We start from the raw sequence: 230686 nt of genomic DNA on the forward strand, positions 1-230686 counted from the left end.
TATCGAAACAGAAGAAAACGATTTGGTTTAAGGATGAATTTAATTGCTGGGCTGATTAACTGGATGAGTCAAAATTAACTTTCGCAAGAGATCTAATAACTTTTAGCTGAATCGGTTATTATATTTATGAATATGTGAAGTGAAACTGATTTTTGTTATTTGATTAAAATAATTAGCTGAAATCTAAACCATGTTGCTTAATCTCTTTTTGAATTGAAGAAAACCATTTACAATGAGATAAAGGAGATTCCTTAAGTAGTAACTCAATGGTTAGTTTTTTAAAATAAGCATGATCATCATTTGAAGAAGTATAATTATAAAAATTAGTGCATAGCACCGCATATTGTTTTGTGTTTAAGCAATATAAACAAACGTATTCCGCAAGTTGTTGATCAGAAATCCGCTTGAATATTGGCATGAGTTGATATAGATCATTTTGTTCCATTTTTGATTTCCATAAGCATAATTATATTTATCCCACCACTTCAATCCGACTTGAACCTGATCCGAGTGGTTGTACTTGGATTTGCACAGGAATACGTTCATGCATTTCCTGAATATGGGAAATTAAAATGACTTTACGCCCTTGGCTTTGCAACTGATCTAGAGCATTCATCACCATATGCAAAGAAGATGCATCCAATGTACCAAAGCCTTCATCAATAAACAGGGATTCAATTTTCATTGAACCAGACGCCATATTGGCTATCGCCAATGAAATCGCAAGGGCAGTGAGGAAGGACTCACCACCAGACAGAGAAGCCACCGAACGGGTTTCGCCATCCATATCATGGTCAATGATGGCTAGGCTGAGGGAATTATCCAAACGTTTTAAAGTATAACGCTGTGACAACATTGTGAGTTGTTGGTTAGCATATTCAAGCAGAATATCCAGATTATATTGCTGAGCTAAGTCACGGAAATCTTTACCTTTGGAATCGCCAATTAAACTAGAAATCTTATTCCAACGGTGTTCCTGCTGCTGAATCTGTTGGATTTGATCTGCAAATTGCTTTTGCTTGGCAAGGTTTTGTTGATGTACTTCTAATTTCAGTTTGAACTGATCACGTTGTTCAGCTTGCTGCTGTAAGTTCTCATGATTGAGGTGGATATGTTTAAGCAACTGCATATGATCAATTTTAGGTTGTTGCTGTTGATGCATCTGTAATTGCTGTTGTAGCGTTTTCAGTGCAGAGGTTGCTTCATTGAGCAAGCGTTCTGCATTTTGTAGGGATGTACGAATCTGCTGTTCTTGCTCAGCACGAATAGAAAGTAAGTCAGCTAATTGATGTTCTTCAAACTCAGGATGCTGGTTTAACCATGCTCGAATTTCAGTTTTGGTTTGAGCAACGGTGGTTTGTTGCTGTTGTTGTTGGGCCTTGAGTTGTTCCAGTTCATTTTTCTGCTGTTCAAAATTTTGACGAGCCTGTTCAAAACCTTGCTTGATCTGCTGATATTGATTTTGAAGTTGCTGACGCTGTTGATCGTGTTGGTTTAGCCATTCATTGGCTTTGAGTTCAGTCAAACCTGTCATTGCCACAATTAATTTATGCGCTGATTCTGTATTTTGTTTGCCTTTAAGTTCGGTGTCTTTGAGTTGCTGATTAAACTCGGCATGTTGAGTAATTAAGCTGGTTAAATTGGACTTTAATAGATTCAGTTGCTGTTCAAGCTGTTGTTGTTGTTTGCTGAGTGTTTCAGCTTGTTCAAGTTGTTGAACGCGTTGCTGCAAACGTAGTTCTAGCTGCTGGACGTAGCTCAGTGTTTGCTGCTGCCATAAGCCTCGTTCATTGCTGCTCAGACAATCTACAACATGTTGAATCTGTAGCTGTGACTGCTGTACGCTTTCGAGTTGATAGCGGATATTTTGAATCGTTTGGGTTAGGTGATAGTGGTCTTTATTGGCCTGATGCAGTTGTTGTAATTCAATCTCAGTCTGCTGTTTGAGTTGAGTTGCTTCACTCGTCCATTGTTGTTGAGCTACCGTGATTTCAGCATGTGGTTGGGTTAAATCTAACTGAATGTCGAACTGTGCTGCATGTTTGACTAATTCTTGATGTTGCAGTTTGAATTTGTCATCCGCTTGTTGCATGGCAGATTGCAATTGCGTCAGTTCGGTACGAATCTGGGTAAATTGCTGCTGTGTGTTTTGCCAAAGTTGAAAGCATTGTTGCTCTTGTTGAATGGCCTGTTGCTCTTGCTGTTGTTGCAACTCATACAGGGCTTTGGAGAGCTGACTTGCATCATCACGATAGGGGTGTTCGGTGCTGCCACAGACCAGACAGGCTTCGCCGTGTCTGAGTTCTGCACGGAGATGTTCAATATTTTCAGCATGCAATAAACGTTGTTGTTGCAATATCTGCTGCAATTTTTCCCGCTCATTCTTGGCAGACTGGAATTCACCTTGGCTAGTTTGCAGTTGTTGGTCAAGCTGCTGATGTTGTAGCTGCGTGCTACTGAGCTTATGGCCTAGTTCATCACGTTCTTTTTTAAGTTCAAAATAATGCTGTAACTTTTGTTGAATCAGATCTAGTTGATTCAATCGGGACTGTTGCTGTTCCCTGAGTTTTTGTTTCTGTTCAAGCTGACTTTCAATCTGTTGCGGTGTGCCAAATTTTTGAATGAGCTCATTCAATACGATCTGATCTTGTTCAAGCTTGGATTGTGCCTGTTGAATCGAACCTAAATTCTGTTCGACTTTTTGATACTGCTGAATAAATTGTTTCAGTTGTTGAATGTGCGCATTCAGACCTTTATCCAAAGTGGAGAATTGTGCGCTCTGTTGCAACTGTTCAGAACAGCTTTGTTGTTGTATCGATAGGCTATGGCGACTTTGTTCAAACTGCTGTTGTTGCTCAAGCAAAGGTCGTTGTTGTGCTTCGTTTTGGTTTAAGCGAACTTTGGTTTTTTTATATTCATCGGCAATGTATTCACGTTCCTGTACATATTTACGCACTTGGGTGAGTTCATGCTGATGCTTTTGTTCAAAACTCTGGAATTGCTGTAAGGCTGTTTCCGCTTGCGTATAAGCCGCTTTTTCTTGCTCAAATTGGGTGTTTAAAGCGCTAAAGTGCTGCTGCTTGTGTTGAATCTGGGGTTCAAGCTGTTGTAGTGCTTTTTCCAGTTGTTGTTGTTGGAACACAATCGGACGAATGCCTGAAAAGATTTCGAGTTGGCTGAGTCGATTGCGATCTTCGGCTAAAGCCTGATGTGCTTGAATTTGAATGTCATGCTGTTGCTGTTTTAGTGTGATTTCAGTTTCGAGTTTCTGTCGCTGTTCAAACCATTGTTGCTGTTGATTAAGCAGAACTTTGTCGGCTTCCAACTGTTGAACCTGTTGTTGTATCTGCTGAAATTGAGTCTGTAATTCAGCAATCTCTTCATCTGAACGGATTTCAATATGACCGAGCACATTTTCCAGTTGCTTGCGCTGGTTGCTGATTTCACGGGTTTTTTCAAACGCCAGTTGTCCAATTTTGGCAAAAATACTGGAGTTGGTCAGATATTCGAGTAATTCACCACGTTCATTATCACGGGCCTTTAAAAACGCAGTGACTTCGGACTGCGCCAACAGTACCGCACGGGTGAATTGCTCAAAACTGAGTTGGGTAATCTGTTGAATATGTGCTTCAACCGCTTTGGTTTTATCTGCAATCACTACGCCGTCGGTCAGGCATTTCAGTGAGCGTTGCACACTTTGCAGTTTGCCACTGGCATTTTCACGGGCACGTTTAATTTCCCAACGTGCGAGGTAATGTTTCTGATCTTGCGCCACAAAACATAGTTCAGCAAAACCATGTCCAGTGCCACGACGTAGAACCGTGAGGGGAGAATTGGTGAGCAGCTCTGAACCATCCACATCTAATAGTTTGCCGTCACTTTCTTTAAGGCGGGGAATCTTATTAAATAAGGCCAGACACATGGCATCTAAAATCGTAGATTTACCTGCGCCCGTTTTTCCGACAATGGCAATCAGTCCTGCATTTGCTAAAGGCTCAGTTTCAAAATCAATAAAATGCTCATCTGCCAGAGATGCCAAATTTTTCAGTCGAATTGATAAAATTTTCATGGCAGGTCCTTAAACAGTCTGATCATCTTCAAGTTGCTTTTGTGCTTCTGCGACCAAACTCATAAAATCTTGAGTGACCTCATCATCAGCGTGATAGCCTTTTTTCTCCCAAATTTGCTGAAATAGTTTTTCGGGTGTCGGCGGTTCTAAGCTAATAGTTTGCTTGTTCTCGGCATTACTCTCATTGGATAGATATTGTCTGGAAATCCGCACCAGGCGATAGCGATCTTTGGGCAAGGCATCTTCAAATTGTTGTCGTAAATTGGGCTGTGGTGGCGTCGAGGTATGATATTCGATATCGATATATTCACGATGCTCAAGATTTTCGATCGGTTCATTTGGCAGATTGCGAAGATGTTGCATGACCGCTGTCAGTTCATCTTTAACTTTATGCAGTTGAATACTTCGTGGTATCGCTAAAGCTTCAAAGTTAAACGAATTTTCACTTTTTGTAGGATCAATGCTGACCTCAACCACTTGGTGCTTATAGTTGATTTCACTAAATGACAGTGGAATCGGTGAGCCGCTATAACGAATATGTGTATGCTGTACCTTTTGCGGTTTATGCAGATGCCCCAGTGCCACATAATCAATGCTGTCGTCGAACAGAGCCGTAGATAGCGCTTCTTCATTGCCAATAATAATCGGGCGTTCTGAATCGGAAGTTTCCCCACCTTGCATGTGGGCATGTGACATCAGGATTAGGGCTTGATCATCGGTTTTGCGACGTTTCGCTTCAGCAATCAGTTGTTGGTGTAGGTAGGCAATCGCATTTTGGCTATTGGTGGTGTGTTCATTAAAACCCGTAATTTCGGCAGGGCGTAGAAATGGCAGGGCAATACACCATGCGACAATCTGCTTTTGTTGATCATAAATCGGCAAAATTAAACGTTCTAAATCGAGGCTTTTATCTTGATTCCAACGAATCACCCCAACGGTTTTGGCATTATATTTTTCTAATAATGGCTCTACTTGTTCAATGCGATAACCCGAGTCATGATTGCCAGCAATCATTAAGGTTTGCATATGTGGGGCAAGCTCATGTGCATCAGCAAGGAATTGATATAGTTGTTTTTGTGCCTGTGAACTCGGATTAATCACATCAAAGATATCGCCCGCAATCAATAAGGCATGTGGTTGTTTTAGCTTTATTTGCTCAAGTAACCATGCCAAGAATTGTTCATGTTCGTAATGACGAGAATGGTTATAAAAAAATTGTCCCAAATGCCAGTCAGACGTATGAAAAAAACGCACGGTCATGAAATAGAAAATCCCTATTTTTGAATAGGGATAAGGTAGCATAAATTAAAGATAAAATTTGAGTGGATAAGGCAATTTAACCTTTGTTGTCTGATAATGATTTTAGCTTTGTGCCCAGATAAATTCGCAATTCTCGAAGTTTAAATTCTTTAAATCTTCTTTGGATATGAGGACAGTAAAAACACCTTCATCGTTAAATCCATTTTCTCCAATTTGTAGCAAAATGATTCGATCCGAAAATGTAATGTGTTCAACTTCTTCTTGTCCAGACTGACAATTGGTATAAATACCAAAGATTTTAGATGTGTTACAACCTATAAAACTGTCCCAAACTTGACCATTTTCATTCATTTCTTCTTGTTCATATTCATCTTCTGGTTCTCGGAAACGTTCATCAAATGTTTCTGTATCAGCGAAAATATCCTGAATTAGAACACCTGAGAAAAAATTATCTTCATGCTCTTTTATAACTCTGACTAATTTTTCATTTGGTGTATCTGTGTAAATGACTTTACCTTTGTCATTCATAATATCTGCAAAGAAAATAAGTTGTCCTGTTTTAGGTAAAAGCCCTGATTTGTCAAATGGGGAAAATTGAGTTAAATCGAGTTGTGCTGCAAAACATAAGTCTTCTGGATATTCAGATCCATTTGGTAAATCAACAATTGCTCCACCATATCGGGATTGCCCTAATAAGATATTCATTTCGGTATGGGCGACATCATTTTCCCCCATCCAACTTGGGCTGCCGAGTGATGCTGGATAATATTGTTGGTTGTCTGCTGTGAATCTTATGATTTCAAATATCTGCTTAGTGTTGATCATAAATTTTTCTTAGGATTAAGTTGTAGAGTGAATGAAAATTGAAGTAAGCATAAATCATTGGTAAAGATTTTAGTTGTTCGAAAACACCTGAGCGTAGAAGATTATTATCTAGTATTAATAAAAATCAATGATTCTAGTGATAATAAACCTTTATCGAACTCTCAACCAAGAAGTAGTTTTATGGTGAGAATAGGGATACATGATATGCCTTGATCATTCTTAAACGATCAACTAGTTTGGTATCAAAGACATCATTATAAAATGAGGAAATAGAAAATGAGCTTAGGAAAAGTCAGCCGCGAAATTATTGATCATATTATGTTGATTGGCTTAGACCGAGTGGCAAAACGAAATGCCTTTGATAGTCATATGATTGCAGATTTATCTTTAGCTTTAACCGAATATGAAAATAATCCTGAATTACGCTGTGCTGTCATTTTTGCACATGGTGATCATTTCACAGCGGGTTTAGACCTTGTTGAATTACAACCTAAAATCCCCCAAGGAATTTTTAGTTTCGAAGAAGGTCAAATTAATCCTTGGGGTGTCGGCGGTCGGCATCGAACTAAACCTGTGGTCGTAGCTGTACAAGGAATCTGTTATACCGCTGGGGTAGAGTTAATGTTGAATGCAGATGTCGTCGTCGCTAGCGAAGACACGATTTTTGGTCAGCTTGAAGTGCTACGTGGAATTATGCCTTTTGGTGGAGCAACCGTACGTTTTGTGCAGGCAGCAGGTTGGCAAAAAGCCATGCCGTATTTATTGACAGGGAAAACCTTTGATACTCAAAAAGCCAATCAATTGAATCTCGTATCTGAGATTGTTGAAAAAGGTAAGCAGCTTGAGCGTGCTATCGAGATCGCACAAGAAATTTGTATTGCTGCACCGCTTGCAGTGCAGGCTTTATTAGCTTCGGCAACTGATGGCGTGACTTTAGGACAGACGGTTGCTTTTGAAAAAATGGATAATTATCTCAAACCTTTATTTGAATCTGAAGATGCTCAAGAAGGGGTTAGAGCCATGCTTGAAAGACGTCTGCCACAGTTTAAGGGTAAATAAGTCCAAAATTCTATTTTAATCATCAAGTAAAAATACGATAAGTTGATTTAGAGTTTTTAGGGAGGCTATCCCAATTCTTTAAAATCTAAATCAACTTGTTGGATTTCATTCGTGCCATGAAACCAAATATAGACTAGATCAGAAAGCGTATGTTGGTCGTGTGCCTGTGGAAGAAAAACTAAATAATCTCCACATTCATTACGGGCGATTGCAATTGCATGTAATGGAAAACCAGTCCATTGTTTCGCAATTTTTGTTTCATGCAAGATATGGTTGCTTGTACGCATTTTTCTTTTTTGATTAGATTGATCGAAAAATGGAAAAATTTGCCAGTCATCATCTTGAACAAAAACATCACCACCATTTTCGATCATCATTTTATTTTTAAAAGATGTTGGAAATACAAGGTTGAGTTGTTTTTCAGCCGCTAGAATATATTGTTCCTCAATTGGAAAAGCCATGAATTATCTTCTTTCAGGCTTATATTGTGATTGTATTTTTTTCAATGCATGAAATAGGTAGTGGTGTCTTTCTGGAGGAAGCCCTAAGCCGAAACTAATTGGTTGATTTGCATCAATTACGATTTGAGCTTGCTGTTTATTGGATGAATTAGTTGAACGGTTTTCTCTAATTCGACTAACGTCATGCCAATTAAAGTATTTTGATTTTCCTATTCTGCCAATTCCAGTAAAAACACGTCCACCTTGTTGATTAATGGTGAGCTCGATTTTACCGAATAGCATCATCAGTGTAAGTGAACCAAAAATGATGGTTCCAATCAGAAAGGGGATACCAAATAAACTTTGTAAAAGGCTAAATTGCTGTTTTGCGATTTGAGTACCATAAATGCCACCCAATGAGCCACCAGACCAAATCAACATAAAGGGTACTAAAAAGAAAGCAATTGGGCTTCTTAGTGTTGCTCCCAATTTGATTTCTTGCAGATTGTTTTTATACCAAGTACCACGTGGTGGTTGATTGATATCAAACGCATATGTTGGCGTATCAAAATTCTCTGAAACACGGAAAATATGGTTGCAAGCTTGGCATTTCCCCATATCAGTTTGGATATTTATATTCTCATTTATGACGTCAACTTGGCAGTTTGGACATTTCATTTTTATAGGGCTTAACTCGCTTAATTTTATGAATTTTAGTATAGCATTGTCATTTTGCATTCTCATCAATTTCATATCGAGCAAAGACGTGATGATCTAAATTCATGAAATAGTCTTGCCAATAACAGTTATGGATTACACGTTTATTCAGCGTGAAAATACCACTTAAAGTTAAAATACTCATTGCGGTTTTATCAAAGCTTTCTATTTTAATATGACCTGTAAATGCATTTACAGCACCCAGTGGATGGTATGGCAACGAGCATTGCAATACGCTGTCGTGAACACTTTTGTTTTAATAGGATAATATTCAATTGAAAGATTTTCTATTTTTCTAAAGTCTTAACTGAACATAGATGTGCATCGCATTGTGAACTTGAAAATTGAATTTCAAAATATATGACATGGTTTATATTCTGATTTTTTTATTTTTGAGCATTATAAAAAATAAAAACCGACGATTCGAGTGATGAGAAATCGTCGGTCAAAATCTTTATCAACGGTTTTGGCTGCTAACAAAACCATAATTAAAGATAGAAAGTCATAATGAAAGGTCACCGAAAAATATTGCGGATGCCGTGCAATCAACATTCGGTTGCTGCGACCTTGTACCCTATATAACGCCACGAGATGTGGATTGGTTGACATAAAAATGAAAAAAAAGTGAAAAAAATTTATAATTATTTTTTGAAGTGAATTAGATTTGGTTTATTTGTATGATTTCATTGCGTTTGTACTATCTTTGGTTTTTTATTGTGTGCCTAATTTCTAGTCTGGTTGCTGGAGTTATGGCGGCAATTTTACCCAATAGCATTGGTGGTATACTTACTGCAATACCTTATTTGATCGCAATGATTTTTGTTTTATTTAAATTTCTAAAGCAACAACATCGCGCACCGACGAGTTCAGAGAAAAGAAGATTTAGCCTCGCATTTAGTCTAATTTTTTGGGGCTATAACCTATGTGGTTTGCTACTGGGTTTGTTTATTTTTGCACGTAAAGATCCCGACGTTTGGCAAAATTTTATCTTATATTTCAAACAACCTGAATTTTTACTGACTGTTTTGGCGATATGGTTGATGATTGCCACACCGTTATTTTTAATTACGTATTGGTTTTATGGTGCACAAGCACAACGGATGGCGAACAAGATGTTTAAGGTATGAGTAAAGTTCACTTGTAATTCACCTGTATTCTGCTAAAACTTTTAATAGAATTCATTTTTGATAGATCAGTCCATGAAAAAAATGACGGTATTGGTGACAGGTGCAAGTGGGTTTATTGGTTCTCATCTTTTACCTTTTCTATTGAAAAATAATTTTCAAGTGATTGCACTGACACGACAAAAAAATAAAGCTTCATATGATTCAGATTTAACATGGGTAAATGATTTAGATGAAATTAAAGTCATTGAAATTGACTATGTCATCAATTTGGCTGGTGAAAATATTGGTCAAAAACGCTGGACTGATCAAAGAAAAAAACAACTGATACAAAGCCGAGTGGCCATGACGGAGAAACTTTATCAGTGGTTACAGCAAAAAAGCATCTTCCCCCAATGTATTATTTCTGGCTCAGCTATTGGCTATTACGGGATTGATCCTCAAGAAATGTGGACGGCGATCTGTGACGAAAATACACCACCACAAGTCATCTTTATGTCAGAGCTTTGTCAGGCTTGGGAACAAACAGCACTTAAATTTACTCAACAAAATACTAAAATTATTCGCTTAGGGGTGGTGTTTGGTGATGGCGGAATCTTGCCGCAAATGCTGTTCCCCATTCGCTTAAATGCGGTAGGAAAGATCGGTTCAGGACGGCAGCCAATTGTCTGGATTCATATTCAGGATGTACTTAATGCAATTGTTTTTCTGCTGCAATCGAATAGTAAGCAAAAGGTTTATAATCTGGTTGCGCCTGAACAATTGAGTCAGCAAGAATTTGTACAGGTCGCAGGGCAGATTTTAAAACGTAAGCCTTTTATTCCAATGCCGAAATGTGTCTTTGAACTGGCTTTGGGGGAACAATCCCAGTTGATTCTAAATGGTCAGTATGTCAAACCCAAAGCATTGCTGGATCAGGGTTTCCAGTTTCAGTATTCCGACCTGAAATCAGCCTTAACTGAAATTCTAGGAAGAGATTAAATCGTGTTTTTTTAAGCGTTCTGGAGAATAGGCCACTGGATCAACAAGGGTTTCTTGTCCCAACATTAACTGACGTAGTAAACGTGCCGAACCAGCACCCATACATAGACCATTACGGAAATGCCCAAAATTTGCCCATAAGTTGGCTATATCAGGCATTTCACCAATATAAGGAATTCCTTGAGGTGAACTAGGACGTAAACCTGCCCAACGGCTTACGATGGGGAATTGTTTTAACTCAGGGACCATATCTAAACATGCGCTTAAAATATCTTGCTGTGTTTGCTCATCCACTGCGGTGCTAAAGCCACAATCTGCCATACTCGAACCACAGACAATATGACCATCCTGACGTGGAATCAGGTACATCACCCGATTCATACACATGGTAGGTAACCAGTTTTCAGGTGTTTTGAACAGCAGCATTTGCCCCTGTATGGGCTGTACAGGAATTTGTCGATGTATGTGTTCTTCCCAATATTGACTCCATGCGCCCGAGGTCAGAACAACATGATCAGCATCAAAAACTTGACCATTTGAAGTTTGTATTCCGTGTACCGTTTTATTTTTAACAATCAGTTGATCAATTGAGCAGTGCTCAAAAAAACGAACGAAAGGATGCTGTTTAAGATAGCTGATGAGAGATTGTAATAAACGAGGATTACGTACATTCGACAGTTGCGGAAAATGGATGGCTTGTTGAAATTTTTCTGAAATATGCGGATTAATTTGTTCAATTTGTTTGCGTTCTAACAAATTGCACTGTTGCATGGGTTCTTGATATTGACTGGCATAATTCAGTCCTATATCAAAGTCTTCCTGATCGAAAATCAGCATGCCTGTATTGTGGATTTGAAAATCAATCCCCGTGATAGGCAGAAGTTTTTCATTCCACGTTTGATACAGCGATTTACCGTATTGAGCAAGATGATTAACTTCTGGTGCATAACGCCACGGGTACATCGGGGAAAGAATTCCACCGCCTGCCCATGAGGCAGCCTGACCTGCTTGTTGTTGATCAAAAATATCCACAGAGCAACCTTGTTCAGCAAGTTCTAACGCTGACATCAAGCCGCTAATACCCGCACCAATAATGGCAATATGCATAAAAAATTAAACCAATTTCAAAATTCACCTCTTTGATATTAAAGAGGTGAGGAGTGTTTTAGCTCAGCAAGGGAGATTGCTATCTCATCTCTTTGAGTTTACGTGCAGCATCTTCGGCAAAATATGTCCAAATACCATCTGCACCCGCACGACGACAGCACATCAATGACTCTAAAATCACGTTTTCAGATAACCAGCCATTTTGAATCGCACCTGCAAGCATGGCATATTCGCCACTGACCTGATAGATAAAGGTTGGAACACCAAAGGTATCTTTGACTTCACGCACAATATCCAGATATGGCATACCTGGCTTTACAATTACCATGTCCGCACCCTCCTGAATATCAAGGGCGATTTCATGCAGGGCTTCGGCACGGTTGCCAATATCCATCTGGTAGTTATATTTATTGCCACCTTTGAGGTTGCTGGCTGAACCGACTGCATCACGGAATGGGCCATAAAAGCTGGATGCATATTTGGCGGAATAGGCCATGATATTGGTATAGATAAAGCCATTTTGTTCAAGTGCTTGACGAATCGCACCAATGCGTCCATCCATCATGTCACTTGGAGCAACAACATCAGCACCCGCTTGTGCATGGCTGAGGGCTTGTTTGACCAGGCATTCAACGGTTTCATCATTTAAAACATAGCCAGTTTCATCAATAATACCGTCTTGACCATGAGTGGTATAAGGATCAAGTGCGCCATCGGTAATCAATACCATTTCTGGTAATTCTTTTTTCAGTAAGCGGCAAGTGGTTTGAACCAAACCATCTTCATGCCATGCAGCTTCCGCCGTTAAACTTTTGTCTTCTTGTGGGGTTACTGGAAATAAAGCAAGCTTTGAAACACCGAGCTCGAGCAAAGTTTCTGCTTTTTTGAGTAATAAATCAGCAGATAGACGCTGCACATTTGGCATGCTTGGAATATCTTGAGTTTGTTGTTGTCCTGGTAATACAAATACTGGATAAATCAAATGATTAGCTGTAAGTTGTGTTTCACTAACCATGGCACGAAGTTGGTCATTTTTACGGATACGGCGCATGCGAGTCGCGGGAAAAGCGGGACGATTGAACGTATAAGTCATAACAATCTCGATGTTCAGTATTACACTATAGGAATAATTGAAATATTTAAGTCATGCTAGGGAGAGCTTAGCGGCTAAGTTCAATTAAATATCCTCGCTATTGTAGCCCCATAATTTTAGATTTGTACAAAATAATGGGATGTTTATCGTTCCTTTGGATTTAGACAGCGTATGAATGATGTAAAGAAAAACTGGACAGGCAATATTCAGTTAGGTGCTAAAGCCGATCATGACGTGGTATTAAAGCAGCTTTGTAAAGCATTTAATTCTTCCCCATTTTTTAAGCATTGTGGCATGAGCATGCGCGTTGTTGATGATCAAATTGAAGGTTATATCGAGATGCAGCCTGACTTGGTCGGTAATGTAGCCTTCCAAATTTTGCATGGTGGTGTTGCTGCGACATTACTGGATAGTATTGGTGGCGTGGTTGCAATGGAACAACTTTATCGCCGTGCAACCCCTGAAGATTTACCTGACACGATTAAGAAAGTATCGCGTTTAGCAACTGTAGATATGCGTGTTGATTATCTTGCTCCGGGTCGTGGTCAGTTTTTTACTGCGCGTGCGGAAACATTACGCTTAGGACGCAAAGGCTGTACTATGCGTATGACCATGCTCAATGATGAAGCTAAGCCAATTGCAACCGCAATCGCTTCTTACGCCTTTTAAGTATAGTGTTTGATATGAAGGCGTCTTTTGACGCTTTTTTATTGTTTAAAGGAAAGTGAAGTAAAAATAATTATCAAAATATAAGAATTGAACGCATCAGTTATTTTTTTTATTCTCGTCATATGATTTTTTATCGTTAAAATGCGATTTAAATTTTTGTTTGTATTTTGATCTTTTGTTTTAACATTCGGTTAAGTTTTCAAAATTAAACTGATCTGCTGATTAAACCAAAAGTTAAAAATCCCTTTAATTTTCAGGAATAACATATGACTGACGCCCAAGCTAATCAACAAGATATTGCTGCTGATTCGGCATCAGATGATGCAATGAAAGCAAAACGTAAAAAGTTTTTAGGATTTTTCGCACTTATTCTTATCCTTGCAGCAATTTTGTATGCTATTTGGGCGTTGTTCTTTAATCATGCTGTCAGTACCGATAATGCTTATGTTGGTGCGGAAACGGCACAAATCACCTCAATGGTGAGTGGACAAGTCGCTGAAGTTTTGGTGAAAGATACCCAACAAGTTAAAAAGGGTGATGTTCTCGTTCGTGTAGATGAGCGTGATGCCAAAATCCAGTTGGCACAAGCACAAGCTGAGTTGGCAAAAGCGCAACGTCAATACAAGCAAAGCCAAGCGAATAGTAGCTCATTGAATTCTCAAGTTGTGGTTCGCAATGATGAAATTAATAGTGCACAAGCACAAGTAAGTAAAGCACAAGCAGATTTTGATAAAGCAAACTTAGAATTAAAGCGTCGTAATGAACTTGCCGCTTCAGGAGCGATTTCTAAAGAGGAATTGAGCAAAGCGCAAAGTGCAGTATCGACGGCACAAGCAAGCTTAGATTTAGCTCAAGCGGGTTTAGCCCAAGCAACATCAAGCCGTAAAGCTGCAGAAAGTACACTTGCTGCAAATGAAGCATTGATTCAAGGGGCAAATGAAGCATCAACACCTGATGTTTTGGTTGCAAAAGCCCATGTTGAGCAAGCAACGCTTGATTTAGAGCGTACCGTTATTCGTGCGCCTGTTGATGGTGTGGTGACACGCAAGAATATTCAAATTGGACAACGTGTTGCACCTGGTACTGTGATGATGTCAGTGGTGCCTGTATCTGCGCTCTATGTCGACGCAAACTATAAAGAAAGTCAGCTTGCTAAAGTGAAAGCAGGGCAGAAAGTAACGCTTCGTTCAGACCTATATGGTGATGATGTGGTTTATCACGGGACAGTTCAGGGCTTCTCTGGTGGGACAGGTGCCGCATTTGCCTTGATTCCAGCACAGAACGCGACAGGAAACTGGATTAAAGTAGTACAGCGTCTACCTGTACGTATTACGCTTGATCCCAAAGAACTTGCAGAACATCCATTGCGTGTAGGGTTGTCGATGCAAGCGGACATTGATCTCGCATCGAAGTAATCAGCCATGAAAACGCAGAATCCTTTTGCAGAACTTAGCGGTGGGCGGTTAATACTCGCCGCATTTGTCATTGCACTTTCCAACTTTATGGTGGTGCTAGATACCACCATTGCCAACGTTTCAGTCCCCCATATTACAGGGAACTTAGCTGTTTCTAGTTCACAAGGGACGTGGGTGATTACCTCTTACGCCGTTGCTGAAGCCATCTGTGTTCCACTTACAGGTTGGCTAGCTGGACGTTTTGGCACAGTCAGAGTTTTTGTCTTTGGGTTAATTGGTTTCACCATCTTTTCATTCCTATGTGGTTTGGCGACCTCACTAGAAATGTTGGTATTTTTCCGTATTGGACAAGGGCTTTGTGGTGGTCCGTTAATGCCACTGAGCCAAACCTTGTTGATGCGAATTTTCCCACCTGAAAAACATGCGCAGGCAATGGGACTTTGGGCGATGACAACCGTTATTGGACCGATCTTAGGACCAATTTTAGGCGGACTGATTAGTGATAATCTGTCATGGCATTGGATTTTCTTTATTAATATTCCTGTTGGAATTTTCTGTGTATTGGCAGCTATCCGCTTGCTGTCTGTAGCAGAAACTAAAACGGAGAAATTACGAATTGATGCAGTTGGTTTAGGTTTGTTAGTCCTTTGGATTGGTGCTTTACAATTGATGTTAGATCTCGGGCATGAACGAGATTGGTTTAATAGCACCAGCATTATTGTATTGGCGTTGACAGCAGTGATTGGTTTTATTGTCTTTATGATTTGGGAACTAACGGAAAAGCATCCTGTGGTTAACCTGTATGTATTCCGACACCGTGGTTTTGCCGTTTCTGTTTCAGCATTGGCATTTGGCTTCGGTGCATTCTTTGGCAGTATCGTTTTAATTCCGCAATGGTTGCAAATCAATTTGGGTTATACCGCGACATGGGCAGGGTATCTGACTGCAACCATGGGTTTTGGTAGTTTGACGATGTCGCCAATTGTTGCGAAGTTATCAACCAAATATGACCCAAGAGCATTGGCGAGTTTTGGGCTAGCATTGTTGGGTGTGGTTACGGTCATGCGAGCTTTTTGGGTTACAGATGCAGACTTTATGTCGTTAGCATGGCCACAAATCTTGCAAGGTTTTGCTGTGCCGTTTTTCTTTATTCCACTGTCGAATATTGCAATGGGTTCTGTCTTAGCTCAAGAAATGGCTTCTGCCGCAGGTCTAATGAACTTTTTACGCACTATGGCAGGGGCGATTGGTGCTTCAATTGCAGTAACGATTTGGGATGACCATACCAAAGTAGCACGTAGCGAGATGGTGAACAATTTGCATCCACAAGAAGTGCAAAATACATTACTTCAAAATGGTTTTTCACCTGATGCAACACTCGCCACGATTGCAAATTTAGTTGATAAAGAGGCGATTACTATGTCAGCAAATCATGTGTTTACGCTTCTGGCAATTGTATTTATTTTTGCGAGTGCTTTAATTTGGATGAGTCCAAAACCGAAACCGATTATAGGTGGACCTGCACCACATTGATTTAAACGAAAAGATCGTTATTTCTATTCTAAAAACTCGGATTGATTCATCCGAGTTTTTTATTTAAATTTAGTTTGAATGTTTATTTCGTCTTTTGTTTTTTACTATCTGGCTCATTGATATGTTCCCAAAGTTTTAGCTGTAAATCTTCTTCATATCTCGATATTTTTTGATTTAAATATTTCATTGTAGATTTATGCTCATTTAAGCCTTTACCGTAAAATGATCCAATTGCTTTCTGAGTTTTTGTTTGTAAGTGCAATAGATTTAATTCCTTATACGCTTTTTGTTTTATGTCCAGTAGTTCACAAGCTGTTTTAAATTGAATACGGATTGGTTTGATAGTCATTTATGCACCTACATGACAAAATATTGTGTAGGTGCAGTATGTTTTTTAATAATTATTAGAGTTGTGAAAACGAATTTAGATTACTTTTCACTACTTTTTATCTGCTAGATAAAACATGTATGCAGATTCATTACTTTTTGAATCTAAAAGTTTTTTTGTAAATGGAATAATAGTTTCTCTTAGTTGCTTTCCAGTAAATTGTCCTTGAGGAAATAAAAACTCTGCCAAAGTTTCATATTCGATATGATGATCTGTTAGCTTCTGCCAAAGCAAAATATCAATCACTTGCAAGGCTCTAAAATTTTTTAATTTTCTTAGATATTCTTTAGGTGGTAGAAGTTTTGGCTTGTGCTTTAGCTGCTTTCTCAATTGTATTAAATGCTTTTTTACGTCCGCTATAATTGCATCATCGGAAAAATCTAAATTAATACTAATAGCTGGGTATTCATCATAATCATCCACATTCTCCCTTAATGCATATTTAGCACGAATTTCTCTATCGTCTGTGGCTTCCTTTAGTGGCTGTATATATGGTCTACAATCAAATAAAAATCGCGGAAATATCTCCATAGGTTTTTTTTTGTTGGGTATTTTCCCTAGTTTTGGATGCTCAACATAAGTCTGCTCTGCAAAGCCCTCAATCAATCTCAAATAAAACTTTTTGTCATCTTCAATTATTTGCTCAATAGTCCTTGGGGGTGGGGTATATTCAATGCGTTTGCCATCAATAATTTTAAAGCGTTTTATTGTTATAAATTTCTCATCTTTAAGGTCATCGTCTGTAATAGGAGTAATGTAATCATCCTCAAATATCTGGTTGATTTGCCATGAGATATTTTGTCGTTCTTGGATTTCGTGAGCTAATTTCACCACACCACAATTTTTATAATATTCGTCATATCTTTTATTATTGAAAAACTCAGGTATTTTCCCCTTATCGCTAATACGCTTCAATTCATGCCTCCCAAGCATACCCAAAATAATGCTAAGCCAATCCGATTGGGTGTCCGACTTTCGGGAGCTAACCTAGACTTAATAAAATGATTATAAATTATACTGCGCTATATATCTGCATATTAAGCAATTGAGTACGTCTTCTTGTGTCGTGCTATTGCATCATTCAGCCTTTCTAAACTGAATCACCTTATCATCCGCCAATTGCTCTAAATGGTCGGCATACCATTGCATGATATGCTTTCGATCTTGTAGGTACTGGGCTTTGTTATATACGCCTGCCACGCCATCCTTAACATGTGCCAATGCTGCTTCAATATGCCGTTCATCAAAGCCCTTGTTATTGAGTAATGCCTGCCTGCATAACCTAAATACCGTAATGCCATAATAAAAACCGCATCTGATTTTGGTTTATGGCTATTTGATTTAGCGACAAATAAATATTCAGATTGACCACTCAAGGGCTTTAATTGATGGAGTAACTGCACCGCTTGGGTAGATAAGTGAATGATATGTTCACGGCGTTTTTTCATGCGCTGTTCGGGGATATTCCACAAGGCATTTTCTAAGTCGAACTCTGCCCATGTTGCTTCCCTCAATTCACTGGGACGACAAAACAACATTGCCAAAAGTTTTAAACCTATTCGACTGTCAGGTGTTGGGTAGTTATCAATGGCTCTTAATAATTGTGGTAATTCTTTTTCGTCCACATGTGCCATATTTTCCTTTTTGCCTTGCTCAAGGAATTTATGCAGCCCCTCCGATGGATTGTATTCAATCCGTCCTGTGACTTTGGCGTAGTCATAAATATCACGACACATAGAACAGATGCGGTTCACCTGTTCATAAATCTTGTGTTCTTGCTTAATGCCTTTTAAGTGATTCATCCATTCAATCGGGCGGATAGTGGTGTATAGGCGTTTACCAAAGATCGGGAATATATGTTTTTCCAGTGCGCCTTTATTTCAGGTCATGGTATCAGCCACCCATCTATTTTGTTTAGTATCTAACCATTCCCGTGCCAAGACTTATTGTCATCAGGTTTGACACGAAAATATAAACCGTTGCCGTCTAGCTCTCGATACTCTTTAGATTCAGGCTCAAAGCTCGCTAGTATCATGTCAGATAAAGGACGCCGTTCAATCTCTGTTGTTCTTTTCATTTCGTTGTATCCCTACGGTTTCGATTTTTCTTTAGGGATACACGCTAAGCAATACTATACAAAGTTATATTCAGTTATCTACAGGTAAGAAAAAAGGCTTAAACCATTACAGTTTAAGCCTTTAGGTCTTATATATTCCCATGTTTGGGCATATAAATTTAATATCTTGGTGATGGCGTCAATAGAACTTGATCAATAAGATTTTGTTTTATATTGATTTAATTTTAAGTCGAAAATTAACCATACAAAATGCCATACAAAATAGGCAAGTTTATCTCCATTTCTTAATTACAGACAAAATTATATAAGTCATATTTACTAGAACCATATTCTAAATTATACCAACTACTAGGATTTAATTTAATATCTTTAGCAGACTTTTCACTATAACCAAGCTCTTGGGCTTGTTCTGTCTTACAATTGATATTTAACTTTGTGTAGCCTGTACTATCGACTCCAACTCGTTTATGTAAGGTAGTTACAATATCACCTATTCTTGATTTTTCAATAAGATAGTATTTCCCCTTATCTCCTGTCATACTTCGTGGGATTAATGGAGTTTTTTTATCTTCAGCAATTTGTTCTGCTTCTTTCTGCTTTTTGATATTTTGTATTCTATCTGCTTCTGCTTCAACTTTGTTATACATTTCTTGATCTTTTGAATTGAATTGATTTTGACTCTTGAAACTAATAATACTATTAATCCCATTGTTTAAATTTAGATTTGAATAATCTTCTATTTTATCACTTTTATCTTTTATTTTAATGTTTTGACCATCATTTACTATTCTAATAAGATTTATGCTCTCAGGAGACTCTGAATTAACTATTAATTCATAAAAGTATGTACATTTATAATTTTTTATTTCAGATTTATTGGGGTTACTTTTAATATTGTATTTTATCGTTACACCTAGTTCTCTATATCTGGATTTCGCATCTTTTTGAATGTTGGATACTTTATTTTTTTCATTAAGAAGATAACTATATTTATAGATATCAGCAGCATTACTATCATATATTCCAATATAGCTATTATTTATGTGAATTGCAGCGGGTGAATTTTTGTTAAAATTATTAAGACAATTATTGTAGGCATAATTAAGAATATTTTTCTCCATACCAGTTTGATCTTCTTTACAACCAACAAGTAAAGTTACTGCACACAATAAAACTAAATTTTTCATTTGTATTCCCTATTGATTTTGATGAAATATGAATTTTTATAATAAAAAACCAAGGTAACCTAAATTACCTTGGCATCAATCGAATATCAACTATAACGAGTCTGCTTTTTCAGTTCCCACCACTCAATCAATTCACTATGATCAAAATACACGGCGGATTGCCTAGTAAAACCCTCTTTAATCGGTCTTGGAAAAGTAGGATCATCCCTAACCATCTTATTTAATTTATCACGTTGTACTGATAAAAAACGACATACTTCATTCATTGTTAAACGTAGTTTTTGCATCTTTTTATTACCCCCTCAATTCACTTTAAATCGCTGTATTAGCCCCATAAAAACTTATACCATCAACCCATAATCTCTAGCTAAAACACGCTTATAACGAGCTGTAGTAGATGCTGTATAACCGATATGCAATGCACCTTGCTTCTGTGTCGCTAAGAATCGAATATACTTAGCAGGTAACTCTATTTCCGATATGGGTTCAGGTAAATTGAGTTTGCAATGCGAATCTTCAACCAATTGCTGAATTAACTCTTCATCCCAACAATAACCATACTGTAGTTCGCTATCTCTTAACTGCTGACTAAATAAACGTACTTCACATCTAACCATATGATCAGCATATTCTTTCAATTCAGATGTAAGACCAATTTGCTGTTTGTTGTGAGTGCGAACTTCTTGACCTTTAAAGTAATAAAGCAATGTAGTTCGCTTGCTACGTTTACCAAAGTAGATACCATTCTTTTCGACTTCTCTATCACGCCGTGGATAAGTGCCATGCTCTTTGATTAAAGTTAGATATTGTTGAGCTTTTTGTTTATCATCAAACAACAATGCCTTATTCACATCAATTCGATAAATGCGAAACAATCCTAACTTAATATTCTCAATCTCGGTATCAGTTGGAGTAATTGCATTGAATATCTGACTGAGTCTAGTCACAGTATCGAGGACTAACTGAATCAAGTCAGTTGTACCTGTAACATTTTGACCATTCAACCACTTAAACAAGTTACCCTTGATCTGTATTTCATTCTCATTTATTGATTTAATTTGGATTTTATCATTATGAGAACCGCATACCCATTGCTTGCTATAAGATTCTTGTAATGGCTGAAATTCACCATCAAACTTGGTTAGGGGGATAACCATATCTTGAGATAATTCTAGTGGATTATTTGTTATTTCTACTTTTAGTTTTAAGTAATCAATAGCAAATAGATTTTTAGCTTCCAACACCTCTTCATTGTTAATTTCTTGATTTAAAACATTATTCAATACCATATATTTTCCTCATATAAAATTTAGAACGCAAAAAACCCTCAAACATCAATAGTCTATTTTAAAACTAGATGTAGAGAGTCAGGACTTTAAGTTTTACTGCACCTTAATAAGGTTAAATTGGATACGATGGTTATACTTTTGTATAATCGTTCCGTTATGTTGTATTAACATAACACATAGATTTTTAATTTTACAATATATTTAAATCGGAATGCAATAATTTTTATTGCTGTTTTGATTGTTTTTTGATCATGTAGTTCTATTGTTAAAGCCTTATCAAATGAGAAAAGTATTCACAAAAATATTATTTCATAGTTTCTTGGGGTGGGAGGGGAGTTTGTTTAACTTTGCTGTATTAGTAGATAGAGTGCTTAACAATCTAGGCACTCCCTGTTTGTTCAAGTTTTATAATATTAAAATATCCTATGCGCTTTTAAACTGTAGCACTGTATTATCTGCCAATCGCTCTAAATGATCAGCATACCATTGCATCATAATTTTGCGCTCTTCATAGTGAGTAGCTTTATCATAAGCAGCTTTCACGCCTTTTTTACTGTGTGCTAAACACGCTTCCACAACTTGTGACTTGTCGCTGAATTGGTTATTGAGAATTGTACTCGCAATGTGACGAAATCCATGAGGATTTTGTTTCTCTCCATAACCTAATCTTCGTAGTGCCATAACAAAAACGGTATTAGACTTTACTTTGCTTTTATTGCTTCGGCTTGGTAGTAGGTATGCTGAATAACGAGTTAAGTGTTGAAGTTCTTCTAATAACTCTATTGCCTGTTCAGGTAGTGGAACTTTATGTTCTTTTTTAGTTTTCATTCTTGTTGCAGGAATTAACCATGTACCTTTATCTAAGTCAAATTCTTCCCATCTAGCTTCACGTAGCTCAGTTGGTCTACAAAACAACATTGTTAGTAATTTAAGACCAATTCGTGTGTCAGTGGTTGGGTAGAGGTTAATTGCTCTTAATAACGACGGCAAAGCATCCTCATCAACATGTTTCATACTATTACTTTCATGTTTCTTTAAGTATTTATGTAAGTTTGCAGTAGGATTAGATTCTATCTTACCCATCACTTCCGCATAGTCATATATTTCTCTAATTAATGCTCTGACACGTTGTCCCATATCAGTAATAGGTTTGCCTGTACGAGGATTGGGTTTATTCTGAATATCCTGAAATAATGAATGCCATTCTTGCTTAGTGATTTTGCGATAATCACGCTTGCCCATGATGGGGAATACATGGTTATTCAGTGCTCCAATGTTTCTTGTTTTGGTTGCAGATGTCCATGTTTTTGTTTTGTAGTAATCCTCTGCAAGCTGTTGTAGAGTGCATGAAGTTTGCTCTATTTCAGCTTGTTTCTCTTCTGCTTTTTGTAATACTGGGTCTATACCTTGAGAAAGTAGCTTTCTTGCTTCGTTCGCTTTCTGTCTTGCCCATTTTCCACCAACCTCGGGATAAGTGCCAAGCCCTAACCATGACCATTTACCTGTACTTGGTTTTTTATATCTTAATTCCCAACGCTTATTGCCCTTAGAAGTAACCACAAAATGTAAATTTTCACCATCATTGATTCGATACTCTTTAGACTCAGGCTCTAATGCGCTGAGTGTAGTGTCTTTCATAGGGAACTTCTTTACATCAGCTTTTTTCATGAGTTTCTTGTATGGTGGATTTTTTATAACTCAAAATATACACGTTACCATACACGATGACAAGCTATAAGAAAGTTCATATAACGGCATAAATAGGCATAAAAAAAGCCTAAATCACTGAGATTTAAGCTTAATTTATTTATATAGCGTCATGTTGCGGTATATAAATTTAAGTATATGGTGGAGATGGCGGGAGTCGAACCCGCGTCCGCCAGCACTACGCTCGAGAATACTACATGCTTAGATATCGTCAATTATTTTAACTTTTTGTGACCCGACGAACAGGGTACAAATCGCGATCCTCTAAGTTTAGTACAAAGCCCCGAGGCTTGGCTTTATACGGACTTGTGTGCGTGCGCTTCGGTCGGACTCTCTAACCACAAGTATTCAGAGAGGCGGACAAGCTGCCCTTAGGCAGCTAGAGCGTATGATTCGTCGTTTGCGACTAAAAAATGCAAATTTGATTTACGAGAGAAAATGCGCTCTCGGCATGCATCTATGAGTTTCATCACCAGCGTCGAAGCCAGGAACATCCCCATATATGAAAAGGCATCATAGCATAGATATCGGGAATTAAAATCTAAATTTCTTCGTACTTTGTTAGATGATTGAAATATAAACTCTGAGAGGCTGAAGAAATGATCAACATAAAAAGACGAGGAATTAAAATAAGGGCTTATCTGTGAACAGCAAGAGTGTGTTCACAGATAGAATTTATATGCTTTTTAGGGCTTATTTCTAGTGATTATCAGAGAGCTCAAGTTTAGTCTCTGAGTCCTTTCCCCAATTAAATTTTTGTTTACAAATACCTAAGCCGATGATAAATAATGCAAGCACGCTGGTATAGGCAACCTCTTTAAAATAAGTTCCCTCTATTACCATTGTAATTAAAGCACCAATGATAAAAATAATCACAAGATATGTGAGCCACGGGAATAGCCACATTTTAAATGGGATATCGACACCATCTGCTTCTAGTTTTTTACGTAATTTCAGTTGTGAAATCGCAATTGCAAGATATACATATAAAGAGACCGTACCTGTTGCTAACATGAGTACATCATAAATATTCATGCTTTCAGTTGCAGTTAGATAAACAGCAACGATTGAAAAAAGACTAGAAAAAATAACACCAACCCACGGACTGTTATTATGGTTAGTTAATCCAAAACTTTTTGGTGCATCACCACGTTTAGATAAAGAATACATCATACGTGAACATGTATAGAGAGCAGAGTTAAAGCAGCTACATACAGACGTTAAAACAACAAAATTGACAATATGACGTGCTTCAGGAATACCTAATGCGCTAAGCGTAACACTGTATGTTCCCCAAGTTGGGTCCTTTAATAATGGGTTGTTATACGGTATTAGACAAACCGTAATAAACATCGAGCCAACATAAAATAAAATGATTCGCCATACAATTGAATTGGATGCTTTTCGGATTTCTTTAGCAGGGTCTTTTGTTTCAGCGGCAGCAACAGTCACGATTTCTGCACCCATGTAAGCGAACATGACACCTAGTAGAGCGGTAATGACAGAAGAAAAGCCATTTGGCATAAAGCTTTTTTCAGTTAGATAGGTAATACCACCTCGCATAGATGCATCACCCCAAGGCCAAAGATGCATGATGGCTAAACTACCCACAACCAAAAATAGAACAATTGCAATCACTTTAACTAAGGCAAACCAGAATTCAAACTCACCATAATTTTTAACATCACGTAAATTAATCCAGACTAAAGCTAAAATCACAAATAGCATATAGCCCCAAATGGGGATAAATGGAAACCAACTATTGAGAATTTTACCTGCAACGAAGGCTTCCCATCCCATAAGCAGTGTCCAGAAAGACCAGTAAAGCCATCCAATAGAGAAGCCAGCCCAACGACCAATTCCTCGATCTGCATAAGTGGAGAAAGAGCCACTATCTGGATTAAGTACCGCCATTTCACCTAGCATACGCATGATCAATAGAACCAATAATCCACCTAGAGAGTATGCAATAAGTGCAGCAGGCCCTGCGGAATAGATGACATTTCCTGAACCAACAAAGAGTGCGCCACCAATAACTCCTGCAATAGAAATCATGGTGAGGTGGCGTGATTTTAACCCACTTTTTAAGCCTTGCGATGAATCTAGCTCGGAGGCATTTTGATGTTCTGCCATATTATTTCCCTTAATATCAAGGATATAGTTGCAATGTGGGGCTATACCTTTTTCGCATTGTCTATCCATTGAAACTGTAACCGAATTGCCAAGCACTTCATCAATATTTCAGCTCAATTTAATCAGCTTGATATCTCCGCAAGAAAGTGAAAAAACACACTTTGTTTACAAAACGATTACATACTGTTTATGTGTATTGCTAATTTCTCTTTTTTGTTATCAGGTGACGAGAGCCATTTTTTAGCTATTCAAAGGAGCCAATTACATAAAAAATGTGAAAAGTATAGGAACTAACGTTTACAGGAAAAAAAGATTAAATAGAATAAAACAGTCAAATATGGCTTTACATAGACTGAGCAGAACGCTTGATCTGAGTGTGAATTTTTAATAATAATTCCCTTATAAATTATTAATTTAAAGTCCGAATACCAGTATCACGCAGACATTTAAGCAAAATGCCAAAAGCAACTAATATCTCCTGTTCACTCACACAGGCAAAGCCGAGAAGCAAGCCTTTTTGTCGTGTGGAATAGTGTTTTGTGTAGTACTGAGAGAGCGCTCGAACTTTAACACCTTGATCAAGTGCATTGGTTGCAATCAGTACGTCATCACTGTCACTTGGTAATTTTAAAATGAGATGCAGACCAGCAGCAGTATTGTATTCATGCAGAAATTCCTGACCTAAATGACGTTGGATCAAGTCAATTAAAAAGGCATGACGTTTGCTGTAAAGTAAGCGCATACGTCGAATATGCGCCTCATAATGTCCCTCACGGATAAATTCTGCCAATACCTTTTGATCTAATAGATGTCCACCGCGGTACAGTTCTGCTGCCACAATCCGCAATGGTGAGAACAGTTTTTTAGGTACAACTAAATAGCCAATACGCAATGCTGGGTAAATGGTTTTGCTGAATGTTCCCATGTAAATGACGGGTGCATCTGGCTCCAATCCCTGTAATGAAGGATAGGGTTGCCCTGAGAATCTGAATTCACTGTCATAATCATCTTCTACAATCCAACTCTTGTGTTGACGAGCAATTGCAATCAGTTGTTTACGTCGTTCAAGGCTCAAATGTGAACCTAAAGGGTACTGGTGAGAGGGGGTAACAAAAATAAGTTTGGGTGGCTGTTTAGGGTGGAGGTCAGGAATAATACCTTCTTGATCGACAGGCAGTGAACGTAGATTGACACCGTTAATGCGTAAAATATTACGCGCTCCCCAATAGGCTGGATCTTCGATCCACACTTCATCACCTGGATCACTTAGTGTTCGTGAAACTAAATCAATTGCTTGATGTGTACCTTCTGTAATGATGATTTGATTGGCATCACATTGTACAGAACGTGCAATTTTAAGGTATTCGGCAAGTTCTTGGCGTAGTTCTAAGCATCCGCCAGCATTACTGTAAATTAAGTTGGTAATGTCAGGTTCACGACTTAAACGAGTCTGAATTCTACTAAAAATATGATGTGGAAATTCAGTCACATCTGGCGCACCCGGCACAAATGCCCCCCATTGATAAGGTGATGCTGCTGAATAGCCGACTAAATATGATCCACGTTGAGACAGGCTGTAATTCTGTGAAGATTTCTTATCCTGAATCGTCGTGTTGTTATTTTCGGCTTTGACTAAAAATGATTCAGGTAGTTTTTCTGCGACCCACGTACCTTGTCCAGTACGAGCATCGACATAGCCTTGTGCTTGCAATTGCTCATAAGCGCTTAAGACCGTATTACGAGAAACTTTGACTTCTTTGGCAAGATCTCTTGACGCAGGTAAGCGAGTTTTGGGTGCCAATACGCCGTCAATCATGGCATTACGCAAGCAGCGAAACAATCGTAGTTGCAACGTTCCATCAATATCTTGCTGTAATCGCTGTAGCAAATAATCTCCAAGTAAGCTACGCAATTGGCTCTCTCCTTCAAATTCAAAGTGGCTCTCGTGAGAGCAATATCAGTGCGTGCAAAATAATCTGGTCAGGCAATGAATGATTGTCGAAGTATCTCGCTCATATGCGGCTGGAGAAAATGCGGCTCTGTAAACGGCAGGCAATATACACATATCTGGGTAAAAGCCAAAGCGAAAAATCTGAGCTTAATTTTTTAAGTTCAGATGCAACAGCCTAAAGACAATAGATCAGTAAATGCCGACAAGTCCACATAATTTATACTTTTTGCGGCTGCAAGGAAATGCGTCTGCAGACAAAAAATAAGGTCATGCAATGAATACGATGGTCAAAGGTCTCACGTATACAGAACAAGGTACAACCGCTTGGAATAATTATCTAAAGCAGTTGGAAAAAGTGGCTCCCTATCTTGGTGAGCTGAGTGAACGCTTAGAGATGCTTCGGCGTCCGAAGCGGAGTTTAATTGTCGACATTCCTGTCATTATGGATGATGGCTCGGTACAACATTTTGAAGGTTATCGCGTTCAGCACAATCTAACTCGTGGTCCAGGAAAGGGCGGAGTAAGATTCCATCCTGATGTCAATCTCGATGAGGTGATGGCACTTTCGGCATGGATGACCATTAAATGTGCTGCGTTAAATTTACCTTTTGGTGGTGCGAAAGGAGGGGTGCGTGTCGATCCAACACAATTATCTAAGCGAGAATTGGAGCGATTAACTCGACGTTATACTGCAGAAATCAATTTTATTATTGGACCTCAAAAAGATATTCCAGCACCAGATGTTGGGACAAATCCACAGACGATGGCATGGATGATGGATACTTTTTCCATGAATGCGGGTTCTACCATAACGGGTGTTGTGACAGGTAAACCTGTACATCTTGGCGGGTCTTTAGGACGCGTCAAAGCAACGGGTCGTGGCGTGTATATTTCAGGTCGTGAAGTCGCTCAGCAAATTGGTTTAGATTTAAATGATGCTCGAGTGTGTGTACAAGGCTTTGGTAATGTCGGTAGTGAAGCCGCTTTATTATTCCATGAAAATGGCAGTAAGGTGATTTGTGTACAAGACCACTCTGCAACTTTGTATCAAGAGCAAGGAATTGATATTGCAAAGTTAATTGAATACTCAAGAAGCAATCAAAAGATTCAAGGATTCTCCGTAGCAGATGAAATTCAAGCTTCAGAATTTTGGGCTATTCCCGCTGAAGTTTTTATTCCAGCCGCATTAGAGGGGGTAATTAATACCCATGTTGCTCAAACCATTCAAGCCAAAATAATTTTAGAAGGTGCCAATGGCCCGACTTTAACAGAAGCGGATGAAATCTTGAGCGATCGTCAAATCACGGTTGTACCCGATGTCATTTGTAATGCAGGTGGTGTAACGGTCAGTTATTTTGAATGGGTACAAGACCTAGCGAGTTACTTTTGGACTGAAGAAGAAATCAATCAACGCATGGATGTGATCATGAAAAATGCCGTACACAGCATTTGGTCTAAAGCCGAAGAGGTGGATTGTTCTTTGCGTACTGCGGCTTATATTCTGGCATGTGAGCGTATTTTAATTGCCCGCAAAGAGCGCGGTATTTATCCAGGTTAATGACATGATCTCTTGCAAGAGAAAATGGGATTAACTCTGGGCTTGGGTATTCACTGCCTTGAATCATTAGATTTAATCAAAAAATTACTTTTGCGAGAGATCCTTTTGAAATTGATTTTTTCTTTCTGGGGTTTTTCTTATGTTACAACGTTTTTTAATGAAGTCATTTTCATTGTGTACTCTCGCGAGTGTTATTAGTGTACCTACCTTTGCACAGGCAGATAGTCTTTCTTGGGGAAATGCAGATACTGATTTAGGAAAACTGACAATGTCAGGTTGGGTGCGCGCCAATTATCAAGATAAAGATTATTCGGATAGTGACCATAAATTAAAATTTAATGCTGCAAAACTAAGTGTGAAATATGATGCCAAGTCATTTTTTGGCCAAGCGGAATACCGTTGTTATCAAAATGATACGCTATGTGATTTCTCAACTTTGGTGAATGCAAATGTGGGCTATAAATTGAATGAGCATAGCCGTATTACAGTAGGTCTACAGGATATGCCTTTTGGTATTGGTCGTTTCTGGAGTAGCAGTTGGTATGGTAGTTCACTAGACAATGCTGGTTTAGAAGATGTGCATAATCTAGGTATTAATTGGCAGCAGCAGTTGGGTACAAATACGGTCGTGAACTTGGCTTATTTTGTTGGTGATGGTGGTCATTTTGTTGGTGATGGTGATGCGGCACGTTATGCAGCTAACTATGTGAAACCTGATGATGCTACCGTAGATGAAATCAAAGAAAGAAACATGTGGGTTGCACGAATTAATCAGCAAATTCCCTTAGATAATGAGCTAGTTAAGCTGAATGTTGGGGGATCATATTGGTATTCAGACCTTAAAAATAGTAGCAATGATCAAACTGGACACCGCAATGCATGGAATATTTTTGGTCGCTTAAACTATCAAGATGCAAATTTGACTTTGACGGCTGGGCAGAATCGGGCAAATACTCAATCGTTAAGTCAGCCTGACTATGCAACAGTAGGCTCTTTTGAATCGAAATATTATGTTGCGAATGATGCCAATTATTATGTCGCCAATGTGGACTATAAAATCAATCATTTCTATCAAGATTATGACCTGACGCCTTATGCGAGTTATACCATTTTTGATAAGGACAAGTCGGATTTTGCGACATCGACGCGCAGTATCTTAGGGGCTCAATTGGATATGAAGCAGTTCTCTTTAGCTGCTGAATATATTACAGGCAAAAATGATGTGTTTATTGGGGGAGATTCTGCTTCTTTGGCAGAAGGTGATAGCTCTGGACATAGCCGACTCTTGAATTTGTTATTTATCTACAATTTCTAATTTTCTCTATGCCCGTGTAATGGCACCTTTTGGAAAGGTGCTATTTTTTTATTGATTTTTATTAAGTATTTGAATTTTAATTGTTTTGTTTGATTTTAATTGAAAATAAGCGCAAAGATCAAATGAATTGGCTCTCTTCATCTTCATTAAAGTGGCTCTCGTCTCATCGTAATAAAAGCGCAAAATGCAAAAGAACCATGAGTCATCTGCATATCATCAATCGCATGATATGGATGCCAAAATTTTACAAAGTATGAATCAAGAATGAGGATACGAAATGGACAGTAAACACTCTGCACTGAACGCACGTAAACAACAAGCAACACCTCGTGGTGTTGGTGTCATGTGTCAATGGTATGCGGAGAAAGCAGAAAATGCGACGATTTGGGATGCTGAAGGTAATCAATTTATTGATTTTGCAGGAGGCATTGCGGTACTGAATACAGGTCATCGCCACCCTAAAATTATTGCTGCTGTTACTGAACAATTAACCAAATTTACCCATACAGCTTATCAAGTTGTACCTTATGAAAGTTATATTTCATTGGCTGAGCGCATTAATGAGCGAGCGCCGATTGAAGGTGCAGCAAAAACTTCATTTTTTTCTACAGGTGCTGAAGCCGTAGAAAATGCAGTTAAAATTGCTCGTGCGCATACTGGTCGTCACGGTATCGTGACTTTTGGTAACGGTTTCCACGGTCGTTCATTTATGACAATGGCAATGACAGGTAAAACAGCACCGTACAAACGTGACTTTGGTGTTATGCCAGCAGGTGTTTTTCATGCACGTTATCCAGTAGAGTCAAAAGGCGTTACTGTAAATGATGCAATTCAAAGTGTTGAAGATATTTTTGCTGAAGATATTGCAGCACATGATGTTGCTGCGATTGTACTTGAACCAGTACAAGGCGAAGGTGGCTTCAATGTTGTACCCGCAGAGTTTTTAACACGTTTGCGTGCGTTGTGTGACCAACATGGCATTCTCATTATTGCGGATGAAGTACAGTCTGGTTTTGCTCGTACAGGCAAATTATTTGCAATGGACCATTACGAAACGAAAGCTGACCTGATTACGATGGCAAAAAGCTTGGGTGGTGGTTTTCCGATTTCAGCGGTTGTTGGGCGTGTTGATGTCATGGATGCACCTAATCCTGGTGGTTTAGGTGGAACTTATGCGGGTAACCCAATTGCAGTTGCTGCTGCACATGCAGTGATTGATGTTATTGAAAGTGAAGGGTTATGTGATCGTGCCAATGAATTAGGTACGGAATTAGTTGCGGTATTGAATACAATCAAAGCAAGTTCAAATGTCGTCACGGATATTCGTGCTTTAGGTTCAATGGTCGCAGTAGAGTTAGAAACAGCTGACCAAGCCAAAGCTATACAGAATTATGCAATGCAGAATGGTTTGTTAATTTTAACATGTGGTCGTTATGGTAATGTTATTCGTTTCCTTTATCCTCTAACGATTCCAACTGAGCAATTCCGTGAAGCTCTTGCGATTTTAAAACAAGGATTTGCAACTCTAACTGCATAATAATGAGTGATTGAAATGCTTCAAGATCATTTAAAATATTTATTACAGCATCCAGATATTTGCTTTGAGCCACCTTTAAATGGCAATTATATTGAAGTAAATGATGCGGCAACCCATGAAACATTGGCATGGGTCAAATCACTTGACCGTGAGGCTGTAGAACAAGCAATTGCTCGTTCACAGGCGGCACAGGTTGGCTGGAAAGCACAAACTGCATTGCAACGAGCAGATGTTCTGTGGGCATGGTATAACCTAATGCAGCAGAACAAAGAGCAATTGGCACAAATCCTAACGGCAGAGCAAGGTAAGCCTTTAGCTGAAGCCCGTGGTGAAATTGCTTATGCTGCATCATTTATTCGATGGTTTGCAGAACAGGCACGCCGTATTGATGGTGAGGTATTGACACCCACTTTAGCACACCAGCGTCTGTTGGTGATTAAGCAAGCGATAGGTGTAACAGCCGCAATTACGCCGTGGAATTTTCCAGCGGCAATGATTACACGTAAAGCTGCACCTGCAATTGCAGCAGGTTGTTCGATGCTCGTAAAGCCTGCTGAGCAAACACCATTAACAGCATATGCTTTAGAAGTTTTGGCGCTACAAGCAGGATTACCACAAGATGTTTTATTACATATTAGTGGTGATGCGATTGAAGTGGGTAAAACCTTATGCGCAAGTGATACAGTAAAAAAACTGAGCTTTACTGGTTCAACTCAAGTAGGTCGAATTTTGATGGAACAGTGTTCACCGACCATCAAAAAATTATCACTTGAATTGGGTGGTAATGCACCTGTATTGGTTTTTGACGATGCTAATCTAGAGCAGGCTGTTCAAGGCATTATGGTCAGCAAATTCCGCAACAGTGGTCAAACCTGTGTGTGTGCTAACCGTATTTATGTACAAGCGGGTATTTATGATGCTCTCGCTGAAAAATTAACCGTTGCGGTTGCCAATTTAAAAGTTGGTGATGGTCGTCATGAAGGATCAACTCAAGGTCCACTGATTGATGAAGATGCGATTGCTAAAGTTCAGTCACATATTGCAGATGCCGTTGGTAAAGGTGCACAAGTTAAAATTGGTGGGCAGCGTTCAAGTTTGGGTGGTACTTTCTTTGAGCCAACCGTACTGACCGAAGTCACTCAAGAGATGAGCGTTGCAAAAGAAGAAACGTTTGGCCCATTAGCGCCACTATTTCGATTCAATACTGAAGAAGAAGCAGTTGCGATGGCAAATGATACGGAATTTGGTTTGGCAACGTATGTATTTACCCAAAATACAGCTCGCCAATGGCGTGTGGGTGAAGCATTAGAATATGGCATGGTTGGAATTAATACAGGTGCGATTTCAAATGAGGTTGCTCCATTTGGTGGAGTGAAGCAATCTGGTTTAGGGCGTGAAGGTTCTAAATTCGGGATTGATGAATATCTCGAAATGAAATATCTATGTGTGGATTTATCCTCATAAACACGACTTACCATCATCAGTTAAAGATCAGCCTTACCCATTTAAGGCTGATTTTTCATTTTTGGGAGGCTTCTATATTGAGCGATGTCTGTGATCAGCCATCACTTTTTTTGGGGGATAATTCTAAGTCTGTTTGATGCTTTCGCCAATAACATCATTTATGGTTAAAATGCCAACAGTTGCTAAATAATGTACGATTCTGTTCTATTGTTTCAATAAAAATGATTGTAATTTAAACACACTATTTATTTACTAAATAATCAATGGTCTTGTATATAGTGAGATATATGCAGTTTTAGGTGTCTATTGGTGTAAATTATACACATTGTGAAAGTTCATTTTTAACAGAACTTTGAGCAAAGAAAATTTGATATTTGATGGACCATCGAAAGAGTAAGGTATGCCTGCAAATCCGAGTAAAACCCAAAAACCTTTGTATATTCCCTATGCTGGAAATGCTCTTTTAGAACTTCCACTCTTAAATAAAGGTTCTGCTTTTTCCACAGAAGAGCGAGAACACTTTAACCTACATGGTCTGATACCCAATAATATAGAAAACATCGAAGAGCAAACACAGCGCTCTTATCAGCAGTATTTGTCATTTGACAATAACTTGAATAAGCATATTTATTTAAGAAATATTCAAGACACCAATGAGACGCTGTTTTATAGCTTATTAAGTCAGCATTTAGATGAAATGCTTCCTATCATTTATACGCCAACGGTAGGAGAGGCTTGCCAACGCTTTTCTGACATTTATCGTCGTCATCGTGGCATCTTCATTTCTTATGCTGAACGTGAATACATTGATCAGATTATTCATAATGTGAATAAGAAAAATGTAAAAGTGATTGTGATTACCGATGGTGAGCGCATCCTTGGTTTAGGTGATCAAGGCATTGGTGGGATGGGCATTCCAATTGGCAAACTCTCTTTATATACCGCATGTGGTGGTATTAGCCCAGCCTATACTTTACCGATTACCATCGACGTTGGCACAAATAACCAAGCATTATTGAATGACCCAATTTACATGGGTTGGAAACAGCCTCGTATTCGTGGAGAGCAATACTATCAATTTGTGGAGCAAATTATTGCTGCTGTTCGCCAACGTTGGCCAAATGTACTCATACAGTTTGAAGATTTTGCTCAAACCAATGCCATGCCATTATTGACTCAATATCGAGATAAAATTTGCTGTTTTAATGATGATATTCAAGGAACGGCTGCGGTTACCGTTGCTACTTTAATTGCGGCATCAAGATCGCAGGGTAAACAACTTAAAGATCAAACGATTACATTTGTTGGGGCAGGTTCAGCAGGTTGTGGCATTGCAGAACATATCGTTAGACAAATGATGGATGAAGGCTTGAGTGATCACGAAGCTCGCTCACGTATTTTCATGGTTGATCGTTTTGGTTTAATGACTGAACAACAAGCGAACCTATTAGACTTCCAACAAAAACTTGCCACTCCTGTGGACGTGATAAGAACATGGGAGTATTCAGGTGAATATGTTTCACTGCTTGATGTTGTGAAAAATGCCAAGCCGAGTATTTTGATTGGTGTATCTGGACAGGCAGGCTTATTTAGTGAAGAAGTGATTAAAACCTTAGCTAAATATTATAAACACCCCATCGTTTTGCCATTATCTAACCCAACTTCTCAGGTAGAAGCACAACCTAAAGATATTATTGAATGGACGCAAGGTGCTGCAATTGTGGCCACAGGCAGTCCTTTTGCACCCGTATATTTTGAAGGAAAGACTTATTCAATTGCCCAATGTAATAATTCTTATATTTTCCCTGGAATTGGTTTGGGCGTGATTGCATGTGGTGCAAATCATATCAGTGATGCTATGTTGATGGCTGCGAGTACAGCTTTGGCTGATTGTTCACCACGATTGAGTAATGCCGCAGCAGACTTATTGCCAAATATTAATGATATTCAGCAAGTATCTAAGTTTATTGCGTTTAAAGTTGCAAAAGCAGCGATGGCAGATGGATTGGCTATACCGATGAGCAATGATATTTTGAAAAAAGTGATCGAGGATAATTTCTGGACACCTGAATATCGAAATTATCGCCGTGTCACCTTCTGATCGAGATCAAACGCTTTCGATGGTTATATCGAAAGTAGTTTGGTGGAGGATTAAATTCTACGCCTTAACACATGCTCAAGGTTGAATTCGGCTTGGTAGATTTGATCATCTGCCAAGTCGCTCTAATTCCCGTCTCAGTTATGAAACCATGCATCACAATCATCTGTTATATTTTTTTTATAAAATCTGTATCTATGATTCAAATCTGTATTCATTCAAAGTATATGCATGGTCGATGCAGATGGAATGAATATGAGTTTTTTAAACAAGAAAAATAACGCAAGCTTTGTTTTCTTTATTATTACGCTCTATGCTTTTTTAGGATTCGGCTTAGGTTATCTCATTTGGGAATATTTATTATAAATCAGTTGGATCATGCTAGGTTACTGATCCAGACTGAGCTGAAATTTTTAGCAGTAGGGGATACTACTGCTTGATGAATTGGATAGAAAAATATTCATTTTTGAGTCGTTTAACCGCTTTTTATTACCTTAATATTTATAATAAAAAATTGGATATTTTTGATATTCGTTATCCTCTAATACAACATTCAAATGAAACAATGCTCATCAGGTTTTAGCTGTGTGCAACAGATGCTCTGAGCGTGATGGACAACAATATTTTGGTTCTATATTAAACTTTAATGAAAATAGTTTTAAATTTTTTTTAAACAAATAGCGCTACTCTAATTTTTTGATTTAAAAAAGGTTTGTTCAATATTTTGCGATGACAGCCTACGTTGTAAAACTGTGGTATTGTTGTAAATGATATTCTAATCAATTATCATTCTCATTTGTAGTGATCTATATATCTTTGCATCCATCTTTCTGTGTATTTGCTTATCGCAATTTGAAAGCATCAGAAAAGGTGTATGTCGTGATTATCAATATCAATTGTAGATGGTAGGCTTCATCCATATGACCATAAATCAACGTCAGTTCAAGTTACATCCAGTATTGAATTTAAATGCACCTATTTTAAAACCATGTTATTTGTCACTATGTTTATCTACGCTCATGCTTACAGGTGTGAGCGCATGGAGCCATGCTGAAGATACACAGGTGACAACAGCGTATGCATCTTTACCAACGATTACTGTATATGCTGAACATGAAAATGAATCTCCTGTCTCTCGAACATCAATTAATCGTGAAAATTTAGATAAAACGGGTGTTACAGATATGGCAAGTATTGTGAAATATTTGCCTCTAGTGAATGCACCATTTTCAGTTGCAGGTAGTGGCACTTTCTTTGATGGGACTGGAACCAGTAGTTACAACATCCGTGGTATTGATGCCAATCGAATAGGCTTAGATGTAGATGGTGTCGATTTAGCAGAAGCGACTGTTAGTACCTATATTCCACCGAGAAGTATGGGGCAACGTGGCGCAGGTCGAGACTATATTGAGCCAGAAATGTTTAGATCTGTCGATATTGTTTCGGGTACGACAGATGTCTCAACAGATGGTATTGGTGGGCGAGTTTCTTTTAAAAATAAATCGCCTGAAGATTATTTGACTGGTGATAAGACACTGGCAGGAACATTTAAAGCAGGTTATAGCTCAGCAGATAAGGCATGGCTTTCTTCTGTAACGGGTGCAATTGGCAACGAAAATTTAAAAGCTCTGATTGCTTATGCTCACCGAGTTGGTCATGAGACAAAACCAAATTCAAAGACATCGGCATTTCCAGCTGACTGGACGTCAGATGCTGTTTTGACACGAATCTTATGGAAATTATCAGATCAACATCAGCTTAATTTCACAGCAGATTATTATAAGAAAAAATCAGACACGGATGATATCGCCTCTAACTTGTTTACAAACTATAAAAGTGATGCAAAACAACAGCAGAATGTAGATCGAAAACAATTCAGTATTGATCATATTTATAGACCAAATGACTTTATTCTATTTGATAAATTGAATAGCAAAATCTGGTATCAGCAGTCGAATAATGATACTGATACGTCTTTTATGAATAGTGCAACGGTGGCACGTGATTTCTCGACAACCTATCAAGAAAAAAATGTGGGTCTAAAAGTTGATGCTAGCAAAGAACTTAAAAATCAAAAAATAAAATATGGTTTAAGCATAGATCAAAAAGACTATTCGAGTACGAAGTTAGATCTTCGAAATGGTGTCCCAAGCACAGTCGTTTATCAAGGTGGTTATTTACTTGATTCAGCATTAAAGCGCTATTCAGTTTATATGTCTGATGATATTCGATTTAATTTATTTGAACGAGACTTGACTTTAACACCATCTGTCCGTGTCGAACGACAGGAATTCAGACCAGACATTACATCTTATAGCGATGTACAAGCACGTGATTTTAATTATGTATCACCTAGCTTTTCTGCGAGTTATCAGTTTACGCCTGACAATTATAGCTATCTAAAATATACACGTGGTACGCGTATTCCATCTCCAACGGAAATGGGGGGCATTTATCAGACGATGCCTGGTAATCCCAGTTATATCGTGATTGGTAATTCAAACCTCAACAAAGAGACCAGTGATGCTTTTGAGATCGGTTTAAGAAACACTTCGATTGATGGTATTAAATTTGATGTGACAGGTTTTTATAGCAAATATAACGACTTCATTGATTACCGCAATTATGGTACGACGCCACAATATCCTTTTGGTTACTATCGTGCAGAAAATTTGGCGAATGCACAAATTTGGGGGGGAGAGCTTTCTACACGAATCGACTTAGGTCAGTTTATTCCAAATTCAGATGGCTTCAGTATTGCTTTAGTTGCAGGTAAAACCAAAGGGTCAGCTAAAAATAAAGAAAATGTAAAAAGCGGTGTGAACTCTGTGCAGCCAGAGAAAGGGAGCCTGACATTTGCATATGATGATCCAAACAAAGTCTTTGGTTTGGGATTGACTGCGACAGCCGTGGGAAGCAAAACCGCTTCACAAGATGTAAGTACTTATCAAGACAATATTAAATATCAACCTGTTGCTGGCTATGCCGTATTGGACTTGTCCGCATATTGGAATGTTAGCAAGTTTGCCAAGTTAAATGTGGCGCTTAACAACATGTTTGACAAGACATATTGGGATTATGCGGCGGTTGGTACGATTACAGGCACAAATCAAGCAAGCCTGATTGATCGTGCGGCTGAGCCAGGACGTAATGTTGTCGCAAGTGTTGAATTTAAATACTGATTTTATTTTAACAGCTAGATTGAAAGGCACTTCTTTTCTTCAAGCAATTTTTTAAATCTAAGGAAATGACCATGAAAAAACTGACTTTGCTGATGGCAGGTTTAAGCCTACTGACCACCTCATTATCTGCTGTTGCAGATACAGTAAGTCCAGCAACGACGTATCAACAAGCTTATGCTTTATATGTACTGTATCATCCAGAAAATAAAGAGCAAAATAGCGCTACATTAATTAAGCAGTATACTCAGGACTATGCTGATTTATTTAAAGCCAATAAGAAAGCGACACTAAGTCAGTTTGTACAATATGAACAAATGCGTTTAGAGCCATTATTGAAACAACGTCGTGAAATGTCTGAAAAGCAAGCACATGTACGTTATGGCATTCTCGATAGTAATAAAGATCAAAAGCTCACATTAAAAGAATTTCAAGAAACAGGCATTAAAACTTTTGCTGAGTTTGATAAAAATCAGGATGGTTTGATTAATGCTGAAGATGCTAAGTTGGCTGCGAGTAATAATACGACGCATGATGGTTTCCGTGTGAAATTGCCGATCTCGATGCCGATGCCAAGCAATGTGAATGAGTTTATTGTGCAATATGGTCAAGGCAAAGATTATGTCACCTTGGGTGATTATCTGACTGCTCGTGATAAGCAATTCTTTGCGACAGATAGCAATAATGATTTCATCGTCACGGAGCAGGAATATGTTGGTGAGTTTATGCAGCGTTTTGACCGTAATTTAGCGGCAGGAAAAATTAAAATGCAGGATATGGCTGCACAACAATTTCAATTGATGAGTAAGGGTAAAACCACGATTCAAATAAATGATGTGCAACAATTTGCCAAAAAAATTGATCAAGCGATTAGCCAATAAAGAACGCAATATTTTCTCGACTATCATTAGGTAGTCGAGAGTTTTAAGTTTAAATATAAGTTGTTGTTAATAATTGATTTTTATCTGTTCTGGCATTGGGTGGGTGAAAGAGATTTATTTGAGGTTAATATTTAAATAACCGTATATTAAGGAATATTAATATACGGTTATTTTTTTTATTTTCTTAATATTTAATTTTATGCTTCAGCATGTTGATGCTTATGATGCAAGAATGATAATACTTCACTACGGTAATGGTTAAACTCAGGATTGGTTGCTAGTGCTAAACGATCACGTGGGCGTGGTAAATTTATTTCTAAAATATCGCCAATAGTCGCTGCAGGGCCATTGGTCATCATGACAATACGATCTGACAGTAATACAGCTTCGTCTACATCGTGAGTAATCATGATCATCGTATTACCGAGCTCATTTTGAATCTGCATTAATGCATCTTGCAAAGTACAACGTGTTAATGAGTCTAATGCGCCAAAAGGTTCATCTAATAATAATACTTTGGGCTTCATTGCTAAGGCACGTGCAATACCAATACGTTGTTTCATTCCACCAGATATTTCACTAGGTAGTTTGTCTCGTGCATGTGACATATTAACTTGTTGCAAGTTGAAATCAATCCAGTCAATACGTTCAGCTTTCGTCATACTCTCTTTAAAGACTGAATCTACAGCTAATTGGATGTTACCAAAGCAAGTGAGCCAAGGTAATAACGAGTGGTTTTGAAATACAACTGCACGATCGCTTGCAGGTGCGTTGACCTCTTTATTTTCGAGTAATACGACACCGTTAGTTGCTTGATATAAGCCAGCAACAATATTTAATACAGTTGATTTACCACAGCCAGAATGTCCGATTAACGATATAAACTCACCTTTAGTAATATTAAGGTTAATATCATTCAAAGCAGTGTAATGACCACTGTCTTTTTGGAAAACCATGTCTACGCCTTGGATAGACAAATATGAAGTACTCATTGCGTGTTTTCCCCTTATCGAATGGCTTGGGATTTATCCCAACTAAAATAGCGTTGTAACATCAACATGATTCGGTCTAGGGCGAAACCGATGAGACCAATCGTGAATACTGCTACGAAAATACGTGCAGTTGATTGAGAACTGCCATTTTGAAATTCATCCCATACAAATTTACCTAGACCTGGGTTTTGTGCCAACATTTCGGCAGCAATCAGTACCATCCAACCCACACCGACTGCTAAGCGCAAACCTGTAAAAATCATTGGGGTCGCAGCAGGAAGTACAATTTTGGTTAAGTTGGTGTACCACGGTAAATTCAATACACGGCTGACATTAATAAAATCCTGATTTACTTGTCCAACACCCACCATGGTATTGATCAATGTCGGCCAGATCGTACACATTGCGACAGTAACCGCGGATATAACGAACGATTTAGGCAGATTGTCATTTGGTGTTATATAGACTGCGCCCACAATAACACTCACGATTGGTAACCAAGCTAAAGGACTAATCGGTTTAAAAATTTGAATTAAGGGGTTAAGTGCACGGTATAAATTAGGACTTAAACCACACATTAAACCTAACGGAATAGCGACTATAGATGATAATAAACAAGCAGTTAATACTGTTTTTAAACTTGTAAAAATCTGACTAAAAAATGTAGGTGGCCCACTAAATAGCGCATCTGATCCTACAGGTTGGCTTTGATAAAAAGCATCTTTGGCAGCTTGTTGTTCTAAATATTCATTTAATAAACTTTTGCTTGCTTCAAATACATCAGCGGGACCTGGTAAACTCCCTGCATCTGATTTGGTTGCAGTTGCTAATAATTGCCACAACAATAAAAATACTAACAACGCAATCGATGGCAATAACACTCCCAATGCCATCTGCTGTGACTTGCTCTTAAATCTATTCATACCTTACAGCCTTTATTAGCTTTCTGTAAAAATCTTATGATGGGAAAAGAAGGGGGATAAATTATCCCCCGTTTTTTTAATTACTTATTGCCAATTTTGAATGATGCTAGGTATGCATTTGGTTTATTACCATCAAACTTAATACCGTCTAATGGGCTAACTTGAGGTGCTTTCATAAAACTATTTTTGTTCAAGTTAGGGAAATCAGTTGCTTTCATTTTGCCTTCAGCAATTAATTCTTTAGCAGCTTGAACATAAATTTGTGGACGATATGATTTTTTCGCCATTTCCATGTACCAACCATCTGGTTTAGATTGTGGTAATGTTCCCCAACGACGCATTTGTGTTAACCACCAAATTGCATCTGAGTAATAAGGAATACCATACTGACCACCACGGAAAAATTTATTAAAATCTGGTACAGCACGAACATCGCCTTTTTCAAACTCAAATGTTCCCGTCATACTGTTGTCGATGACGGTAGAATCTGCACCTACATAATTAGGTTTAGAAATAATTTTAGAGGCTTCAGCACGGTGGACATTGTTACCTTCATCTAGCCAATATGAGGCACGAATCAGTGCTTTAACAACCTTGATTGTGGTTTTTGGATTTGTATCAGCAAACTGTTTAGTTACGCCAAATACTTTATCTGCACCATCTTTCCATATTTTGTCACTGGTAATGACAGGAACACCAATACGTTTCATCACTGCTTGTTGGTTCCACGGTTCACCAACAGAGTATCCCATTGTTGTACCAGCTTGCATCGTAGCAACCATTTGTGGAGGAGGTACAACCGATAACATCACATCACCACCTGTATTACCGCTATTGTCACCTTTTTGCGGATTATACATACCAGGGTGTACGCCACCTGCTGCTAGCCAGTAGCGTAATAAGTAATTGTGTGTACCTACAGGAAAAGTCATACCTAGGTTAAATGGTTTTCCTGATTTTTTATAATTGGCAATTACAGGGGCAAGTGCTGCTGCACTGATAGGGTGTTTAGGTTTTCCAGCAACCATTGGAACATTGGCTTTCATATTCCCCCATACTTCATTGGATACGGTAATGCCCGCACCGTTATAAGAGAGGGTAAATGGTGCAATGATTTCTTTCTGTCCAGTGACGCCTGTTGCTGAGCCAAGAGGCATTGCAGCTAACATGTGTGCGCCATCTAATTCACCATTTGCTAGGCGATCATAAAGTACTTTCCAGTTGGATTGTGCTTCGAGTTGTACATTCAAACCTTCATCTTTAAAAAAGCCTTTTTCAGCAGCAACTGCTAAAGGCACCATGTCAGTGAGTTTGATAAAGCCAATTTTTAAATTGGGTTTTTCTGCCACACTGATAGCAGGTTGGGTCGGAGGTGCTGCAAGGGTATTAACGCTCAAAGAAACAGAACTTATACAAGCCACAACCAGTGTTGGGTATATTTTAAAACTCATAAAGCACACCTATGTTGGAAATTAAAGACATTTAAGAAGTTGCCTTTAACACTAAGCATAGAGCGTGCCAACTCGATATATGATATTGAAATTGATCAATAAGGATGGATGCTTATCATTAAGAATGAATCACTAGATTACTAGGTTTTATAAGTAGACAGTAAAATACTGGTTTCACTATTGTAAATACCTGAAATATTTCGGATTCTTTCAAGTGCTTTGTCAAAATTTTCAAGGCTATCTGATTGTAATTCGACCAAAATATCCCATTTCCCATTGGTGGTATGTAGGCGTTCAACCGCCGATTCTAAGCGTAATTCACGAATAACGGCTTGAGCTTTGGTTCCCTCAACCATGATATTCATCCACGCCCGAATAATATTTTTCTCCACATTAGGGCGAAAGCGTACGGTATAGCCCGTAATGATACCTGTCGACTCCATATATTCGATCCGTTTTTGCACAGTCGCTCTAGAGACTCGTGTTTTTGCTGCCAAATCTGTGATCGAAATTCGAGCATTATCTTTGAGTAATCCCAAGATAACATGGTCAATATTGTTCATTTTGATACTTTCTATTAACAAATTGATAAAAATTAGTTCATTTTAATCATTATAAGGAATTTTGTGAATCAATTTGATTCTTAATAATAATCACTATATGAAGCCCCAAGCATTTTTTATTCAATCTAATGAAGCAATCAATGTTGACAAGGAACGATGGGGCAAAACAGAAACTCTTAGCGAAAGGGAATCTGTAGATAACAGGGAAAATTGATTAATTAAGGAATAGATGATGTCTTTATCATATACGGCTCAAAATAGTGGTGCTTGGCAAACTTATCTCACTCAAATTGATCGAGTGGCACCTTATTTAGATGCTGATCTCAGCAATTTCGTCAATACGCTGAAACGTCCAAAACGTACTCTGATTGTCGATGTTCCAATTGTAATGGATGACGGCACAATTCGTCATTTTGAAGGCTACCGTGTACAACACAACTTATCACGTGGTCCAGGTAAAGGTGGTATTCGTTATCACCACGATGTTGAATTAAATGAAGTGATGGCGTTGTCTGCATGGATGACCATTAAAACAGCAGTACTTAATCTCCCATTTGGTGGTGCTAAAGGTGGCGTACGAGTAAATCCTAAAGAGCTTTCACCTCGTGAATTAGAACGTTTAACTCGCCGTTTTACCAGTGAAATTAGTTCAATTATTGGTCCTCAAATTGATATTCCTGCACCTGATGTGGGCACCAATGCCAATATTATGGGCTGGATGATGGATACCTATTCAAGTATCAAAGGGCATACCGTGACTGGCGTTGTGACAGGTAAGCCTGTGCATTTAGGTGGTTCATTGGGTCGTGTTCGTGCAACAGGACGAGGCGTTTTTGTAACGGGTTTAGAAGTTGCAAAACGAATTAATTTACCTGTTGCAGGTAGTAAAGTTGCGGTTCAAGGCTTTGGTAATGTCGGCAATGAAGCGGCTTACTTATTCAGTCAAGCAGGTGCAAAAGTGGTTTGTGTACAAGACCACACAGGTACGATTTTTAATGCAGAAGGCTTCAATGTCAAAGCTTTACAAAAGCATGTTGCTGAACATGGTGGCGTAATGGGCTTTGTTGATGCAATTGTGATCACAGATGAAGCATTTTGGGATGTCGATATGGACATTCTAATTCCAGCCGCATTGGAAGGGCAGATTACGGTTGAGCGTGCGCAAAAGCTCAAAGCCAAAATTGTACTTGAAGGTGCAAACGGTCCAACTTACCCAGAAGCAGATGATGTATTCGTTAGCCGTAATATTACGGTCGTACCTGACGTGATCTGTAACGCTGGTGGTGTAACGGTCAGTTATTTTGAGTGGGTTCAAGATATGGCGAGTTATTTCTGGAGCGAAGATGAAATTAATGAGCGTCTTGATAAATTAATGATTCAGGCAATGGGTGATGTGTGGAATACCGCAGCGCAGAAAGAATGTAGCTTACGTACCGCAGCTTATATTTTAGCCTGTGAACGTATCCTTAAAGCGCGTAAAGAACGCGGTATTTTCCCTGGTTAAAACCAATAATTTCAGTTAAAGCAAAGGGCTTGTTGAGTGTTCAACAAGCCTGAATATCCAAACAGGAAGTGAGTAAGTAAAATGAGCGATGTCGCAATTACACGTAGCAATTTTAATGATTGGATGGTGCCTGTTTTTGCTCCAGCAAATTTCATTTTAGTTCGTGGTGAAGGTTCTCGTCTTTGGGATCAAAACGATAAAGAATATATTGATTTTGCAGGTGGTATTGCGGTTAATGCTTTAGGTCATGCACATCCAGTTGCGGTGAATGCTTTAACTGAACAAGCACAAAAACTTTGGCATATTGGTAATGGTTATACCAATGAGCCAGTATTACGTCTCGCAAAACAATTGGTTGAAAGCACTTTTGCCGACAAAGTCTTTTTCTGTAACTCAGGTGCAGAAGCCAATGAAGCCGCTTTGAAACTGGCACGTAAAATCGGTTTGCTCAGTGGTAATTCAAATAAGAACCAGATTGTTGCATTTAAAAATGCCTTCCATGGTCGTACTTTATTTACTGTAACAGCAGGCGGTCAGCCGAAATATTCTCAAGATTTTGCACCTTTACCAGGTGGGATTGAACATACTGCATTTAATGATCTTGAAGCTGCAAAAGCTGTGATTACTGATAATACTTGTGCGGTCATTGTTGAGCCAATTCAGGGCGAAGGCGGTGTTCTACCAGCAGATATCGAATTCTTAAAAGGCTTACGTGCGCTGTGTGACGAAAAAGGTGCAGTACTGATTTTTGATGAAGTGCAAACAGGTGTCGGTCGTACTGGCTCATTGTATGCCTATATGAATACAGGTGTAACACCTGACATTCTGACGACGGCAAAAGCATTGGGTGGCGGTTTCCCAATTGGTGCAATGATCACCACCGACAAATATGCCAACATGTATGCAGTGGGCGATCATGGGACGACTTATGGTGGTAATCCATTGGCGTGTGCAGTTGCAGGTGCGGTATTTGAATTTATCAATACACCTGAAGTATTAGATGGTGTCAAACAACGTTATCAATATTTCATTGATGCTTTAAATAAGATCAATGCGCAATATGACTTGTTTAAAGAAATTCGTGGTCAAGGCTTATTGATTGGCTGTGTGCTTAAAGATGAATATGCAGGTAAAGCAAAAAATATCGTCACTTTAGCAGGTGAAGAAGGTTTATTGGCTTTAGTTGCAGGTACTGATGTGGTGCGTTTTACGCCTTCACTGATTATTCCAATGGAAGATATTGATGAAGGTCTAAACCGTTTTGCTCGTGCTTTAGCACGCCTTTAAGTCTGTTGTGAGCATCTAACCATGATGATTGTTAGACATGCAGCGCATCGGGATTTAGATGATATTTATCGTTTAGCGCAAAGAGCAGGAGAGTCAGGCATTGGTTTGACCTCCTTACCAGAAAATAAAGAAATCTTGGCTGAACGCATTACACGTACACATCACACTTTGGATGGTTTAGCAGAGAAGTGTGATGCCAGTTATTTATTTGTACTTGAAGATACCAGTATTCAAAAAATTGTAGGTGTGAGTGCAATTGAAGTTGCAGTGGGTTTAAAAGAACCGTTTTACAACTTCCGTGTAGCAACACAAGTACATGCGTCTAAGGCTTTAAATGTTTATAAAACTTTAGATACTTTATTTTTAAGTAATGATCATACGGGTTGTAGTGAACTCTGCACCCTGTTTCTTGATCCTGAATATCGCAAAAATCAGAATGGTAAATTTTTATCCAAAGTTCGTTTTCTGTTTATTGCTGCATTTCGTTCTTTCTTTGAAGAAAGGTTGATTGCCGAAATGCGTGGTTTTTCAGATCAAAATGGACATTCGCCATTCTGGGATGCCTTGGGTTATCACTTCTTTAATATGGATTTTGCAACGGCAGATTATTTAAGTGGTATTGGGCAAAAAGTCTTTATTGCTGAATTAATGCCGAGATTTCCTGTTTACGTTGACTTGCTGACCTCAGAGGCGCGTGCCGTGATTGCTGAAATGCATCCTCACACTCTCCCTGCGGCAAAGGTACTGATGTCAGAAGGTCTTAAATATCAGGGTTATGTGGATATTTTTGATGCAGGTCCAACATTGGAAGCCAATACCACTGATTTACGTGCAGTCAAAGAAAGTCGTTTGTTCAAGGTCAATATAACCGAGCAAGTTGAGACGACAGAGATTCATTATTTGGTTGCGAATGACCAATACAAAGATTACCGCGTGTTGTTGATCAATAACAAAGTAGATCAAGGCAATACTTTGCGATTAACGGCAGCTCAAGCTCAAGCTCTGAATGTGAATGAACAGGATGAAGTACGGGTTTTAGCATTAGAAAAAATGGAGAAGAACTAATGTCACAAGGTGCGTTATTAATCAATGGTGTTTGGGTACAAGGACAAGGTACAACATTCATCAAAACAGATCCTGTCAGCAATCAACTTATTTGGACAGGGCATGAAGCAGACTCTGCTGATGTTGAGCAAGCATGCCATGCTGCAAGACAGGCATCTCCTGCTTGGGCACGTTTGCCATTAGAAGATCGTATCGCGATTATTGAACGTTTTGCTGTATTGCTTGAACAAAATAAAACGCAATTGGCACACGTCATTAGTCAAGAAACCAGTAAACCACTTTGGGAAACATTGACCGAAGTGCAATCGATGGTTGGCAAAGTGGCGATTTCAATTCGTGCTTATGATCAACGTACAGGTTTCAGCGAAACTAAAATGCCAGATGGTGTGGCTTCGTTACGCCATCGTCCACATGGGGTATTGGCTGTATTTGGCCCTTATAATTTCCCTGGTCACTTACCAAATGGTCATATCGTTCCTGCATTGATTGCGGGCAATACTGTGGTGTTTAAACCAAGTGAACTGACGCCGTGGACAGCAGAAGAAACTGCAAAACTCTGGCAACAAGCAGGTTTACCAAATGGCGTCCTCAATGTTGTACAAGGTGGACGTAGCACAGGTGAGGCTCTTGCAGCGGCTGAACAGATTGATGGTTTGCTTTTCACAGGTAGTGCCAATACAGGCTATCACTTGCATAAGCAAATGGCAGGCGCACCTGAAAAGATCCTTGCTTTGGAAATGGGCGGCAATAATGCCTTGATCATTGATGAAGCAAGCAATATTGATGCGGTTGTGAATTTAGCCATTCAATCCGCTTTCGTTTCTGCTGGGCAACGTTGTACTTGCGCACGCCGTATTATTGTCAAACATGGTGCGAATGGTGATGCCTTTATTCAACGTTTTGTTGAAGTCGCGAAGAATTTAGTTGTTGGTACGTGGAATGCTGAACCACAACCATTTATGGGTGGTGTGATTTCTTCTCGTGCTGCTGAACAAATGTTAGTTGCACAAACTAAACTCATCGCTTTAGGTGCAAAACCATTATTAGAAATGACACGTCCACAAGCAGACAGTTCATTGTTGACCGCAGGCATTTTAGATTTAACACAGGTCGATGGCATTCCTGATGATGAATACTTCGGTCCGTTGACGACGATTTATCGCTACAACACTTTTGATGAAGCATTAAGCATCGCCAATAACACTCGATTTGGTTTGGCTGTTGGTTTGGTTTCACCTGATCGCGATTTATTTGATCGCGTGTTGATTGAAGCACGTGCGGGTATCGTGAACTGGAATAAACCATTGACTGGTGCTTCAAGTGCAGCACCGTTTGGTGGGGTAGGCGCTTCAGGTAACCATCGTGCGAGTGCTTTCTATGCTGCTGATTATAGTGCTTGGCCGATGGCATCGTTGGAGAGTGACAATGTCACGCTACCTGCAAAATTATCACCGGGCATTGTGCTCTAAGTCGGATCGCATCAAGACACATGGAGAAGAAAATGTCAGGTTATGAAATTAATTTTGATGGTTTAGTTGGGCCTACGCACCATTATGCAGGTTTATCGTTTGGTAATGTTGCATCCACTAAAAACCGTAATAATGCTTCAAATCCTAAATTAGCTGCAAAACAAGGCTTAATGAAAATGAAAGCTCTTGCGGATTTGGGACTCAAGCAAGGTGTGTTTGCACCACAAGAGCGTCCGCATGTGCCAACACTACGCCGCTTAGGTTTTACAGGTAGTGATATTGATGTCATTACTCAGGCGATGCGTACTGCACCAGCACTATTGTCATCGTTAAGTTCAGCATCTTCAATGTGGACAGCAAACTCGTGTACGGTTTCACCATCGGCAGATAGCACGGATGGGCGTATGCATTTTACTGCGGCAAACTTAAATAATAAGTTCCATCGCTCAATTGAGCATCATACGACTACACGCATTCTTCAAGCGATGTTCAATAATGATGTCTATTTCGCGCATCATGAAGCATTGCCAGAAGCTGCTTTATTTGGTGATGAAGGTGCCGCCAATCACAATCGTCTTGGTGGTGCATACGATCAAGCAGGCGTACAAGTTTTTGTTTATGGTCAGCAGCAACTTGGTGGCACTGTTGCACCGCAAAAGTTTCCTGCTCGCCAAACTCGTGAGGCAAGTGAAGCAATTGCGCGTTTACATCGTCTTGATGCGCAGCGTACCGTGTTCATTCAACAAAATCCTGATGTGATTGATCAAGGTGTCTTTCATAACGATGTGATTGCGGTCAGTAATCAACAGGTATTATTCCATCATCAACATGCTTTTTTAAATCAAGCTGATTCACTCAATGAAATCCGTAAAAAAATGGCGGGCATTGAACAAGAGTTTGTTTCGATTGAAGTGCCTGAAAGCCGAGTAAAGGTTGAAGATGCAGTTTCAACCTATTTATTCAACAGTCAAATTTTGACACGTGCTGATGGTGGTATGAGCATTGTTGTACCAGAAGAATCTCGTCAGAACAAAGCGGTGTGGAGCTACTTAAATGACATGATTCAAATGGGAACGCCAATTGATGACATTAAGGTCTTTGATCTACGTGAAAGTATGCGTAATGGTGGTGGACCTGCATGTTTACGATTACGTGTTGCCGTGAATGATGCTGAGCTTAATGCAGTCAATCCAAACTTATTTATGAACGATGCATTGTTTAAAACGCTGAATCAGTGGGTTGATCAACACTATCGGGATGAATTAACACAGGATGACTTAGCTGATCCTCGATTATTGATCGAGAGTCGTACTGCATTAGACGAACTCACCAAAATTTTAGATTTAGGCTCGGTTTATCACTTCCAAAGATAAATAGAAACAATGGCTTTTAAGGATGAAGGTACATGGTTGATCTACTTGCGTTGACTTTAGCACAACAGTCACCTGAGCAAACTCAAGGTGAAACGGTAGGCTTTACATGGCAGTGGCTAGGTGAAGGGTTACTGCAATGTACGCCAAAAACAACCTATAGAAAAACCATCGTGCTTTCTGCGGGTATTCATGGCAATGAAACTGCACCGATTGAACTATTGGCACAGATTATTAATGATTTATTTGTTGAACGCGTAGCGCTCAAGGTACGGGTGCTATTCGTCTTTGGTAACCCTGAAGCGATTCGTAAAGGTGTACGTTATCTTGAAAATGATGTGAATAGGATGTTCTGTGGTGCTTATCAGCATTTACGCCAAGATGCTGAAACTGAACGTGCAGCTCAATTGGAACAGCGAACAGCCCAATTTTTTGAGCAAAGTGGTGCTGAAGCACAGCGTTATCATTACGATTTACATACAGCCATTCGTGCCTCATTACTTCCTGTATTTGCACTATTTCCCTATCAAACACAGCCCTATGATGACTTTCTGATTCAAAGTTTGAATGCTGCGGATCTTGATGCTTTGGTGTATCACAATGCGGTTGGTAAAACTTTTACCCATTTTACTGCTGAACGATGTCAAGCGGCGAGTAGTACCTTGGAATTAGGCAAAGCAAAGCCGTTTGGTCAAAATGATTTAGCTGAATTTGCGAGTACAGATCAGGTTTTACGTGCGGTACTTTCAGAACAGGCTTTGCCATGTAGACAGAAGCCAACTATTCGCCAATTTAAGGTGGTGGACTCAGTTCTAAAGCAGAGTGACGATTTCCAATTGCAATTAAGTGCTGATGCACCTAATTTTTCAACCTTTCAGAAAGGTGAGGTGATTGCAACTCAGCAAGCAGGCAATTATATCGTGGATAATCAGCAAGTCTGGATTTTATTTCCAAATCCAAATGTGAAGATTGGCTTGAGAGCTGGACTGGTTTTAAAGGAAATTGGGTAGCATACACATACATCGACTTTTAAAAAATGGATGTGACACGGAATAGACCTAAATGGAGTTTGAATATGGATGTTCAGTAAAAATAAACATGGGAAAGAAATATCTATTGGATATTCATTTTTATGAAAGTGGAAAGCAAGGACAGGTTGTCATAAAAAGATAGTTGGAGTGATCGTGTATGAGTAACAATATAGAAGTGGGTAAGCCCCTAAAACGTGCCATGACGAAACGTCATTTGGTGATGATTTCATTGGGTGGTGCAATTGGAACGGGCTTATTTTTAGGCTCAGGTGATGTGATTTCACAGGCAGGTCCCGTTGGTGCGATTCTCTCTTACCTGCTCGGTGGTATCATTGCATACATGGTCATGCTGTGTTTAGGTGAGTTGGCAGTACAGATGCCAGTTTCGGGTTCATTTGGTGAATATGCCAGAACCTATATTGGGCCAGGCACGGGCTATATGATCACATGGTTGTATTGGTTGACGTGGACTGCAACGTTAGGGACAGAATTTACTGCCGCAGCATTACTCATGCAAGAGTGGTTTCCTGCTATTTCCATGTGGACATGGACCTTATTATTTGCGGCACTGGTCTTTACGCTGAATGTGAGTTCCACTCGGTTATTTGCTGAGTCTGAATTTTGGCTGTCTTTGGTTAAAGTTCTCACTATTATCTGTTTTATTGCATTGGGCTTAGCCGCTATTTTTGGCTTGATCTCCTATCATGGTCATGAGTCAGCACCGTTATTTAGTAAATTGACCGAGCATGGCTGGTTCCCAAATGGTATTTACCCAATTTTTGCCACAATGCTCATTGTTAATTTTGCATTCTCTGGTACAGAACTGATTGGGGTTGCCGCAGGGGAAGCAGAAGACCCTGCTAAAACTGTACCGAAAGCAATTAATGCTGCGATTTGGCGTTTATTGATTTTCTTTGTTGGTACGATTGTGGTGATTTGTGCATTACTGCCTTATGAAATGGCAGGACTCAATGCAGAAGGCGTAAGTAATAGTCCATTTGTGACGGTATTTAATTACATCGGTATTCCATATGCAGAAGATATTATTCGTTTTGTGATTATTACTGCACTTTTATCGGCTGCAAACTCAGGCTTATTTGCTGCTTCTCGAATGATGTGGTCATTGTCAGCACAGAATCAACTTCCTAAAGTGTTTGCTAAATTGACACGTTCAGGTACGCCAATTATTGCGATTATTGTCACGATGTTTGGTGCAATTCCTGGTTTATTATCTGAACAATTTGCGCCTGAAACTATTTTCAAAAATTTACTGGGTGTTGCCGCTTTTACCATGGTTGTGGTTTGGATCTCAATTTGTGTGAGCCAATTTAACTTCCGTAGACAATGGATCAAGTCTGGTAAAACTGTCAAAGACCTTAAATTTGCTGCTCCGTTGTTTCCGTTGACACCAATTTTAGGCGGTGCCTTCTGTGTCATTACCTGTATTAGTATGGTGGCAGATCCTTCAATGCAAGTTGGTTTTGTCTGCTGTGTTTTATTTATGATTGCCTGCTATGCAAGCTACTATATGTTTTATAAAGATAAGTCTTAAAGTCGACGCTTAACTTAAAATGATACGGCGATAAAAAGACGAATCGATGCTCATATTTTTGAGACTCGATTCGTTTTTTTGTATTACATCCCAAAGTATTGACGCGTGCTTATATAAATTATTGAGTCGTGAGTATTTTTGATAGAGCAGATTCAAAATGTTGAGCAACAGTTTCGAGTGGTACAAGGCTTCTCTTTGCTCGACAAAGTAGAACAGCTCCTTCTACGGCAGAAACGATTGTTAGCGCAAGGTTTTTGGCTTCTTCGTGGCAAACATGATGTTCTGTTAGCGAATGAAACAAACTGTTTTCCCACATATCAAAAATGTTTGCGGCATGTTCAATATGTTGTTCGCTTCCTTCTTCGTTTCCAGCCTCGACTAAAACAGCCATGATGGGACAGCCTGCACGAAAAGATGAGTTAACGAGGATGTCTTTCCATTGTTGAATAAATTGCTGTAGACCTTTTTGTGGCCCATCTATTAAGGCTTGGTCGAGCTTCTCAAGTACAAGATTGCCAGTTAAGTTCAGAGCTTCATTGATGATTTCTTGTTTGCCATTAGGGAAATAATGATAGGTAGAGCCTAATGGTGCTTTGGCATGTTTGGCAACTTCACGAACACTTGCTGCTTTCAAACCATACATTCGCATTAAATCAATTGCTGCAAATACTAATCTTTTTTTAGGGTCTGTTTCTGAACGCATAAGTCAACTGAGCTTGTTATAACACTCGTTATAGTTTAGCATATTTTTCATTATAACAACTGTTATAACTAGTCAGATAAATATGGTTATCGATATGAATACTCAGGCACTCGCAATCGTAGAAAACAACTTTTTCATAACAGCAGATGATGGATATATGCTTTCGGCAAGGTGTTATAGCGCACCAAAACCTGTGGCTAATATTATTGTTGCTGGGGCAACAGGTGTTCCTCAAGAGTTTTATCGACGTTTTGCTCAGTATACAGCTCAAAAAGGATATACAACGATCACATTTGATTATCGAGGAATTGGTCGTTCTAAAATAGGTAGTTTAAAAGGCTTTAATGCTAGTTTTTTAGATTGGGCAAAGCTTGACCTTAAAGCTGTTGTTGAATCTACATCTCATCCAGAGATTCCACTTTATATGGTTGGACACTCGTTTGGCGGTCATGCTTTTGGTCTCATTCCAAATCATTATAAAATTCAAAAGTTTTATACTTTTGCCACGGGAGCTGGTTGGTCTGGGTGGATGCCGAAAACAGAAGCCTTACGTGTACAAGTCATGTGGAATATGGTGCTTCCGACGTTAACAAAACTAAAAGGTTATACCCCGATGTCCATGTTGGGGATGGGAGAAGACTTGCCATATGGTGTTTATGCACAATGGAAGCATTGGTGTAAGAATCAGCACTATTTCTTTGATGATCCAACTGTTCCAGAAATCACAAAAAGTTTTACTCAAATACGCACACCAATTGTTGCAGCGAATGCAACGGATGATCTGTGGGCTACACCCAAATCACGAGATGCATTTATGCAAGGTTATAAAAATGCTCCCGTCATTTGCAAAGATATTTCATTAACATCATCTATGCCTAAAATAGGGCATATGGGGTATTTCCGTGCTCATGCAGTTCCTCTATGGGATGATGTTCTCGACTGGTTTAATCTTTAGAAATTAATCAAAATGTATTTGCTGTTAAAAAGAGTTTATTCATTGAATGATATGTAAAAAGAGTAAGTGCAAAAACACTTACTCTTTAGATTTACACGGAATGAGCTGTTCTACATACTGATATGAAAGAACAACAGCGAGTGAGGTTTAGAAGAATCCAGCAGGTTTAGTTGAATAACTTACCAATAAATTCTTAGTTTGTTGATAATGGTCTAACATCATTTTGTGGTTTTCACGTCCAATCCCTGATTTTTTATAACCACCAAATGCAGCATGGGCAGGGTAGATGTGATAACAGTTTGTCCAAATACGACCAGCTTCAACTGCTCGACCAGCACGATATGATGTATGTGCAGAACGAGACCAAACCCCAGCACCTAAACCGTAGATGGTATCGTTTGCGATTTTAACTGCTTCATCAAAGTCTTTGAACGTGGTGACAGATAGAACTGGGCCAAAAATTTCTTCTTGGAAGATCTGCATGGCATTGTGTCCTTTGAAGACTGTTGGTTCGATGTAGAAACCATCACCGACTTCTTGTCTTGCACCACCACCAGTAAGAAGTTCAGCACCTTCTTCTCGACCTGTATTGATACAACGTAGGATTTTCTCTTGCTGTTCTTGTGAGGCTTGCGCACCAACCATTGTTTCAGTATCAAGTGGATGTCCAACTTTGATACGTTTCACACGCTCAATGGCTTTTTCTAAGAACTTATCCGCAATGCTTTCTTGAACCAATGCACGAGATGGACAGGTACAAACTTCGCCTTGGTTGAGTGCGAACATTGCAAAGCCTTCGAGCGCTTTGTCGAGGAAATCATCCTCTTTATCCATCACATCTTCAAAGAAGATATTTGGTGATTTTCCACCCAACTCTAAAGTCACTGGAATAATGTTTTCAGTGGCATATTGCATGATTAACTGCCCAACTTGGGTTGAACCTGTAAATGCAATTTTTGCGATACGTGGATTAGTTGCAAGTGGGCGACCAACTTCAGCACCATAACCATTGACAATGTTTAATACGCCAGCAGGTAGAATATCTTGGATTAACTCAAGAACCAGTAAAATACCGACAGGTGTTTGCTCTGCTGGTTTTAAGACAACACAGTTACCTGCGGCAAGTGCTGGAGCAAGCTTCCATGCTGCCATAAGGATTGGAAAGTTCCACGGAATAATTTGACCAACAACGCCTAAAGGCTCGTGGAAATGGTAAGCAATCGTATCTTCATCGATTTCTGAAATGCCACCTTCTTGTGCGCGAATACAGCCTGCAAAATAGCGGAAATGGTCAATTGCCAATGGAATATCAGCAGCGAGTGTTTCTCGAACAGGTTTACCATTATCCCAAGTTTCTGCAACTGCAAGATATTCTAGATTCTGTTCTAGTCTATCTGCGATTTTAAGTAAAATATTTGAACGTACGGTTGGTGAACTTTTGTTCCACTCAGCTTTTGCTTTGTGTGCTGCATCTAAAGCGAGTTCGATATCTTCAGCTGACGAGCGCGGTATTTTTGTAAATACTTTGCCATCGACAGGAGAGACATTATCGAAGTATTCTCCTTTTATAGGTGCTACCCATTGACCGCCAATAAAGTTCTCATATTGAGCTTTGAATTGAACCTTTGAACCAGGTTGATTAGGATCGACATAACGCATATATATATTCCTTTGCTTATAATTGATCTGTTAAGCATCTACAGCTTTGGTATAAGGTACTTTTGTACGCTATTTAATTAGGATATAACTGGGAAGGTTGGAGAAAGGTTGGAAACCGTGGTCATTAGTAAGGGATACACAAATGTTTACAAAACGAGACCTGTTACAACAACGGACATCAATTGATCAATTAAAACGGCAAAATAGTTTGTCACCACAAAGTGCTGATATGTTAGGACAAAGTATTGCCAGTTCATGGCAACGTTCAGCATCTTCAGAAATTCCAAAGGAGCGCTTGGCAGCTCCTTTATTGGCACGTCATCAGAAAGTTAAAACAAATTTAGATTTGGCATTAGAGACCTGTTCAAATGATCTCAGTCATATTGCGGCACAATCATCTATGGTGATTGCGGTTGGCGATGTGGGGAGTACAATTATTTGGACTGCTTCAAGTAAGCAGATGCAAAGCGCCGCTGAAAAAGTGCATTTTATTGCAGGTGGTCAGTGGGCAGAAGAAGAAGTGGGTACGAATGCTTTAGCACTGTCTTTAAAAACGCAACAATCTAGTTGTGTGTTTTCAAATGAACATTATATGGAGTCTGTACATGACTGGGTTTGTTATGCTGCACCAGTGATTGACCCATATTCCAAACAAGTATTAGGTGTGGTTGATTTATCTACGACTTGGAAAAATCACAATACTTTGGGAGTCTTAGCTGCTGAACGTTGTGCATCAATTATTCAAACCGCACTCACTGAGCAGCAGCGTCAACGTTTATATATCCGTGCTTTTGCTTCACCGCAGGTCATGTTTAATAATAAATCTTTAGTTCTAACACCACGCCAGATCGAAATATTGGCAATCTTGGCACTTTGTCCAAATGGTTTGAATCTGGAAAACTTGCATCAAGCTGTATATGGCGAACGTAAGGTCAGTGTTGGAACTTTGAAAGCTGAAATGTCGCAATTACGTGATATTTTAGGCGGAATGTTGGGTTCACGACCTTATCGTTTACTGGCAAATGTAGAAGCTGATTTCTTATATGTCGAGCAGGCACTCGATTCAGGTTACATTGCATCAGCACTACAATTGTATAAGGGTATTTTCCTATCAAAAACAGAAAGTCCTTTCCTGTGCGCATGGCGAGATTGTCTTGAATCACGTCTCAGCGATATGATTTTTAAAACCAAAGAAATTGATGTATTACTGAAACATGTTGCTCATTTTCCTGAAGCAATTGATGCCGTTGAACGCTTAATTGAATTGTTACCCTTAGACCATCCTGCACATCAGTCTTTAAATAAATTTAGAGATATATCATAGAGATAGATTTTTTAATTCCATATATTTTCATGATTGATATCATGGGGAAAGCTTGTAACCTGTTATGCAGCATGAAAATATCATGGACTCATTTTTATGTTGATCATGTAATAACTGGCAAAATGTCAGTGCTTTTTATGCTTAATTTTTTATTTGAAATAACGATATAAAGCAGACGCTATCTTTTCATTTCTATGCTGAATATTAAGAAAAAAATAGCGAGAATGATTGGCACGGTCTCGCTATTTTTACAGTGAATATGAACTACACTTAGTTTTCTAATGTGTTTTTATAGATTTTTCCATCTTTCATAATGATCTTGAAATTGGTTTCTGGATCAGCCACTAAATTGATATTATCCAATGGATTACCCTCTACCAAGATGAGATCTGCATACGCACCTTCAGATATTTCACCAAGTTTTCCATCCTGATAAGGACTTCTTTTGCCACTTAAATAGAGCAGTTGAGCATTATCGTAGGTTGCCATTTTTAACACTTGGTATGGTGAGAACCATCTTGTCATTTTAGCCAGTTGTTTGCCTTGTTTTGCTGCTAAAGATGGGTCAAACAAGCAATCTGTACCCCAAGCCAATTTCACATGATATTTTTTTGCTAAATTATACGCATTATCTGTCCCTTGGGTCATTTCTAGCTGTTTTTTTCGATTGGCAGAGCCTTCAGGAAAAGGGATTGCTTCTTCATCATCTAGAAAAGGTTGTAGGCTCCACCAAATGCCTTTTTCTGCCATTAATTTTGCTGTCTTATCATCGAGTAATTGACCATGTTCGATAGATTTTACCCCCGCATCAATTGCCGTTTTCACTGCATGGGGAGTGTAAGCATGCACTGTTACATAAGTTCCCCAATTAGCTGCTGCATCGACAGCGGCTTTAAACTCTGCTTCAGTATATTGAGATACATCGAGTGGGTCATAGTTGGAAGCAACGCCTCCACCTGCCATGAGTTTGAGCTGGGTTGCACCTTGTCGTAGTTGCTCTCTAGAACGAATTAAGACTTGATCTGCACCATCTGCAATCGCTGCCATACCATTCCGTTCTTGATAAGACAGTTCTCCAATTTTGCGAGGAACATCAGTTGGGAAACCAAAATCACCATGACCACCCGTTTGGGAAATAAAAGCACCACTTGCGAAGACTCTTGGCCCATTGACTAAATTGTTATCTATCGCTTTTGCCAAAGAAAGCGCACCGCCGCCCAAATCACGAACAGTCGTGAAACCTCTTAATAATTGTTTCTCGGCTGATTTTGCTGCAAATAAATTGATAAATGCAAAATCAGAGAGTAATGCTTGTTGTTGAGGAATACTGTCGAACATCAGGTGTGCATGGTTATCAATTAAGCCAGGGATTAAGTATTTACCTTTGGCATCTATGATTTTGGTCAGTCCACTGCGATTTGTCATGATGGCATCAGCGCTAATTTTTTTGATTAAATTACCTTCGATGAGTACATTGCCCTTTATAATTTTATTATCTTTACCATTAAATATATTAACGTTATTTAATAACACCACCGTTTTTGCGTCTTGTGCAAAAGTAGTACTGCTACTCATAAGGGCAAGAAACATGAGTGCAGCGATTTTTTTTAGGTCATTGAATTTATCAAAAATTACTATTCTATTCATTTGATTCTACTGTTTTTAATAATTAGTGATATCACCTTAGCATACTGCTTGTTGTGAATAAATAGTGTACAGATAATTGATGTTGTCGGAGTCAAAGCATTTATTATGAGGCTCTAAAAGTATGGCTAAGCGTTATTAGATGGCAATCAGTATGTACATTTGAGCGTCTGCGTTTAGAGCACAAGTATTTTTCTGAATGTGTATTTTTCAATAGCATCAAGACCTATTTCAAAACTAGACATTCTCATATTCAGTCTAGCGAGAGAAACTAAAAGCAGTGAATTTTGGTTTATGTATGCAGCATTGTTGCGTATTGGATTAAACGTTTGAGAGCGATGAGATTGAGTCTATAAGTCAACTAAATTTTGTGAATAAAAGCGATGTGAATATCTAATGGTTAAAATATTGGTGGGCTGGTTAAAAAAAAGGGAATACCTTTTCAGGGATATTCCCAAAATCAAGTAAGCCGACGGTCGGAGAGATCCAGCTTACTTTTCGGGGAAAGCTTTAATAATTACAATGCTGCTTTAAAAATTTCAACAACTTGAGCGTGTGTTGCTTTACGAGGGTTGGTCAGCATACATGCATCTTTTTGAGCATTCTCTGCCATAATTGCAAGGTCTTCAGTTTTCACACCAAGTTCAGTTAAACCAGATGGAATGCTGATAGATGATGAAAGTTCACGAATCGCATTAATTGCTGCATATGCTGCTTCGGTCTCGGTGAGCCCATCTGTGTTGACACCCATAAGCACCGCAATTTTTGCATAGCGGTCTTGGCAAGCAATTAAATTGAATTCACAAACATGAGGCAGGAGTACAGCATTACATACGCCATGCGGTAGATTGTAGAATCCGCCTAATTGGTGAGCCATTGCATGTACATAGCCTAGAGATGCGTTATTGAATGCCATACCTGCAAGGTATTGTGCATAGCTCATCGCATCGCGTGCTTCAATATTTTCACCATTTGCGACAGCAGGGCGTAACCATTGACTAATCATGGTAATCGCTTTTTCTGCACAGGCATCGGTAATCGGGTTTGCCGCAGTAGAAACATACGCTTCAACAGCATGCGTAAGTGCATCCATTCCCGTTGCTGCGGTTAAACCAGCAGGTTTAGCCACCATCAGTTTAGGGTCATCAATTGCGATGAGCGGAGTACAACGCCAGTCTACAATCGCCATTTTCACATGCGTATCTGTATTGGTAATGATACAGAAACGAGTCATTTCTGATGCAGTACCCGCAGTGGTATTAATCGCAATTAGCGGTGTCATCGGGACTGTACTTTTATCAATACCTTCGTAGTCACGGATATGACCACCACCCGCTGTAACAAGCCCAATTCCTTTTGCACAATCGTGTGATGAACCACCACCTAAAGAGACAATAAAATCACAGCTATTGTCGTTATAGGCTTCTACACCATTATGTACATTGATGTCAGTTGGATTTGGTTCTGCGCCTGGGAAAATGTGGCTGTCAACGCCTGCATCTTTTAAAAATTGTGCGATTGTGTCTGCGACACCAAATTTAAATAAGCCTTGATCAGTTACGATCAGTGCTTTTTTTGCACCAAGATTCTGTGCTTTCGCACCGATTTCTTTTGCACAGCCTGGTCCAAAGAGAGATACACAAGGGATGTAAAAACCGTTAGTTTGATCTGCAATATTTTTAAAAGCCATGGAGCGATTCCTTCTTCCATATTCCATTGTTTGTTATATAGGTGAGCTTTATCACCATGTGCCTAGTATGGAAGTGTTAGAAATTTTTCCTACCTACCAAAAACCTACCAAAGCATTCTTTGATGCAAATAAGTAAATCAGCTGGTGGATTTTTTTATTTAAAATTTTGAATTATATCAATAATTTTTGTTTTAATTGGAGTGATTACGATATAGAAATTATATGAAGTGGTTTACGAGAAATGAATAGGAGGCTTCAATTTTAGTTATTTGACCATAATAATCATCGTTCAGCATTGCGTGTGTAGGCTCGCCATACATTGTCTATGCTAAGCAGTTTTTCAAACTATTTACCTTCATTTTTCATAAATACATGGCGAATCATCAAGCATATCTAGTGATTAATTAAAATAGGTGCTGTCCTGAAAATTGGACGGTGGATTGTTGTATCTAGTCGCTGCTATTTCATCACTATCGTGATCAATTTATCTTTATGGGAAGAAGGCTGTCATTTGAGGACAACTTTACTGGTCGACCTATCTACTTTGTTGACAAGCTATTTGAGCACCGTTATTTTGTCTTTATAAGTTCCTTTTTGGAACTTAATATTTTGAGATAAAATTCTTGAGGTGAGTCATGTCTATGTCAGTGTTGAAAGAAAAATCAAAGCAAAAAACACCTGCATCATTCCCAGTACGTCGTATGGATTATGAGTTTCAGGATATGCCTAAGTATTGGTGTAATAATGAACCTACGTTTACCCATTATTTCACGGGGTTGTCTACGTTATTTCCAGAAGGTGAGTCTTACTTTGTACGATCAGTTCGTGCCTTGCGAGGTCAGGTTAAAGATAACCAGCAATTAGATCGTGATATTGGTGCATTTATTGGTCAGGAAGCCATGCATTCCAAAGAGCATCATGCATTTCATCGAAGTGCGCAGCAGTATGGTTTAGATCCTGAATCATTAGAAAAAACCACAGGGATTATTCTGAAAGCGATTGAACGAACCTTTCCCAAAAAATGGAACTTATTGGTTACCGTAGGTTTGGAGCATTACACCGCCGTTCTTGTGGTGGAAATGATGAAAGATGTGAATGAACTCATGACCGATGAAACCATTCGTAATCTATGGTTATGGCACAGCGTTGAGGAAACAGAGCATAAAGCGGTTGCTTATGATATGTATGAATATTTATATGGCAAAGGATTGGCTGCTTATATTCCGCGAGTTGCTGTTTTTACCTTTAGTTTAGCCATGATTACCGTCATGTCGACGGCATATCAAGTGGTACTTTTGAAGCGTGATCAACAACTATTAAATCTAAAATCATGGCGTAAATTTGCACAACATGGCAGAGAAAAATATAAAGTTTTCATCCCTAAATTTTTAGATTATTACCGCTTTAATTTTCATCCGAATGACAGTGATGAGTCTGAAATTGTCGCAAAAACCAAAGTAAAAATTGGATTATCCCAAGTCGAAAATCATTTACCTGCTTAACTTTGAGGAATAACCCATGCAATCACAAGCATCAAAAGCAAGTTGGGCGATGATTCCTCGACAAGTGAAATTTGAATGGAATGATTCGCCCTTACATTGGATTCCACAAGATCCATTGGCCAGTCATGGTGTTAATCATTTTAGTTTTACCTTGGTTCGTGGCGAGTATTTTTTCTGTCGCATGTTCAATAAAGCCTTGCCATTGATTGAAGATGAAAAATTAAGAGCAGATACCAAGATATTTATCCGACAAGAAGCTATTCATTCTCAAGCACATAAAGGCTCAATTGACGCATATCTAGTGCGCTATGGTGTTGATGTAGAACAGCAATATAAACGTGTCGTCAATCTGTTTGATCATGTATTAGCGGACAAACCTTTAGGGTTTAAGTTACCGAAATCATGGCAAAGACCTTGGTTGAATGCACGTGTTGGACTTGTGGCTGCTGCGGAACATTTTACCTCAGCAATTGGTCAATATGTTTTGACACGCTCTGATTGGGAAGCTCGCGGGGGTGATCCTGTGGTCAGTGATTTATTCACTTGGCACAGTGCTGAAGAAGTTGAACATCGCACGGTTGCTTATGATGTTTATCAGCATATTTCGGGGAGTTATTTATTGCGTATTGCGGTAATGGCGGTGACAGCACCTATTTTTACTTACCTGATGGCAGCGGGTACGGTGCAGCTTGCGCAAGATGATCCATTGATTCCGAAGCAGCAAAAAAGCTTATGGCGACCTGCATTTTGGAAGGCTTGGCATCGTTCGGATTTAAATGGTTATATGCCTGGCCCTGTGTGGTTTTTTACCACCAGTTTGCGGTTCTTTAAACCCAATTATCATCCATATTACGAAGCTTCAACGGAGCTTGCACAAAGCTATTTGGCTCAATCTGCGGGTGTACTTGCTCATCAGCAAAAAGCAGAGACTTTGACACAGGTGCAGTCATGAATCATTTTGAAAAAACCAAGCATTATGTGCATTCAGGCAATATCTGTTTAGCAGCTTATCATTGGGGGCGTTTAGATACGGACCGAGAAACAATCGTATTGGTACATGGTTATCCTGACGCTGCCGATGTCTGGCAGTTAGTTGCTGAACGCTTAGCAGTTGATTTCAATGTGGTTGCTTATGATGTAAGAGGCACAGGATTATCTGATATTCCTGAAACCACGCAAGGCTATGCATTTGATTATTTAGTACAAGACTTATCTCGAGTCATTCAAGCAATGAGTCCTAACCAAGCCATTCATTTAGTTGGCCATGATTGGGGTGCTTTGCAAGCTTGGGAAGCCGTATTAGGGGATCGTTTAAAGTCTCAAATTGCCTCTTATACCGCATTAGCACCGAGTGCAGATCATGTAGGGTGGTGGTTTCAGCGTCAATTGGCTCAACGAAATTTTCAAGGCTACTTTAATGTCGCCAAGCGTATAACCGCATCTGGTTATATGGCGATGTTTCAGATGCCGATACTGCCTGAACTGACGTGGCATTTAGGCTTAGATAAGCTGTGGTCAACGCTTGTGGGTTATTTAGAAAATACCACGGTCGAAGTAAGCCCGACACAACTGAGAAATGCAAAAAGCGGTCTGGGGCTATATCGTCAGAATTTAGTAAAACCACTTTTGAATCCTTCACGCCGTCGCACCACCATTCCTGTGCAGATGTTATTGATGAATCAAGATCCGTTTGTACCCTTGTCATTGAGTCAAGGCATGCAGGAATGGGTTCAGGATATTCGCTATACCGAAGTGAGCGCAGGGCATTGGGGAATTCTAAGTCAGCCACAGCCGATTGCAGAAAAGATTCAGAAATTTGTGCAATCCATGTCAGAAAATAGACCAAAGCAAATTGTTTAAACACTTTATTTCACATAGAAAATGAGATCAAACAGATGAAAACTCCAAATCAAATGACGGGTTTAGAAATCATGCAGGCATTTCAACAAGGTTTAGTGCCGCCACCAGGAATTGCTAAAACAATGGGTATGGAGGGTGTTGCTGAAGTTGAATATGGGCGGATTGTATTTATTGCGATTGCAGATGAACGACATACCAATCCTTTAGGGGGCGTACATGGTGGTTTTGCTGCAACAGTATTAGATTCGGTGACGGGTTGTGCAACGCATACTGTGCTAGCAGCAGGTGAGGGTTATGGTACGACGATTTAGCCATCAAAATGTGCCGTCCAATGCCATTTAATAAAAAACTCATCGCTGAAGGAAAAGTGATTAATGTTGGACGCAATTTGGTGATTTCTGAAGGTTATTTGCGTGATGAGGAAGGAAAATTATATGCCCATGCCACAGCAACCAATATGGTGATCCGTACTTAATCAATGTATTAGGCAGTATGTAGGTTCTGAATCGAAACTAAAATAAATTGTTGGAGATGAAAGATGCAAACCAATTTTTACGCTCGTCATTTCAATAAAGTAATGACTTTAATGGGATTGGGTTTTATTTCTTTTTTTGGTATTGCTTTATTCGCCATACTATTTGGTTGGACTGATCATTTATTAAAAAATGAGGTCGGAAGACTGATTTTACGTTTAATTCGATGGGGCGGTGTAGAACCACATGCTGAACACTATGAAGCCATGATCTCGATTATTTATGTTGTTTGGGGATGGTTTCTGCTCAAGATTGCCAAGTTTCCTGAGAAAAATATCGCATTCTTGGATTTTACCGCAATCGCAAATATTGGTCATTTTGGATTAATGACAGCAATGGCATTGGTCATGCCGAATGAAAAAATACATCTATTGGGCGATTTGCTTTTAGGTTGGAGCATATTAGTGTTATTTATCGTATTTTGGCTTCCGACTCGCCGAAGTATTTTGCAAGAAACACAATAATTGACAGGAAAAAAGAATGAAAAATTCAGTTGTTTTACATCAGTGGGAAATCTCACCGTTCTGCCAAAAAGTTGCTCGAATGTTGAAGTTCAAAGGCATTGCCTATGAAACCGTCAATTACAATGGGGTTTTAGGTGCGAAAGTGCCGATGTTGAGCAAAGTCGGTAAAGTACCTGTACTGGATATTAATGGTCAACGGATTCAAGACAGTACGCGTATCGCTCGTTATTTGGATGAGACTTATCCTGAATTACCTCGTTTATATCCAGCAGATCCTTTGCACAAAGCCTATGTTGAACTTTGGGAAGATTGGGCAGATGAGCTGCTATATTTCTATGAAATTCATTTCCGCGTGAGTGATGCTGAAGCATTCAATCATGCTGTGGCAATTAGTGCTGAAGGTCGTCCTAAGCATGAAGTTATTTTACTGAAACCTTTATTGAAATCAGCCTTGAGTTTGCAGTTAACAATGCAAGGTACAGGACGTATGGCAAAAGTGGATATTGAGGCTGAATTTATTCGACATTTGGAACGACTTGAGTTGGTCTTGAGCAAAACGGGTTGGCTTGTTGGCGAGGTAAAAACGTTAGCTGACATCTCAGTTGGTTCACAGCTTCTGGAAATCGTACGTACTAATAAAGTATGGGGCGCAAAAATTAACAGCTATCCGCATATTGCACAATGGATTGTCCAATTATGAGTATGCCAAGTAACAGCATAAAACTAACCAATCCGATACCATGTGCGGTGGTGATTGGTGTAGGTGCTCAGCAAGGCATTGGTGCGGCAGTCGCACGACGTTTCGCACAAGCAGGTCTAAAAGTCTATGTGGTCGGGCGTACTTTACAAAAAGTTGAAGATGTCGCCGCTGAAATTCGATTACATGGTGGAATGGCAATCGCAAAATCGTTAGATGCCGAAGACCCTGTGCAAATTCAGATTTTGTTTGACTCGATCAATCATTCAGATGAACAGATTGCAGCAGTGATTCATAATGTCGGTGGTAATGTTCCTTCAATTTTCCTAAAAACGTCGCTTCAGTTTTTTACGCAAATGTGGCGTTCTACTTTTTTATCTGCCTATTGGGTATCGCAAAGTAGCCTAAAGATCTTTGAACAGCAACAAAAGGGCACTTTGATCTTTACTGGAGCAAGTGCCTCAATACGAGGAAAACCATTTTTCGCAGCTTTTACCATGGGGAAGTCAGCATTAAGATCATATGCTTTAAATCTTGCACAATGCTATAAATCGCAAAATATTCATGTGGCACATGTGGTGGTTGATGGCATGGTCGATGGTGATCGTGTCAATAAGGCTTTATTCGGCTTAGGGCGTTTGGCTCGGTTGACGCGCGGAACAGGTGGTTTAAATATCGAAGCAATCGCTGAAAATTATTGGATGCTGTATCAACAAAGTAGTGATTTATGGACACATGAATTGGATCTACGTCCGTATCAGGAGCGATTCTAAGATGAAAAAAATATTCACACGATTGTTTCAACGGCAGTCAAAACAGCAAGCTTGTATTGTCCTAATAGGCGATGACATCCATTCACTTAGCCAAGTTTGTATCGAACAGCATAAGCATAAAGCAATGCATGTCTATCAGGTGTTACATGATGCCAAGCAAAATTCGGTAAAGATTGAATGCCAAAACTCTGAATTAACGCTTGTCTATTTGAACTTAACCAATCAGATGACTTTAAAAGATTTGATGCAGCATATTCGACAGCAAGCACATCAGATTGAATTATGTATATTTCAGTCTAGCTTTCATCCACATCCTCAAAAAGAAACTGACTTCACTCAACAGATTGAACAGCAGTGGCAAAATACGGGACTAAGTGCTGTCAGTGTTTCACAAATCATGATCAAGCAGATGCTTCATCAGCAAGGTGGCACATTGATTTTTCTTGGAGGGCAACCGACGATGGCGGCACATGTTGATCTTCTGAGTCAAAGCATGTTTGCAGGTATTCGAGCATTATCACAATCTTTGGCGAGAGAGTTTCATCCGAAAGGGATTCATATTGCGTATTGTATGCTGCCTGATTGGGATAGCCAAAATAAGTCATTGATGACATCAGTTCAGAATCTTTGTTGGCATATTTATCAACAACCTGAGTCGACTTGGAGTCAGGAACTTAGTATGAATATTTAGTCTATGTTGCATTTAAGGGGTAAATCAAAAGTGATCAGTGTCAAGGTGACTTGATCTGAGGATAAATCAATCGTCCAAATGTTTTTTGGCATAGCCATTGCTTAATGCTTGTTGAAAAATATCTATGCCCAGACTCTAGCAATCGATACAAAGCATTTTTTCGTCTTATTCGTTCCTAATACACATTTGACGAGATTTTTTGTATTTCTGGAGTAAAATCTTTTACTTATCGCTATGTTTTTGAGAATATATCGTTAAGTATGAAGCGTATTTTATCATTCTGACCTCAATAAAATTAGAATCTTTAAAATGCGATCTTTGCAAAAGGGGAAAAGTTTTATGATCTGGATTGCACTAAATTGAGCTGTTTTTAATTTCTGCACCAAACTGGGAAGAACTCATATTGGGTTAAATTGAATTTTGTCATGTAGTGAAATTTTGTTTGACTCGTAACATCATTAAAAATAGCAAAACCTTAATCTCTGTTATTTTTAGCATATTTTTATCTTTCGATATGTTTATAAAAATATATCGATTTATGAAGGAAAAGTGGTATGTCGATAAATATGAAAGCAATCCGTATTTTATGTACTGTTTTCGGTTGTAGTGTATTTGCCAGCAGCAATGTGTTCGCAAATGAATCTGTAACCGTATACGCCGCAGCAAGTTTAACCAATGCGGTGAATGAATTAGATGCGATTTATGAACAAAAAAATAAAGTTGAAGTAAAGACTTCTTATGCGGGTTCTTCAACGCTAGCTAAGCAGATTGAAGCAGGTGCGCCAGCTGATGTTTTTATTTCGGCAGATGTGCAATGGATGGATTATTTACAAAATAAGCAGCTTGTTTCAGCAAGTGATCGTGTGAATTTATTGGGTAATCGTCTAGTACTCATTACTCCAAAAGATCGTCCAATTAAATTAAAAATGGATAAAAACGTTGATCCGAATAAAGTGATTCAAGGTAAACTCTGTACGGGCGATACCAAAAGTGTGCCCGTGGGTAAATATGCAAAGCAAGCGCTTACATCATTAGGATGGTGGGATAAACTTGAGCCACGTTTGGTGGAAACAGAAGATGTGCGAGCTGCTTTGAATTTTGTAGCGCGTGGTGAATGTCAGGTGGGTATTGTGTATGCGACCGATGCTGCGATCAGTAAAGATGTTGTGGTCGCAGGTATATTCCCTGAGAATACGCATCCACCGATTATTTATCCGATGGGTCTCGTCAAGAAGAATGCTGAGTCGATGAAATTCTATAAATTTTTACAAAGTAGTCAGGCAAAGACAGTATTTAAAAAATATGGTTTTAGCGTACTCAAGTAACTGAATCATGATGCTGACTCCTGAAGAACTCGATGTACTCAAGCTGTCATGTAAAGTGGCAGCAACCTGTCTTATATTTAGTTTGATTCCTGCTATTTTGATTGCTTGGGTTTTGGCTCGAAAAGAGTTTTGGGGAAAATCACTGTTTGAAACTGTAGTGTTTTTACCTTTGGTTTTACCTCCCGTCGTACCAGGTTATTTGCTGTTGCAATTGTTTGGTAATCGAGGACTTCTGGGGCAATACCTTGCACCCTTGGGTCTAGAGTTTGCTTTTAATTGGAAAGGGGCTGTGTTGGCTTCTGCGGTGATGGGCTTTCCCTTATTGGTACAATCAATTCGACTCGCCATTGAACTGGTCGACCAGCGTTTAGAAATGGCTGCAAAAACGTTAGGTGCATCTTCCTTCGGGGCATTCATGCAGGTGACATTACCTCTTGCCAGTAGTGGTATTTTGGTGGGGAGCATTTTATGTTTTTGTCGAAGTTTGGGTGAGTTTGGTGCGACCATTACTTTTGTCGGCAATATTGCCAGTGAAACACGGACACTGCCTTTAGCAATGTATAGTCTGATGCAGCAACCTGATACTGAAGCAGCAGTATGGCGATTGATTATCTTGTCTTTGTCTGTGGCGTTTTTTGCATTGTGGTTTGCGCAATGGTTCAATCGTTATCAAAAAAATAAGCGTGGGCATTAACGATGATCGATTGTCATATCCAACTCAAACAAGGGCAATTTGATCTTGATCAACGCTTTCAGTCTGATCAGTCCGTGATTGGTTTATTTGGGGCTTCTGGTTCAGGCAAAACCACGATTTTACATAGCATTGCAGGCTTAGTTACGCCGCAAGCAGGTTGGATCAAAATCAAAAATCAAACATGGTTTGATCAGGTACAGAAAATTAATCTGAGTACACAACAACGTCGTATTGGTCTTGTCTTTCAGGATGCGCAGTTATTCCCGCATAAAAACGTCAAGCAGAATCTATTGTTTGGATTTAAGCATATTCAACCGCAGCAACGTCAGTTTGAAGTGGACTATATTATTGAGTTACTCAAGTTAGAACATCTGATTGAGCGAATGCCCATCAAACTATCTGGCGGGGAAAAACAGCGTGTCGCATTGGGACGAGCATTGCTGTATTCACCACAATTGTTGTTATTAGATGAGCCACTTTCTGCATTGGATGCAGCACATAAAGCAGAGATCATTCCTTTTTTTCAAAGGGTCAAACAGGAATTAGGCATCCCAATGTTATATGTCAGTCATGATAAATCTGAGATTGAGCAGCTTACCCATGAGATTTGGTATTTATAAATAGCGCTGTAATAAGGCCAGAAATTTCTGGACTTCCTCATCATTGACATGATCAACATCTTTTAATACATGCTCTTTCAAGTGCAATTCCATCAGTTGATTTATTAAACCATTGACTGCGCCTTTGACTGCAGCAACTTGCTGTAACACGTCTATACATGAACTTTCAGGATTTAATAAGGACTTTTCTACCGCCGTCATTTGTCCTTGAATCCGTTTCACACGATTTAAAATTTTCTTGTCATGATGTAGATGAGACATACTTTTTTTCCAAAAAAATATATACTAGGGGGGAGTATATTTGAAAGCTAAAACAAATGCAGCATACTAACCTAGAACGCCGTCATTCTCATCAGTTTGATCAAGGAAATCCTTTAGCACAAAAAAGAATTCTCATCGCCACAATCTTGACCGCCATCATGATGGTGTTTGAAATCTTAGGGGGATGGTTGTTCAACTCAATGGCATTGCTCGCTGATGGTTGGCATATGAGTTCGCATATGCTGGCTTTAGGTCTAGCTTATTTTGCTTATCGAATGGCACGTCATTATGCCGATGACCCACGCTTTAGTTTTGGGACATGGAAAATAGAAATACTCGCAGGTTATAGCAGTGCGATTTTGCTGATGGTGGTTGCTTTATTGATGGGGATTCAGTCCATCGAACGATTATTTCATCCTGTCACGATTCATTTCAATGAAGCTATTCCGATTGCAATTATTGGGCTGATCGTCAACCTGATTTGTGCATGGTTGTTACATGAGGGCGGGCATGAACACCATCATCATTCACATGAGCATCATCACGACGATCATCATCACCCACATGATCACCATCATCATGATTTAAATCAAAAAGCCGCATTTCTGCATGTGGTTGCGGATGCAGTGACTTCCGTTCTCGCGATTATTGCCTTATTTGCTGCGAAATATTTTAGCTGGAATTTTTTAGATGCCTTGCTTGGAATTATTGGCGCATTATTGGTTGCTAAATGGTCTTGGGGACTCATGCAAGAAACAGGAAAAACATTAATAGATGCTGAAATGGGGCATCCTGTGGTGCAAGAAATTAAAGAGGTGATTGCTGAATTTCCACAAGTTGAGATTACAGATTTACATGTTTGGAAGGTTGGACGAGGCAAATTTTCTTGTATTCTTGGATTAGAAACAGCGATGTCTGATCTTAATCCTGATCAAGTCAAAGCTGCATTGGCAATTCATGAGGAAATTGTGCATGCGTCAGTAGAAATTCATCATATTCAATAGATTGGAATGACTAGAGTTGATTTATGCATCAACTCTAGTGCAAATTTTTATACAAATAGGTATAGAACTAAACCACAAAGTGCAGAAGCGAAAATCACATAAAGCACATTGATCTGGAATTTAAACAGCGCAATCATTGCAGCAATTGTGATGATTGCCGCTTCATAATTAAAAGCGTGATCGAAACCCTGTGGCCACAACACATGATAACTAAAGAAAAGTGCCAGATTGAGAATGACACCCACGACAGCAGCGGTAATTGCCGTAAGTGGTGCAGTAAATTTAAGTTCATTATGAGTGGATTCAATAATCGGAGCACCTGCGAGAATGAACACAAAGGAAAATAAAAAAGTAAACCATGTAACAATGACAGCACCAAATGCACCCGCCAAGAATAGATGATCTGCACCTAACAAGGCCTGATTAAAGCCCCCTACAAATCCAACGAATGCAACCACCATAATCAGTGGGCCTGGGGTACTTTCACCCAATGCCAGTCCATCAATCATTTGGGTTGGACTGAGCCATGCATAGTGATTCACCGCACCTTGATACACATAAGGTAATACGGCATAAGCTCCACCAAATGTCAGTAATGCAGCCTTGGTAAAGAACCATGCCATTTGGGTATAAGCATGTTCCCATCCTAAGCTCATGGTTAAACTGATGATTGGGATACACCATAATAATGCTGCAATAACGAGGATTTTAGTTAGTTGAGTCCAACGGAAAACAGCATGTGTAGGAGGTGGCGTATCATCGTCAATGAGGGCTGCGCCATAATGTTTTTGCTTGCTTTGATGGGCGCTTTGAGTTGCAAATAAATGCGGTTGCTTTTTACTTAGCAAATAGCCCAGTATCGCTGCACTCAATACAATCAATGGAAAGGGAACATTGAAGAAGAAGATTGCGATAAAAGCAGCAGCGGCAATCAAATATAAGAAATTATTTTTGAGTGAACGACTGCCAATACGATAGGTTGCATGAAACACAATCGCTGTGACCGCAGGTTTGATGCCATAAAATAATCCAGCAATAATCGGCACATCACCAAACTCAATATAAATCCATGATAGGGCAATCAGAATAAATAAAGAAGGCAGAACAAACAGAATGCCTGCAACTAAGCCACCTGCGGTTCGATGCATCAACCAACCAATATAAATGGCGAGTTGTTGTGCTTCAGGGCCAGGTAAAAGCATGCAATAGTTGAGTGCATGTAAGAATCTTTTTTCAGAAATCCAACGTTTCTGTTCGACCAGTTCTTGGTGCATCACTGCAATTTGACCTGCTGGCCCCCCAAAACTAATAAAGCCTAATTTCAGCCAAAATAAAAAGGCTTGCCAAAAAGAGATGCTTACTATGGGGTGGTCTGGTGGGTTGATCTGTTGTTGCATGACTATTCTCGAAAAAAATTGGCATATAAGCCATCAAAAACGTAATTGGATAATTCTAATAATTGCTGATCATCTTGGATTTTACTTCTTAGCCCCTGAATCACTTTCTCAATTCCAATGGCTTCAGGCGGTTCAATACCTCCTACATCAAGGAAATGCACAATCTCCGCAATTTTCTTTAATGCAGGTTTTTGATGCAGTGAGAAGCTATGCAACAGCACTTCAAAGGTAACCAAATGCTCAATATGGCTAAACGTAGCGCCATCAAAGTCAAAGCCTAAAGCAGATGATGGGCAGTCTGTCGGCGCTTCTAACCATAGGAATGTTGCATGAGGGTCAATAAAGTTTTGAATGAGCCAAGCCGAGGCTAAGCGGTCAATCCAAGGTCGTTTTCGGGTTGCCCACACTTTGTTTTGAAAGTTTTCTTGCAGTAGAGTTTGGATATTGCCTTGGTTCATCTGAGGTTCATTGATTTCACCTAGACGTAGAATAATTTGTTCAAGGCTATTTATTTCATTACTGGTCTGTGTTTTGGCTTCGGTTGGGAAAAAGTCAATTTCAATGAGTGAATCAAGATTTTTGCGTAATTTACGAATCTGTTTTAGGGATTCTTTTTTATTGATTTCATTTAGATTTTCTCTTAACCCAATCAATTGCTGATAAAGCAAATCATATTCATCTTTGCGACTAAACATTTCAGCCAAATTGAGCTGTTCTGTCGAAGTCGTTTGAAAAATATAGGCTGTACCATGCTCTGAAATGAGGTCATTCGCAATCGGTGTAAATTTTTCTGAGTGCTCGGCAGGTAAGAGGTAAACACCATCTCTGAGTGTTGCTGCGCCACTTGCTTTAATTGACCGCCATACTCGCATACGGGCAGTGGTGCTTTGAGTGGGGAGTGATGAAATGAGTAATGATATATTCATGTAATATACTCAACAAATTTGTTATATATATTACATATAAAATTAATTTTATAAATCTAAAAATTGCATATATTCATGTGTTTTATATCGAAGTGATTTGAAAAATAGATGACAGAAGTCCAATTATTTTGATTTCTATATCTTAAAAAAACATAAATAACGCATTTTTTCTTATTTTTAATCATAAAGCATGCCGCATACCATAAACTGATATTGTTGAAAGATCATCTAATTATGGGCATTAAGAACACTAAGCCGTTAATTGTTACAGCGATCGTCCTTGTGGCGATTGTTACTTTTATTATTTATCAAAATCAAAAAGATGCTGCACCTATTCAGTCTAAAAATAACAAGGCGGTGGTGATTGCCTACCAAACTGGTGTGGATCCAACCAAGGTTGCACAAGCCAATGGTGATTATGAACGTGATAGTCATCAAGCAATTCAATGGCGTAAATTTGATGCGGGTTCAGATGTGGTCAATGCATTGGCTTCGGGTGATGTGGTGATCGGCAATATCGGTTCTAGCCCTCTGACTGCTGCCGCAAGTCGTGATTTACCGATTGAGGTATTTCTGGTGACAGCTAAATTAGGCGGTTCAGAAGCATTGGTAGTGAGTAACAAATCAGGCATTCAAAATCCGCAAGATTTGATTGGTAAAACCATTGCCGTACCCTTCGTTTCAACCACGCATTACAGCTTATTGTCAGCGCTCAAGCATTGGAATATTGCGGATAACCAAGTCAAGATTATTAACTTACGTCCACCAGAAATCACTGCCGCTTGGGAACGTGGTGATATTGATGCGACTTATGTTTGGGAACCTGCATTAAGTAAACTCAAAGCCAGTGGTCATGTACTGACAGACTCGAAACAAGTCGGCGAGTGGGGTGCGCCAACCTATGATTTATGGGTGGTTCGTAAAGATTTCGCTGAAAAAAATCCAGAGTTCTTAAAAGCCTTTGTAAAAACCAGCTTGAAACAAGTTGAAGCCTATCAGCAAGATCCAAAAGCATTTGAACAAAATGCGGACAATATCCAGAAAATCGCTCAGCTGACAGGCTCTGATGTGAAAGATATTCCTCTACTGTTGTCAGGCAATATTTATTTGAATGCTCAGCAACAACACGCGACTTTATCAGGTGAGTTCGCCAAAAATATTTTTGATACCGCAACATTCCTAAAAAGCCAAGGCAAGGTGGATCAAGTAAAACCTGATTATCAAGGTAATGTCACCACCCAATTCTTACAGCCATAGGAGATCTAAATGAGCGTATTAGCTGCCGAGCATCTTCATTTAACCTTTCCAAAACAGACAGTGCCTGTATTACAAGATATCAATCTGAAGATTGAAGAAGGCACTTTGACTGTGATTTTGGGTGAGTCTGGTTGTGGTAAAACAACATTACTGAATATTTTGGCGGGTTTTCAAAAGCCAAGTTTGGGTCAGATCAAGCTGAATCATGAAGTGGTGACTGCGCCAGATGCACGACGTGCGGTGGTATTTCAGGATCATGCGCTATTACCTTGGTTAAATGTCTCTGAAAATATCGGTTTTGCTTTGCAGCTCAAAGGGTTAAAAGCGTATGAAATTCAACAGCAAGTCGATGCAATTCTTAAAATTGTCGGCTTGAGTCATGTGGCTCAAGCCAATATTTGGGAATTGTCAGGTGGCATGAAACAACGGGTTGGTATCGCACGTGCTTTGATCAGCCATGCGGCATTCATTTTATTGGATGAGCCTTTTGCTGCACTTGATGCATTTACCCGTGAAACCATGCAGCAGTTGGTACTGGATTTATGGATTGAACAAAATAAATCCTTCTTCCTGATCACACATGATATTGAGGAAGCACTATTGCTGAGTAACCAATTGGTGTTGATGACGGCTCGTCCAGGCAAGATTGTCGAAACTTTAAAACTGGATTTTGCAGAGCGTTATAAGCAAGGTGAATCGATTCGTGCGATTAAATCGGATCCTAAATTTATTCAATTACGCGAGCAATTGTTTGAACGCCTGCGTGTGCAGAAACAGGCAGGGCATGAGGTGGCTGTATGACGGGGCAAGCGGAAAATACAATCTATGATGTGACTAAAACTGAACCACTTAAAGATGAGAACAATCAACAATCAAATTCTATATTCAGCTTGATTTTAGCTTTTGCTGTTCGCCATCGTAGTTTAGCGCTCAGTCTTTCTAGTGTCTTGAGCGTATTGGTGATTTGGTATTTGATCACGGCATTAAAAATTGTCCCGAGTCTATTTTTGCCGAGCCCTCAAGCGGTATGGCAGAAGTTTCTTGAAGTCAGCCAGCAAGGCTTTATGAAAGCCACCTTATGGCAGCATTTGGCAGCAAGTATTTCTCGTGTCTTATTGGCTTTAGTTGCTGCGATTGCGATTGGTGTACCTTTAGGTTTATGGATGGGTTTGAACAAATGGGTGCGCGCGGTGCTTGATCCATTGGTTGAGTTATTACGCCCGATTCCACCTTTGGCTTATTTACCCTTATTGGTGATCTGGTTCGGGATCGGTGAAACCACCAAAGTACTTTTGATTTTCTTTTCGATCCTTGCACCTGTGATTATCAGTAGTACCCATGGTGTATTGAGCCATCAGCTCAATCGTGAACGTGCTGCTTTATCTTTAGGGGCAAGCCAATCACAAGTGTTTTGGCATGTGATTCTGCCGACGGCCTTACCGCATATTTTAACGGGTATTCGTATTGGTTTAGGTGTGGGCTGGTCGACTCTAGTGGCTTCGGAATTAGTCGCAGCAGATCGCGGTATTGGTTTTATGGTGCAGTCGGCGGCGCAGTTCCTCATCACCGATACAGTAGTTCTGGGCATTATTGTGATTGCGATTGTCGCCGTTAGTTTTGAATTGTTTTTGCGTTGGTTACAGAAGCAACTCTCTCCTTGGTATGGCCAACAGTTATAAGTGTGAGTAGTAGAAGATGACGTTAAATATTGAAGTTATTAAACCAACAATCGGTGCAATTATTCACGATGTTGATTTAAACACGGCTGATGAAAATACTACGCAACAAATTCAACAGGCATTGTTGGATCATCACGTGATTTTCTTCCGTAATCAGCAGCTTGCACCTCAGGCACAAGCTGAGCTTGCTCGCGGTTTTGGTTCTTTGCATATCCATCCAATTTTCCCAACGGTTGAAAATGTACCTGAAATCATTGTATTGGACAGTTGGAAACAAGACTTACGTGATAATGAACTATGGCACACCGATGTGACTTTCAGTCAGAAACCGCCATTGGGTTGTGTATTGCAAGCCATCAAGATTCCACCTGTCGGTGGTGATACTCTTTGGTCGAGTGGCGCAGCTGCATTTGCTGCATTGGATCAAGGTTTACAGCAAAAGTTAAAAGGCTTAACCGCAACACATGACATTCGTCAGTCTTTCCCGCTTGAGCGTTTCGCGCATAACGATGTTGAGCGTCAAAAACTGGAAGAAACCTTTAAGCGTAATCCTCCTGTTGTTCATCCTATGGTGAGAACACATCCAGTAACGGGTGAACCTATCTTATTTATTAGTGAGGGTTTTACTACACGTATTAATGAGCTGGATGAGACTGAAAGTGCTGAATTGCTGCAATATTTATTTGCACATGCAACCAATGAGCAGTTCTATTTGCGTTGGCAGTGGCAGGCAGGTGATGTAGCGATTTGGGATAATCGTTGCACACAGCATAAGGCGTTATTTGATTATGGTGATGCGCATCGGATTATGCATCGTGCCACGATTAATGGTGATGTACCGTTTTATCAAGCAGCAAGTTAAGACTTTATTTAGATTAGAAAGCTTGGGTAAAATCCTGAGCTTTTTATTTTATAGTTCGATCGTCTTTGTGGAATCTTACAGAGGTCTCATCTTGTTTTTGGATAAGCTTTCATTTTCTCTCTTACTTTTCAGGGATGAAAAGTAACAAAAATCCTTTGTTTGGCTGATGATACTTCCTTGTATCACAGCCAAACTGGCGGCATCCATGCCGCCGAGCGCGGTAGTGAATTTTTGCGAGAATTTAAAACTACAAGAAAAAGCATTTACGGTCCGGTTTTATCTGCATCTGCGCTTGGAAATTTCTAGACCGTTTGATTCTTAGGCATTAAGTAAAATGATCTCTTGCTTATAAACCGATGGCGCTTGTCCAGTCCAGCGTTTAAAGGCGCGTCGGAATTCACGTAATTCGCTAAAACCCAGTTGCAGGCTAATTTCACTCATGGATAGGTTCTTTTCCAGTAATTGTTTGGCTTTACGCTCCAAGACATTTTGTCGGATTTGTTGAAAACTCAAGCCTTCTAATAATAATTGCCGTCTTAAATGGCGCTCGCTGATGCGTAAATGTTCCGCAGCTTGCTGCATTTCAAAACGTTCAGGTAAATGCTGTTCAATCAAGTGGTCAAGTAAATGCACATAGCCGACCTGATTGAGCTGATCAATTTCTTTTAGTGCCTGTTCACAGATTTGTATTGCAGTTGCGTAGTTGATTGGGCTGTAATTTTTTAAGCTGCGCTGCAACATGCTACTGCTAAAGCGCATGATATTTTTATCACGGTTAAATTGGATCGGGCAACCAAAGATATCGATATATTGTTGTTGATATTCGGTTGGTAAATAGCTGAGCTCAAGACTGATCACATCATTATGATCGCCCAGCATCGCGTTTAAACAGGTGATGATGCTGCTTAATAATTCATCATAGAAAAAGGCTTTGAGGTCTAAACATGGATGAGATTCAGTCACTTCCAATTCACAAACATCGCCCTGAATTTTAAAGTCGATATTGAGTACACTGCCCGAAATACGATGGTAACGAAGCGCGATTTCTAGAGCGTCTGCAACGGTTTTACATGATTGCATGGCAAAGCCCAAAATTCCCATTGAAATCAGACCTTCGCTGCTGCCAAGCTTTAAACCAAGATCAGGTTGTTGATAGGTTGAGATGGCTTGACGCACGACATCGCAGAGTTGGCTAAAACGAACAACACTTTGGGTTTGCTGGATTTGCGTGATGTCTAAGCCTGAATCCTGAAACCATATAGCATAGTCCCAATGCTGTTGTTCAGCATAGTGAATCAGGCTGGTCAAAATAGTGGGTGGCGTAAACTGTTGTAAGTGTGTGTGATTGATCATTCGTTTAGGCATAAGTCCGTTTTGCCCCCCAAAAAGAAGTTCCTTTAACCCTGTTGGGTATCGCATAATTTTGATTAACTTTCAACATGCTTTATGACAAGCAACTAGAAAAAGAATTGAAAAAAGGAAAGCACCAATGTATCAGGTGGGTTGGGACAAACAGCAAATTAAAGTTATACCAAAAGGCTATGCTATGTTTGGCTATGGGCAATGGTCACATCGGGCTTATGAACAAAGAACAGCGTTATATGCTCGTAGTGTGAGTATTGTCGATCAGCAGCACAATCGATTATTGATCTGTTGTTTGGATTTAGGTTGTATTACCCATGCGATGCGTAGCCAAACCGTAGAGAGACTCATCGAAACTCTAGGTTCAGCATTTGATGAAAATCAATTGGTGTTAATGGCTACTCATACTCATTCTGGGCCTGGCGGTTGTGGGCATGAAGCTTTATACAACATGCCGACCCCTGGTTTTGTGCCTGAACATTTAAATGCCATTGTAGAGGCACTTGTACAGAGTATTAAAAATGCGATTGCTTCTGAACAAGACACTGAAATTTTTATCAGTACACAGCATTTTCTAGAACAGACACCTGTCGCATGGAATCGTTCAATCAATGCTTATAACCGTAATCCAGAGGTTAAACCACATACTGAAGCAGAAACGCATCTGGCTCTAAATCGTGAAATGCAACTGATTGGCTTCTACCGTGAACAAAAACTCCAGTCTTTTATTTCCCTATTCGGTGTACATGCAACTTGTTTGGGAAATTCTTTAAACGCCTATGATGGCGATAATAAAGGGTATGCGGCGGCATTTTCGGAACAAGCTTTAATTCGACAAGGGATTCAGAATCCAGTCACAATTTTTGCGCAAGCGACTGCGGGTGATGTGTCGCCACATTTTCATGGTAAAGACCAACTCAAGATTCGTAATAAGATTAAAGGCGAGCAAGAGTATCAATACGCACAACAAAATGGGCGTTATCAAAGTGAACTGGCTCTGACTGCTTTGCAACAAACTATTCCTGAAAAACTGCAAACCGTCGAAGGCAAGATTGATGCCGTTATGTCCTATGTAAACCTGAGTAATATTGAAATTCCTGCTGAATTTGCACATGGACAGTTGGGTGCAAAAACCAGTCAGCCTTGTCATGGTACGGCTTTTTTTGCAGGAACACCTGTCGATGGTTTAGGTGCGCCAAAAGTTTTAATTAAAGGGATGCAGTTTTTAGCCGATCAATTTCGCAAACAAAAAAACAAGTATCCTAATGCAGCAGATTTTGCAGCGTATCAGCAGTTGTATGCATCTCAAGGGCCAAAACAGATTCTATTGGAAGCGGGTACTAAAAAAATTCTAGGTCAGCAGATTGGTTTTCCGCCGAGTATTCTTGATCCGTTGATTGCTGAGATGAACCGACAAGTGAAAGCTGGCGCGATTCAGCACAGTCCTTTAGTCCCAAGTGTAGTTCCCTTACAGATTGTACGATTAGGATCGTTAGTGTTGGTCTGTTGTCCGGGAGAATTTACCACCATCGCAGGGCAGCGTGTGGTCGATACAGTGAAACAGACGCTTACTGCACAGGTATCCATTGAACGAGTGTGGTTAGCTTCATATTGCAATGATTATATGGGTTATGTCACCACCTATGAAGAATATCAGCAACAAGCTTATGAGGGTGGGCATACCTTATTTGGTCAATGGACATTGGCAGCTTGTCAGAGCAAATTCAAAGATTTGGCAGAACAATTGTTGTTAGAAAAAAATAAACGTCATTATGATGAAATGACACGACCACAGCAAATTCCAGCACAGGAACTCGTAAAACGTACCAATCATGGCAATTTAAAAACTGCCGTTAGCCAAGGAGAGGCAGTATGAGTGATTTAAAACAAGGCATCTGGTCGAACTGGTCAGGCTTCCAAAAAGCCAAGCCACAACAGATTTTACAACCTGCAAATATTCAAGAACTACAGTCTATTGTTAGAGAACAGCAGAAAATACGCGTGGTCGGTGCAGGGCATTCCTTTACGCCGTTGGTGTGTACCGATGCGACCTTAGTATCTTTAGATCGAATTTCAGGTGTTGCATCTTTCGATCTAGAACGCTGTCAAAGCAATATTTATGCGGGTACACGTTTATATGATTTAGATCAGCATTTACAGCAGCAATCCATCAATCAGGCTTTGATGAATCAGGGGGACATTGATCAGCAAAGTCTGGCAGGTGCGGTTTCTACAGGGACACATGGCACAGGAGCACATTTACATTGTATTTCGGCCTATGTTGAAGCTTTTGAGTTATTGACTGCATCAGGTGAAATTCTGAAATGCAGTCGAACAGAACATCCTGAAATCTTTGCAGCAGGGCGAGTTTCTTTGGGTAGCTTGGGAATCTTAACCAAGATCACTATGCAGAATCGCCCACGCTATAAGCTCAAAGAACATATTCAACTTTGTCCTGTGGAAGACATGATGCAGCACATTCAGCAATGGAAACATCAGCATCGGCATATTGAGTGCTTTGTCTTTTCTTATGAAAAGCAGTTAATGTTAAAAACTTTGGATGAAACCGATGACGAGGTTTTGCCACGCAAAGAAAATTTTCCGTCGGATGATACTTTACTGACTTTATGTTCTGAGTTGACTAAAAACTTTCCTTCGTTGAATCCTTATTTACAAAAACTGTTAGGCATTTTTGTTAAACCGACCACCTATGTCGATTGGTCGAGTAAGATCTTTCCGACACCACGAAATACTAAATTTAATGAAATGGAATATCAGATTCCTGTTGATCAAGGGCTTGCCTGTTTAGACGAAGTATTGCATGCATTAAGACGCTATAAAGTCGCCACCTTTTTTCCGCTCGAATTTCGCTTTGTCAAAGGCGATGATATTTGGCTCAGTCCTTTTTATCAGCAGGATTCTATTTCGATTTCAGTGCATCAATATCATAAGCAAGACCCGAAGTTGATTTTTGATGTGGTTGAGCCGATCTTGCAGAAATATCGAGGGCGTCCACATTGGGGTAAAATGCATCATATGACCAGCACACAACTTCGGGCTTTATATCCAAAGTGGGATGATTTTATGGCTTTACGTCAGCAGCTTGATCCCAAAGCAAAGTTCTTAAATCCCTATCTGGAAAAGTTGTTTTTAGGTTAGCTTTAACTTGGGTTCGACTTAAATGTTTATTTAATTTATTGAAAAATAATTAATTTAACGGAGTCTTACCGAGTTTTTATCCATTTTAGGATAAGCCACTTCGTCTTGCGCTTCACCAAAGCTTTAGTCGCTTTGGTTTGCTCAGGCTCGCCTTACTTTGGTTTCGCCCTGAGAAGTGTTTGAGGCTTGGTAAGGTGTATTTAAACGCTTGCACTTTGCCAAAGCTTTAGTCGCTTTAGCTTGCTCAGGTTGTAGATGACATTCCCTTGTATAAGATGGTTTTTTAGGATCACGATTAAATAAAAAAGGTATAGCCATGTTGGATCATTATTTTAAACAACTCAATCTCGATCTCAAAAAACAGGGGATTGCGACCCCGCAACTTATTGTGGATGCGGCTGCGTTAAAACAAAATATCCAGCATGTGCAACTGCGCTTGTCACATGCACCACATTTAAAAGCCCGTTTGGTGGTGAAATCTTTAGCGAGTTTAGATTTACTCAAGTTGTTATCTGAACAGCTTAATACGCAACGTTTTATGGTGTTTCATCAACCGCATATCATTTCGATCCTAGAAAATTTTGCCGAAGCTGATATTTTGTTGGGTAAACCGATGCCTGCTCAAACAGTACGTCATTTTTTTGAACAACATGTAGAATGGTCAAATGCCAAAATTCAATGGTTGATTGATACCAAGCAACGCTTGCAACAGTATCTTGAGATTGCTCAGCTCTATTCTCTGTGTTTGGATGTGAATATTGAGATTGATGTTGGTTTGCATCGCGGTGGGGTGCAGTCCGCCCAACAACTGACAGAAATTTTAAAACTGATTCAGCAGTATCCGCAGTATTTAAAACTTTCTGGTTTGATGGGCTATGATGCGCATGTCACCAAAATCCCAGCCATCATTAAAAAACCTGAACTGGCTTATCAAAGTTCGCAGCAGACCTATGCCAACTATCAAAGATTGATTCAAAAACAGTTCCCAACATTGTGGAATGATGAGCTTTGTTTTAATGGAGGCGGCAGCCCAACTTTTAGCTTTCATACGACTGAAAGTGTCTGCAATGATTTATCTTTTGGTTCAATGTTATTAAAACCGAGTGATTTTGACAGTAATTTTTTAAAGGCTTTACAGCCTGCTTTATGGATTGCATCGCCAGTCTTAAAAGTTTTACCTTTTACCCAGCTACCATCAATGTCTTTATTGGATAAATTGCCACATAAGTATAAGGCACTGTTTATTTATGGCGGATATTGGCTTGCCAATTATGTATATCCAAAACAAGCGCATCCACATGCATTGTATGGGCGAAGTAGTAATCAGGAGTTGGTGAATGTACCGAAGCATTGTGATATTCAAGTCGATGATTTTGTGTTTTTAAGACCGACGCAGAGTGAAGCGATTATTCCTCAATTCTCAGAATTAAAACTATATCAGCAACATGTTTTTGAGACATGGCAAACTTTCCGTGAATGAAAGGCTGTTGAGCAGCTGAACTTTAAAATAAATCAGTTAAATGACAGCTTTTCGCTTCAGTCAAATTTTCAATGGAATCGACCAGTAAAACATTGGTATCTTGCTCACTTTTATATGCAGCAATGACTTCTGCATAAATCGGCTGTTTCAGCTTTGCTGCTGTTGATAAAAAGCCTGATATTGCCTTTTTGTCAGACCAATCGGCATCTTTCAACACATATTCATTCTGAGTAAGATCGCATCGCGTTAAAATGGCTTTTTTATTCTGAACGGTTAATGTGCCAATAAAAATATCCATCGTTTCTTTGGGTTCGGTTGAATTGGCAAAGGCGGTTAAAGGATGAACTAGGCTATATGCCAGCAAAGAAAATATAAGAGACATTTTTTTCATTGAATTTTTCCTAGCGATCAAATCAACTGTAAAAATAACATTGTCGAGATGCTAATTTAATCAGTTTCTTTGACGCAAGGAAATCGTTGAGTTGGAACAGTGGAAAGTGTTGCTACAAGACAACATATTGATTAAGTCGAATCATTAAAAATGATAGCCAATTTTTAGACCGTAAGCGATTGCGCTGTTATTTTTAAAATCAGCTTGTTCTGCGATCGACTTAACACCTTCAATTGGGATGTAATATGTACCATCTTCCGCAACCACATCACCTAACCAGAAGTATTTCATTCCGCCTGCAATAAAATAATTTGGTGCAGGGTTGAACTGAACACCTAAGCCAACGCCCCAAGCGCCTTTAGTCGGATTTAAAGTCGATGCAGGATTGCCTGTACCTGAGTCCCAACTCACTTCAGTGGATGCGCTCCATTGTTCAGTAAATTGATGTCCGAGACCCAAAGTCGTAGCCCATTGATCTTTTTGATAACTGTCTAGGTCAAAGCCACCTGTATAAGCTCCTCCACTGATTAAGGTCGTCAGATATTCAGTCATCGCGCCAAATTGAGTCGGACGAATATGGAATTCTTTCCAATTGACCCAACGGACATTGGCATAGGCGAGCGTGTCTTTATAGACACCTGTTTGAAAATCAATATTGACGGATTGTGGTGTGCTAATGGTGGTTTTACTTGCTGTGGTGATTTCTAAGGGCTGACCAAACATAGTTTCAGTCACTTGCATATCGTGGTCGATCTTAGAGCGATAGGTCATGGCTGCTTTCAAGGCAATATCTGGGATTTGATAACTCAGACCAGCCAGCCAGCCCACAGCATGGTTTTGTTTAAATTTCGCATCATAGCCATTAAAGGCTTCGCCATAGGAATTGCCACGAAGTACGACATCACCTTTAACGGATTGATAGACTGCACCACCATACAGTTGAAAGTTGCTGAAAGGGCTAACCCCCAAAATCATGCTGATACTTTCGGTATCGACATTGACCGATGTGCCTTGTTGGGTAAATTTATTATCCGAAAAAGTATTATTAGATTGCATCGGATAACGGATATCTGCACCAAAAGGTTGATCATAGAGCAGACCAAAGCTCATTTGATCAGTCAGTTGTAATTTTAAAGCAGCATTGTAGTATTGGAAACTATTGCCCATATTGCCTGTATTTAAATTTTGCGGATCATTGACCAGTTCAGGTCGATTGCGGATTTTTCCTGAAATATCGGGGTCAACAGCGGTTACATTGACCTCTACATAATTACCATTTTCGAGAAAGGGTAAAATAGATTGCCCTGATTGATCTAATGCAGAAGCATGATTCACTGCACTTGTAAATATTGTGCATATACCAAGCACAATTGGATTGAATTTCATTTTGATCATCCTTGCAAAACGGTATTTTATTTTTTAAAACAATATTTTTATTAATAGACATTTTTTCTATCTATAGCAGCATGATTCCACTCATGATTTGAAATAGAAAGCCAATGTCCATACTGTAGTGAAACATTTTTTTTAATTAGGAAGTAGGGTTAGAAATGATCAATATAGGGGGGCGAATCGGTCAGATAGATTGATTAGGCAATAAAAAACCTTGTATCGAGACACAAGGTTTTTGAGATATCTATTTAAATTTTATTGTTTAACAATCAACACTGGAATATGTGATTCAGTTAAAACGGCACGAGCGACACTGCCGAGCAATAAACGTTTTACCCCTGTACGCCCATGTGAACCCATAATAATAAGGTCTGCGCCAATTTCATCAGCTATAAAAATAATGCCTTCACTGGCTGCACCATGTTGGATTTTAGTTTTGACCTCAATACCATCACGAATAAAAGATTGAGCAATATCTTGTAGTTGAAGTTTAGCGTGTGCTTCCGCTTGCATAAAATGGTCAGTAATTGCAGGAGCAACTTGATAAAAGTCGACACCGACAAATGGATCAACCGCAACCACACTCAGCACCGTGACTTTTGCCCCTGATAATTTTGCTAGAGACAATGCATGTTCAACGGCTGCATAAGAAATTGGAGAATCATCAACGGCAACTAAAATATTTTGATAAGACATATTTACTCCTTATAGTTTATCGTTGTAAAAGATAAAAGTATAAGAAGTTGATAACATATTGAACTCTGTCTAGCAAATGAGATGATGCTCAAAAACCTATGATTACGCTGGAAATAATATAGAAATATAGGAAATCCCCTAGCAAAATATAGCGCTAAGAGAATCTCTGTATTTTTGTAATTTGGTCTCATATTTAAAATAATAGGAACACTTGTGTTACTTAGTTTAGAAGCGTTTAAACAACAAAGATTTGATCAAGTTGCTGCCAAAATTATGGCTGATCCAGAAGCTTATTTGGCATTTGATTCGGTTTCAGATTTTTATAAAGCTGTATGGTTGGATGAATTTCCACAAGGGACAACATGGTCAGCCACGGGATTGGATGATGGTGCAGAGCAGTTTTATGCAATGATTGAATATGCAAATCACTATCTCTATATCAGTCGGACTGAACGAGTAACGGTAAAATTAGGTATAAGACATCATTACAATAAAAATTACTAATCCGAGCAGTCATTAATTTTTACGTGTTCAGATTCTGTGATTGAAATGAGAATGATATAATTTGCTGCGATGATAAAACCTTAATTAAAACTAAACGGAAATTTAAAAAATGGCACATCAATTTACGGTGAATGAAACAATTCATGGCGTTTCAATTGAAGACTTTTCAAGATTAGTTGCTATGACTTCATTGCATGAAGCAGTGTGTAAACGTATTCCAGGTGAAAACTTAGAAATTATTGAATCGGCTGTAAAGGGTGATATTTATACACTACGTCGTGAATATAATCTTGATGTGAATATCCCAGAAGTAGCAAAAAAATTATTAAAAAATGCATTCCGTTTAAAACGTTCTGACGTTACAGATTTGAAAAATTTAACGTCAACAGTGGAGTTAGGTGCAAACTTACCTTTAGAAGCAAAAGCTGAACGTAAGGTAACGGGAAACAGTGAAAAAGTAGACATTGCACTGACTTGGACTGTTAAAGTTAAAGTACCTTTGATTGGTGGTATGCTTGAAAAGCATGCAGAAGGCGAAATTCGTAAATTTAGCCAACTAGAGATTGAAATTGTAGAAGAAGAATTAAAGAAAAACCTATAATTCTGAATAGATTGAAAACTCTCCGTAAGGGGAGTTTTTTATTTTAGAAACGCAGAAAATAGGGCAGGATTGAAAGAATCACGCCGATGACACTTAGCAGCATTGTACTTTCGATAAAGTATGGGTAAATCATGAGTACTAGACCACAGACTAAAGGCACGGTCATCTTTTGTTTTTTGCCATACATAAAATAGCCTAAGCCAATCGACCCGAAGATAACACCTAGAAAAAGTTGGGTTGCGTTCATTGCGTTTTGCCATACCTTATTTTTATTGCGCATATACTATGGCAAGATTCTTAAATGAAAATTATAGAAGCAGAATTAAATATCTCATACTATGTGATCTAGTATTTCAAAAATTATAAGGTTCTGATGAGTGTAATTTTACCTGTAGCACAACGTGGTGAAGAGATTTTAAAAATTAAAGCAGCGGCTGTGGCTGATGCGGAGTTTAATAGTGATTGGCTCTTGCAACTGGCTTCTGCGATGCAAGTGACTATGCTTGAGCGTAATGGTGTTGGGATTGCTGCGCCACAAGTCTATATTTCTAAGCGTGTCATTATCGTTGCTTCTCGTTCAAACCCACGCTACCCAGATGCACCTGATATGGATGCAGTTGTTATGGTCAATCCTGAAATTTTAGAATTTTCTCAAAAGATTTGTTTGGGTGAAGAAGGTTGTTTGAGTGTACCGAATGAGCGTGGGCAGGTAGAACGGGCGCAAGTAATCAAAGTGCGTTATTACACTTTGCAAGGTGAAGTGATTGAAACGGCTTTTGAGGGTTTCCCCGCACGAATTGTTCAGCATGAGGTTGATCATTTGGATGGGGTATTGTTTGTGGATAAAATGAATCTTGCATGAATAAAATACCTCCCAATTCTCATTTAAAAAGAGAGGGATTATCATTTAAGTAAATGTTTGCATGACACTTTTTTCTTTGGTGAAGTCGGGTTGGGAAAGGGTGGAATTCTGGCTTAATAATTAAAAAAAATAATAAGAGTTTATAAATTATGCAACCTTATAATAAGAACTTAAAACAGCCATCTCGTGATTTACGCAACAATATGACCGATGCTGAACAACTGTTATGGCAGAGATTAAGACGTAAACAGATTTTAGGGCTACAGTTTTATAGACAGAAGCCTATTCTCAATTTTATCGTCGATTTTTATTGTCCCGTAGCAAATTTAGTTATTGAATGTGATGGTGGGCAGCATTACACAGCAGAAGGGTTGGAGGCTGATCGAGTAAGAGATGAAGCTTTGGCACAGTTGGGGTTGAACGTGCTGAGGTTTGATAATAGGCAGATTTTGACTGAGATTGATGCTGTTATTGAACTTATATTTCAAACCGCCCAATCCAGAATCCCCCTAAATCCCCCTTTATAAAGGGGGACTTGCCGTGAATTTGATGGTGGTGTTTGATTTATGTTACTCCCTCCTTTTTTAAAGGAGGGCTGGGGAGGATTCAAAAAATACCATCTAATTGATTTTTTATATAAATATAGGCTAAATATACCTACTTAAAAATAGTTTAATGAAATTTATTACTTTTTTATTTCTAATTCTTGTATAAAATTAATTCAAAATTTAGAAGAAGAGAAAATTCATGTTTACGAAAATTATTAAATTAGAAAATGTAAAACAATGGCAACATACTGGTAGTAAAGGTGGTTCAGAAAATGATTTTGGTAAGTTAAATTTAATTTACGGAAGGAATGGAGCTGGAAAATCGACACTAACAAAAATTCTAGACTTAATTAATAAAAGAGATATTGTTAACATCAAGCAATTAGCCCCGTTGGAGAGAGAAGCAGAACCAATCTTCAATTTTATTATTGAAGGCAAAAATATTACTTTAACATCAATTGATCAAGCCCCTGAATTTCACATTTTTAACCAAAATTTCATTGATGAAAATTTATATTCTTCTAATGGTGTAGAAAGTTCACAGTTAGTAAATTATTACGATTTCTGCTTAGGAAAAGTTTCAGTTGATAAGCAAAAAAAAGTTGATACTTATAAAAGTGAAATAGCTAATTTAACTGCTCAAATGCAACCTTTAGAAGCTAAGCTAAGAGCGCACTTTGGTAACAAAACAATAGATCAAATAAGGAAAATAAAATTTAAAGAAAATACTGAAATTGAAATCGAAAATCTAACGAAAACATTGCATGATCAAAAGTCCGTTAATTTGTACAGACAGAGGAAAAAATTGACGGTATTAAGCTTGGTTACTCCCACTTTTGACAAAAGTATTTTTGAAACTACTTTGGAGAAAATCTCAAAAGAGGCTCAAGAAAAAGTAACTCAACATATGAAAGAACATTTTGCAAAAGATGATGAGCATTGGATAAAAGATGGTTTAGAGCTAGTAACAGAAGCAAATTTTTGCCCATTTTGTGCTCAAAGTTTAAATGATTCCCCAATTTTTAGTTTTTACAGTGAGTTTATAACGGATTCTTATAAGCAGGCTTATGATGATTTTGAATTAAAAAAACACTCAAACTTTGAATCAAAAGCTTATGAAATAGGTATACGTATTGATGAGTTAGTTGAAATAATTACCTCTAATTTTGATTTGATTCAAACATGGTCTGATCGGATTGAAAAATTAGATTTGATTATCGAATTAAAAGGGTTGAGTAATGCACATAAACTTTTCTTTCATGAGGTTAGGGATTTAATAACGAAGAAAGAAAAAGACATTTTAACATCTGTTAATTTTAATAAGTTTGATGAACTTTTAAATTCAGTCTATGAAAAAGCTAACTTTACTGATTATAACAATAAAGTCTCAGTATTTAATCAAAGAATTGATGAGTACTTGGCAACATTATCACAAGATCAGAGTCAAATAATAAATCAACAAATTTCAGAATTGAAATTAACACAATTGCGGTTTTCGAAAGAAGTTATTTCTGATCTTGAAAGTTTTAGTAACTACAAAACTGATAGAGATGCAAAAACAAGATCTATGACTGAATTACGAGATTTAATTCTAGAAGAACAACAAATTCTTATTGAGAAGCATAAAGATGGAATCAACGAATTATTAAAGAAATTTAATTCAATGATTAGGCTTAGTTCTTTTGAGAAAGATAATAAAGGACATAGAGGGGCGAGCCGTATATCTTACGGTATTACATTTTTGGACAAAGAATTATCAATTTTGAATCATAATGAGATAATTTTCGATAGAGTTTTAAGTTCTGGAGATAAATCAGCCTTAGCCCTCGCTTTTTTCCTATCTAAGTTCAAGGATGAAGACTTCGAACCATCAATCATATTTTTTGATGATCCAATGAGTTCATTAGATGAGCATAGAAGAAAGGCTACGATTCAAGAAATTCAGTATTTGGTGGAAAGAGAGTTTCAAACCTTTGTTTTAAGTCATGATCCATTTTTTCTTTCAGATATAAGCAAATTAAGCGCTATTTCTAAATGGGCGAAGTGTTATGAAGTTGAAACTAAATTAATAGACTTTGATCCTTTAGATCCAAATAGCAATAAAGTCTGTAATAGTAAATTAATTGTGCGTCAAAATTTTTATTCTTATGTTTTACATTCTTATTATCAGGAATACTACAAACTTTGGGATTTTGTTCAGGCAGGAAAAGAGGAACAAAAAACTGAAATAGCAAGATCTTTACGGCCAATTCTTGAAGCATATTTAAGATTTCTATTTCCAAAGATTTTTACTGAGGATCTCTGGTTGGGAAATATGATTACAATGATCAGAGAAGAAAAAAATGTAAAAAGTCCTTTATTTGACAAAAATCAAAAGTTGGCTGAAATTCAGTCAATCAATGAGTTCTCAAAAATTTATCATCATGCTGATGGCTTTGATACCTGTATTCAAGGTATAGATTTTTCGACTTTACATGGTTATGCAAAAGATACCTTGAGATTTATAACAGGAATTAATTAACAATCCCTCCCAACCTCCCTTTGAAAAAGGGAGGAGCTGTCACGTCACTCATTTGATACGCAAAAGTTCCCCCTCTTTTTTAAAGAAGGTGAGAAGCATTGCTTCGTAAGGGAGATTATAAAAACTCTAAATTAAACAATCGAATCATCTAAATTCGGTGCTAACCAACGCTTCGCTTCATCCAGTGTCCAGCCTTTACGCTTGGCATAATCCTCAAGCTGATCTTGAGAAATTTTACCCACGTTAAAGTATTCACTTTCAGGATGCGAATAATAGAAACCACTGACAGAAGAAGGTGGCATCATCGCAAAGTGTTCAGTCAATTTTGTACCAATCTTTTCTTCCGAACCTAACCAGTCAAACAACACTGCTTTTTCAGAATGCTCAGGACAAGCAGGATAACCTGGTGCAGGACGAATACCAACATACTTTTCTTTGATCAATTCTTCATTGCCCAAAGTCTCATCAGCTTTATAGCCCCAGAACTCTTTACGGATACGCTCATGCAAATGCTCTGCAAAAGCTTCGGCAAAACGATCGGCCAACGACTGAACCAAGATTGCAGAATAATCATCACCTTTGGCTTTATATTCATTTGCCAATTCTTCCGCACCGAAGATCGACACAGTGAAACCACCGAGATAGTCGGTATTGTCTTTAGAGGTGCTAATAAAGTCGGCTAAAGATAAGTTTGGTTTGCCTGTGACTTTGTCCGACTGCTGACGCAAGTGTTCAAAAGTATGTGTGACATTCTGCGCTGTTTCATCAAACACGCTGACTGTATCTGCATCTGTACGTTGTGCAGGGTATAGACCAAATACAGCACGCGCATCGAAACGATTATTCTCGATCACATCTTTGAGCATGGCTTGTGCTTGATTATACAAATCCGTTGCAGCTTCACCGACAATCTCATCTTCTAAGATTTTCGGGAATTTACCTGCCAAGCTCCAAGAGATAAAGAATGGTGTCCAGTCAAAATACTCCACTAATGTTGCAAGTGGGTAGTTGGTCAGTACATGTGTACCCATTGTATTTGGAATTGGTGGTACATAATTCGCATCCACTTTAAAGCCATTTTCAATCGATTCAGCATAGCTGAGTTTGGCTGCTTTTGGCTGCTTATTGGCTAAACGTTCACGAATCTTGGCATATTCAGCGCGATGCTCAGCAATAAAGTTACCACGCATTTCTTTCGAGAGCAGGGTGGTTGCTACACCGACTGCACGCGATGCATCGGCGACATAAATCACCGCATCATTTGAATATTGCGGATCAATTTTTACCGCAGTATGGGCTTTCGATGTGGTTGCACCACCAATTAACAAGGGAATATTAAAGCCTTTACGTTGCATTTCTTTGGCAACAAACACCATTTCATCTAAAGATGGCGTGATCAAACCTGATAAACCGATGATGTCACATTTTTCATCAATTGCCGTTTGCAAGATTTTTTCACACGGCACCATTACGCCAAGGTCAACGATGTCATAACCATTACAACCCAAGACCACGCCCACGATATTCTTACCAATATCATGTACGTCACCTTTTACCGTTGCCATCAACACACGACCTTTAGATTGTGCATCGCCTTTTTCGGCTTCGATGTACGGGTTCAACCAAGCCACAGCTTGTTTCATGACACGAGCAGATTTAACCACTTGAGGTAGGAACATTTTGCCTGAGCCGAACAGGTCGCCGACCACGTTCATACCATCCATCAATGCACCTTCAATGACATCGAGTGGACGTTTTGCTTTGAGGCGTGCTTCTTCGGTATCTTCATCAATAAAAGTCGTAATACCTTTGACTAAGGCATATTCAAGACGTTTTTCAACCGTTTCATTCCGCCATTCAAGATTTTCAGCTTCACGTTGCGCACCGCTATGACCACGGAACTTTTCAGCGACTTCAAGCAGTTTTTCTGTGGCAACTTGACCTGATTCACCTTGGTTTTGGTTTAAAACAACATCTTCAACCGCATCTTTGAGTTCTTTTGGAATATCGTCATAAATCGCCATTTGACCAGCGTTAACGATCCCCATGGTCATGCCTTGTTTGATGGCATAGTAGAGGAACACAGAGTGAATTGCTTCACGTACAGGTTCATTACCACGGAATGAGAAGGATACGTTGGATACACCGCCTGAAATCATGGCATGCGGTAGGTTCTGTTTGATCCAACCTGTGGCTTCAATAAAATCGACGCCATAGTTATTATGTTCTTCAATCCCTGTTGCGACTGCAAACACGTTCGGGTCAAAAATAATATCTTCGGCAGGGAAGCCCACTTCATTGACCAAAACATCATAAGAACGTTTACAGATTTCACGTTTGCGTGCAGCCGTATCTGCTTGACCTGTTTCATCAAATGCCATGACAATAATCGCAGCACCGTACTGACGGCATAGACGTGCCTTTTCGACAAATTCGTCATAACCTTCTTTCAATGAAATTGAGTTCACGACAGGTTTACCTTGTACACATTTTAAGCCTGCTTCGATGATCTCCCATTTCGATGAGTCAATCATGATCGGTACACGAGAAATATCTGGCTCAGATGCGACAAGATTTAAGAAATGTACCATCGCATTTTGCGAATCGAGCATCCCTTCATCCATATTAATGTCGATGATCTGTGCACCAGCTTCAACTTGTTGCTGCGCCACTTCCAAAGCTTCGGCAAACTTTTCTTCACGGATGAGACGTAGGAATTTTTTTGAACCCGTGACGTTGGTACGTTCACCCACATTGACGAACAGTGAATCATCATAAATATTAAATGGTTCTAAACCACTTAAACGACATGCAGGCTTTGTTTCAGGAATCTGACGTGGTTTTATATTTTTAACAGCATTGTAAATGGCACGGATATGATCAGGCGTTGTACCACAGCAACCACCTGTAATATTGATTAAACCACTTTCTGCAAATTCTTTGATGAACGCGGCTGTTTGTTCAGGCGTTTCGTCATATTCACCAAAGGCATTTGGTAAACCTGCGTTTGGATGGGCAGAAACAAAGGTATCTGCAACATCTGCAATGGTTTTAACGTGCGGACGCATGGCATCTGCACCCAAGGCACAGTTAAAACCAATCGACAGTAAGTCACCGTGGCGAACCGAGTTCCAGAACGCTTCAGCGGTTTGACCTGTTAAAGTACGACCTGATGCATCGGTAATCGTGCCTGAGATCATTAACGGAAGTTCATGACCAAGTTGCTTAAATACTTCTTTTACCGCAAAAATCGCCGCTTTACAGTTTAATGTATCAAATACGGTTTCAATCAAGATGATGTCTGCACCACCTTCGATTAAGGCATGAGTGGCTTCGATATAGTTTTCTTTGAGTTCATCAAAAGTAATGTTACGGAACGCAGGATCATTTACATTTGGTGAAATGGAACAAGTACGCGAGGTTGGGCCAAGTACACCTGCAACAAAGCGTGGTTTATCTGGGGTTGAATATTTGTCACATGCCGCACGTGCTAGACGTGCTGCTTCACGGTTGATCTCTGGAACGAGGTCTTCCATGTGATAGTCCGACATTGAAACACGTGTGCCATTAAAGCTGTTGGTTTCAATAATATCTGCACCAGCATCTAAATAGGCTTCATGAATCCCTTGAATAATTTGGGGTTGGGTTAAAACCAATAAGTCGTTATTGCCTTTTAGGTCTGATGCCCAGTCTGCAAAACGTTCACCACGATAATCTTCTTCTTCTAATTTATGGCGCTGGATCATCGTTCCCATTGCACCGTCAATAATGAGAATGCGTTGAGCAAGAAGTGATTTTAGGGTGGCAAGCGTGGACATAAGGAACCCCAGTAGATAATCAATATAAAAAAGCAGGGGCATTGTAACAGAAGCGCAGAAAAAGCGCGTATTTTCAGCATTAGCTTGAGGTGATTCATTGGTTCAAATGGAAAATGTCATAAAACTTTCATGAAATTGCAATAATTAAGCGGAATAATGCCTAAAAAGACGACATGTATTTTGAAATATGACAAATAAGTTTCATATTTTGTTGTGTTTGTTGCAAAATCAGACAAATAGTTCTGAGTAAAATTTTTTTGACTTAAGGTATTGTTTTTATATGGTTTAAATGAATATTTAGATGATTTTTTCTTTGAAAAATACAAAAAAATGTAAGAAAAATATGAAATTTTGCCTTCATATGACAGTCTGTTGTCATATAATTGTCATAATTTAATTAAACAATACAGAGGATTTTATTATCCTCTAACCGTCTACATGAATTCTAATATTCCCCCTGTTTCGGATTCACCGCTTGCCAGTTCTACGGCAAAATCGACGAATGTACATGTTGCTACACCGAAATTTTTTATGCCGGTGTTTTTAACGATTATTATTGCAACACTTATTTATATTGGTTTTCAGGTGAGTGCTGACTTAGCGCATGTGCCACCTTTGAGTTTGTACTCTGTTATTCTTTTAGCGACAGCACTTTTCATTGCATTAGGCTTTGAGTTTGTCAATGGTTTCCATGATACCGCCAATGCGGTTGCAACGGTCATCTATACCAATGCCTTACCTGCACCTGTTGCAGTGATGTGGGCAGGTTTCTGTAACTTCCTTGGGGTTATGGTTGCCAGTGGTGCAGTTGCTTACGGTATTATTGCTTTACTCCCTGTTGAACTGATTATGAATGTTGGCAGTGGAGCAGGTTTTGCGATGGTTTTCGCACTGCTGATTGCTGCGATTCTTTGGAATCTAGGAACGTGGTTTCTTGGTATCCCAGCCTCAAGTTCACATACCTTAATCGGTTCGATTTTAGGTGTAGGGATCATGAATCACTTGTTAAATGCCTCAACAGGTACAGCAAGTGGTATTGATATGGATCAAGTGATCAAAGTTGGTAAAGCTTTATTATTTTCTCCATTAATCGGTTTTGCATTTGCTGCAATCGTATTTTTGTTGGTGAAAACAATTTTCAAGCGTCAACTTGAACTTTTCCAACCACCTGAAGGCAATAAGCCACCGCCACCATTAATTCGTGCGATCTTGATTTTCACTTGTACTGGTGTAAGTTTTGCACATGGTTCAAATGATGGTCAAAAAGGTATGGGCTTGATCATGTTGATTTTGATTGGTCTAGTTCCTTTAGCTTACTCATTGAATAAGAGTTTAGATGCTGAACATTTACAATCATTTGAGCAACTTTCAACTCAAACAGCAACCGTTTTAAATGTAAATCAGAATGAGCTTTCAGATGAGAAAGCGCGTGCTGTATTGACCAAATATATTCAAACTAAAGAACAAACGGCTGAAGTTGTACCTGCATTGGCAAGTATGACAGCGCACCTAGGTACACGTGTTGCAAATTATGGTGATCTTAAAGCGATCCCAGAAGCTGCGGTCAGTGAAATTCGCAATGATATGTATTTAAGTACGACTACTTTCAAGCGATTAGATAAAGCGAAAGCTTTGCCAGAAATGGATAAAGACCAAGCCAAAGTGGTAAAAGAATACCGTAGTAATCTTGATTCATTCCTCCAATATATTCCGAATTGGGTTAAAGTTGCCGTGGCACTTGCGCTTGGTTTAGGTACTATGGTGGGATGGAAGCGTATTGTGGTTACAGTGGGCGAACGTATTGGTAAGAACCATATGACTTATGGTCAAGGGATGTCTGCTGAACTTGTTGCAATGACAACGATTGCTGCTGCTGATGGTTTAGGTATGCCAGTTTCAACAACTCACGTTCTAAACAGTGCAGTTGCGGGTACGATGGTGGCGAATAAATCAGGTTTAAATTTTGCTACAGTGAAAACCATTCTTTCAGCATGGATATTTACATTGCCAGCAACGATTTGTTTATCTGGTGGTTTATACTGGTTGTTCTTACAGTTTGTATCTTAATTTCGTCTGATCGAACGTATAACTGGGTTTTAAAAGCTTTGCTTCGGCAAGGCTTTTTTATTTGTGATTTAAAGATCCAAATGAGTGAAGATGGGTTCGTGATTTTATTTAACCTGAGTTCGATCTAAAATCTAGGGATATATGAGTTAGAAAGCGTTGGGCAATTTGTTTAGATCTCATCGTGATAGAGTTGATGGGTTAGCCTGTATTGAGATAGAAAATAGTTTTATTCCCCAAACGAGGAATATTTTTACCTTATGTTATAAGCTAGTATAAATAAAACATATGATGGGCTTGATTGTAGGCTTAGAAATCTATATAAAAATACAATGTGTTTGACCAGTTAATCTATTTACACTCCGCCATTCTCCAAATAGAGAGTGGCTTTTTTTATTCAGATGAGAGGAGGTAGAGGTTTTCTTGATATTTTTCTCTAGAGTATCTGATGGAAAAAGTTTGTTTAGCTGATAAACAATGTGGTTTATGCAACGGTGATCCCAAATTTAATGCAAAAAAAGAGCTGTTTTCACAGCTCCTTTCCTTTAAGTTCTATACAGTGTAAATTTAAGCCTGTTGAATTCCAGCAACGACCCAATCCTGTTGCGAGCCGGCAGGTTTAATAAAATGCCAAATCTCTGTAAAAGGCTGTGGCAAGCTATTTAAATCTTCGCTCACTGTACCTGTAAAACGAACGCTCACAACATACTGACCATTTTCAGTTGTGCTTTCTACAACCATCGCATTCAGATTGCTAAATTCAGCAACGTCTTGGTCTTGGTTCGCCATAATGTCACTGTACATAGATGTATAAAGTTCAGGGGTTAAGTAACGACGAATCTCTTCGATGTTACTTGCACTGTTTACCGATTGAATATGGTTAAAACGTTGACGTGCAACCCGTAGAAATGCAGCAGGTTCAGTACCATCAGGTAACTGATTGCCACTGCTCATCGAAGCACTACCAAACGCCGCTTGAGGTGCATTTCCCCCAGCGACTGATTGACCAAAGATATTGGTATTGTCAGCTGTTGAAGATGTATTTTGGCGACCAAAATTATTTTGAGCATTGTTATTTGGTGCATAAGGGTTGTTCGCTGCGACTTTTTGCTTACCCTTGAATTTACGGAAAATAAAGAAAGCGCCCCCTGCAATCAGCAATAACCAGATCCAACTAGGAATACCACCTTTTTCTTCCTGTTGAGCTTGCTGAGTTGCTTGTTGCTCTGTTGAGGTTGGGTTTTTGTCATCAGCTAATGCATTTGCTGCGACAGCACCAACAGCTGCACCAGCTACACCAGCTGCAACCATTGAACCGACGCCTGGACCTGATTTTTGGGGTGCAGTTTGTTGTGGAGCAGGCGCAACTTGACGTGGTTGTTGAGCTGGCTGGCTCGCTGAGCTAGATCTGCTCATACCATGGCTTTTCCCACCACCAGCACGTTTTGCTTCCGCTAGCGGTGCTGCAACCAAAGTTGCCATTAAAAGAGCTGCCATCAAGCCACGCTGGTGTACTTGCATCGAAAATTCCTATTTAAATCCAATTTGTAAGTGTATTTATGCAGGCATTCACCTGTAATTTCAACTATAAAAATATGTTTTTTTATGTCAATTCGTCACTCAATTGCATCGCTTCAGTAAGTGCTTCATGCAAGCGTGCAACAGCAATAATTTGAACACCTTCTACTGATTTTTGAGGTGCATTGCCTCTAGGTAAAATGACATATTTAAAGCCATGCTTTGCTGCTTCTTTTAAGCGTTCTTGACCATTCGGTACCGGCCTAATTTCTCCAGATAGCCCAACCTCACCAAAAACAGCCAATTGTTGTGGTAAGGCTTTGCCTCGTAAACTCGAAGCACAAGCCAGTAAAACTGCTAGATCAGAGCCAGTTTCAGTAATCTTTAAACCACCGACCACATTGACATAAACATCTTGTCCTGAGGTTTGTACACCACCATGACGGTGCATCACTGCAAGTAACATATTCAAGCGGTTCTGCTCTAAACCAAGTGCCACTCGACGTGGTTGCCCATGTGCATCATCGACTAAGGCTTGAACTTCGACGAGGAGGGGGCGTGTTCCTTCACGGCTGATCATGACAATTGAACCTGGAATGGCTTCATCATAACGACTCAGGAAAATTGCAGATGGATTGGCAACTTCACGTAGACCTTTATCGGTCATTGCAAAGACACCGAGTTCATTGACTGCACCAAAACGGTTCTTTACTGCACGAATCATGCGATAACGAGAGTCGGATTGCCCTTCAAAGTAAAGAACACAATCGACCATATGTTCTAAAACTCGTGGGCCAGCTAGCGCACCTTCTTTGGTGACATGACCGACTAGAAATAGGGCTGTACCACTGTTTTTTGCAAAACGGGTGAGTAGTGCAGCAGATTCGCGGATTTGTGAAACACCACCTGGTGCAGATTGCAAAGTTTCAGTATAAAGCGTTTGAATCGAATCCAGAATTGCGACCGCAGGGCGCACTTGTGCCAAAACTTCACAAATACGTTCGACACAGGTTTCAGCCATGACTTTTAATTGGTCTGTTGGCAAGTCTAAGCGTTGCGCGCGTAAAGCAACCTGTGAAAGAGATTCTTCACCTGTGACATAAAGCGCTGAACTTTTTTTACTTGCCATATGTGTGGCAGTTTGTAATAAAATTGTTGATTTACCGATACCTGGGTCACCACCAATCAAAACAACCGAGCCTGTAACCAAGCCTCCACCCAGTACACGATCAAATTCACTAATACCCGTTTGCAGGCGAGTTTCATTTGAGACAGAGATTTGATTGAGCGTTGTAATATTGGCAACTTGTCCCGCATATCCACCCACTTTGGGACGCGCTCGGTGCGAGATGCTTGGCTCTAATCGTACTTCCGTTAAGCTATTCCATTCACCACATTCTGAACATTGACCTGCCCATTTAGAGTGATCTGCGCCACATTGTTCACAACGATAAACTGTTTTAACTTTGCTCATATTTACTCGTAAAAGATATGTGATAGATCAATTAAATTTTGACCAAATCGAGTTGCAGAGAATCTGAAATATAAATTTTATCTATAACTGTCGCCAAAGTTGATTTTGGCACGTAAACTGCTAATTACAAGGAATTGTACATTGAGGTTTATAAAACAGGAAAACATGATTAAAAATGCAACTAAAAAGCGTTAAAATTTCAAAAAAGTGATCAAAAGCCGAAAAAACTTTTTCTATTGTTAGATTTTTAGGCTAATTTTGTCACATAAAACTTGAGAGTTGAATATAACAATGTCAAATGATTTTACTGGTTCACCAAATGAAAATGGTGAGCTGCATCGTAGCCTTTCCAATCGACATTTACAGTTGATTGCGATTGGTGGAGCAATCGGAACGGGATTGTTCATGGGGTCAGGCAAAACCATTAGTTTGGCTGGACCATCTATTTTATTCATTTATGGCTTAATTGGTGTGATGGTGTTTTTCGTCATGCGTGCCTTAGGTGAATTACTTTTATCCAACCTACACTATAAATCTTTTATTGATTTATCCACTGATTTAATTGGTCCTTGGGCGGGTTATTTTGTTGGCTGGACATACTGGCTATGCTGGGTCACAATTGGTATCGCTGACTTGTCTGCGATTATTTACTATCTTGAATTTTTCAATGGTGGTGAGTCATTTACACCAGTGGGCGGATTGCTGATCAGTACCGTTGCCATTTTATTTGTACTTGGGTTGAACCTTGTGACGGTAAAATTATTTGGTGAGATGGAATTCTGGTTTGCAATGGTCAAAATCACAGCCATTATTGTCCTGATTGCTGTTGGTTTATGGATGATCTTTACTGGATTTACTAGTACTACAGGGGCTGTTGCCAGTGTTTCTAATCTTTGGTCACATGGTGGATTTTTCCCTAAAGGTTTAGATGGTTTCTTAGCAGGCTTCCAAATTGCGATTTTCGCCTTTGTAGGTGTGGAACTTGTTGGTACAACTGCTGCTGAAACACAAGATCCAAAACGTAATTTACCAAAAGCGATTAACTCAATCCCAATTCGTATCATTATTTTCTATGTATTGGCATTATTTGTCGTCATGTGTGTTACACCATGGGATCAAATTAATCCTAAGGTGAGCCCATTTGTAAACATCTTCTCACAAGCGGGTATTGCTTCTGCTGCGATTATTATGAATTTGGTGGTGTTATCTTCAGTCATGTCATCAATGAATAGCGGTGTATTCTCGACTAGTCGTATGTTGTTCGGTTTATCTACGGATAAACAAGCACCAAAATTATTTGGAAAACTTTCTAAATCGGCAGTTCCTGCAAAAGCATTACTCTTTTCTTCGATCTGTATTTTTATCGGTGCTTTCGTTCAATTCGTTTATAAAGTACAAACAGGAACCAATGATGAAGTGACTGCATTTACCTTAGCGACCACTTTATCGACTATCTTGTTTATCTGTGTGTGGATTGTGATTATGTGGAGTTATATTAACTACCGCAAAAACCGTCCTGAGTTACATGCACAGTCAACCTTTAAATTGCCTGGTGGGGTGTTTACTTGTTGGGTGGTGATTGCATTCTTCCTTGCAACAATTTACTTCCTTGCATTGGATGAAACAACTTTAGAATCATTAAAAGTGAGCCCAATTTGGTTTGTTATTTTAGCGATTGGCTATTTCTTTGCGAAAAAGAAATAAGCTAAACAAGTTCGAATGAAAAAAACGCCAGCATAAGTTGGCGTTTTTTTATGTTTAGACTTTAGCCTGTGAGTTGATCACGCTATACTGCTGCGAATTGTAAAAGTTAGGTGCTCAGATGCGTCAAGTCATTTGTTCGATCGGTTTATTATTGAGTAGTGTGGTACTCACTGCATGTGGTCAGTCAGGCATGTTGCAATTACCTTCTGATCAGGATCACGATAAGCGTGCAAAATACCTGCTCTATAAAAATGAAGCATCCAAAGCAGAAGCTTCATCTGATCTAAAGTCAGAACGCCAAGTTACATCATCACCGACCACCTCACCTTAAGTTTGTAAATAAGGACATCTTCATGAGTTTCACTCGCATTAATGGAGTATTGCATGCTGAGCAATGTTCATTAGATCAGCTCGCACAGCAATTTGGCACACCTTTATATGTTTATTCAAAAGCAACTTTTGAAAAGCATTATTTAGATATGCATCGTGCCTTTGATTTTATTGATCATCAAATCTGTTTTGCGGTGAAGTCAAACTCAAATATCGCTGTTTTAAATGTCTTGGCAAAACTGGGTGCAGGTTTTGATATTGTGACGGGTGGTGAACTTGCTCGTGTACTTGCAGCAGGTGGTGAGCCATCAAAAATTGTGTTCTCTGGTTTAGGTAAATCAGAAGCAGATATTGAAAAAGCATTAACTGTCGGTATTGCGTGTTTCAATGTTGAATCTTATGCTGAGCTTGATCGCATTCAAAAAGTAGCCGCAAAATTAGGCAAAAAAGCCCCGATTTCTTTACGTGTAAATCCAGATGTAGATGCTAAAACCCATCCTTATATTTCAACAGGATTGAAAGAAAATAAGTTTGGTATTCCAAGTGATACGGTGAATGAAACGTATCAATATGCCGCTTCATTACCGAACTTAGAGATCGTTGGAATTGACTGTCATATCGGTTCGCAATTGACAGAAACCAAGCCATTTGTTGATGCACTTGATCGTATCATTTTGATGATCGAAGAATTGAAAAACTTAGGCATTACCCTCAAACATATTGATATTGGTGGTGGTTTAGGTGTTCGCTATAAAGATGAAACTCCTCCAAGCGTTGTTGAATATGCCAATGCCATGCGTCCAGCTTTAGAAAAGTTGGGCTTGAAAGTGTATATGGAGCCAGGGCGTAGTATTTCAGCCAATGCGGGTGCTTTATTAACCAAAGTTGATTTATTAAAACCAACCAATCACCGTAACTTTGCCATCATTGATGCAGCGATGAATGACTTAATTCGTCCCGCTTTATATGAAGCATGGATGGATATCCAATCTGTGAATCCAAAGCATGATGTTGAAGTCAAAACATGGGATTTAGTCGGTGCAATCTGCGAAACAGGCGATTTCTTGGGTAAAGAACGTGATTTGGCACTTCAGGAAAATGATGTATTAGCTGTGTTGGGCGCAGGTGCTTACGGTTTTGTGATGAGCTCGAACTATAATACCCGTGGTCGTGCTGCTGAAGTTATGGTCAATGGTGATCAAGCCTATTTAATTCGTGAGCGTGAAACCATAGAATCACTTTGGGAAAGAGAGCGTTTGTTGCCTGAGGAGTAAATTGGGATGTATTTAGAATTTACCAAAATGCATGGTTTAGGGAATGACTTTATGGTTGTTGACCTGATTACCCAGCGAGCTTATTTAGATACATTGACGATTCAACGCTTAGCTGATCGTCATTTTGGTGTGGGTTTCGATCAACTTTTGATTGTTGAACCACCTGATTTTCCAGATGTAGATTTTAAATATCGTATTTTTAATGCAGATGGTTCTGAAGTCGAGCAGTGTGGTAATGGTGTGCGTTGTTTTGCTCGGTTTGTACATGAGCGTCAACTTACCACTAAAACAAAAATTCGGGTGCAAACCAAAGCAGGAATTGTAGAGCCTGAGTTGGGTGCGAATGGTTTGGTTCGCGTTAATATGGGGCCGCCAAAGTTTCTTCCAGACGAAATTCCATTTGTCACGCAAGCACATGAAGATACTGAAGGTTTATACGCACTAGAATTGGCAGATAACCAAAGCATTAACATTGATGTAGTGAATATGGGTAATCCTCATGCCGTTACCATCGTTCCTGATGTATTAACTGCTGATGTTGCCAATATTGGCCCACAAGTGGAATCTCATGTACGCTTTCCTGCACGTGTCAATGCTGGTTTTATGCAAATCATTGATGAAAAGCACGTCCGTTTGCGTGTGTTTGAACGTGGTGTGGGTGAGACTTTAGCATGTGGTACAGGGGCTTGTGCCGCAGCAGTTAGTGGTATGCGCCGTGGTTTACTTGCCAATGAGGTTGAAGTTCAGCTTGCGGGCGGTAAGTTACATATTGCTTGGCGTGAAGGTGATGTGGTGTGGATGACAGGTCCAACGACTCATGTTTATGATGCGCGTTTGGATTTACGTTATTTCCAAGGATAAATTAGATTGATCTGAGGGTAAAAAGTCTCAAGTTGGGCTTTTTACCCTTTATTTTTACAATAAGAAAATGAGAGAAAAATGCAAAATAAGCTTCGTGGTGGTATTTATGGTTTATTGATCGGTGATGCTGTTGGTGTGCCTTATGAGTTTCATTTACCTGAACAACTACCTCACATTATCGATATTGATATGATTCCGCCTATAAACTTTAGTCGAACTTATCCTGATGTTCCAATTGGTACATGGTCAGACGATGGTGCGCAAGCTTTGTGTTTATTGACATCTTTACTTCATTGTCAAAAGTTAGATGCTGTTGATTTAATGAATCGTATTGCAAATTGGTATCAGTTTGGTTATATGACCCCCGATTATCAGGTATTTGATGTAGGTGTGCAGACGGCAACAGCTATTCGAAAATATTTACTAGGTACACCAGTCATGCAAGTCGCAAATGATGATGAACATGCCAATGGTAATGGCGCATTAATGAGAGTTTTACCTTTAGCATTGTGGCATCAAGGGACAGATGAGGCATTAATTTTAGCTGCATATTTACAATCACACATTACGCATGCACATTTACGCTCAAAAGTATGCTGTGCTTTGTATTGTTTATGGGCGAGATATATTTTAAAAGGAATGGCGATTAATGCCGCATGGTCACATGCTGTCACTATCCTACGACAATATTATGAAAAACGACCTGATGAATTGGAGCAATTAGAATTTTTTATCCGTCCTGATGATTTAGAACGAGGAACGGGAAGTGGTTATGTTGTAGATTGCTTAAAATCAGCTTATTTAGCGCTACAAGAGCCAAATTATCAAGCCGTGATTAAAAAAGCGATTTCTTTGGGGCGGGACACTGACACAACAGCATGTGTGGCAGGTGGATTAGCAGGACTTGCTTTTGGATATGGTGATATTCCTCCAGTATGGTTACAACAATTAAGAGCTAAAGAAATGGTCGAGCCTTTAATCAAAAAATTAGTAGAAGGCTTATGAGATGAATTTAATTTTCCTTTCAGGCGCATCAGGCAATACACAATTTTGGAATCCTCTGATCGAACAGCTTCCTAATAATTATACAAAGCAAGTGATCGCTTACCCTGGTTTTCATGGTACGGCAGCACATCCCGATATTCATAGTTTTGATGATCTGAGTAATTATGTGGTTGCACAGATTCAGCAACCCTCGATCTTAATTGCGCAATCAATGGGCGGTATTTTTGCAATTGCTGCGACATTACAAAAAACAGATTTGATCAAAGGTCTCGTATTAATCGCCACTTCAGGTGGAATTAATCTAGAACGATTTAAGGTTCAAGATTGGCGTCAGCTTTATCAACTGGAATATTTGGAATCCCCTGATTGGTTTGTGACGACAAAGGTCGATTATGAGGAATTTCTATCTACGATAGAGGTAGAAACATTACTCATTTGGGGCGATCAAGATTCAGTTAGCCCAATTGAAGTTGGGCAATATTTAAATCAGATATTTAAAAAATCAAAACTCTATATTGTCGAGGGTGGTGATCATGGACTGGCAAAGCAGGATGCAGATGAAGTGGCAATACAAATAAATGCTTATTTAAAAGACTCGGTATAGGTCGTTCAAACGAGTCATTAGCGTGCTATGAAAAGCATGATTTTTTATAATTTATCGCTTACTCAATGCCAGTTTCAGTGCAAACAGTATAAAAATACTGCCCGTGATACGATCCATATATTGAATAAATTTCGGTTGCTTTAAATAGGCTGCAATAGATTGCATGGCAACAATCAAGAAAATTGACCATATAAATCCAATCAATACATGGATCAGTACTAGCCCCATTGTCCAAACAACAGGTGAAGCAGTATGGGGGATGAATTGTGGCAAGAAAGAAATATAAAAGATGCCGACTTTGGGGTTGAGTAAGTTGCCCCACAAGCCTTTCATAAACCAGTTCTGCGTTGCGGCTGATTCATTCAACCCCGCAAGTTGTGTACGAGGTTTTAAAATAAGATTGAATCCTAGCCAAGTCAGGTATGCTGCACCCATCCACTTCAACGCATTAAAAGCAAGATCAGAAGTCATCAATAATGCGCCTAAACCACAAGCGACAATAATACCCCAAACAATACAACCTAAGTTAATTCCTAATGCTGCTTGAAAGGCTTTAACTTTCCCTTCTATCGTCGCTGTTCGAATGATGAGTGTCGTGTCTAAGCCAGGCGTCAGCGTAAGAAGTGTAATTGCGATTAGATAGGAAACAAGCATCGTTGACATTGTAAGAAGAGCGACTTAAAACTTGAAATGTATTGTATTACATAGACAGAGATTTTCCGAAACTTGTTTAATTCTATAAAGGGAAAAATTTGTTAGACTGAGTAATGTATGAACTGAATAACATTGAGCGTAATTTGGAAACTCCGACAAAACTGCTTTCCATGTGGTTAAAAGAACGCATTATTCAAAATCAGTCGGAACATACCATTGCGGCTTATCAACGTGACTTAACCGATTTTTTTGAGTTTTGTGAATCGAAACAACTTCAATTACAAAATATTGAGGCATCTGATCTACGAGAGTATTTGGCTACACGTGTTGAACAAGACCAACTGAGTTCAAGTAGCTTACAACGTCATTTAACTTCAATTCGCCAATTTATGAAGTGGGCAGAGCAAGGTCAATATTTACAACAGAATCCATCAGAAGATTTTAGGTTAAAACGTCAGCCTCGACCTTTGCCAGGGATGATTGATATTGAAACCGTGAATCAGATTTTAGATCAGCCGTCACCAGAGAAACCCTTAGAACAACAGCTATGGTTACGGGATAAGGCGATGCTTGAATTGTTATATTCGAGTGGTTTGCGTTTGGCAGAGTTACAAGGACTCACGATTAAAGACATTGATTTTAATCGACAATTATTACGCATCACTGGTAAAGGCAATAAAACGAGAGTTGTACCATTTGGAAGTAAAGCAAAAGCAAGTTTGATTGAATGGCTTAAAATTTATCGGATATGGCAAGGCGGTTTTACAGCAGATTCAGCGGTATTTATCTCACAACGGGGCAGTGTATTAAAGCCACGCCAAATTGAAAATCGAGTTAAACTTCAAGCACAAAGAGCAGGTGTCAATGTCGATTTACATCCACATCTCTTACGCCACTGTTTTGCCAGTCATATGCTTTCAGCAAGTGGTGATTTACGCTCAGTGCAAGAGATGTTGGGACATAGTAATTTGTCGACAACCCAGATCTATACGCATGTTGACTTTGATCAACTGGCAAAAGTCTATGATCAGGCGCATCCACGCGCACAGAAAAGCTAAATGTTGATATATTATGTTGCAAAATTGAGTGTTTAATAGGCGACTGATTTTTTCGTTTATTTTTAAGCGTTGCTCAATCAATATTCTTACTTTATTGCCAAGTTTTTGTGGAATCGAAAGTACAGTAAAATTTAATCGAAATGATCAGTTACAGATCCAGTTAAATCAATTTGAAAAGTGTATTTTATGTTGTTGAAAGTTATAAAATATTAGATAAATCAATATTTAAAAATCAAAGTGTCAAGTGATTAAATATAAATGGTGAAATATAAGGCTAAATTATTGAACTGAGCATTTCATCTTTTTTACAGTCGCAGAAGAAATTGTGACTTGACCGAAATGCCATATACATTGCAAGATAGGGCACCTAAAAAGTTTCGATCGAAGAGTTAGAATACTCTTCATTATATTTACTTGCTTAGAACAGCCGAGGATTACATGAAGGCTCTTGTCGCTGTAAAACGTGTGGTTGATGCCAACGTTAAAGTTCGTGTGAAGCCGGACAATACTGGGGTTGACCTTACTAACGTTAAGATGTCAATTAACCCATTCTGTGAAATCGCAGTGGAAGAAGCGGTTCGCTTAAAAGAAAAAGGAACGATTTCAGAAATCGTTGTTGTTTCAGTGGGTTCTAAAGACGCGCAAGAACAAATTCGTTCTGCAATGGCTTTAGGCGCTGACCGTGGTATCTTAGTTGAAACTGCTGATGAAATTGGCGCTTTAGAAGTTGCTAAAATTTTAAAAGGCGTTGTTGATGCTGAAAAACCAGAACTTATTCTTCTTGGTAAACAAGCAATTGATGATGACTCTAACCAAGTAGGTCAAATGCTTGGTGCTTTACTTGGTGCAGGTCAAGGTACTTTCGCATCTGAAGTTAAAGTTGACGGCGGTAAAGTACAAGTTACTCGTGAAGTTGATGGCGGTTTACAAACTGTTGAGCTTGCTCTTCCAGCAATCATCACAACTGACTTACGTTTGAATGAGCCACGTTATGCTGCTCTTCCAAACATCATGAAAGCGCGTAAAAAACCGCTTGATACTAAGTCTCCTGCTGACTATGGCGTTGCAACTGGTACTAAACTTAAAACAATTAAAGTTGAAGCACCTGCTGAACGTAAAGCTGGCGTACAAGTTAAGTCGGTAGACGAACTTGTTGAAAAATTGAAAAATGAAGCGAAAGTGATCTAATACAGAAGGATAAAATCATGAGTATTTTAGTTATCGCTGATCACAACAACCAGTCACTTAACGGTGCAACTTTAAACGTTGTTGCGGCAGCTCAAAAAATCGGTGGTGATATTACTGTATTAGTTGCTGGTTCTGGCGCTCAAGCAGTTGCTGATGCTGCTGCTAAAGTTGCTGGTGTGAGCAAAGTATTACTTGCTGACAATGCTGCTTATGCGAACCAATTGGCTGAAAACGTTGCTGGCTTAGTTGCTGACATCGCGAAAGGCGGTTACAAATACGTATTAGCTGCATCTACAACAACGGGTAAGAACATTCTTCCACGTGTTGCTGCACTTCTTGACGTAAGCATGATTTCAGACATTATTGCTGTTGAATCTGCAAATACTTTCAAGCGTCCTATCTATGCAGGTAACGCAATCGCAACTGTTCAATCTGACGAAGCAATTATCGTTGGTACAGTTCGTGGTACAGCATTTGATGCAGTTGCTGCTGAAGGTGGTTCTGCTGCGGTTGAAGCTGTTGCTGAAGCGAAAGATGCTGGTATTTCTACGTTTGTAAGCGAAGAAATCGTGAAGCTTGATCGTCCAGAATTAACTGCTGCACGCATCGTTGTATCTGGTGGTCGTGGTGTAGGTTCTGGTGAAAACTATCACAAAGTACTTGACCCATTAGCTGACAAGCTTGGTGCTGCTCAAGGTGCTTCACGTGCTGCTGTAGATGCTGGCTTTGTACCAAACGACTTCCAAGTTGGTCAAACTGGTAAAATCGTTGCGCCTGATCTTTACTTGGCAATCGGTATCTCTGGTGCGATTCAGCACTTAGCGGGTATGAAAGATTCTAAAGTTATTGTTGCAATCAACAAAGACGAAGAAGCGCCAATCAACAGCGTTGCTGACTACTGGTTAGTTGGTGATTTGAACACTGTTGTACCAGAATTGGTATCTAAACTTTAATTCTCTAAATTAAGTTTGAAACGCTCCGAAAGGGGCGTTTTTTTATGTTAAAAATAAGAATAAATAAATGAGAGCATTACCGATGAATTATACTTTTAAGACCTATTTTCTGATGCTGGCTCATTATAATCAGTGGGCAAACCAAAAGTTATTTTCTACACTCATCAGCTTAACAGAGGAGCAATTAAATCAAGCTTGTAAAGCTTATTTCAAATCCCTTATGCAAACGGCAAATCATGTATTGGTAGGAGATATACTTTGGTTTGAGCGTATCAATGGTGTTGTGGCGTCAACGTATGCTTTAGATGAGGTTCTTTATAATCAACTCGCCCAATTAGAGAATGCTCGAATTGAACATGATCAAAGTTTGATTAATTTTATCCATGAACATGATGAAGTTTCATTTCATCAAGCAATTACTTATGTCCGCCGAGGTCAAGTTTATACTGAGCCGTTGATTGAAATATTGGCACACGTATTTAATCATCAAACGCATCATCGAGGTCAAATGCACAGCATGATCTTTGAGCTAACAGCAAAGTCCTTGGAGCTAGACTTAATTTTCTTTCAAAGAGAATATGCCTATTTATATCGCTGATTTAAAAAAAACTGGATTAAATATTTTGTTAAAAATGCTGTTATTTTGATTAAAAAATAACCTTTTATTCTATTCACTAAAAAATGGAAAACTAGATTTTTAACTTATTAATTCTAATAAACTTTTTATTGTAAAAAAATGCTATTTTCAGATTAGCAAACTCCCTGTTGATAAGTGCTTTATGCTATAATTTTTCGCTATATTTTTTAATTTTAGTTCAAGTTTCTGAGCTAAATTTTTGCAAGATTGAATACATAAAAACAAGTAGAGCCATCTACTTGTAAACAAGGAGTATGCATGAGCGTATCGGAAATTAGACCGATTGCCATTGAGGACGAACTCAAGCATTCATATCTAGATTACGCGATGAGCGTAATTGTATCTCGTGCATTACCAGATGTTAGAGACGGTCTTAAACCTGTTCACCGTCGTGTGTTGTTTGCAATGCATGAATTGGGCAATGATTATAACAAAGCATACAAAAAGTCTGCTCGTGTTGTCGGGGACGTGATCGGTAAATATCACCCTCATGGTGACAGCGCAGTATATGAAACAATCGTTCGTATGGCGCAAAATTTTAGCTTGCGTTACATGTTGGTTGATGGTCAAGGTAACTTCGGTTCTGTCGATGGGGATAGCGCAGCAGCAATGCGTTATACCGAAGTTCGTATGCAAAAGTTGACCCATGAAATTTTAGCAGACTTAGAAAAAGACACCGTTGATTGGGAAGATAACTACGACGGTTCTGAGCGTATTCCTCAAGTCATGCCAACACGTATCCCAAATCTTTTGATTAATGGTACAACGGGTATTGCGGTTGGTATGGCGACCAATATGGCGCCACATAATATGACTGAAGTGGTCAATGCTTGTTTGGCATATGCCAATAACCCAAATATCTCTATTGAAGGTTTGATGGAGCATATTACGGGGCCAGATTTCCCGACAGGCGGTATTATTTACGGTAAATCAGGGATTGTAGACGCTTACCGCACGGGTAAAGGTCGTTTGCATATCCGTGGTAAATATCACTTCGAAGAAGATCAAAAAACAGGTCGTACCACGATTGTCTTTACTGAGATTCCTTACCAAGTTAACAAAGCAAGAACCATTGAGCGTATTGCTGAGTTAGTCAAAGAGAAGAAATTAGAAGGTATTTCTGAGCTTCGTGATGAGTCTGATAAAGATGGTATGCGTATCGCAATCGACTTGAAACGAGGTGAGAATGCAGAAGTTGCAGTGAATAATTTATTCTTGCATACCCAACTTCAAAACTCGTTCAGTATCAACATGGTTTGTCTAGACAATGGTCAGCCGAAGTTGATGAACCTAAAAGATATTATTGCGGCATTTATTCGTCATCGCCAAGAAGTAGTGACACGTCGTACCATGTTCGAATTGCGTAAAGCACGTGAGCGTGGACATATCTTAGAAGGTTTAACGGTTGCTTTAGCCAATATTGATGCCATTATTGAAACCATCAAAACTTCTGCTAACCCCGCTGAAGCGCGTGAGCGTTTACAAGCAGGTGAGTGGGCTGGTGGCGGTGTGGTTGCATTACTTGAAAAAGCAGGTGCAATCTCTGTTCGTCCAGATGAAATTGAAGGCGAAGACCCAACTCGTCCATTTGGTTTGTCAGGTGAAATTTATCGCTTGTCACCAACGCAAGTGGCGGCAATTTTAGAATTACGTTTACACCGTTTAACAGGTTTAGAACAAGATAAATTACATGCAGAATATACTGAAATCTTGGGTCAAATTGCTGAATTAACAGCAATTCTCAATGATTTTAATCTATTGATGAATGTGATTCGTGAAGAACTTGCTTTGATCTTACAGCAATATGGTGATGGGCGTCGTACTGAAATTGTTGAATCAGGCGTTGATTTCTGCCGTGAAGATTTAATTCCAGAAGAACAAGTGGTACTGACTGTTTCTCAAACAGGTTATGCGAAAACTCAACCACTTTCTGACTATCAAGCGCAACGCCGTGGTGGTCGTGGTAAGTCTGCAACCTCGATGAAAGATGATGACATTATTCAACATTTAATTGTAGCATCAAACCATGCAACGGTTTTATGTTTTACCAATGTTGGTAAAGTCTATCGTTTAAGAGTGTTTGAAGTTCCGCAGGCTTCGCGTGGTGCGAAAGGTCGTCCAATTATTAATTTGCTTCCATTGGATGCAAATGAAACCGTGACCGCAATCTTACCGTTGACTGAATTCCCTGAAAATCACTATGTGTTCATGGCAACGGCATCAGGTACGGTTAAACGTGTTGAATTAGCACAATTTAGCAATGTTCGTTCTAATGGTTTACGTGCGATTGAGTTGAACGAAGAAGATACTTTAATCGGTGTTGCAATCACCGATGGTAATCAGCAGATCATGTTGTTCTCGAACGAAGGGAAGGCAATTCGTTTTGCTGAAACAGATGTTCGTGCGATGGGACGTACTGCAAAAGGCGTGCGTGGTATGCGTGTGAGTTTTGCAAGCAATACGATTGAATCTGACGATGCTGACGTTGAAAATGATGACAACGATGATAATGATGATTCATCAGATTCAACTGTTGTCAGTCGAATTGTTTCACTCGTGGTTGTACCTGAAACGGGTGAAGTACTGTGTGCTTGTGCAAACGGTTATGGTAAACGTACACCTGTAGATGACTTCCCAACCAAGAAACGTGGTGGTAAGGGCGTGATTGCAATCAAAACTAGCGAACGCAATGGTGAGTTAGTTGGTGCGGTATCAATTGATGAAAGCAAAGAACTGATGTTGATCTCAGATGGCGGTACTTTAGTTCGTACGCGTGCTGCTGAAGTTGCGACGACTGGACGTAATGCGCAAGGCGTTCGTTTAATTCGTTTAAGCGATGCAGAAATATTGGTTGGTGTTGTTTCGATTGAAGCTGTAGAAGATGACGAAGAGTTAGAAGCTATAGACGTTGTTGAAAATATTGAGCTTCAAGCAGCAACTTCTGAAGAAGTTGTCGCTGAGCCGAAAGATGATACGCCTGAAGCGTAATTCTTTTAGATAGTAAAAAAGGAGGCCTATGAGCTTCCTTTTTTACATTGTATAGAAATTAAAATTTGAAGATAGAATAAATGAAGAAAATTGATAATATATTGATACCAGTATTTATAAGTATACTAGTATTTATTTCATTTTTACTTTTTATGTATTTCACTACATTTAAGTATATTACAAATGACACTGCAGCTTGGGGGGCTTTTGGAGATTATATTGGTGGTTTATTAAATCCAGTATTCGCATTTCTTAGTTTTTCAGCGCTAATAGTAACTTTACTTTATCAGAATAAACAACTTTTACAGAATCAAGAAATATTAAAAGAGACAAAAAGAGCTATTCAACAAAATGAAATAGCCCTTGAGCAAAATAGAATAGATTTAAAATTAAGTAGAGAAGAATTAAAGAATAGTAATAAACTGTTGGAAATATCAGCTAAAGCACAAAATGAAATAGAAAAAACTCAAAAAATACAACAATTTGATATGTTGTTTACTACATTGTTGTCTGAATTAAATTTATTGAATACTAATTTTATTGAAAAAAATAAGCTGTCTGAATTTTATGAAATTTTTGAATCAAATTATAAATTAGAATATAAACAAGTGGGTTTAAGAAATATCTATGAGTTAAGAAGATATTTTATTATACTATATCAAGTTTTAAAACAAATTAATGATATTAAAAATTTAACAGATGATGAAAAGAAAAAATATAGTAATATTATTCGTGCATCACTGGATAATCCTTTATTGCAGCTTTTGATGCTGAATTGTAATTGTGATGGGTTTGGTGATGATTTTCATGAATTTTATTCTCTTTTGGAAAAGTTTTCTCTTTTAGAACATATGGATTTTCATGATTTTACTGGTAAAAATTACGAATTAAACTTTGATTTATTAATCTGTTTAAAAAATTATAAAAAACAGGCTTTTGGGAAAAGTATTTATCTCGATAACGTTCAGGATGTTTGGTATTATTCGATCATTAATAGAAAAAGCCCAGTTAAAAGTAAGTATCAGTTTTTTATGAAACTAATATATATGCAACCATTAACTTTTTCTTCAGAATTTGATGATTTTAAAGTTATTCTGGATTTTAATTTAAGTAAAAATCGTTTTCCTGAAATAAAGATTGTAAAAAAAATATCAAATTTGAAAGAAGTTTTTAAATTTGATTTTAGGGATATTGTTTTGAGTTTTTATGAAAAGAAGATTTTTTCTATATTAGAAACAACAGAATTTAAAATTGAATTTAATCTCTACGAAAATAAATATGAGATTTATGTTGAATTTTTTGGTAAACGTTATTGGGATTCTGAATTTTATAGTAATTTTAAATTCTATGAAAAAATTAAATTAGAGCGTGTTATTTAATAAATATTTTAGTTTTTTAACTTAAATTCCTGAAGTCAATAAAAAAGGAAGCTAATCAGCTTCCTTTTTTATTGATTTCATCATCACCAACCGATAATAAGAAAGTGCCAGTAAAATTGCAGCTACCGTCGCAAGATAAATAAGTTTAGGAACAACAATAGATGTTGCGACACCCATCTGATTCAGTTGTACGAACATTTGTACACCATTGGTGGATGGTAGTGACCACGCTAGGTATTGCATCCATTCAGGCATAGCTTGATGTGGCCATGCTGTCCCTGTTAATAGAAACAAAGGCACTGAGGTTACAACAATTAAATGTCCGACTCGTTCGGGCATATCCACCAATGAGCCAACAAGCATTGCTAAACCAATGATACAACTCACATAAATTGGAACAGCAAGCAACATGCCCCAAAAGTTACCGCCATGTGGATATTCATATAACCAAAAGGTGAAACCGAATAAATAAAGGCAACCAAGGCATCCAATGGTTAAAATTGCTGTGAAAATAGCAAAAAATTCTGATCGCTTCGCAATCCAACCTTTTTCTCGATAACTGGCAATCAACATGGCAAGCCCAAGTAAAATGGTTTGATGAATGATGAGGCTTGCTACTGCAGGAAAAATATAACTGCCATAACCCGATAGCGTATTAAATAAAGGAATTTGATGAATTGAAATCTCAGGGTGGAATGAAGAAGCATGCCCAAATTTTTCTAAATATTCTTGTAAACTCGCTTCAATTGAAGTCGCAAGACCAATTCCCACTTCTTTGGTTCGAATGAAATAGGCTGTGCTGAGATAAAGTCCGATTCCGCCTATTTCACCACGTTTCAAGCTATTGGTGAGATTGTCTGGTAATAATAGAATACCTTCAGCTTTTTGATTTTTTACTAATTTTTCAGCTTCTAGAAAATTGTCTGTGACCATCGTAATTCGAATATGTGGACTATTTGCAGCTTGACTAATAATTTTTGAAGTTACAATACTTTGTTCTTGATCAACAATGACAATTGGAATATCCGCCGCAGATTGGGCTTTATACGCAGTAGGATAGAAAAAGCTATATAAAATAACGGCAGCAATTAATGTGGTAAATACCGAGCTATTCGCTGCAATATTTTTAAACGTTTGGATATAGTATGAGAAAAATGATTTCATCCACTTTGCTCCTGAACATTTTTCTTTAATAGGCGAATACTTAAACCAAAATAAAGAGCAGAAAAAACAAGCAGAATGCTTAAAGGAATGAAAGATACCAACAGATCACTACCAATGACCCATTGTTCTGTTTGTAGTTTTGCATAAGGTGTATAGGGAATAATCATTGACCAAAATTGCGTAAATGCAGGTGCATTATTGAGGGGGAGGGTAATCCCTGAAAAGCTTGGTGATGATCCGCCATAAAGTGCAATAAAACCAAAGGTTTTAGGTAGATCTTTGGTGGCTAAAACCACGGTGCTACTGATGACAGCATAAGAAAAATAAAGTAAAAATTGTGCAAGCAAAATCAGGCTGAGTGAACCTGCAATAAAGTAGCCACGAATATGCGCTAACCAAAACATCCAACACCATGTCCACGCACAAAAAATGAATACATAGACCAGAATTTTGCCCAACAGGCTAGAAATAATTTGTTTTGAATTTACCCATTCAGTTAAGGTTTTTCTTTTAAATTCCTGACCGATCGCAAAGGCGACACAACAACACAGCAGTAAGTGCAAAACTGCGGGTACCATGAAGGGTTCTAGGAACAATTCATAACTCATATTGGGATTATATAGTGTAGAAATTTTGATATGAGGTGTCGGAACATCTAAGTAGGGGATTACATTTGATAAGTAACTATCTCCCATATAATCTGCCATACCATTTAAGGTGCTGATCAGCATTGCAGAGGAAATGGTGTTACCAATACTAAAAAAAGATTGATTATAGGCGATACTGATTTGGGCATCTTGTGCTTGTACTAATCGTTGTTCTGCACCTTCAGGAATTAAAACAAATCCCCATGCTTCAGTTTTATTAATGAGTTGCTCTGCTTCATCTTGGCTTGCCGTGATTGTTTTGACGTTTAAGGTATGATTGACGCTGAGCGCATGAATCACTTTACGACTCATTTCACTTTGATCTTGGTCAATCACCACAATGGGTAAATGTTCAGCTTTACCTGATGAGAACATATTGCCAAAAAGAAGAATCACCAACAAAGGTGCAATGATCGCCATAAAAAAGTCAGCTTTATGGCGTTTTAAATAGCGTAATTCCCGAAGCATCACTGCAAACATCGGTTATTTTGCCTCTTCAATTTTAAACAAAATACTCATACCAACTTTTAAGTCAGGAATCGTTTGTTCAGGCACTAAATGAAATTTAAAGCTACGAATATCATAACCACCTGTTTGTCGTGTCGTTTTTATCGTCGCAAAATCGCCCTCAGCATCAATTTTTTTCACCTTGAAGTTTGCTTTACGATTGAGTGCAGGAATAAAACCTTCGAGGGTTTTGGTTTTATAGATAGCGCTATACATGTCTTCACGAACATTTAAACCCACCCACAAATCATGGTCTTCAAGAATACTGACCACAGGGATGCCAGTTGCGACCAGCTCGGTTGGTTTGCCATAGGTTTTAGACACTGTACCATCGGTTGGTGAATAGAGTTTAGTTTCTTCAGTCAGTGCATTGGCTTCTTTGACCGCCGCTTGAGCCATGGCAACTTGCGCATCAGCAGTTGATTTTTGTTGCTCCGTACTGCCTCGTTGAGCGCGCGCGTACTGTTGATAAGCTGCTTCAGCCGTTTCACGTGCCGAAGTTTGGGCTGCTAACATTTCATCACGGCGCTGACGCGAAATCACACCTTGCTGAAATAGGTTTTCACCCCGTTTATACGTGGTTGCAGCCAAATCAGCTTGGGTTTTCATCGCTTGCCAATTTGCGTACAGAGTTTCAATATTCTCTTGTTGTGCGCCACGATACACCGTTGAATGAAATGCTGTAGCACTTTGTAAAGCGGCTTGGGCTTGCTCTTTCTTTGCTTCCAATTCTGGACTAACAAACCGAACCAATGCTTGTCCCTTTTTGATGGCTTGTCCGTCAGTGACATAAAATTCTTCAATACGACTTGGAACTTTGGTGCTGATATGTACTGTTTCTGCTTCAACCCGTCCTTGTAGTTCTATGGTTTTCGGAAGGTAAGCTTTCCATAAACCATACGCAATGAGTCCCAGTAATAAGATCACCACAATAGCGACAATGATTTTTAATTTTCCTCGTTTTGATGTTTGCTGAAGATCATCAGGTGGAGGCGAAGCAGGTGTATTTTCTGGTGTGACTTCAATGTTTTCAGTCGTTGTTAATATTTCATTTACTGCACCAACTGTTGGTGTTTCTACTTGATCTGTATCACGTTCTGAATTGGATGATGATGGATTTTGGCTCATAAATTTCTCCAATTAGCGGATATAGTCAGTACGTGGTTGATTGACGTAAAGCTTAAATTCATCAATAGAACCATAGCTTTGTAATAAGGTGGCCAAAGATAAAATATATTTATATGAGTTAAGTGCCATTTCAGTTTTTAAAGCACTTAAAGCATTTTGTGCGTCAATCACTTGCGTTGCAGTACCCATACCTTCTTTAAATGAAAGTTGTTGGATTCTTAAATTTTCTTGAGCTGCTTTGGTATTCTGGGTAAGTAATTGATGGCTATTTTGCGAAGAATTTAATTCACTATAAGATTTGTATAAAACATTTTCGACTTCTTGTTTTGTCCGTTCAGTCATAAGCTCTGCTGCATATTTTTTGAGCTCGGCGGCACGGATATTTTTATTATTGTCTATACCTGAGAATAAATTGTATTTTGCCATCACACCAACAATCCAATTTTCTTTGCTATCTAAGCCGTATTCTCCAAAAGCAAAAACATTTGGTTTTTTAGAGGCTTGTTGAACTTTCACATTTTCATTGGCCAATTCAGTATCTATTTGTAGTTTTTTAATCAAACTTGAGTTCTGATCATAATTTGCAAGTAATTTATCTAATGAATGATTTTGAGCTAAATTGACAAAAAGAGGGGTAGTGAGTTTGAGGTTCTCTTTGGTTTGTAATAAATTCTGTAAGCTAAACTCACTTGCATGTAAATTGGATTGGGCATTTTGATAGGCGCGTTCAGCATTGTTTCGTGCAACTTCAAATTGCATACGCTGTCCCTTGTTAATAAATCCTTGTTTTTCAAGTTTTAGTGCATTGTTATAATGCTGTTGCATGGCATCAAAATTAAATAGTGCAGAATTTAATAATTGTTGTTGTAATTGCACATTGAAATAAGCCTGAATCATTTCAAAGCGTTGTGTATCTTGTTGTTGTTTTTCACTGATATTGGAACGTTGGGCTTGAATATTCGCAATTTGTTTAGCGCTATTAATTTTCCCTCCCATATACAGTGGCATCACCATGGATACTGACGTGCGAATATCACGATCTTGAACAGTGACATCTAGGTTGTTAGGCACTTTATTTAAACCATCGCTCACCACTTGGTCAAAGCCTTGGCTGACTTGATCAATCACATCAGGGGGAAGTACATTTTCCCATTGAGATAGTTTTTCATCGAAACCATTGGTGAGCGAGTTTTCTAAGCGACGCTTACTTGACTCAAGCGGCACGCTGGTTTCACTATGAAAAGCATAGGCACGGGCATTTAAATCAATTCGCGGTAGACCTAAATTTTTGACGGCTTCCATTTCCAATTGCGATGCTTGTCGTAATGCCTGTTGCGCTTGTGAACCATAAGCATTTTCCACAACATATTGTTCAGCTTGGTTATAACTAACGGTTTGAGCAAATGATGATGTTGAAAATAGGGCACAACTGATGAGACTCATACATAAGCTGAGCTGTTTTGGAAACCGTTTGACCTGAAAACTTGGTCGATCATGTCGTTTCAACATTAGAGTATATCGCAATTTAATCATATCCTTGGATAGTCTAAATTCTTTTTATAAAATTGAAATATTATGTTTTTAATTAAATAGTTATATCACTTCAATTGGTGTATTGAATTTGTAAAAAATAGAGCTTTTAATCTATAGGGAACAAGGAGATAAGTATTGCTCTATACACTCGAAAACAATAGAAATAATCAAAACCTGATTGAAAAATTCAACAGTTTTTTGCACTGAAATTGAAATATTTCCTCGATAATCTGCTGCAAGCTTCGCTAATCTATGATTAAATCCCCATTTCAATTTGTTTCACTTTGACAAGGGAAAACTCATGCGTGCTTATAATTTCTGCGCTGGTCCTGCTGCATTACCTACTGCCGTTTTAGAAAAAGCTCAACAAGAAATGTTGGATTGGCAAGGTAAAGGTTTGTCGATCATGGAAATGAGTCATCGTAGTAATGACTATGTTGCTGTAGCGGAAAAAGCTGAAGCAGATTTGCGTAAGCTCATGAACATTCCTGAGAACTATAAAGTCTTGTTCTTACAAGGTGGTGCATCGCTTCAATTTTCAGCAATTCCTTTAAACTTGCTCGGCAAGAATGCGAAAGCTGATTATATTCATACAGGTATTTGGTCTGAAAAAGCATTAAAAGAAGCTAAACGTTATGGCGATATTAATGTAATTGAAGCGGGTACGTTGATTGATGGTAAACATGCCATTACTGAGCAAAGCACTTGGAATCTTTCAAACGATGCTGCTTATGTACACTATGCAGATAATGAAACGATCGGTGGTTTACAATTCGCGGGTGTACCCGATGTGAATACTCCATTGGTCTGTGACTTTTCTTCAAGTATTTTGTCTGCGCCATTAGATGTTAGCAAGTTCGGTTTAATCTATGCGGGAGCGCAAAAGAATATTGGCCCTGCGGGTTTAACCATTGTCATTGTTCGTGATGATTTGTTAGATCAAGCAAAACCTGAAATTCCAAGTATCTTGAAATATTCAGACCAAGCCAAGAATGATTCAATGGTGAATACACCTGCGACTTATGCATGGTACTTATCAGGTCTTGTATTTGAATGGTTACTTGAACAGGGTGGTGTAGATGCCATGTATCAAGTCAACCAAGAAAAAGCAAAATTACTCTATGGTTATATTGATTCTAGTGATTTTTATAACAACCCAATCGCGATTCCAAATCGTTCAATGATGAATGTACCATTCACGCTTGCAGATGAAGCACTTGAGAAACTTTTCTTAAAAGAAGCTGAGCAAAATCATTTGTTGAATCTAGCAGGTCACCGTTCTGTGGGGGGGATGCGTGCCAGTATTTACAATGCTGTACCATTAGAAGGTGTACAGGCATTAGTTAACTTTATGGATGAGTTCGCGAAACGTCATGGTTAAGCAATAAAGTATAAAAAAAGCTCTCATCATTGAGAGCTTTTTTATAAATATAATCTTGGTCTAATAATCAGAATAAGCCAATATGATGAAAAATGAGCGCAGCTAGAAACATACCTAACAAAAAAAAGCAAAATGCGCCAACATCAAGTTTAAGCCCGTGATCACTTGCATGAAGCAGACTGGTGGTCGTTTGTTCTGGTATAATTTTCATTAGAACGCCTAGAAATACTATTTATGTGATTTTTTGTCACTTTATACCATTTTTAGCATAAATATTCGCCTGAATCCATAGGTTGCCGCGAATATATTCACCAATGTTAAAGTTTTTATACAAATCGTTTTTAGTCGCAATACGAATTAAAATTGCAGGTAAATCATCTTCTAAAACAAGGGTGACATCATAAAGGGCATATTCATCTTGCATAAATTGCATGGTAGTTTTACCGACGATATTACCTTGGAACCAAGCTTCATCTTCTTGACCTAAGGTTTCACCATATAAATATGCCACCATTTTAGAGAAATCAACCGTGACAGGTTCATGATCTTCAGGGGTTTGTGGTTGCCAGTCATTGATCAATTCTTGTAAATTTTCTGGTGCAACACCATTATGCTCAGCCAAAATTGCATTTAAAGCACGATGATGTTTAATTGATGCAGGGTCATCAACAATAATTTTTTCGTTTTCAGCAACAGTTTCTAGCTCATATGCCCAAGCATTTAATTGAACTTGATAGCTTTGGTTTTGATCATATTGAGCATTATTCACACTGAACAAATTATCAAATGCATAAACAACTGTATTTTTATTTAAACTTAGACGTAATACAGCTTGGGTAGCCGAATTACAGGTAATAATGCGCTCAATATTTGCTTCATATTTATAAGGACTTTCAAAACTTGGGAATGCTGTTTTTAATGTACGTGGTTTTTGATCTTCAACCGCAATAATTTGATTAATAGATATTGCTTGACCACTGGGTCCCTGAATTAACCAAAATGATTGATCCATCTCTTGTTCATCTTCACATAAGCCCATCGGCATGACAGGTGCATCAAGTGCCAATCCTAACCATTTGGGAACATCAGTTTCAGGCGTATCTGTCAGTAAGTTCCAATGCTCAACATGATTACCGAAATTTTGATCTTGAATTTTAATGGTTTCTGGACTGTTTTGATTTTTCATAAAGCATGATGCTAAAAAGATTGAACTTACTCTATTAAATCGAGGGTAACATCAGTTTTTCAAGTCTGGATATGTAATTCTATTCATTTATTTCCTTATGCTGAATCTAAATAGATGATCTTAACTTTAATTTCAGGTGAATCTGCTACACTACATTTTTTATTTATATGAGCTTGTGCCAACGTGCTGCCATTTAAATTATGGGTAGATGCCGATGCTTTACCTAAGATTTTACGTGAAGTGATTCTGCGAGCCTCTGATCGTTATCAATTAGAAGTAACTTTTGTTGCCAATCAGAATGTTGGGATTACACCCTCTCTGCGCATTAACTCAATTCAAGTGATGAGTGGGGCAGATCAAGCAGATAAAGAAATCGTAGATCGTATGCAAGAGAATGATATTGTCATTACACAGGATATTCCGCTTGCAGCACAAGTGATTGAAAAAGGTGGAATTGCAATTCATCCTAGGGGTGAAGTCTATACGACAGCAAATGTCAAGGCACGTCTGCATTTACGTGACTTTATGGATACTTTGCGTGGAGCTGGTGTCCAAACAGGTGGGCCACCGCCGATTTCAGAGCGAGATAAACGTGAGTTTTCGAGTTCTTTAGATCAAACGATTTTCAAACAAAAGCGCAAAACTGCTTCTTGAGCTGAATATGCCATCACGTATTAACTTAATGCTCACTTATGGTTTGCTTGTGTTTATTTGGGCAACCACACCTTTAGCAATTGTTTGGAGTGTGGCAGATCTACACCCAATGTGGGCATTGGTTTTACGCTTTTTTATTGCATTGCCTTTGGCAGTGTTGGTATTACTACTGTTAAAAATTGAATTTCCAAGACATAAAGTCGCATTATTGAGTTATATCGCAGGTTCTTTAAGTCTGATTGGCTCACAAATTTTTACTTATGCTGCAACGGCTTATTTAAGTTCTGGTTTGATTGCATTAATGTTTGGTTTAGCACCGATTATGGCTGGGCTGATTGGGCGATTTGGCTTTCAACAAAAATTAGCAGCTTTGCAGTGGTTAGGAATGGCGACATCTATTTTTGGATTAGCCTTGATTTGCCTAAGTGGTAGCCAAAAGCATGTACAGCCCATTGGGATTATGATGATGTTGGTGAGTGTTTTTGCTTATTCTCTGTCTATTTTTCTAGTGAAAAAAATTAATGCTGATGTCCAACCGATGGCGCAAGCCACGGGTTCAATTTTAGTGTCTACTGTATTGGCTTTTTTATTATTACCTTGGATTTGGCAATATATTCCCACTCATTTGCCTTCGGCTAAGTCCTTATTTGCGCTGATTTATACCATTGTGATGGCATCGTTGATTGCAATGTTTTGTTATTTTAAATTGGTACAAAATTTAAAGGCAACGACCTTATCGCTAACAACAGTAATGACCCCGATGTTAGCGATATTGATAGGTGCTTACCTGAATCATGAACAATTGTCGGCGCAGGTTTTTGTCGGTGCAACGATCATTTTATTTGGCTTATTTCTCTATTTTTATAAAGATTTAAGTGCATATCGCCGTCTAAAATAGACTAAACCATTAGCTTTGATGACCTTCCGTGAACTGTGATTCCTGCATACTTTCTGCCAATTTTGCACGATCCTGTGGGTTGAGCGTAATAAAGTAAGCACCGATACGGAATTTACCTTGTTCGTCTGCTGTACTATAAGCAACTTGTGCTGTTGCAGCGATGTGAAAGTAATTTTCGGGATGGCTTAACGTGATATGAATATAGGTTCCTTCATTAATATCTTGCGAGCTAAAGAAGCTTAAACCATTCTCAGAAAAGTTCACTTGTTCAGGGACAGGCAGTAAGGATTGCACGATATTGTCATAGAAAGAACCCGTAATCAGATTCAACTTCTGATTAAAAAGGGATAATATGCGAGCAATTTGTTGATCTTTTTCATTTAATTGTTCTAATTCGTAGCGAAACGCATGATCAAATTGATCTAATTCAGCAAGTAGTAGAAAATAGCGTGGCAATACAAAGTGAGAATCATAAGGATCATTCAGCGCAACATCGTCGGGAATGACTTGATAGTTGATTCTTAACACAGCATCAATACGAGACATTACTCGACGTTCAGAGTTGTCCTCAACAAGCTGATGTTGTGAATTTTCCATAATAAATCACCTCGGACTAGATGGTATGTTTAAGCCAATTTCGCTGTATATAGGGTTGAGATACACTCGTGCTCGGCGAAGTAATCATTTTATTTCTTTTATTGCCTTGGTTTCCATGATTGGTTTGACCCTTGGCGTCGCTGTCCTTATTACAGTCTTATCTGTTATGAACGGTTTTGACCGTGAATTAAAAAATCGTGTTCTTGGAATGGTTCCACAAGCCACAGTTTCTTCTACTCAGATACTAACAGATTGGCCTGAGCTTGTAAAAAGAGTTGAACACCATCCGCATGTGACAGGTGTTGCACCATTTACTCAATTGCAAGGGATGTTAACCGCTCAAGGGCAGGTTGCAGGAATTATGGTGACAGGAATTGAGCCTGAATATGAAAAGAAGGTTTCAATTATCCAAAATCATATGGTGGCTGGTGATTTAAATGCGTTAAAGAAGGGTGAGTTTGGTATTGTTCTTGGGAAGGACATGACTGATGCGCTTGGTCTCGGTTTAAATGACAATGTCACCTTAGTCTTGCCTGAAGCAACACCATCACCAGCAGGTGTGGTACCACGTTTTAAACGTTTTAAAGTCGTTGGAATTTTCAGTGTAGGCGCAGAAGTTGATTCGATGGTGGGATATATCGCTTTGAATGATGCTTCTACTTTATTACGCTTGCCAGATGGTGCGCAGGGTGTGCGATTAAAGTTAGATGATATTTTTGCAGCACCCTCCGTTGCAGATGATATCGTGAAGCAATTACCAAGTAATTTCTATGCATCAAATTGGACGTATACGCACGGTAATTTATTCAATGCGATTCAAATGGAAAAAACCTTGGTTGGTTTGCTCCTTGTTCTCATTATTGTGGTTGCAGCATTTAATATCGTCTCATCACTAGTAATGGTGGTGACGGATAAGAAATCTGATATTGCGATTCTGCGTACTTTAGGTGCTTCACCGTCCATGATCACTAAAATTTTTATGGTACAAGGTACTGTGATTGGTGTCATTGGGACGATTGCAGGGACAGTGTTAGGTGTAACTTTAGCATTGACCATTAGTGATATTATTTCTTGGTTCAATACTGCTCTAGGTTTGAACTTGTTTGATGCTTATTTTGTTCACTATCTGCCTTCATATCTCAGATGGCAAGATGTTACGGTAATTGTCACTGTTTCATTATTGATGAGTTTTTTGGCGACAATTTATCCTGCATTACGTGCAGCCAAAGTTCAACCTGCTGAGGCATTACGTTATGAGTAAGATCGTCTTGGAAGCCAAAGATATTTATAAACATTTTGATGATGGTAAAAGCAAAGTTGAAGTGATTAAAGGTTTATCACTTCAAGTAAAAGCAGGTGAGTTTGTCTCAATTGTCGGTTCGAGTGGTTCAGGTAAAAGTACGTTATTACATGCGCTTGGTGGCTTAGAGCAGCCATCGCAAGGACAAGTCTTTTTGCAAGGTCAGCGTTTTGATAATTTAGGTGAGGCAGAGCGTGGTTATAAACGGAATCAATATTTAGGTTTTGTTTATCAATTCCACCACTTATTGCCTGAGTTTTCTGCCTTAGAAAATGTAGCCATGCCTTTAATGTTACGCAGTGAAAGCAATTTTAAAGATGTAAAAAAACAAGTTGAATATCTACTTGATCGAGTTGGTTTATCACATCGTATGGATCATAAACCTGGCGAGTTATCAGGAGGGGAGCGTCAACGTGTTGCTTTGGCTCGTGCGCTCGTGACCAAACCTGCGGTTGTTTTAGCCGATGAACCAACAGGTAATTTAGATCGTAAAACGGCACTGAGTATTTTTGAGCTGCTAACAGATCTCAAGAAAGAGTTGAATATGGCGATGTTAATCGTCACTCATGATGAGCAATTGGCTCAATCTGCGGACTCAATTTTGCATATGCAAGATGGCTTATGGATTGATCCTAAATAATTTATTTTGTACAAGCTCTTGTTAAAGCCCTGAAAACGGGCTTTAATTTTGCCTTTAGAAAAATCAAAAATTTCATTACAAATAAATGTTAAAAATTATTTTATTGGGTTGGATTGCTGGTATTGCAGTCATGGGGCATCACTTCACTGTTGTTGGAATGACATGGTGGATTTGGTTGGCTGTTGCAGTTGCAATATTTAGTTTTGGGTTATACAAAAAAGAATATTATTTCTATCACCCTTTTTATAAGGCATTCGTTTTAATCAGTGCAAGTTGGGGCTTATTTGCTACAGGCTATCATTTTGCAGATTCTGCATTAGAGCAACGACTTCAGTTGAAAGAGTTTGAGGCACAGTCTTTTGAAGCGATTATTTATATTAAAAACATAGATGAATTAACCGAAGATGGTCATAAACAAGTTGCTGAGGTTCTTAATCGACATAAGCAACCTGTTAATTGGTTGCTCTACTTGCAAGAAAATAAAGGTCAGTTGAATCAGAAGCCCTCCTTACAGTTGGGTCATTATTATCGAATTTATGGTCAAATTAAGCCTGCACATAGCTATGCGGTTGCGGGTGCATTTGATCAGGAAAAATGGTTTTTGCAGCAAAATATTATGTCTGCATTTTCAGTGCAGTCTATTCAACCATTAAGCTCTGATGAAATTTACCGTTTGGGCTATCAACGACATTTAAAGCAACAAAAAAGTATGCAAGCCAAGTTGTTATTGAATGTTGAAATCATGCGTTTGGACTTTCGGCAGATGTTGAATACTTCAAACTTGCAGCACAAAGGTTTACTTTTAGCATTGCTGACAGGTGATGAAAGCCTGTTATCCAATACCTTAAAACAACAATTTCAACAGCTTGGAATTTCGCATTTATTGGCGATTTCAGGCCCACATGTATTGATCTTTGCTTTGATGTTGACCTGGTTCTTACAACGCTTGGTACAATGTTATTGTCCACAAATATATTTATGGCAGCCGAGACAGATTTTGGTGTTATTGCCATTCTTGTTGAGTGTGCTGCTCTATGTTGCATGTGTTGGTTTCGAAATTCCTGCGATGAGAACGCTCTTAACGGTCTTGATTGCGAGTCTTTTTCTTTTCTTTCGGCAGTCAATTCGACCGTTTAGCATATTGATTTATAGTGCAAGTTTATTATTGCTGTTTGATCCCTTTAGTATCTTATCCGCAGGTTTTTGGCTCTCGTATGGTGCGTGTTTTATTTTACTTAGAATTTATCAAACTATCGTACAATTACCAAAAGATCAGCCGCTGACATGGATACAAAAAATATTTTTAGCTGCTAAAGCTTTGATTGAATCTCAATCTAAAATTTTTATCGCTTTACTCCCTTTGGTTTTGATCTTCTTTCAGCAAGTCTCTTGGGTTGCCCCATTGAGTAACTTAATCGCAATTCCTGTACTGAGTGCTGTGGTTGTCCCATTGGATATTCTTGCTGCATGTGTTTGGCTCACCATTCCAGTTTTAGGAAAGTTTTTATTCCAACTCAATGATTTTGTATTGTCTTTATTACTGTGGATGCTTGATACGTTACAGCAGATTGCACCTCAGTTATATGGTGTAAGTTATACGCCTTTGATGATGCTAATGTTTATTCTTGGTCTGATCATCTTGTTTATGCCAAGAGGGACGATTCCGAAAGCTTGGGCTTTGATTTGTTTTCTACCGATATTGCTTGGAGTGAAAGTACAGCCAACAGTTTTGAATATTTTAGATGTAGGGCAAGGACAGGCTATTCTTTTACAACATCCCGAACAAACCGTCATGATTGATACGGGTGGTTTGTATAATGAAACTAAATTTAGTTTAGGAGAGCGCGTTGTTATTCCATTTTTAAGGCAACAAGGCATACGTTATTTAGATCATGTGATCTTGTCACATCTTGATCAAGACCATAGTGGTGCATTTCCAGTGATCCAAAAAACCTTTGCAATTACTCAGGTACAGTCAAATGAATATGATCAAAAAATGCAGTTCAAAGATAATTTTTCATTTTGCCAACAAGGTCAGCATTGGTCATATCCTAATCTGAACATTGAAATTTTATTGCCTAGATCGGAGGAGCTGATTTATGCAAAGGACCAGCAAAATGAATATTCTTGCGTGGTGTATTTACAATTTTTGAATGCACAACCTTATCAAAACTTTTTGATTATGGGCGATGCAGATTGGGAGGCTGAATATAAATTATTACAGCAATATCCCGATTTAAAAGTGGATGTTTTGATACTGGGGCATCATGGCAGTAAACATAGTTCTGCTTATGATTTTCTAGCGACGTTAAAACCTAAATTGGCAATTGCCTCAGCAGGGTTTGATAATCGCTATGGTCATCCGAGTCAGGAGTTGAAAAATCGTTTACAGGCTTTAAATATTCCATTACTGACGACAGTTCAAGCAGGAACGATCAGCTTTGTTTTTGAAAATCGCAAAGTTGAACTCAAACAACAAAGACAGCAAATGAGATGGCTAGAGAGAAAATAGCCTAAGTTGCTTGTATTCGATTGACGTTCCTGAAAGCCATATTCTATGTAATCGAGTTGACTCGGCTTAAATTAAATATTCTCTTGTTGTTGAGCCTGTCTACGAACTTCAGCAACTTTCGCTAAAGCCTCATCAGCATCAATATCATAAATCCGATTTAAGCTTGGGTGAGCGCTAAATCGTTTATAACTCCAATGATAATGCATAGGATAGCGTTGAATTAGATTTTCTAAGGTTTGATGAATGAGCAGCGTACCATCTTCAGCACTACCTTCATAAATTTGAGGATTGATAGGCTCGATATGCATATCAAAGCCACCTTGATCATTTCTCATGGCATAAATAAATAAAGCCTCAGCTTTAGTTTTTTGAATGAGTTTTGCGCTCAAACTACTAGAGGCAAGTGGAATACCAAAATAATTGATCATTTCACCGCCATGATCAGGGGTGTGATCAGGCAAAATTGCTGTGGTTCCACCTAATTTTAAGGCTTTAAAAACTTGTCTAACACCACTTTCATCAGTAGGAACAAGATTCGCTTGCTCACGACTACGCGCATCACGGACAAAACGGTCAGCACCGGGATTTTTAACAGGCTTATAAAGGATTGTCATTTGTGTGTACTTCGATAGCCATGCATTCATAACTTCCCAAGTCCCAAAATGAGGAATGACGAGGACTAACCCTTTTTGCTGTGCCAAAGCTTCATGAAAATAATGCTCGCCATGAATCTTTTGAATACGCTGAATGTTTTTCTCATTTGATGCCCCCCAAATGCTCACAAATTCAAAATAAGAGGTCAGTTCATTTTTAATTGCTTGTTTTTTTAATTGATTTATTTCTTGTTTAGATCGTTCAGGAAATGCAATCTGTAGATTGAGCTGTATGATTCTTGATAATTTAGAAAGCTGAAGCGCATTGATCAGTAACGCAACAAAGCGTGCGATAAAACGACCTAATTGAAGTGGCTGATGACTCAGGATTTGTATGAGACGGTAATTGCTATTTGTTGATTTGGGGGCTGCCATATATCAAACATTAAAAAAATTACAAGAGAAGAGTATAGCGTATAAAATAATTATAAGTTAAAACAAGTTATTTAAACAGTTTTCTATAAATCCGCGTATATAATAAAGCCACTTTACAATATATTGGATTGGAATCTTATGTCCGATTGGCCACCAAAACCACAAAATGAACCTACAAATAGCAATAATGTGACAGGTAAAGAATGGCAAATTTTAGAAAAAGCTGTTTTAGCTTCTGTCGAAGAACAACGTCGTAGTCGCCGTTGGAGCATTTTTTTTAAATGCTTAGGTTTTGCATATTTACTTATTGTATTGATTGCAATGACTAAAGGATGTTCGACTTCAGCAGAGAAATCAGCCACAAATGTTGGCAGTGATCATTTGGCGATTGTTGATATTATAGGAACAATTGATTCATCTAGTGGTCAATCTACAGTCAATAGTGAAGATACCAATAAAGCATTAAATCGTGCATTTGAAGCGACAGGCAGTAAAGCAGTTGTTTTAAATATTAACTCTCCTGGTGGTTCACCAGTCCAATCAGATGAGATTTGGCAAGAGATTCGTTATCTGAAAAAACAACATCCAGATAAAAAAGTTTATGCTGTGATTGGTGATATGGGAGCATCTGGTGCTTATTATATTGCTTCTGCAGCAGATGAGATTGTTGTTAATCCATCAAGCTTAGTTGGCTCAATTGGTGTGATTATGCCGAACTATGGTTTGAGTGGTTTAGCACAAAAACTAGGTGTTGAAGATCGTACTTTAACTTCTGGGAATAATAAAGATATTCTGAGCATGACGAAACCAATCAATCCTGCACAGCAAGCACATGTACAAGCAGTTTTAGATAATGTGCATACACATTTTATTAATGCAGTCAAAGATGGTCGTGGTAAACGTTTGAAATCAAATGATCCTACAATTTTCTCTGGTTTATTTTGGACAGGTGAGCAAGCGATTGCACTTGGCATTGCAGATCGTAGTGGTAGTATTACTACGTTGATGCGTGATCTTAAAGTAGATCAAAAAGTGGATTATACCGTTCAACGTAATCCATTAGAGTCTATTTTAGGGCGTATGGGTACGAAAATTGGTGAGGGGATTAGCAGTTCTCTTACAGCACAATTGGAAACCCAACAAAACGCAAAAATACAATAATGTATAGATAGTCATGTATTTCGATTAAAGCTTGGCTTTATTGAAAAATATATTGCTCATACTCAGGCTGTGAAATTCACAGCCTTTTTATTCTAAACGTAACTGGACAGTTCTCCCTTTTAAATTGCAAAGCATTTGCAGCGCGAGATAATCGACCCATCAATACATAAATTGAAAGACAAACTTATGAAACCTTTGATTCATTTTGCACATGCCAATGGTGTTCCTTCTAAAGTTTATCAAAAGCTATTTGACCAGTTAAAAGATCAATATGACATTATCTGTGTGGCAGAGATTGGCACGGATAAACGCTATCCGATTACACATGGTTGGACGTATTTGGTTGATCAAATCATTGATAGTATTGTGCAACAATCACAAGGTCGAAAAGTCATTGGTCTAGGACATTCATTAGGTTCTGTATTGACATTGATGGCGGCTTATCGTCGCCCTGAATTATTTTCTCAAGTGATCATGCTTGATCCGCCATTTATTATTGGTAAAGCTTCTTTTGCTTTTCATCTTGCTAAAGTGTTTAAGCCTAAATTGGTCGATAAAATTACGCCAGCAGGCCTATCAGTACGTCGTCGCGATCATTGGGAATCTCGAGAACAAGCAGCAGAGCTGTTGGGTTCAAGAGGGTTTTATCAACACTTTGATGCAGATTGTTTCCAAGCTTATATTCAGCATGCTTTGAGCAATGATCCGTTGAAGGGTGGTGTGACTTTAACCATTCCGAAAGTAGATGAGGTTGCAATGTTTAGAACCACACCTTCGATGTGGTGGTTACCAATGCCAAAACCTAAAGTGCCTGTTCATTTGGTCGTTGGTCGTGAAAGTGTGTTCTTAAAACAGAAACTTCCTCAAGTCGCACAGCGAAAATTGGGTATTCCTTTTTCAGTTGTTAATGGTGGGCATATGTTCCCATTAGAGCATCCGATGGAAATAGTAGAGAAAATTAAAAGTTTAGTGGTGTGATTGCTTAGATGACAAATGTTGAAATTATTCTTAATGTACTCAGCTTCTTGGTTATGGAAATGAAAGTAGCCAAGCAAGAGTGCTGATTCTTTGACGAGTATCGACTAAAGGTTGAATATATAAATAATTTTTTAGATATATTTAGTCTTTCGCTAAGCAATCTACAAGAGCAAGAGGAACTCATAAGATTATTTGATCAATTTAATTATAAAAACTGGCAGGAAATTGATCAGTATTCTTTTTAAGAACAAGTGAGTATTACTTCTTTCTTAGCTTGAAAGTTTTTTATTGTATTTAAATAGCGAAAATGATGTGGATGAAACCATGGCACGGCTAAATCTTTTTCAAGAATTTTTTTGTGTTATCTCTTTAAGCCATAAAAAAACACATCCGAAGATGTGTTTTATTTTTAGAATTGAGCAAATTGAATTGGTCGTTCTAAAGGTTTTTTATTGAAATATGCTTGACCGTTTGTCCAAGTGAGTTGACCATTACATAACCATTCTGCAACCTGAGGGTAGATGAAGTGTTCAAGCTCATGCACACGTTGTGCTAGGCTTTCTACATTATCATTCAAACTCACTTGAATTGCAGATTGCGCAATACTTTGTCCAGCATCAAGTTCAGCAGTGACAAAGTGAACGGTGCAACCATGCAGGCGATCTCCAGTATTTAATACGCGTTGATGTGTATTAATCCCTTTATAAACAGGGAGGAGAGAGGGATGGATATTTAACATTTTACCTTGCCATTTGCTGACAAAGTTTGGTGTTAAAATACGCATAAAGCCTGCAAGAATGACTAAGTCAACTTCCCATGCAAGCAATTGCTGATGCATCGCATCGTCAAAGCTTTCTCGATCTGGGTAATCTTTATGTGAAATAACAGCGGTTGCAATATTGGCTTTCTCAGCACGTTGTAATGCATAGGCATTAGCTTTATTTGAGAGTACACCAATGATTTGCCCCGATAGATTTGCATCTATCAGGGCTTGTAAGTTGCTACCATTGCCTGAGACAAGTACAGCAATTCTCATTATGCAAAGATCACGCGAATTTTTTCGTCTGCACTTTCAACTGATTCAGCATTTTCTTGGATATGACCAATTTTCCATGCTTTTTCACCTTGAGCATTTAATAGGTCAATTGCTTTATCAGCTTCGCTTGCATCAACAGCGATTACCATACCAACGCCACAGTTAAATGTACGATACATTTCAAAACGTTCTACGTTACCTTCACGTTGTAACAGTTGGAATAGTTCTGACCATTCCCAGCTTGATTCATCAATCACAGCTTGTGCGCCATTTGGAAGAACGCGAGGTAAGTTACCTGGCAAACCACCGCCTGTGATATGAGCCATTGCATGGACATCAACTTGTTTGCAAAGTTCGAGTACAGGTTTTACGTAAATGCGTGTTGGTTCCATTGCAACATCTGCAAGTGGACGACCATCAACGATTTGAGTTAAATCAACATTCTTAACATCTAAAATTTTGCGTAGTAATGAGTAACCATTTGAGTGAGCACCACTCGATGCAACACCGATGAGTACATCACCAGATTTCACTTTAGTGCCATCAATAATTTTACTATGCTCAACTACACCAACAGCAAAACCAGCAAGATCATAATCTTCGCCTTCATACATGCCTGGCATTTCAGCAGTTTCACCACCAACAAGTGCACAGCCAGCAAGTTCACAACCTTTACCAATACCCGTGACGACATTTGCTGCAACATCAACATTCAAATGACCTGTTGCATAGTAATCTAGGAAAAATAATGGTTCAGCGCCACAAACGAGTAAATCGTTTACACACATTGCAACAAGATCTTGACCAATTGTGTCATGACGATTTAGGTTTAACGCTAAACGTAATTTTGTACCTACGCCGTCTGTGCCAGAAACCAATACAGGTTCTTCATAGCCTTTTGGAATTTTGCATAGTGCGCCAAAACCACCAAGACCGCCCATTACTTCAGGACGAGTGGTACGCTTAGCGACAGATTTGATACGATCGACCAGTGCGTCGCCCGCTTCAATGTCGACGCCCGCATCTTTATAGCTTAAACCAGTATTTGGGGTAGAAGTTGAGTTGCTCATAGTGAAGTCTCCGCATTGGCGGCAGATTATAACCTGAATATACGAAACTCTTATGTTATTTATGCTCGAAAATGCTATCTTTAATTAAATTTTTTTCCCATTTATAACGATTACACGAAAAAAGGCTAGATTTTATGCAAGATCAGGTACTACGTCGTATCTTTATCCTCGCTGGACTCGCATTATTACTCTGGGTGTTATATCTATTAAAACCAGTTGTATTACCATTTGTCGGTGCATTTTTTATTGCTTATCTCTTTAGCCCACTCGTAGATGTCCTTGTAAAAATTAAACTACCTCGTTGGTTGGCGATCAGTCTAGTATTTGTTGGGATTGGCGTCACGTTAACTGTTGTTTTATGGTTTCTTGTTCCATTGGTCTGGAAGCAGTTAATTTATGCACGAGATAGCATTCCTGCGGGTATCCATTGGGTAAATGGAACATTTTTGCCTTGGGTCTCCCATACTTTTAATGTTGTCCCAATGGAACTGGATACCGAGCAGATTTCCAAAGCGATCATGGAGTATATCCAAACGAATTACAGTGCGGATAGCATTCAAGTCATGGCTTTACGCTTAGCACAATCAGGTTTGAATTTTATCCAGTTGGGTGGTGTTTTTATCCTAATCCCTATCATTTCATTCTATTTCTTACTTGATTGGGAGCGAATGCTCCAAAGTTTTCGCCGTTTGATCCCTCGTCCGCATGAAGCATCAACCTTAGTCATTGTCCGCGAATGTCACAGTGTATTAGGTGCTTTTGTCAAAGGGCAATTCCTTGTGATGTTATTATTAGGCATTGTTTATGCGGTTGGTTTGCAACTGATTGGCTTGGAAGTTGGTTTAATTATTGGAATGATTGCAGGTTTGGCAAGTATCATCCCATATCTAGGATTTGGTGTTGGTATTATCGCCGCAGTTATCGCTTCATTATTTCAGTTTGGACTTGATTGGATGCAATTACTACTCGTTGGTATTGTGTTTATGATCGGGCAAATGATAGAAGGATATATCTTACAGCCGTTCTTACTTGGCGACAAAATTGGTTTATCTCCTGTTGCTGTGGTATTTGCTGTGTTGGCAGGTGCGCAACTCGGTGGTTTTCTGGGAATGTTGATTGCCTTACCTGTAGCGGCTGTGATTGTGGTGTTGCTCAAACATGCACGAGACCATTATGAAAAGAGTAGATTGTATGGATTACCAATCGAAGTCGTTGTTGTACAAGGTGAGACACAGCATATGCAGAGCAGAGCAGAGCGGGCTGAACTTGATATTGAAATCAAAAACTCGCAAGATACAGAGACTTCAAATTCGAATGACTTAAAGTAATTGAGGAAAACATTACCTATATGCGTCAACTACAATTAGACATTGAACCTCAATTGGATGCTCGAATTAGTGATTTTTCGGGACCAGGTTGGGGACCTGTCGTTGATGCAATTCGACAACTACATACTGGCTTAGTGAATCGGTTTTATGTGTATGGTGGTGCTGGAACTGGTAAAAGCCATTTACTCACTGCAATTTGCGATTCATATCTGGAATTAGGTCGCCCCGCAATTAAAGTTTCATTATTAGAATTATTGGATGCGCCTATTGAGGCAATTACTTCACTCGAATTTTATGATTTGGTCGCTTTAGATGATATAGATGCGATTAGTGGTGTACCTCATTGGCAAAAAGCTGTTTTTCATTTGATGAATAATCATGAGGGGCAGTTGGTATTCTCTTCTCGTGTAGCACCCATAGAATTAAAATTAGAATTACCAGATTTACAGTCTAGATTGACGCAAGCAGTGAGTGTGAAAGTTCCAAATGGTAGTTCATATACAGATCGACAAGCGTTGCTTCAATCTGTTATGACTCGACGGGGAATTCACTTTGATCAACAAATTGTTGATTACTTATTAAACAATGGGCCACATCAGGCTTCTGTTTTATTACAAACACTTGCTCAGCTTGAAAAAATGTTAAAAGGTGAGAAAACCAAGCTCTCAAATACAACATTGAAGCAAATTTATGCATTGATTGATGAATATCGCTAATCGCATAAAATTTCTTGAGTAATTTTGACAGCTATGACAAAGTACGCACAAAGGAATGTGGTTGCAAATTTAAGGTTTGCAATACTAAGAAAAATGAAAAATAGAAGGAGAATGGTATGCTCAAACGGACGCTTGCCTGCACTTTATTTGCGATTACTGGACATGTATATTCCGCGGATATTCAAGTTACAACATTAGTTGATGAAGACAAAGATGATACCGTTTGTTCATTACGTGAAGCCGTAACATTCTTAAATAATCGTACTCAGAAAGAATATGAGAATGGTTATCATGGTTGTGGTGATAAAGACGCCTCACCCATTATTATTTTACAGCGTGATAAAGAATATACGCTCAATAGTGCAATCCAAATTAAAGCAGCAATTACACTTAATACTGCTGTTAGTACAGATTTCAATGATAGTAAAAAAGGTTTAAATAACGCAACGATAAAAATGTTGGGTTCAGAAAGCTTGTTTATTGTAGATGATAATAATGTAGAAAAAGATCCATTATTGGTGAATTTTAATGAACTGAATTTAAAAGGTTCATCCCAAAAAGTGGTGGAAGGTGGATTAATTCTCAATCGTGAGATATTAACAATTAAATATTCACGTTTAACCAATGGTAATGCGACTTTAGGTGGGGCGATTTATAATAAAGGTTTGTTGTCGGATAAAAAAACTGCAGGCGTGGTTAGTATAAATAATACCATCTTTGAGGGAAATAAAGCAGATCAGGGGGCTGTCATTTATAGTGAAATTCCTCGTTATTCTATTACTCAGTCAGTGATACGTAATAATGAAGTAAAAACAAATGGTTCAATCTTATATGTTCAAACTGCTTATAGTGATAATGCAATTTCTAATGCATTAACCACAGGGCTTTTTGGGATGCGAAATGTAACTGTTTTTAATAATAAAGGTGGTTATGTCGCAAATATTCGTGGTGGAATGGTTCTTAATAATATCACCATGATTTACAATGATGCTGGATTGTATTTGCAAGCTCCAAAGTGGATTGTAACAGCTGCAACGGATACAACAGTCGCTAAATTAGACGATAGTGCATATATTTCTAATAGTATTATTGCTAAAAATAATAAAAATTGTGTCGCTGACAGTAGTGATTCGACTGTTATTCAAAGTAATCTAACTGAGTTGGAGTGTGATCGTAATGCTCCAGTTGGTCGCCCTAATTTTCTATTGAATACCGATTTACTTGCAGGTGGCCAACTTGAAGGGGATTGTGATTTACCACAAGATAAAGGCTTATTGTGTCCTTATGCGACCCCAAAAGATCAAATGTTGGGTTTCTTCCAACCAAGATTATTAACTACTTATAATTCATTGTCTGAGTCCTTAATTATTAATAAAGGACGCATTTTTAGTGATGGTACGACGACAGGGTTGATCAGTTGTGAAAGCTCAGATCAAAGAGGTAAGAGTCGAAGTATTTATGGTGAGTTATGTGATTTAGGAGCGATTGAACTCGTTGTCAACCGTAATGATGTTCAAATTGCAGGTCAAGATATTTTATATGGGCAGACTGCAAAATTTAGTATTGCAGACAGTTTGTTAGATGGTGAATTAGTTGCTCCAGAAGCATGTAAAGCAATATTTAAACGAGATACTGATGCGAATGGGCTTCCTTGGCAACCAGGTTGTCTTGAGGTTGAACAAACTGAAACAAAGTCCAAGGGTAAATTGACGCTCGATTCAAAAGGTAATGTTGTTTACGTTCCAAATGGTAATTGGCATGGTGCAGATAAATTTAACATACGTGTTATGACTTCAATTACTCGATTGAATGACCCTTCGAATTATTATATTGATATTCCTACGACAATCGTGCAAGACCCACCTAATAATTTTCAAAGCAGAACAGTGAACGTTGGTAGTATGGATTTTGGATGGATTCTAATAATATTCGGTTTGATTGGATTCAGACGTTTTAAATCATAATCAAGGATGATGAATGAGATGAAAAATTATAAAAAAACGCTGTTGGCGGTGATGATTGTTTCTGCTATGCCTTTATTGGCAGCAACGAGTAGTTCGGCACCCATTAAAGTCACAACTTTTGCTGATGAGAATAAAGATGATTCGCTTTGTTCCTTAAGAGAAGCACTAGCTGTTGCAAAAACTCGTGTATCTGCTCATGGCTGTGTGGTTGCGGATATTTATTCTAATGTTCAGAATATCCAGCTTGAAGCAGGAACGTATACTTTAAAGAACGAGCTTGTTCCAGAATCTGAAGTGAGTATTTGGGGGGCTGCACCAGCAGATTGGGACAAAGAAAATGTTTTAGTAAATGATGTTGCTAATCAATATCCTGCACAAGTTGAGTTAAAGAGTATAATTAAAGCTGGAAACTCACGTATTTTTAATACGATTTCAGGTAACAACCCTCTAACACTAAGTAATATAATCCTTACCGATGGTGTTGCGCCTAACCAAGAGAATGGTGGGGCAATTTATGCTGGTGCCAATGTAACCTTGCAAAGTACACAAGTTTTAAATTCTAAGGCAAGTACTGGTGCAGGAGGCGCAATTTATTTAGCTGGACTTTCTGCCTCAGTTACGGTCTCTAAAAGTATATTTCAAGGTAATGATGCTTTAACTGGAAGTATTGTTGCAATGGGCTGCTTTAATGATGCGGAATATTCAAAGCGGAATATTAGTTTTACATCAAGTAGTTTGGTCAAAAATGGATCTGAAAATTCATTAAGTATGTTGGAGTTTTGTGGCTTACCTACAGCTACATTAGAAGCGAATACAATTGCCAAAAATATCGCTAATTCTACTAAAGGTAATTTAATAAAATTTTCAGGGGATACGAAAGCAGGTACAGAGAATCAGAATAAGTCCAGTATTCTAAGTGATAGTAGTATCTTATCCTTAAAAAGCAATACGATTGTTGAAAATAAGGCATATACAACTTTTTTATATGATAAGCTCGGGGCAAAATATCTCGATTTTAATGTACTTGCTTATAATCAAGGGGGTTATTCTTGTCGTTATTTACTAGGTGATGTTTCAAAGCAAGAAAAAACTGGAATAAGTGTTTTTTATAATGCATTTTCACGAACAAGTAATGCTAAGTGTGATTTACCTGATGAATCATTTAAAGACAATACGACTAATGTTGATCTAACAAATATTCCTATGAGTGCAGTATTGAGTGGGATGATAGAACCTTCTCAATATACTGCATTTCTACCTTTGTATTATCCTAAGGTTGTTAGTGGTACAGGCTCTACTGATTTAGTCAATGTAAGCGTTGCTAATGTAACAGGTTGTAGTGATTATGATCAAAGAGGGCTAGCTCGTCTTGCAGATAGAGCTTTATTTTATCAACCAGATGCAAAAAATACGTGTGACATAGGCTCTGTTGAACTCATGCATTTAACTGCGGGGGATATCAATAGTATTTCTAATGCATCTCTAAGTACTTTAATTAATGAGTATAAAGGCCAATATGATTATTTTGATAATTTGGTGAAAAATCCAAATGATCAGAAATATCTTACGTATTATAAATATCGTTTAGGGCAATATAAAACACTAGTTGATTATTTCAATAAGAAAGAAAATCTAAAGTATCGTGCCATTTATGTTGATTTAAAATCACTTAAATTGCCATTGCCTCATGAAGTTGAATTACCTGATGGAAATCACCGTTTAGACTTTTTCAATTCAGATCTATACACGATTAAAGTGGATACCATAGGTGTTGGTATATTAAATGAAGCTGTTAATCAGGTTAGAGATGATGAAAATTTAGTCTGTAGTTGGGCACCTGAAATACAGCAAATTGTTGTTTATCGAAAAGATGATGCTGTTACACAGGATGGTGAGCAAGCTTTATGTAAATATACGATTACTTATAATGCTAACTCTACGGTTAAAACTGTTGGGTTAATTAAAGCTTCATTTCTAAATCAAGCACCTGAGGCTAAAGGTACTTCAGTGACATTGAAGTACCAACAGAAAGAGAAGGTGACGTTAAATTTACTAGCGTTGGCGAGTGATGCTGGAGATACGGGGCCGGGTGGGAAGGGACCAGAAACTAAACCAAATAAATCTGACTTTTGGATAAATGAGGATGGTGTTGAATTACCAATTCGTTTGTCAAATGTTCCGACCAAGAATCTAGTTATTACAGCAGATCGTCAAGGTAAGTGTCCTGCACCAGATCAGAAAGAAACGTGTTACGGTGGGAATATTTATATTCAAGAAGCGAATAGCTTCAACCCGTTTAACTTTTCTTTTAATTATCAAGTTTATGATAATGACTCGACACCTAAAATTTCCAACTCAGCAACAGTGAATGTGATTAGCACTGCGACGACAGTTGATGATACTCGACCTGCGACGAGTGGCGGTGGTAGTACTGGCGTTTTCTCTATATTGGGTTTAATTGGCTTGTTAGCATATCGTCGTTTTAGAAAATAACGATTAAAATAAAAATAGCGCCTTATGGCGCTATTTTTATTTTAGAATCTAAGAATTTATAAAGATAAATTTAAGCAATCGAGCTTTTAATGTTCCAAGTATTTGCTTAAATATTCTTCTCGAATGTTGACTTTCTCTTCTGTACTGGCATTTAGCATCCGTTTACGTAAGCTATTACGCTCTTGAGTGCTCATTTTTTGCCAAACATCACGCATTTTTTGTTTTTCATCTTCAGGAAGCTGAGTAAACCATTCCATTCGTTGTTGTAGCTGAGAACTTTGGTCTGTTGGAATTTCTTTTAGGCTTTGATAACGTTTAATGAGAACACGTTGCTCTTCTGGAGATAAGTTATCCCATGCTTCTTGTGTTGTCGGTTTATTCGGTTTTGAGAATACCCAAAAACGTTCTGAACCAGCAAAACTTGTTTGCAATAAGCCTAATGTACACACGACAAGGGCTAATCTTTTAGCTGCCATGTTGCACTTTATCCTCACCGAGTACCATTAACATTTCCATATCTTCAACCATTTGTGGTGAGAGTTTTGGATTCACAATAACTTGATTTTGTTGTTTATCAGTCAATTGTAAAGAACTTGGTAATACAACAATCCCCATAAGGGCTGCTGCTAAGGCAAAACCTCCCATTTTCCAGAGACTGTAATACGATGTTTGTTTGTTTTGTACAGTATCTAGAACATGATTCATCACTAACATCTTATTGTGATGTTGTTCTTTTGCAAGTTGATCGAGCTTGGAAGTCACTGATTTAGTGAACTCATCTTTATTCATTTGATGACCCTCCCGTATGTGGATTTAAATGCTCTAAAGCAATTCTAAGCCCTTGGATTGCACGATGATAATGGGTTTTTACACTACCTTCACTGCAACTCATAACTTGAGCAGTGGTCATGGTATCAAAACCTTCCCAAGCTCTTAACATAAATGCTTGTTGTTGACGTACTGGTAATTGGTTGATGGCAGCCTGAATTTCATCCATTGTGACTTCTTGGTTTAGAAATTCGAATGGATTTGGCGTAGATTCATCTACGACATCAATAATTTCCTCATCATCGTCTAAGCTAATTTTTTTGAATAATGAAAAAGGGGTCGCTCGACGTGCTTCTTTACGTCTCCAGTCCTGTAATTTGTTATTTAAAATCGTATAAAATAATGGATACCATTCTTCAATACTTTTATCTGAATATGATTTATGCAATGAGATAAAGGCTTCTTGTACCAAATCCATTGCAATGCCTTGCTGTCCCTGTGTTGCACTTTCCATCATCACAAGCGCACGACCTGTCACGTCCTGCATAAAAAAACGCAGACGTTGTTCAACCGTACTACAATCAGTACCGTTTCCAGTTCGAGCCTGTTTCGGTGCTAAATCCATAGAGATGGAAAATCCTGTCATGGATACCCACCATTATTTCAATTCATTAATTATATAACGTTGAAAATGGTGGATGCGTTGACAACTTAAGCAATTATTTTATGAGTGTAATGGATTTTTTCATTAAAAAAATCGTATTTAAAATAATTTAACGTTTTTATTGACGTTGGCGAACCATTTCAAAAAAGCAAATTGAACCTGCAATCGCAACATTGAGAGACTCTTGTCCACCAGGTTGGGGGATAGCAACAGCTTGGGCATGTTCTAAAGCATAATCGCTCGCACCTTGTCCTTCATTGCCTAAAATCCAGACACATGTTTGTGTTAAATCTTTTGTGTATAAATTTGTAGACTGATGTGAGCTTGTAACAAACACAGGGATTTGAAATTTAGGAAGAATATCTGTTAATTGAAAGTTTTCAAAACAATGTAGGCTAAAGTGAGCGCCCATACCTGCTCTGAGAACTCGTGGTGACCAAAGTGAAGCAGAGCCTTGTGTACAGATTACCTGTTTAATATTGGCTGCGGCAGCCGAACGCAATAGCGTACCAACATTTCCAGGGTCTTGAACATTTTCTAAGATTAAAGTATCAGCCTTAAAATCAATTGTTAATGATGTTTTAGGGAGATCAACAATCGCTAAACAAGGTAGTGTTGTGCCTAAAGTACTCAAATCTTTATAGAGCACTTCACTAATCACAAATACATGACCTTGGTGCAATTCGATTACTTTTTGTAGATCAGCATGTTCTAGTGCTTGTTCTGTTGTAAATAAAGAAAAAAGTTTTTTCTGTTGTTGTAGCCATGCTAAACAGAGATGTGTGCCTTCTAGAACGGTTTGTTGATGTTTTTTTCGAGCGCTGTTGAGTTCAATTAATCCACGCAAATGTTTAATTTTCGCATTGTCTTTTGATTCTAAAAAAATGACTGCCATGAAAATATACTCAATAAAATAAGACTTTAACTAATGTGATGACGATGAGGTGTTATGCCGAGTTCTCATCTTGTTTGATGGGGTACTGTGTCTGATATTTCAGTTGATATATTTCAACTTGATACGGGTTTTGCCTATTTTTCTGTTAGAGAAATTAAGCAAAACTTGCGCTATGAATAACGTAGCGCAAGATCAGTAAAACCTAAATCATCTTTATTTTTACCAAAGCCTGAGTTGCTTTGGTTTACTCAAGTTGTGAGTAATGATGTTTCTAACGATTAAAACTTCAAAATAAATTTTAGCCGATTAATGATAGCTTGTTACACGTTCAACTTCATTTTTAGAACCAATAATAACAGGAACGCGTTGGTGTAATTCTGTTGGTTGGATTTCCATAATACGAACACGACCTGTCGTAGAAGCACCGCCAGCTTGTTCAATTAACATGCTCATTGGATTTGCTTCATACATTAAGCGTAAACGACCTGCTTTTTTAGGATCTTTTAAGTCATAAGGGTAAAGGAAGATACCACCACGACATAAGATACGGTGGATATCACCAACCATACATGCGACCCAACGCATGTTAAAGTCTTTTTCACGGACAGAAGTTTTTCCAGCCAAAAGTTCATCAATATAGCGTTTTACAGGATTTTCCCAATGACGTTGATTTGATGAATTGATCGCAAATTCTTGTGTATCTGCTGAAACTTGTACTTGTTCAGTTGTAAGTAGAAATGCTTGAGAGGTTGGATCAAATGTAAAGAATGCAACACCAGCACCAACAGTAAGTGCGAGCATTGTCGATGGGCCATAAAGCACATACCCAGCAGCGACTTGTTCTGTACCTGCCTGCATAAAGTCAGCCGATTGGGTCACTGAATTTTGAGCAGGGAGGATTGAGAAAATTGTACCCACACACATATTAATGTCGATATTGCTTGAACCATCTAGTGGATCGAACAAAACTAAATATTTTCCGTTTTCTTGAGCAGGGGTGAAATCATCCAACTCTTCGGAAGCCAAGCCACCAACTTGTGGATGAACTTTTAAAGCATCAATTAAATAGTCATTAGAAATGACATCTAATTTCTTTTGCGTTTCACCCTGAACATTTTCATTACCAGCACTACCTAAGATACCAGCCAAAGCACCTTTTTGTAGTGCTTGGTCAATCGTTTGGCATGTTGCAGCAATTGTTTCGATGACTTGTGCCAACTCTGGTGTCAAATTCCCATTTTGTTGTTCTAAATATTGGGACAATGTAAGGTTTGACATATTGAATCGCTCCGATTTAGCCGCGTCAAAGAATTGAGAAAAAGAATGTGGCTATTCTAGATGAGATCGCTTAAAAATAGAAATTATCTTACTTTATTTATGTTGCTTTTATGATTACAAGTATTCTATTACATGCTATGTTGGTCGGATACTAAACAGGAAGTTTGGAGAGGAACGATGTCAACCAAAAAATTTGAAGCTACCCCCACGCCAAGCGAATCAATTAGCTTAGATACAATTTCGAAAGAAAATGTCCAAGATGCTTGGAAAGAGTATGAAGCAAAGCCTGAATATAAAGAGTTTAATAAACACGATATGATTGAGTCGATGCAACCTCAGCCGAAGCCAGAGTCTTCATCATAACTACAGTGATAATAAAAATGCTCACATCATGTGAGCATTTTTATTGGAAACAGAGATACTAAATGATTATTTTAATAATGGAGGTACGGCTTCGTAGTTAATTTCTACACGACGATTTTCTTTCCAAGCTGCTTCATCATGTCCTGTATTTACGGGCGCTTCTTTACCATAGCTCACAGCTTCGAGTTGCTGAGGGCTTACACCATTGGTAATTAAATAACTTTCAACAGCCTTCGCACGACGCTCGCCCAAAGCCATATTGTATTCACGCGTACCACGTTCATCAGTATGACCTGTCAATGCGACACGAGAATTGGCATTTGCAATAAGAAATTGAGCATGTGCTTGAAGTGTTTGATAGTCATCATTTGATAGATCGCTGCTATCGTAATCAAAGTGAACGACACGTTTCGCTAAAAATGCTTTGTTCGCGGCAGTTACCCCTTTTGATGACGCACCAGCCAAGTTTTGTGCATTCAATGCAGCATCTTCACTTAGTCCTTCAGTGCTTACCGTGGTTGAAGTGTTTGGTGCTGTATTGCCCGCTGTGATTTCAGCAGCAGGTTTACGGCTTGCACAACCTGTGAATGCAATTGTCGCCGCCAACAATAGAAGTGTCAGGTATTTAATATTCATGTGATTCTCCAATTGATCAAATTTATTTTGGTGCCCAAGCGGGTTCACGGACTTCACCTTGTTCACTTGGTAAATTCATACGGAAACGACCATCTGTAGACATAATAGAGAGTAAGCCTCGGCTGCCTTCACGTGTTGCATAAACGACCATTTGTCCGTTTGGTGAGAAGCTTGGTGATTCATCTAAACTGGTTGGTGTCAAAATATTAGTAATCCCTGTACTAATATCTTGCAGTGCGACTTTGTAGTTACTACCACTTGGTCGATGAACTAAAGCAATCTTTTTACCGTCAGCGCTTAAAGTACCCCGTGCATTAAATGCACCTTTGAAGGTTAGACGCTTGACTGAACTATCATCAAAACTATAGCGATAAATTTGTGGAGAACCGCCACGATCTGAAGTGAAAATAAATGATTTTCCATCAGGTGAATAACGTGCTTCAGTATCAATCGCTGAGTCATTGGTCATGCGTTGTAGTTGGCGCGTATTTAAATTCATTTGATAAATTTCAGGATTACCATGCATAGAGGCCGTGAAAAGCATGGATTGTCCATCAGGCGAGAAGCTTGGTGCACCATTTAACCCTTTGAAACTCGCTAAAACCTCACGTTGACCTGTTGCTAAATCTTGAATATAAATTGCAGGACGTTTAGTTTCGAAAGAGACGTAAGCAATTTTTTTAGCGTCAGGTGTCCATGTTGGGGAGAGGATCGGATCTCGTGATGACAGTACAGTTTTAGGTTGTTCGCCATCAGTATCGGCAATTTGTAATGTATAACGTTGAGCAGGAGTTTCTGGATTACGTAATACATAAGCGATACGCCCGCTGAAATCACCCGCAATACCTGTTAAAGCTTGGTAAATCGCATCACTGATCATATGCCCAGCTTGGCGAACACGAGAGCTTGGTACAGTCAGCACTTCATTTAATAAATATTGTTGTTTTTGTACATCATAGAGTTGGTAATGGATTTCAAATGTATTCGCATCAATCGTTTTAATTTGACCAACCACCACATATGGCACACCTGCATTTTGCCAATCACCAGCTTGGATTTGGTTGATGCTTGCAGTTGCAGGTAAGTTTTGAGATGCGCTTGTGAATCGACCTGAACGATTTAAGTCATTCTCAATAATTGGGTAAAGCGAGTTGTCATTTGTAAAAGGGATAATTGCAATTTTAGGTGCTTGTTCAGGCGCTTTTGCAATTTCAAGGTGTAATTGTGCAAAAGCTGCTGTCGGAACAATTGCGCTGATTGCAGTAAAAACTGCTAAGGAGATGAGATGTTTACGGGTCTTGTCCATAGTTACAATTACTTGTGTTCGTATTTTTGTGGCTGTTGATTATTTAACATAGTTACATGCTTTGTTCTATTAAAAGCATGTAACGTTAACTATTTATTACTATTTTGCAGTAAAACTTGAAGTAAAGCTTCTTGCTTCACGACGTGCATCAGGATCATCTGGCATAGGGTAAGGGGCAGCAGCTCGAACAGCGGCTTCTACACTTGCCTTTACATCAGGATCACTAGAATTCACAATCACAGATAAAACAGCACCGCTATCACTAAGTGTTACACGGGCAGTTGCTTTTTGTCCTGTTGAACCTGAAGGGACATTCCAAACTCGTTCAATTTTATTTGTGAAATCGCGCTTAGCAGTCGAAGCAATTTTCTTCGAATTTGCCTTTTTCTGAGCAGCTTCTTGCTCTGCCTTTTTTGCAGCAGCCGCTTTTGCATCTGCTTCGGCTCTTTCGGCATCCGCTTTGTCTTTTGCAGCTTTATCAGCAACGGCTTTGTCTTTTGCAGCTTTATCAGTAGCAGCTTTGTCTTTTGCAGCTTTATCAGCAGCGGCTTTGTCTTTTGCAGCTTTATCAGTAGCAGCTTTGTCTTTAGAAGCTTTATCAGCAGCGGCTTTGTCTTTTGCAGCTTTATCAGTAGCGGCTTTGTCTTTTGCAGCTTTATCAGCAGCGGCTTTGTCTTTTGCAGCTTTATCAGCAACGGCTTTGTCTTTTGCAGCTTTATCAGCAACGGCTTTGTCTTTTGCAGCTTTATCAGCAGCGGCTTTGTCTTTTGCAGCTTTATCAGCAGCGGCTTTGTCTTTTGCAGCTTGCTCTGTTTTGCGTTTTACGTCCTCATCGGCACGTTGTTTCTGGGCTTGAGCTTCTGCCTGTTTTTGACGTTCTTCAGCTTGTTTTGCTTGAGCCGCTTCTTCTTCAGCTTTCTTTTTTTGTTCTGCTAACTTTGCTTGTTGTTCGGTTTTTTGTTTTGCATCAGCGAGTTGTTGTGCAGTAGGCGTTGGAGGGGTGATCGAAAGATTTTCAGGTTGAGTATTATCTACAACAGGGTTTAATATTTCTTCATCCTGATTCTCGACTGTTGTTTCCTGTTCAACAGGTTTTGCCATTGGTGGTGGTAAGTCTTCTGGCTTGATGAGAACAGTCGTAAGTTTTTTGGGTTGCTTTGGTGGTTTACTCAGACCTAAGAAAAGCAAGCCAACAATCGCAATTGCATGTACCCCAAGGGTAAAACCTAGCGCAATTGCATTTTGTTTAAAAGGTGGCTCTTGAAATTTTTTCATAACTTATTTTAATGGCTCTGTCAGTAAACCAACTTGAGTTAAACCTGCTTCTTGTAAACTTGCCATAAGTGATACAACTTCACCATAAGGACGAGATTTATCACCATTGACTAATACAGTGAGTTGTTTATTTTCTTGTTCCGCTTGCTTTTGAGCATCACTCAAAATAGTTTCAAGCTGCTCAAGTGAAAGAGGTTCACTATCTTTGTGATTTTGGTATTGCAAATAAATATTGCCATTTTGACCAATCGTCACCATTGCAGGCATATCTTTCGATTCGATAGGATTATTGTTGGCTTGGGGAAGATCTACTTTGATGCCACTGGTAATCATGGGTGCAGTGACCATGAAAATAACCAAAAGTACCAACATCACATCGATATAAGGTACAACGTTCATATCACTTTTCAGTGGTTTCTTGATGCGTTCAAAACGTCCAGATCGTTGAATCGCCATTATGCATCTTCCTGTGTCGATCCAATGGCTTGACGCTGCAAAAGAGCGACCATTTCTTCGGCAAATAATGCACGATCTGAATAAATTGATTCGCCTTTCGCTGTGAAGTGGTTAAAAGCCAGCACAGCAGGAATTGCTGCAAATAAACCGATTGCTGTTGCAATGAGTGCTTCTGCAATACCCGGAGCTACGGTTGCTAAGGTAACTTGGTCAACGGCAGCAAGACCGATAAAGGCATTCATAATGCCCCAAACTGTACCGAATAAGCCGATATAAGGCGCAACAGAGCCGATACTTGCAAGTGCTCCCAAACCTTGTTCTAAACCGCCTTGATCACGACTTAGACCGACACGAAGAATACGTTCAGTACCTTCGATGGTTTGATTGGTATCTGCTTTGCGTTTCTGTAGTTTAAAAAATTCACCCAAACCCTGATAGAAGATGTCTTCTAAGCCGTTACGTTTAGAATTTAACTGAGCATTGTTATAAAGCGTATTTAATTCGGCACCTGACCAGAACATCTTTTGAAAATGCTCATCATTTTGACTTGCTTTTTTAAAGCCCATCTGTAATTTGGCAATCAAATACCAGCTAAAAATTGATGCCAGTAATAGGATTAGCATGACCAATTGCACGACAGGGCTTGCTTGTAAAATCAGGTCAGAAATATGTAGAGAAGATTCTAAATTTGTTGCCATAAGTCACTGTGCCGAAAGTTTATTTTTAGTCCTGTGCCAATTCTTTTTGAATCAGATCACGTATTTCCTCAGGAAGTCTACGCGGCATAAGTTCTTTGTTTAAACACGCCAACGTAACCTCACCTGAAGCCAGCAAGATTTCACCACGATAAATATTTTGTTGCAACACAAAAGATGCGGCTTTACACGAAATAACACGTGCTGTAACGGTAATTAAGTCATCCATTAATATTGGGCGTACATATTTGACTTGAATTTGATGTACAACAAAGTTGTAGTCTTGTTGATGCCAGTAGTGATCGACACCCGCTGCACGTAACCATTCAGTGCGAGTACGTTCCATAAAACGAATGTGATTGGCATGGTAAACGATACCGCCTGCATCTGTATCTTCGATATATACACGAATATTAAATTCAAAATGATTAGCCATATCTTTAACCTATTTCTGCATACTGCGAGCAATTGAGGGAATGATATTGCGTCAATCTTAGGATGGGAATAGTAATAAATAACATATTGCTAGAACCTTGAAAAATTAAGCCCTAAGGATTAGGGCTTAAAGTAAAAGATGAACAAAAATTATTACAACTCGTTCCAATCAACTGTTTTTGGATAACCTTGTACAAGTTTTGCATTGGCATAAGCACTCACCAATGCTTGACCATTAATTGTTTGAGTAATTGATATCGTATTTTGTTGATTATAGAGATCAACGATTTCAACTTTTGCAGTGCTTGGCTTTAAAGCATAAAAATCACTTTCTGTTAAAAATTTAAAATTAGAGTTAAAGTTTACAGAGAAAACCTTACCTCCAATTTCGCCGTTTAACTGTCCTTTCGCTATATTTTCTGTGTTACCAGTAGATGCATTGAAATTTGAAGTGAGTGCATAATTGTTTAGAGTGTATTGATGAATATTGTTGTTATTTGTTTTATCTATAAACTTATATGTGGCTTGATTGGTTTCAAATAGGTTTTGAGTTAAGTTATTACTAATGATTGTATATGTATGGTTTAGTTTACCATTAAAAGAAATGGATTCATCTGTTAAGTCAATATTCATATTTGTCAGAGTAAGTTCACTTTTGGCTGAGGCACCTGATACTGTAGTGCTAGACTGAATATTACCTGAAACTGAGATTGTTGTTCCTGTGTCATTAAGCATGAGCTTACAGTGGTTAAGCGTTACGCTATTGTCTGTATTCACTGTTGCAGTACCAGAGATACAGGGTAACTTAGAGTTAATCGCAGTGGCTTGCTCGTAAGTTCCATCAGCAAGTATTGCAATATTAAGTAGTAAATTTTCAGATTGATTGGACAGGTTTACTACAGAGTCATTTATGATGTCGATAGTTTCTGATTTATTATAATCTAGTTTTTCTTTACTATCATTTTTTGTTTGGTTATTTGTACTATCGCTGCTTCCACCACCGCATGCTGTTAATAATAATGCCCCAGAGCATAAAACAGAAGCCAATATCTTATTCGTCATTTTCTTACCTTAATGTATTAGATTTTATGTAGTTAAAATGAAAGTTTATTTCTTTTAACTACATAATTATAGCAAGAAAACATGTATTTTATATTAAGATGCGAAATTTTATATTATGTTACTTTTCCATAAAATCGCATTTTATAATGTCTTTATTCAGGTGGCGTCATACCAAATTGTAAATACGCCATATTGGTTGCAATACGACCGCGTGCCGTGCGCATGACATAACCTTGTTGGATTAAATAAGGTTCGATCACATCTTCAAGCGTTCCACTGTCTTCAGCCATCGCGGCGGCTAATGCTTCAACACCAGTCGGTCGCCCCTCAAAACGCTCAAGTAACATACTGAGATAACGGCGGTCTAAAGTATCTAAACCATCTTTGTCCACATTGAGCATGTCCAATGCACGTTGCGCCATATCTTGGGTGATTTCACCTGTGCCTTTAACTTGAGCATAGTCACGAACTCTGCGTAATAAACGATTGGCAATACGTGGCGTACCACGCGCACGTCGCGCAATTTCTGTTGAGCCTTCCTTAGTAATCGGAACATCCATGAGATTTGCCGAACGAGTGACAATATGGGTTAAATCTTCAACAGAATAGAATTCTAAACGTTGCACGATTCCAAAGCGGTCACGTAAAGGCGAGGTGAGTAGCCCTGCACGAGTTGTTGCAGCAACTAAGGTAAATGCAGGTAAATCAAGTTTAATTGAACGAGCAGCTGGACCCTCGCCAATCATAATATCGAGTTGATAATCTTCCATTGCAGGATAGAGTATTTCTTCAATAACGGGTGATAGACGATGAATTTCATCAATAAACAGAACGTCGCCTTCTTCTAGATTGGTCAACATTGCCGCTAAATCACCTGCACGTTCCAAAACTGGACCAGAGGTTGATTTTAAATTGCCGCCCATTTCTCGTGCGATAATGTTGGCTAAAGTAGTTTTACCTAAACCTGGTGGGCCAAAAATCAAGGTATGGTCGAGTGCTTCACCACGACCTCGTGCAGCACCAATAAAGATTTCCATTTGCTCACGTACGACAGGCTGACCAATATAGTCTGCGAGTGAGGTTGGTCGAATCGCACGATCAAAATGATCTTCTGGTTTTTCAGAACCACTGATTAAACGGTCTTGCATAATGAATTCAGTCTATCTTTATTTATTCAATGATTTAAGCGCAGCTCGGATAATATCGCTTGCTTCAGTAAAGTCAGCTTTAACAGCTTGAATCAGTTTTTGTGCTTCAAGTGGTTTATAGCCAAGCGATTGTAAAGCGGCTTCCGCTTCTGCAACAGCAGAGTTTCCAGTGAACTGTATTTGGGGTGATGTTGAATTATTTGAAACGACAGTGCTTGAAAATGCTTTAAAACGATCACGCAGTTCTATCATTAAACGTTCAGCTGTTTTCGCACCAACACCAGGTACTTTAACTAGTGTTTTTACATCACCATGTTCGACTGTATGGATGAGCATGTCCACGCTCAACGTCGAAAGAATACCGAGCGCCATTTTAGGGCCGACACCATTGACCTTGAGTAAAGTACGGAAAATGATTTTCTCTTGCGCATCAATAAAACCATACAGTTGTTGTGCATCTTCACGAACCACCAAATGTGTCCATAAAGTAACTTTCTGTCCTTTTTGTAATTGGCAAAATGTTGAAAGCGGCGTATCTATTTCATAGCCGACACCATTTACAGTCAGCAATACGGTTGGGGCTTCTAGTGCAAACACTTCGCCAATTAAACATCCGATCATGAAATTATCTTCTAAAGTAAAATGATTTAAAAAATTAGGTTGAAATGTTATGAGCAATGTCTTTTATTGTCATAAACAGTTTGTTTGGATACTGGCTCAATGCCTGAAATCCGTATTGTTGATAAAATTCAGCAATTCCATCTTTTGCATCAACTAGTACCAGTGGAAATGCCACAATTGCACTCGCTTGATATAGGCGGTGTAAGGCATCTAATAATAAAATTGCCCCTAGACCTTGCTTCTGATAACGATGATCCACTGCCAAACGTGCAATTAAGCCTGCTGAATGCACAGAAGCATGTTTTTTTTGCAAGTTTTGTGGCAACGATGACAGATCTAATGACGTCATGGTTAATGTATAAAATCCCATAATCCATACAGGGTTGATGGGATCAATGAGGACATAGGTTCGGGCATTGTCTTTTTGTGCTTGTTGGCTAGCGATTTGATTTAAATATTGATTCAACATCTGATTTTTGCAGTCAAAACGTTGCCGATCATGCTGTTGTTTATCCAGTAAAATAATATTCATTCTTGTGTTTGACGATAATGTTGAGCCGCTTGTTTGAGTTTTGAATGAACTTGAACAGGTTGATCCAATGCTGTTATTAATGCCAATGCATCTTTTTCATTGAGTTGTAAGCTTTGCTCTTGAATCAGAACTTGTTTAGCCTTTTCAATTGCGGCACTGAGCACAAACGCATTCAAACTTGGCATACCCAATAAATTGGCAGCTTGCAGCAATAACGCTTGTGTTTGCTCATCAACACGAGCTGTAATTCGGGGATGATAGGCTGACATGATTCACCTACTAAATTTAACTTTATGTGCCATTATGGCACACGAATAGTGGTTTGTTAATTTAAAAAAAACCAACTTTATTGCCTTGTAACTCTTGTGCCAAGCTATAAGCTTGATGGTCTGAGAATTTACTAATAATATCTAGGACTTGCATAATATTATTGTAATGATTGTTCTGTAAGTTCACACCTGAATGTTGCAAAATAGACATCAAACGTTGTTCTTTAAAGCTCAAGGTCTTATGTGGCATGGTTAATGGGATAAAAGCATCCAAAATCGTTTGTAAGCTCTGATGTGCGATAATTTCTAAACCTGATTTTTGAGGATGTTCAAAAATTCGATCTCTGGCAAGATTCTTCGCCGTTTGAATGCCTGTTTCAATATCGGGTGAGCAATACTGTAAAAGGCTGCCTTTGAGTTGACCTGTGATAATTTCATAATGATGCTTGGCAAAAGCAGTGGTGACTTCATCAACTAGACGTTTCATCACACGCCCACGCAAAGCTGCGATTTTTTGCTGCCATGTGGTATGGGGTAAGTGCAACTCTTCAGGACGACCAAAGTCGGCAATCAAATTCAGAAAAATAGGCTCAACCTCATCGTAGTTCAGCATATTGAGGATGATGCCATCTTCTAAGTCAATTAAGGCATAACATATATCATCGGCAGCTTCTAATAAATAAGTGAGCGGATGACGGCAATAATGATATTCACCGAGTTGAATCAAGCCGAGCTGTTCAGCTAATTGTTTTAAGATTTCTTTTTCAGATTGATAGCAACCAAACTTTGCTCTTTGGTGTGAGGGTGTATCGCCTTGTTCTTCAATGGTTTTAGACAACCATGGGTATTTTAAATAAGCACCAAGTGTGGCACAGGTCAAACGCATACCACCATCATCAGGATGATAGTCAATCCGACTAAGCAAGCGAAGTCCTTGTGCATTGCCTTCGAATTGGCGTACATCTGCGGCTTCTTCGGGCGTTAATTGGCTGAGAAAGTCACGATGTGATGCATCATCAAACCATTCACGAATCGCATATTCTCCTGCATGTCCAAAAGGTGGATTACCAATATCATGCGCTAAACAAGCAGCTTGAATGATTGCACCGACATCCGCTGGGGAAATCCACATCGGTAATTCATCTTTGATTTTTTCAGCAGCAAGCATGCCGAGCGAACGACCAATACAAGAAACTTCGAGCGAATGAGTCAGTCGAGTGTGAATGCCATCATGCTGTGTAAGTGGATGAACCTGAGTTTTTCTATTTAATTGACGAAAGCTTTGGGAAAATATAATTCTGTCATAATCTTTATGGAAAGGGCTTCGAGCCAATTCAGTACTACTTTTTTTACTGCCTAAACGAATTGCAGAAAGCAATTCCAACCAACGCATTTGTTCCATTTATCATTATTCACTATGAGTTCAAGATCATCATGCCAAAAAAAAGATTAAAGCACTAGAGTCGGGCGACATGGTTTGGCGTTTAAAATATTTTGCGTCTGCGTTAGGATTGCCGTGTTGCAAATATATGTCTTGAAGTGAAAATAGTAAATTTTGTTAAAAGGTTAGCTGGTTTGGTATTCCATCGCACAGTGGTGGAACGAGGTAAAAATTCTTAGAGATTTTGGAAAATATGATTTTGATTAAATCAAAAGATTTGAGCCTAACAGATCTACAGAACCATGGTGTGTGGACATGGAGCTCAGATTTGTATCAAAATGAAGATTTGTTAGTAGCTGTGCCAATAACACCAGAAGGTCTAGCAGATCCAGAAACATTGCTGATTTATGCAGCATTTAAAATGGCAAATGGGGCACAGTTAGAAGGAGTGGTAGTTTATGATCCAGATTTAGATGAAGTGTTTGCTATAGAATTATTTCTTGGGGATACACGAATCACTTTAAATCGAAATTTACTGGATATTTCCATAGAAGAGCTAAAGCAATATATAGAATTTAGTAATGATATTAATTGCCAAGTTTTTCCAATTCAATTTCAAGCGATACCACGAGAGCTATTGATGATCAAAGGAGAGTTTGTTTTGAGACTGTAAATACTTAAACTTACCATTGCCTCGTTCCATATATGGTCTCCATCCGAATTGCAAGGTTTCATTGGCAAAGAGCGTTGTTGTATACGTATATTCGACTTTGGTTTTCGTTACACCACTGTGCAGTAGAACGAGGCATAAAAAGCAACCAAATCCTGAAAAGTTTTAATTTTCAGGGTTTTTGATTTGAAATTACCAACTAATATTGACACGTCTATTGGGTGCTAGACAGCCAATAAGCTGATTTTTCTCTTTATTGGTAGAACAATGTCGATAGGCTTCAGTCTGGCTGTTGGCTTGAATTTGAATACGATTGGCATCAATCCTTCATTTACCAAAAGTCGGGCAGCAGTATTGGCACGTTGTGCAGAAAGCTCATGTAATACTTTGGTCAGTGGTGTTACAACAATTTCAACATAATAAATCATGTAAAAGGAGAGGGGCATAAACTCTCCCCAACTAAAAATATTTACAAACATTTTTGCTCCTATAAAGCCAAGATAAATCGTGTATCACATCTAGCTGATTCGATGAATAAACAGTAGAATATGCGCTCTCTCATAAGTCACATTGTGGTAGGTTCGTTAGACCCGCCCGTGGAGCCAAAGTCAACATGTTTATCGTGGCCGGTGCATCAGCACATTCTTCTTTTAAGAAAGCTCAACTCTTAAACCGTTTAGCGTCAATGAGTTCTGTTCAATCTTTTGACAGCCAGTGGGTTTATTTGTTTGATCAAGCGCTCAACGAGCAGCAACATCAATCGGCATTACAACTTTTAAACGATGGTCAATCTTTCGAACTTCGCCAAGCTGCAAGTGATGAAATCCAAATTTTAGTAACACCACGTGTCGGCACAATCTCGCCGTGGTCATCTAAAGCAACGGATATTTTCCAAAACTGTAATACGCCAATTCACCGTTTAGAACGTGGTCTGCTATTTACACTGAAAGGTGTGAAAGAGATTTCGAACGAAGTGAAATTGGCATTACATGACCGTATGACAGAGAATGTTTTTGCTCAAATCGAAGATGCAAAAGCATTGTTCTCAGAAACTGCACCAAAGCCACTCAATTCAATTGATATTTTAGGTCAAGGAAAAGAAGCTTTAGTGAAAGCCAACAATGAGTTTGGTTTTGCTTTATCTGAGCAAGAAATTGATTACTTAACCGAAGCATTTACCAAGCTCGGCCGTAATCCAAACGACATCGAATTGATGATGTTTGCTCAAGCAAACTCTGAACACTGTCGTCATAAAATCTTTGGTTCTGAATGGACAATTGATGGTGAAAAACAGCCATTATCATTGTTCCAAATGATTAAAAATACCTATAAAGAATCTCCAACAGATGTGTTATCAGCATATAAAGATAACGCGTCTGTGATCGTGGGTTATGACACGATGCGTTTTTATCCGAAAGCGGATGAAAATGGTCACTTCGTTTATAAATATAAGAGCCAAGCTGCTCATATTTTAATGAAGGTTGAAACACACAACCATCCAACTGCAATTGCTCCATTTGCAGGTGCTGCAACAGGTTCGGGCGGTGAAATCCGTGATGAAGGTGCAACAGGTCGTGGTGGTAAACCAAAAGCAGGTCTAACAGGCTTTACTGTTTCAAACTTAAATATCCCTGGTTTTGAACAACCTTGGGAAGATAACTACGGTAAACCTTCACGTATGGCATCGCCATTACAAATCATGATCGAAGGTCCACTCGGCGGTGCTGCGTTTAATAACGAATTCGGTCGCCCAGCATTGAATGGTTATTTCCGTACTTTCGAACAGAATGTAAATGGTGATGTAAAAGGCTTCCACAAGCCGATTATGATTGCAGGTGGTTACGGTAACATTCGTCCTGACCATGTTGAAAAAGATGCGATCCAACCGGGTGACTTACTCATCGTGTTGGGTGGCCCTGCAATGTTGATCGGTCTTGGCGGTGGTGCAGCGTCTTCTGTAGACAGCGGGACTATGGGCGAGAGCTTGGACTTTGCTTCTGTTCAACGTGAAAACCCAGAAATGGAACGTCGTTGCCAAGAAGTCATCGATACATGCTGGCGCTTAGAAGACTTTAACCCAATCGTGTCTGTACATGATGTGGGTGCGGGTGGTGTATCTAATGCTATGCCAGAACTTGTGAATGATCATGAGTTGGGTGCCGTGCTTAACTTACGTAAAATTCCATCATTAGAGCCGGGCATGAGCCCAATGGAGATCTGGTCAAATGAAGCACAAGAACGTTATGTACTTGCCATTCGTCCAGAGTCTTTAGAACAGTTTGAAGAAATTTGTGCACGTGAGCGTTGTCCGTTTGCAGTACTTGGTGAAGCGACTGAAGCGCGTCACTTAACTGTTGAAGACCCTTTGTTTGAGAACAAGCCTGTCGATATTCCAATGCAGGTGATCTTAGGCGGTACACCGCGTATGCAACGTTCGTATGAAACGATTGAACGTACAGGTAATGATTTTGATGCTGCGAAAGTTAACTTGAAAGATGCAATTTTCCGTGTATTAAAAAATCCAACAGTTGCTTCTAAATCATTCTTGATCACCATCGGTGACCGTTCGATTACAGGTATGGTTGCACGTGATCAAATGGTTGGTCGCTGGCAAGTACCTGTTGCGGATGCAGCAGTAACCACTACAAGTTTGCAAGGCTTCACAGGTGAAGCAATGGCAATGGGTGAACGTCCACCAGTTGCATTGTTGAATCCTGCTGCATCTGCTCGTTTAGCAGTTGCCGAAGCAATCACCAATATTGCCTGTGCCAACATTGAACAAATCAGTGATATCAAACTGTCTGCAAACTGGATGGCAGCAGCGGGTCAAAAAGGTGAAGACCAAGCCTTATTTGAAGGTGTGAAAGCGATTGGTATGGAAATGTGTCCTGCATTAGGTATCGCAATTCCAGTCGGTAAAGATTCACTTTCAATGCGTACCACTTGGAATGATGGCGAAGACAAAGCGGTAACATCGCCAATGACAGGTGTGATCACTGCATTTGCACCTGTTTTAGATGTACGTAAAACGTTAACACCTGAACTCAAAAACCTAGAAGACTCAGTACTGGTACGTATCGATTTGTCTAAAGGTCAATTCCGTTTGGGTGGTTCGATCCTTGCGCAAGTGTACAAAGCCATTGGTTCTGTGACACCTGATGTGGATAGTTTTGATGACTTCAAAGCATTCTTTGCTTTGATTCAAGACTGGAACAATCGTGGTGTGATCAAGGCTTACCATGACATCGGTGATGGTGGTTTATTGGCGACTGTTGCTGAAATGATGTTCGCATCACGTTTAGGTGTAGCCTTAGAAAATCAATCAACTGAAAGCTTATTTGCTGAAGAAATTGGTGCTGTATTACAAATTACAGCAGCTGATTGGGCGCAATTAGAAGTTGAAGTTGCAGCATCAAGTTTGAAAGATGCAATTGCGGTTGTAGGTCGTGTGAACACAACCGATCAATTGGCTGTGAATGGTTTAACTTTAGCACGTGCTGAATTACAACAAGCATGGGCGGAAGTATCACATCAAATTCAACGTTTGCGTGACAACGTTGAAACTGCGGATCAAGAATTTTCGTTGATTGCAGATCAAAATCATAAAGGTTTAATTGCACAAGCGACTTATGACCTAAATGAGCCTGTTGAAGCGCCATTTATCAATACACGTCGTCCAAACATGGCAATCTTGCGTGAGCAGGGTGTGAATGGTCATGTTGAAATGGCAGCTGCTTTTGACAAAGTCGGCTTTAATACCATTGACGTACACATGAGTGACTTACTTGCGGGTCGTGTCAGCTTGAGCGATTTTGAAGGTTTAGTAGCATGTGGTGGTTTCTCATACGGTGACGTGATGGGCGCAGGTGGTGGTTGGGCGAAATCAGTGTTATTCAATGCGAAGTTACGTGATCAGTTTGAACAATTCTTCCACCGTGAAGATACGTTCAGCTTGGGTGTATGTAATGGCTGTCAAATGATGTCACAACTTGCACCACTTATTCCAGGTGCAGAGCATTGGGGACGTTTCCACCGCAATACCTCAGAAGTATTTGAAGCGCGTGCAGTCAATGTTCGTGTAGAAAAATCTGTTTCGGTCTTGCTTGAAGATATGCAAGGTTCGATTTTACCAATCGCAGTTGCGCATGGTGAAGGGCGTTTAGTTGCAACAGAACAACAACTTGCTGCTTTAAATGCAGAGAATCAAGTGATCTTGCGTTATGTGGACAGCTTGGGTAACCCAACTCAACACTATCCGTTGAATCCAAATGGTTCACCAGAAGCGATTACGGGTCAAACTTCTAAAGATGGTCGTGCAACTGTGATGATGCCACACCCTGAGCGTAACTTCCGTGCTTTACAGCATTCGTGGAAGCCTGAAGATTGGGCTGAAGATGGTGCTTGGTTACGTATGTTCCGTAACGCACGTAAATTTATTGGTTAATTAAAAACCAATTGTTGAAAATGCCACTTTTTAAGTGGCATTTTTTTTCTCAAGTTATGGATTTAATGAGAGAATAAACTTTATAAGTGTATTAAAAATAAATGACTGATAATAAATATTTTTTATTGAAAAATAACAATATAGTAGCTATGTAAAAATTTAACTATGGTATCCTTGTTGTGTTTAAGGGGAGAAATAAAACGATGAAAAAAATACTAATTTTATCTATTCTGTTAACAGGATGCTCAACAGCATATCAACCGCATGCATTGTTAGGTCAACAAGGTTTTGCAGAAACTGAATTATCTCAAAATCATTTTAGAGTGACGTTTAGAGGGAATGATAAAACATCTGAACAACGTGCAAGTGATTTTGCATTGTTGAGAGCTTCTGAATTGATGATTGCGAGAGGATGTACGAATTTTAAAGTGCTTAATTCTGCAAATGAGAGCATCAGTCGCCTAGCATTTCCGCAGACACATAAGGTAAATGCATTTTCAAGTGCCATAGAAAATCGTATACATGGAAATAGTGATGGTTTTTCTAAAGTATATTCACCAAAATCGACAATCGAAGTTGGATGTGCAACCGAAAATGTGAGTGCGGAAAGCAGAATATATGCTTCGGCTTCTATTAATGAATCAATTAAGAATAAATACCAGATTGGAATGAAATAAAATTTAAGCTAGAACAGATCGAGATAGATTTCATTTGCTCTATGATTTTTGCTTGGCTTGAATGAACGTGAGGGACTATTTTTAATCGAATACATTAAAAATGTCTTATTGTGTGAAGGAAATCATGAAGAAAATTGTTCCTGTTGTGTTAAGGCATCAACAGCAAGGTTTGGAAATATTGGCTTTTCGGCATCCACTTGCAGGGACTCAATTGGTCAAGGGAACAATAGAACAAGATGAAAAACATGAGCAGGCTGCTGTTCGTGAATTATTTGAAGAGTCTGGATTAGTCGCTGAGCCAAATCCAAAGTTTATGGGAAGTCTTTCGCTTAGATTTAATCAACAGGATTGGTATTTCTATTTATGTGAAATTACTAAAGTGACTTCTGACTCTTGGTTGCATTATTGTCATGATGATGGTGGTTTAGAGTTTGAGTTCTTTTGGTATCCTTTACATCAAAAACCTAGTGAAGATTGGCATGAGACTTTTCAGGAAGCTTTGGGTTTTATCAAAATATATTTTGATTCGAAAAAGTAAAAGCCATCATGAAATGACTCTTACCTTTATAAGCTTGTTGGATTTAGCAATCTTTAGATTCTAATATCATCGGATGTTTATACATCACATCTGTACGAAGTACATATTTTTGACCTGAAAGCACAGGTGCTCCCTCATGTAACTGTTGATGCTCAAATACTAATATCTGCCCAAGTTTGGGTTGAATACTCGCGATTTGAGTTTCTTTACAGGGTTTCAGCATGCCACTATCACGGTAAAACACTGTTTCTCCACCTGTAAAATCTTCACTTAGGTAGATTAATAAAGTCAGTTGACTACTATGCCAATCATTCACCTCATAAATCCCATCCCAATGTGGTCTAAATGTTTCACCATTTTCATAACGATAAAAACGAAAACGTTCATTTAAGCCACTTAATGTCCAGCCATTCAATTGCTCAGGTAAGAGATGTTTGAGTTTGGAAAATAGTGTTTCGGCAAGTTGAATATCATCATAAATGACTCGTTTATTATTTCTGACATTGGTAAGAACTTGACGAGCTGAGTTTACGAATATATCTGCTGTTTCATAATGATATTGATGACTAAGTTCGATGAATGAGAGGCATTCTTGATTTGAAAAGACATCATCTACAGTAAAAATTAAAGGTGAGTTCTGATGTGTGTGTCGTTTTTCTTGTTGTAGAAAAAGAGTTTGAGTAGAAGTTATCCCATTTTGATGACCTATTCTGTTGAGTGGAATCATGGTTATTTTAGCATCATTATAATTTTATTGCTATTTTAAAAAATGGTTCAATTATTGCTTTCCATATTCTGACAGTAGATAAGATATGGAAAAATATGATGAAAAATGAAAATCAAATAAGAACGATTGATACCAAAGACAAAGGCTGGTTTTGGTTTAGCTTAACCTTAGCGATTCAAATGCTATTTATTGTGATAAGTTACCTTGTGATAAATATTTAGCTTTGATATTTCTGTATTTTTAAGGTTATGATCGAATTATGATTTAAATATCTCAGATACCCGACTTATGTTAAAACTCATTTATTATGTACCTGAATCTCATCTTGAGTCGACGAAACAAGCCATTTTTGCAGTGGGAGCAGGGGGTGTCGGCAACTATGAAGATTGTGCATGGCAAGTGAAAGGAATAGGGCAATTTAAGCCTGTTAACGGTGCAAATCCCTTTTTAGGGCAATTGAATGAATTGGAACAACTTGAAGAATGGCGAGTTGAAACGATTGTCTCAGAAGAGAAAGCCAGTGCTGTAGCAAAAGCATTAAAAGCAAGCCATCCTTATGAAGAGCCTGCCTTTGAATTTCTGCAAATTTTGGATATTCAGTAAGATTAAACTTTTTGAATAAACAAATTACGGTCAAAACGATATTGAGGGAAGAACACGCCATCTTTGGCACGTTCACCTGCACCAATCACCATGACTGGATATTGTTGATCGTTTAATTTCAAAATTTTACGAACCAATGGTTCATCAAAGCCTTCCATCATACAACTATCAAAACCATAAGCACGTAAAGCCAATACTAGATTTTCACAGGCTAACGCAGTGGTTTTTGTCGCCCAGAGTTGGGTGTCAGCAGGATTAAAAGCGGTTACAGGCAGTTGTTTATCTAGCGTTCGTACCACTTTGAATGCTACTTTTTTAAAGTTACCCAAGGCATTGAAGTAACCTGTTTTATAATTGTATGGAATAAAACGATAATATTTTTGTACCATCGCAGGAGCTTCAGGAAATGGAAATTCGCTAATATTACGTTTTGCCATTTCATCAATACGGTCTGTACGTGCCACACATACAATTAATTCCGCAGCGGTTTTAGCCGCAAGTTGCCCTAAGCAAGCTTTGACTAATTGTTTTTTCTTACTTGGATTTTGCACCACATAAAAAGTCCAAGGCTGTAAATTTGATGAGTTGGGTGCAAGTAATGCCAAATCTAAGCAATCATCCAAAATTTCAGTTGGAATCGCTTTATCGGTAAATTTACGCACGGAACGGCGACTTTCAATTACTTTGCGAAAGTTAGCCACATCAATATCTTGTGGGGCAGCTTCGTAATAACGATTCTTTTCGGTTTTTGTTTGATCTGTCATGAGCGATGTATTTTCCTTAAGTGTTTATATCCATATTGGGATGCAAAATAAAAAAACCACCTAGTTTTTTAAACTAAGTGGTTTTGATGAGTGCGCTAAGACCTGATTAATTGAACTGAGAAAAATCAGGTTTACGCTTTTGCATGAATGCTTGTACGGCTTCCATCATTTCAGGTGAACGTACACGCTGCATAAAGATTTCTGCTTCATCATCTACACAAGCGATGATTTCAGCTAAATCTTGTTTCATCAGTGCTTTGGTTTGCTTGATTGATGCGAGTGGTAAAGCCGCTAAATGTTGAGCTGTTTTTTGAGCTGTTGCATAAACATCTTCAACAATTTCATTGACTAAGTTTGCTTTGACAGCGGTTTCTGCATCAAATTTTTTCGCTGTGAATAACAATTCAGCTGCTTTTTGATAGCCTGCTTGTTTCACCAGTAAACGACTTGCAGCGCCTTCTGGAGAAAGACCAAGGCTTACGAATGGAATTTGGAACAGGGCAGTATTGTCTGAAAATACGATATCAGCATGTAATAAGATGGTCACACCGATACCAATCGCAACGCCTTTCACAGCAATAATTAATGGCTTAGAAAAACGTGCTGCTGCTTTTAATAATACAAATGGAGGTTGATCACCTGCTTTGCCTTCATGTGGCTTTTGGATGAAGCTCATGAAGTCTTTCATGTCATTACCCGCAGTAAAGTCTTGTTCTGCACCACGGAAAATGACGACACGAACATCTTTACTCGCATCAGCTTCATCAAAGGCTTGTGCGATCCAGAGGTAAAGTTCACCATAAAGTGCATTTTTTGCTTCTGAGCGGTTAATGGCTAAGGTGAGTACGCCATCTTCTAAATTTGCTTGCAAATGTTGATGAGGTTGTTGAATACAGCTAAGCGTCATCGTACTATCCTTGCTTTAATCCAGATTGATTTTTAAGTGTCCTCATTATGTCGCATATTTTCTTGAATGGCACAACTGATGAGTTCACAAAAAGTGAAATTACGCCTATGTACACATTTGACTATCTTATTTTTATTGGACGCTTTCAGCCATTTCATTTTGCACATATGCAAACCATTGAAATCGCATTGCAACAGAGTCAACATGTGGTATTAGCATTGGGTTCTGCACAATCAGAACGAAATATCAAAAATCCATTTTTAGCCACTGAACGTGAGCAAATGATTCTGTCCAATTTTTCTGAGGCGGATCAAAAGCGCATCCATTTTGTGCATGTGATTGATGTTTATAATGATGAAAAATGGGTAAAACAAGTTAAAAGTTTAGTCAATCAAGTGATTGAGCCCAATGCAAAAGTAGGCTTGATCGGTCATTTCAAAGATGAATCTTCGTATTATTTAGCCTTATTTCCTGAGTGGGAAATGGTGGAGCTAGATAGTCTAAGAGATTCTATTTCAGCCACACCGATGCGAGAAGCGTATTATCGGGGAGAGATTCAAACTGAATTTTTTCCAAAGGGAACGGTTCAATTTTTGACTGAATTTAAAAATACTGAAGTCTATGCTGAGTTACAGCGCAAATATTTTGCGGGTGATAAAAGCAATTTAGCTTAACCATATTCTTATGGTTTTAATTCTTTCATCAGGAAATCAATAAAAACACGAATATGAAAAGACTCGTGTTTTTTTGACGGATAGAGCAGGGAAAAGGGGCGCGAAGTACCTGAAAATGCTGTTAGCACTTCAATTAATTCTCCATTTTTAAGCTCTTTTTCTACAATAAAACGATAAGTTTGTAATAAACCTGCGCTATGTTTTGCCAGTGTCACTGTACCTAAAATATCATCAAAGCAACGGATATTTCCTACGCTGTGATATTCAATCATCTGTTGATTCAAATTGAATAGCCAAGGTACATTTTTGCCCGTACTCGGGAGTACAAATTGAATGCATTGATGATGCTGTAAATCGTCAATGCTTTGCGGTGTACCAAATTGTTTTAAATATTGAGGTGATGCCACAACAACGAGTTCTGCGAGTTCGAGTTGACGTGCAATCAAATTTGAATCAGCAAATTGTCGCCCACGAATCGCTAAATCATAACCTTCTGCAATAAAGTCCACATTTTTATTGGTCAGTTGTACATCTATGTCGATGGCTGGATATTGCTGTGAAAATTTTGCCAATAAAGGCAATATTCGATAATGCCCATAAGGGGTTGGAACACTGATACGAATCAAGCCAGATGGTTGTTGGTTTTGATTTTTGAGTTGTTGTTCCGCCTCTAAAATTTGATTGAGTGCTTGTTTACATTCATCAAAGTAGATTTTTCCTTGTGCTGTCAAACGCACTTGTCGGGTCGTTCGTACAAACAGTGGGGTCGCTAGATGTTTTTCTAGGCGAGCAATCGAGCGACTCACTGCGGCTGGGCTGACACCTGCTTGTAGTGCTGCTTTAGAAAAGCTCTCATATTCCGCAACTAAGCAAAATAGCTCTACGCTACTAAACATCATTCGTTTAAGTTGTTGAGTCATTGATTACACCATGTAAAAAATGATTTGAGTTGTAGGCTATTTAAGCACATAAATGTAAATAATAAGATGATTTCATTGCTTGTAATGGAGTCAATTTATGAAACTGTTTTATTCACCAAATGCTTGTTCTTTAGCACCACATATTGTTTTAAGAGAACTCGGAATTCCATTTGAATTGATCAGAGTGGATTTACAGCAGCATTTAACAGAATTGAAGCAAGATTTTTATCAACTTAATTCAAAAGGACAAGTGCCTTTGTTGCAGTTTAATGATGGCTCTTTTTTAACTGAGGGCACTGTTATTTGTCAGTTTTTGGTTGATCAATCTTCTCGTCAGGATTTGTTAGCCGAAATAAATACCTTTGAGCGTTACCAAGTTCTTGTATGGATGAATTTTATTGCTGCGGAAATTCATAAAGCATATTCACCATTTTTCCATGAGTCCTATGGCGAAGAATCTAAAACTGTCTTTAGTACGATTTTAAATAAACACTATGCATGGGTCGATCAACAACTAGATGGGCAAAATTATTTAACGGGAAGTAATTTTACGATTGCAGATATTTATCTGTTTGTCGTAACACGATGGGCCGATTTTATTGGATTGAATTTAAGTCATTATATTCATTTGACTCAATTTATGCAGCGAATTGCTCGTCGTCAAACAGTTCAAGATGCGATTGCAGTTGAAGCAGCTTAATCCTTTGGTCATCAAACAAAATTATAACAGGACATTGATATGCCTTATATCTTGATTCAAATTACGAAAGAGAATGTTTCAACACAACAAAAGCAGCAGTTGATTAAAGAGGCAACAGATCTTGTGGTTCGTATACTGGATAAAGATCCTGCAACCACATTTGTGGTGATTGATGAGGTTGAAACCGATAATTGGGGTGTTGCAGGTGAATCTGTTTCTGCAATACGGCAAAGACAAAGTTGAGTATCTAAAATGCAAAATAATTCGATAACTGAGATTCAACAGCAACTCGAAAAATACTTCGATGCTTTGTATTTTTGTGATGTGAACCTGCTGAGTGATGTTTTTCATCCTGATGCTGTGTATATCAATGCAACTGATCAGCCTGTCTTAGGACTCAGTATGTCTGAATACTTTCCGATTGTTGCAAGCAGGATTTCTCCTGCTTCAAAACAACAGTTGAGACAAGATAAAATTATTTCCATCAACATGATTCATGATCAGTTGGCGATGGTACATGTTGAGTGTGTGATTCAGCCTAAATATTTTTATGATGCACTTACATTTGTACAAAAAGAGGGTGAGTGGAAAATTATTTCTAAAGTCTTTCATTATCAACTTTTAGAAGATTAATTAAGCATCTTCCCAAAAGATCAGTCGATTTGAAAAAGGATCAGTCATACTGAGTTCTAATGTTTCCCAGTCTGTTTTTTCGATTTGAGGTTTAGCAAATTGATAGTGCTTTGCCTCAAGTTCAGTATGTAGAAAAGTAAGATTTTCCCAATAAATACGGATCGCACTATGTGGACTTGCATCCCCAAAATGTTCTGTTAGGTGGATGATGCAATCATCTTTGGATATTTGTAAATATGAAGGGAAGTTGTCTGCAAATTTATGCTGCCAGTCGAGTTGGAAGCCTAAATAATCTAGATAAAATGTTTGAGCTAATTCAATATCAAAAATACGGAAAATAGGGGTGATTGAACCAGATTGCATTATTCGTCCTTGCTAGCGAACACCAAATTGTTGCGTCCAGTAGCTCTTTTGTTTGGTGGATTGGTCAAATGTACAGGCAATGGCATAGTCTGTAAATTTAGGATGCATGAGATTACTACAATGTACTGGGCTCGCAAGCCATACCGACATCACTTCATTTAAATTTTTTTGTCCTCTTGCAACATTTTCACCGCCACCTCGACCTTTAAATTCAGATTGTTTTAGACGTGCTTTTAAATATAATCCAGTGCTACTGATATGTCCAAGTATGTTGTGACTTGCCATATCTTCGGCATGAGCAAAAGCACTTTGATATAAGTGCCGATTCCATGTTAAGGGTGCAGCAGCAGCGAAATGTTGCTGACCACATTGGCGTGGATGCTGACGAATTTCATTAATGGCATGGATAATCACTTGCTGATAGGCAGGGTTTTGTAAGTCTTGGCAGCGTATTTCCGTTGTTTCGATTTGAATTTGTGCTACTGATGTTGCATTTTCTTGAGGTGTAGTCGTTGGGGCACTTGTATTGCATGCAGATAGAAGAATGAAACCAAGTAATGAGCAAAATAAGTTGCGCTGATTCATTTTCAATATCTTTAATTATTTTAATCTTTTTATCATACGCTAAGGCTGAAGTGTGGAGCAATTTACACACATCAAAAAAGCGAGTATGGAACTCGCTTTTTTTGTTACCTAAGATTATGAAGCCGCTTGTAGTGCTTTTAAATCTTGCAATACTTGCTCAGCATGTCCAGCAGCTTTGACTTTTCGATAGCTTTTTACCAGTTGCTGATTGTGGAAAATAAAGGTTGAGCGTTCGATGCCCATCACTTGTTTGCCATACATATTTTTTTCTTTAATCACATCGAAATGTTTGCACAAGATTTCTTCTTTATCACTAATTAAATCAATCGTGAGCGATTGTTTCTCAGTGAAGTTTTGATGTGCTTTGACTGAGTCGCGTGATACCCCAAGAATTTGGCAATTTAAAGCATCAAATTGATCTTTTAAGCATGAAAAGCCGATCGCTTGAGTCGTACAGCCTGGTGTTGAATCTTTTGGGTAAAAATAGAGTACTAACCATTCATTGGTGAGTTCAGCTAGATTCACTTCACCTTGTGTTGTTGGAAAAGTATGGTTCGGTAGTTGAATATTCTCAGACATTTCGATTCCTTCAATAAAACTAAAGTTGGTCTAGTTCAAGTGGTAAAAAAGCATATTCTTCATGATAAACAATATCACCCTGTCGTACAGGAATTGCTTTGTTAAAAATTGGTCCATCAATAACCGTGGTATGGAACTCACCACCTTCGCCACACGGATCTATACCGCGATTTTCTAATTCTTGGATGTATTCTAAAGTCAGGATCTTACCCAAATCGTCAATTTGCATACCAAGCTTCAAATTTACCGTTACGATCACACTGCGAAAGCCAAGCTTGATAAATTCTTCAACGACTTCACGATGAGGGCGTAGCCAAAGTGGCATGCCTAATTTAAGTCCGACTTGTTGGGTAACACGGTCATGCCAACAACCATATTTGGGCATATCTAGGTCGCCTGTGACCAGTACTTCTGCGCCTTGTTGTTTAGCTTGCTGAAGTAGCTCTATAAATTTACTTTCATAGTCAGCCCAGCTTGAAGATGCCATAAAAATAGGTAAACCAATAGCATCCGCTTGTGCTTGAATAATATCGAGTGGCATGGCATGTGAACGGGAGCGTTGTCCTTGTTCTTCTAACATGACAATTAATCCAGTCGCTTTGCCTGTTTGCATGGTATGGTACAGGGCAAGTGAACTGTCTTTCCCCCCACTAAATGAAACAATACATTGTCGTTGATGGGTATTGGTCTTCCATTGATCCTGCATGGTGTAATTCAACTTATTCAAGATAAAAGAAATTTTAACAGAACTGATAAAAAAGCCTGCATAAATGCAGGCTTCATTTTTAACAATATACGCTTATTTTTTCGGAGCTTGCGTTTGTTGCTGCTGAGCTGCTTTCATTGCTTCTTCAGTCAATTTTTCTAATTTAGTTACTAGTGGTGCGCCTAAACAAGCTTGTAATTCTTTATTTTGCTGCTGTACAAAGCCTAAAGAACTTGGGCTTTTCTTCGCATTGATGGCACTTTGGATTTCCCATTTCTGTGCTTCAGTCACTTTACCTTGAGCGTCAATTTGGCATCCACAGAACTTGCTTACTTCTGCTGCTGACAATTTACCGCCTTTAGTGGTCTGTTCTTTACAAACATTAATTAAACCAGCTTTTACATTGGTACTTTTATATGCAGCTTGTAATGGATTATCTGCTGCGTGCGTTGCTGTTGCAAATAAAGCCGCAGCTGACATCATTGTAGAAAGAATAAGATTTGATTTGAAAAACTTCATATATTGTACCTAATGATTGCCCTATATCGTTTATTCAGTATAACGTGTAGGGTCCGTAATACCTGCTTCGATGAAACCTTGTTGACGTAAACGGCAACTGTCGCATTTGCCACACGCACGTCCTTGAGCATCTGCCTGATAGCAGGATACCGTTTGGCTATAGTCTACGCCATGTTCGATGCCTAAGCGTATAATATTCGCTTTGGATAAATGTAACAGAGGTGTTTCAATTTTAAGAGGTTTTCCTTCTACACCAGCCTTGGTTGCAAGACGGGCTAGATTGGCAAAAGCGTCAATAAATTCAGGACGACAATCTGGATATCCTGAATAATCAACAGCATTTACGCCGATCACGATGGCTTCAGCATCAAAAACTTCTGCTGCTGCAAGTGCATAAGATAAGAAAATTGTGTTACGTGCTGGAACATAAGTGACAGGAATCCCTTCTTGTAATTGTTCTGGGACTTCAATGTTATGATCCGTCAGCGCTGAGCCACCTAAATTACCTAAATCAATATTAATGACACGGTGTTGTACACCTGCATGTTGTGCAATAATTTTGGCTGCATCAAGTTCAGTCGTTGACCGTTGACCATACATAAAACTTAAAGCGATACATTCATAGTTTGCTTGTGCCCAAGCAAGGCATGTCGTTGAGTCCAAGCCGCCAGACAATAATACGATGGCACGAGAACGCATATTATTTTCCATGATTCAACCTAAAAATAAATTTGAAGAAAATTGATATTTATTAAACAGAGTATTGTGATCTTTCTAACGACCAGATTCATCATTCCACAACAGTTTATGTAACTGTAATTGGAAGCGAACAGGGAGATGGTCATCTAAAATCCACTGTGCTAAGTCCCGAGCTAATGCAGGTAAGGCAACAGCACCTTTTTCAACTGCAAAAGCAGGTGAGAACCATACTGTACTCACTTTTTCTTGCAACTGGAATTGTTCGAGTTGTTGTTTTGACCATTCATAGTCTGCATGATTACAAATTACAAACTTAATCTGATCGTGCTGCGTTAAATAGTCAAGATTGGTCAATAAATTACGATGATCTTCTTTTGATGTTGGCGTTTTTAAGTCGAGTACTTTGGAAACACGTGGATCAACTTTCGAGACATCTAAAGCACCACTGGTTTCTAAGGAAACGTTAAAACCAAGATCACACAGGCGCTGTAATAAAATCAGACAGTTTGGTTGTGCAAGAGGCTCACCACCTGTTACACAGATATATGGTGTTTTATGTTGGCTTGCTGTTTCAATGATCTGTTCAAGTGACTGACGTTCGCCACCTTCAAAAGAGTAAGTCGTATCGCAATAACTGCAACGTAATGGACAGCCTGTTAAACGAATAAAAACCGTTGGTAAGCCAAAAGTATTCGCTTCGCCTTGCAAAGAATAAAAGATCTCTGTAATGCGTAAACCAGCCGCAGGATCTGAGACAGGAATTGCAGAAGAACGTAAGGAAGCCATAAACAGTTACCACAAACAGGTGCTATACAAGTAGCATATTACATAAAAACAAAATCTCTACGACCATGACTGATCGTAGAGACGGGGAACGATCAAGTTCCGCAATAAGTATTACAAATTAGTCCGCACGTAATAAGTCATTCAAACTGGTTTTAGCGCGAGTTTTCGCATCTACTTTTTTCACGATGACCGCAGCATAAAGGCTGTAAGTGCCGCATTTTGATGGAAGGCTACCTGCAACGACAACTGAACCTGCTGGTACGCGACCATAGTGGATTTCGCCAGTTTCGCGATCAAAGATTTTAGTTGATTGACCAATGAAGACACCCATTGAAATCACAGAACCTTCTTCAACAATCACGCCTTCAACGATTTCAGAACGTGCGCCGATGAAGCAGTTATCTTCAATAATGGTTGGGTTTGCTTGTAATGGTTCTAAAACACCACCAATACCAACACCACCTGATAAGTGAACATTTTTACCGATTTGAGCGCATGAACCCACAGTTGCCCAAGTATCAACCATCGTGCCTTCATCGACATAAGCACCGATGTTGACATAAGAAGGCATCAACACCACGTTTTTCGCTTGGAAGCTACCACGGCGTGCTACAGCAGGTGGTACAACACGAACACCAGCAGCTTTGAATTGCTCTTCAGTCCAGCCAGAGTATTTAGTATCTACTTTGTCATAAAAACGAAGATCGCATGCTTCGATTGGTTTATTGTCATTCAGTTTAAATGATAATAAAACCGCTTTTTTTAGCCATTGGTGAACAACCCACTCACCATCAATTTTTTCAGCGACACGAAGTGTACCGTTGTCTAAAGCCGTCAATGCTTCTTCAACAGCTTGACGAATTTCAGTTGGACAATCCGTTGCACTGTAGTTTGCACGGTCTTCAAAGGCTTGCTCAATGATTGTAGAAAGCTGAGACATGATCTTCCTTCTTCCAAAAAATAAATTTCGGAGATTTTACACTAATTTGGATCAAGAATCTTTGAAAAAAGTCGTTACAATAAATTGTTGTAAGAATATGCAATAAAACGGTAATAAATACGGAGTTTATTGTTTTTTATCTATAATTTTTAATTATACAATTATCCTTAATTTGTATCAAAAAATAACAAAAAGTAATCAGTTATTGTATAAAAAAATAGCAGTCATTCTTTTAAGATGAAAACACAGAAAGAATTACATTTAAATAAGAGCATTTTTGAGGAGATTTCAATGAAAGCTTTGCGTATTATGTTAGCAGCGGGTGCATTAACAGCAGTTGCAGGTACTACATTTGCCGCAGATGAACAGGTTGTGAAGGAATCAGTTTATGCATTTCCTTCTTATTTAAGCCCAGTTTCAGTACGTGCAGAAGTAGGGACTACAGGTTATGGTGGTGCGATTTCTTATCGTGTGAATCCTTATGTAGGATTAAGCCTCGGTTATAATGGCGGTGATATCTCTTGGTCCGATGAATTGAAAATTGACGGCACCAAGTATGATATGGATATGGATAATAATAATACCTATCTAAATGCCGAAATTTATCCGTGGGGTGCGAGCCAGAATACATTTGCACGCTCACTTTATGTGGCGGCAGGTGTTGGATACTTAGATAATGATTATGGCTTAACAAAAAATGTAGGAAGCAATAGTTTAGTCAAAGTAAATGGTGAGCGTTTCACGACATCTGCAACTCAAAGCGTAAAAATTGATGGTACGATGAGTTACGATAATAACATTTCACCATATTTAGGTTTTGGTCTAAATACACCTGTATATAAGAATATTGGTGTGTTTGGTGAAGTTGGTGCATATTACACAGGCAACCCAACGGTGAGCTTAAAAACTTCAGGCGATGATCAAATCATTGGTAGTAATGGTAATACTTTAGAAAGTGCTGTTGAGAAAGAACAACATAATATTGAGAACAAGAGTAAATACGAATGGATGCCTGTGGCAAAAGTGGGCATGAGCTTTAAGTTCTAAGCTGTCATTTAATAAAAAACGAGCGTAAAGCTCGTTTTTTTATGTCCTGATCTTCAATCAAAATAAACTGCTCATATTGAAGTCGTTTATTTTGATTGATTTATTCTTCAGGATAAGCAACTTTTTTGAGCTCTCTAATGTCTGTTTTTGGAGAGCATAAAGAGATAAATTCATAGCCATAGCCACGTAATAAGTGTCCTTTACGTACCGCAATCCATGTCGTGTTCACACCAAAAATATCTGTCTTGAGTTGTTCTAAACGGTAGTCTTTATCATTGTCATAGGCGACATCATTGACAATACCAACCCCCATATTCAGTTCAACATAGGTTTTAATGACATCGGCATCGAGGGCAGACATTACGATGTCTGCATGTAAATGTGCATCTTCAAAGGCTTTATCAATTTTTGAACGTCCTGTAAAACCACCGTGATAAGTGATTAATGGATATTCAGCCAATACCTCTAAGCTAATTTTATCTAACTTGGTTAAAGGGTGGTCTTTCGGCGTAATGATACTATGGTGCCACTCATAATAAGGTACGCTCGCCAAGTTTTCTTCAGTGGTTAATGACTCAGTTGCGATACCGATATCTGCTTCACCTTGAAGTAGCATTTCTGCAATTTCAACAGGGCTTGCCTGTTGTAAAACCAAATGTACTTTTGGGAATAATTTTTTAAATTGGTTCACAATTGGGGGAAGAACATAACGTGCTTGAGTATGTGTGGTTGCAATCGTTAATGTACCTTCATCAACTCTATTAAAATCATCTGCGAGACGTTTAATATTGTCAGCATCGACCAACATACGTTCCACAATACTTAATAAAGATTGACCGGGTTCAGTCAAACCAAGTAAACGTTTACCTTTGCGTACAAAGAGCTGTACACCCAATTCATCTTCTAAATCTTTGATGTGTTTACTGACACCTGATTGGGAGGTATAAAGTGCCGCAGAAGCTTCAGTTAAATTAAAGTTTTGGCGAACAGTTTCTCGAATAATTCTGAGTTGTTGAAAGTTCATAATAATTTTTCCACATAAGAGATGAGAAACGGTTAAAGCTTCGCAAGGATATTTTAACCGTTCTCAAGACATTATTCTAAGCAACTTGAGTCGTTTGGTCTGCAAATAAATGAAGTTGAGTCGCACTAATCCAAACGGTTTGATTTGGTCTAAATTGATGTAAGTTTGCTTCTTCTACACTGAGTAAAATCTCAATGGTGCGTCCACTACGATCTTGTAATTCAGCAATCACTTTACCTGCAATCCATACCTCACGTATAAATGTCGCTTCTATGGTATTCGGTTGAGGTCGGGTATGAATATGTAATTCATTTGGTCGTGCAAATGCAATGACTTTTCCTTGCGGTGCTTCCAATGATGTCGGTAATTGAATGCGATCATCACCGATACGGATAATACCGCCCGTATGTTCACCTTCAAAACGATTTGCTTGACCTAAGAAATCAAAAACAAAGGGTGTTGCAGGTTTTTCATACACTTCACGAGGTGAACCGATTTGCTCAACATCACCTTTGTTCATGACGATGATTTGATCCGCAACTTCTAAGGCTTCTTCTTGGTCATGGGTGACAAAAATTGATGTGATGTGTAGTTCATCATGTAGGGTACGCAACCAACGGCGTAATTCTTTACGAACTTTGGCATCAAGCGCACCGAAAGGCTCATCGAGTAATAAAACGCGCGGTTCAACTGCTAAGGCACGTGCTAAAGCAATACGTTGACGTTGTCCACCTGAAAGTTGAGCAGGGTAACGATCAGCTAAGAATCCCAGTTGAACCAAGTCTAATAAGCGCGTGACACGTTTTTTAATTTCAGCTTCTGATGGGCGTGTTGCACGTGGGCGAACACGTAAACCAAAAGCGATATTGTCAAACACAGTCATGTGGCGAAATAAAGCATAATGCTGAAATACAAAACCAACTTGGCGTTCACGGACATGAATATTGGTCGCATCTTCACCTTCAAGAAGAACCTGACCATGATCAGCAGATTCTAAACCCGCGATGATGCGTAATAATGTTGTTTTTCCGCAACCTGAAGGGCCAAGCAAAGCAACCAATTCACCTTCAGGAAAGTCTAAAGAGATATTTTTGAGTGCATGGAATGCACCGAAGTTTTTTTCAATATTTTTAACTTGAATACTCATGTGTTTATTCCTTAGTGACTTGGTTGATCTTGGTTAGATTGATATTCATTGTCTTGACGTATTTCTAACCAAGTTTTCAAGATCAAAGTGATGATCGCTAAAAATGCCAGTAACGAAGACACAGCAAATGCAGCACTAAAGGTATATTCGTTATAAAGAATCTCAACGTGTAAAGGTAAGGTATTGGTTTCACCACGGATGTGTCCTGAAACCACAGACACCGCACCAAACTCACCCATTGCACGGGCATTACACAGAATCACACCGTAAATCAAACCCCATTTAATATTTGGCAATGTCACTTTCCAAAATGTTTGCCAACCTGAAGCACCGAGGACAATCGCAGCTTCTTCTTCTTCTGTACCCTGTGCTTCCATGAGTGGAATTAATTCACGAGCAACAAAAGGAACAGTAATAAAAATTGTGGCTAAAACAATGGCAGGTACGGCATACAGGATTTTAATGTCGTGATCCATTAACCAACCACCAACCCAACCTTGCGAACCAAAAATTAGAACCAACATTAAACCTGCAATCACTGGGGAGACTGAGAATGGCATGTCAATAATGGTGGTTAAGATGGCTTTACCACGGAATTGGAATTTAGCCACAGCCCATGCTGCCGCAACACCAAAAACCACATTAATCGGCACGGCAATCGCTGCTGTCAGTAAGGTTAGTTTGACTGCCGACAGTGTGTCTGAATCAGTTAAGGCATTGATGTAAACTGAAAGACCTTGTTTAAATGCTTCAACAAAAACCAAAATGAGCGGTAGTATCAAGCAACTTAAGAAGAAAATCAGTGCAACGCTAATTAAACTATAACGGACCCATGTTGGTTCACGGGTTGAATCACGAGACTGCAACTTCACGGCTAAAGCATTGCTATTGGTATTTAAACTCATTGTGCAGTTCTCCCTGTACGACGGCTTGCCCATGCTTGTACTAAATTAATTAAAAATAAGATGGCAAAAGAGAGAACAAGCATGACGACAGCAATCGTGGTCGCTCCAGCATAATCATATTCTTCTAAACGAGAGATGATCATGAGAGGGGCAATTTCAGTCTTATAGGGTTGGTTGCCTGCAATAAAAATAACTGAACCATATTCACCGACACCACGAGCAAATGCCAAAGCAAAGCCTGTTAATAGTGCAGGGAATAGGATCGGTAAAATGATTTTAGTAATGGTCTGCCAACGATTTGCACCAAGTGCAGAAGCTGCTTCTTCTAATTCAGTTTCAATGTCGCTCAAAACAGGTTGTACGGTACGCACCACAAACGGTAAACCAATGAAGATTAAGGCAAGCGTAATCCCAATCGGTGTATAGGCAACTTGGATACCAAGTGGTTCAAGATATTGTCCGATCCAACCTGTAGGCGCATATAACGAAGTTAATGCAATCCCTGCCACTGCGGTGGGCAAAGCAAAAGGTAAGTCGACTAAAGCATCGACAATTCTTTTACCTGGAAAATTATAACGAACCAAGCACCAAGCCAGTAGTATGCCAAAGATTACATTGACTAAAGAAGCGATCAATGCAGCACTAAAGCTGAGTTGTAACGATTTTAGAATTCGTTCTGAAGTAAGAATTTCCCATAATCCATCCCATCCAATCCCTAAAGATTTGATAAATACAGCTGATAAAGGAATAAGTACGATAAAAGACACATAAGCGAGGGTGAAGCCCAAAGAGAGACCAAACCCAGGCAGCACTCGGGAACGCTGCGACATGATATTTCCTCAAAGAGAAATATTTGCTAAAACCAGCAAATAAATAACACTAAAACCAAAAAATACTGAGAGCGGAATCTAGGCAAATTTCAAATTAAAATTTGCCTGAGGCATTCGATTTACAGGTTGCAGTTTTTTTTCAGGCAACATGTAATTAAGGATGTCTGGAAAAGGGCCAAACCCAGATGCCACATTAATATGGCCTACTTGCCCCAAATTGATGGGTGTCAGTTTCCACGCTTGTGCCAGTTGTAAAGCATCGAAATAGCCTAACCAAGGATCATTTTCACTAATCAATAAGGTGGTTGGCACATCAATATTGAGCTGATGAAAATATTGTTTATAGTCAGTCAAACTGTGACGAGCAAAGCCAGCTTCGCCAAAACGTGCAGGATTGGCAGGTGCAACCAAAACTAAGTTCTTTACTTTTTCGCTTAATTCTGGATGTTCTGCAAGTGCAGCAACACTGGTTAAACAGCCAAAGCTATGCGCAACGATTTGTATGGGTGCTTTAACAGCTGCAACGGTTTTGACAAATTGGGCAACCCATTCACTTAATACTGGACAATCCCAATTTTTCTGTTGAACGCGAGAGCTAGACACGAGTTGTTGTTGTAACCAAGACTGCCAATGCTGTGCTTCACTACCACCAACACCGGGAACAATTACGGTATGAATCATGTCCGCTCTCCTTATTTACCTAATTAGTAAATTATTTTGTGGTGCTGTTGATCTTGACGATTTGATCGAAAATACCGCCATTATCAAAATGAGTTTTCTGTACTTTGGTCCAACCGCCAAATTCTTTATCAATCGTGACAAGCTTGAGTGGTTTAAATGTCGTGCTGTATTTCTTTAAAACAGCTGCATTGCGAGGACGATAGAAGTTACGTGCTGCAATTTCCTGACCTGCTGGTGAATATAGATAGTTCAAATAACCACGAGCGATTTGTGAATTACCTTTTTTCTCAGCATTCTTTTCTACCACTGCAACGGGTGGCTCAGCGAGAATTGAAAGCGAAGGTGTAACGATCTCAAATTTACCCGGTTGTTCACGGACTGCAAGGAAAGCTTCATTTTCCCAAGCCAGTAACACATCACCGATACCACGTTCAGCAAATGTTGTGGTTGCACCACGCGCACCTGAATCAAGTACTTTGGTTTGTTTATAAATTTGGCGAACAAATTCTTGAGCCTTAGCATCGTTACCACCTTTTTGGTGTTTTGCCCATGCCCAAGCACCTAAGTAGTTCCAACGTGCGCCACCTGATGTTTTTGGATTGGGTGTAATAATTTCTACACCTGGTTTAACTAGATCACCCCAATCTTTAATTTGTTTTGGATTGCCTTTACGCACAAGGAAAACAATCGTTGAGGTGTAAGGGGTAGAGTTATTTGGTAATTTCTTCTGCCAATCGGCTGGAAGTAACTTTGCATTTTCTGCAATTTCATCAATGTCCGCAGCAAGTGCTAGTGTTACGACATCAGCATTTAAACCATCAATGACTGCACGAGCTTGTTTGCCTGAACCACCATGAGATTGTTTAAATTCAATATCCTGACCAGTACGTTGTTTCCAAAAAGCGCCGAACTGTTTATTGAAATCTGTATACAGTTCGCGAGTTGGATCATAAGACACATTTAAAAATTCTTGTGCCGCAAATGAAGAAACTGAGAGTAATGCGGCAATAACACCGACTTTAATTTGAGATAAACGCATGAGAACCCCTTAAATTGGTCTGTATCAACAAACCTTCAATCATTGTTTGGAATATGGATGCAGCATAACGTCAGTTTTTTTGCAAAAAAAATAATTAAAATCGAATTTAATATGAATAAAAAAGAAATATAAAAAAGAGATAAGTTATGCTGATTTTTTGATAATCGATTGGTTTATAGCTATAAAATCATTGTGTTAAAAGCATTTGGTTTTGAATGTTTATTTAAAAAATTAGTTGAGGTCGATGGGGGGAGAAGTTGTTTTGCATATCTTGACTTATTTGAGTTGTTTATAAACCATAAGATTATCAATCATGGTAAATCAGGCTAGGTTTCTGTGATCTGGCTTTTCTGAAGATTATGTTTCGAGGTATGATGAGGACGGACTTTAGACTGAACTTTCGATCATGCAGTGTTATAAAAATGGACAATTGATTGATTCGATCCCATTGTTAGATCGAGCCTTCCATTATGGAGATGGTTGTTTTACCACTGCACGAATTTTTCAAGATCGTTTTGAACTCAAACAACTTCACTTTGCACGTCTAACATTAGCCTGCCAACGTTTAAGCCTTGATGCTGATTTATCCTTGATAGACACAGCGCTGGCTCAGCTACAACAACAGCACTTCACCTTAAACGGTACGTTAAAGATTGTGATCAGTCGAGGTGAAGGGGATCGAGGCTATAGCCTACCTTTACATGCTGCCGATGTTTATGTTTGGTATTACCCTAGAGTAATACAAGCTTTTCAACCTGAATGGATTGAGAGTGGGGTGTTAAACCATGCTCTAGGTTTAAACATGCCACATTTAGTGGGTTTGAAAACATTGAATCGCTTAGAACAAGTTGTATTGAAGCAAGAAGCAGATCAGCAAGGTTGGCTTGAAGCACTGGTGAGCGATGTACAGGGTTATATTGTTGAAGGGGTGAGCAGTAATTGTTTTATTCGTATAAATGATCGATGGATTACCCCTGAACTTCGTTATAATGGCGTCCACGGCGTCATGCGCGCCAAGATTTTGTCTCGAATGCAGCAATACAACATTGAGTGTGAGCAAGGCTGTGTAGAAATTAGTGATATTGGACGTATTCAGAGCCTATTTTTCTGCAATGCTTTGCATCCGATGAAAGCAGTGGTCCGATTTAATGGTCGGACGTTTGAACAGCAACCCTACCTTGATTTATTTGAAACTTTAAAACTTAGCCAGATTGATTAATATGCCAAAGCCACCAACGACCCCAGCCAAAACAAAGAAAAAGCCAAAAGCTCAACCGAAGTCTAAGTTTTCTATCAAAGCCTTATTGATTGTAATCGTCGTCTTTCTTTTGCTCGTATTCGGTGTTTTATGGGCAAGTCTATTTAAAAACTATCCAGTCGAAGGGAAAAAACAAGTTTTAGTCATCTCTTCGGGTGATACTTATTCAAAATTTATTGATCATTTATCTAAAGAAAATAAAGTCAATTTTCCTATTATTTTAAAGCTTTACCAAAAGTTTATGATTCATGATAGCTTGAAAGCAGGCGTGTATGAAGTCAATAAAGGCATGAGTGTTCGTCAAGTACTTGATATGTTGTCTGACGCTGAAAATGCACAAATGAATCGTATTTTAGTGATCGAAGGAACAACATTTAAACAATTACTACAGAATTTAAAGAAAGATCCGAATGTCAGCAAGACCATTTTAGATCTACCACAAGATCAATTGTTAAAAGCTTTAGATATTCCTTATTCACACCCTGAAGGGTTATTTGCCCCAGATACTTATTTCTTTGCTAAGGGTGAAACGGATAAAAAAATCTTAACGGATTTATATCGCCGTCAAATGAAATCATTAGATGAAGCTTGGGCAAAAAAAGCACCGAACTTACCATATAACGATAAATATCAAGCTTTAATCATGGCTTCGATTATTGAAAAAGAAACCAGCTTAGATAGCGAGTTAGAACAAGTTTCAGGCGTGTTTGTCCGCCGTTTAAAAATAGGTATGCGCTTACAAACAGACCCAACCGTGATTTATGGGATGGGTGAAAATTATAAGGGTAATATCACGCGTAATGATTTACGCACACCGACACCTTATAATACTTATACGATCAATGGTTTGCCGCCAACTCCGATTGCATTACCAAGTAAAAAAGCGATTGAAGCAGCGATGCATCCTGATGATGCTCAGAATATTTATTTTGTTGCGACAGGCAATGGTGGGCATAAATTTACGGCCTCTCTAGAAGATCATAATCGTGCAGTTCAAGAATATTTAACTGCGTTACGTGCAAAGCAAAAGTAGGATGAATGATGTTTATTAGTTTTGAAGGTACGGAAGGTGTAGGGAAAACGACACTCATTCGTAAAATTCATCAGTACTTTGAACAACAAGGTAAAGAAGTGGTATTGACCCGTGAACCGGGTGGAACGCCGTTAGCTGAACAGATTCGCTCTTTATTATTAGCGGTGAATCATGAGGAACAAATGAGTCATGATACTGAGCTGTTATTGATTTATGCAGCACGTGCGCAGCATTTACAACAAGTGATTTTACCTGCATTAGAGGCAGGCAAGATTGTGTTGAGTGATCGTTTTACCGATGCCAGCTTTGCTTATCAATGCTCTGGACGTGGTTTGAGTCAGGAAAAGTTGCAACTGTTAAATCAAACTTTTGTCGCGAGAATGCCGAATATTACCTTTTGGCTAGATGCCCCGATTGAGTTAGGAATGACTCGTGCGCGAGAGCGTGGTGCATTGGATCGTTTTGAGCAAGAGAAATTAAGTTTCTTTGCTAAGGTGCGTGCGGGTTATGAGACTTTGTGGCAAGCAGAACCTGAACGGATGAAGCGTTTAGATGCAACGCAGAATGCGGATGTGGTGTTTGAAGAAGCTTTGCAATATTTGAAATAAAATAGCTATATTCTCAATCTTTATTGTTGAAAAAGTTTGAAATCACGCTTTGAACTCTATTACTTATGCCTTACTTTTCAAGGATGAAAAGTAACAAAAATCCTTTGTTGAGCTGACGGTACATCCTTGATACCGCAGCTCAACGGGCGACATCCATGTCGCCTACCTCGATAGTAAATAATAGCCTTAAGTTGTCTTGAAAAGCTCCAAAAACTTAAAAGTATTACTCATTCACCAACGGCTGTTCTACTTTAAAGTTTGGTGGCGTGAGTACCGTCTTACGAATCTCATTCGAGAGCTCTGGATAATCCAGCGTGTAATGTAAACCACGTGATTCTTTACGTTCCATTGCACAACGTACAATCATTTCAGAAACCAAAACCAAATTACGTAATTCGATCAAGTTTTTACTGACACGATAGCCTTGATAATATTCGTTAATTTCACGTTTCAGCATTTCGATGCGGTGTAAGGCACGTTGCAAACGTTTAGTGGTGCGGACAATACCCACATAGTTCCACATAGTTGAACGCAATTCATCCCAGTTTTGTAGAATCACAACATCTTCATCTGCATCAGTTACTTGAGATTCATCCCAAGAGGGTACATCTGGAAATTCAAAGCTAACATTATGTTTGCTTTGAATATCTTCTGCTGCACTCATGCCATACACGAAACATTCAAGCAGTGAGTTGCTTGCCATACGGTTAGCACCGTGTAAACCTGTATAAGATGTTTCACCAATGGCATATAAACCGTCTAAGTCAGTTTGGCTATGCTCATCTACAACGACACCACCACAGGTATAGTGGGCTGCTGGAACAACAGGAATCATATCTTTGGTAATATCAATGCCAAGTTCGAGCAAGCGTGCGTAAAGAGTAGGAAAGTGTTCGGTGATAAATTCAGGTGATTTGTGTGTGATGTCTAACCAAACATGACGAATACCAAGACGTTTGATTTCATAGTCAATCGCACGTGCAACAATATCACGTGGCGCAAGTTCAGCACGTTCATCAAGACGTAACATAAAACGCTCACCGTCAGGTAAACGTAAATAAGCACCTTCACCACGCATGGCTTCAGTAATGAGGAAAGAACGAGCTTGAGGATGGTATAAGCAAGTTGGATGGAATTGGTTAAACTCCATATTTGCAACACGACAACCTGCACGATACGCCATTGCAATACCATCACCTGTCGCAATGTCAGGGTTTGACGTATACAAATAAGCTTTCATTGCACCACCACAGGCCAAAGCTGTGAAAGGGGCTAAGAAGGTATGAACTTGTTCACTTTTTTCATTTAATGCATATAAACCAACCACACGATTGTTTTGATCTTGATGACCAAGTTTATGTAATGTGATGAGGTCAATCGCAATATAATTTTCAAAAATTGTAATATTTTTACGTTCTTTAGCACGTTCAACAAGCGTGGTTGAAATTGCTTTGCCTGTTGCATCGGCTGAATGGATAATACGGCGTTGTGAGTGACCACCTTCACGGGTGAGGTGTAATTGCTCATCATCATCTAAGGTGAATTGGACACCTTGGTTTAATAAGAAATCAACAGAAGGCTTACCGCCTTCGACCGTATGTTTAACGGCATCTAATTCACAAAGATGTCCGCCTGCAATCATAGTGTCATTAATATGTTGTTGAATTGAATCAGTCTCGTCTAAGACCGCAGCAACACCACCTTGAGCATAAAAAGTACTGGCTTCTGTGAGCTCTGCTTTTGCTAAAATGGCAATGTTGTAATGACTCGGTAAAGAGAGTGCAAGACTTAAACCTGCACCGCCACTGCCCACAATAATCACATCAAAATGGTGAATTGTTTTTAAATCAGGCATGTCGATCTGCTTCAGTTTTAAACGTTCGCTAATGACAACGCTTTTTTACAAAAAAGGCAAGTGCCAATCTGCTTAGAATTGAACGATTTTTTAGCGAATGTTCACAAATTTTGTTGATATCAATTATCAATAACCTTGAGTCATTAAATGATGATGATTCAATCTATTGTTTTAATCTGGATTTAAGCTGTTTATATAATATTCACAATATCGAATAACTGATGGATACAAACTCCATAATTTATTCACAATTCATCACGCTAGATCATTGTATGCATTGAAAATATAAACATATTTTTACGAAACCTTAGCTTTGGTTATGATAAAAACATAATCTTAATATTTTATAGATTATTCGCTCGCAGGTTCTCACTTCATGAAAAGTCGCTATTTACAACAAGGAATGTATGCTGCGGTATTTACGGTAGCAGCTGTACAAGTTAACGCAGCATCACCAGTAGATTTTTCGAATCTCGTAGAGCAGGTAAGCCCTGCTGTTGTGAGTGTCAATGTTGTGAAAAAAATGACTCAGGAAGAGTTATTACAACAACAAGTTCCAGAAATTCTACGCCGTTTCTTTGGTAACCAAGTTATTATCCCTCAACAACAAGGACCACAAGAAAAGACGGCATACGGTAGTGCATTTTTTATTAGTAAAGATGGCTACTTGGTTACAAATCATCATGTGATTGCGGATGCATCGCGCATCAGTATTACCTTAAATGATCGACGTGAACTTGATGCAACTTTAGTGGGAAGTGATGAGCGTACAGATGTTGCTGTACTTAAAGTAAATGGCGCAAATTTTCCAGAATTAAAAGTTGGTAATGTAAGCCAGCTTAAAGTCGGTGAGCCTGTTTTAGCGATTGGTTCACCTTTTGGTTTTGATTATTCTGCTTCTGCAGGAATTGTCAGTGCTAAATCACGGAATATGAGTGGTGAAACCTCTGTTCCATTTATTCAAACTGATGCAGCTTTAAATCCTGGTAACTCAGGTGGCCCACTATTCAACCAACGAGGCGAGGTTGTCGGTGTGAACTCGCGTATCTTTAGTGGTACAGGTGGTTATATGGGCTTGTCATTCTCGATTCCGATTGATGTGGCGATGGATGTGGTACAACAGCTTAAAACCAATGGTAAAGTGACTCGTTCTTATCTTGGTGTAATGTTGCAAGATATTGATCGCAACCTTGCAGAAGCGTACAAACTACCAAAACCAGAAGGTTCGCTAATCAATCAAGTTACGCCAAAGTCTCCTGCTGAAAAAGCAGGTTTAAAATCGGGTGATGTGATTTTAAAAATTAATGGTTCTTCTATTTCACGTACCAGTGATTTGTTGAATGTATTAAACCGTGTAGCACCTAGCCAAACTGTTCAATTAGAAGTGTTGCGTGACGATAAAGTACGCACTATTTCAGCGACTTTAGGTACTGCACCAGATGATACGCCAGCTGCTGAGGATAAAAATAATCCAACCAGCGGTTTGGGAATGAGTATTCGTAATTTAACCCCTGAAGAACAGGCAAAACTAGATGTTCGTGGGGGGATTTTAGTGCAAGATGTTAAACGAGGTAGTTTAGCCTCATTATCAAATATTGTTGCAGGTGATATTATTCTTCAAGTGAATGGTACACCTATTTCAAATAGCCAAATGTTTGTAAAAACCATGACAGCATTACCGAAAAATAGTGTTGCACGTGTAGCAATTATTCGCCAAGGGCAGCGAGCAATTCTAGGTTTACGTTTACCGTAATCGCTCCTAAATATTCTAAAACCACTCTGAAATAGGGTGGTTTTTATTTTGTAATGTATAAGTGTTTAGATTAGTGTATGTGGCTGAGCTTGGATTGACGAAATAAGTAGGTTTATGAGTACTATTTTTGATTTAAGAATAACTGTACAACCTGAACATATTGATGTTTTAGGTCATGTCAATAACGTCATGTATATTCAGTGGATGCAAGATGTCGCAGCAGCGCATATTGACAGATTAGGTTTAGGTCTAGCTCAATATTTAGAACTCAAACATGCAATGGTGGCGGTAGAGCATCATGTTCAGTATCGGAAAGCAGCACTTGAAGGTGAAGAAGTCATCTTGCGGACATGGTTAGATGATATTAATGCACTCTATTCTTTTCGTCAGTACGCATTTTACCGTCCCAAAGATCAAAGTATTTTATTTGTAGGGAATACCAAATGGGCGTGTATCGAGATCGCAACAGGTCGTCCGAAACGTATGTCACCCAGTTTTACCCATGCTTATCAACCCATCGCTACTGATTTAAACCCGATGGATTTTTCAATGTTATATGGGTAAATCGAATGGTTGAGACTCTTACCTAGTGGCTTCAAGGGAATAATTATTTTGAATACTTTGAAAAGCTGTTCTGCTATAATCGCCAACAATTTTGTTAAACCGCTTTGGCTCATAACTTGTTATAAGTATAGGGCATTCTATTTTGTTAAGGTAACCCATGGCGCAAGCTAAAAAATCCGTAGATATCAAAAACATACGTAATTTCTCGATTATTGCTCACATTGACCATGGTAAATCAACCTTGGCGGATCGATTCATTCAAATGTGTGGTGGTTTACAAGATCGTGAGATGCAAGCTCAAGTATTGGACTCTATGGAACTTGAGCGTGAGCGAGGGATTACCATTAAAGCCGCGTCAGTCACCTTGTATTACACGCACCCAAATGGTCAAGAATATCAATTAAACTTCATTGATACTCCAGGACACGTTGACTTCTCTTATGAAGTATCACGTTCTTTGGCAGCATGTGAAGGGGCATTGTTGGTTGTTGATGCTGCACAAGGTGTTGAGGCACAGTCAGTAGCAAACTGCTATACGGCGATTGAGCAAGGTCTAGAAGTTTTACCCATCTTAAACAAGATTGATTTACCTCAAGCTGAACCTGAGCGTGTCATTCACGAAATTGAAGAAATTATCGGGATTGAAGCAACAGATGCACCGACGTGTTCAGCAAAAACAGGTTTGGGTGTTGAAGGTGTTTTAGAGCGTTTAGTTGATGTTATTCCTGCACCAGAAGGTGATCGTGATGCACCTTTACAAGCATTGATTATCGACTCATGGTTCGATAACTACCTTGGTGTGGTATCGCTTGTTCGTATTAAACAAGGTCGTATCCGTAAAGGCGACAAAATGTTGGTGAAGTCTACAGGTCAAACACATCCAGTCACCTCAGTAGGCGTATTCAATCCAAAGCATACTGAAACCGATATTTTGGAAGCTGGTGAAGTAGGCTTCGTTATTGCTGGGATTAAAGATATTTTTGGTGCGCCTGTAGGCGACACGATTACTTTGTCGAACACACCAGATGTTGCTATTTTACCAGGCTTTAAAAAGGTTAAACCACAAGTCTATGCGGGTCTTTTCCCAATTGATTCAAGTGACTTTGAACCATTCCGTGAAGCACTACAAAAATTACAAATTAACGATTCAGCATTATTCTTTGAACCAGAAAGTTCAGATGCTTTAGGCTTCGGTTTCCGTTGTGGATTCTTGGGCATGCTACATATGGAAATCGTACAAGAGCGTTTAGAGCGTGAGTATGATCTTGATTTGATTAGCTCTGCACCAACAGTAATTTATGAAGCGCTCACCAAAAAAGGTGACATCATTTATATCGACAGTCCGTCGAAAATGCCAGATGGTTCAACAGTTGAAGATTTACGTGAGCCAATTGCTGAATGTCATATTCTTGTCCCACAAGAATATTTAGGTAATGTGATGACTTTATGTATCGAGCGTCGCGGCGTTCAAAAAGACATGAAGTTTTTGGGTAACCAAGTATCGATCACTTTTGAAATTCCTATGGCAGAAGTGGTGATGGATTTCTTTGATAAGTTGAAATCTTGTTCACGTGGTTTTGCATCTTTAGATTATAACTTTGTACGTTTTGAAAGTTCATCTTTAGTTAAGGTTGACGTGTTAATTAATAGTGAAAAGGTCGATGCCTTGGCTATGATTTGTCACCGTCAAGATGCACGTCATCGTGGTATTGCTTTGGTTGAGAAGATGAAAGATTTGATCCCTCGCCAAATGTATGATGTCGCTATTCAAGCTGCGATTGGTGCGCAAATCATTGCACGTTCTACTGTAAAAGCCATGCGTAAAAACGTATTGGCAAAATGTTATGGTGGTGATGTTTCACGTAAGAAGAAACTTCTTGCGAAACAAAAAGAAGGTAAGAAACGTATGAAGCAAGTAGGAAGTGTTGAGATTCCTCAGGAAGCATTCTTGGCCGTATTGAAAGTTGATAGATAAAAAAGAGGCTAGGTAAATATATTTACCTAGCTATAAAACGAGCAGCTAGACTGCGGGAGAGGGCGTGTGGATTTTGATTTTAATTTGATTCTGGTACCAGTTACACTGATTTTTTTTCTCGTGTGGCTGCTCGATAAATTTGTACTAAAACAACGTGCAAACAAAGGGCGTGATCAGGAAAATTTTGTCGTTACATGGGCATATGACTTTTGGCCTGTATTGGCTGTTGTGTTAATCCTCCGTTCTTTCTTATATGAACCATTTAATATTCCATCTGATTCTATGGTGCCAACCTTAGAAACAGGTGATTTTATTTTAGTAAATAAATTTGATTATGGTGTGCGTTTGCCAATCGTGAATGCAAAAGTGATTGATGTTGGTGAGCCAAAACGTGGTGAGGTTATTGTATTTCGCTATCCACCACAACCAACGATTAGCTATATTAAGCGAGTAGTGGGTTTGCCTGGAGATCATATTCAGTTTAAATCTGGTCAATTGATTATTAATGGTCAACAGATTGCCAAAGTTGCAACTGAATTCAAACGTGAAAAAGATCAATTGGAAACACCAACGGTTTACTATTTTAAAGAGACATTAGGTGAACACCAACATTTGATTCGCTATTTGGATGGTCGGAATCCTTTAGCGGAACAATTCCAGTTTGCAAAGTTACGCGGCGCGGAAGCATTGGTTCCATTTGTTGCTAAAGAGAATAATGTGTTTATTCAGAGTAATGGGCAAGATTGGGAAGTAACCGTTCCAAAAGGGCAATATTTCGCAATGGGTGATAACAGAGATCAGAGTGCAGATAGCCGTTTCTGGGGATTTGTACCTGAAGCAAATTTGACGGGTCGAGCTTTTTATATTTGGATGCATAAAGAGCCTGGTTTTAACCTGCCAAGTTTTAACCGAAATGGTAAGATTAACTAATAAAAATACATAGGAAGTATGAAGATGCGTAAATCTCAACAAGGTGCATCATATATCGCAATATTATTTGGGGTCATTTTATTTGCAATTGCTGTGAAAGCAGCTGTCGCAATTTGGCCGGCTTATTGGGATGATAAAATTATTGATACACAAATTCAGGAATTGCTAAAAGAAAGTCCTGATAATGTAACTCCAGCAAAATTTGCAGCCCAAATGGAGCAACGAATGGAAATGAATAATGTAAGAGACTTACGTTTTTCAGAGATTGCCCAAGTGACATACGCAGATGATCTAGTTGTAAAGAAAAAGTATGAAGTGCGTAAGCCTTTCATGTTGAATATTAGTTTAGTGATGAATTTTGAGAAGACTTTTGACCAAAAATCTGCAAAACAAGCTCAATGATACTCGGCTGCAAGTACGAATAGGTCACCAATTTCAACAAGCTGATTTGTTGAAATTGGCTTTAACCCATCGTTCTGTGAGTCATAAGCACAATTATGAGCGCCTAGAATTTCTAGGTGATGCATTATTAGGGATGATCGTTGCAAATTATTTGTACAATGCCTATCCCCTAGAAAATGAAGGTCGTTTAACGCGAATGCGTGCGACTTTAGTTCGACAGGAAGCATTGGGGAAAATTGCAAATGACTTGCAATTGAGTCGGTCACTTATTTTGAGTACAGGCGAATTGAAATCTGGTGGGCATCATCGAGAGTCCATTCTTGCGGATACTGTAGAAGCGATTATTGGTGCTATTTATTTAGACAGTAATGATCTCAACTTGCTAGAGCGCATTGTGTTAAAATGGTATGAACCATATCTTGATCATATCGAACCGACAGATCAACTGAAAGACCCGAAATCACGTTTGCAAGAGTATTTACAAGCACGTAAAAAACCTCTCCCAGTTTACGAGGTTGTAGATATTCAGGGTGATGCCCCTAATCAACATTTCAAAGTGGAATGTGATGTACTGGGATTGCCAAAAATTATAGGCGAGGGCTCAAGTCGTCGTTTTGCTGAACAAACAGCAGCGGCAGAAATTTTAAAATTATTGGAGCAATAACCTGATGTCTCATTCAGAAGAAAATAAGCCAGAAGCAACTGAACAGCAAGATGGCAATAATGTCGTTGATCAATTTTTTAGTTCTCAAGGAACCACAATTCCTTCAGATTTCAAAAGCGGTTTTGTTGCAATTGTTGGTCGCCCAAATGTAGGCAAATCAACTTTGATGAACCACATTCTGGGTCAAAAACTATCAATTACCTCACGTAAGCCACAAACTACACGTCACAAAATTGTCGGTATTGATTCGCGTGAAAAATCACAAGCAGTATTTGTGGATACGCCTGGGATGCATAAAAAAGAAGTGCGTGCCATCAATAAGATGATGAACCGTGCTGCACACTCAGCATTGCGTGATGTGAACTTGGTTTTATTTGTGGTTGATGCACAAAAGTGGACTCAAAACGATGAATTAGTTTTGGAAAAGCTTAAAAATGCAGAAATGCCAGTCATTCTTGTGATCAACAAATTAGATACTTTTGAGAATAAAAATGAGGCATTGCCACTGATTCGTGAGCGTGCCAAGTTAATGAGTTTTGCTGAAATTGTTCCAGTATCAGCATTACGTGGCGCAAATCTAGATCATTTACGCGACACGATTGAAAAATATCTGCCATACCAACCACCTTTGTATTCATTAGATCAGATTACCGATCGTTCGGAACGTTTCCTTGCGAGTGAAATTATTCGTGAGAAAATTATGCGTCAGTTGGGTGAAGAGCTTCCATACGACCTAACTGTGCAAATTGAATCGTTTAAAACTGAAGAAGCGACAGTAAATGAAAAAACAGGTCGTTTAAAGCCACCTTGTACTTATATTGATGCAACAATTTTTGTTGAACGCCAAGGGCAAAAAGCGATTGTAATTGGTGATAAGGGTGCGAAGCTAAAAAGCATTGGTATGGATGCACGTGCGGACATGGAAAAAATGTTCGAACAAAAAATCATGTTGACACTTTGGGTGAAAGTCAAAGGCGGTTGGTCTGATGATGAGCGTGCACTGAAAAGCTTAGGTTATAGCGATATTTAAGACAATGAAGACTGGTATGAACACAATTGTTAGATTCTTTACTCTTGTGACATGTGTATGGATGTTACAAGGGTGTATCTATAAAGTTGTGACCGTACCAGTTAAAATTGCTTATAAAACGACAAAGGGTGTTGTTAAAGGAACTGCTGCTGTTGTTGGCGTAGTGATTCCTGATAGCGATGATGAAGAGCATAAGAGTGAAAAACAAAAGGACTAGTATCATTCTATGATGCGTAACGAAGTCCTACATGGCTATTTAATTCATCACCGTAAATATCGCGAAAAGAGCCATATTGTGCATTTATATACGCAAGAATATGGTCGAGTAGATGGGATTATAAGACAAACTCCTCCACCGCAATATCAACCGATTCGTCTACAAGCTTCGGGCAAATCTGAACTTAAAAATTTCACCAAATTAGAAATTCTAAATCAGCCTGTATTCTTTCATGGTGATGCATTTTTTGCTGGTTTTTATTTAAATGAAATTCTATTGCGATTATGTCCTCTTGAAGAAGCGATGCCGCATACTTTTGAGCAATATCAACTGACTTTATTGCAATTACAGCAACTCGCTTCACATGAATCTGCGGCTTTATTTTTGCGGCAAATCTTACGTCAATTTGAGCATGTATTATTACAAGAATTAGGATATGCGATTGATTTCTCGGTTGATGCAAGCCAACAAGAGATTCTACCACTTCAGCATTACCAATTTCAGTTGAATGATGGTTTCATCCCTGTTGCACAAGCTTCACGCTCAACAATTCCGGGTAGTTTGATTGCGACTATGCAAAGTTATCAAGATGAGCAGGATTTTTCTCACGAACAGTTGCAATTATTGGGTAAACTATACCGCCAAATGATTAGCTCTTTGTTGGGTGATCGACCACTGAAAAGTCGTCAACTGTGGATTCAAAATACGCAAACTTAATTTTTCTAAAGTGTTTTCACAATACTTTGGGTGATAAACGATAGGACATTTTTATGGCTGCAATCTTAGGTGTAAACATTGATCATGTTGCAACATTAAGACAAGCACGTGGTACAACTTACCCTGATCCAGTTCAGGCTGCTTTGGTCTGTGAAGAGGCGGGTGCAGAGGGGATTACTTTGCATTTGCGTGAGGATCGCCGCCATATCCAAGATGATGATGTACGCCGCATGCGCCCATTGTTGAAAACACGTATGAATCTTGAATTGGCTGTGACCGATGAAATGGTTGAGTTTGCCAAAGAAATTCAACCACAGCATGTGTGTTTTGTCCCTGAACGTCGTCAAGAAGTGACCACCGAAGGTGGCTTAGATGTAGTTGGTAATTTTGACAAAGTCAAAGCGGCAACCGAAGCACTTAAGGCGATTGGTAGTGATGTATCATTATTTATTGATGCAGACCTTGCACAAATTGATGCAGCAGTTGCTTGTGGTGCGCCGACCATTGAAATTCATACAGGTGCTTATGCTGATGCCGAGACTGATCAGCAGCAACAAGCAGAATTAGCCCGTATTATTAAAGGTGCTGAATATGCGGCTGCTAAAGGTTTAATTGTGAATGCTGGGCATGGTTTGCATTTGGGTAATGTTGCTGCGATTGCTGCGATTCCACACATCCATGAATTAAACATTGGGCATTCAATTATTGCTGATAGTGTATTTGTCGGTCTGGCTCAAGCGGTAAAAGAGATGAAAGCAGCAATTCAGGCTGCTGCGAGATAAGTTGATGAGTAGTGTAAATTATGATGAGTTGATGCAACCCGTAATTCATTTTTTGGGTTGTAGCACTCCTCAAGCATGGTTAGATGAAGCGATAAATAATCTTGATATCTTAATGCAAGACCATGCCAATTGCGAAAAGAAAGCAGCAGGCACAGCAATGAACTTGATGTTCCGCTACAGTTTCTTTACTGACTTACAGGTGAAGTTAGCACAACTGGTACGTGAAGAAATGCTGCATTATGAACAGGTTTTAGAATTCATGACTAAGCGTGGTCAAGAATGGAAAGGTTTGAGCGCAGGGCGTTATGCAGGTGAATTGCGTAAAGAAATCCGTACTTATGAACCTGAAGCATTGATTGATGTCATGATTATTGGTGCATTTGTAGAAGCACGTTCTTGTGAAAGATTCTATTCACTTGCACCGATAGTGGATGATGAGTTGGGACGTTATTATCGTTACTTACTTAAATCGGAATCTCGCCATTTTGAAGATTATTTGGCACTGGCTTTGGATGTTGCAAAAACAGCGAAGCTCAAAGATCCAGAAGAAGATATACAGAAACGAATTGAATATATTCGTGAAGTAGAAAAAAATCTGATCCTCAGCCCTGATGATACTTTTCGCTTTCATAGTGGTGTGCCTACGTAACATGTAGCATAGTGTAAGCATAAATGAGAAGAGGGTGAACAATGTTTGCCCAGACCATTTGTATGAGAAATAGTGACAGAATTAGATAATGTGTAAATAACAAAAATACAGGCAAAGAATAAAGATGAAAATCATCGGTGAAAATCGTTATAAAGATTTTTTTGATCAAATGATTTATAGCTACGGGATAGATGAGGCTGTGGTATTGGATCGTACCATTTATAATGCCAAAACCTTTGCTACACTTGATTTAGCAGGGGTGGGCTTTGGTTTTCCTCATCAATATTGGTATTGGTATAATGGCAAGGATAAGCAGAATTTAAGTCCTGAGCAACGCTATAAAAAATTAATCACTGATATTCGCAATGCCAGTTATTTGAATCATAAAAGTTATGTTGGTAATGAAGCTTATGAATATATAGTCTTGTATTACCAGAAGAAATTGTATTGCCTTTATTATAAAAAACAATTTGATACGCTTGGTCAAGTTATTTTAATCAATGAAAAAACGCTACAAACTATCTACCATCATAAAATCAAGATATTATATGAATTTGACAGCCAAAAACCCTTAACGAATCCTGCACCGAAAAAATTAATTCTATTTTCCCAAACCCATAAAATGCCGTATTTTGTGTTGTTAAATCAGCATGGTACCACATTAGCGTATACGCAATTTTTCCCGCTATGGACGATTCATCAATATCAAATTATATTTGATCTGGTTGAAACCTATCAATATATTGAAAACTTTATTCTTGAAAATATTGCAGAACCTTCCATTCAAAGTAATAACAATAAAATCACCGCTCATGGTTTTGATTTAAAAAGTTCATTTCGGCATGCTAAAAAATAGCTATAAAAAATAAAAAGCCCTGATCAGTGATCAGGGCTTTTTAGAATCTTGGCTCTCCCACCTGGGCTCGAACCAGGGACCTGCGGATTAACAGTCCGTCGCTCTACCGACTGAGCTATGGGAGAATCTGAGTGCCATTATAGGCAGCTTTTAAAATTGGTCAAGTTGAAAATGCCATGTTTTCTTCATTTTTAGGTTGTATGCTTTTTATTTGCACAATTATGATGAGTTGAGAAAAATAACTTGAACTTTGAGTAGGCTATTGTTAGATTCAAATGAGAAAAACGTTTAGATATTTATCTAAACAGTGTGGATTTAACCCTACTTGCCAGCACTAAAATGGCTAAATCGGAGGTCAAAATGACTACTCTTCGTATTCAATCTATTTTTGCTAATTTGTGTTTTTATCAAGAACACTATCTCGAAATTATCCAAAGTTCTGAGCAATATTACACACCAGTAGAACATTCATTTTTAAATACTTTTCCATTTAAGCAACAAACCTTATTTTTAGGTGATTTATTGCAACTTTGGTTTGGTCATAAATGGAAAATTCAAAATTCTGAAAATTTATTAATCGCAAAGAATACATTGACGATCAATCAAAATTCACCTTTGTATTTATTTCAATTGGGGGGTGAGCTTATTCTAGGTGCAAATACGGCATTGGCTTGGTCAGTTGCAGAAGAGAGAATTGTATCAGTGCAGGTGAAAAGTATTTGGCAATATGCGGTATTTAGCCACCTATGTACTCGACCGAAAGTATTTAAGAAAAATAAAGCAATTGCATAGGGCTTAATAGCCCCTTTGCCGTATCATTATGGTCGAATAATCATGCAGGTTGCAGTTGCATGTGCATACAATTTTCCATCAGCATCAACGATTTTTCCTTCAGAAATCCCCAAATTTTTGCTGATGTTAATAATGTTACCTATTGCTGTGAGCTTTTGGTTTTTAGGAATAGGGCGGCACATTTTAATATTGAGATCAATTGTGCCATATCCTACACCTACTTCTAAAAGAGTATGAATGGCACAGCCTGTTACTGAATCTAGTACAGTTGCAGCAAAGCCACCATGTATGCCACCTAGTGGATTGATGTGTCGATGGTCGGCTTGAACTTCAAATTTGATATATCCTTCGGCAACTTCTATTGGCTGCATGGGGATGGTTTCACTGATACTGGCAGGTGGAATGTTGCCTTCACACATTGCAGTTAGAAACTCAAGTCCATTCATTTCTTTAGGGTGTTTCATCTTTAAATTCCTTTATTAAGTTCCAAAATGGAACTTAATATTTAAAATAATCTGTGTATGCAAAAGTGTCAAGGTTCTTATTCGCTAACATGATGTTTTACAAATTGTTCGTTGCTAAATATAGGCTTTGTTTTATGCTCTTTAAAACCGTATTGATAACAATTTTGAATAAAAGGTAAATGAATAATGAACGGACAATGTGTTTGTGGTGAAACCACGTTTGAAGTTGAATTAAGAAATCATGATGTTCATGCTTGCCACTGTTCAATTTGTCGTAGGCAGACCAGTGGTGTGATTATGACCATTGATGTAGAGCAGGGAAGTCTAAAGTTTTTAAAGCAAGCGCATCTCTCAATTTATAATTCTTCTGCTTGGGGTGAGCGAGGTTTTTGTAATGCCTGTGGTACGACCTTATTTTGGCGGACTAAAGATCAGAGCTATTGCAATATCAATGCATTTTCGTTAAATGAACAACCGAATGATTTAAATTTTGATATGGAAATTTATATTGATAGTAAACCTGAATTTTATGCTTTCCAAAACTCAACCAAAAAATTGACTGAAGCGGATGTGATCGCTTTGTTTAATGGTGTGTCAGCAGAATGAGTTGAATGGACTAAATAAAGGCATAAAAAAAGAAGCTTCATGGGAAGCTTCTTTTTATTAAAAATTATTGAGCTGCTTTTTCAGCTTCGATAGATGCGATTGCAGCATCTACACCATCAATTGAATCAGCTGCTTTTTTAATACGCGCTAAAGCATCAACTAACACTTCGTCAGCAGTTGCATAAGAAATACGCATAAAGCCACCTAAACCAAATGCATCGCCTGGTACAACAGCTACACCTGTTTCTTCAAGTAACCATTCAGAGAACTCTGTGCAAGATTTTAAACCTTTGGCACGAATCAATGGACGGATGTTTGCATAGGCATAGAATGCACCGTCAGCAGGTAAGCAAGAAATACCATTGATTTCATTTAAACCATTTACAACTAAATCATGACGGCGTTTAAATGCCTCAATCATTGGTTGAAGTACATCTTGTGGACCATTTAATGCTGCTTCAGCCGCAACTTGTGAAATTGACGTTGGGTTAGACGTTGATTGAGATTGGATGTTTTTCATCGCACCAATCAGTTTTGCAGGACCAGCTGCATAACCAATACGCCAGCCTGTCATTGCATAGGCTTTTGATACACCATTCAACACAATGGTACGGTCATATAAATCAGGTGCAATTGTTGCGATGTTGTAGAACTCATCTTCCCAGCGGATTGGTTCATACATATCATCAGAAGCAATCAAAACTTGTGGGTGACGGCGAAGAACATCAGCCAACGCTTCTAATTCAGCTTTGGTGTAGATCATACCTGTCGGATTTGATGGGCTATTTAATACCACTAAACGTGTATTTGGAGTAATTGCTGCTTCTAATTGTTCAGGTGTGATTTTGAAACGTTGTTCTTCACCACATTTCACAATAACTGGCGTACCTTCAGCAATGATGACCATATCTGGATAGCTCACCCAGAATGGCGCAGGAATAATGACTTCATCGCCTTTGTTTAGTAAAGCAAGTGCCAAGTTAAAGAAACTTTGTTTACCACCGCAAGAAACCAAGATTTGGTTTGCTTGATAATCTAAATTATTATCGCGCTTTAATTTTGCAATAATTGCTTTTTTCAAGCTTGGAGTGCCGTCTACAGCTGTATATTTTGTAAAGCCTTTATTAATCGCTTCAATTGCAGCATCTTTGATATGTTGAGGGGTATCAAAGTCTGGTTCGCCTGCACCTAAACCAATCACGTTTTTACCCGCAGCTTTAAGCTCAGCAGCTTTATTGGTTACTGCAAGTGTAGGGGACGGTTTGATGGCATTGACACGATCAGAGAGACGTACGTCCACGGCATTATTCCTTCTTATGGGATTAGAAAATAAAAAAGCACGCCATTTTAGCCTAAATCGATTGGATTGTGGCTGAAACTTACCTTGATTGAATAAAAAGTTACCAAATTATAGGTCTTGGTATGATTGAGATTTTTTTACATATTTTATTTTTATCAAAATAGCAAAAATCTATTACAATGGGCGCTAGAAATGTAGATTTCGAGAGAATTCCAATGACTGCGCAACAACCAAAAGCCAAAAAAGCTTTGGTGAAATTACCATTCCCTTTACCATCGACCCAAGATGATTCGAACGAACAAGCAACGCATAATCAGGTACGACCAAAACCTGAGCAATATGCGGATCGAACTTGGATGCCACCTCGTGGAACGCGTCGTTCGATGGGGAAACGATAGTTTTTGATAGAGGGTACTTATTACTACAGTAGCTTCCTAGAAAATGAGTCGATAAAAAAAGCCAATGACACGTTTATATAAACGCATCATTGGCTTTTTTCATTTGCTTAATTTTTTATTTATTACCGATCTTAAATGCTGCTAAGAATGCAGTTGGTTTATTGGCATCAAACACAATTCCGTCTAAACGGCTGGTTTGTGGTGGTTTTATGAATGTTGCTGTTGCAAGGTTTGGAAATTGTTCTTTTTTCATTTTGCCTTCAGCGATTAAACTATTTGCAGCCTTTGTGTAGATGTCTGGGCGATAGGCTTTTTGAGCGGTTTCAAGGTACCAATTATTCGGTTTAGTCTCCGCAATTTGTCCCCAGCGACGCATTTGAGTTAACCACCAGATTGCATCTGAATAGTAAGGAATACCATATTGTCCTGTAAAGAAAGTATTAAATGATTTTAACGGGCGAATATCTCCTTTTTCATATTCAAAAACACCTGTCATGCTATGTAAAATCACATCTTCATCAACACCAATATAATTGGGTTGAGAAATTATCTTAGCGGCTTCTTTGCGGTTAATACGATCATTTTCATCTAACCAGTTTGATGCACGAATGAGTGCTTTTACAACTTTTACTGTGGTATTTGGATTTTGTTCTGCAAACGATGTTGTAACTCCAAATACTTTATCAGCACCATTATCCCATAATACGTCAGAAGTCATGACAGGAACACCAAAGCCTTTTTTCACCGCTTTTTGATTCCATGGTTCACCGACTGAATATCCTAAGGTTGTCCCTGTTACCATTTTCGCCATCATTTCTGGTGGTGGTACAACTGAAAGGGTTACATCGGCACCAATGTTGCCACTCAAATCATTTTTGTTTGGATCATACATACCTGGGTTGATACCACCAGCAGCTAACCAATAGCGCAACATATAATTATGTGTGCCTGTTGGAAAAGTCATACCTAAATTAAAAGGCTTATTTTTTTGTTTATATTGATCTACAACTGGTTTAAGTGCTGATGCACTAATAGGATGCTGCGGTTTATCATCTTTTAGCGGAATATTCTTTTTCATCTCCGCCCATATTGCATTGGAAACAGTAATACCAGCACCATTGTAAGACATGGTGAATGGCGTGATGATTTCTGTACCGCTTGGTGTTGCAGTCATTGAAGCAAGTGGCATTGCAGCAAGCATTTGCGCGCCGTCTAATTCACCTTTTTGTACACGTGTATATAACAACTTCCAGTTGGGTTGTACTTCGAGTTGGACTGATAGCCCTTCGTCTTTAAAAAAACCTTTCTCAACAGCAATGGCTAAAGGTGCCATATCTGTTAGTTTAACAAAACCAATTTTTAGCGCCGTTTTTTCTGTGGTTGATTGAGCTGCGTTACTATCAGGGGATGGATGGCAGCCAGTGACTAATAAAAGAAGGCTCGCCATATAAGATATGATGAATGCCTTATTAAAAAATACTTTTCTCATTTAATTCCCCGTCAATAATAAACATCAATAGATACAAAGCAAAAAACATACCATCATTGTTATTTTTTGTAAGTTATTGAGATTGCTTCAATTTTATACACTTGTATGGATTTTGGTGTTTGCGACTTTTATGATGATTTTTTATTAAATATCATTATCTTATAATTTATTTTGGGGCTGTAGTAGATAAGGTTAAATATCAGTCCAATTTAATAGTGTTTTCAACTGTTGCTTTGGGCTGCCATAATTAAATCGAAACTCACATTCTTTAATAAACAATGAAAAGGCATTTCGGTCAATACCATTGTATTTTCGAAGCACTCTTTTTGCCTGATTCCAAAAGTTTTCAATTCCATTGATATGATTTTGACCATCAGCAAAATTGCTTGAATGATTGATTCTATAGTGACTAAATCCTGCAACATCCAAAGCATTATAACTATGCCAATGATCTGTATAAACAACGCTATCAGGAGTGATTTTATTTGATATTACAGGCATTAGGGTGCTCGATTTAGTATCAGGTACAATGACCGTATAGACTTTACCATTGCGCTTGAGTAAACCAAAAACAATCACTTTACCAGCAGCACCTCTACCACGCTTTCCTTTACGCACTCCACCAAAATAGCTTTCATCCAATTCGATCTGTCCTTGAAACACTTCAATGGCATCTTGGTCAAGGTGAAATATAATGATTTGACGAATTTTCCTATAGAACAATGCTGCGGAATTAGGTTGAATTCCCAATAAATTAGCAGCAGTTCTAGCGGTAACTTCGGCAATGAAAAACTCTAATAACCTTATTTGAATTTTTCTATTTAATTTACATCTAGTTATCTTCATAAAAGTAGATTATCACAAGGCTAATCTACTACAGCCCCTTTATTTTTTGTGGATTTTGGATGTTGTAACCAAATTGTAATTATGGGAAGAATCAAGTTTTATGCTTGAAGGATAAAACCTGATTCATCATCGAGTGAGTTAATGTTTTTTTAAGGTGCGGTGAAGAGGGTGTTTAATGTTGATTTTGCCCTGCCATAAAGCAATAAAGTCTTGCTCATCGAAATCATAGAGCTCCATTAATGCCATAATTGCACTAACAAAGATCATCGAACCTTCAGAATTATCATGAAAATCAAATATTTTGCCATTTAACTTGGCTAAGATATCGTTAATTTCATGCTCTCGTCCACGCCCATAACGGTCACGAGGGTAAAGTTCTTCATTCAGTACAATTAAGGCGATTGCTTTTTCGGCAGTCGATAATTGAGTTTGCTCTAATGCTTCTTCAAAAGATTCATAGCCATGATTAAAATAAAAGATAACTTCATCACAGATAAAACTATGCACCATTTGGGCTGTTAAATCAGGGAATTGGGAAATGGCATCTTCTTCTATATAAGGTCGAAAAGATTCTGGGAAAATCACATTTGGGTGAATGCCTTTAAATAAGGGTGCAATCTCAGAAACTTTGTATCCTGCAATACCACAGCCAAGTGCTGTTAAAAAGTATTTCATCTTTGGATGATTTTTAGCGTAGACCTTAAAATCATCGACATAGTGCTCAATTTGAGAAAGTGGCATTTGTTGGACATGTTCGTTTAATGTTGGAATGGCAAAACTTTGCCCAGCCCATCCACGCCCAACACCTTTGACCGCAGCAAAATGTTGTGCGGCGACACGTGCTGCACCGCTATCATGTATTCCAGCCAAGTTGCTGCCAAATACAAATACGGTATCTTCTGGAAGTTCGGTAATAATGCTTTCATCGTGATATTGATAAGACATATTTTTTATCATTCAAATGTATATTGATCTCATGTTGCAACTGATTGAATGAGGGGTCAATAGTGCTTTCGATATTTCTTTGTGATGATTTTAGTATTGCTGCTTGAGTTCGCTATGATGTGATCGTTTAAGCGAAAATTGATGGGTAAATATTGGAAAAGAAACGAAAGTTTGAGCGGAATGCAATTAGAGCATCAAATCAAAAGAGATCCGATTTCGACCATTTGTTTTTGCTTGGTAAAGCAAATCGTCTGCGCGTTGTAATGCATATTCAATGTCATGCACATTATGGATATGTGTGAGTCCATAACTCGCCGTCATTTTAATTTGGTAATGGGTAAAGCTCGTTTGTTCAAGTAACATTTTATAATGTTCTATTCGTGCTAAGGCAGCTGCCGCATCTTCTGCTAAAAAGAGACAAATAAATTCTTCTCCACCAAAACGAGCAATAAGATCATTTGGCTGCTTATCCTGTAACATCATCTGGCTGACGCCATATAAGATTTGATCACCAATATAATGCCCCCACGTATCATTGATGGTTTTGAAATGATCTAGATCTAGGCTAACCAAGAAATAGGATTGAGATGAAAGTGGAAGGGATGCACTTCTTTCAAAGAAACCACGACGATTCAATAAGTGGGTGAGTGGGTCGTGTAAACGGTCATTGTTGAGGTGATGAATGACATCTTTAATCGCGCAGCCACTCAATACAATTGCAAATAGAATATTCAAAATGATATTGATTGACATACCCAGTAACCACAATGAAGATGAAGTTAAACTGACATGGTTATGGTCGATATGTTCTAAAAATAGGAAATTGATTATGGCTCTGATGAATGAGTAAAGCACGTTAAGAAAATAAAAAATAAGTACCCAACGATCAAATGATTGGCTTTTGGGTAGTTGACGGAAAAGTGCAGGAATAACGAGTAATCCAACGCTCCCTAAAGCAAGGTTAAGGATAATCAGCCGCAACCATATTTGAGGTATAACATATGAATAATAGGTTAAGGCAGCAAGGGCGGAAAATATAATCAAAAACGCTAATTTGTGTTGGAACGTGGTATGAAGTTTTAGACTGATGGCATAAGCCCCAAACCAACTTCCTAATAAATAGAGTACTGCTGTGAATGGTGCTGCTAAGGTCAGTTGAGAGTTTGACATAAGGCATTGAGCAAACAATGCAATTGAAGGAATTGTATATGCCAATCCAATCCACAATAAAAAAATATCAGCCTTAAAAATGAGGCGACAGCAAGTAAATGCCAAACCAATAAAGAACAGGCAACTGGGGACAATTAATATAAAATATTGTGCATTGAGTGAATTCACAGTAATTTTTTTAAGTTCTTGATATTTTTGAATGCTATAGATTAATGTGCTTTGATGTGTAAATTCAACATACTTATCTAAAATTTCAAAAAATTGAGTAAAAACTCTAGGTTTTTAGGTCTTATTTTAATGATTAGTAAAATATGGATGCATGTATGTCTATGTTTAGAAATTTTCTAGTTAAATACAGAAAAATAATTGTAAATTGAGTAAATTGCCTCCATTTATAGGGCATATTTTTTAAAAGAGTATTCTTGTGAGCGAAAACCAACCTTTTGAATTAGTCACCAACTATCAACCTGCGGGGGATCAACCACAGGCGATTGAGAAATTGGTTAATGGTATTGAGCAAGGTCTTCGTAATCAGTTATTACTTGGCGTTACGGGTTCAGGTAAGACTTATACCATGGCAAATGTGATTGCGCAGACACAGCGTCCGACCATCGTCATGGCACATAATAAGACACTTGCGGCACAGCTTTATGGTGAGTTTAAAGCCTTTTTTCCGAATAATGCGGTTGAGTATTTCGTGAGTTATTATGATTATTACCAACCCGAAGCTTACGTGCCATCATCGGATACCTTTATCGAAAAAGATTCCGCAATCAATGATCATATTGACCAAATGCGCCTTTCTGCTACACGGGCATTATTAGAACGCCGTGATGCGATTATTGTGGCATCTGTTTCTGCGATTTATGGTTTAGGTGATCCAAATGCTTATATGCAAATGTTATTGCATATCGTACAAGGCGATCGAATCAGTCGTGATGACATCATCCGCCGTTTGGTAGAAATGCAATATACCCGTAATGAATTGGAGTTCTTGCGTGGTACGTATCGTATTCGTGGTGAAATTATTGATATTTTCCCTGCTGAATCTGATCAAGATGCGATACGGGTTGAACTGTTTGATGATGAAGTAGATTCGATTCGCTGGTTTGATCCTCTTACAGGTAAGTTAGTACGTAAAGTGCCACGTGTGACGATTTATCCAAAAAGCCACTACGTTACGCCAAAAGATCATTTAACTCGTGCGATTGACACCATTAAAGATGAATTAAAAGATCAGCTCAAATTTTTTAAAGAGCAGGATAAGTTATTAGAAGCACAGCGTATTGAGCAACGTACACGTTATGATTTAGAAATGATGCAGCAATTGGGTTATACCAATGGGATTGAAAACTATTCACGTCATCTCTCAGGGCGTACAGCAGGCGAAGCACCACCAACCTTATTTGATTATATCCCTGAAGATGCTTTATTGATTATTGATGAATCGCATGTCACCGTCCCACAGATTGGTGCGATGTATAAAGGCGATCGTTCACGTAAAGAGAATTTAGTGAATTATGGTTTCCGTTTGCCAAGCGCTTTAGATAATCGTCCAATGAAATTTGAGGAATGGGAAAGGATTGTTCCAACAACGGTCTTTGTCAGTGCGACCCCTGCGCGTTATGAATTAGAAAAATCAGAACGAATTGTTGAACAAGTGGTGCGTCCTACAGGTTTGATTGACCCTGAGATTGAAGTACGTCCAGTGCTTACACAAGTCGATGATGTGCTGTCAGAGATTAATATTCGTAAACAATTAAATGAACGGGTTCTCGTGACGACTTTAACCAAACGCATGGCGGAAGATCTCACGTCTTATCTTAAAGAATACGGTGTCAAAGTTGCTTATCTGCATTCTGATATTGATACGGTTGAGCGAGTGAAGATTATCCACGAGTTGCGCACAGGTGTTCATGATGTATTGGTCGGGATTAACTTACTGCGTGAAGGTCTAGATATGCCAGAGGTTTCTTTGGTTGCGATTTTGGATGCAGACAAAGAGGGTTTCTTGCGTTCAGAACGGTCATTGATTCAAACCATTGGTCGTGCGGCTCGTAATGTGAAAGGGAAAGCGATTTTGTATGCTGACCGTATCACTGATTCGATGCGTAAGGCGATGGATGAAACAGATCGTCGCCGTAATAAGCAGATCGAATTTAATCAGCTCCATGGTATTACACCACGTAGTGCAGTGCGCCAAGTGATTAAAGAGATTGATTCAGGTGAAGTATTAACGGACGATCAAATTGATGACAAGGTGCTTGAACAAGCACAGGCAATGAGTGCAGATGAACAACATCTTTTATCTGATCCAAAGTTATTTGCGAAGCATATTACCAAACTTGAAAAAGAGATGTTAAAAGCCTCTAAAGAGTTGCAATTTGAACAAGCAGCAAGATTGCGGGATGAGATTGTTCGTTTAAAAGCATATATGTTGCAATCATAACCTCAGGTGAAAGTCCTCAAAAGTGATACATATCGCAACAGTTTTTGTTTATAAAATAGGCTATGTTGAAGAGCTAAATATATGACTATTGATAACAAATTTCTGTTTTGAGGATTTCCCATGCCTTTTATTAAAAATTTCCCAAAAGCGAGTTGGCGCCTTGCAAAGATTGCGATTGGTGGGGCTGTCCTAACTGGGGTGGCTGTTGGAACCATTGCTTATGCACAAGCAAAACCGTTACCGACAGTAGATAAAGTCGAACTCGATAAGTATTTGGGTGTTTGGTATGAGGTTGCACGTAAACCGATGTTTTTTGAACGTAAATGTGCCTATAACGTTACAGCTACTTATACTTTAAATGAAAATGGCAATGTTGTTGTTGATAATAAATGTTATGACAGCGAAGGAAATTTACAACAAAGTTTAGGTGAAGCATTTGTTGAAAATACACCATTTAATACTAAGCTTCGTGTTAGTTTTTTACCAGAAGGCGTGCGTTGGATTCCTGTGGCAAGAGGCGATTATTGGATATTAAAGTTAGACAATGATTATCAAACCGTGCTTGTGGGTGAACCACGCCGTAAATATTTATGGGTGTTGTCACGTACACCTCAGCCGAAAAAAGAAATTATTCATGAATATCTAAATTATGCCAAATCATTAGGCTATGATATCCGTGATGTGATTTACCCTGAACATCGTTAAATCAGTTATACTTGTTGGAAACCATGCATGCATGGTTTTTTTATTTTTATATAGTGGATAATTCACGTTTTTGTGAACATAATCTTCCAACTACAAAGGTTTAAAATGTTTAAAGGCATTGCTTATTCAGTTCTAGCATCGGTGACGTTTGGTGTTTTGTATTTTTATACGCAACTGCTTGGCGCATTGGATAGTGAACAAACTTTTGGTTGGCGTATTATTGCGACTTTGCCATTTTTAACGCTGTTTATGTGGTTTAGTGGCGATTTGATTCATATCAAAACCATATTGAAGCGAATTTTAGCTAAACCAAGTTTATTACTACTTTTAATGACAACTTCGCTGCTGACCTCAGCGCAATTATGGTTGTTTTTATGGGGACCTATGCATGGTCGTGGGTTACAAGTCTCTTTGGGATATTTCCTGTTGCCTTTGGTTCTTGTGCTTGCTGGAAGCTTTTTATATGGTGAGAAATTATCCAGGTTACAGTATCTCGCAGTATTTCTGGCAGTATTTGGTGTTGGACATGAGATTTGGCGTTTAGGGACAATCGCATGGGAGACGGCTTTTGTCGCTTTAGGCTATGCAGCTTATTTCATTCTTCGTAAAAAAATTCAAACTGATCACTTAGGTGGTTTTTGGTGGGATTTATTTCTGATCCTACCAATTGCGATTTTCTTCACTCAAACGGGGGATACACCCTATTTAAAGTTTGTAGAGCATCCAAGTTTAGGACTGGTCGTTTTGGGTCTTGGCTTATTCAGTGCAATTGGTTTGGGAAGTTATATTTTAGCGAGTCGCTATTTACCGCTGATTATTTTTGGCTTATTGGGCTATTTAGAACCTGTTTTATTGGCATTGGCCTCATTGGTGCTCGGCGAAAAAATTGGTGAAGGTGAATGGTTGACCTATATTCCTATTTGGTTGGCAGTATTGGTGTTGGTGATAGAAGGAGCATTACACCTCTTAAAACAAAGACAACGAAAACAACAGTTGGAGTTGAATATCAAACAGTATTCCAAACGTTTAGGTGATGATGAAGAGATTGGGCGCTGAATAAACCAGTTAAACTGGTTTTTCTTGCTTTAATTTTGAATATAAATAATAGCTTAAGTTTATGAGTAGAAACATTAAGATATGACCATATTCTTTAGGTAGGCAACCGACTTCACCATTACAATTGAAGAATGGTTCTCTAAGCCAAGAAATAGGGAAATAGACGATATTTGTCAGAACTAGTCCGATCATTCCAATAAAACCCATCGATACTTCGCAAGCAAGGGGGATGCTGATCAGTAATAACCATAATTTAAAATTCATTTTAGTTGTTTATGTGCTGTAGATAATTAGAGATCATTTTAAATACTTTATTCTTTTTATTTCATATTTTTACATTAATTTATACGATTTCTCTCGTTAAATGCTTTGTCATGTATCGCTTCCGTTTTTGCTTATTTTTAGCATACTGTTTGGATCAAACAACGATAGCGTTAAGTTATCAGTAAAACTGTTATTAAAGTTAAACAAACAGCATGTATTTAGATGATTGCAAAAGGGTTTCCCTAAAATCACAAAAATAATTATAGGTATTTTATGAATTTATAGTCAATTAGGACAAAATCTTAGCCCAATTAACAGCTTTTGATTCAATCTTGATGATAATTCCATTACAATTATGGCGTTTTAAAAATTCACGCCCAGTATAGATATTAAATTAGAGGACGTAACTGTGAGCAAAGACACTATTGTTGCCCTACACGCAGAACATCAAGGCCGTTGGAAAAACCGTGAAGAAATCGCGGAACGCATGATTGCTTTGATTGGTCAATTATACCGTGAGAAAAATATTGTTGTTTCTGTTTACGGTCGTTCTTTAATAAACCGTTCAGTGATTCAAATTTTAAAATCACATCGCCGTACACGTATGCTTGATGTAGAACTTTCAGTTGTTCATACCTTCCCAATTTTGGAAGCGTTAATGAAAATTGAAAACATTGGTTCTGCTGAAGTTGATATCGGTAAACTTGCTGTTGAATATAAAAACCAAGGTGGTGATGTAGACGCTTTTGTTGCAAAAGCAGTTGAATCAATTGAAGGTAAAGCTAAAGCAGAACAGCCTAAAGATGTCGTTCTTTACGGTTTTGGTCGTATCGGTCGTATCTTAGCGCGCTTAATCATCAGCCAATCTGGTTTAGGTCGTGGTTTAAGCCTTAAAGCGATTGTAGTTCGTAAATCATCTGACGGTGACTTGGCAAAACGTGCTTCATTATTACGTCGTGACTCTATTCACGGTACTTTTGATGGTACGATTTCTGTTGATGAAGAAAATGAAGCAATCATTGCAAATGGTCAATTCATTAAAGTGATCTACGCTTCAAGCCCAAGCGAAGTGGATTACACTGCTTACGGTATTGAAAATGCGCTTTTGATCGACAATACCGGTAAATGGCGTGATGCTGAAGGTCTAAGCCAACACTTGAAATGTGCAGGTATTGCACGTGTAGTATTGACTGCACCAAGTAAAGGCGAGATGAAAAACGTTGTATTTGGCGTAAACAACTCAGACATCTTAGATGAAGACAAAATCATCTCTGCTGCAAGCTGTACGACCAATGCAATTACACCTGTATTAAAAGTTTTAGATGACAAGTACAAAGTATTAAATGGTCATGTTGAAACAGTCCACTCATTCACTAATGACCAAAACTTAATTGATAACTACCACAAGGCTGACCGTCGTGGTCGTGCTGCGACATTAAACATGGTTATCACTGAAACAGGTGCGGCTAAAGCGGTTGCGAAAGCATTACCAGGTCTTAAAGGTAAGTTAACAGGTAACTCTGTACGTGTTCCTACACCAAACGTTTCACTTGCAATCTTGAACTTAAACTTAGAGAAAGAAGTTGATCGTGAAGAAGTGAACGAATACATTCGTCAAATCTCGATTAATTCTAGCCTACAAGGTCAAATTGGTTATACAAACTCTACTGAAGTTGTATCAAGTGACTTTATTGGTTCACGTACTGCAGGCGTGTTTGATGCGCAAGCAACAATCACTTCTGGTACACGTTTAACAGCATATGTTTGGTACGATAACGAAGTTGGTTATAGCTGCCAAGTATTACGTATTGCTGAACAAATGTGCGGCGTAAGCTATACAAAAATTCCAGCTGAAACAAATGCGTAATTTGTAAAAGCGGTAAAAAGGGGCTTACATTAAGCTCCTTTTTTATGCTTATTTGAATCTAAGTGATTGTGTTTTAATTTACCGTATGTTTAATTGTGTTTCTAATAAATAAAAGTGCTTCATAATGAAAAAATATATATTTGCTATTTTAGCAATAAGCTTTGCCATGCATGTACAGGCAAATCCTCAAACTTTTGATTTAACGCCAGTTTTACAAGATCGTTATGAAAAAGATTGTGCAGTGCGTCATGATTATGACTTATATAAATTTCCTGATATTTCTAAAAAACTACAAGCCTATGTGGTCAGTCATGAACTGGAAGAAGAGCCCGCTGTAGTCAGTAATATATTTACATTGAAGAATGTAGAATATCGTGGGATACCTGTCAGTAAGATTGAGTTTTCTTATGGAAATATGGCTAAGCAAATGAATCAAGCTTTATATTTCGATCTTTCAACCGCAAAAGCGAAGCAGAATTTTAGTAAAATTCAATTTAAGCGTAAGCAAACTAAAGCAGATGCCAGTCTGGATATAGCGAAAGAAGGAAGCACAACGTCTGTATATTGCTCTTGGACAGATCAAAAATTCTAAAATGAATTATTTTTGAGCTTGGATTTGGAAAAGCCATTCATTATTTTTGAATGTGTAGGTATTCGTTCGTAATTTTAACTATACAAATAAAGGCTGAACAGCTCACGCGAATAATTGAAAATAACTGCAAGGGAAGATCATTTATTAAGGATATGCCATTGTTGCAGTTGAAACGTTTATTCAAAGATAAAAAGGGGAATCTTTTAAACTACGATGTCTTAGTGCAGTTTATTACGATATTTGTATAATTTTGCATGATTGAATGGATTTACAAAGCGACTTTGATAATTTGAATCGTTGCGTGTAACCATATGTTTCACCTAAGTTTTTAGTGTTTTTTAAATCGAAAGGTGTATTTGCTGCTTTTTCTATTCGAGAATTTTATTAAAATGTGGCAGAATAGTCCGCTTTTAAGATTTTAGAGGATTGGCACATGCGCTTTGTTGATGAAGCAGTCATAACCGTAGAGGCTGGCGACGGTGGCAATGGCGTAGCCAGTTTTCGCCGTGAAAAATTTGTCCCTTTTGGTGGTCCAGATGGTGGGGATGGGGGACGTGGCGGAAGTGTTTATATTCAAGCCGATGATGACACAGGTACGCTCGTAGATTATCGTTATACACGTCGATTCCGTGCTGAACGTGGTAAAAATGGTCGTGGTGCGAACTGTTCAGGTCGTGGTGGTGAAGATATTATTCTAAAAGTACCTGTAGGTACAACGATTGTAGATACTGAATCGGGTGACATTATTGGTGACTTAGTTGCCGATGGTCAACGTGTTAAAGTTGCCAATGGCGGTGATGGTGGTTTAGGTAACACACACTTTAAATCTTCAACGAATCGTTCTCCACGTAAATGTACTCATGGTATCAAAGGTGAATATCGTGAAGTGCGTTTAGAGTTAAAAGTGTTGGCTGATGTTGGTTTGTTGGGTATGCCAAATGCGGGTAAATCAACGTTTATTCGTGCGGTGAGCGCGGCTAAACCAAAAGTTGCAGATTATCCATTTACGACTATGATCCCGAACCTAGGCGTAGTCGATGCTGATCGTCATCGTTCTTTCGTCATGGCGGATATTCCTGGTTTGATTGAAGGTGCAGCAGAAGGTGCAGGTCTTGGGATTCGTTTCCTGAAGCATTTGGCACGTACACGTATACTTTTGCATATTGTTGATGTTCAGCCAATTGATGGTTCTGATCCAGCGCACAACGCTAAAGCAATTTTAGGTGAATTAGATAAATTCTCTCCAACATTGGCAAAACTTCCAATTGTTCTAGTACTCAATAAACTTGATCAAATTGAAGACGAGTCAAGAGACGAATGGTGTCAACATATTCTTGATGAATTACAGTGGAAAGGCCCTGTCTTTAAAACTTCTGGTCTAATGTCAGAAGGGACCAAAGAAGTGGTTTATTACTTAATGGATCAAATCGAGCAACAGCGTGAGCGTGAAGTCGAAGATCCTGAGTATGCAGCAGAGATGAAAGCATTCCGTGAACAGCTTGAAGCTGAAACACGTGAACAAACCATCGCAGCAAAAGAAGCTTATCGTGCTATGCGCAAAGCTCAGCGTGAAGCGGGCTTGGAAGACGATGAAGATGATTTTGAGGACGATGAGGATGAAGGCGACGTAGAAAGTATTTACGTTCGTGATTAGTGAACCGAGGAAAAAATGATAGAAGTGGTCGATGGGCAACGTCAGCTCAATGCGTGTAAACGAATCGTTGTTAAAATCGGATCATCTTTACTGACTGCAAATGGGCAAGGTTTAGATTTAAATGCAATTTCGCATTGGGCGAAACAAATTGCAGATCTACACAATGCTGGACATGAGATTATTCTGGTGTCTTCAGGTGCAGTTGCAGAAGGGATGGTACGCATGAAACTTGCGAGTCGACCCACTGATTTACCCAGTTTGCAAGCTTGTGCAGCTATTGGTCAAATGGGTTTGATTCATACATGGTCGAGTGTATTAGATCAGCATGGTATTCAAACAGCACAAGTCTTACTGACACATGACGATCTTGCAGATCGTCGTCGTTATCTCAACTCTTGTGATGCTTTGCAGAACTTGATTGATTGGCGTGTGATTCCTGTTATTAATGAAAATGATACAGTCTCGACCGATGAAATCCGTTTTGGTGATAATGACACTTTAGCTGCAATGGTAGCGGGACAGGTTCAAGCTGAGTTACTGATCATTTTGACGGATCAACAGGGGATGTTTGATTCAGATCCACGCAGTAATCCGAATGCCAAGCTATTTTCTTCAGTTCGTGCCTTAGATGACACGTTATTTGAAATGGCGGGCGGCGGTGGAGTCTTAGGTCGTGGTGGTATGGTGACTAAGGTTCGTGCTGCACGTCTTGCGGCTAAATCTGGTTGTCCAACCTTAATCGCGAGTGGTGAAAGTGACCATGTTTTGGCTCGTTTAATGGCGGGTGAAATGTTGGGTACTTTATTCACAACTGATAATGATCGTATGACAGCACATCAGCAATGGTTGGCAGCTCATTTGCAAACAGCAGGTCGTTTAGTGATTGATGATGGTGCTGTTGAAGCGATTAAACTTAAGCATCGTAGCTTATTACCTGTTGGTGTAAAAGCGATTGAAGGGCATTTTGATCGTGGTGACGTAGTTGAATGTGTTGATAAAACAGGTGCTCGTATTGCTGTAGGGCGTGTGAACTTTAGTTCTCGTTCGGCAGAAATGGTTAAAGGCTTACCTTCTGAAAAGGTTTACCAAGTTTTAGGTGAAGCACGTTCTTTAGAAATGATTCACCGTGACCACATGGCAATTTACTAAATATATTTTTCAGTTCCTGGATACTATAAAAGCTCGCTTCGGCGAGCTTTTTTATGTTTTTGATTCAATTAAAAGTCATGTGCTTTTTATTAAAAAATTACTGTAAACTAATCGCGATGTTTTTAGTGAGCCGAGCATGCGAAATTTACGACCAAACAGAATAAAAGGGGAAGAGATTCCTATTGAATTAAAAAAATGGTTGTATGCATCTGGTTCGCTGACACAGCAATTGACTGATCTAGGCAGTGGTGAATTTCATGTTGAACGTATTAAAGAGCACTACCAACGTTTAACTTTCACTGATAGTAAATGGATGAACATGCCAACACATCATATTGCATGGGTGCGAGAAACCAATCTTTATGGTAGTGAAACACAGGCATGGGTCAAAGCGAAAAGTATTTTTCCTATTCTAAGTTTGCAGAAAAAAGCACGATTATTTCGTCATATTCGTAATAAGCCAATCGGTTGGTTTTTGTTTCAACGGACTAATCCTGCTTGTGAGCGACGTGTGATTTATCTTGAAGAAGGTTGGACGAGGCAGAGTTGCTATACTTGGCATGGTTGTAAATTTATTGTGCAAGAGACCTTCTTGCCTGCATTTGAACAGTTTATTCGACAGCATTGACTCTAAGGATTCATCATGGAAACAGTGCAACACACAACATGGCGACAACGTTTAGAAGCCTATTATTATCTTTGCCGTTTTGATAAGCCGATTGGTACAGAACTGGTATTCTGGCCAACAATGTGGGCATTATGGATTGCATCAAAAGGCATACCAAATTTTAAGATTCTGTTTATTATGATTCTTGGTGTCATTTTTATGCGCGCAGCAGGTTGTGCGATTAATGATTTTGCGGATCGTAAGGTTGATGCGCATGTAGAGCGTACCAAGACACGTCCTTTAGCGACTGGAATAATCAGAGCAAGAGAGGCTATTTTTGTTTTCTTAGGTTTAGTCGTTGCAAGTGCAAGTCTATTATTTTTTCTACCGATTGAAACTTTTTATTGGTCATTTGGGGCATTATTTTTAGCGTTTATTTATCCTTTTATGAAACGCTATACTCATTTGCCTCAAGTCTTTTTAGGTGCAGCTTTTTCTTGGTCAATTCCAATGGCATATACGGCAGTTGGGCAAACACCTGATGTCACTTGCTGGCTTCTATATTTTGGAAATCTAGCATGGACAGTGGCATATGATACGCAATATGCAATGACTGACCGTGAATATGATTTGAAAATTGGTGTGAAATCTACTGCAATTTTATTTGGTCGTTATGATATACAAATTGTGGGATTATTGCAGGCGCTAAGTTTGGTATTGATTGGTGGGGCTTTATATCTAGAGAGTCTGTTATTTCCCTTCGGATTAATTACACTGGTTATTGTTGCAATTGATTTTGTTTATCAAGCTGCTAAAACCAAAGATCGTGATCCGCAAATCTGTTTTTGGGCATTTCGTCACAATAGATGGATTGGAATGATAATTTTTGTTGGAATCTTTTTGGAATTAATGCTTTAATATTACCAATTAGTTTAAAAGTGTCCTATACAGGGCACTTTTTTTATGCCTTAATAAGATGGCATGTGGTTTTATGCACAAAAATAAGACAAAGACGAAAGGGATATTTTATGAAACGGTCAAAAATTGCTTTGGCAATCACGTTCTCAATTTCTGCACTATTCTTAACAGCATGTAATGATAGTAATGATAGCTATTCTGGCATTAATCCAGATAAAACTTACCTCTCAGAAAGTAATTATTCTAAAGATACTTTGGATGAGGCTTCTTCAATAAAAGTGATGACCTATAAAATGGTCAATGTTCAGGGACGCAGTGCTAAAACTTCTGCAATAGTTCTATTTCCAAAAGTAGCTCAGCCTAAAGATGGGTATCGAGTCGTTGTTTGGGAGCATGGGACATTAGGCGTTGGAGATACTTGTGCACCTACAAATAATATTTTAGGGTCAAGATTTAAGGATCCATTGGCGAAAAGTTTGTTGGCAGAGGGATATGTGATTATTGCACCTGATTATGAAGGATTGGGAGAAGCAGGAATACATCCTTATTTACATCTAAAAAGCGAAGCTGATTCGGCAATAGCTGCGGTAAAGGCAGCTAAAGAGCGCTACGGTAGTCAGTTGAATGGTTCGTGGATGTCAGTAGGTCAATCTCAGGGAGGGCAAGCATCTTTGGGAACTGCTGAATATGCGAATGCTGACCTGAATTATAAGGGTGCTGTCGCTGGAGCGCCTGCATCTAGTTTGGATAAAATTATTTTTGAAGTTGCACCACCTGTATTAGCAGCAGCGGAAGAGAAAGAGCTTGCTGCAGGATTAACCCCATTACAACGTGCGAATGGGTCTATTGGTGCATATGCGACTTTATTGACTTATGCATCATTTGCTGCGGTTGGGATTAAAGCTGCTGATCCTAGATTTGATTATAGAGAAATCTTTAAAGATGATCGTTCGCGGAATCTGGCGGCTTTGGCCGAAGGCACAACCGGAGAAAATGGATTGTGTTTGAGTAGTGTTGATCCAGTGAATCATCCAGAGGATAGTTTACATTATCGTTTTGTATCTGATATCGTAGACTTTTTAGTTAAAAACCCGACTAAAAAATTAGTCGACTATCCAGGTCTAGACCAAGAGAAGTTTACAGCGAGTAAGGCAGTACAGCAATTTTTGAAAGATAGTCAACCTGGAACGAAGAAAATTAATACACCTGTATTAATTATTCAAGGAACCAAGGATATGAGTGTTCCATATACAGTTACTTATGAGATGTATCTTAAAATGAAAGCAGCGGGTACTGATGTGACATTACTATCAGTAGTCGATGCTTCTCATACAGAGGCTATCGTTAAGAAAAATGCAGAATTGGTCGCATTTATTAAAAAGTATATGGCTGCTCAATAAAGCATAATTAATATCAAGAGAGCCTCTTTGTAGAGGCTTTTTTTTGTTATATTGTCGCATTATTGATAGTTTCTGAGTTTGAATTACCGATGAGTCAACAACCTGTTGAAAAGAAGCCAGTACCTTGGTTATTAATGAGTTTAGGGCTTTTGATTCCAATCTTTATTATAGGCATCGCATTTCTAGCAGCTAAAAGTGATGCAGAAACGAAGAAAAAATACGATCAGCAACATGCTGAGATTGCGAAGAAGTTTGAGCAGCAGAAAATTGCTGAACAAGCAGCAAAAGCTGAATAATTTAACGCTCGTTTTTTATCGGATATCCATCTGTAATTGTTTTATAGATGGAATCTGAGAGTAACGCTGCACTTGATATCCGGCTTCTTGCAGCATTCGATCTCGTTTTTTGTCTTCTAACTCTTTGCCAAAATGACTGGGGTCATCGAGCTCAATAATGGCTAACACCTTCATTTCTTGGTCTAAGACTACAAAATCAGTAACTTTACGATTGAATTGACTACGGATTTTGTAGTGATCGCTGGTAATCAGTGCACTGAAGGCGACTTGAGCAAGTATGTGATAATGTGGGAAAGCTTGTTGTAGCCTTGTGAACATTTTAGATTCAAAAGATGTAATGACGGGGCGAGCGAAAAACTTCTGTTGTGGGAGAAAAGAGCGTACGCAACTTATTAAGAGTAGTAAGGTGCTAACGATCCCGATAAGCAAGAAGATAAATGAATTGGATTCAAACATATTTTTATCAAGGGGTGAATAAAAAACCCACTCTAATTGAGTGGGTTTTTAGAATTTGGCTCTCCAACCTGGGCTCGAACCAGGGACCTGCGGATTAACAGTCCGTCGCTCTACCGACTGAGCTATTGGAGAATCTGGGTAGCATTCTATGCATGTAGATAGTTTTGGTCAAGTGATTCGTAAGAAAAAATTTAAATATTGATTTAATTGTACTTTTTATCATCGTTTATATGGTTTCGGTCTATTTTATTATGGTTTAAGAGAAGATTTTTATAAAGAAAAAAGCCTATATCATCGAGATATAGGCTTTTTAGAATCTTGGCTCTTCCACCTGGGCTCGAACCAGGGACCTGCGGATTAACAGTCCGTCGCTCTACCGACTGAGCTATGGAAGAATAGTAGATTGGCTCTCCAACCTGGGCTCGAACCAGGGACCTGCGGATTAACAGTCCGTCGCTCTACCGACTGAGCTATTGGAGAATCTGATGCGCATTTTAGGCATGAAAAACTAATGCGTCAATAAGAATAATAAATAAAATGAATTGTTTGCTTGATAAATATGCTTTTAATTTTTTATATATAAAAAAACTGCCCAAAGTGGGCAGTTTTTATTCAAGAAATAAAATTATTTCTCAACACCTGCTGGTTGACCTGCAAGTTTTGCATTTGCATAGTCCCAGTTCACTAAGCTTTCTAAGAAAGTTGCGATGTATTTTGGACGTAAGTTACGGAAGTCGATGTAGTAAGCATGTTCCCAAACGTCAATTGTTAATACTGCAACTTGACCATGAGCAAGTGGAGTATCTGCATTTGCAGTTTTAGTAATTGATAATTTACCATTTACTTCGTCAGCAACTAACCAAGCCCAACCTGAACCGAATTGAGTGATTGCAGCGGCAGTGAATTCTTCTACAAATTTTTCATAGCTACCGAATGCTTCTTCAATTTTAGCTGCAATCGCACCAGTAGGTTTACCGCCACCATTTTGTTTCATACTGTTCCAGTAGAAAGTGTGGTTCCATACTTGTGCAGCATTGTTAAAGATACCTGCTTTAGAAGCATCACCAGCAGAAGCTTTGATGATTTCTTCTAAAGATTTACCTTCAAGATCAGTACCCTTGATTAAGTTATTCAAGTTAACAACATAAGTGTTGTGGTGTTTGTCGTGATGGTATTCTAAAGTTTCGCGAGTGATGTGTGGCGCTAGGTCATCATAGCCATACGGAAGTGCAGGTAAAGTAATGGTTGTCATGTTCCAATCCTTGCAAATTGCTGGGTTTTACTAAGTGCCTTTATTGTAAATGATTCTATAGACAATAGGGCAGTCTTTTAATACACAAAATATGCAAAAAATTTCGTTATGAGACATATACGATACAACAATGATTAGAGTTTTTAGTTTGTTTAGTGAACGTTCCAAAAGACTCTAATCAGTTTTTATAGGGATGCTGATCTCTAGGTTTAGCTGATGTGAAAACTACTGATCTTTAGTTTGTAATGCGTCATGATAACGGCGATTCACTTCATCCCAATTCACTACATTATAAAATGCAGCGATATATTCAGGGCGACGGTTTTGATATTTAAGGTAATATGCATGTTCCCATACATCCAAACCTAAAATAGGAGTATGTCCGTGCATAAGTGGAGAGTCTTGGTTACCACTACTTTCGACGACTAGTTTGTGTGCAGATGTTACACTGAGCCATGCCCAACCACTACCAAAACGGCTAATTGCCGCCTTGGTAAACGCTTCTTTAAAGGCATCAAAACCACCTAATTGTTGCTCAATCGCTTCGGCAATACTGCCTGTAGGTTGTCCGCCGCCTTGTGGACTCATGACTGTCCAAAATAATGAATGATTGGCATGCCCACCACCATTATTGATCACCATATTTTTAAGATCAGTAGGGACGTTATTCACTCTAGCAACGAGTTCTTCCACTGAAAGTTTTTCCCATTCTGTGCCTTCAATTGCACCATTAATATTATTGATATAGGTCTGATGGTGTTTGCTATGATGAATTTCCATCGTCCTAGTATCAAGATTAGGTTCAAGTGCATCATAAGCATAAGGAAGCGCAGGTAAAGAATAAGCCATGTATTTGATTCCTTTGTAATCAATGTGGTTTTATTGCGATGGATTGGAGCGCTTTTATTATTTATTTAAATGCAAATGATAATTAATAACTTTTTAATTTACTTTAATGTTGGTAAAACTAAATAAAAAATAAATTTTATTTATCATTTGTTTTATGTGGGATTGAATAGACTTGCTGGTGTGAAAGAGGAGATTTTTAGGAATGACTGGAAAGCATTTGAAATGCTACGAAGGGAAGAGTGAAATTATTTTCACTCTATTAAATGATTGAATTGAGTTAGATCGGATTGTTCAGCTCAAAATATACAGTTTCTATAGCAAATTGATCAGCAATCGCTTGTGCCAAACGTTGTACGCCATAGCGTTCAGTTGCGTGATGACCACAGGCAAAATAATGAACACCAAGTTCTTTAGCTTCATAAAAAGTACGTTCACTGACTTCACCTGAAATATAAGCATCACAATTTTCTTGTGCGGCTTTATTGATAAAATCTTGAGCACCACCTGTACAAAAACCTACTTTTTGGATTTGGGGTTTGTCGCTTGGTAAATGAATCACATTAAAATCAAAAATAGCCTGTAACTTTGCTTTGAATTGTTCAGGGCTAAGTGCATGCTCTAAATAAGCAATGTTTCCAATCGGATGTTTTTCAGATGAATCTAATGCTTCTAAGTTTTTTAAACTGATTAAATCAGCAATCGCTGCATTATTTCCGAGTACTGGGTGTGCATCTAAAGGTAAATGGTAGGCGATCAATGAAATATTATGTTGGATTAGTTTTTTGATGCGATTGCCACGCATGCCCGTGATTGGGTAGGGTTCGCCTTTCCAAAAATAGCCATGATGCACAAGCAAAACATCTGCTTGCTGACCGATTGCTGCATCGATTGCATCCTCAGATGCGGTGACGGCACAGACTATCTTTTTAATTTCTGACTTGCCTTCAATTTGTAAGCCATTTGGTGCGTAGTCTTTAAATTCATTTGTTTTTAAAGTTTGATTACACCATTGCACAATATCATGCAAATTTGCCATTTGATTCCTCAGTTGCTTGACATCTGTATCTTGGTATTAATAAAAACATATTTTTAAATGTAACTAAAGCTAGACAAAACTTTTTTAACTTTTACATAGATCTAAACTAATTTACTTTACAATAGATCAAAGTTGTTGTTCTTCAATAAATAAGTTTGCTCATAACATAATTTTGCCTAGAGGATAATAAACGTGCGCCGTGCATTTACATGGTTACCTTGGGTTTTACTCGTTGTTGTTATATTTAGTTTTCTGGCTTGGCAGAAATCACATCAGCCGAAACCAACAGTCGCTGCTGATGGCGTCAAAATGCCTGCTGAAAAGGTTGAACCTCTGATTGATACAACTCGAACAGGTGGTGTTGTTTCGTATAGTGCTGCCGTAAAAGTTGCTGCGCCTGCTGTGGTGAATATCTTTACCACTCAGAAAGTGAAACAGATGAATCATCCTTTGTTGAGTGATCCTGTATTTCGTGAATTTTTTGGTAATCAAGCCCCTCAACAGCCTCAAAATGAAAACAGTTTAGGTTCAGGCGTGATTGTGCGTGCAGATGGTTATATTTTAACAAATAACCATGTGATTGCGCAGGCTGAACATATTGTAGTGGCATTGCACGATGGTCGTCGTGCTGAAGCAAAAGTGATTGGTACAGATCCAGATACAGATTTAGCTGTGATTAAAATTGAGTTAGATAAACTTCCTGTTTTACCATTTAAACTCAGTGGTAATGAAGTAGGTGATGTTGTTCTTGCAATTGGTAATCCCTTTGGTGTTGGGCAAACGGTAACACAAGGGATTATTTCTGCGACAGGTCGCTCTGACTTGGGAATCAATACTTATGAAGACTTTATCCAAACAGATGCTGCAATTAATCCTGGTAACTCTGGTGGTGCATTGATTGATGTTGCGGGTAATTTAATTGGTGTGAATACTGCAATTTTTTCTCAATCGGGTGGTTCACTTGGGATTGGTTTTGCGATTCCTGCAAAAATCTGTCAGCAAGTTTTAAACTCAATTTTGAAAGATGGTCGTGTTGTCCGTGGTTGGTTAGGGATTAGTTTAATTCCAAATACCGTGGAGGATGATGTATTAGCTGCGAAACCGATTGGTGTAATTGTTGCGGATGTATTGCGTGATGGTCCAGCCGATGTTGCAGGCGTAAAACGTGGTGATAAAATCATTCAAGTCAATAATGAACAAATAACCTCAGCTTCACATTTGATTAACTACGTTGCATTACAAGCACCGCAAAGCATAATTAATGTCGTGGTTGAGCGTGGTGGTAAGCAGCAGACGCTACAAGTCAAAGTGGGGGAGCGTAAGGTGCAGCAGAATGCGCAATCACAATACATTCCATTACCTAAGCGGCAAGATTAATATGATCTTGTGATTGATTCAATTTGAATATGAAAGGCTACTTAGAATGTAGCCTTTTTATTTAGGAAAAGAAAAAAAGCTTGCTGATAAAGGTCGATCAGCAAGCTTCTTGCAATTTTTGGAGTTTTTTATTTTTTATTAAACCATCGAAATTTGATAGTTTGATGACAGTTTTTTGATGATTCGATTACAGAACCTCTAAGTTAATATTTATAATCAACTTGGAACCATAACTTTTGAGTGTCTACTGAAAATTCTTCAGCTTGATAATCTGAGAATTTTGCTAAAGCAGACAAGCCTTTCACAGGTAATGCATGAGAATAAGAGACTGAAAATTCTTGACCATAGTCCATATTTTTTACATCGCTGCGATATTGATGTAGTTCAGTGCTTAATTTACCTTTACCAAATACATTAAAATTTGATGAAATGTATAAGTCGGTCAAGCCATTCACAGGAGTTGTCAGGAATAAATCAGCCCATCCATTGAACTTATGTTTGGTCGCCAATGGTGTTTGAAATGCAATTTTTCCTGCATCACTGCCGAGCACTTCATAGCCTAGTGCAATTTCGCCTAGTGCAGATCCTTTGTCTGTAATGCCATAACCTAATTCTAGCGCATAGTAATCTGCATCGTAGTTTGTAGGTTGGTCAGCATATTCACTTTGTTTTGCATATTCAGCAACGTATCTAAAATTGTTTTTCTTCCCAGTTAAACGTAAGCCGTAAGTTTGATTTGACCAAGCAGCTAAATCTTCGAAATCCATCAAATAACCATAAAATGTTGAATTTAACAGAGGGCTATAGTTAACTTTAGCTTGAATCAAGTGGATTTGACTGTCTTGTTTACCATCTTGAGCTCGGACAAATTTCGGTTTTGGATCTTCACTACCAAAAATGGTGTTGACTTGATCAATATATGCATAATACAAACCAAATTTTGCGTAAGGCTTAATATTTAGACTAATCGCATCAAAGGTTTGATCATTTTGGCGCCAAGCTACTGATCCCACAAAGCGTTGGTTATCTAAATTGATAACTTGACGACCAACGTTTAAATCAAATTTTGGGCTATATACGTATTTTAAATAAGCCTGATTCAATTGTAGATTTTCAGGATCAGTCACAGTGCTATAGTTTGTTTCAGCATTACGTGTACTGTTGAAATTATCATTTATTTCAACGGTGCCTTCTCCTTGTACAAATGCACTTAAACCATGCCATGTGCCAGTTTCGAGGGAAGGGCGAAGTCTTAATGTCCAAGCATCAGCATTTTTAAGTTGATTATCTTGGTCAACCAGCTCATAACGTAGGCGACTATCTATAGAAAATTTAGTTTTAGTTAGAAAATCATCTGCGGCAAATGTAGCTGTTGATAAAATGCTGAGCATAGCAAAGCTAAGAAGATTCAATTTCATATTGAGACCCCTGAAAATATCGTTTAAGTATGAAAGTTTTAGAGTGTGTTGTGTGGGATGGGTATCCCACACGGAATTGCTGTTAAGCGATAGAGTTACGTTCAAGAATAGCTTGTTCAAACAACTGTTGTTCTTTAGCTTTATGTTCTACAGAGAAGCGGATAAGGATGACACTGAAGGCTGCAACCGTAACGAGTCCACCTAGAATCATAAGACAAGTTTGGACATCCAGTAGACCTTTAAGAAGGAAGCCTGCTGCAACTGCACCGACATTACCACCCGCACCAATGATACCAGCTACACCACCGAGCGCATTACGATCAATGAACGGTACAAGAGCATAAGTTGCACCACATGCCATGTGTGTAAAGAGCGCAAAAACAGTCATGCTGATAATTGCAAGGCTAACTACATTCATTTGTGAAAATAGCATGAGGAATAAACCCTCACATAAAATCAGGATAAATAAGATTTTAGTACGACCGTCTAAACCTTTGGTTAAAGCAACTTTATCAGAAAGGATACCACCCAGTGCACGAGCGAATAATGCAAGTAGACCAAAGATACCAGCAGTTAAACCAGCTTCTTTAAGTCCCATATTGAAGTGATCTACATAATACATTGCAGCAACGTTGTGAATGAAAATTTCAATACCAAAACATGCAGCATAAGAAACAAATAGAATCCAAACACGATAGTTACGAGCGGCTTGCATTAAGATAGCAACACCACCTTTCTTACCACTACCAACTTCTACGCCATTCGCACGTAATTCTTTAAAATCACCTTGAGGACAGTCTTGTGTAAATTTCCAATATAGGATACCTACGATAACCATCATTACACCTGGTACAAGTAAGGCAATTCTCCATCCCATTGCTTGTTCAACACCAAACATCACAATTGCACCTAAAATTAAAGGCATAATTGCTTGAGTAGCGCCACCACCAGCATTACCCCAACCTGCAGCAGCAGCATTTGCTGTACCTACAACGTTTGGTGCAAACATAACACTAGTATGATATTGGGTAATAACGAAGCTTGCACCAATCGCACCGATTAATAGACGGAAGAATAGGAAAGATTCGTAGGTGTTTGCAGCAGCAACGCCAAAGACGGGAATACTACCTAGAATTAAAAGAGCGGTATACGTTTTACGAGGGCCATACTTATCACATAATGGGCCGACAATTAGTCGGATAAGAATTGTAATAGCAACAGCGGCAATATTGATGTTTGCAATCTGATCTTTGGTGAGATTAAATTCACCTTTGATCACAGGCATCAATGGTGCACAGGCAAACCAAGCGAAGAAGCAGACAAAGAATGCGAGCCAAGTCATATGGAAGGCGCGCATAGCAGGCGTTGAAAAGCTGAATAATTTTATTTCAGTTGCTTTCTTCGCATTTAGATTCATTTTTGAAGACATAACCTTCCCCTGAACTGAACGTAATATTTTTTTGCTACGCAGTCTTTCCGCATAAACAAATCGAACAGAACGGACATCGTTGGCCGTCAGCAAATTTTTGTGAATCTTCGTTGATTCATCATGTAAGTTATTAAGCAAATGTTGTGCCAATAATTAATTTTAATCAAATGAATAATTTATATTATTGATTGTAATTGTTTAATTTTTATTTATTTATTTATTTATTTATTTATTTATTTATTTTTGTTGTGGGTGCATGGATGTTCATCAGAGAATCTCATATGGATTATTTAAATTTATGTTAGTTCATAATTCGAATATTGATTCTAATTGGTGCATGGTTTTCATGCACGCTGATTTAAAAGGTTACGATGAATGAAAACAGCCGAAGCTGCTTTTTATCTATCATTTAAAAACGATAACCGATACCGAAATAAGTGATTAAAGGGTCAATATCAATTTTAGTATTTGCTCGAATGAGTTCTTTGTCACTATTGCGGTCAGTCACATAAATTTGAGCTTCATTATTCATTTTAGAATAAGAGATTGACCCAACAGCAAACCAATTTGGTTTAAAGTCGTAGGTTGCGCCCAAAGTCATGATAGGCGCAAAGGTATCGGTTGCTTTAAGTTTGACGACAGGATCAGCAGATGAAGTCTTAGCATCTAACGCGGCGCCTGCTTTATTATCATGAATATTTTGAATCATATGTCCTGCTTTGATTAAATCAGACTCAATCCCTGAATTTATTTTTAAATCGTTGAAATAGGCATACATTAGCCCTGCACCGACATAGGGACGGAACTTATTGATCCCTGATTTGCCAAACTGATAATGCAATTCAACTGCGGGTAACCAAGCACGGGCAGAAGCAGCCGTATCATCTTGGGCTAGGTTAGAGATGTGTATGTCTTTTTTTAGACCAATTTCACCTAGTGAAGTATTTGCTGTGCCACGCAATGGCGCATAAATATTACCTTTACCCTTAAGGTTAACTTTAGGAGGAATGCCTGCTTTGATTTGTAAAGAAAGATGATCAGTAAAGTGATAATTTGCCATAATGCCGATTGTATCGACATTATCGGCTTCTAAACCGGTTCCTTGGCTTTGCCAATTCGAGAGACCATTTACAGTTGCTGTGCCTGTTAAGAGTGCAGGCAAGGTGTCTGTTGGGAGTAACTGAATCGCTTCGTACAGTACTATGTTGGACTCACGATCTGCGGCATTTAGTACAGCCTGCTTAGATACAGAGCCAACTTTGGATGACGTTCCTTCGGCGACACTCGTATTAATATTAATTGGATTGGCTGAACCTTGTGGTATCGCATGTAACCAACCAGCAGAAATAGAGAAGCGCTTAAAGCCATCTCCATCTTTTAAACTAAAATAAGGTGACTCAGCAAAACTACTCGTGGGTAATGTTGTTACGATGCTGATCGCTGTGCAAAACACATACTTTTTCATCATGAGGACTCCATGTCCGATTTATAAGAAACTTTTCTCCAAATAGAAAATAATGGTTTTTACTAAATAATTTTGTTTAGTTAAAATTTATAATTGTGATGCTTATAAAGCTTTTTGTTGAGTTTAGATGCATTAATTAAAGAATTGTGAACTAGTAAAAAAGCGACCGAAGTCGCTTTTTTATAAAATCAAAGGGATAAGAAATTACATAAAACGAGATAAATCTTCTTCAGGACGAGCAGTTAACACTTCGATACCTGTTTTAGTCACTAAAATCGTATGTTCGTATTGAGCAGATAGCTTATGATCTTTGGTGACGACAGTCCATTTATCACCCAGTAGTTTGGTTTGCCACACACCTGCATTCACCATGGGTTCAATGGTAAAAGTCATACCCGCTTCTAAACGCATTCCAGTACCTTTCTGACCATAGTGTAGGACTTGAGGTTCATCATGGAATACATTCCCAATACCATGCCCACAGTACTCACGTACAACGCTAAAACGTTCAGACTCAACATATTGCTGAATTGCGTATCCAACATCACCAAGGTATGAGCCATCTTTTACGGTTGCCATACCACGATACATGGCTTCTTGAGCAACTTGGCACAGGCGATTTGCAAGAATAGATGTTTCCCCACCAACGACATACATCATGTTGGTATCGCCGTGATAACCATCTTTAATTACCGTCACGTCAATGTTTAAAATATCACCGTGTTTTAAAACTTTATTTTCAGATGGAATACCGTGACAAACCACATGGTTAACTGAAGTACAAATCGAATGTTGGAAAGCAGGGCGACCTGGAGCAGCACCATAGCCGACACAGGCTGGAATTGCTTGTTGTACATTTTCAATGTGATTGCGGCAGATTGTATCGAGTTCTAATGTATTTACGCCTGCTTTAATGTAGGGCTTAATCATGTCTAAAATTTCAGCCGCCAGTTTTCCTGCAACACGCATCTTTTCAATTTCTTCGGGCGTTTTGATTAATCGACGAGGAGCTGTGTAAGTCGTGTTCATGATCTCTAAAAACTTTTGGTAATTTGCAAGCGTCTATGGTATAAATAGCCGCCTATTTTATCAAATGCTTTTCGTGAATATCTTTTACGAAGATATTTGATAATAAATAGTCGTAAAAAATCCGCACATATATCGACACATTACTCTGGGTGCCTAGCAATAGGTGGAGGATGCGGGTATATGGAGGCCTAACCCAAACTTTAAGGTAAAGAAAATGGCAGATTACAACGTAAGCATGCGCGACCTTCTTCAAGCAGGCGCACACTTTGGTCACCAAACTCGTTTTTGGAATCCAAAAATGCGTCAATATATTTTCGGCGCGCGTAACAAAATTCACATCATCAACCTTGAACATACTGTTCCTGCGTTAAATGATGCTTTGAACTTTGTTAACAATCTTGCAAGCAAAAAGAACAAAGTATTGTTCGTTGGTACGAAACGTGCTGCTTCTAACATCATCCGTGAACAAGCTCAACGTGCTGGTCAACCATATGTAGATCACCGTTGGTTAGGTGGTATGTTGACGAACTGGAAAACACTTCGCCAATCTATCAACCGTTTAAAAGATCTTCAAACTCAATCTCAAGATGGTACTTTCGCTAAGCTTACTAAACGTGAAGCTTTAGAGCGTACTCGTGAGATGGAAAAACTTGAACGTGCTTTAGGCGGCGTTAAAAACATGGGTGGTTTACCTGACGCATTATTTGTAATCGACGTTGATCACGAAGCGATTGCAATCAAAGAAGCGAAAAACTTAGGTATTCCTGTAATCGGTATCGTTGATACAAACTCTAACCCAGATAACGTTGATTACGTTATTCCTGGTAACGACGATGCGATCCGTGCAGTAACTTTATATGCATCAGCTATGGCGAATGCGATTCTTGCTGGTAAAGAATATGCTCAATCACAAGCGAATGCACAAGCTAAAGGCGATGACGCTGCAAAAGACGCTTCTGAGGCTTAATGCGGTTTGACGCAAACTTGTCATTTTTGCGACATGTAATGGTGGCAAATTAGAGCGTCGAGATTGCAAACGGTCCAGAGTTTCTTTGGGCCGTTTTTGTTGAACAGATTTATATTCTACCGATTTTAGGAGATCAACATGACTGCAATTACTGCAAGCATGGTAAAAGAATTACGTGACCGTACTGGTCTTGCAATGATGGAATGCAAAAAAGCATTAACAGAAGCAGGCGGTGACATTGAACTTGCGATTGATAACCTTCGTAAATCAGGTCAAGCAAAAGCTGCTAAAAAAGCAGGTAACATTGCTGCTGATGGTGCGATCACTATCATCCAAGACGGTAACAAAGCGATTCTTGTTGAAGTTAACTGTCAAACTGACTTCGTTGCTAAAGACGAAAACTTCAAAAACTTCTCTGATAAGGTTGCTGCTGCTGCACTTGCTGCAAATGAAACTGATGCTGCAAAAATTGCTGAACTTAAACTTGAAGATGGCACGACTGTAGAAGAAGCGCGTGTTGCACTAGTTCAAAAAATTGGTGAAAACATTCAAGTTCGTCGCGCTCAGATCGTTGAAGGCGAAAACTTGGCGATTTACAAGCACGGTTTAAAAATCGGTGTAGTTGTTTCTTACACAGGTGATGCTGACACTGGTAAAGGTATTGCAATGCACGTTGCTGCGTTCAACCCAGTTGCTGTAAATGCTGAATCAGTTTCTGCTGATTTAATCGCTAAAGAAAAAGAAATTGCTGAAGCGAAAGCATTAGAATCTGGTAAGCCTGCAAACATCGTTGAAAAAATGGTAACTGGTTCAGTTGAAAAATACTTGAACGAAGTTGCTCTTGATCGTCAAATGTACGTTATCGACAACGACAAGAAAGTTGCTGACGTATTAAAAGCAACGGGTACTGTTGTAGCTCAATTCATTCGTTTCGAAGTAGGCGAAGGTATTGAGAAGAAAGCTGAAATGAGCTTCGCTGATGAAGTTGCTGCTGCTCAAGCTGCTGCTGCTCAATAATTTTTATTGAATCAGTAAGAGTTTAAAAACCCAGTCATAATGACTGGGTTTTTTTATTTATTTGTAATTTTGTTAAAATTATTCGCCATGCATTTCCTTAAATTTTGCTAAGGCTTCAATTCGATACTGAATCAGCATTTCCCCAATTTCTGCACCTTGAACATGTTCAGGTAAATCCTGTGCTCTGATATTTCTAACGATTTCCATCGCATCTAAAATATACTGTGCTTGAGGGTAAGGACGATTTTCTAAACCCAATCGACCTTTAGCATCACATTCACAGGCTTGCACAAATGCTTGTACCTTTTCGGGTCTACGTAAAACATCTAAACGCTGTAATAAACGCCATAAAGTGCCTGGTTTTAGATTTTTGACTTGATGGCATTTCAAATGTTCTTTGCAAACAATTAAAGCCAAATTCTTTAAATGAGTTGGGACTTTTAAACGTTCACATACATCAGTAACGGGCTGTAAACCACGTTCTTCATGCATGATGTGTCTTGGTAGCTCATCAACAGGGGTGAATGCTTTACCTAAGTCATGCACTAAAACAGAAAAACGTACGTCTAAGGCATAATTTGCCTGACAAGCCTGTTTTAACGCCATTAATGTATGAATACCACAGTCTATTTCAGGATGGTACTCAGGACGTTGTGGAATACCAAATAAGGCATCTATCTCAGGAAATAATATTTTTAGAGCATCGCAATCTTTGAGTGTTTGGAAATAGATATCTGCATGATCTTCCATTAATGCACGAGACGTTTCTTTCCAGACGCGTTCAGGTGTTAAAGCATTCAATTCTCCTGAATCTGCAATGCTTTTCATTAATTGCAATGTTTCTTCGGCAATTTGAAATCCATAACTGGCATAACGTGCAGCAAAGCGAGCGACACGGAGTACACGTAAAGGATCTTCTGTAAAGGCATCTGAAACATGGCGGAGGATTTTCTGATTAAGATCTTGTTGACCGCCGTAGGGATCATAAACTTGACCAGCATCATCCATTGCCATTGCATTAATCGTTAAATCACGACGAATGAGATCTTCTTCCAATTTAACCGTTGTATCTGTGAAAAATTGGAAACCATGATAGCCAATACCTGATTTTCGTTCGGTACGCGCAAGCGCATATTCTTCTTTTGTTTTTGGATGAAGAAATACAGGAAAATCTTTTCCAACGGGTTGGTAGCCTTCGGATAATAATTGTTCGGGTGTTGCTCCAACCACAACATAATCTTTTTCGTGATAGGGGTGACCGAGCAAATGATCTCGAACAGCACCGCCTACTAAATAAACTTGCATGAAAAAACCTCTATTCTTCACACAATCATGCTACAGAATAGAGGTTTTCTCAAGCATTAAGCAAAGCTTTTAATGTTAAAAGCTTTGCTTAAATTGATTAGTTTTGGCTTTGTTGAATTTCTGCAACTGTTAAAGCTGTCATATTCACTAAACGGCGAGTTGTCGTAGTCGGTGTTAAAATATGTACTGGTTTTGCAGCACCTAAAAGAATAGGGCCGATTGTTACATTATTACCAGATGTTGCTTTTAACAAGTTGAATGAGATATTTGCAGAATCTAGATTCGGCATAATCAACAAGTTCGCTGAACCTTTAAAGCGTGAATTTGGGAATGCAAAATGACGGATATTATCATCTAGTGCTGCATCGCCATGCATTTCACCTTCAACTTCAAGTTCTGGTGCTTGTTCAGAAAGTAAGCGATAAACTTCACGCATTTTCTGAGCGCTAGGATCAACTTGATCACTACCAAAGCTTGAATGAGAAAGTAAAGCAACACGAGGTGTCATACCAAAACGACGAACTTCTTCAGCCGCTAAAATCGTCATTTCAGCAAGTTGTTCAGCAGTCGGATTTGTATTTACATAAGTATCGGCAATAAATAAGTTACGATCTTCAAGCATTAATGCATTGAGTGTAAAGAGGGTACTACGACCTTCTTTTAAGCCAATCACATTTTTAACGAAATCTAAATGGATGTCGTAGCTTGAATAAGTACCACATAACATACCATCAGCTTTACCAAATTTAACCAACAGCGCAGCAATAAGTGTTGAACGACGACGTGCCTCACGTTGTGCATATTCAACAGTCACACCTTTGCGTTGCATGGTTTGATGATAATCTTTCCAGAAATCATCATATAAAGGGTTATTTTCTTGATCAACGATTTCGATGTTTACGCCATGTTGTAAACGTAAGCCAAGCTTTTTGATATTGTCTTCGATCACAGCAGTACGACCAACAAGGATTGGTTTAGCCAAGCCTTCATCTACAACAATTTGAATTGCACGTAATACGCGTTGATCTTCACCCTCAGCATATGCAATACGCTTAGGATCGGTTTTCGCTTGAGAGAAAATTGGTTTCATTAAGAATGCTGAGTTATATACAAACTCAGAAAGTCTTTGACGATATGCAGAAAAATCTTCAATTGGACGTGTCGCAACACCAGAATCCATTGCAGCTTTAGCAACCGCAGGTGCGATTTCTAAAATCAAGCGTTGGTCTAGAGGGCGAGGGATTAAGTAATCACGACCGAATGATGCAGATTTTTCACCGTAGGTCGCTGCATCTGCCTCAACATGTGCCATACGTGCAATCGCATGTACACAAGCAATTTTCATATCTTCGTTGATTGTTGTAGCACCGACATCGAGTGCACCACGGAAAATATATGGGAAACAAAGCGCATTATTTACTTGGTTTGGATAATCTGAGCGACCAGTTGCCATAATCACGTCTGAACGTACTTCATGTGCATGTTCAGGTAAAATTTCTGGGTCTGGATTTGCAAGAGCGAAAATGATTGGATTTTCAGCCATTTCTTTAACCATTTCTTTGGTTAAAATCCCTGCTGCTGAAAGACCCAAGAACATGTCTGCGCCTGCCATTACTTCATGTAATTGCGTTGCTTGAATGTCTTGAACATAACGTTTTTTCGATTCATCAAGTCCTTCACGTGAAGTTGTTAGAAGACCGCGAGAATCAGCTACAATAATATTTTCTTTATTCACGCCGAGAGCGCAAAGTAAATCTAAGCATGAAAGTGCAGCAGCGCCTGCACCAGATGCAACGATTTTGATCTCGTCAATTTTTTTATTAACAAGCTGTAAAGCATTTAATAGTGCTGAACCTACAATAATACTTGTGCCGTGTTGGTCATCATGGAACACAGGAATTTTCATGCGTTCACGAAGTTTCTTTTCAATATAGAAACATTCTGGTGCTTTGATATCTTCAAGATTGATACCACCAAAAGTTGGTTCTAACGAAGCAACGATATCAACGATCTTGTCTGGATCATTTTCAGCAATTTCAATATCGAATACATCAACACCCGCGAACTTTTTGAATAGAACGCCTTTACCTTCCATTACAGGCTTAGAAGCAAGAGGACCAATGTTTCCTAAACCAAGCACGGCTGTACCATTACTCACAACGGCGACCAGATTTCCGCGTGCTGTATATTTTGCAGCGGCAGAAGGATCTCGTTCGATTTCCAAACATGGAGCAGCAACACCTGGTGAATATGCAAGCGCTAGATCACGTTGGTTAACGAGTTGCTTGCTCGGTGTCACACTGATTTTTCCTGGTGTTGGAAATTCATGGTAATACAAAGCGGCTTCTTTTAAAGATTGATCGTCCATCTGAGTCTCGATTGTTCCGATAATAATCAGGCATATATATGGCTGACGATTATATTAAGATAAGTGCACAAGAATATAGCATTAGTTCATGTTTTCGCCCAGTCAAAAAAGCTTATTTTCACTAAACGATCATGCTTATTGACAATTTAATATTGAGTGTAAATAAATTGCCAATAAGTTCAAAACTCGTTTTTAAATGGAATATCTAGCAATTGCCTGTTGCGTATGTTGTTGTAGGTATTCAGTTGCATGTATAGCGGTTAAAGGCTTGGCGAATAAATAGCCTTGTAATATGTCGCAATTTTGTCGCTTTAAATAGTCGCATTGTTGTTCTGTTTCAACACCTTCAGCAACAACTTTTAAGCCAATTGTTTTGCCCATTGCGATCATGGCATTCACAATTGCATCTTGCTTTGCATTGCCAATTCTTGAAATAAATGCGCGATCAATTTTTAAAATATCGATTGGGTATTCAGTTAGATAGGCGAGTGAAGAATAGCCAGTGCCAAAGTCGTCAAGCGCAATTGAAATATTACGTTCTTTTAAAGCACATAAAATGGTTTTTACATTCTCCGTATTTTCTAGAAATGCTGATTCAGTAATTTCTAATTCTAGGTTTGCGCCAGTGATTGAATATTGATTAAGTACAGTGTCAATATCATGCAATAGTTGACCACGTAAGATTTGTTGTGCAACGATATTTACGGCAATATGAATATGATTGAAGCCAAGTTTTTGCCAATCTTGTAATTGTTTGGCAGCTTCATATAAGACAAAGCGTCCGATATCAGAAATTAAACTCGTGCTTTCTGCTAAAGGGATAAAAATATCGGGCATA

Annotated in this window: 213 protein-coding genes, 4 tRNA genes, 1 other RNA gene and 5 pseudogenes (1 of these 223 cut by a window edge); 116 read left to right on the plus strand and 107 right to left on the minus strand. The window is 38.7% G+C overall.

Annotated elements, in window-relative coordinates; all coding sequences use genetic code 11:
* Window positions 1–172: 172 nt before the first annotated feature.
* The 4 genes from MMP60_RS04580 to MMP60_RS04595 all read right to left on the minus strand — a co-directional run bounded on the left by MMP60_RS04580 (window position 173) and on the right by MMP60_RS04595 (window position 6154).
* Window positions 173–445: a hypothetical protein gene (locus MMP60_RS04580; protein WP_241335179.1), complete on the minus strand. Its 273-nt coding sequence runs from the start codon at window positions 443–445 to the stop codon at window positions 173–175.
* A 27-nt stretch (window positions 446–472) separates the two neighbouring features.
* The gene (locus MMP60_RS04585; protein WP_241335180.1) at window positions 473–4069 is read right to left on the minus strand and encodes an AAA family ATPase; all 3597 of its coding nucleotides are present in this window, start codon (window positions 4067–4069) and stop codon (window positions 473–475) included.
* A gap of 9 nt (window positions 4070–4078) precedes the next feature.
* The gene (locus MMP60_RS04590) at window positions 4079–5329 is read right to left on the minus strand and encodes an exonuclease SbcCD subunit D (protein WP_277603677.1); all 1251 of its coding nucleotides are present in this window, start codon (window positions 5327–5329) and stop codon (window positions 4079–4081) included.
* A 102-nt stretch (window positions 5330–5431) separates the two neighbouring features.
* The gene (locus MMP60_RS04595) at window positions 5432–6154 is read right to left on the minus strand and encodes a DUF1963 domain-containing protein (RefSeq protein WP_241335181.1); all 723 of its coding nucleotides are present in this window, start codon (window positions 6152–6154) and stop codon (window positions 5432–5434) included.
* Between the two features lie 276 nt (window positions 6155–6430).
* Here MMP60_RS04595 and MMP60_RS04600 point away from each other — a divergent pair, with 276 nt between their 5' ends.
* The gene (locus tag MMP60_RS04600) at window positions 6431–7213 is read left to right on the plus strand and encodes a crotonase/enoyl-CoA hydratase family protein (protein WP_241335182.1); all 783 of its coding nucleotides are present in this window, start codon (window positions 6431–6433) and stop codon (window positions 7211–7213) included.
* Between the two features lie 65 nt (window positions 7214–7278).
* Here the strand turns inward: MMP60_RS04600 and MMP60_RS04605 are convergent, their stop codons facing one another.
* The 3 genes from MMP60_RS04605 to MMP60_RS04615 are packed head-to-tail and all read right to left on the minus strand — an operon-like array spanning window position 7279 to window position 8590.
* Window positions 7279–7674, minus strand: a complete 396-nt coding sequence (locus MMP60_RS04605) for an SMI1/KNR4 family protein (RefSeq protein ID WP_241335183.1) — start codon at window positions 7672–7674, stop codon at window positions 7279–7281.
* A gap of 3 nt (window positions 7675–7677) precedes the next feature.
* Window positions 7678–8331, minus strand: a complete 654-nt coding sequence (locus MMP60_RS04610) for a hypothetical protein (protein WP_241335494.1) — start codon at window positions 8329–8331, stop codon at window positions 7678–7680.
* Between the two features lie 49 nt (window positions 8332–8380).
* Window positions 8381–8590, minus strand: coding sequence for a hypothetical protein (locus MMP60_RS04615; RefSeq protein ID WP_241335184.1), 210 nt, complete (start codon window positions 8588–8590; stop codon window positions 8381–8383).
* Between the two features lie 457 nt (window positions 8591–9047).
* Here MMP60_RS04615 and MMP60_RS04620 point away from each other — a divergent pair, with 457 nt between their 5' ends.
* Together MMP60_RS04620 and MMP60_RS04625 are read left to right on the plus strand one after the other, a co-directional pair.
* A complete protein-coding gene (locus MMP60_RS04620; protein WP_241335185.1) occupies window positions 9048–9497 on the plus strand; it encodes an ABZJ_00895 family protein in 450 nt (149 codons plus the stop codon).
* Window positions 9498–9569: 72 nt separating this feature from the next.
* Complete coding sequence (locus MMP60_RS04625; protein WP_241335186.1) at window positions 9570–10475, plus strand: TIGR01777 family oxidoreductase; 906 nt, start codon at window positions 9570–9572, stop codon at window positions 10473–10475.
* Here the strand turns inward: MMP60_RS04625 and thiO are convergent.
* Together thiO and hemB are read right to left on the minus strand one after the other, a co-directional pair.
* Window positions 10461–11582, minus strand: a complete 1122-nt coding sequence (gene thiO / locus MMP60_RS04630; protein ID WP_241335187.1) for a glycine oxidase ThiO — start codon at window positions 11580–11582, stop codon at window positions 10461–10463. The two genes, MMP60_RS04625 and thiO, sit on opposite strands and share 15 nt — an antisense overlap.
* A 79-nt stretch (window positions 11583–11661) precedes the next feature.
* Window positions 11662–12675, minus strand: coding sequence for a porphobilinogen synthase (gene hemB / locus MMP60_RS04635; RefSeq protein WP_241335188.1), 1014 nt, complete (start codon window positions 12673–12675; stop codon window positions 11662–11664).
* 171 nt (window positions 12676–12846) lie between these two features.
* Here hemB and MMP60_RS04640 point away from each other — a divergent pair, with 171 nt between their 5' ends.
* From MMP60_RS04640 to MMP60_RS04650, 3 genes are all read left to right on the plus strand, one after another.
* On the plus strand, window positions 12847–13344 hold the full coding sequence (locus MMP60_RS04640) for a thioesterase family protein (RefSeq protein WP_087544948.1): 498 nt from the start codon (window positions 12847–12849) through the stop codon (window positions 13342–13344).
* 266 nt (window positions 13345–13610) lie between these two features.
* The gene (locus MMP60_RS04645; protein WP_087544950.1) at window positions 13611–14759 is read left to right on the plus strand and encodes an HlyD family efflux transporter periplasmic adaptor subunit; all 1149 of its coding nucleotides are present in this window, start codon (window positions 13611–13613) and stop codon (window positions 14757–14759) included.
* 6 nt (window positions 14760–14765) lie between these two features.
* A complete protein-coding gene (locus MMP60_RS04650; RefSeq protein WP_241335189.1) occupies window positions 14766–16292 on the plus strand; it encodes a DHA2 family efflux MFS transporter permease subunit in 1527 nt (508 codons plus the stop codon).
* 82 nt (window positions 16293–16374) lie between these two features.
* Here the strand turns inward: MMP60_RS04650 and MMP60_RS04655 are convergent, their stop codons facing one another.
* From MMP60_RS04655 to MMP60_RS04700, 10 genes are all read right to left on the minus strand, one after another.
* A complete protein-coding gene (locus tag MMP60_RS04655) occupies window positions 16375–16641 on the minus strand; it encodes a hypothetical protein (RefSeq protein ID WP_241335190.1) in 267 nt (88 codons plus the stop codon).
* Window positions 16642–16731: 90 nt separating this feature from the next.
* Window positions 16732–17595 carry a DUF6387 family protein gene (locus tag MMP60_RS04660; protein ID WP_241335191.1) on the minus strand — a complete coding sequence of 288 codons (864 nt, stop codon included), beginning with the start codon at window positions 17593–17595 and terminating at the stop codon, window positions 16732–16734.
* A gap of 209 nt (window positions 17596–17804) precedes the next feature.
* On the minus strand, window positions 17805–18482 hold the full coding sequence (locus MMP60_RS04665; protein WP_241335192.1) for a tyrosine-type recombinase/integrase: 678 nt from the start codon (window positions 18480–18482) through the stop codon (window positions 17805–17807).
* A gap of 559 nt (window positions 18483–19041) precedes the next feature.
* A complete protein-coding gene (locus MMP60_RS04670; protein ID WP_241335193.1) occupies window positions 19042–19944 on the minus strand; it encodes a hypothetical protein in 903 nt (300 codons plus the stop codon).
* A gap of 86 nt (window positions 19945–20030) precedes the next feature.
* Complete coding sequence (locus tag MMP60_RS04675; RefSeq protein WP_241335194.1) at window positions 20031–20231, minus strand: hypothetical protein; 201 nt, start codon at window positions 20229–20231, stop codon at window positions 20031–20033.
* Between the two features lie 54 nt (window positions 20232–20285).
* Window positions 20286–21233 carry a phage/plasmid replication protein, II/X family gene (locus tag MMP60_RS04680; RefSeq protein ID WP_241335195.1) on the minus strand — a complete coding sequence of 316 codons (948 nt, stop codon included), beginning with the start codon at window positions 21231–21233 and terminating at the stop codon, window positions 20286–20288.
* Between the two features lie 423 nt (window positions 21234–21656).
* The gene (locus tag MMP60_RS04685) at window positions 21657–22901 is read right to left on the minus strand and encodes a tyrosine-type recombinase/integrase (protein WP_241335196.1); all 1245 of its coding nucleotides are present in this window, start codon (window positions 22899–22901) and stop codon (window positions 21657–21659) included.
* Between the two features lie 178 nt (window positions 22902–23079).
* Window positions 23080–23438, minus strand: a transfer-messenger RNA (tmRNA) gene (gene ssrA / locus MMP60_RS04690).
* A gap of 201 nt (window positions 23439–23639) precedes the next feature.
* Window positions 23640–25073, minus strand: a complete 1434-nt coding sequence (locus tag MMP60_RS04695; protein WP_241335197.1) for an amino acid permease — start codon at window positions 25071–25073, stop codon at window positions 23640–23642.
* 409 nt (window positions 25074–25482) lie between these two features.
* Entirely contained in the window at window positions 25483–26985 is a 1503-nt protein-coding gene (locus MMP60_RS04700) for a PLP-dependent aminotransferase family protein (protein WP_241335198.1), read from the minus strand.
* A gap of 313 nt (window positions 26986–27298) precedes the next feature.
* Between MMP60_RS04700 and MMP60_RS04705 the strand changes: the two genes are divergently transcribed.
* The 8 genes from MMP60_RS04705 to MMP60_RS04740 all read left to right on the plus strand — a co-directional run bounded on the left by MMP60_RS04705 (window position 27299) and on the right by MMP60_RS04740 (window position 39056).
* Window positions 27299–28582 carry a Glu/Leu/Phe/Val dehydrogenase gene (locus MMP60_RS04705; protein WP_241335199.1) on the plus strand — a complete coding sequence of 428 codons (1284 nt, stop codon included), beginning with the start codon at window positions 27299–27301 and terminating at the stop codon, window positions 28580–28582.
* 139 nt (window positions 28583–28721) lie between these two features.
* Window positions 28722–29897: a porin gene (locus MMP60_RS04710; protein WP_241335200.1), complete on the plus strand. Its 1176-nt coding sequence runs from the start codon at window positions 28722–28724 to the stop codon at window positions 29895–29897.
* 277 nt (window positions 29898–30174) lie between these two features.
* On the plus strand, window positions 30175–31434 hold the full coding sequence (gabT, locus tag MMP60_RS04715; protein ID WP_241335201.1) for a 4-aminobutyrate--2-oxoglutarate transaminase: 1260 nt from the start codon (window positions 30175–30177) through the stop codon (window positions 31432–31434).
* Between the two features lie 15 nt (window positions 31435–31449).
* A complete protein-coding gene (locus tag MMP60_RS04720) occupies window positions 31450–32898 on the plus strand; it encodes an NAD-dependent succinate-semialdehyde dehydrogenase (protein ID WP_241335202.1) in 1449 nt (482 codons plus the stop codon).
* A gap of 400 nt (window positions 32899–33298) precedes the next feature.
* Entirely contained in the window at window positions 33299–34999 is a 1701-nt protein-coding gene (locus MMP60_RS04725; RefSeq protein WP_241335203.1) for an NAD-dependent malic enzyme, read from the plus strand.
* Window positions 35000–35251: 252 nt separating this feature from the next.
* The gene (locus MMP60_RS04730) at window positions 35252–35362 is read left to right on the plus strand and encodes a hypothetical protein (RefSeq protein WP_241335204.1); all 111 of its coding nucleotides are present in this window, start codon (window positions 35252–35254) and stop codon (window positions 35360–35362) included.
* A 554-nt stretch (window positions 35363–35916) separates the two neighbouring features.
* A complete protein-coding gene (locus MMP60_RS04735; protein WP_241335205.1) occupies window positions 35917–38178 on the plus strand; it encodes a TonB-dependent hemoglobin/transferrin/lactoferrin family receptor in 2262 nt (753 codons plus the stop codon).
* Window positions 38179–38249: 71 nt separating this feature from the next.
* Window positions 38250–39056: a hypothetical protein gene (locus MMP60_RS04740; protein ID WP_241335206.1), complete on the plus strand. Its 807-nt coding sequence runs from the start codon at window positions 38250–38252 to the stop codon at window positions 39054–39056.
* A gap of 197 nt (window positions 39057–39253) precedes the next feature.
* Here MMP60_RS04740 and MMP60_RS04745 read toward each other — a convergent pair whose 3' ends face one another.
* From MMP60_RS04745 to MMP60_RS04760, 4 genes are all read right to left on the minus strand, one after another.
* Window positions 39254–40048 carry an ABC transporter ATP-binding protein gene (locus MMP60_RS04745; protein ID WP_241335207.1) on the minus strand — a complete coding sequence of 265 codons (795 nt, stop codon included), beginning with the start codon at window positions 40046–40048 and terminating at the stop codon, window positions 39254–39256.
* A 14-nt stretch (window positions 40049–40062) separates the two neighbouring features.
* Entirely contained in the window at window positions 40063–40971 is a 909-nt protein-coding gene (locus MMP60_RS04750; RefSeq protein WP_241335208.1) for an ABC transporter permease, read from the minus strand.
* An 80-nt stretch (window positions 40972–41051) separates the two neighbouring features.
* A complete protein-coding gene (locus MMP60_RS04755) occupies window positions 41052–42422 on the minus strand; it encodes a CmpA/NrtA family ABC transporter substrate-binding protein (protein WP_241335209.1) in 1371 nt (456 codons plus the stop codon).
* Between the two features lie 140 nt (window positions 42423–42562).
* The gene (locus MMP60_RS04760; protein WP_241335210.1) at window positions 42563–42985 is read right to left on the minus strand and encodes an Lrp/AsnC family transcriptional regulator; all 423 of its coding nucleotides are present in this window, start codon (window positions 42983–42985) and stop codon (window positions 42563–42565) included.
* Window positions 42986–43214: 229 nt separating this feature from the next.
* On the opposite strand from MMP60_RS04760, the gene MMP60_RS04765 reads away from it, so the two are divergent.
* The 7 genes from MMP60_RS04765 (at window position 43215) to MMP60_RS04795 (ending at window position 52263) form a co-directional block, all read left to right on the plus strand.
* Complete coding sequence (locus MMP60_RS04765; RefSeq protein WP_241335211.1) at window positions 43215–44489, plus strand: Glu/Leu/Phe/Val dehydrogenase; 1275 nt, start codon at window positions 43215–43217, stop codon at window positions 44487–44489.
* Between the two features lie 81 nt (window positions 44490–44570).
* Entirely contained in the window at window positions 44571–45776 is a 1206-nt protein-coding gene (locus MMP60_RS04770) for an aspartate aminotransferase family protein (protein ID WP_018676885.1), read from the plus strand.
* Between the two features lie 21 nt (window positions 45777–45797).
* Window positions 45798–46841 carry an arginine N-succinyltransferase gene (astA, locus tag MMP60_RS04775; protein ID WP_241335212.1) on the plus strand — a complete coding sequence of 348 codons (1044 nt, stop codon included), beginning with the start codon at window positions 45798–45800 and terminating at the stop codon, window positions 46839–46841.
* Entirely contained in the window at window positions 46841–48310 is a 1470-nt protein-coding gene (gene astD / locus MMP60_RS04780) for a succinylglutamate-semialdehyde dehydrogenase (protein ID WP_241335213.1), read from the plus strand. Before astA ends, astD begins: the two co-directional genes overlap by 1 nt.
* 32 nt (window positions 48311–48342) lie before the next feature.
* On the plus strand, window positions 48343–49683 hold the full coding sequence (gene astB / locus MMP60_RS04785; protein ID WP_241335214.1) for an N-succinylarginine dihydrolase: 1341 nt from the start codon (window positions 48343–48345) through the stop codon (window positions 49681–49683).
* A gap of 32 nt (window positions 49684–49715) precedes the next feature.
* Window positions 49716–50690, plus strand: a complete 975-nt coding sequence (gene astE, locus MMP60_RS04790; RefSeq protein ID WP_241335215.1) for a succinylglutamate desuccinylase — start codon at window positions 49716–49718, stop codon at window positions 50688–50690.
* A gap of 178 nt (window positions 50691–50868) precedes the next feature.
* Entirely contained in the window at window positions 50869–52263 is a 1395-nt protein-coding gene (locus tag MMP60_RS04795; RefSeq protein WP_241335216.1) for an amino acid permease, read from the plus strand.
* A gap of 118 nt (window positions 52264–52381) precedes the next feature.
* On the opposite strand, the gene MMP60_RS04800 is transcribed toward MMP60_RS04795, so the two are convergent.
* Window positions 52382–52966, minus strand: a complete 585-nt coding sequence (locus MMP60_RS04800) for a TetR/AcrR family transcriptional regulator (protein WP_241335217.1) — start codon at window positions 52964–52966, stop codon at window positions 52382–52384.
* A 94-nt stretch (window positions 52967–53060) separates the two neighbouring features.
* Between MMP60_RS04800 and MMP60_RS04805 the strand changes: the two genes are divergently transcribed.
* The gene (locus MMP60_RS04805; RefSeq protein WP_241335218.1) at window positions 53061–53921 is read left to right on the plus strand and encodes an alpha/beta fold hydrolase; all 861 of its coding nucleotides are present in this window, start codon (window positions 53061–53063) and stop codon (window positions 53919–53921) included.
* A gap of 147 nt (window positions 53922–54068) precedes the next feature.
* Here the strand turns inward: MMP60_RS04805 and MMP60_RS04810 are convergent, their stop codons facing one another.
* Window positions 54069–55580, minus strand: a complete 1512-nt coding sequence (locus tag MMP60_RS04810) for an aldehyde dehydrogenase family protein (protein WP_241335219.1) — start codon at window positions 55578–55580, stop codon at window positions 54069–54071.
* A 142-nt stretch (window positions 55581–55722) separates the two neighbouring features.
* On the opposite strand from MMP60_RS04810, the gene MMP60_RS04815 reads away from it, so the two are divergent.
* A complete protein-coding gene (locus MMP60_RS04815) occupies window positions 55723–56904 on the plus strand; it encodes a transcriptional regulator (RefSeq protein WP_241335220.1) in 1182 nt (393 codons plus the stop codon).
* Between the two features lie 270 nt (window positions 56905–57174).
* Here the strand turns inward: MMP60_RS04815 and MMP60_RS04820 are convergent, their stop codons facing one another.
* Both MMP60_RS04820 and MMP60_RS04825 read right to left on the minus strand, forming a co-directional pair.
* Window positions 57175–58479 carry an amidohydrolase family protein gene (locus MMP60_RS04820; RefSeq protein WP_241335221.1) on the minus strand — a complete coding sequence of 435 codons (1305 nt, stop codon included), beginning with the start codon at window positions 58477–58479 and terminating at the stop codon, window positions 57175–57177.
* A 586-nt stretch (window positions 58480–59065) separates the two neighbouring features.
* Window positions 59066–60238 (minus strand): iron-containing alcohol dehydrogenase, encoded by a 1173-nt coding sequence (locus MMP60_RS04825; RefSeq protein WP_241335222.1) that lies wholly within the window; start codon window positions 60236–60238, stop codon window positions 59066–59068.
* Between the two features lie 635 nt (window positions 60239–60873).
* Here MMP60_RS04825 and MMP60_RS04830 point away from each other — a divergent pair.
* From MMP60_RS04830 to MMP60_RS04880, 11 genes and pseudogenes are all read left to right on the plus strand, one after another.
* A complete protein-coding gene (locus tag MMP60_RS04830) occupies window positions 60874–61740 on the plus strand; it encodes a metal-dependent hydrolase (RefSeq protein ID WP_241335223.1) in 867 nt (288 codons plus the stop codon).
* A 16-nt stretch (window positions 61741–61756) separates the two neighbouring features.
* Complete coding sequence (locus tag MMP60_RS04835) at window positions 61757–62692, plus strand: metal-dependent hydrolase (protein WP_241335224.1); 936 nt, start codon at window positions 61757–61759, stop codon at window positions 62690–62692.
* Window positions 62689–63600, plus strand: a complete 912-nt coding sequence (locus tag MMP60_RS04840; RefSeq protein WP_241335225.1) for an alpha/beta fold hydrolase — start codon at window positions 62689–62691, stop codon at window positions 63598–63600. Before MMP60_RS04835 ends, MMP60_RS04840 begins: the two co-directional genes overlap by 4 nt.
* A 35-nt stretch (window positions 63601–63635) precedes the next feature.
* Window positions 63636–64075, plus strand: a pseudogene (locus MMP60_RS04845) (PaaI family thioesterase).
* A gap of 63 nt (window positions 64076–64138) precedes the next feature.
* Window positions 64139–64597, plus strand: coding sequence for a DUF6632 domain-containing protein (locus MMP60_RS04850; protein ID WP_241335226.1), 459 nt, complete (start codon window positions 64139–64141; stop codon window positions 64595–64597).
* 16 nt (window positions 64598–64613) lie between these two features.
* Window positions 64614–65297 carry a glutathione S-transferase family protein gene (locus tag MMP60_RS04855; RefSeq protein ID WP_241335227.1) on the plus strand — a complete coding sequence of 228 codons (684 nt, stop codon included), beginning with the start codon at window positions 64614–64616 and terminating at the stop codon, window positions 65295–65297.
* Entirely contained in the window at window positions 65294–66067 is a 774-nt protein-coding gene (locus MMP60_RS04860) for an SDR family NAD(P)-dependent oxidoreductase (RefSeq protein ID WP_241335228.1), read from the plus strand. The genes MMP60_RS04855 and MMP60_RS04860 overlap by 4 nt, the downstream gene beginning before the upstream one ends.
* Window position 66068: 1 nt before the next feature.
* Entirely contained in the window at window positions 66069–66758 is a 690-nt protein-coding gene (locus MMP60_RS04865) for an SDR family NAD(P)-dependent oxidoreductase (protein ID WP_241335229.1), read from the plus strand.
* 566 nt (window positions 66759–67324) lie between these two features.
* Complete coding sequence (gene modA / locus MMP60_RS04870; protein WP_241335495.1) at window positions 67325–68083, plus strand: molybdate ABC transporter substrate-binding protein; 759 nt, start codon at window positions 67325–67327, stop codon at window positions 68081–68083.
* 7 nt (window positions 68084–68090) lie between these two features.
* A complete protein-coding gene (gene modB, locus MMP60_RS04875; RefSeq protein ID WP_023274499.1) occupies window positions 68091–68777 on the plus strand; it encodes a molybdate ABC transporter permease subunit in 687 nt (228 codons plus the stop codon).
* A gap of 2 nt (window positions 68778–68779) precedes the next feature.
* On the plus strand, window positions 68780–69397 hold the full coding sequence (locus tag MMP60_RS04880) for an ATP-binding cassette domain-containing protein (RefSeq protein WP_241335230.1): 618 nt from the start codon (window positions 68780–68782) through the stop codon (window positions 69395–69397).
* Here MMP60_RS04880 and MMP60_RS04885 read toward each other — a convergent pair.
* The gene (locus tag MMP60_RS04885) at window positions 69392–69658 is read right to left on the minus strand and encodes a metal/formaldehyde-sensitive transcriptional repressor (RefSeq protein WP_241335231.1); all 267 of its coding nucleotides are present in this window, start codon (window positions 69656–69658) and stop codon (window positions 69392–69394) included. The genes MMP60_RS04880 and MMP60_RS04885 overlap by 6 nt on opposite strands.
* Before the next feature lie 56 nt (window positions 69659–69714).
* On the opposite strand from MMP60_RS04885, the gene dmeF reads away from it, so the two are divergent.
* A complete protein-coding gene (gene dmeF, locus MMP60_RS04890; protein WP_241335232.1) occupies window positions 69715–70662 on the plus strand; it encodes a CDF family Co(II)/Ni(II) efflux transporter DmeF in 948 nt (315 codons plus the stop codon).
* A 47-nt stretch (window positions 70663–70709) separates the two neighbouring features.
* Here the strand turns inward: dmeF and chrA are convergent, their stop codons facing one another.
* Window positions 70710–72059, minus strand: coding sequence for a chromate efflux transporter (gene chrA / locus MMP60_RS04895; RefSeq protein WP_241335233.1), 1350 nt, complete (start codon window positions 72057–72059; stop codon window positions 70710–70712).
* Between the two features lie 2 nt (window positions 72060–72061).
* On the minus strand, window positions 72062–72985 hold the full coding sequence (locus tag MMP60_RS04900) for a chromate resistance protein ChrB domain-containing protein (protein WP_241335234.1): 924 nt from the start codon (window positions 72983–72985) through the stop codon (window positions 72062–72064).
* Between the two features lie 216 nt (window positions 72986–73201).
* Between MMP60_RS04900 and tauA the strand changes: the two genes are divergently transcribed.
* The 4 genes from tauA to tauD are packed head-to-tail and all read left to right on the plus strand — an operon-like array spanning window position 73202 to window position 76783.
* Window positions 73202–74242 (plus strand): taurine ABC transporter substrate-binding protein, encoded by a 1041-nt coding sequence (tauA, locus tag MMP60_RS04905; protein WP_241335235.1) that lies wholly within the window; start codon window positions 73202–73204, stop codon window positions 74240–74242.
* A gap of 9 nt (window positions 74243–74251) precedes the next feature.
* Window positions 74252–75043, plus strand: a complete 792-nt coding sequence (locus MMP60_RS04910; protein WP_241335236.1) for an ATP-binding cassette domain-containing protein — start codon at window positions 74252–74254, stop codon at window positions 75041–75043.
* Window positions 75040–75921 (plus strand): taurine ABC transporter permease TauC, encoded by an 882-nt coding sequence (gene tauC, locus MMP60_RS04915; protein ID WP_241335237.1) that lies wholly within the window; start codon window positions 75040–75042, stop codon window positions 75919–75921. Before MMP60_RS04910 ends, tauC begins: the two co-directional genes overlap by 4 nt.
* Before the next feature lie 16 nt (window positions 75922–75937).
* Entirely contained in the window at window positions 75938–76783 is an 846-nt protein-coding gene (gene tauD, locus MMP60_RS04920; protein ID WP_241335238.1) for a taurine dioxygenase, read from the plus strand.
* A gap of 318 nt (window positions 76784–77101) precedes the next feature.
* Here tauD and MMP60_RS04925 read toward each other — a convergent pair whose 3' ends face one another.
* Complete coding sequence (locus MMP60_RS04925; protein WP_241335239.1) at window positions 77102–78202, minus strand: AraC family transcriptional regulator; 1101 nt, start codon at window positions 78200–78202, stop codon at window positions 77102–77104.
* A gap of 70 nt (window positions 78203–78272) precedes the next feature.
* Here MMP60_RS04925 and MMP60_RS04930 point away from each other — a divergent pair, with 70 nt between their 5' ends.
* The 3 genes from MMP60_RS04930 to MMP60_RS04940 all read left to right on the plus strand — a co-directional run bounded on the left by MMP60_RS04930 (window position 78273) and on the right by MMP60_RS04940 (window position 82784).
* Complete coding sequence (locus MMP60_RS04930; protein ID WP_241335240.1) at window positions 78273–80021, plus strand: neutral/alkaline non-lysosomal ceramidase N-terminal domain-containing protein; 1749 nt, start codon at window positions 78273–78275, stop codon at window positions 80019–80021.
* Window positions 80018–81304 (plus strand): D-arabinono-1,4-lactone oxidase, encoded by a 1287-nt coding sequence (locus MMP60_RS04935; protein WP_241335241.1) that lies wholly within the window; start codon window positions 80018–80020, stop codon window positions 81302–81304. Before MMP60_RS04930 ends, MMP60_RS04935 begins: the two co-directional genes overlap by 4 nt.
* A gap of 316 nt (window positions 81305–81620) precedes the next feature.
* Entirely contained in the window at window positions 81621–82784 is a 1164-nt protein-coding gene (locus MMP60_RS04940; protein WP_241335242.1) for an alanine racemase, read from the plus strand.
* A gap of 22 nt (window positions 82785–82806) precedes the next feature.
* Here MMP60_RS04940 and MMP60_RS04945 read toward each other — a convergent pair whose 3' ends face one another.
* From MMP60_RS04945 to MMP60_RS04955, 3 genes are all read right to left on the minus strand, one after another.
* Entirely contained in the window at window positions 82807–83175 is a 369-nt protein-coding gene (locus MMP60_RS04945; protein ID WP_241335243.1) for a hypothetical protein, read from the minus strand.
* Between the two features lie 144 nt (window positions 83176–83319).
* Window positions 83320–84561, minus strand: coding sequence for a transporter (locus MMP60_RS04950; RefSeq protein ID WP_241335244.1), 1242 nt, complete (start codon window positions 84559–84561; stop codon window positions 83320–83322).
* 261 nt (window positions 84562–84822) lie between these two features.
* Window positions 84823–85263, minus strand: coding sequence for a universal stress protein (locus tag MMP60_RS04955; RefSeq protein ID WP_241335245.1), 441 nt, complete (start codon window positions 85261–85263; stop codon window positions 84823–84825).
* A 273-nt stretch (window positions 85264–85536) separates the two neighbouring features.
* On the opposite strand from MMP60_RS04955, the gene MMP60_RS04960 reads away from it, so the two are divergent.
* Together MMP60_RS04960 and MMP60_RS04965 are read left to right on the plus strand one after the other, a co-directional pair.
* Complete coding sequence (locus MMP60_RS04960; RefSeq protein ID WP_277603682.1) at window positions 85537–85767, plus strand: hypothetical protein; 231 nt, start codon at window positions 85537–85539, stop codon at window positions 85765–85767.
* Window positions 85768–85876: 109 nt separating this feature from the next.
* A complete protein-coding gene (locus tag MMP60_RS04965; RefSeq protein ID WP_241335247.1) occupies window positions 85877–86368 on the plus strand; it encodes a DUF2505 family protein in 492 nt (163 codons plus the stop codon).
* 43 nt (window positions 86369–86411) lie between these two features.
* Here the strand turns inward: MMP60_RS04965 and MMP60_RS04970 are convergent, their stop codons facing one another.
* Complete coding sequence (locus tag MMP60_RS04970) at window positions 86412–86615, minus strand: amino acid transport protein (protein WP_241335248.1); 204 nt, start codon at window positions 86613–86615, stop codon at window positions 86412–86414.
* Between the two features lie 126 nt (window positions 86616–86741).
* Between MMP60_RS04970 and def the strand changes: the two genes are divergently transcribed.
* The 3 genes from def (at window position 86742) to MMP60_RS04985 (ending at window position 90299) form a co-directional block, all read left to right on the plus strand.
* On the plus strand, window positions 86742–87230 hold the full coding sequence (gene def, locus MMP60_RS04975; protein ID WP_241335249.1) for a peptide deformylase: 489 nt from the start codon (window positions 86742–86744) through the stop codon (window positions 87228–87230).
* 149 nt (window positions 87231–87379) lie between these two features.
* Entirely contained in the window at window positions 87380–87757 is a 378-nt protein-coding gene (locus tag MMP60_RS04980) for an endonuclease domain-containing protein (RefSeq protein ID WP_005089569.1), read from the plus strand.
* 220 nt (window positions 87758–87977) lie between these two features.
* Entirely contained in the window at window positions 87978–90299 is a 2322-nt protein-coding gene (locus MMP60_RS04985) for an AAA family ATPase (RefSeq protein ID WP_241335250.1), read from the plus strand.
* Between the two features lie 131 nt (window positions 90300–90430).
* On the opposite strand, the gene metH is transcribed toward MMP60_RS04985, so the two are convergent.
* Complete coding sequence (gene metH / locus MMP60_RS04990; protein ID WP_241335251.1) at window positions 90431–94117, minus strand: methionine synthase; 3687 nt, start codon at window positions 94115–94117, stop codon at window positions 90431–90433.
* A 438-nt stretch (window positions 94118–94555) separates the two neighbouring features.
* Between metH and MMP60_RS04995 the strand changes: the two genes are divergently transcribed.
* The gene (locus tag MMP60_RS04995) at window positions 94556–96184 is read left to right on the plus strand and encodes an inorganic phosphate transporter (RefSeq protein WP_241335252.1); all 1629 of its coding nucleotides are present in this window, start codon (window positions 94556–94558) and stop codon (window positions 96182–96184) included.
* 564 nt (window positions 96185–96748) lie between these two features.
* On the opposite strand, the gene MMP60_RS05000 is transcribed toward MMP60_RS04995, so the two are convergent.
* Entirely contained in the window at window positions 96749–97702 is a 954-nt protein-coding gene (locus MMP60_RS05000; protein ID WP_241335253.1) for a Tim44-like domain-containing protein, read from the minus strand.
* An 82-nt stretch (window positions 97703–97784) separates the two neighbouring features.
* The gene (gene radA, locus MMP60_RS05005) at window positions 97785–99173 is read right to left on the minus strand and encodes a DNA repair protein RadA (RefSeq protein ID WP_241335254.1); all 1389 of its coding nucleotides are present in this window, start codon (window positions 99171–99173) and stop codon (window positions 97785–97787) included.
* Between the two features lie 291 nt (window positions 99174–99464).
* Here radA and MMP60_RS05010 point away from each other — a divergent pair, with 291 nt between their 5' ends.
* The 6 genes from MMP60_RS05010 (at window position 99465) to MMP60_RS05035 (ending at window position 104951) form a co-directional block, all read left to right on the plus strand.
* A complete protein-coding gene (locus tag MMP60_RS05010) occupies window positions 99465–100877 on the plus strand; it encodes an amino acid permease (protein ID WP_241335255.1) in 1413 nt (470 codons plus the stop codon).
* 118 nt (window positions 100878–100995) lie between these two features.
* Window positions 100996–101208: a lipoprotein gene (locus MMP60_RS05015; RefSeq protein WP_241335256.1), complete on the plus strand. Its 213-nt coding sequence runs from the start codon at window positions 100996–100998 to the stop codon at window positions 101206–101208.
* Between the two features lie 22 nt (window positions 101209–101230).
* Window positions 101231–102481 carry a diaminopimelate decarboxylase gene (gene lysA / locus MMP60_RS05020; RefSeq protein ID WP_241335257.1) on the plus strand — a complete coding sequence of 417 codons (1251 nt, stop codon included), beginning with the start codon at window positions 101231–101233 and terminating at the stop codon, window positions 102479–102481.
* A 6-nt stretch (window positions 102482–102487) separates the two neighbouring features.
* Window positions 102488–103342 (plus strand): diaminopimelate epimerase, encoded by an 855-nt coding sequence (gene dapF / locus MMP60_RS05025; RefSeq protein ID WP_018677142.1) that lies wholly within the window; start codon window positions 102488–102490, stop codon window positions 103340–103342.
* Window positions 103343–103420: 78 nt separating this feature from the next.
* A complete protein-coding gene (locus MMP60_RS05030; RefSeq protein ID WP_241335258.1) occupies window positions 103421–104347 on the plus strand; it encodes an ADP-ribosylglycohydrolase family protein in 927 nt (308 codons plus the stop codon).
* 1 nt (window position 104348) lies between these two features.
* Window positions 104349–104951 (plus strand): alpha/beta hydrolase, encoded by a 603-nt coding sequence (locus tag MMP60_RS05035; RefSeq protein ID WP_241335259.1) that lies wholly within the window; start codon window positions 104349–104351, stop codon window positions 104949–104951.
* A 51-nt stretch (window positions 104952–105002) separates the two neighbouring features.
* Here the strand turns inward: MMP60_RS05035 and MMP60_RS05040 are convergent, their stop codons facing one another.
* On the minus strand, window positions 105003–105614 hold the full coding sequence (locus tag MMP60_RS05040; RefSeq protein ID WP_241335260.1) for a LysE family translocator: 612 nt from the start codon (window positions 105612–105614) through the stop codon (window positions 105003–105005).
* A gap of 161 nt (window positions 105615–105775) precedes the next feature.
* Here MMP60_RS05040 and MMP60_RS05045 point away from each other — a divergent pair, with 161 nt between their 5' ends.
* The 6 genes from MMP60_RS05045 to MMP60_RS05070 all read left to right on the plus strand — a co-directional run bounded on the left by MMP60_RS05045 (window position 105776) and on the right by MMP60_RS05070 (window position 113808).
* The gene (locus MMP60_RS05045) at window positions 105776–106663 is read left to right on the plus strand and encodes a site-specific tyrosine recombinase/integron integrase (protein WP_241335496.1); all 888 of its coding nucleotides are present in this window, start codon (window positions 105776–105778) and stop codon (window positions 106661–106663) included.
* A gap of 438 nt (window positions 106664–107101) precedes the next feature.
* Window positions 107102–107851 (plus strand): electron transfer flavoprotein subunit beta/FixA family protein, encoded by a 750-nt coding sequence (locus tag MMP60_RS05050; protein ID WP_241335261.1) that lies wholly within the window; start codon window positions 107102–107104, stop codon window positions 107849–107851.
* A 17-nt stretch (window positions 107852–107868) separates the two neighbouring features.
* Window positions 107869–108804, plus strand: coding sequence for an FAD-binding protein (locus tag MMP60_RS05055; RefSeq protein ID WP_241335262.1), 936 nt, complete (start codon window positions 107869–107871; stop codon window positions 108802–108804).
* An 82-nt stretch (window positions 108805–108886) separates the two neighbouring features.
* Window positions 108887–109402: a DinB family protein gene (locus MMP60_RS05060; RefSeq protein ID WP_241335263.1), complete on the plus strand. Its 516-nt coding sequence runs from the start codon at window positions 108887–108889 to the stop codon at window positions 109400–109402.
* Window positions 109403–109699: 297 nt separating this feature from the next.
* Window positions 109700–112429 (plus strand): DNA gyrase subunit A, encoded by a 2730-nt coding sequence (gene gyrA / locus MMP60_RS05065; RefSeq protein ID WP_241335264.1) that lies wholly within the window; start codon window positions 109700–109702, stop codon window positions 112427–112429.
* An 80-nt stretch (window positions 112430–112509) separates the two neighbouring features.
* Window positions 112510–113808, plus strand: a complete 1299-nt coding sequence (locus tag MMP60_RS05070; RefSeq protein WP_241335265.1) for a putative phage abortive infection protein — start codon at window positions 112510–112512, stop codon at window positions 113806–113808.
* Between the two features lie 51 nt (window positions 113809–113859).
* Here MMP60_RS05070 and MMP60_RS05075 read toward each other — a convergent pair whose 3' ends face one another.
* The 4 genes from MMP60_RS05075 to MMP60_RS05090 are packed head-to-tail and all read right to left on the minus strand — an operon-like array spanning window position 113860 to window position 118763.
* Window positions 113860–114972: an ABC transporter permease gene (locus MMP60_RS05075; RefSeq protein WP_241335266.1), complete on the minus strand. Its 1113-nt coding sequence runs from the start codon at window positions 114970–114972 to the stop codon at window positions 113860–113862.
* Window positions 114969–116099, minus strand: a complete 1131-nt coding sequence (locus MMP60_RS05080) for an ABC transporter permease (protein WP_018677154.1) — start codon at window positions 116097–116099, stop codon at window positions 114969–114971. Before MMP60_RS05080 ends, MMP60_RS05075 begins: the two co-directional genes overlap by 4 nt.
* A gap of 3 nt (window positions 116100–116102) precedes the next feature.
* Window positions 116103–117254 carry an efflux RND transporter periplasmic adaptor subunit gene (locus MMP60_RS05085; RefSeq protein ID WP_241335267.1) on the minus strand — a complete coding sequence of 384 codons (1152 nt, stop codon included), beginning with the start codon at window positions 117252–117254 and terminating at the stop codon, window positions 116103–116105.
* A gap of 12 nt (window positions 117255–117266) precedes the next feature.
* Entirely contained in the window at window positions 117267–118763 is a 1497-nt protein-coding gene (locus MMP60_RS05090) for a TolC family protein (RefSeq protein WP_241335268.1), read from the minus strand.
* A gap of 325 nt (window positions 118764–119088) precedes the next feature.
* Here MMP60_RS05090 and serC point away from each other — a divergent pair, with 325 nt between their 5' ends.
* Window positions 119089–120168: a 3-phosphoserine/phosphohydroxythreonine transaminase gene (gene serC / locus MMP60_RS05095; protein WP_018677157.1), complete on the plus strand. Its 1080-nt coding sequence runs from the start codon at window positions 119089–119091 to the stop codon at window positions 120166–120168.
* Between the two features lie 67 nt (window positions 120169–120235).
* Here serC and MMP60_RS05100 read toward each other — a convergent pair whose 3' ends face one another.
* Both MMP60_RS05100 and MMP60_RS05105 read right to left on the minus strand, forming a co-directional pair.
* Window positions 120236–120379 (minus strand): hypothetical protein, encoded by a 144-nt coding sequence (locus MMP60_RS05100; protein WP_018677158.1) that lies wholly within the window; start codon window positions 120377–120379, stop codon window positions 120236–120238.
* A gap of 36 nt (window positions 120380–120415) precedes the next feature.
* A complete protein-coding gene (locus MMP60_RS05105) occupies window positions 120416–121354 on the minus strand; it encodes a hypothetical protein (protein ID WP_241335269.1) in 939 nt (312 codons plus the stop codon).
* A gap of 186 nt (window positions 121355–121540) precedes the next feature.
* Here MMP60_RS05105 and MMP60_RS05110 point away from each other — a divergent pair, with 186 nt between their 5' ends.
* Both MMP60_RS05110 and MMP60_RS05115 read left to right on the plus strand, forming a co-directional pair.
* Window positions 121541–122008 carry a YaiI/YqxD family protein gene (locus MMP60_RS05110; RefSeq protein ID WP_277603683.1) on the plus strand — a complete coding sequence of 156 codons (468 nt, stop codon included), beginning with the start codon at window positions 121541–121543 and terminating at the stop codon, window positions 122006–122008.
* A gap of 7 nt (window positions 122009–122015) precedes the next feature.
* The gene (locus tag MMP60_RS05115; protein ID WP_241335270.1) at window positions 122016–122906 is read left to right on the plus strand and encodes an EamA family transporter; all 891 of its coding nucleotides are present in this window, start codon (window positions 122016–122018) and stop codon (window positions 122904–122906) included.
* Between the two features lie 9 nt (window positions 122907–122915).
* Here the strand turns inward: MMP60_RS05115 and MMP60_RS05120 are convergent, their stop codons facing one another.
* Complete coding sequence (locus MMP60_RS05120) at window positions 122916–123503, minus strand: PilZ domain-containing protein (protein ID WP_241335271.1); 588 nt, start codon at window positions 123501–123503, stop codon at window positions 122916–122918.
* A 25-nt stretch (window positions 123504–123528) separates the two neighbouring features.
* Between MMP60_RS05120 and MMP60_RS05125 the strand changes: the two genes are divergently transcribed.
* The 3 genes from MMP60_RS05125 (at window position 123529) to MMP60_RS05135 (ending at window position 127955) form a co-directional block, all read left to right on the plus strand.
* Window positions 123529–124764, plus strand: coding sequence for a lipoprotein-releasing ABC transporter permease subunit (locus MMP60_RS05125; RefSeq protein ID WP_241335272.1), 1236 nt, complete (start codon window positions 123529–123531; stop codon window positions 124762–124764).
* Window positions 124757–125443 (plus strand): lipoprotein-releasing ABC transporter ATP-binding protein LolD, encoded by a 687-nt coding sequence (lolD, locus tag MMP60_RS05130; RefSeq protein ID WP_018677164.1) that lies wholly within the window; start codon window positions 124757–124759, stop codon window positions 125441–125443. The genes MMP60_RS05125 and lolD overlap by 8 nt, the downstream gene beginning before the upstream one ends.
* 85 nt (window positions 125444–125528) lie before the next feature.
* Window positions 125529–127955 (plus strand): DNA internalization-related competence protein ComEC/Rec2, encoded by a 2427-nt coding sequence (locus tag MMP60_RS05135; RefSeq protein ID WP_241335273.1) that lies wholly within the window; start codon window positions 125529–125531, stop codon window positions 127953–127955.
* Window positions 127956–128026: 71 nt separating this feature from the next.
* Here the strand turns inward: MMP60_RS05135 and MMP60_RS05140 are convergent, their stop codons facing one another.
* The gene (locus MMP60_RS05140; protein ID WP_241335274.1) at window positions 128027–128983 is read right to left on the minus strand and encodes a lipid A biosynthesis acyltransferase; all 957 of its coding nucleotides are present in this window, start codon (window positions 128981–128983) and stop codon (window positions 128027–128029) included.
* Window positions 128984–129121: 138 nt separating this feature from the next.
* Between MMP60_RS05140 and sppA the strand changes: the two genes are divergently transcribed.
* Window positions 129122–130144, plus strand: a complete 1023-nt coding sequence (gene sppA / locus MMP60_RS05145) for a signal peptide peptidase SppA (RefSeq protein ID WP_241335275.1) — start codon at window positions 129122–129124, stop codon at window positions 130142–130144.
* 186 nt (window positions 130145–130330) lie between these two features.
* Window positions 130331–131122: an alpha/beta hydrolase gene (locus tag MMP60_RS05150; protein ID WP_241335276.1), complete on the plus strand. Its 792-nt coding sequence runs from the start codon at window positions 130331–130333 to the stop codon at window positions 131120–131122.
* 409 nt (window positions 131123–131531) lie between these two features.
* On the opposite strand, the gene purN is transcribed toward MMP60_RS05150, so the two are convergent.
* Window positions 131532–132158, minus strand: a complete 627-nt coding sequence (gene purN / locus MMP60_RS05155; protein WP_277603678.1) for a phosphoribosylglycinamide formyltransferase — start codon at window positions 132156–132158, stop codon at window positions 131532–131534.
* The gene (purM, locus tag MMP60_RS05160; protein WP_241335277.1) at window positions 132158–133228 is read right to left on the minus strand and encodes a phosphoribosylformylglycinamidine cyclo-ligase; all 1071 of its coding nucleotides are present in this window, start codon (window positions 133226–133228) and stop codon (window positions 132158–132160) included. Before purM ends, purN begins: the two co-directional genes overlap by 1 nt.
* A gap of 134 nt (window positions 133229–133362) precedes the next feature.
* On the opposite strand from purM, the gene MMP60_RS05165 reads away from it, so the two are divergent.
* The 4 genes from MMP60_RS05165 (at window position 133363) to MMP60_RS05180 (ending at window position 139729) form a co-directional block, all read left to right on the plus strand.
* Window positions 133363–134556 (plus strand): chloramphenicol efflux transporter CxpE, encoded by a 1194-nt coding sequence (locus tag MMP60_RS05165; protein WP_241335278.1) that lies wholly within the window; start codon window positions 133363–133365, stop codon window positions 134554–134556.
* Window positions 134557–134576: 20 nt separating this feature from the next.
* The gene (gene hda, locus MMP60_RS05170; protein ID WP_241335279.1) at window positions 134577–135272 is read left to right on the plus strand and encodes a DnaA regulatory inactivator Hda; all 696 of its coding nucleotides are present in this window, start codon (window positions 134577–134579) and stop codon (window positions 135270–135272) included.
* A 116-nt stretch (window positions 135273–135388) separates the two neighbouring features.
* Window positions 135389–137236: a rhombotarget A gene (gene rbtA / locus MMP60_RS05175; RefSeq protein WP_241335280.1), complete on the plus strand. Its 1848-nt coding sequence runs from the start codon at window positions 135389–135391 to the stop codon at window positions 137234–137236.
* An 18-nt stretch (window positions 137237–137254) separates the two neighbouring features.
* Window positions 137255–139729, plus strand: coding sequence for a CSLREA domain-containing protein (locus tag MMP60_RS05180; protein ID WP_241335281.1), 2475 nt, complete (start codon window positions 137255–137257; stop codon window positions 139727–139729).
* An 86-nt stretch (window positions 139730–139815) separates the two neighbouring features.
* Here the strand turns inward: MMP60_RS05180 and MMP60_RS05185 are convergent, their stop codons facing one another.
* The 5 genes from MMP60_RS05185 to MMP60_RS05205 form a co-directional block, all read right to left on the minus strand.
* A complete protein-coding gene (locus MMP60_RS05185; protein WP_241335282.1) occupies window positions 139816–140205 on the minus strand; it encodes a DUF3106 domain-containing protein in 390 nt (129 codons plus the stop codon).
* The gene (locus tag MMP60_RS05190; RefSeq protein ID WP_241335283.1) at window positions 140195–140518 is read right to left on the minus strand and encodes a hypothetical protein; all 324 of its coding nucleotides are present in this window, start codon (window positions 140516–140518) and stop codon (window positions 140195–140197) included. The genes MMP60_RS05185 and MMP60_RS05190 overlap by 11 nt, the downstream gene beginning before the upstream one ends.
* Window positions 140511–141122: an RNA polymerase sigma factor gene (locus MMP60_RS05195; RefSeq protein ID WP_241335498.1), complete on the minus strand. Its 612-nt coding sequence runs from the start codon at window positions 141120–141122 to the stop codon at window positions 140511–140513. The genes MMP60_RS05190 and MMP60_RS05195 overlap by 8 nt, the downstream gene beginning before the upstream one ends.
* 157 nt (window positions 141123–141279) lie before the next feature.
* Window positions 141280–142056, minus strand: a complete 777-nt coding sequence (locus tag MMP60_RS05200; protein ID WP_241335284.1) for an RNA methyltransferase — start codon at window positions 142054–142056, stop codon at window positions 141280–141282.
* 306 nt (window positions 142057–142362) lie between these two features.
* Entirely contained in the window at window positions 142363–143334 is a 972-nt protein-coding gene (locus MMP60_RS05205) for a class 1 fructose-bisphosphatase (protein ID WP_241335285.1), read from the minus strand.
* A 177-nt stretch (window positions 143335–143511) separates the two neighbouring features.
* On the opposite strand from MMP60_RS05205, the gene MMP60_RS05210 reads away from it, so the two are divergent.
* Window positions 143512–143697 (plus strand): NF038105 family protein, encoded by a 186-nt coding sequence (locus tag MMP60_RS05210; RefSeq protein WP_018677181.1) that lies wholly within the window; start codon window positions 143512–143514, stop codon window positions 143695–143697.
* A 66-nt stretch (window positions 143698–143763) separates the two neighbouring features.
* On the opposite strand, the gene pal is transcribed toward MMP60_RS05210, so the two are convergent.
* The 12 genes from pal to MMP60_RS05270 form a co-directional block, all read right to left on the minus strand.
* Window positions 143764–144333, minus strand: a complete 570-nt coding sequence (gene pal / locus MMP60_RS05215; RefSeq protein ID WP_241335286.1) for a peptidoglycan-associated lipoprotein Pal — start codon at window positions 144331–144333, stop codon at window positions 143764–143766.
* A gap of 22 nt (window positions 144334–144355) precedes the next feature.
* Window positions 144356–145639: a Tol-Pal system beta propeller repeat protein TolB gene (gene tolB, locus MMP60_RS05220; RefSeq protein WP_241335287.1), complete on the minus strand. Its 1284-nt coding sequence runs from the start codon at window positions 145637–145639 to the stop codon at window positions 144356–144358.
* Window positions 145640–145738: 99 nt separating this feature from the next.
* The gene (gene tolA / locus MMP60_RS05225; protein ID WP_241335288.1) at window positions 145739–146914 is read right to left on the minus strand and encodes a cell envelope integrity protein TolA; all 1176 of its coding nucleotides are present in this window, start codon (window positions 146912–146914) and stop codon (window positions 145739–145741) included.
* 3 nt (window positions 146915–146917) lie between these two features.
* On the minus strand, window positions 146918–147370 hold the full coding sequence (gene tolR, locus MMP60_RS05230) for a protein TolR (protein ID WP_241335289.1): 453 nt from the start codon (window positions 147368–147370) through the stop codon (window positions 146918–146920).
* Window positions 147370–148068: a protein TolQ gene (gene tolQ, locus MMP60_RS05235; protein ID WP_241335290.1), complete on the minus strand. Its 699-nt coding sequence runs from the start codon at window positions 148066–148068 to the stop codon at window positions 147370–147372. The genes tolR and tolQ overlap by 1 nt, the downstream gene beginning before the upstream one ends.
* 25 nt (window positions 148069–148093) lie before the next feature.
* Entirely contained in the window at window positions 148094–148501 is a 408-nt protein-coding gene (ybgC, locus tag MMP60_RS05240; protein WP_004661168.1) for a tol-pal system-associated acyl-CoA thioesterase, read from the minus strand.
* A 152-nt stretch (window positions 148502–148653) separates the two neighbouring features.
* Entirely contained in the window at window positions 148654–149562 is a 909-nt protein-coding gene (locus tag MMP60_RS05245) for a hypothetical protein (RefSeq protein WP_241335291.1), read from the minus strand.
* Window positions 149563–149714: 152 nt separating this feature from the next.
* Window positions 149715–150710: a Holliday junction branch migration DNA helicase RuvB gene (ruvB, locus tag MMP60_RS05250; RefSeq protein ID WP_241335292.1), complete on the minus strand. Its 996-nt coding sequence runs from the start codon at window positions 150708–150710 to the stop codon at window positions 149715–149717.
* Between the two features lie 18 nt (window positions 150711–150728).
* Complete coding sequence (gene ruvA, locus MMP60_RS05255; RefSeq protein WP_241335293.1) at window positions 150729–151331, minus strand: Holliday junction branch migration protein RuvA; 603 nt, start codon at window positions 151329–151331, stop codon at window positions 150729–150731.
* Between the two features lie 34 nt (window positions 151332–151365).
* On the minus strand, window positions 151366–151863 hold the full coding sequence (locus tag MMP60_RS05260) for a GNAT family N-acetyltransferase (protein ID WP_241335294.1): 498 nt from the start codon (window positions 151861–151863) through the stop codon (window positions 151366–151368).
* On the minus strand, window positions 151860–152132 hold the full coding sequence (locus tag MMP60_RS05265) for a DUF1778 domain-containing protein (protein WP_241335295.1): 273 nt from the start codon (window positions 152130–152132) through the stop codon (window positions 151860–151862). Before MMP60_RS05265 ends, MMP60_RS05260 begins: the two co-directional genes overlap by 4 nt.
* Window positions 152133–152193: 61 nt before the next feature.
* A complete protein-coding gene (locus MMP60_RS05270) occupies window positions 152194–153534 on the minus strand; it encodes a deoxyguanosinetriphosphate triphosphohydrolase (protein ID WP_241335296.1) in 1341 nt (446 codons plus the stop codon).
* A 307-nt stretch (window positions 153535–153841) separates the two neighbouring features.
* Here MMP60_RS05270 and MMP60_RS05275 point away from each other — a divergent pair, with 307 nt between their 5' ends.
* A complete protein-coding gene (locus MMP60_RS05275) occupies window positions 153842–154186 on the plus strand; it encodes a hypothetical protein (RefSeq protein WP_241335297.1) in 345 nt (114 codons plus the stop codon).
* A 189-nt stretch (window positions 154187–154375) separates the two neighbouring features.
* Here MMP60_RS05275 and MMP60_RS05280 read toward each other — a convergent pair.
* Window positions 154376–154563, minus strand: a pseudogene (locus MMP60_RS05280) (outer membrane assembly protein BamE); the annotation flags it as partial.
* A gap of 233 nt (window positions 154564–154796) precedes the next feature.
* On the opposite strand from MMP60_RS05280, the gene purL reads away from it, so the two are divergent.
* The 3 genes from purL (at window position 154797) to MMP60_RS05295 (ending at window position 159842) form a co-directional block, all read left to right on the plus strand.
* Window positions 154797–158627, plus strand: coding sequence for a phosphoribosylformylglycinamidine synthase (purL, locus tag MMP60_RS05285; RefSeq protein ID WP_241335298.1), 3831 nt, complete (start codon window positions 154797–154799; stop codon window positions 158625–158627).
* A 203-nt stretch (window positions 158628–158830) separates the two neighbouring features.
* Complete coding sequence (locus MMP60_RS05290; protein WP_241335299.1) at window positions 158831–159304, plus strand: hypothetical protein; 474 nt, start codon at window positions 158831–158833, stop codon at window positions 159302–159304.
* Between the two features lie 124 nt (window positions 159305–159428).
* On the plus strand, window positions 159429–159842 hold the full coding sequence (locus MMP60_RS05295; RefSeq protein WP_241335300.1) for an NUDIX domain-containing protein: 414 nt from the start codon (window positions 159429–159431) through the stop codon (window positions 159840–159842).
* Window positions 159843–159885: 43 nt separating this feature from the next.
* Here the strand turns inward: MMP60_RS05295 and MMP60_RS05300 are convergent, their stop codons facing one another.
* Window positions 159886–160569 carry a 2OG-Fe(II) oxygenase gene (locus tag MMP60_RS05300; RefSeq protein ID WP_241335301.1) on the minus strand — a complete coding sequence of 228 codons (684 nt, stop codon included), beginning with the start codon at window positions 160567–160569 and terminating at the stop codon, window positions 159886–159888.
* A 95-nt stretch (window positions 160570–160664) separates the two neighbouring features.
* Between MMP60_RS05300 and MMP60_RS15905 the strand changes: the two genes are divergently transcribed.
* On the plus strand, window positions 160665–160790 hold the full coding sequence (locus MMP60_RS15905) for a KGW motif small protein (protein ID WP_277603679.1): 126 nt from the start codon (window positions 160665–160667) through the stop codon (window positions 160788–160790).
* A gap of 67 nt (window positions 160791–160857) precedes the next feature.
* Complete coding sequence (locus MMP60_RS05305) at window positions 160858–161172, plus strand: NGG1p interacting factor NIF3 (RefSeq protein ID WP_241335302.1); 315 nt, start codon at window positions 160858–160860, stop codon at window positions 161170–161172.
* Window positions 161173–161174: 2 nt separating this feature from the next.
* Here the strand turns inward: MMP60_RS05305 and MMP60_RS05310 are convergent, their stop codons facing one another.
* Entirely contained in the window at window positions 161175–161936 is a 762-nt protein-coding gene (locus MMP60_RS05310) for a nitroreductase family protein (protein WP_018677203.1), read from the minus strand.
* 106 nt (window positions 161937–162042) lie between these two features.
* Window positions 162043–162843 (minus strand): enoyl-CoA hydratase-related protein, encoded by an 801-nt coding sequence (locus MMP60_RS05315; RefSeq protein ID WP_241335303.1) that lies wholly within the window; start codon window positions 162841–162843, stop codon window positions 162043–162045.
* 107 nt (window positions 162844–162950) lie between these two features.
* Between MMP60_RS05315 and MMP60_RS05320 the strand changes: the two genes are divergently transcribed.
* Window positions 162951–163517: a nicotinate-nicotinamide nucleotide adenylyltransferase gene (locus tag MMP60_RS05320; protein ID WP_241335499.1), complete on the plus strand. Its 567-nt coding sequence runs from the start codon at window positions 162951–162953 to the stop codon at window positions 163515–163517.
* Window positions 163518–163525: 8 nt separating this feature from the next.
* Here the strand turns inward: MMP60_RS05320 and MMP60_RS05325 are convergent, their stop codons facing one another.
* Window positions 163526–164437: a LysR family transcriptional regulator gene (locus MMP60_RS05325; protein ID WP_241335304.1), complete on the minus strand. Its 912-nt coding sequence runs from the start codon at window positions 164435–164437 to the stop codon at window positions 163526–163528.
* A gap of 97 nt (window positions 164438–164534) precedes the next feature.
* On the opposite strand from MMP60_RS05325, the gene gstA reads away from it, so the two are divergent.
* Genes gstA through MMP60_RS05340 form a run of 3 tightly spaced genes read left to right on the plus strand, consistent with a single transcriptional unit; the run spans window position 164535 to window position 165770 of the window.
* Window positions 164535–165137, plus strand: coding sequence for a glutathione transferase GstA (gene gstA, locus MMP60_RS05330; RefSeq protein WP_241335305.1), 603 nt, complete (start codon window positions 164535–164537; stop codon window positions 165135–165137).
* A 39-nt stretch (window positions 165138–165176) separates the two neighbouring features.
* Entirely contained in the window at window positions 165177–165380 is a 204-nt protein-coding gene (locus MMP60_RS05335; protein ID WP_241335306.1) for a 4-oxalocrotonate tautomerase family protein, read from the plus strand.
* A 9-nt stretch (window positions 165381–165389) separates the two neighbouring features.
* On the plus strand, window positions 165390–165770 hold the full coding sequence (locus MMP60_RS05340; protein ID WP_241335307.1) for a nuclear transport factor 2 family protein: 381 nt from the start codon (window positions 165390–165392) through the stop codon (window positions 165768–165770).
* On the opposite strand, the gene MMP60_RS05345 is transcribed toward MMP60_RS05340, so the two are convergent.
* The 8 genes from MMP60_RS05345 to dapD all read right to left on the minus strand — a co-directional run bounded on the left by MMP60_RS05345 (window position 165771) and on the right by dapD (window position 170947).
* Window positions 165771–166133 carry a glyoxalase superfamily protein gene (locus MMP60_RS05345; protein WP_241335308.1) on the minus strand — a complete coding sequence of 121 codons (363 nt, stop codon included), beginning with the start codon at window positions 166131–166133 and terminating at the stop codon, window positions 165771–165773.
* 12 nt (window positions 166134–166145) lie between these two features.
* Window positions 166146–166718 carry a CAP domain-containing protein gene (locus tag MMP60_RS05350; protein WP_241335309.1) on the minus strand — a complete coding sequence of 191 codons (573 nt, stop codon included), beginning with the start codon at window positions 166716–166718 and terminating at the stop codon, window positions 166146–166148.
* A gap of 114 nt (window positions 166719–166832) precedes the next feature.
* Window positions 166833–167297, minus strand: a complete 465-nt coding sequence (locus MMP60_RS05355) for a peroxiredoxin (protein WP_241335310.1) — start codon at window positions 167295–167297, stop codon at window positions 166833–166835.
* Window positions 167298–167316: 19 nt separating this feature from the next.
* The gene (locus tag MMP60_RS05360; RefSeq protein WP_241335311.1) at window positions 167317–168003 is read right to left on the minus strand and encodes a diphthine--ammonia ligase; all 687 of its coding nucleotides are present in this window, start codon (window positions 168001–168003) and stop codon (window positions 167317–167319) included.
* Window positions 168004–168096: 93 nt separating this feature from the next.
* Window positions 168097–168522 carry a hypothetical protein gene (locus MMP60_RS05365; RefSeq protein ID WP_241335312.1) on the minus strand — a complete coding sequence of 142 codons (426 nt, stop codon included), beginning with the start codon at window positions 168520–168522 and terminating at the stop codon, window positions 168097–168099.
* A 30-nt stretch (window positions 168523–168552) separates the two neighbouring features.
* Window positions 168553–169221 carry a 7-cyano-7-deazaguanine synthase QueC gene (gene queC, locus MMP60_RS05370; RefSeq protein ID WP_241335500.1) on the minus strand — a complete coding sequence of 223 codons (669 nt, stop codon included), beginning with the start codon at window positions 169219–169221 and terminating at the stop codon, window positions 168553–168555.
* 75 nt (window positions 169222–169296) lie between these two features.
* A complete protein-coding gene (queE, locus tag MMP60_RS05375) occupies window positions 169297–170007 on the minus strand; it encodes a 7-carboxy-7-deazaguanine synthase QueE (RefSeq protein WP_241335313.1) in 711 nt (236 codons plus the stop codon).
* 118 nt (window positions 170008–170125) lie between these two features.
* On the minus strand, window positions 170126–170947 hold the full coding sequence (gene dapD, locus MMP60_RS05380; protein WP_241335314.1) for a 2,3,4,5-tetrahydropyridine-2,6-dicarboxylate N-succinyltransferase: 822 nt from the start codon (window positions 170945–170947) through the stop codon (window positions 170126–170128).
* A gap of 291 nt (window positions 170948–171238) precedes the next feature.
* Between dapD and carO the strand changes: the two genes are divergently transcribed.
* Window positions 171239–171994 carry an ornithine uptake porin CarO type 5 gene (gene carO / locus MMP60_RS05385; protein WP_241335315.1) on the plus strand — a complete coding sequence of 252 codons (756 nt, stop codon included), beginning with the start codon at window positions 171239–171241 and terminating at the stop codon, window positions 171992–171994.
* Window positions 171995–172094: 100 nt separating this feature from the next.
* On the opposite strand, the gene MMP60_RS05390 is transcribed toward carO, so the two are convergent.
* The 6 genes from MMP60_RS05390 to MMP60_RS05415 form a co-directional block, all read right to left on the minus strand.
* Complete coding sequence (locus MMP60_RS05390; protein WP_241335316.1) at window positions 172095–173018, minus strand: CysB family HTH-type transcriptional regulator; 924 nt, start codon at window positions 173016–173018, stop codon at window positions 172095–172097.
* A gap of 76 nt (window positions 173019–173094) precedes the next feature.
* On the minus strand, window positions 173095–174165 hold the full coding sequence (gene cysA, locus MMP60_RS05395; protein ID WP_241335317.1) for a TOBE-like domain-containing protein: 1071 nt from the start codon (window positions 174163–174165) through the stop codon (window positions 173095–173097).
* Window positions 174166–174176: 11 nt separating this feature from the next.
* Window positions 174177–175070: a sulfate ABC transporter permease subunit CysW gene (gene cysW, locus MMP60_RS05400; RefSeq protein WP_241335318.1), complete on the minus strand. Its 894-nt coding sequence runs from the start codon at window positions 175068–175070 to the stop codon at window positions 174177–174179.
* The gene (gene cysT / locus MMP60_RS05405; protein WP_005215272.1) at window positions 175067–175900 is read right to left on the minus strand and encodes a sulfate ABC transporter permease subunit CysT; all 834 of its coding nucleotides are present in this window, start codon (window positions 175898–175900) and stop codon (window positions 175067–175069) included. Before cysT ends, cysW begins: the two co-directional genes overlap by 4 nt.
* 78 nt (window positions 175901–175978) lie before the next feature.
* The gene (locus MMP60_RS05410; RefSeq protein ID WP_241335319.1) at window positions 175979–176581 is read right to left on the minus strand and encodes an alpha/beta hydrolase; all 603 of its coding nucleotides are present in this window, start codon (window positions 176579–176581) and stop codon (window positions 175979–175981) included.
* Between the two features lie 31 nt (window positions 176582–176612).
* On the minus strand, window positions 176613–177620 hold the full coding sequence (locus tag MMP60_RS05415; protein WP_241335320.1) for a sulfate ABC transporter substrate-binding protein: 1008 nt from the start codon (window positions 177618–177620) through the stop codon (window positions 176613–176615).
* Between the two features lie 406 nt (window positions 177621–178026).
* On the opposite strand from MMP60_RS05415, the gene pabC reads away from it, so the two are divergent.
* The 3 genes from pabC to tmk are packed head-to-tail and all read left to right on the plus strand — an operon-like array spanning window position 178027 to window position 180519.
* A complete protein-coding gene (pabC, locus tag MMP60_RS05420) occupies window positions 178027–178839 on the plus strand; it encodes an aminodeoxychorismate lyase (RefSeq protein WP_241335321.1) in 813 nt (270 codons plus the stop codon).
* A 1-nt stretch (window position 178840) separates the two neighbouring features.
* Window positions 178841–179911 (plus strand): endolytic transglycosylase MltG, encoded by a 1071-nt coding sequence (mltG, locus tag MMP60_RS05425; protein WP_241335322.1) that lies wholly within the window; start codon window positions 178841–178843, stop codon window positions 179909–179911.
* 8 nt (window positions 179912–179919) lie between these two features.
* A complete protein-coding gene (tmk, locus tag MMP60_RS05430; RefSeq protein WP_005151865.1) occupies window positions 179920–180519 on the plus strand; it encodes a dTMP kinase in 600 nt (199 codons plus the stop codon).
* A gap of 223 nt (window positions 180520–180742) precedes the next feature.
* Here the strand turns inward: tmk and nadB are convergent, their stop codons facing one another.
* Complete coding sequence (gene nadB, locus MMP60_RS05435; protein ID WP_277603680.1) at window positions 180743–182374, minus strand: L-aspartate oxidase; 1632 nt, start codon at window positions 182372–182374, stop codon at window positions 180743–180745.
* A 376-nt stretch (window positions 182375–182750) separates the two neighbouring features.
* Here nadB and MMP60_RS05440 point away from each other — a divergent pair, with 376 nt between their 5' ends.
* From MMP60_RS05440 to MMP60_RS05495, 12 genes are all read left to right on the plus strand, one after another.
* Entirely contained in the window at window positions 182751–184127 is a 1377-nt protein-coding gene (locus MMP60_RS05440) for a Do family serine endopeptidase (protein WP_241335323.1), read from the plus strand.
* A 114-nt stretch (window positions 184128–184241) separates the two neighbouring features.
* Window positions 184242–184691, plus strand: coding sequence for a thioesterase family protein (locus MMP60_RS05445; RefSeq protein WP_241335324.1), 450 nt, complete (start codon window positions 184242–184244; stop codon window positions 184689–184691).
* Between the two features lie 157 nt (window positions 184692–184848).
* Window positions 184849–186666, plus strand: coding sequence for a translation elongation factor 4 (gene lepA / locus MMP60_RS05450; protein ID WP_241335325.1), 1818 nt, complete (start codon window positions 184849–184851; stop codon window positions 186664–186666).
* A gap of 84 nt (window positions 186667–186750) precedes the next feature.
* Window positions 186751–187596: a signal peptidase I gene (lepB, locus tag MMP60_RS05455; protein WP_277603684.1), complete on the plus strand. Its 846-nt coding sequence runs from the start codon at window positions 186751–186753 to the stop codon at window positions 187594–187596.
* 24 nt (window positions 187597–187620) lie between these two features.
* Entirely contained in the window at window positions 187621–187998 is a 378-nt protein-coding gene (locus MMP60_RS05460) for a DUF4845 domain-containing protein (RefSeq protein ID WP_241335327.1), read from the plus strand.
* The gene (gene rnc, locus MMP60_RS05465; RefSeq protein WP_241335328.1) at window positions 187967–188662 is read left to right on the plus strand and encodes a ribonuclease III; all 696 of its coding nucleotides are present in this window, start codon (window positions 187967–187969) and stop codon (window positions 188660–188662) included. Before MMP60_RS05460 ends, rnc begins: the two co-directional genes overlap by 32 nt.
* A 4-nt stretch (window positions 188663–188666) precedes the next feature.
* On the plus strand, window positions 188667–189692 hold the full coding sequence (gene era / locus MMP60_RS05470; protein ID WP_241335329.1) for a GTPase Era: 1026 nt from the start codon (window positions 188667–188669) through the stop codon (window positions 189690–189692).
* A gap of 16 nt (window positions 189693–189708) precedes the next feature.
* Window positions 189709–189909 (plus strand): NF038104 family lipoprotein, encoded by a 201-nt coding sequence (locus tag MMP60_RS05475; protein WP_241335330.1) that lies wholly within the window; start codon window positions 189709–189711, stop codon window positions 189907–189909.
* Between the two features lie 9 nt (window positions 189910–189918).
* Entirely contained in the window at window positions 189919–190626 is a 708-nt protein-coding gene (locus tag MMP60_RS05480) for a DNA repair protein RecO C-terminal domain-containing protein (protein ID WP_241335331.1), read from the plus strand.
* A 53-nt stretch (window positions 190627–190679) separates the two neighbouring features.
* Window positions 190680–191408 carry a pyridoxine 5'-phosphate synthase gene (gene pdxJ, locus MMP60_RS05485; protein ID WP_241335332.1) on the plus strand — a complete coding sequence of 243 codons (729 nt, stop codon included), beginning with the start codon at window positions 190680–190682 and terminating at the stop codon, window positions 191406–191408.
* 4 nt (window positions 191409–191412) lie between these two features.
* Entirely contained in the window at window positions 191413–192057 is a 645-nt protein-coding gene (locus tag MMP60_RS05490; RefSeq protein WP_241335333.1) for a tRNA-(ms[2]io[6]A)-hydroxylase, read from the plus strand.
* 124 nt (window positions 192058–192181) lie between these two features.
* Complete coding sequence (locus MMP60_RS05495; protein ID WP_241335334.1) at window positions 192182–192913, plus strand: hypothetical protein; 732 nt, start codon at window positions 192182–192184, stop codon at window positions 192911–192913.
* A 49-nt stretch (window positions 192914–192962) separates the two neighbouring features.
* On the opposite strand, the gene MMP60_RS05500 is transcribed toward MMP60_RS05495, so the two are convergent.
* Window positions 192963–193038: transfer RNA gene (locus tag MMP60_RS05500), tRNA-Asn, on the minus strand.
* A 235-nt stretch (window positions 193039–193273) separates the two neighbouring features.
* Here MMP60_RS05500 and MMP60_RS05505 point away from each other — a divergent pair.
* Window positions 193274–193705, plus strand: coding sequence for a hypothetical protein (locus tag MMP60_RS05505; protein WP_241335335.1), 432 nt, complete (start codon window positions 193274–193276; stop codon window positions 193703–193705).
* A gap of 26 nt (window positions 193706–193731) precedes the next feature.
* Here MMP60_RS05505 and MMP60_RS05510 read toward each other — a convergent pair whose 3' ends face one another.
* Window positions 193732–194169: a PaaI family thioesterase gene (locus MMP60_RS05510; RefSeq protein ID WP_241335336.1), complete on the minus strand. Its 438-nt coding sequence runs from the start codon at window positions 194167–194169 to the stop codon at window positions 193732–193734.
* Window positions 194170–194355: 186 nt separating this feature from the next.
* On the opposite strand from MMP60_RS05510, the gene MMP60_RS05515 reads away from it, so the two are divergent.
* Window positions 194356–194775, plus strand: coding sequence for a GFA family protein (locus MMP60_RS05515; protein ID WP_241335337.1), 420 nt, complete (start codon window positions 194356–194358; stop codon window positions 194773–194775).
* Window positions 194776–194839: 64 nt separating this feature from the next.
* Here MMP60_RS05515 and MMP60_RS05520 read toward each other — a convergent pair.
* Window positions 194840–196075: pseudogene (locus MMP60_RS05520) on the minus strand (pyridoxal phosphate-dependent aminotransferase); the annotation flags it as partial.
* A gap of 215 nt (window positions 196076–196290) precedes the next feature.
* Here MMP60_RS05520 and MMP60_RS05525 point away from each other — a divergent pair.
* Window positions 196291–196473, plus strand: a complete 183-nt coding sequence (locus MMP60_RS05525; protein ID WP_241335339.1) for a hypothetical protein — start codon at window positions 196291–196293, stop codon at window positions 196471–196473.
* Between the two features lie 115 nt (window positions 196474–196588).
* On the opposite strand, the gene MMP60_RS05530 is transcribed toward MMP60_RS05525, so the two are convergent.
* From MMP60_RS05530 to MMP60_RS05545, 4 genes are all read right to left on the minus strand, one after another.
* A complete protein-coding gene (locus MMP60_RS05530) occupies window positions 196589–197962 on the minus strand; it encodes a CmpA/NrtA family ABC transporter substrate-binding protein (protein WP_241335340.1) in 1374 nt (457 codons plus the stop codon).
* Window positions 197963–198154: 192 nt separating this feature from the next.
* A complete protein-coding gene (locus MMP60_RS05535; RefSeq protein WP_241335341.1) occupies window positions 198155–198808 on the minus strand; it encodes an IS1595 family transposase in 654 nt (217 codons plus the stop codon).
* Window positions 198809–198946: 138 nt separating this feature from the next.
* Entirely contained in the window at window positions 198947–199753 is an 807-nt protein-coding gene (locus tag MMP60_RS05540) for a hypothetical protein (protein ID WP_241335342.1), read from the minus strand.
* Window positions 199754–199939: 186 nt separating this feature from the next.
* Window positions 199940–200923 carry a GGDEF domain-containing protein gene (locus MMP60_RS05545; RefSeq protein WP_277603685.1) on the minus strand — a complete coding sequence of 328 codons (984 nt, stop codon included), beginning with the start codon at window positions 200921–200923 and terminating at the stop codon, window positions 199940–199942.
* Window positions 200924–201347: 424 nt separating this feature from the next.
* Here MMP60_RS05545 and uvrB point away from each other — a divergent pair.
* From uvrB to MMP60_RS05600, 11 genes and pseudogenes are all read left to right on the plus strand, one after another.
* Window positions 201348–203372, plus strand: a pseudogene (gene uvrB / locus MMP60_RS05550) (excinuclease ABC subunit UvrB); the annotation flags it as partial.
* Between the two features lie 120 nt (window positions 203373–203492).
* Window positions 203493–204077, plus strand: coding sequence for a lipocalin family protein (locus tag MMP60_RS05555; protein WP_241335345.1), 585 nt, complete (start codon window positions 203493–203495; stop codon window positions 204075–204077).
* A gap of 105 nt (window positions 204078–204182) precedes the next feature.
* On the plus strand, window positions 204183–205133 hold the full coding sequence (gene rarD, locus MMP60_RS05560; RefSeq protein ID WP_241335346.1) for an EamA family transporter RarD: 951 nt from the start codon (window positions 204183–204185) through the stop codon (window positions 205131–205133).
* A gap of 673 nt (window positions 205134–205806) precedes the next feature.
* A pseudogene (locus MMP60_RS05565) lies at window positions 205807–207264 on the plus strand (glyceraldehyde-3-phosphate dehydrogenase); the annotation flags it as partial.
* 124 nt (window positions 207265–207388) lie between these two features.
* The gene (locus MMP60_RS05570; RefSeq protein WP_241335348.1) at window positions 207389–207856 is read left to right on the plus strand and encodes a hypothetical protein; all 468 of its coding nucleotides are present in this window, start codon (window positions 207389–207391) and stop codon (window positions 207854–207856) included.
* A 433-nt stretch (window positions 207857–208289) separates the two neighbouring features.
* Window positions 208290–209510, plus strand: coding sequence for an Obg family GTPase CgtA (gene cgtA, locus MMP60_RS05575; protein ID WP_241335349.1), 1221 nt, complete (start codon window positions 208290–208292; stop codon window positions 209508–209510).
* A gap of 15 nt (window positions 209511–209525) precedes the next feature.
* On the plus strand, window positions 209526–210659 hold the full coding sequence (proB, locus tag MMP60_RS05580) for a glutamate 5-kinase (RefSeq protein ID WP_241335350.1): 1134 nt from the start codon (window positions 209526–209528) through the stop codon (window positions 210657–210659).
* Between the two features lie 136 nt (window positions 210660–210795).
* On the plus strand, window positions 210796–211287 hold the full coding sequence (locus tag MMP60_RS05585) for a chorismate lyase (protein WP_241335351.1): 492 nt from the start codon (window positions 210796–210798) through the stop codon (window positions 211285–211287).
* Between the two features lie 15 nt (window positions 211288–211302).
* Complete coding sequence (ubiA, locus tag MMP60_RS05590; protein ID WP_241335352.1) at window positions 211303–212184, plus strand: 4-hydroxybenzoate octaprenyltransferase; 882 nt, start codon at window positions 211303–211305, stop codon at window positions 212182–212184.
* 110 nt (window positions 212185–212294) lie between these two features.
* Entirely contained in the window at window positions 212295–213584 is a 1290-nt protein-coding gene (locus MMP60_RS05595; protein ID WP_241335353.1) for a prolyl oligopeptidase family serine peptidase, read from the plus strand.
* Between the two features lie 89 nt (window positions 213585–213673).
* Window positions 213674–213880 (plus strand): hypothetical protein, encoded by a 207-nt coding sequence (locus MMP60_RS05600; RefSeq protein WP_241335354.1) that lies wholly within the window; start codon window positions 213674–213676, stop codon window positions 213878–213880.
* Window positions 213881–213895: 15 nt separating this feature from the next.
* Here the strand turns inward: MMP60_RS05600 and MMP60_RS05605 are convergent, their stop codons facing one another.
* The 7 genes from MMP60_RS05605 to MMP60_RS05635 form a co-directional block, all read right to left on the minus strand.
* Complete coding sequence (locus MMP60_RS05605; protein ID WP_241335355.1) at window positions 213896–214336, minus strand: DUF2726 domain-containing protein; 441 nt, start codon at window positions 214334–214336, stop codon at window positions 213896–213898.
* 56 nt (window positions 214337–214392) lie between these two features.
* Window positions 214393–214468 (minus strand) — tRNA-Asn (locus MMP60_RS05610).
* A 187-nt stretch (window positions 214469–214655) separates the two neighbouring features.
* A tRNA-Asn gene (locus MMP60_RS05615) sits at window positions 214656–214731 on the minus strand.
* 9 nt (window positions 214732–214740) lie between these two features.
* A tRNA-Asn gene (locus MMP60_RS05620) sits at window positions 214741–214816 on the minus strand.
* Window positions 214817–214961: 145 nt separating this feature from the next.
* Entirely contained in the window at window positions 214962–215588 is a 627-nt protein-coding gene (locus MMP60_RS05625; protein WP_241335356.1) for a superoxide dismutase, read from the minus strand.
* Window positions 215589–215813: 225 nt separating this feature from the next.
* Window positions 215814–216437: a superoxide dismutase gene (locus MMP60_RS05630; RefSeq protein WP_241335357.1), complete on the minus strand. Its 624-nt coding sequence runs from the start codon at window positions 216435–216437 to the stop codon at window positions 215814–215816.
* Between the two features lie 277 nt (window positions 216438–216714).
* Window positions 216715–217473, minus strand: a complete 759-nt coding sequence (locus tag MMP60_RS05635) for a Nif3-like dinuclear metal center hexameric protein (protein ID WP_241335358.1) — start codon at window positions 217471–217473, stop codon at window positions 216715–216717.
* Window positions 217474–217725: 252 nt separating this feature from the next.
* On the opposite strand from MMP60_RS05635, the gene MMP60_RS05640 reads away from it, so the two are divergent.
* Window positions 217726–218850 carry a trypsin-like peptidase domain-containing protein gene (locus tag MMP60_RS05640; RefSeq protein WP_277603686.1) on the plus strand — a complete coding sequence of 375 codons (1125 nt, stop codon included), beginning with the start codon at window positions 217726–217728 and terminating at the stop codon, window positions 218848–218850.
* A 203-nt stretch (window positions 218851–219053) separates the two neighbouring features.
* Here MMP60_RS05640 and MMP60_RS05645 read toward each other — a convergent pair whose 3' ends face one another.
* The 4 genes from MMP60_RS05645 to map form a co-directional block, all read right to left on the minus strand.
* The gene (locus MMP60_RS05645; RefSeq protein WP_241335360.1) at window positions 219054–220268 is read right to left on the minus strand and encodes an alginate export family protein; all 1215 of its coding nucleotides are present in this window, start codon (window positions 220266–220268) and stop codon (window positions 219054–219056) included.
* 82 nt (window positions 220269–220350) lie between these two features.
* On the minus strand, window positions 220351–221697 hold the full coding sequence (locus MMP60_RS05650) for an MFS transporter (protein WP_241335361.1): 1347 nt from the start codon (window positions 221695–221697) through the stop codon (window positions 220351–220353).
* 409 nt (window positions 221698–222106) lie between these two features.
* A complete protein-coding gene (locus MMP60_RS05655; RefSeq protein ID WP_241335502.1) occupies window positions 222107–223162 on the minus strand; it encodes an OmpW family outer membrane protein in 1056 nt (351 codons plus the stop codon).
* Window positions 223163–223366: 204 nt separating this feature from the next.
* Window positions 223367–224191, minus strand: coding sequence for a type I methionyl aminopeptidase (map, locus tag MMP60_RS05660; protein ID WP_241335362.1), 825 nt, complete (start codon window positions 224189–224191; stop codon window positions 223367–223369).
* A 214-nt stretch (window positions 224192–224405) separates the two neighbouring features.
* On the opposite strand from map, the gene rpsB reads away from it, so the two are divergent.
* Together rpsB and tsf are read left to right on the plus strand one after the other, a co-directional pair.
* Entirely contained in the window at window positions 224406–225158 is a 753-nt protein-coding gene (gene rpsB, locus MMP60_RS05665; RefSeq protein WP_004661273.1) for a 30S ribosomal protein S2, read from the plus strand.
* A gap of 138 nt (window positions 225159–225296) precedes the next feature.
* Window positions 225297–226175, plus strand: coding sequence for a translation elongation factor Ts (gene tsf, locus MMP60_RS05670; protein WP_241335363.1), 879 nt, complete (start codon window positions 225297–225299; stop codon window positions 226173–226175).
* Window positions 226176–226253: 78 nt separating this feature from the next.
* On the opposite strand, the gene MMP60_RS05675 is transcribed toward tsf, so the two are convergent.
* From MMP60_RS05675 to MMP60_RS05685, 3 genes are all read right to left on the minus strand, one after another.
* Window positions 226254–227480: a multifunctional CCA addition/repair protein gene (locus tag MMP60_RS05675; protein WP_241335364.1), complete on the minus strand. Its 1227-nt coding sequence runs from the start codon at window positions 227478–227480 to the stop codon at window positions 226254–226256.
* Between the two features lie 97 nt (window positions 227481–227577).
* Entirely contained in the window at window positions 227578–229848 is a 2271-nt protein-coding gene (locus MMP60_RS05680) for an NADP-dependent malic enzyme (RefSeq protein ID WP_241335365.1), read from the minus strand.
* Between the two features lie 192 nt (window positions 229849–230040).
* On the minus strand, window positions 230041–230686 hold the end of the coding sequence (locus MMP60_RS05685) for an EAL domain-containing protein (RefSeq protein ID WP_241335366.1). The gene runs 2231 nt beyond the window's last position; the window shows 646 of its 2877 coding nt (coding positions 2232–2877); its start codon lies off the right edge, out of view — the gene reads right to left on this strand; the stop codon is at window positions 230041–230043.

Source organism: Acinetobacter sp. ANC 4805 (genome assembly GCF_022549495.1).
GTDB lineage: Bacteria > Pseudomonadota > Gammaproteobacteria > Pseudomonadales > Moraxellaceae > Acinetobacter.

Bases quoted from the DNA above. Each gene is read 5' to 3' on its own strand.
- cysW (WP_241335318.1), bottom strand. From the start codon at position 175,070: ATGAGTTTAAATACCAATAGCAATGCTTTAGCCGTGAAGTTGCAGTCT.
- tolQ (WP_241335290.1), bottom strand. From the start codon at position 148,068: ATGGCAACAAATTTAGAATCTTCTCTACATATTTCTGACCTGATTTTA.
- sppA (WP_241335275.1), top strand. From the start codon at position 129,122: ATGTCCGATTGGCCACCAAAACCACAAAATGAACCTACAAATAGCAAT.
- MMP60_RS05585 (WP_241335351.1), top strand. From the start codon at position 210,796: ATGCGAAATTTACGACCAAACAGAATAAAAGGGGAAGAGATTCCTATT.
- ybgC (WP_004661168.1), bottom strand. From the start codon at position 148,501: ATGGCTAATCATTTTGAATTTAATATTCGTGTATATATCGAAGATACA.
- MMP60_RS05645 (WP_241335360.1), bottom strand. From the start codon at position 220,268: ATGAAATTGAATCTTCTTAGCTTTGCTATGCTCAGCATTTTATCAACA.
- MMP60_RS04940 (WP_241335242.1), top strand. From the start codon at position 81,621: ATGTTGGATCATTATTTTAAACAACTCAATCTCGATCTCAAAAAACAG.
- MMP60_RS05045 (WP_241335496.1), top strand. From the start codon at position 105,776: ATGTGGTTAAAAGAACGCATTATTCAAAATCAGTCGGAACATACCATT.
- MMP60_RS05050 (WP_241335261.1), top strand. From the start codon at position 107,102: ATGAAGGCTCTTGTCGCTGTAAAACGTGTGGTTGATGCCAACGTTAAA.
- astB (WP_241335214.1), top strand. From the start codon at position 48,343: ATGTCAGGTTATGAAATTAATTTTGATGGTTTAGTTGGGCCTACGCAC.
- MMP60_RS05315 (WP_241335303.1), bottom strand. From the start codon at position 162,843: ATGACGCTTAGCTGTATTCAACAACCTCATCAACATTTGCAAGCAAAT.
- tmk (WP_005151865.1), top strand. From the start codon at position 179,920: ATGTTTATTAGTTTTGAAGGTACGGAAGGTGTAGGGAAAACGACACTC.
- MMP60_RS05090 (WP_241335268.1), bottom strand. From the start codon at position 118,763: ATGTTGAAACGACATGATCGACCAAGTTTTCAGGTCAAACGGTTTCCA.
- MMP60_RS05545 (WP_277603685.1), bottom strand. From the start codon at position 200,923: ATGTCAAACTCTCAACTGACCTTAGCAGCACCATTCACAGCAGTACTC.
- MMP60_RS04590 (WP_277603677.1), bottom strand. From the start codon at position 5,329: ATGACCGTGCGTTTTTTTCATACGTCTGACTGGCATTTGGGACAATTT.
- MMP60_RS05115 (WP_241335270.1), top strand. From the start codon at position 122,016: ATGCCATCACGTATTAACTTAATGCTCACTTATGGTTTGCTTGTGTTT.
- MMP60_RS04840 (WP_241335225.1), top strand. From the start codon at position 62,689: ATGAATCATTTTGAAAAAACCAAGCATTATGTGCATTCAGGCAATATC.
- MMP60_RS05120 (WP_241335271.1), bottom strand. From the start codon at position 123,503: ATGGAAAATTCACAACATCAGCTTGTTGAGGACAACTCTGAACGTCGA.
- MMP60_RS04710 (WP_241335200.1), top strand. From the start codon at position 28,722: ATGTTACAACGTTTTTTAATGAAGTCATTTTCATTGTGTACTCTCGCG.
- dapF (WP_018677142.1), top strand. From the start codon at position 102,488: ATGTATTTAGAATTTACCAAAATGCATGGTTTAGGGAATGACTTTATG.
- MMP60_RS05030 (WP_241335258.1), top strand. From the start codon at position 103,421: ATGCAAAATAAGCTTCGTGGTGGTATTTATGGTTTATTGATCGGTGAT.
- MMP60_RS04820 (WP_241335221.1), bottom strand. From the start codon at position 58,479: ATGAGTAGCAGTACTACTTTTGCACAAGACGCAAAAACGGTGGTGTTA.
- tolR (WP_241335289.1), bottom strand. From the start codon at position 147,370: ATGGCGATTCAACGATCTGGACGTTTTGAACGCATCAAGAAACCACTG.
- tauD (WP_241335238.1), top strand. From the start codon at position 75,938: ATGACGTTAAATATTGAAGTTATTAAACCAACAATCGGTGCAATTATT.
- MMP60_RS04655 (WP_241335190.1), bottom strand. From the start codon at position 16,641: ATGACTATCAAACCAATCCGTATTCAATTTAAAACAGCTTGTGAACTA.
- MMP60_RS05305 (WP_241335302.1), top strand. From the start codon at position 160,858: ATGTTAAAACTCATTTATTATGTACCTGAATCTCATCTTGAGTCGACG.
- MMP60_RS05035 (WP_241335259.1), top strand. From the start codon at position 104,349: ATGAATTTAATTTTCCTTTCAGGCGCATCAGGCAATACACAATTTTGG.
- dmeF (WP_241335232.1), top strand. From the start codon at position 69,715: ATGCAGCATACTAACCTAGAACGCCGTCATTCTCATCAGTTTGATCAA.
- MMP60_RS05200 (WP_241335284.1), bottom strand. From the start codon at position 142,056: ATGGCAGTCATTTTTTTAGAATCAAAAGACAATGCGAAAATTAAACAT.
- MMP60_RS04755 (WP_241335209.1), bottom strand. From the start codon at position 42,422: ATGAGTTTTAAAATATACCCAACACTGGTTGTGGCTTGTATAAGTTCT.
- MMP60_RS04885 (WP_241335231.1), bottom strand. From the start codon at position 69,658: ATGTCTCATCTACATCATGACAAGAAAATTTTAAATCGTGTGAAACGG.
- MMP60_RS04930 (WP_241335240.1), top strand. From the start codon at position 78,273: ATGTATCAGGTGGGTTGGGACAAACAGCAAATTAAAGTTATACCAAAA.
- MMP60_RS04585 (WP_241335180.1), bottom strand. From the start codon at position 4,069: ATGAAAATTTTATCAATTCGACTGAAAAATTTGGCATCTCTGGCAGAT.
- MMP60_RS05365 (WP_241335312.1), bottom strand. From the start codon at position 168,522: ATGAAGTTTTTCAAATCAAATCTTATTCTTTCTACAATGATGTCAGCT.
- MMP60_RS04910 (WP_241335236.1), top strand. From the start codon at position 74,252: ATGAGCGTATTAGCTGCCGAGCATCTTCATTTAACCTTTCCAAAACAG.
- MMP60_RS05165 (WP_241335278.1), top strand. From the start codon at position 133,363: ATGCAAGATCAGGTACTACGTCGTATCTTTATCCTCGCTGGACTCGCA.
- MMP60_RS05515 (WP_241335337.1), top strand. From the start codon at position 194,356: ATGAACGGACAATGTGTTTGTGGTGAAACCACGTTTGAAGTTGAATTA.
- tolA (WP_241335288.1), bottom strand. From the start codon at position 146,914: ATGAAAAAATTTCAAGAGCCACCTTTTAAACAAAATGCAATTGCGCTA.
- MMP60_RS04675 (WP_241335194.1), bottom strand. From the start codon at position 20,231: ATGCAAAAACTACGTTTAACAATGAATGAAGTATGTCGTTTTTTATCA.
- MMP60_RS05320 (WP_241335499.1), top strand. From the start codon at position 162,951: ATGTACACATTTGACTATCTTATTTTTATTGGACGCTTTCAGCCATTT.
- MMP60_RS04650 (WP_241335189.1), top strand. From the start codon at position 14,766: ATGAAAACGCAGAATCCTTTTGCAGAACTTAGCGGTGGGCGGTTAATA.
- MMP60_RS04800 (WP_241335217.1), bottom strand. From the start codon at position 52,966: ATGCGTTCAGAAACAGACCCTAAAAAAAGATTAGTATTTGCAGCAATT.
- MMP60_RS04965 (WP_241335247.1), top strand. From the start codon at position 85,877: ATGGCACATCAATTTACGGTGAATGAAACAATTCATGGCGTTTCAATT.
- MMP60_RS05445 (WP_241335324.1), top strand. From the start codon at position 184,242: ATGAGTACTATTTTTGATTTAAGAATAACTGTACAACCTGAACATATT.
- MMP60_RS04685 (WP_241335196.1), bottom strand. From the start codon at position 22,901: ATGAAAAAAGCTGATGTAAAGAAGTTCCCTATGAAAGACACTACACTC.
- MMP60_RS05075 (WP_241335266.1), bottom strand. From the start codon at position 114,972: ATGAAATCATTTTTCTCATACTATATCCAAACGTTTAAAAATATTGCA.
- MMP60_RS05625 (WP_241335356.1), bottom strand. From the start codon at position 215,588: ATGACAACCATTACTTTACCTGCACTTCCGTATGGCTATGATGACCTA.
- MMP60_RS05630 (WP_241335357.1), bottom strand. From the start codon at position 216,437: ATGGCTTATTCTTTACCTGCGCTTCCTTATGCTTATGATGCACTTGAA.
- tsf (WP_241335363.1), top strand. From the start codon at position 225,297: ATGACTGCAATTACTGCAAGCATGGTAAAAGAATTACGTGACCGTACT.
- MMP60_RS05290 (WP_241335299.1), top strand. From the start codon at position 158,831: ATGAAAAAAATACTAATTTTATCTATTCTGTTAACAGGATGCTCAACA.
- MMP60_RS05495 (WP_241335334.1), top strand. From the start codon at position 192,182: ATGAAAATCATCGGTGAAAATCGTTATAAAGATTTTTTTGATCAAATG.
- MMP60_RS05260 (WP_241335294.1), bottom strand. From the start codon at position 151,863: ATGAATATTATTTTACTGGATAAACAACAGCATGATCGGCAACGTTTT.
- MMP60_RS05490 (WP_241335333.1), top strand. From the start codon at position 191,413: ATGAGTAGTGTAAATTATGATGAGTTGATGCAACCCGTAATTCATTTT.
- MMP60_RS05555 (WP_241335345.1), top strand. From the start codon at position 203,493: ATGCCTTTTATTAAAAATTTCCCAAAAGCGAGTTGGCGCCTTGCAAAG.
- MMP60_RS05540 (WP_241335342.1), bottom strand. From the start codon at position 199,753: ATGTCTTATCAATATCACGATGAAAGCATTATTACCGAACTTCCAGAA.
- ruvB (WP_241335292.1), bottom strand. From the start codon at position 150,710: ATGCAAGACCGTTTAATCAGTGGTTCTGAAAAACCAGAAGATCATTTT.
- MMP60_RS04960 (WP_277603682.1), top strand. From the start codon at position 85,537: ATGGCTGATCCAGAAGCTTATTTGGCATTTGATTCGGTTTCAGATTTT.
- MMP60_RS04645 (WP_087544950.1), top strand. From the start codon at position 13,611: ATGACTGACGCCCAAGCTAATCAACAAGATATTGCTGCTGATTCGGCA.
- MMP60_RS04705 (WP_241335199.1), top strand. From the start codon at position 27,299: ATGAATACGATGGTCAAAGGTCTCACGTATACAGAACAAGGTACAACC.
- queE (WP_241335313.1), bottom strand. From the start codon at position 170,007: ATGGCTTCCTTACGTTCTTCTGCAATTCCTGTCTCAGATCCTGCGGCT.
- MMP60_RS04955 (WP_241335245.1), bottom strand. From the start codon at position 85,263: ATGTCTTATCAAAATATTTTAGTTGCCGTTGATGATTCTCCAATTTCT.
- MMP60_RS04610 (WP_241335494.1), bottom strand. From the start codon at position 8,331: ATGAAATGTCCAAACTGCCAAGTTGACGTCATAAATGAGAATATAAAT.
- MMP60_RS04850 (WP_241335226.1), top strand. From the start codon at position 64,139: ATGCAAACCAATTTTTACGCTCGTCATTTCAATAAAGTAATGACTTTA.
- MMP60_RS05125 (WP_241335272.1), top strand. From the start codon at position 123,529: ATGTTTAAGCCAATTTCGCTGTATATAGGGTTGAGATACACTCGTGCT.
- MMP60_RS05205 (WP_241335285.1), bottom strand. From the start codon at position 143,334: ATGTCAAACCTTACATTGTCCCAATATTTAGAACAACAAAATGGGAAT.
- MMP60_RS05350 (WP_241335309.1), bottom strand. From the start codon at position 166,718: ATGAATCAGCGCAACTTATTTTGCTCATTACTTGGTTTCATTCTTCTA.
- MMP60_RS04730 (WP_241335204.1), top strand. From the start codon at position 35,252: ATGAGTTTTTTAAACAAGAAAAATAACGCAAGCTTTGTTTTCTTTATT.
- MMP60_RS05360 (WP_241335311.1), bottom strand. From the start codon at position 168,003: ATGCAGGATCAATGGAAGACCAATACCCATCAACGACAATGTATTGTT.
- MMP60_RS05505 (WP_241335335.1), top strand. From the start codon at position 193,274: ATGACTACTCTTCGTATTCAATCTATTTTTGCTAATTTGTGTTTTTAT.
- MMP60_RS05210 (WP_018677181.1), top strand. From the start codon at position 143,512: ATGTCAACCAAAAAATTTGAAGCTACCCCCACGCCAAGCGAATCAATT.
- MMP60_RS05185 (WP_241335282.1), bottom strand. From the start codon at position 140,205: ATGGCAGCTAAAAGATTAGCCCTTGTCGTGTGTACATTAGGCTTATTG.
- MMP60_RS04810 (WP_241335219.1), bottom strand. From the start codon at position 55,580: ATGCGTTATGTCGATCCTAATCAACCTGGTTCAAAGGTTCAATTCAAA.
- gyrA (WP_241335264.1), top strand. From the start codon at position 109,700: ATGAGCGTATCGGAAATTAGACCGATTGCCATTGAGGACGAACTCAAG.
- MMP60_RS04825 (WP_241335222.1), bottom strand. From the start codon at position 60,238: ATGGCTTTTAAAAATATTGCAGATCAAACTAACGGTTTTTACATCCCT.
- ruvA (WP_241335293.1), bottom strand. From the start codon at position 151,331: ATGATCGGATGTTTAATTGGCGAAGTGTTTGCACTAGAAGCCCCAACC.
- MMP60_RS04740 (WP_241335206.1), top strand. From the start codon at position 38,250: ATGAAAAAACTGACTTTGCTGATGGCAGGTTTAAGCCTACTGACCACC.
- MMP60_RS05535 (WP_241335341.1), bottom strand. From the start codon at position 198,808: ATGAAGATAACTAGATGTAAATTAAATAGAAAAATTCAAATAAGGTTA.
- MMP60_RS04625 (WP_241335186.1), top strand. From the start codon at position 9,570: ATGAAAAAAATGACGGTATTGGTGACAGGTGCAAGTGGGTTTATTGGT.
- MMP60_RS04735 (WP_241335205.1), top strand. From the start codon at position 35,917: ATGACCATAAATCAACGTCAGTTCAAGTTACATCCAGTATTGAATTTA.
- ubiA (WP_241335352.1), top strand. From the start codon at position 211,303: ATGGAAACAGTGCAACACACAACATGGCGACAACGTTTAGAAGCCTAT.
- MMP60_RS04830 (WP_241335223.1), top strand. From the start codon at position 60,874: ATGTCTATGTCAGTGTTGAAAGAAAAATCAAAGCAAAAAACACCTGCA.
- serC (WP_018677157.1), top strand. From the start codon at position 119,089: ATGCGTGCTTATAATTTCTGCGCTGGTCCTGCTGCATTACCTACTGCC.
- MMP60_RS04950 (WP_241335244.1), bottom strand. From the start codon at position 84,561: ATGAAATTCAATCCAATTGTGCTTGGTATATGCACAATATTTACAAGT.
- pabC (WP_241335321.1), top strand. From the start codon at position 178,027: ATGCAGTGTTATAAAAATGGACAATTGATTGATTCGATCCCATTGTTA.
- MMP60_RS04595 (WP_241335181.1), bottom strand. From the start codon at position 6,154: ATGATCAACACTAAGCAGATATTTGAAATCATAAGATTCACAGCAGAC.
- MMP60_RS04720 (WP_241335202.1), top strand. From the start codon at position 31,450: ATGCTTCAAGATCATTTAAAATATTTATTACAGCATCCAGATATTTGC.
- MMP60_RS04795 (WP_241335216.1), top strand. From the start codon at position 50,869: ATGAGTAACAATATAGAAGTGGGTAAGCCCCTAAAACGTGCCATGACG.
- proB (WP_241335350.1), top strand. From the start codon at position 209,526: ATGATAGAAGTGGTCGATGGGCAACGTCAGCTCAATGCGTGTAAACGA.
- MMP60_RS05325 (WP_241335304.1), bottom strand. From the start codon at position 164,437: ATGACTCAACAACTTAAACGAATGATGTTTAGTAGCGTAGAGCTATTT.
- def (WP_241335249.1), top strand. From the start codon at position 86,742: ATGAGTGTAATTTTACCTGTAGCACAACGTGGTGAAGAGATTTTAAAA.
- MMP60_RS04600 (WP_241335182.1), top strand. From the start codon at position 6,431: ATGAGCTTAGGAAAAGTCAGCCGCGAAATTATTGATCATATTATGTTG.
- MMP60_RS04695 (WP_241335197.1), bottom strand. From the start codon at position 25,073: ATGGCAGAACATCAAAATGCCTCCGAGCTAGATTCATCGCAAGGCTTA.
- MMP60_RS04725 (WP_241335203.1), top strand. From the start codon at position 33,299: ATGCCTGCAAATCCGAGTAAAACCCAAAAACCTTTGTATATTCCCTAT.
- MMP60_RS04970 (WP_241335248.1), bottom strand. From the start codon at position 86,615: ATGAACGCAACCCAACTTTTTCTAGGTGTTATCTTCGGGTCGATTGGC.
- dapD (WP_241335314.1), bottom strand. From the start codon at position 170,947: ATGTCTCAGCTTTCTACAATCATTGAGCAAGCCTTTGAAGACCGTGCA.
- MMP60_RS04805 (WP_241335218.1), top strand. From the start codon at position 53,061: ATGAATACTCAGGCACTCGCAATCGTAGAAAACAACTTTTTCATAACA.
- MMP60_RS05600 (WP_241335354.1), top strand. From the start codon at position 213,674: ATGAGTCAACAACCTGTTGAAAAGAAGCCAGTACCTTGGTTATTAATG.
- MMP60_RS05040 (WP_241335260.1), bottom strand. From the start codon at position 105,614: ATGTCAACGATGCTTGTTTCCTATCTAATCGCAATTACACTTCTTACG.
- MMP60_RS05000 (WP_241335253.1), bottom strand. From the start codon at position 97,702: ATGCAAGTACACCAGCGTGGCTTGATGGCAGCTCTTTTAATGGCAACT.
- queC (WP_241335500.1), bottom strand. From the start codon at position 169,221: ATGCGTTCTCGTGCCATCGTATTATTGTCTGGCGGCTTGGACTCAACG.
- MMP60_RS05105 (WP_241335269.1), bottom strand. From the start codon at position 121,354: ATGAAAAATCAAAACAGTCCAGAAACCATTAAAATTCAAGATCAAAAT.
- MMP60_RS05010 (WP_241335255.1), top strand. From the start codon at position 99,465: ATGTCAAATGATTTTACTGGTTCACCAAATGAAAATGGTGAGCTGCAT.
- MMP60_RS05635 (WP_241335358.1), bottom strand. From the start codon at position 217,473: ATGGCAAATTTGCATGATATTGTGCAATGGTGTAATCAAACTTTAAAA.
- MMP60_RS05595 (WP_241335353.1), top strand. From the start codon at position 212,295: ATGAAACGGTCAAAAATTGCTTTGGCAATCACGTTCTCAATTTCTGCA.
- MMP60_RS04815 (WP_241335220.1), top strand. From the start codon at position 55,723: ATGTTTACAAAACGAGACCTGTTACAACAACGGACATCAATTGATCAA.
- MMP60_RS04985 (WP_241335250.1), top strand. From the start codon at position 87,978: ATGTTTACGAAAATTATTAAATTAGAAAATGTAAAACAATGGCAACAT.
- MMP60_RS04925 (WP_241335239.1), bottom strand. From the start codon at position 78,202: ATGCGATACCCAACAGGGTTAAAGGAACTTCTTTTTGGGGGGCAAAAC.
- MMP60_RS05415 (WP_241335320.1), bottom strand. From the start codon at position 177,620: ATGCGTTTATCTCAAATTAAAGTCGGTGTTATTGCCGCATTACTCTCA.
- hda (WP_241335279.1), top strand. From the start codon at position 134,577: ATGCGTCAACTACAATTAGACATTGAACCTCAATTGGATGCTCGAATT.
- rarD (WP_241335346.1), top strand. From the start codon at position 204,183: ATGTTTAAAGGCATTGCTTATTCAGTTCTAGCATCGGTGACGTTTGGT.
- MMP60_RS05355 (WP_241335310.1), bottom strand. From the start codon at position 167,297: ATGTCTGAGAATATTCAACTACCGAACCATACTTTTCCAACAACACAA.
- MMP60_RS05480 (WP_241335331.1), top strand. From the start codon at position 189,919: ATGATGCGTAACGAAGTCCTACATGGCTATTTAATTCATCACCGTAAA.
- radA (WP_241335254.1), bottom strand. From the start codon at position 99,173: ATGAGCAAAGTTAAAACAGTTTATCGTTGTGAACAATGTGGCGCAGAT.
- astD (WP_241335213.1), top strand. From the start codon at position 46,841: ATGTCACAAGGTGCGTTATTAATCAATGGTGTTTGGGTACAAGGACAA.
- MMP60_RS04880 (WP_241335230.1), top strand. From the start codon at position 68,780: ATGATCGATTGTCATATCCAACTCAAACAAGGGCAATTTGATCTTGAT.
- MMP60_RS05140 (WP_241335274.1), bottom strand. From the start codon at position 128,983: ATGGCAGCCCCCAAATCAACAAATAGCAATTACCGTCTCATACAAATC.
- lolD (WP_018677164.1), top strand. From the start codon at position 124,757: ATGAGTAAGATCGTCTTGGAAGCCAAAGATATTTATAAACATTTTGAT.
- mltG (WP_241335322.1), top strand. From the start codon at position 178,841: ATGCCAAAGCCACCAACGACCCCAGCCAAAACAAAGAAAAAGCCAAAA.
- MMP60_RS04640 (WP_087544948.1), top strand. From the start codon at position 12,847: ATGAATGATGTAAAGAAAAACTGGACAGGCAATATTCAGTTAGGTGCT.
- MMP60_RS04760 (WP_241335210.1), bottom strand. From the start codon at position 42,985: ATGAACAATATTGACCATGTTATCTTGGGATTACTCAAAGATAATGCT.
- MMP60_RS05015 (WP_241335256.1), top strand. From the start codon at position 100,996: ATGCGTCAAGTCATTTGTTCGATCGGTTTATTATTGAGTAGTGTGGTA.
- MMP60_RS05150 (WP_241335276.1), top strand. From the start codon at position 130,331: ATGAAACCTTTGATTCATTTTGCACATGCCAATGGTGTTCCTTCTAAA.
- MMP60_RS04945 (WP_241335243.1), bottom strand. From the start codon at position 83,175: ATGAAAAAAATGTCTCTTATATTTTCTTTGCTGGCATATAGCCTAGTT.
- cysT (WP_005215272.1), bottom strand. From the start codon at position 175,900: ATGTCGCAGCGTTCCCGAGTGCTGCCTGGGTTTGGTCTCTCTTTGGGC.
- MMP60_RS05070 (WP_241335265.1), top strand. From the start codon at position 112,510: ATGAAGAAAATTGATAATATATTGATACCAGTATTTATAAGTATACTA.
- MMP60_RS05300 (WP_241335301.1), bottom strand. From the start codon at position 160,569: ATGATTCCACTCAACAGAATAGGTCATCAAAATGGGATAACTTCTACT.
- MMP60_RS05605 (WP_241335355.1), bottom strand. From the start codon at position 214,336: ATGTTTGAATCCAATTCATTTATCTTCTTGCTTATCGGGATCGTTAGC.
- thiO (WP_241335187.1), bottom strand. From the start codon at position 11,582: ATGCATATTGCCATTATTGGTGCGGGTATTAGCGGCTTGATGTCAGCG.
- gstA (WP_241335305.1), top strand. From the start codon at position 164,535: ATGAAACTGTTTTATTCACCAAATGCTTGTTCTTTAGCACCACATATT.
- nadB (WP_277603680.1), bottom strand. From the start codon at position 182,374: ATGCCTGATTTAAAAACAATTCACCATTTTGATGTGATTATTGTGGGC.
- MMP60_RS05180 (WP_241335281.1), top strand. From the start codon at position 137,255: ATGAAAAATTATAAAAAAACGCTGTTGGCGGTGATGATTGTTTCTGCT.
- MMP60_RS05270 (WP_241335296.1), bottom strand. From the start codon at position 153,534: ATGGAACAAATGCGTTGGTTGGAATTGCTTTCTGCAATTCGTTTAGGC.
- MMP60_RS04935 (WP_241335241.1), top strand. From the start codon at position 80,018: ATGAGTGATTTAAAACAAGGCATCTGGTCGAACTGGTCAGGCTTCCAA.
- era (WP_241335329.1), top strand. From the start codon at position 188,667: ATGTCTCATTCAGAAGAAAATAAGCCAGAAGCAACTGAACAGCAAGAT.
- lysA (WP_241335257.1), top strand. From the start codon at position 101,231: ATGAGTTTCACTCGCATTAATGGAGTATTGCATGCTGAGCAATGTTCA.
- MMP60_RS04855 (WP_241335227.1), top strand. From the start codon at position 64,614: ATGAAAAATTCAGTTGTTTTACATCAGTGGGAAATCTCACCGTTCTGC.
- MMP60_RS04750 (WP_241335208.1), bottom strand. From the start codon at position 40,971: ATGAATAGATTTAAGAGCAAGTCACAGCAGATGGCATTGGGAGTGTTA.
- MMP60_RS04865 (WP_241335229.1), top strand. From the start codon at position 66,069: ATGAAAAAAATATTCACACGATTGTTTCAACGGCAGTCAAAACAGCAA.
- MMP60_RS05295 (WP_241335300.1), top strand. From the start codon at position 159,429: ATGAAGAAAATTGTTCCTGTTGTGTTAAGGCATCAACAGCAAGGTTTG.
- MMP60_RS05335 (WP_241335306.1), top strand. From the start codon at position 165,177: ATGCCTTATATCTTGATTCAAATTACGAAAGAGAATGTTTCAACACAA.
- MMP60_RS04835 (WP_241335224.1), top strand. From the start codon at position 61,757: ATGCAATCACAAGCATCAAAAGCAAGTTGGGCGATGATTCCTCGACAA.
- MMP60_RS04900 (WP_241335234.1), bottom strand. From the start codon at position 72,985: ATGAATATATCATTACTCATTTCATCACTCCCCACTCAAAGCACCACT.
- MMP60_RS05060 (WP_241335263.1), top strand. From the start codon at position 108,887: ATGAATTATACTTTTAAGACCTATTTTCTGATGCTGGCTCATTATAAT.
- MMP60_RS05345 (WP_241335308.1), bottom strand. From the start codon at position 166,133: ATGCAATCTGGTTCAATCACCCCTATTTTCCGTATTTTTGATATTGAA.
- lepA (WP_241335325.1), top strand. From the start codon at position 184,849: ATGGCGCAAGCTAAAAAATCCGTAGATATCAAAAACATACGTAATTTC.
- MMP60_RS04995 (WP_241335252.1), top strand. From the start codon at position 94,556: ATGAATTCTAATATTCCCCCTGTTTCGGATTCACCGCTTGCCAGTTCT.
- MMP60_RS05525 (WP_241335339.1), top strand. From the start codon at position 196,291: ATGACTGCGCAACAACCAAAAGCCAAAAAAGCTTTGGTGAAATTACCA.
- astE (WP_241335215.1), top strand. From the start codon at position 49,716: ATGGTTGATCTACTTGCGTTGACTTTAGCACAACAGTCACCTGAGCAA.
- MMP60_RS05530 (WP_241335340.1), bottom strand. From the start codon at position 197,962: ATGAGAAAAGTATTTTTTAATAAGGCATTCATCATATCTTATATGGCG.
- MMP60_RS04680 (WP_241335195.1), bottom strand. From the start codon at position 21,233: ATGGTATTGAATAATGTTTTAAATCAAGAAATTAACAATGAAGAGGTG.
- MMP60_RS05135 (WP_241335273.1), top strand. From the start codon at position 125,529: ATGTTAAAAATTATTTTATTGGGTTGGATTGCTGGTATTGCAGTCATG.
- MMP60_RS05410 (WP_241335319.1), bottom strand. From the start codon at position 176,581: ATGATTCATACCGTAATTGTTCCCGGTGTTGGTGGTAGTGAAGCACAG.
- MMP60_RS05080 (WP_018677154.1), bottom strand. From the start codon at position 116,099: ATGTTTGCAGTGATGCTTCGGGAATTACGCTATTTAAAACGCCATAAA.
- metH (WP_241335251.1), bottom strand. From the start codon at position 94,117: ATGTCCACGCTTGCCACCCTAAAATCACTTCTTGCTCAACGCATTCTC.
- tauC (WP_241335237.1), top strand. From the start codon at position 75,040: ATGACGGGGCAAGCGGAAAATACAATCTATGATGTGACTAAAACTGAA.
- MMP60_RS05340 (WP_241335307.1), top strand. From the start codon at position 165,390: ATGCAAAATAATTCGATAACTGAGATTCAACAGCAACTCGAAAAATAC.
- purL (WP_241335298.1), top strand. From the start codon at position 154,797: ATGTTTATCGTGGCCGGTGCATCAGCACATTCTTCTTTTAAGAAAGCT.
- MMP60_RS05190 (WP_241335283.1), bottom strand. From the start codon at position 140,518: ATGAATAAAGATGAGTTCACTAAATCAGTGACTTCCAAGCTCGATCAA.
- MMP60_RS05675 (WP_241335364.1), bottom strand. From the start codon at position 227,480: ATGCAAGTTTATTTAGTAGGCGGTGCTGTTCGAGATCATTTGCTCGGT.
- MMP60_RS15905 (WP_277603679.1), top strand. From the start codon at position 160,665: ATGATGAAAAATGAAAATCAAATAAGAACGATTGATACCAAAGACAAA.
- MMP60_RS05055 (WP_241335262.1), top strand. From the start codon at position 107,869: ATGAGTATTTTAGTTATCGCTGATCACAACAACCAGTCACTTAACGGT.
- MMP60_RS05265 (WP_241335295.1), bottom strand. From the start codon at position 152,132: ATGTCAGCCTATCATCCCCGAATTACAGCTCGTGTTGATGAGCAAACA.
- MMP60_RS05680 (WP_241335365.1), bottom strand. From the start codon at position 229,848: ATGGACGATCAATCTTTAAAAGAAGCCGCTTTGTATTACCATGAATTT.
- MMP60_RS04605 (WP_241335183.1), bottom strand. From the start codon at position 7,674: ATGGCTTTTCCAATTGAGGAACAATATATTCTAGCGGCTGAAAAACAA.
- MMP60_RS04620 (WP_241335185.1), top strand. From the start codon at position 9,048: ATGATTTCATTGCGTTTGTACTATCTTTGGTTTTTTATTGTGTGCCTA.
- MMP60_RS05475 (WP_241335330.1), top strand. From the start codon at position 189,709: ATGAACACAATTGTTAGATTCTTTACTCTTGTGACATGTGTATGGATG.
- MMP60_RS05390 (WP_241335316.1), bottom strand. From the start codon at position 173,018: ATGAACTTTCAACAACTCAGAATTATTCGAGAAACTGTTCGCCAAAAC.
- tolB (WP_241335287.1), bottom strand. From the start codon at position 145,639: ATGGACAAGACCCGTAAACATCTCATCTCCTTAGCAGTTTTTACTGCA.
- MMP60_RS05460 (WP_241335327.1), top strand. From the start codon at position 187,621: ATGCGTAAATCTCAACAAGGTGCATCATATATCGCAATATTATTTGGG.
- MMP60_RS05510 (WP_241335336.1), bottom strand. From the start codon at position 194,169: ATGAAACACCCTAAAGAAATGAATGGACTTGAGTTTCTAACTGCAATG.
- MMP60_RS05195 (WP_241335498.1), bottom strand. From the start codon at position 141,122: ATGGATTTAGCACCGAAACAGGCTCGAACTGGAAACGGTACTGATTGT.
- modB (WP_023274499.1), top strand. From the start codon at position 68,091: ATGATGCTGACTCCTGAAGAACTCGATGTACTCAAGCTGTCATGTAAA.
- purN (WP_277603678.1), bottom strand. From the start codon at position 132,158: ATGAGAATTGCTGTACTTGTCTCAGGCAATGGTAGCAACTTACAAGCC.
- rbtA (WP_241335280.1), top strand. From the start codon at position 135,389: ATGCTCAAACGGACGCTTGCCTGCACTTTATTTGCGATTACTGGACAT.
- MMP60_RS04765 (WP_241335211.1), top strand. From the start codon at position 43,215: ATGATGTCTTTATCATATACGGCTCAAAATAGTGGTGCTTGGCAAACT.
- MMP60_RS04980 (WP_005089569.1), top strand. From the start codon at position 87,380: ATGCAACCTTATAATAAGAACTTAAAACAGCCATCTCGTGATTTACGC.
- MMP60_RS04670 (WP_241335193.1), bottom strand. From the start codon at position 19,944: ATGAAAAATTTAGTTTTATTGTGTGCAGTAACTTTACTTGTTGGTTGT.
- cgtA (WP_241335349.1), top strand. From the start codon at position 208,290: ATGCGCTTTGTTGATGAAGCAGTCATAACCGTAGAGGCTGGCGACGGT.
- MMP60_RS05655 (WP_241335502.1), bottom strand. From the start codon at position 223,162: ATGAAAAAGTATGTGTTTTGCACAGCGATCAGCATCGTAACAACATTA.
- MMP60_RS05650 (WP_241335361.1), bottom strand. From the start codon at position 221,697: ATGTCTTCAAAAATGAATCTAAATGCGAAGAAAGCAACTGAAATAAAA.
- MMP60_RS04665 (WP_241335192.1), bottom strand. From the start codon at position 18,482: ATGAATCACTTAAAAGGCATTAAGCAAGAACACAAGATTTATGAACAG.
- gabT (WP_241335201.1), top strand. From the start codon at position 30,175: ATGGACAGTAAACACTCTGCACTGAACGCACGTAAACAACAAGCAACA.
- MMP60_RS05245 (WP_241335291.1), bottom strand. From the start codon at position 149,562: ATGACGAATAAGATATTGGCTTCTGTTTTATGCTCTGGGGCATTATTA.
- carO (WP_241335315.1), top strand. From the start codon at position 171,239: ATGAAAGCTTTGCGTATTATGTTAGCAGCGGGTGCATTAACAGCAGTT.
- purM (WP_241335277.1), bottom strand. From the start codon at position 133,228: ATGAGCAACTCAACTTCTACCCCAAATACTGGTTTAAGCTATAAAGAT.
- MMP60_RS04580 (WP_241335179.1), bottom strand. From the start codon at position 445: ATGGAACAAAATGATCTATATCAACTCATGCCAATATTCAAGCGGATT.
- MMP60_RS04745 (WP_241335207.1), bottom strand. From the start codon at position 40,048: ATGAGTACTTCATATTTGTCTATCCAAGGCGTAGACATGGTTTTCCAA.
- MMP60_RS05440 (WP_241335323.1), top strand. From the start codon at position 182,751: ATGAAAAGTCGCTATTTACAACAAGGAATGTATGCTGCGGTATTTACG.
- modA (WP_241335495.1), top strand. From the start codon at position 67,325: ATGAAAGCAATCCGTATTTTATGTACTGTTTTCGGTTGTAGTGTATTT.
- MMP60_RS04860 (WP_241335228.1), top strand. From the start codon at position 65,294: ATGAGTATGCCAAGTAACAGCATAAAACTAACCAATCCGATACCATGT.
- chrA (WP_241335233.1), bottom strand. From the start codon at position 72,059: ATGCAACAACAGATCAACCCACCAGACCACCCCATAGTAAGCATCTCT.
- MMP60_RS05570 (WP_241335348.1), top strand. From the start codon at position 207,389: ATGAAAAAATATATATTTGCTATTTTAGCAATAAGCTTTGCCATGCAT.
- MMP60_RS05310 (WP_018677203.1), bottom strand. From the start codon at position 161,936: ATGACAGATCAAACAAAAACCGAAAAGAATCGTTATTACGAAGCTGCC.
- MMP60_RS05085 (WP_241335267.1), bottom strand. From the start codon at position 117,254: ATGAGCCAAAATCCATCATCATCCAATTCAGAACGTGATACAGATCAA.
- astA (WP_241335212.1), top strand. From the start codon at position 45,798: ATGATGATTGTTAGACATGCAGCGCATCGGGATTTAGATGATATTTAT.
- MMP60_RS05100 (WP_018677158.1), bottom strand. From the start codon at position 120,379: ATGAAAATTATACCAGAACAAACGACCACCAGTCTGCTTCATGCAAGT.
- pal (WP_241335286.1), bottom strand. From the start codon at position 144,333: ATGAATATTAAATACCTGACACTTCTATTGTTGGCGGCGACAATTGCA.
- rpsB (WP_004661273.1), top strand. From the start codon at position 224,406: ATGGCAGATTACAACGTAAGCATGCGCGACCTTCTTCAAGCAGGCGCA.
- MMP60_RS04770 (WP_018676885.1), top strand. From the start codon at position 44,571: ATGAGCGATGTCGCAATTACACGTAGCAATTTTAATGATTGGATGGTG.
- hemB (WP_241335188.1), bottom strand. From the start codon at position 12,675: ATGACTTATACGTTCAATCGTCCCGCTTTTCCCGCGACTCGCATGCGC.
- cysA (WP_241335317.1), bottom strand. From the start codon at position 174,165: ATGAGTATTCAAGTTAAAAATATTGAAAAAAACTTCGGTGCATTCCAT.
- pdxJ (WP_241335332.1), top strand. From the start codon at position 190,680: ATGGCTGCAATCTTAGGTGTAAACATTGATCATGTTGCAACATTAAGA.
- map (WP_241335362.1), bottom strand. From the start codon at position 224,191: ATGAACACGACTTACACAGCTCCTCGTCGATTAATCAAAACGCCCGAA.